At 42.1% G+C, this 230,686-nt stretch carries 184 protein-coding genes and 1 pseudogene (1 of these 185 running past the window's edge); 98 read left to right on the top strand and 87 right to left on the bottom strand.

Annotation, left to right across the window (positions count from 1 at the left end; genetic code table 11):
* Positions 1-1,730 carry the 3' portion of a tetratricopeptide repeat protein gene (locus ACSLUK_RS03580; RefSeq protein WP_448547141.1) on the top strand. Its footprint begins 160 nt before the window's first position, so the window shows 1,730 of its 1,890 coding nt (coding positions 161-1,890); the start codon falls outside the window, past its left edge; its stop codon occupies positions 1,728-1,730.
* A 7-nt stretch (positions 1,731-1,737) separates the two neighbouring features.
* On the top strand, positions 1,738-2,262 hold the full coding sequence (locus ACSLUK_RS03575; protein WP_448547140.1) for a hypothetical protein: 525 nt from the start codon (positions 1,738-1,740) through the stop codon (positions 2,260-2,262).
* Positions 2,263-2,309: 47 nt separating this feature from the next.
* Here the strand turns inward: ACSLUK_RS03575 and ACSLUK_RS03570 are convergent, their stop codons facing one another.
* Complete coding sequence (locus ACSLUK_RS03570) at positions 2,310-2,594, bottom strand: hypothetical protein (RefSeq protein WP_448547139.1); 285 nt, start codon at positions 2,592-2,594, stop codon at positions 2,310-2,312.
* A 309-nt stretch (positions 2,595-2,903) separates the two neighbouring features.
* Between ACSLUK_RS03570 and tesB the strand changes: the two genes are divergently transcribed.
* Positions 2,904-3,761, top strand: coding sequence for an acyl-CoA thioesterase II (gene tesB / locus ACSLUK_RS03565; RefSeq protein WP_448547138.1), 858 nt, complete (start codon positions 2,904-2,906; stop codon positions 3,759-3,761).
* A gap of 60 nt (positions 3,762-3,821) precedes the next feature.
* On the opposite strand, the gene ACSLUK_RS03560 is transcribed toward tesB, so the two are convergent.
* Positions 3,822-5,066 carry a mechanosensitive ion channel family protein gene (locus ACSLUK_RS03560; protein WP_448547137.1) on the bottom strand — a complete coding sequence of 415 codons (1,245 nt, stop codon included), beginning with the start codon at positions 5,064-5,066 and terminating at the stop codon, positions 3,822-3,824.
* A gap of 8 nt (positions 5,067-5,074) precedes the next feature.
* Positions 5,075-5,971 (bottom strand): 1-acylglycerol-3-phosphate O-acyltransferase, YihG family, encoded by an 897-nt coding sequence (gene yihG, locus ACSLUK_RS03555; protein WP_448547308.1) that lies wholly within the window; start codon positions 5,969-5,971, stop codon positions 5,075-5,077.
* Positions 5,972-6,386: 415 nt separating this feature from the next.
* Here yihG and proB point away from each other — a divergent pair, with 415 nt between their 5' ends.
* Both proB and ACSLUK_RS03545 read left to right on the top strand, forming a co-directional pair.
* Positions 6,387-7,484, top strand: a complete 1,098-nt coding sequence (gene proB / locus ACSLUK_RS03550; RefSeq protein WP_448547136.1) for a glutamate 5-kinase — start codon at positions 6,387-6,389, stop codon at positions 7,482-7,484.
* Positions 7,485-7,498: 14 nt separating this feature from the next.
* The gene (locus ACSLUK_RS03545; protein WP_448547135.1) at positions 7,499-8,749 is read left to right on the top strand and encodes a glutamate-5-semialdehyde dehydrogenase; all 1,251 of its coding nucleotides are present in this window, start codon (positions 7,499-7,501) and stop codon (positions 8,747-8,749) included.
* A 74-nt stretch (positions 8,750-8,823) separates the two neighbouring features.
* On the opposite strand, the gene ilvC is transcribed toward ACSLUK_RS03545, so the two are convergent.
* A complete protein-coding gene (gene ilvC, locus ACSLUK_RS03540) occupies positions 8,824-10,311 on the bottom strand; it encodes a ketol-acid reductoisomerase (RefSeq protein WP_448547134.1) in 1,488 nt (495 codons plus the stop codon).
* 181 nt (positions 10,312-10,492) lie between these two features.
* On the opposite strand from ilvC, the gene ilvY reads away from it, so the two are divergent.
* A complete protein-coding gene (gene ilvY / locus ACSLUK_RS03535; RefSeq protein ID WP_448547133.1) occupies positions 10,493-11,377 on the top strand; it encodes an HTH-type transcriptional activator IlvY in 885 nt (294 codons plus the stop codon).
* Here the strand turns inward: ilvY and ACSLUK_RS03530 are convergent.
* Positions 11,374-12,900 carry a YifB family Mg chelatase-like AAA ATPase gene (locus ACSLUK_RS03530; RefSeq protein ID WP_448547132.1) on the bottom strand — a complete coding sequence of 509 codons (1,527 nt, stop codon included), beginning with the start codon at positions 12,898-12,900 and terminating at the stop codon, positions 11,374-11,376. The two genes, ilvY and ACSLUK_RS03530, sit on opposite strands and share 4 nt — an antisense overlap.
* A gap of 436 nt (positions 12,901-13,336) precedes the next feature.
* Between ACSLUK_RS03530 and ilvG the strand changes: the two genes are divergently transcribed.
* From ilvG to ACSLUK_RS03495, 7 genes are all read left to right on the top strand, one after another.
* On the top strand, positions 13,337-15,001 hold the full coding sequence (gene ilvG, locus ACSLUK_RS03525; protein WP_448547131.1) for an acetolactate synthase 2 catalytic subunit: 1,665 nt from the start codon (positions 13,337-13,339) through the stop codon (positions 14,999-15,001).
* Positions 15,001-15,237 carry an acetolactate synthase 2 small subunit gene (ilvM, locus tag ACSLUK_RS03520; RefSeq protein ID WP_448547130.1) on the top strand — a complete coding sequence of 79 codons (237 nt, stop codon included), beginning with the start codon at positions 15,001-15,003 and terminating at the stop codon, positions 15,235-15,237. The genes ilvG and ilvM overlap by 1 nt, the downstream gene beginning before the upstream one ends.
* A gap of 89 nt (positions 15,238-15,326) precedes the next feature.
* Positions 15,327-16,253: a branched-chain amino acid transaminase gene (locus tag ACSLUK_RS03515; RefSeq protein ID WP_448547129.1), complete on the top strand. Its 927-nt coding sequence runs from the start codon at positions 15,327-15,329 to the stop codon at positions 16,251-16,253.
* A gap of 124 nt (positions 16,254-16,377) precedes the next feature.
* Complete coding sequence (gene ilvD / locus ACSLUK_RS03510; protein ID WP_448547128.1) at positions 16,378-18,240, top strand: dihydroxy-acid dehydratase; 1,863 nt, start codon at positions 16,378-16,380, stop codon at positions 18,238-18,240.
* The gene (ilvA, locus tag ACSLUK_RS03505) at positions 18,233-19,807 is read left to right on the top strand and encodes a threonine ammonia-lyase, biosynthetic (RefSeq protein WP_448547127.1); all 1,575 of its coding nucleotides are present in this window, start codon (positions 18,233-18,235) and stop codon (positions 19,805-19,807) included. The genes ilvD and ilvA overlap by 8 nt, the downstream gene beginning before the upstream one ends.
* A 431-nt stretch (positions 19,808-20,238) precedes the next feature.
* Positions 20,239-20,961 (top strand): helix-turn-helix transcriptional regulator, encoded by a 723-nt coding sequence (locus ACSLUK_RS03500; protein ID WP_448547126.1) that lies wholly within the window; start codon positions 20,239-20,241, stop codon positions 20,959-20,961.
* Between the two features lie 122 nt (positions 20,962-21,083).
* The gene (locus tag ACSLUK_RS03495) at positions 21,084-21,296 is read left to right on the top strand and encodes a hypothetical protein (RefSeq protein ID WP_448547125.1); all 213 of its coding nucleotides are present in this window, start codon (positions 21,084-21,086) and stop codon (positions 21,294-21,296) included.
* 49 nt (positions 21,297-21,345) lie between these two features.
* On the opposite strand, the gene ubiK is transcribed toward ACSLUK_RS03495, so the two are convergent.
* Positions 21,346-21,609 (bottom strand): ubiquinone biosynthesis accessory factor UbiK, encoded by a 264-nt coding sequence (ubiK, locus tag ACSLUK_RS03490; protein WP_448547124.1) that lies wholly within the window; start codon positions 21,607-21,609, stop codon positions 21,346-21,348.
* 311 nt (positions 21,610-21,920) lie between these two features.
* On the opposite strand from ubiK, the gene rep reads away from it, so the two are divergent.
* The gene (rep, locus tag ACSLUK_RS03485) at positions 21,921-23,942 is read left to right on the top strand and encodes a DNA helicase Rep (protein WP_448547123.1); all 2,022 of its coding nucleotides are present in this window, start codon (positions 21,921-21,923) and stop codon (positions 23,940-23,942) included.
* An 82-nt stretch (positions 23,943-24,024) separates the two neighbouring features.
* On the opposite strand, the gene ACSLUK_RS03480 is transcribed toward rep, so the two are convergent.
* From ACSLUK_RS03480 to ubiE, 4 genes are all read right to left on the bottom strand, one after another.
* Positions 24,025-24,171 (bottom strand): hypothetical protein, encoded by a 147-nt coding sequence (locus tag ACSLUK_RS03480; RefSeq protein WP_448547122.1) that lies wholly within the window; start codon positions 24,169-24,171, stop codon positions 24,025-24,027.
* 85 nt (positions 24,172-24,256) lie between these two features.
* Positions 24,257-25,822, bottom strand: coding sequence for a ubiquinone biosynthesis regulatory protein kinase UbiB (ubiB, locus tag ACSLUK_RS03475; protein ID WP_448547121.1), 1,566 nt, complete (start codon positions 25,820-25,822; stop codon positions 24,257-24,259).
* Entirely contained in the window at positions 25,819-26,451 is a 633-nt protein-coding gene (locus ACSLUK_RS03470) for a ubiquinone biosynthesis accessory factor UbiJ (RefSeq protein WP_448547120.1), read from the bottom strand. The genes ubiB and ACSLUK_RS03470 overlap by 4 nt, the downstream gene beginning before the upstream one ends.
* A gap of 6 nt (positions 26,452-26,457) precedes the next feature.
* Positions 26,458-27,234 (bottom strand): bifunctional demethylmenaquinone methyltransferase/2-methoxy-6-polyprenyl-1,4-benzoquinol methylase UbiE, encoded by a 777-nt coding sequence (ubiE, locus tag ACSLUK_RS03465; RefSeq protein ID WP_448547119.1) that lies wholly within the window; start codon positions 27,232-27,234, stop codon positions 26,458-26,460.
* Positions 27,235-27,489: 255 nt separating this feature from the next.
* On the opposite strand from ubiE, the gene ACSLUK_RS03460 reads away from it, so the two are divergent.
* A complete protein-coding gene (locus ACSLUK_RS03460; RefSeq protein ID WP_448547118.1) occupies positions 27,490-27,837 on the top strand; it encodes a hypothetical protein in 348 nt (115 codons plus the stop codon).
* 5 nt (positions 27,838-27,842) lie between these two features.
* Complete coding sequence (locus ACSLUK_RS03455; RefSeq protein ID WP_448547117.1) at positions 27,843-30,884, top strand: immune inhibitor A domain-containing protein; 3,042 nt, start codon at positions 27,843-27,845, stop codon at positions 30,882-30,884.
* 184 nt (positions 30,885-31,068) lie between these two features.
* Here ACSLUK_RS03455 and recG read toward each other — a convergent pair whose 3' ends face one another.
* From recG to ACSLUK_RS03415, 8 genes are all read right to left on the bottom strand, one after another.
* The gene (gene recG, locus ACSLUK_RS03450) at positions 31,069-33,147 is read right to left on the bottom strand and encodes an ATP-dependent DNA helicase RecG (protein ID WP_448547306.1); all 2,079 of its coding nucleotides are present in this window, start codon (positions 33,145-33,147) and stop codon (positions 31,069-31,071) included.
* An 89-nt stretch (positions 33,148-33,236) separates the two neighbouring features.
* Entirely contained in the window at positions 33,237-33,893 is a 657-nt protein-coding gene (trmH, locus tag ACSLUK_RS03445) for a tRNA (guanosine(18)-2'-O)-methyltransferase TrmH (RefSeq protein WP_448547116.1), read from the bottom strand.
* 70 nt (positions 33,894-33,963) lie between these two features.
* Positions 33,964-34,353, bottom strand: a complete 390-nt coding sequence (ridA, locus tag ACSLUK_RS03440; RefSeq protein ID WP_448547115.1) for a deaminase RidA — start codon at positions 34,351-34,353, stop codon at positions 33,964-33,966.
* A gap of 23 nt (positions 34,354-34,376) precedes the next feature.
* On the bottom strand, positions 34,377-36,485 hold the full coding sequence (gene spoT / locus ACSLUK_RS03435; RefSeq protein WP_448547114.1) for a bifunctional GTP diphosphokinase/guanosine-3',5'-bis pyrophosphate 3'-pyrophosphohydrolase: 2,109 nt from the start codon (positions 36,483-36,485) through the stop codon (positions 34,377-34,379).
* A gap of 583 nt (positions 36,486-37,068) precedes the next feature.
* Positions 37,069-37,347: a DNA-directed RNA polymerase subunit omega gene (gene rpoZ, locus ACSLUK_RS03430; RefSeq protein WP_448547113.1), complete on the bottom strand. Its 279-nt coding sequence runs from the start codon at positions 37,345-37,347 to the stop codon at positions 37,069-37,071.
* Positions 37,348-37,401: 54 nt separating this feature from the next.
* Positions 37,402-38,028, bottom strand: a complete 627-nt coding sequence (gene gmk / locus ACSLUK_RS03425; RefSeq protein ID WP_448547112.1) for a guanylate kinase — start codon at positions 38,026-38,028, stop codon at positions 37,402-37,404.
* Positions 38,029-38,099: 71 nt separating this feature from the next.
* The gene (locus ACSLUK_RS03420) at positions 38,100-39,068 is read right to left on the bottom strand and encodes a GGDEF domain-containing response regulator (protein ID WP_448547111.1); all 969 of its coding nucleotides are present in this window, start codon (positions 39,066-39,068) and stop codon (positions 38,100-38,102) included.
* On the bottom strand, positions 39,065-45,766 hold the full coding sequence (locus ACSLUK_RS03415; protein ID WP_448547110.1) for a response regulator: 6,702 nt from the start codon (positions 45,764-45,766) through the stop codon (positions 39,065-39,067). The genes ACSLUK_RS03420 and ACSLUK_RS03415 overlap by 4 nt, the downstream gene beginning before the upstream one ends.
* 316 nt (positions 45,767-46,082) lie before the next feature.
* Here ACSLUK_RS03415 and ACSLUK_RS03410 point away from each other — a divergent pair, with 316 nt between their 5' ends.
* The 4 genes from ACSLUK_RS03410 to ACSLUK_RS03395 all read left to right on the top strand — a co-directional run bounded on the left by ACSLUK_RS03410 (position 46,083) and on the right by ACSLUK_RS03395 (position 51,218).
* Positions 46,083-48,314, top strand: coding sequence for a TonB-dependent receptor (locus ACSLUK_RS03410; RefSeq protein ID WP_448547109.1), 2,232 nt, complete (start codon positions 46,083-46,085; stop codon positions 48,312-48,314).
* A 162-nt stretch (positions 48,315-48,476) separates the two neighbouring features.
* On the top strand, positions 48,477-49,670 hold the full coding sequence (locus tag ACSLUK_RS03405) for a hypothetical protein (protein WP_448547108.1): 1,194 nt from the start codon (positions 48,477-48,479) through the stop codon (positions 49,668-49,670).
* A 3-nt stretch (positions 49,671-49,673) separates the two neighbouring features.
* Positions 49,674-50,594: an HAD family hydrolase gene (locus tag ACSLUK_RS03400; protein WP_448547107.1), complete on the top strand. Its 921-nt coding sequence runs from the start codon at positions 49,674-49,676 to the stop codon at positions 50,592-50,594.
* A 3-nt stretch (positions 50,595-50,597) separates the two neighbouring features.
* Positions 50,598-51,218: a DUF1361 domain-containing protein gene (locus tag ACSLUK_RS03395; protein WP_448547106.1), complete on the top strand. Its 621-nt coding sequence runs from the start codon at positions 50,598-50,600 to the stop codon at positions 51,216-51,218.
* Between the two features lie 502 nt (positions 51,219-51,720).
* Here ACSLUK_RS03395 and ACSLUK_RS03390 read toward each other — a convergent pair.
* Both ACSLUK_RS03390 and ACSLUK_RS03385 read right to left on the bottom strand, forming a co-directional pair.
* The gene (locus tag ACSLUK_RS03390) at positions 51,721-52,908 is read right to left on the bottom strand and encodes an amino acid aminotransferase (protein ID WP_448547105.1); all 1,188 of its coding nucleotides are present in this window, start codon (positions 52,906-52,908) and stop codon (positions 51,721-51,723) included.
* A 256-nt stretch (positions 52,909-53,164) separates the two neighbouring features.
* Positions 53,165-53,875 carry a DUF445 domain-containing protein gene (locus ACSLUK_RS03385; RefSeq protein WP_448547104.1) on the bottom strand — a complete coding sequence of 237 codons (711 nt, stop codon included), beginning with the start codon at positions 53,873-53,875 and terminating at the stop codon, positions 53,165-53,167.
* A gap of 228 nt (positions 53,876-54,103) precedes the next feature.
* Between ACSLUK_RS03385 and ACSLUK_RS03380 the strand changes: the two genes are divergently transcribed.
* A complete protein-coding gene (locus tag ACSLUK_RS03380; protein ID WP_448547103.1) occupies positions 54,104-54,961 on the top strand; it encodes a peptidylprolyl isomerase in 858 nt (285 codons plus the stop codon).
* Between the two features lie 177 nt (positions 54,962-55,138).
* Here the strand turns inward: ACSLUK_RS03380 and ACSLUK_RS03375 are convergent, their stop codons facing one another.
* Positions 55,139-55,711, bottom strand: a complete 573-nt coding sequence (locus ACSLUK_RS03375; RefSeq protein ID WP_448547102.1) for a hypothetical protein — start codon at positions 55,709-55,711, stop codon at positions 55,139-55,141.
* Between the two features lie 353 nt (positions 55,712-56,064).
* Here ACSLUK_RS03375 and ACSLUK_RS03370 point away from each other — a divergent pair, with 353 nt between their 5' ends.
* The 6 genes from ACSLUK_RS03370 to ACSLUK_RS03345 all read left to right on the top strand — a co-directional run bounded on the left by ACSLUK_RS03370 (position 56,065) and on the right by ACSLUK_RS03345 (position 63,487).
* Positions 56,065-57,339, top strand: a complete 1,275-nt coding sequence (locus ACSLUK_RS03370; protein ID WP_448547101.1) for an efflux RND transporter periplasmic adaptor subunit — start codon at positions 56,065-56,067, stop codon at positions 57,337-57,339.
* A gap of 12 nt (positions 57,340-57,351) precedes the next feature.
* Entirely contained in the window at positions 57,352-58,053 is a 702-nt protein-coding gene (locus ACSLUK_RS03365) for an ABC transporter ATP-binding protein (RefSeq protein ID WP_448547100.1), read from the top strand.
* A gap of 9 nt (positions 58,054-58,062) precedes the next feature.
* Entirely contained in the window at positions 58,063-59,415 is a 1,353-nt protein-coding gene (locus ACSLUK_RS03360) for an ABC transporter permease (RefSeq protein ID WP_448547099.1), read from the top strand.
* Positions 59,416-59,470: 55 nt separating this feature from the next.
* Positions 59,471-60,643: an ABC transporter permease gene (locus tag ACSLUK_RS03355; protein ID WP_448547098.1), complete on the top strand. Its 1,173-nt coding sequence runs from the start codon at positions 59,471-59,473 to the stop codon at positions 60,641-60,643.
* A 160-nt stretch (positions 60,644-60,803) separates the two neighbouring features.
* Positions 60,804-62,141, top strand: a complete 1,338-nt coding sequence (locus ACSLUK_RS03350) for a sigma-54-dependent transcriptional regulator (protein WP_448547097.1) — start codon at positions 60,804-60,806, stop codon at positions 62,139-62,141.
* Complete coding sequence (locus ACSLUK_RS03345) at positions 62,141-63,487, top strand: sensor histidine kinase (protein ID WP_448547096.1); 1,347 nt, start codon at positions 62,141-62,143, stop codon at positions 63,485-63,487. The genes ACSLUK_RS03350 and ACSLUK_RS03345 overlap by 1 nt, the downstream gene beginning before the upstream one ends.
* 24 nt (positions 63,488-63,511) lie before the next feature.
* On the opposite strand, the gene ACSLUK_RS03340 is transcribed toward ACSLUK_RS03345, so the two are convergent.
* Complete coding sequence (locus tag ACSLUK_RS03340; RefSeq protein WP_448547095.1) at positions 63,512-63,871, bottom strand: hypothetical protein; 360 nt, start codon at positions 63,869-63,871, stop codon at positions 63,512-63,514.
* 43 nt (positions 63,872-63,914) lie between these two features.
* On the bottom strand, positions 63,915-64,388 hold the full coding sequence (gene greB / locus ACSLUK_RS03335; protein WP_448547094.1) for a transcription elongation factor GreB: 474 nt from the start codon (positions 64,386-64,388) through the stop codon (positions 63,915-63,917).
* Between the two features lie 198 nt (positions 64,389-64,586).
* On the opposite strand from greB, the gene ACSLUK_RS03330 reads away from it, so the two are divergent.
* Complete coding sequence (locus ACSLUK_RS03330; protein ID WP_448547093.1) at positions 64,587-66,923, top strand: Tex family protein; 2,337 nt, start codon at positions 64,587-64,589, stop codon at positions 66,921-66,923.
* A 96-nt stretch (positions 66,924-67,019) separates the two neighbouring features.
* Here ACSLUK_RS03330 and ACSLUK_RS03325 read toward each other — a convergent pair whose 3' ends face one another.
* Complete coding sequence (locus ACSLUK_RS03325; protein WP_448547092.1) at positions 67,020-68,540, bottom strand: methyl-accepting chemotaxis protein; 1,521 nt, start codon at positions 68,538-68,540, stop codon at positions 67,020-67,022.
* A gap of 334 nt (positions 68,541-68,874) precedes the next feature.
* Between ACSLUK_RS03325 and ACSLUK_RS03320 the strand changes: the two genes are divergently transcribed.
* From ACSLUK_RS03320 to ACSLUK_RS03310, 3 genes are all read left to right on the top strand, one after another.
* Positions 68,875-71,157, top strand: a complete 2,283-nt coding sequence (locus ACSLUK_RS03320) for a S9 family peptidase (RefSeq protein WP_448547091.1) — start codon at positions 68,875-68,877, stop codon at positions 71,155-71,157.
* A gap of 519 nt (positions 71,158-71,676) precedes the next feature.
* Positions 71,677-71,928: a DUF4212 domain-containing protein gene (locus ACSLUK_RS03315; RefSeq protein ID WP_448547090.1), complete on the top strand. Its 252-nt coding sequence runs from the start codon at positions 71,677-71,679 to the stop codon at positions 71,926-71,928.
* A complete protein-coding gene (locus tag ACSLUK_RS03310) occupies positions 71,929-73,668 on the top strand; it encodes a sodium:solute symporter family protein (protein ID WP_448547089.1) in 1,740 nt (579 codons plus the stop codon). It begins immediately after the preceding gene.
* Positions 73,669-73,736: 68 nt separating this feature from the next.
* Here ACSLUK_RS03310 and ACSLUK_RS03305 read toward each other — a convergent pair whose 3' ends face one another.
* From ACSLUK_RS03305 to coaBC, 3 genes are all read right to left on the bottom strand, one after another.
* Complete coding sequence (locus ACSLUK_RS03305) at positions 73,737-75,194, bottom strand: aminoacyl-histidine dipeptidase (protein WP_448547088.1); 1,458 nt, start codon at positions 75,192-75,194, stop codon at positions 73,737-73,739.
* 106 nt (positions 75,195-75,300) lie between these two features.
* The gene (slmA, locus tag ACSLUK_RS03300) at positions 75,301-75,885 is read right to left on the bottom strand and encodes a nucleoid occlusion factor SlmA (RefSeq protein ID WP_448547087.1); all 585 of its coding nucleotides are present in this window, start codon (positions 75,883-75,885) and stop codon (positions 75,301-75,303) included.
* A gap of 78 nt (positions 75,886-75,963) precedes the next feature.
* Positions 75,964-77,166 (bottom strand): bifunctional phosphopantothenoylcysteine decarboxylase/phosphopantothenate--cysteine ligase CoaBC, encoded by a 1,203-nt coding sequence (gene coaBC, locus ACSLUK_RS03295; RefSeq protein WP_448547086.1) that lies wholly within the window; start codon positions 77,164-77,166, stop codon positions 75,964-75,966.
* 108 nt (positions 77,167-77,274) lie between these two features.
* Between coaBC and radC the strand changes: the two genes are divergently transcribed.
* The 13 genes from radC to ACSLUK_RS03230 all read left to right on the top strand — a co-directional run bounded on the left by radC (position 77,275) and on the right by ACSLUK_RS03230 (position 94,614).
* Positions 77,275-77,952, top strand: coding sequence for a RadC family protein (radC, locus tag ACSLUK_RS03290; RefSeq protein WP_448547305.1), 678 nt, complete (start codon positions 77,275-77,277; stop codon positions 77,950-77,952).
* 85 nt (positions 77,953-78,037) lie between these two features.
* The gene (locus tag ACSLUK_RS03285) at positions 78,038-78,343 is read left to right on the top strand and encodes a PilZ domain-containing protein (protein ID WP_448547085.1); all 306 of its coding nucleotides are present in this window, start codon (positions 78,038-78,040) and stop codon (positions 78,341-78,343) included.
* A 78-nt stretch (positions 78,344-78,421) separates the two neighbouring features.
* On the top strand, positions 78,422-79,090 hold the full coding sequence (locus ACSLUK_RS03280; protein WP_448547084.1) for an AAA family ATPase: 669 nt from the start codon (positions 78,422-78,424) through the stop codon (positions 79,088-79,090).
* The gene (locus ACSLUK_RS03275) at positions 79,077-79,472 is read left to right on the top strand and encodes a hypothetical protein (RefSeq protein WP_448547083.1); all 396 of its coding nucleotides are present in this window, start codon (positions 79,077-79,079) and stop codon (positions 79,470-79,472) included. Before ACSLUK_RS03280 ends, ACSLUK_RS03275 begins: the two co-directional genes overlap by 14 nt.
* Before the next feature lie 239 nt (positions 79,473-79,711).
* Positions 79,712-79,948, top strand: coding sequence for a 50S ribosomal protein L28 (gene rpmB / locus ACSLUK_RS03270; protein WP_284244515.1), 237 nt, complete (start codon positions 79,712-79,714; stop codon positions 79,946-79,948).
* A 9-nt stretch (positions 79,949-79,957) separates the two neighbouring features.
* Positions 79,958-80,113, top strand: coding sequence for a 50S ribosomal protein L33 (gene rpmG, locus ACSLUK_RS03265; protein ID WP_033078277.1), 156 nt, complete (start codon positions 79,958-79,960; stop codon positions 80,111-80,113).
* 299 nt (positions 80,114-80,412) lie between these two features.
* Positions 80,413-82,566, top strand: a complete 2,154-nt coding sequence (locus tag ACSLUK_RS03260) for a DUF6351 family protein (protein WP_448547082.1) — start codon at positions 80,413-80,415, stop codon at positions 82,564-82,566.
* Between the two features lie 106 nt (positions 82,567-82,672).
* A complete protein-coding gene (locus ACSLUK_RS03255) occupies positions 82,673-83,800 on the top strand; it encodes an FAD-dependent oxidoreductase (protein ID WP_448547081.1) in 1,128 nt (375 codons plus the stop codon).
* 435 nt (positions 83,801-84,235) lie between these two features.
* Complete coding sequence (locus ACSLUK_RS03250; protein WP_448547080.1) at positions 84,236-87,394, top strand: glycosyl hydrolase family 18 protein; 3,159 nt, start codon at positions 84,236-84,238, stop codon at positions 87,392-87,394.
* 48 nt (positions 87,395-87,442) lie between these two features.
* Positions 87,443-89,041 carry a lytic polysaccharide monooxygenase gene (locus tag ACSLUK_RS03245; RefSeq protein WP_448547079.1) on the top strand — a complete coding sequence of 533 codons (1,599 nt, stop codon included), beginning with the start codon at positions 87,443-87,445 and terminating at the stop codon, positions 89,039-89,041.
* 36 nt (positions 89,042-89,077) lie between these two features.
* Complete coding sequence (locus ACSLUK_RS03240; RefSeq protein ID WP_448547078.1) at positions 89,078-91,690, top strand: glycosyl hydrolase family 18 protein; 2,613 nt, start codon at positions 89,078-89,080, stop codon at positions 91,688-91,690.
* A 200-nt stretch (positions 91,691-91,890) separates the two neighbouring features.
* Positions 91,891-92,646: a hypothetical protein gene (locus tag ACSLUK_RS03235; protein WP_448547077.1), complete on the top strand. Its 756-nt coding sequence runs from the start codon at positions 91,891-91,893 to the stop codon at positions 92,644-92,646.
* 102 nt (positions 92,647-92,748) lie between these two features.
* Positions 92,749-94,614 (top strand): metallophosphoesterase family protein, encoded by a 1,866-nt coding sequence (locus ACSLUK_RS03230; protein ID WP_448547076.1) that lies wholly within the window; start codon positions 92,749-92,751, stop codon positions 94,612-94,614.
* Between the two features lie 69 nt (positions 94,615-94,683).
* Here ACSLUK_RS03230 and ACSLUK_RS03225 read toward each other — a convergent pair whose 3' ends face one another.
* Positions 94,684-96,441 (bottom strand): DUF885 domain-containing protein, encoded by a 1,758-nt coding sequence (locus tag ACSLUK_RS03225; RefSeq protein ID WP_448547075.1) that lies wholly within the window; start codon positions 96,439-96,441, stop codon positions 94,684-94,686.
* Positions 96,442-96,671: 230 nt separating this feature from the next.
* Between ACSLUK_RS03225 and ACSLUK_RS03220 the strand changes: the two genes are divergently transcribed.
* From ACSLUK_RS03220 to ACSLUK_RS03175, 10 genes are all read left to right on the top strand, one after another.
* Complete coding sequence (locus tag ACSLUK_RS03220; RefSeq protein WP_448547074.1) at positions 96,672-98,039, top strand: alpha/beta hydrolase family protein; 1,368 nt, start codon at positions 96,672-96,674, stop codon at positions 98,037-98,039.
* 8 nt (positions 98,040-98,047) lie between these two features.
* A complete protein-coding gene (locus ACSLUK_RS03215; RefSeq protein ID WP_448547073.1) occupies positions 98,048-99,151 on the top strand; it encodes a sensor histidine kinase in 1,104 nt (367 codons plus the stop codon).
* Positions 99,144-99,869 (top strand): LytR/AlgR family response regulator transcription factor, encoded by a 726-nt coding sequence (locus tag ACSLUK_RS03210; RefSeq protein WP_448547072.1) that lies wholly within the window; start codon positions 99,144-99,146, stop codon positions 99,867-99,869. Before ACSLUK_RS03215 ends, ACSLUK_RS03210 begins: the two co-directional genes overlap by 8 nt.
* 88 nt (positions 99,870-99,957) lie before the next feature.
* Positions 99,958-100,440: a hypothetical protein gene (locus tag ACSLUK_RS03205; RefSeq protein WP_448547071.1), complete on the top strand. Its 483-nt coding sequence runs from the start codon at positions 99,958-99,960 to the stop codon at positions 100,438-100,440.
* 37 nt (positions 100,441-100,477) lie between these two features.
* Positions 100,478-101,362, top strand: coding sequence for an ATP-grasp domain-containing protein (locus ACSLUK_RS03200; RefSeq protein WP_448547070.1), 885 nt, complete (start codon positions 100,478-100,480; stop codon positions 101,360-101,362).
* Between the two features lie 106 nt (positions 101,363-101,468).
* Positions 101,469-102,284, top strand: a complete 816-nt coding sequence (gene mutM / locus ACSLUK_RS03195) for a bifunctional DNA-formamidopyrimidine glycosylase/DNA-(apurinic or apyrimidinic site) lyase (protein WP_448547069.1) — start codon at positions 101,469-101,471, stop codon at positions 102,282-102,284.
* Positions 102,285-102,624: 340 nt separating this feature from the next.
* Complete coding sequence (locus ACSLUK_RS03190) at positions 102,625-103,467, top strand: collagenase (RefSeq protein ID WP_448547068.1); 843 nt, start codon at positions 102,625-102,627, stop codon at positions 103,465-103,467.
* Between the two features lie 55 nt (positions 103,468-103,522).
* Positions 103,523-104,314, top strand: coding sequence for a hypothetical protein (locus tag ACSLUK_RS03185; protein ID WP_448547067.1), 792 nt, complete (start codon positions 103,523-103,525; stop codon positions 104,312-104,314).
* 123 nt (positions 104,315-104,437) lie between these two features.
* A complete protein-coding gene (locus ACSLUK_RS03180) occupies positions 104,438-104,914 on the top strand; it encodes a hypothetical protein (RefSeq protein ID WP_448547066.1) in 477 nt (158 codons plus the stop codon).
* 137 nt (positions 104,915-105,051) lie between these two features.
* A complete protein-coding gene (locus tag ACSLUK_RS03175) occupies positions 105,052-105,483 on the top strand; it encodes a GNAT family N-acetyltransferase (protein ID WP_448547065.1) in 432 nt (143 codons plus the stop codon).
* Positions 105,484-105,714: 231 nt separating this feature from the next.
* Here ACSLUK_RS03175 and ACSLUK_RS03170 read toward each other — a convergent pair whose 3' ends face one another.
* Together ACSLUK_RS03170 and ACSLUK_RS03165 are read right to left on the bottom strand one after the other, a co-directional pair.
* The gene (locus ACSLUK_RS03170) at positions 105,715-106,968 is read right to left on the bottom strand and encodes a type II toxin-antitoxin system HipA family toxin (RefSeq protein ID WP_448547064.1); all 1,254 of its coding nucleotides are present in this window, start codon (positions 106,966-106,968) and stop codon (positions 105,715-105,717) included.
* A complete protein-coding gene (locus tag ACSLUK_RS03165) occupies positions 106,965-107,270 on the bottom strand; it encodes a transcriptional regulator (protein WP_448547063.1) in 306 nt (101 codons plus the stop codon). Before ACSLUK_RS03165 ends, ACSLUK_RS03170 begins: the two co-directional genes overlap by 4 nt.
* 594 nt (positions 107,271-107,864) lie before the next feature.
* Between ACSLUK_RS03165 and ACSLUK_RS03160 the strand changes: the two genes are divergently transcribed.
* Complete coding sequence (locus ACSLUK_RS03160) at positions 107,865-109,226, top strand: serine hydrolase domain-containing protein (RefSeq protein ID WP_448547062.1); 1,362 nt, start codon at positions 107,865-107,867, stop codon at positions 109,224-109,226.
* Between the two features lie 86 nt (positions 109,227-109,312).
* Here ACSLUK_RS03160 and ACSLUK_RS03155 read toward each other — a convergent pair whose 3' ends face one another.
* The 3 genes from ACSLUK_RS03155 to coaD all read right to left on the bottom strand — a co-directional run bounded on the left by ACSLUK_RS03155 (position 109,313) and on the right by coaD (position 111,764).
* A complete protein-coding gene (locus ACSLUK_RS03155) occupies positions 109,313-109,816 on the bottom strand; it encodes a DUF2489 domain-containing protein (RefSeq protein WP_448547061.1) in 504 nt (167 codons plus the stop codon).
* Positions 109,817-109,820: 4 nt separating this feature from the next.
* Positions 109,821-110,390, bottom strand: coding sequence for a Der GTPase-activating protein YihI (yihI, locus tag ACSLUK_RS03150; protein ID WP_448547060.1), 570 nt, complete (start codon positions 110,388-110,390; stop codon positions 109,821-109,823).
* An 891-nt stretch (positions 110,391-111,281) separates the two neighbouring features.
* Positions 111,282-111,764 carry a pantetheine-phosphate adenylyltransferase gene (gene coaD, locus ACSLUK_RS03145; protein WP_448547059.1) on the bottom strand — a complete coding sequence of 161 codons (483 nt, stop codon included), beginning with the start codon at positions 111,762-111,764 and terminating at the stop codon, positions 111,282-111,284.
* A gap of 184 nt (positions 111,765-111,948) precedes the next feature.
* On the opposite strand from coaD, the gene ACSLUK_RS03140 reads away from it, so the two are divergent.
* Positions 111,949-112,608 carry a TetR/AcrR family transcriptional regulator gene (locus tag ACSLUK_RS03140; RefSeq protein WP_448547058.1) on the top strand — a complete coding sequence of 220 codons (660 nt, stop codon included), beginning with the start codon at positions 111,949-111,951 and terminating at the stop codon, positions 112,606-112,608.
* 59 nt (positions 112,609-112,667) lie between these two features.
* Here ACSLUK_RS03140 and ACSLUK_RS03135 read toward each other — a convergent pair whose 3' ends face one another.
* A complete protein-coding gene (locus ACSLUK_RS03135; protein ID WP_448547057.1) occupies positions 112,668-113,408 on the bottom strand; it encodes a 3-deoxy-D-manno-octulosonic acid kinase in 741 nt (246 codons plus the stop codon).
* 56 nt (positions 113,409-113,464) lie between these two features.
* Between ACSLUK_RS03135 and ACSLUK_RS03130 the strand changes: the two genes are divergently transcribed.
* Positions 113,465-114,526, top strand: coding sequence for a glycosyltransferase family 9 protein (locus ACSLUK_RS03130; RefSeq protein ID WP_448547056.1), 1,062 nt, complete (start codon positions 113,465-113,467; stop codon positions 114,524-114,526).
* Between the two features lie 10 nt (positions 114,527-114,536).
* Here ACSLUK_RS03130 and waaA read toward each other — a convergent pair whose 3' ends face one another.
* On the bottom strand, positions 114,537-115,826 hold the full coding sequence (gene waaA / locus ACSLUK_RS03125; RefSeq protein WP_448547055.1) for a lipid IV(A) 3-deoxy-D-manno-octulosonic acid transferase: 1,290 nt from the start codon (positions 115,824-115,826) through the stop codon (positions 114,537-114,539).
* Positions 115,827-116,001: 175 nt separating this feature from the next.
* Here waaA and ACSLUK_RS03120 point away from each other — a divergent pair, with 175 nt between their 5' ends.
* Positions 116,002-116,814: an alpha/beta hydrolase family protein gene (locus tag ACSLUK_RS03120; RefSeq protein ID WP_448547054.1), complete on the top strand. Its 813-nt coding sequence runs from the start codon at positions 116,002-116,004 to the stop codon at positions 116,812-116,814.
* An 8-nt stretch (positions 116,815-116,822) separates the two neighbouring features.
* Here the strand turns inward: ACSLUK_RS03120 and ACSLUK_RS03115 are convergent, their stop codons facing one another.
* Both ACSLUK_RS03115 and ACSLUK_RS03110 read right to left on the bottom strand, forming a co-directional pair.
* On the bottom strand, positions 116,823-117,524 hold the full coding sequence (locus tag ACSLUK_RS03115; protein ID WP_448547053.1) for a response regulator: 702 nt from the start codon (positions 117,522-117,524) through the stop codon (positions 116,823-116,825).
* Between the two features lie 41 nt (positions 117,525-117,565).
* Positions 117,566-117,892: a hypothetical protein gene (locus ACSLUK_RS03110; protein WP_448547052.1), complete on the bottom strand. Its 327-nt coding sequence runs from the start codon at positions 117,890-117,892 to the stop codon at positions 117,566-117,568.
* A gap of 361 nt (positions 117,893-118,253) precedes the next feature.
* Here ACSLUK_RS03110 and ACSLUK_RS03105 point away from each other — a divergent pair, with 361 nt between their 5' ends.
* The 5 genes from ACSLUK_RS03105 to glpG all read left to right on the top strand — a co-directional run bounded on the left by ACSLUK_RS03105 (position 118,254) and on the right by glpG (position 123,212).
* Positions 118,254-119,474: a serine protease gene (locus ACSLUK_RS03105; RefSeq protein WP_448547051.1), complete on the top strand. Its 1,221-nt coding sequence runs from the start codon at positions 118,254-118,256 to the stop codon at positions 119,472-119,474.
* A 281-nt stretch (positions 119,475-119,755) separates the two neighbouring features.
* Positions 119,756-120,961, top strand: a complete 1,206-nt coding sequence (kbl, locus tag ACSLUK_RS03100) for a glycine C-acetyltransferase (RefSeq protein WP_448547050.1) — start codon at positions 119,756-119,758, stop codon at positions 120,959-120,961.
* A gap of 9 nt (positions 120,962-120,970) precedes the next feature.
* Positions 120,971-121,996, top strand: a complete 1,026-nt coding sequence (gene tdh / locus ACSLUK_RS03095; protein ID WP_448547304.1) for an L-threonine 3-dehydrogenase, zinc-binding type — start codon at positions 120,971-120,973, stop codon at positions 121,994-121,996.
* Positions 121,997-122,004: 8 nt separating this feature from the next.
* Positions 122,005-122,331, top strand: a complete 327-nt coding sequence (glpE, locus tag ACSLUK_RS03090) for a thiosulfate sulfurtransferase GlpE (protein ID WP_448547049.1) — start codon at positions 122,005-122,007, stop codon at positions 122,329-122,331.
* Positions 122,331-123,212, top strand: a complete 882-nt coding sequence (gene glpG, locus ACSLUK_RS03085; protein ID WP_448547048.1) for a rhomboid family intramembrane serine protease GlpG — start codon at positions 122,331-122,333, stop codon at positions 123,210-123,212. Before glpE ends, glpG begins: the two co-directional genes overlap by 1 nt.
* A gap of 17 nt (positions 123,213-123,229) precedes the next feature.
* Here the strand turns inward: glpG and ACSLUK_RS03080 are convergent, their stop codons facing one another.
* Positions 123,230-123,619, bottom strand: coding sequence for a flagellar basal body-associated protein FliL (locus tag ACSLUK_RS03080; RefSeq protein WP_448547047.1), 390 nt, complete (start codon positions 123,617-123,619; stop codon positions 123,230-123,232).
* 117 nt (positions 123,620-123,736) lie between these two features.
* Positions 123,737-125,935, bottom strand: a complete 2,199-nt coding sequence (locus tag ACSLUK_RS03075; RefSeq protein ID WP_448547046.1) for a putative bifunctional diguanylate cyclase/phosphodiesterase — start codon at positions 125,933-125,935, stop codon at positions 123,737-123,739.
* Between the two features lie 132 nt (positions 125,936-126,067).
* Between ACSLUK_RS03075 and ACSLUK_RS03070 the strand changes: the two genes are divergently transcribed.
* On the top strand, positions 126,068-126,643 hold the full coding sequence (locus ACSLUK_RS03070; protein ID WP_448547045.1) for a chorismate--pyruvate lyase family protein: 576 nt from the start codon (positions 126,068-126,070) through the stop codon (positions 126,641-126,643).
* Complete coding sequence (gene ubiA / locus ACSLUK_RS03065; protein ID WP_448547044.1) at positions 126,643-127,503, top strand: 4-hydroxybenzoate octaprenyltransferase; 861 nt, start codon at positions 126,643-126,645, stop codon at positions 127,501-127,503. Before ACSLUK_RS03070 ends, ubiA begins: the two co-directional genes overlap by 1 nt.
* Positions 127,504-127,596: 93 nt before the next feature.
* Here ubiA and plsB read toward each other — a convergent pair whose 3' ends face one another.
* Positions 127,597-130,038 carry a glycerol-3-phosphate 1-O-acyltransferase PlsB gene (plsB, locus tag ACSLUK_RS03060; RefSeq protein ID WP_448547043.1) on the bottom strand — a complete coding sequence of 814 codons (2,442 nt, stop codon included), beginning with the start codon at positions 130,036-130,038 and terminating at the stop codon, positions 127,597-127,599.
* A gap of 197 nt (positions 130,039-130,235) precedes the next feature.
* On the opposite strand from plsB, the gene ACSLUK_RS03055 reads away from it, so the two are divergent.
* Together ACSLUK_RS03055 and ACSLUK_RS03050 are read left to right on the top strand one after the other, a co-directional pair.
* Positions 130,236-131,552 carry a M20/M25/M40 family metallo-hydrolase gene (locus ACSLUK_RS03055; RefSeq protein WP_448547042.1) on the top strand — a complete coding sequence of 439 codons (1,317 nt, stop codon included), beginning with the start codon at positions 130,236-130,238 and terminating at the stop codon, positions 131,550-131,552.
* 391 nt (positions 131,553-131,943) lie between these two features.
* Complete coding sequence (locus tag ACSLUK_RS03050; protein WP_448547041.1) at positions 131,944-134,142, top strand: M4 family metallopeptidase; 2,199 nt, start codon at positions 131,944-131,946, stop codon at positions 134,140-134,142.
* A 198-nt stretch (positions 134,143-134,340) separates the two neighbouring features.
* Here the strand turns inward: ACSLUK_RS03050 and ACSLUK_RS03045 are convergent, their stop codons facing one another.
* Positions 134,341-135,615 (bottom strand): acyltransferase family protein, encoded by a 1,275-nt coding sequence (locus ACSLUK_RS03045; RefSeq protein WP_448547040.1) that lies wholly within the window; start codon positions 135,613-135,615, stop codon positions 134,341-134,343.
* A gap of 143 nt (positions 135,616-135,758) precedes the next feature.
* On the opposite strand from ACSLUK_RS03045, the gene ACSLUK_RS03040 reads away from it, so the two are divergent.
* Complete coding sequence (locus tag ACSLUK_RS03040) at positions 135,759-136,634, top strand: LytR/AlgR family response regulator transcription factor (protein ID WP_448547039.1); 876 nt, start codon at positions 135,759-135,761, stop codon at positions 136,632-136,634.
* Positions 136,635-136,647: 13 nt separating this feature from the next.
* On the opposite strand, the gene ACSLUK_RS03035 is transcribed toward ACSLUK_RS03040, so the two are convergent.
* From ACSLUK_RS03035 to ACSLUK_RS03025, 3 genes are all read right to left on the bottom strand, one after another.
* On the bottom strand, positions 136,648-137,247 hold the full coding sequence (locus ACSLUK_RS03035; RefSeq protein WP_448547038.1) for a paraquat-inducible protein A: 600 nt from the start codon (positions 137,245-137,247) through the stop codon (positions 136,648-136,650).
* 253 nt (positions 137,248-137,500) lie between these two features.
* Positions 137,501-139,444: a methyl-accepting chemotaxis protein gene (locus ACSLUK_RS03030; RefSeq protein ID WP_448547037.1), complete on the bottom strand. Its 1,944-nt coding sequence runs from the start codon at positions 139,442-139,444 to the stop codon at positions 137,501-137,503.
* A 221-nt stretch (positions 139,445-139,665) separates the two neighbouring features.
* Positions 139,666-140,709: an alkene reductase gene (locus ACSLUK_RS03025; RefSeq protein WP_448547036.1), complete on the bottom strand. Its 1,044-nt coding sequence runs from the start codon at positions 140,707-140,709 to the stop codon at positions 139,666-139,668.
* A gap of 130 nt (positions 140,710-140,839) precedes the next feature.
* Here ACSLUK_RS03025 and ACSLUK_RS03020 point away from each other — a divergent pair, with 130 nt between their 5' ends.
* The gene (locus tag ACSLUK_RS03020) at positions 140,840-141,421 is read left to right on the top strand and encodes a TetR/AcrR family transcriptional regulator (protein ID WP_448547035.1); all 582 of its coding nucleotides are present in this window, start codon (positions 140,840-140,842) and stop codon (positions 141,419-141,421) included.
* Positions 141,422-141,450: 29 nt separating this feature from the next.
* Here the strand turns inward: ACSLUK_RS03020 and ACSLUK_RS03015 are convergent, their stop codons facing one another.
* The 5 genes from ACSLUK_RS03015 to ACSLUK_RS02995 form a co-directional block, all read right to left on the bottom strand.
* Positions 141,451-141,771 carry a hypothetical protein gene (locus ACSLUK_RS03015; protein ID WP_448547034.1) on the bottom strand — a complete coding sequence of 107 codons (321 nt, stop codon included), beginning with the start codon at positions 141,769-141,771 and terminating at the stop codon, positions 141,451-141,453.
* Positions 141,764-142,297: an RNA polymerase sigma factor gene (locus tag ACSLUK_RS03010; RefSeq protein ID WP_448547033.1), complete on the bottom strand. Its 534-nt coding sequence runs from the start codon at positions 142,295-142,297 to the stop codon at positions 141,764-141,766. Before ACSLUK_RS03010 ends, ACSLUK_RS03015 begins: the two co-directional genes overlap by 8 nt.
* A 2-nt stretch (positions 142,298-142,299) precedes the next feature.
* Positions 142,300-142,662, bottom strand: coding sequence for a DUF6249 domain-containing protein (locus ACSLUK_RS03005; protein WP_448547032.1), 363 nt, complete (start codon positions 142,660-142,662; stop codon positions 142,300-142,302).
* Between the two features lie 186 nt (positions 142,663-142,848).
* A complete protein-coding gene (locus ACSLUK_RS03000; RefSeq protein ID WP_448547031.1) occupies positions 142,849-143,268 on the bottom strand; it encodes a hypothetical protein in 420 nt (139 codons plus the stop codon).
* A 25-nt stretch (positions 143,269-143,293) separates the two neighbouring features.
* Positions 143,294-143,842 (bottom strand): zf-TFIIB domain-containing protein, encoded by a 549-nt coding sequence (locus ACSLUK_RS02995; RefSeq protein WP_448547030.1) that lies wholly within the window; start codon positions 143,840-143,842, stop codon positions 143,294-143,296.
* A 260-nt stretch (positions 143,843-144,102) separates the two neighbouring features.
* Between ACSLUK_RS02995 and ACSLUK_RS02990 the strand changes: the two genes are divergently transcribed.
* From ACSLUK_RS02990 to ACSLUK_RS02980, 3 genes are all read left to right on the top strand, one after another.
* Positions 144,103-144,732: a DUF1449 domain-containing protein gene (locus tag ACSLUK_RS02990; RefSeq protein WP_448547029.1), complete on the top strand. Its 630-nt coding sequence runs from the start codon at positions 144,103-144,105 to the stop codon at positions 144,730-144,732.
* 71 nt (positions 144,733-144,803) lie between these two features.
* On the top strand, positions 144,804-146,786 hold the full coding sequence (locus tag ACSLUK_RS02985) for a hypothetical protein (protein ID WP_448547028.1): 1,983 nt from the start codon (positions 144,804-144,806) through the stop codon (positions 146,784-146,786).
* Positions 146,787-146,889: 103 nt separating this feature from the next.
* A complete protein-coding gene (locus ACSLUK_RS02980; protein ID WP_448547027.1) occupies positions 146,890-152,121 on the top strand; it encodes a DNA repair ATPase in 5,232 nt (1,743 codons plus the stop codon).
* A gap of 149 nt (positions 152,122-152,270) precedes the next feature.
* Here ACSLUK_RS02980 and ACSLUK_RS02975 read toward each other — a convergent pair whose 3' ends face one another.
* The 7 genes from ACSLUK_RS02975 to ACSLUK_RS02945 form a co-directional block, all read right to left on the bottom strand.
* Entirely contained in the window at positions 152,271-153,878 is a 1,608-nt protein-coding gene (locus ACSLUK_RS02975) for a hypothetical protein (RefSeq protein ID WP_448547026.1), read from the bottom strand.
* Positions 153,879-154,077: 199 nt separating this feature from the next.
* Positions 154,078-155,412, bottom strand: coding sequence for a hypothetical protein (locus ACSLUK_RS02970; protein WP_448547025.1), 1,335 nt, complete (start codon positions 155,410-155,412; stop codon positions 154,078-154,080).
* Entirely contained in the window at positions 155,413-156,336 is a 924-nt protein-coding gene (locus ACSLUK_RS02965; RefSeq protein ID WP_448547024.1) for a glycosyltransferase family A protein, read from the bottom strand. It lies immediately after the preceding gene.
* A gap of 24 nt (positions 156,337-156,360) precedes the next feature.
* Entirely contained in the window at positions 156,361-157,497 is a 1,137-nt protein-coding gene (locus tag ACSLUK_RS02960; RefSeq protein ID WP_448547023.1) for a glycosyltransferase family 4 protein, read from the bottom strand.
* 37 nt (positions 157,498-157,534) lie between these two features.
* Positions 157,535-159,034 (bottom strand): asparagine synthetase B family protein, encoded by a 1,500-nt coding sequence (locus ACSLUK_RS02955; protein WP_448547022.1) that lies wholly within the window; start codon positions 159,032-159,034, stop codon positions 157,535-157,537.
* Complete coding sequence (locus tag ACSLUK_RS02950; RefSeq protein WP_448547021.1) at positions 159,035-160,279, bottom strand: hypothetical protein; 1,245 nt, start codon at positions 160,277-160,279, stop codon at positions 159,035-159,037.
* A 44-nt stretch (positions 160,280-160,323) separates the two neighbouring features.
* Positions 160,324-161,265 (bottom strand): GumC domain-containing protein, encoded by a 942-nt coding sequence (locus tag ACSLUK_RS02945; RefSeq protein ID WP_448547020.1) that lies wholly within the window; start codon positions 161,263-161,265, stop codon positions 160,324-160,326.
* A 285-nt stretch (positions 161,266-161,550) separates the two neighbouring features.
* On the opposite strand from ACSLUK_RS02945, the gene ACSLUK_RS02940 reads away from it, so the two are divergent.
* Complete coding sequence (locus ACSLUK_RS02940; protein ID WP_448547019.1) at positions 161,551-163,389, top strand: winged helix-turn-helix domain-containing protein; 1,839 nt, start codon at positions 161,551-161,553, stop codon at positions 163,387-163,389.
* A 154-nt stretch (positions 163,390-163,543) separates the two neighbouring features.
* Here ACSLUK_RS02940 and ACSLUK_RS02935 read toward each other — a convergent pair whose 3' ends face one another.
* Complete coding sequence (locus ACSLUK_RS02935) at positions 163,544-165,208, bottom strand: SUMF1/EgtB/PvdO family nonheme iron enzyme (protein WP_448547018.1); 1,665 nt, start codon at positions 165,206-165,208, stop codon at positions 163,544-163,546.
* 198 nt (positions 165,209-165,406) lie between these two features.
* Between ACSLUK_RS02935 and lexA the strand changes: the two genes are divergently transcribed.
* The 5 genes from lexA (at position 165,407) to ACSLUK_RS02910 (ending at position 171,191) form a co-directional block, all read left to right on the top strand.
* Positions 165,407-166,021, top strand: a complete 615-nt coding sequence (gene lexA / locus ACSLUK_RS02930) for a transcriptional repressor LexA (RefSeq protein WP_448547017.1) — start codon at positions 165,407-165,409, stop codon at positions 166,019-166,021.
* 597 nt (positions 166,022-166,618) lie between these two features.
* Positions 166,619-168,100, top strand: coding sequence for a cytochrome c oxidase subunit II (gene coxB, locus ACSLUK_RS02925; protein ID WP_448547303.1), 1,482 nt, complete (start codon positions 166,619-166,621; stop codon positions 168,098-168,100).
* Positions 168,101-168,111: 11 nt separating this feature from the next.
* Positions 168,112-169,701: a cytochrome c oxidase subunit I gene (gene ctaD, locus ACSLUK_RS02920; RefSeq protein WP_448547016.1), complete on the top strand. Its 1,590-nt coding sequence runs from the start codon at positions 168,112-168,114 to the stop codon at positions 169,699-169,701.
* A 16-nt stretch (positions 169,702-169,717) separates the two neighbouring features.
* Positions 169,718-170,275: a cytochrome c oxidase assembly protein gene (locus ACSLUK_RS02915; RefSeq protein WP_448547015.1), complete on the top strand. Its 558-nt coding sequence runs from the start codon at positions 169,718-169,720 to the stop codon at positions 170,273-170,275.
* A 31-nt stretch (positions 170,276-170,306) separates the two neighbouring features.
* Entirely contained in the window at positions 170,307-171,191 is an 885-nt protein-coding gene (locus ACSLUK_RS02910) for a cytochrome c oxidase subunit 3 (protein WP_448547014.1), read from the top strand.
* Between the two features lie 121 nt (positions 171,192-171,312).
* Here the strand turns inward: ACSLUK_RS02910 and ACSLUK_RS02905 are convergent, their stop codons facing one another.
* Complete coding sequence (locus ACSLUK_RS02905; protein WP_448547013.1) at positions 171,313-171,522, bottom strand: DUF2909 domain-containing protein; 210 nt, start codon at positions 171,520-171,522, stop codon at positions 171,313-171,315.
* A 32-nt stretch (positions 171,523-171,554) separates the two neighbouring features.
* Between ACSLUK_RS02905 and ACSLUK_RS02900 the strand changes: the two genes are divergently transcribed.
* Genes ACSLUK_RS02900 through ACSLUK_RS02880 form a run of 5 tightly spaced genes read left to right on the top strand, consistent with a single transcriptional unit; the run spans position 171,555 to position 175,443 of the window.
* On the top strand, positions 171,555-172,334 hold the full coding sequence (locus tag ACSLUK_RS02900) for an SURF1 family protein (RefSeq protein WP_448547012.1): 780 nt from the start codon (positions 171,555-171,557) through the stop codon (positions 172,332-172,334).
* A complete protein-coding gene (locus tag ACSLUK_RS02895) occupies positions 172,312-172,872 on the top strand; it encodes a redox-active disulfide-containing membrane protein (protein WP_448547011.1) in 561 nt (186 codons plus the stop codon). The genes ACSLUK_RS02900 and ACSLUK_RS02895 overlap by 23 nt, the downstream gene beginning before the upstream one ends.
* Entirely contained in the window at positions 172,872-173,879 is a 1,008-nt protein-coding gene (locus ACSLUK_RS02890) for a COX15/CtaA family protein (protein WP_448547010.1), read from the top strand. Before ACSLUK_RS02895 ends, ACSLUK_RS02890 begins: the two co-directional genes overlap by 1 nt.
* A gap of 9 nt (positions 173,880-173,888) precedes the next feature.
* A complete protein-coding gene (gene cyoE, locus ACSLUK_RS02885; RefSeq protein ID WP_448547009.1) occupies positions 173,889-174,800 on the top strand; it encodes a heme o synthase in 912 nt (303 codons plus the stop codon).
* 13 nt (positions 174,801-174,813) lie between these two features.
* Positions 174,814-175,443: an SCO family protein gene (locus tag ACSLUK_RS02880; protein WP_448547008.1), complete on the top strand. Its 630-nt coding sequence runs from the start codon at positions 174,814-174,816 to the stop codon at positions 175,441-175,443.
* 26 nt (positions 175,444-175,469) lie between these two features.
* On the opposite strand, the gene ACSLUK_RS02875 is transcribed toward ACSLUK_RS02880, so the two are convergent.
* Complete coding sequence (locus ACSLUK_RS02875) at positions 175,470-176,528, bottom strand: polysaccharide deacetylase family protein (protein WP_448547007.1); 1,059 nt, start codon at positions 176,526-176,528, stop codon at positions 175,470-175,472.
* A gap of 215 nt (positions 176,529-176,743) precedes the next feature.
* Here ACSLUK_RS02875 and ACSLUK_RS02870 point away from each other — a divergent pair, with 215 nt between their 5' ends.
* Positions 176,744-178,075, top strand: coding sequence for an MATE family efflux transporter (locus ACSLUK_RS02870; protein ID WP_448547006.1), 1,332 nt, complete (start codon positions 176,744-176,746; stop codon positions 178,073-178,075).
* Here the strand turns inward: ACSLUK_RS02870 and ACSLUK_RS02865 are convergent.
* Positions 178,044-178,292, bottom strand: a complete 249-nt coding sequence (locus tag ACSLUK_RS02865) for a hypothetical protein (RefSeq protein WP_448547005.1) — start codon at positions 178,290-178,292, stop codon at positions 178,044-178,046. The two genes, ACSLUK_RS02870 and ACSLUK_RS02865, sit on opposite strands and share 32 nt — an antisense overlap.
* Before the next feature lie 8 nt (positions 178,293-178,300).
* Complete coding sequence (gene nfuA / locus ACSLUK_RS02860; protein WP_448547302.1) at positions 178,301-178,879, bottom strand: Fe-S biogenesis protein NfuA; 579 nt, start codon at positions 178,877-178,879, stop codon at positions 178,301-178,303.
* Positions 178,880-179,120: 241 nt separating this feature from the next.
* Here nfuA and ACSLUK_RS02855 point away from each other — a divergent pair, with 241 nt between their 5' ends.
* Entirely contained in the window at positions 179,121-181,670 is a 2,550-nt protein-coding gene (locus tag ACSLUK_RS02855) for a M14 family zinc carboxypeptidase (protein WP_448547004.1), read from the top strand.
* A gap of 25 nt (positions 181,671-181,695) precedes the next feature.
* Here the strand turns inward: ACSLUK_RS02855 and ACSLUK_RS02850 are convergent, their stop codons facing one another.
* Complete coding sequence (locus ACSLUK_RS02850) at positions 181,696-182,445, bottom strand: ComF family protein (protein WP_448547003.1); 750 nt, start codon at positions 182,443-182,445, stop codon at positions 181,696-181,698.
* Positions 182,446-182,512: 67 nt separating this feature from the next.
* On the opposite strand from ACSLUK_RS02850, the gene bioH reads away from it, so the two are divergent.
* The 3 genes from bioH to ACSLUK_RS02835 all read left to right on the top strand — a co-directional run bounded on the left by bioH (position 182,513) and on the right by ACSLUK_RS02835 (position 184,738).
* On the top strand, positions 182,513-183,295 hold the full coding sequence (gene bioH, locus ACSLUK_RS02845) for a pimeloyl-ACP methyl ester esterase BioH (protein WP_448547002.1): 783 nt from the start codon (positions 182,513-182,515) through the stop codon (positions 183,293-183,295).
* 141 nt (positions 183,296-183,436) lie between these two features.
* Positions 183,437-183,733: a hypothetical protein gene (locus tag ACSLUK_RS02840; protein ID WP_448547001.1), complete on the top strand. Its 297-nt coding sequence runs from the start codon at positions 183,437-183,439 to the stop codon at positions 183,731-183,733.
* A 15-nt stretch (positions 183,734-183,748) separates the two neighbouring features.
* Positions 183,749-184,738, top strand: coding sequence for a putative metalloprotease CJM1_0395 family protein (locus tag ACSLUK_RS02835; protein ID WP_448547000.1), 990 nt, complete (start codon positions 183,749-183,751; stop codon positions 184,736-184,738).
* 65 nt (positions 184,739-184,803) lie between these two features.
* Here the strand turns inward: ACSLUK_RS02835 and pyrE are convergent, their stop codons facing one another.
* Together pyrE and rph are read right to left on the bottom strand one after the other, a co-directional pair.
* A complete protein-coding gene (pyrE, locus tag ACSLUK_RS02830) occupies positions 184,804-185,445 on the bottom strand; it encodes an orotate phosphoribosyltransferase (RefSeq protein ID WP_448546999.1) in 642 nt (213 codons plus the stop codon).
* Between the two features lie 9 nt (positions 185,446-185,454).
* Positions 185,455-186,171 carry a ribonuclease PH gene (rph, locus tag ACSLUK_RS02825; protein WP_448546998.1) on the bottom strand — a complete coding sequence of 239 codons (717 nt, stop codon included), beginning with the start codon at positions 186,169-186,171 and terminating at the stop codon, positions 185,455-185,457.
* 334 nt (positions 186,172-186,505) lie between these two features.
* Between rph and ACSLUK_RS02820 the strand changes: the two genes are divergently transcribed.
* Genes ACSLUK_RS02820 through ACSLUK_RS02810 form a run of 3 tightly spaced genes read left to right on the top strand, consistent with a single transcriptional unit; the run spans position 186,506 to position 189,442 of the window.
* Positions 186,506-187,033 (top strand): thioredoxin family protein, encoded by a 528-nt coding sequence (locus tag ACSLUK_RS02820; protein ID WP_448546997.1) that lies wholly within the window; start codon positions 186,506-186,508, stop codon positions 187,031-187,033.
* Between the two features lie 10 nt (positions 187,034-187,043).
* Positions 187,044-187,733: a gluconate 2-dehydrogenase subunit 3 family protein gene (locus tag ACSLUK_RS02815; protein ID WP_448546996.1), complete on the top strand. Its 690-nt coding sequence runs from the start codon at positions 187,044-187,046 to the stop codon at positions 187,731-187,733.
* Entirely contained in the window at positions 187,730-189,442 is a 1,713-nt protein-coding gene (locus ACSLUK_RS02810; protein WP_448546995.1) for a GMC family oxidoreductase, read from the top strand. Before ACSLUK_RS02815 ends, ACSLUK_RS02810 begins: the two co-directional genes overlap by 4 nt.
* On the opposite strand, the gene ACSLUK_RS02805 is transcribed toward ACSLUK_RS02810, so the two are convergent.
* Entirely contained in the window at positions 189,431-190,579 is a 1,149-nt protein-coding gene (locus tag ACSLUK_RS02805) for a 2OG-Fe(II) oxygenase (RefSeq protein WP_448546994.1), read from the bottom strand. The genes ACSLUK_RS02810 and ACSLUK_RS02805 overlap by 12 nt on opposite strands.
* A 145-nt stretch (positions 190,580-190,724) precedes the next feature.
* Here ACSLUK_RS02805 and ACSLUK_RS02800 point away from each other — a divergent pair, with 145 nt between their 5' ends.
* The 4 genes from ACSLUK_RS02800 (at position 190,725) to ACSLUK_RS02785 (ending at position 193,720) form a co-directional block, all read left to right on the top strand.
* Complete coding sequence (locus tag ACSLUK_RS02800) at positions 190,725-191,588, top strand: YicC/YloC family endoribonuclease (RefSeq protein WP_448546993.1); 864 nt, start codon at positions 190,725-190,727, stop codon at positions 191,586-191,588.
* 182 nt (positions 191,589-191,770) lie between these two features.
* Positions 191,771-192,967 (top strand): tyrosine-type recombinase/integrase, encoded by a 1,197-nt coding sequence (locus ACSLUK_RS02795; protein WP_448546992.1) that lies wholly within the window; start codon positions 191,771-191,773, stop codon positions 192,965-192,967.
* Between the two features lies 1 nt (position 192,968).
* Entirely contained in the window at positions 192,969-193,166 is a 198-nt protein-coding gene (locus ACSLUK_RS02790) for a hypothetical protein (protein ID WP_448546991.1), read from the top strand.
* Between the two features lie 299 nt (positions 193,167-193,465).
* Positions 193,466-193,720, top strand: coding sequence for a hypothetical protein (locus ACSLUK_RS02785; protein WP_448546990.1), 255 nt, complete (start codon positions 193,466-193,468; stop codon positions 193,718-193,720).
* 202 nt (positions 193,721-193,922) lie between these two features.
* Here the strand turns inward: ACSLUK_RS02785 and ACSLUK_RS02780 are convergent, their stop codons facing one another.
* The 7 genes and pseudogenes from ACSLUK_RS02780 to ACSLUK_RS02750 all read right to left on the bottom strand — a co-directional run bounded on the left by ACSLUK_RS02780 (position 193,923) and on the right by ACSLUK_RS02750 (position 200,478).
* Positions 193,923-194,336 (bottom strand): LIC_13387 family protein, encoded by a 414-nt coding sequence (locus ACSLUK_RS02780; RefSeq protein WP_448546989.1) that lies wholly within the window; start codon positions 194,334-194,336, stop codon positions 193,923-193,925.
* A 281-nt stretch (positions 194,337-194,617) separates the two neighbouring features.
* The gene (locus ACSLUK_RS02775; protein ID WP_448546988.1) at positions 194,618-194,842 is read right to left on the bottom strand and encodes a DUF2798 domain-containing protein; all 225 of its coding nucleotides are present in this window, start codon (positions 194,840-194,842) and stop codon (positions 194,618-194,620) included.
* Between the two features lie 57 nt (positions 194,843-194,899).
* Positions 194,900-195,655 carry a helix-turn-helix domain-containing protein gene (locus tag ACSLUK_RS02770; RefSeq protein WP_448546987.1) on the bottom strand — a complete coding sequence of 252 codons (756 nt, stop codon included), beginning with the start codon at positions 195,653-195,655 and terminating at the stop codon, positions 194,900-194,902.
* Position 195,656: 1 nt separating this feature from the next.
* Positions 195,657-196,118, bottom strand: coding sequence for a carboxymuconolactone decarboxylase family protein (locus ACSLUK_RS02765; RefSeq protein WP_448546986.1), 462 nt, complete (start codon positions 196,116-196,118; stop codon positions 195,657-195,659).
* 200 nt (positions 196,119-196,318) lie between these two features.
* Positions 196,319-197,446, bottom strand: coding sequence for a helix-turn-helix transcriptional regulator (locus ACSLUK_RS02760; RefSeq protein ID WP_448546985.1), 1,128 nt, complete (start codon positions 197,444-197,446; stop codon positions 196,319-196,321).
* Positions 197,447-198,610: 1,164 nt separating this feature from the next.
* Positions 198,611-199,396 (bottom strand): annotated as a pseudogene (locus tag ACSLUK_RS02755) (phospholipase D-like domain-containing protein); the annotation flags it as partial.
* Between the two features lie 164 nt (positions 199,397-199,560).
* The gene (locus tag ACSLUK_RS02750) at positions 199,561-200,478 is read right to left on the bottom strand and encodes a nuclease-related domain-containing protein (RefSeq protein WP_448546984.1); all 918 of its coding nucleotides are present in this window, start codon (positions 200,476-200,478) and stop codon (positions 199,561-199,563) included.
* Between the two features lie 186 nt (positions 200,479-200,664).
* On the opposite strand from ACSLUK_RS02750, the gene ACSLUK_RS02745 reads away from it, so the two are divergent.
* On the top strand, positions 200,665-204,786 hold the full coding sequence (locus tag ACSLUK_RS02745; protein WP_448546983.1) for a S8 family serine peptidase: 4,122 nt from the start codon (positions 200,665-200,667) through the stop codon (positions 204,784-204,786).
* Positions 204,787-204,933: 147 nt separating this feature from the next.
* On the opposite strand, the gene ACSLUK_RS02740 is transcribed toward ACSLUK_RS02745, so the two are convergent.
* The 4 genes from ACSLUK_RS02740 to ACSLUK_RS02725 form a co-directional block, all read right to left on the bottom strand.
* A complete protein-coding gene (locus tag ACSLUK_RS02740) occupies positions 204,934-207,723 on the bottom strand; it encodes a collagenase (RefSeq protein WP_448546982.1) in 2,790 nt (929 codons plus the stop codon).
* Positions 207,724-208,005: 282 nt separating this feature from the next.
* Entirely contained in the window at positions 208,006-211,089 is a 3,084-nt protein-coding gene (locus ACSLUK_RS02735) for an efflux RND transporter permease subunit (protein ID WP_448546981.1), read from the bottom strand.
* Positions 211,086-212,168, bottom strand: a complete 1,083-nt coding sequence (locus ACSLUK_RS02730) for an efflux RND transporter periplasmic adaptor subunit (RefSeq protein WP_448546980.1) — start codon at positions 212,166-212,168, stop codon at positions 211,086-211,088. The genes ACSLUK_RS02735 and ACSLUK_RS02730 overlap by 4 nt, the downstream gene beginning before the upstream one ends.
* A gap of 279 nt (positions 212,169-212,447) precedes the next feature.
* Positions 212,448-213,545, bottom strand: coding sequence for a M28 family metallopeptidase (locus ACSLUK_RS02725; RefSeq protein ID WP_448546979.1), 1,098 nt, complete (start codon positions 213,543-213,545; stop codon positions 212,448-212,450).
* A 223-nt stretch (positions 213,546-213,768) separates the two neighbouring features.
* On the opposite strand from ACSLUK_RS02725, the gene ACSLUK_RS02720 reads away from it, so the two are divergent.
* Both ACSLUK_RS02720 and ACSLUK_RS02715 read left to right on the top strand, forming a co-directional pair.
* Positions 213,769-214,863 (top strand): MltA domain-containing protein, encoded by a 1,095-nt coding sequence (locus tag ACSLUK_RS02720; protein WP_448546978.1) that lies wholly within the window; start codon positions 213,769-213,771, stop codon positions 214,861-214,863.
* A gap of 18 nt (positions 214,864-214,881) precedes the next feature.
* On the top strand, positions 214,882-215,349 hold the full coding sequence (locus ACSLUK_RS02715) for an RNA methyltransferase (RefSeq protein WP_448546977.1): 468 nt from the start codon (positions 214,882-214,884) through the stop codon (positions 215,347-215,349).
* Positions 215,350-215,388: 39 nt separating this feature from the next.
* Here the strand turns inward: ACSLUK_RS02715 and ACSLUK_RS02710 are convergent, their stop codons facing one another.
* The 11 genes from ACSLUK_RS02710 to ACSLUK_RS02660 all read right to left on the bottom strand — a co-directional run bounded on the left by ACSLUK_RS02710 (position 215,389) and on the right by ACSLUK_RS02660 (position 230,514).
* Entirely contained in the window at positions 215,389-217,305 is a 1,917-nt protein-coding gene (locus ACSLUK_RS02710) for a polysaccharide biosynthesis protein (protein ID WP_448546976.1), read from the bottom strand.
* 114 nt (positions 217,306-217,419) lie between these two features.
* Positions 217,420-218,604 carry a DegT/DnrJ/EryC1/StrS family aminotransferase gene (locus ACSLUK_RS02705; protein ID WP_448546975.1) on the bottom strand — a complete coding sequence of 395 codons (1,185 nt, stop codon included), beginning with the start codon at positions 218,602-218,604 and terminating at the stop codon, positions 217,420-217,422.
* A 13-nt stretch (positions 218,605-218,617) separates the two neighbouring features.
* The gene (locus ACSLUK_RS02700) at positions 218,618-219,253 is read right to left on the bottom strand and encodes an acetyltransferase (protein ID WP_448546974.1); all 636 of its coding nucleotides are present in this window, start codon (positions 219,251-219,253) and stop codon (positions 218,618-218,620) included.
* Entirely contained in the window at positions 219,246-219,842 is a 597-nt protein-coding gene (locus ACSLUK_RS02695) for a sugar transferase (RefSeq protein ID WP_448546973.1), read from the bottom strand. Before ACSLUK_RS02695 ends, ACSLUK_RS02700 begins: the two co-directional genes overlap by 8 nt.
* Positions 219,839-221,062: a glycosyltransferase family 4 protein gene (locus ACSLUK_RS02690; protein WP_448546972.1), complete on the bottom strand. Its 1,224-nt coding sequence runs from the start codon at positions 221,060-221,062 to the stop codon at positions 219,839-219,841. Before ACSLUK_RS02690 ends, ACSLUK_RS02695 begins: the two co-directional genes overlap by 4 nt.
* The gene (locus ACSLUK_RS02685) at positions 221,053-222,891 is read right to left on the bottom strand and encodes a heparinase II/III domain-containing protein (protein ID WP_448546971.1); all 1,839 of its coding nucleotides are present in this window, start codon (positions 222,889-222,891) and stop codon (positions 221,053-221,055) included. The genes ACSLUK_RS02690 and ACSLUK_RS02685 overlap by 10 nt, the downstream gene beginning before the upstream one ends.
* 5 nt (positions 222,892-222,896) lie before the next feature.
* A complete protein-coding gene (locus ACSLUK_RS02680; protein ID WP_448546970.1) occupies positions 222,897-225,032 on the bottom strand; it encodes a bi-domain-containing oxidoreductase in 2,136 nt (711 codons plus the stop codon).
* A gap of 3 nt (positions 225,033-225,035) precedes the next feature.
* Positions 225,036-226,361, bottom strand: a complete 1,326-nt coding sequence (locus tag ACSLUK_RS02675) for an oligosaccharide repeat unit polymerase (protein ID WP_448546969.1) — start codon at positions 226,359-226,361, stop codon at positions 225,036-225,038.
* Positions 226,362-226,376: 15 nt separating this feature from the next.
* Entirely contained in the window at positions 226,377-227,513 is a 1,137-nt protein-coding gene (locus tag ACSLUK_RS02670) for a glycosyltransferase family protein (RefSeq protein ID WP_448546968.1), read from the bottom strand.
* Positions 227,491-228,663 (bottom strand): hypothetical protein, encoded by a 1,173-nt coding sequence (locus ACSLUK_RS02665; RefSeq protein ID WP_448546967.1) that lies wholly within the window; start codon positions 228,661-228,663, stop codon positions 227,491-227,493. The genes ACSLUK_RS02670 and ACSLUK_RS02665 overlap by 23 nt, the downstream gene beginning before the upstream one ends.
* Before the next feature lie 510 nt (positions 228,664-229,173).
* Positions 229,174-230,514 carry a glycosyl hydrolase family 28-related protein gene (locus ACSLUK_RS02660; protein ID WP_448546966.1) on the bottom strand — a complete coding sequence of 447 codons (1,341 nt, stop codon included), beginning with the start codon at positions 230,512-230,514 and terminating at the stop codon, positions 229,174-229,176.
* Positions 230,515-230,686 lie beyond the last annotated feature (172 nt).

Raw genomic sequence — 230,686 nt, 5'->3', positions numbered from 1 at the left:
ACAAAGAAATGCTGCCCTACGATGGTGTAGTTGAACTAGCGACTGCTGTAATTGCTAACCGACAGTATTATGACAAGAACACGATCGCCAAAATGTTTATCTTGTTGGCCGATACCGCTATCAACAAAGGTGCGTTAGCCAAAGCCATGCAATTTGCGCAAGACGGCTTAACGATTGAAGATATTTCGCCTGAACTTGTACTAAATCTAAAGTTAAAAATAGTTCAAGGGCATTACGCTCAAGGTAAATTTCATCAAGCAAAGCAACTATCGATAGAAGCGGTGGCGCTTTCCAGAGAGCTAGATAGTGCACTTTATCGTCTACTTGCCCTTAGTTATCGAGCTATGACTAACGCATTGGTTGGCGAGCATGCGTTAGCTTTTGCCGACTTGCAAGAAGTGGACGACTTATTAAAGGCACATCAAGAATTTTCGGAACACATTGAAGTTATCGAAATTTTAGCATTGTCTCGATTTTATTTAGAGGACTTCGACTCAGCGATCACTTTGTACAATCGCGTGCTCAAGTTGCGCTATGACCTCAATATGAAGCAAAACGTCGAAAAAACTTATTATAGTCTGGCAACTACGTACCTTATGTCGGACCGACTTGAGGATGCATATAACGGCTATTGGGAAGCAAAAAAATACGCAGAACTTGCTGATGCACCCATTCGGCTTGCCTACGCACACTTAGGACTAGGACAGGTGCTGCACCGCATGAACAATTATCAAGAAGCACAACAGGAACTTGTGCAGGCGGAAGCTTTGTTCTCGGTTGAAAACTTATCAAAGCCGTATTTAGATACTCTGATTACACTGGCTAAGAATAGTCTCGCGTTGTCGTTAGAAGACGAATATCAAACTTATTTACTTAGAGCCATGGCGATCGCTGAAAACACAGAACTCACAGCAAAGCAGATCTCATTATTTTCAATGCTTTCATCACTATACGCTGGCAGAGGGGACTATCAAAAAGCATTCTTAGTACAATCGCAATACATCGATTTTTTACTAAAACAGCGTACAAATATAGTTTATACGTCGCCTTTGCGTAATAGTGACCAAAGCAATGACAAAAGCCGTCAGTTGGCATTAGATTTAGCCGAAGCGAGTGATTTGAGGCAATATTATGGGCAAAAATATCAAGGTCAAAAGCAACTTATTTTTGGCCTAGTTGCATTGGCCAGCGTATTAGGTAGTGCACTGATATATTTTTGGTTACGTAGTCGTTCGCTGGAAATGACTAAAAAGATGGATGAAGTAGATCAACGTACCGACGCAGTAGCGAGCCCGTCGCAAACCAAGTACTTGTATCAACACAATTTCAAAATGGCACGGAAGTATGAATTTCCGTTAGCCATAGGTTATTTGTCGATCGATAACTGGCAGGAAATGACCTTTCAGTTTAACAAAAAAACCATCGATGAAGTCGCCAAAACTATGGCATTGCTGATTAACGAACAAGCGGGGGAATTTGATTGTGTAGGCCTCATAAATGATGGAGAATACCTCATACTTTGCCCTCACCAACAATTGTCAGAGTTACAATCTAAGCTAATGTTACTATCGAAAGCATTACAAGCGAGATTTTTCGCGAATTTAGGCGATTTTTCTGTAAAAATTAGCTATGCTTTCGACTCGCCTGGCGTTCAAGATATAGACCCCTATATTTTCTTATCTAGATTAAGCGAATCTACCCGCGCGGAGTATACTCAATTTAAGACTTAGGAATGTTATGATTTTCTTTCTTGCAGTAATTGCTATTTTCGTTATTACCAGTGTGTATTTTTACTTTAGAGCAGAAAGCTTACAAAACCAGTTGGTAAACTTGCGTCGAGAATTATCGACCGTGAAAAAAGAATCCAAAGTTCTCGTAGACTCTATGGCGATGATAGCCAAGAAAAATGAAGACTTTGCGAAATTTCGTATTCAAAAAATTCGTGAAGCAAGCCCCGAAGAGTCTGAAGTCTATGTTTACCTATACCCTTTGATTAGCAATTATTCAGCTATTTTTATTGAATGTGCTAAGGCGAATGGGCTAGTACACAGCATGGCTAAAAAGTGTTTTGATAGTTTTGAACCGGGTAGCTATGGCAGGTTTAAGTCATTTATCGGAAAGCAAAATGTTGAAGTTAAACGCATGTGGAACAGTAACAACCTTAATGGCTTCATGACGTTTATCGAGGCGATGCTTCGAGAGCAAGAAAGACAGCAACAACAAATGAAAGAACCCCAGATACTAAAAGAGCGCTCTGCTTGAGCGCTCTTTTAGTTGGTATAATTTGTTCGCAAATTAATAGTGAATAATTACGGGCGAATCACTATCTCTGGAGAGGTATTAATTTCGCCGTCATCAGTAATGGTTGCAGCATTACTGTCACAAAGCAAAACAGCTAAGCTACCGGCATTACTATTTCGAATAAATGCCAAGTCATATCCAAACTGAGTGAGACTGCTTGCCGCAAATTTCTGCGCTAAAGACAGCTTATCCCATAAGTTTGATTTTTCTGGTGTGTATTGTCTTCTTTCTAACAATACTTCTCTATCAACTACCGCTTGCACAATGGCCTCTTTTGACTTTTGAATAAACATTAATACGACGTTATACAACAAACGGTATCTTAATTTGATTAATATTTCAACATTTGAATTGTGTAGATAACAACTTTTACAACTGATAGTACCAGTTTAATTAATGAGATATTCTATGAATTAAACGACTTAGTGTGAAATTTGTTATTATTCGAGAAACTTTTTAGCGTTAAAAAAATTGCGCTTGCTTGAACGCTAAAGACTAATACCTATTTAGATGACAATACATAACTAGTTAAAGAAATTGTGGGGGAAGTATAAACAGGCTTCTATAATTGTCATCAACAACTCTAATAAAGTGAGAAAACCATGAGTAAAGTGTTAGACCAACTATTGGCATTGCTGAAACTGGAAACTATTGAGCAAGGAATTTACCGAGGTCAGAGTCAAGATCTAGGATTTAGAGCATTATTTGGTGGTCAGGTAATGGGACAAGCACTGTCAGCAGCTCAAGAAACGATTGCTGCCGAACGTTATGTTCATAGTTTGCACTCATATTTCTTACGACCAGGTGATGCATCTAAGCCTGTGGTTTATGAAGTTGAAAATATTAGGGACGGTAAAAGCTTTGGTACTCGACGCGTGAAAGCGATACAAAACGGCAATGTGATCTTTTATCTAACGGCGTCGTTTCAGGAAATCGAGCAGGGGTTTGATCATCAAGACCCTATGCCAAACGTTGCTGGGCCTGATGAATTGCCGTCAATAAGTGACTTCATTTTTGATCATCAAGAATATATCCCTGAAAATGTTCGCGGCAAATTTCTATCTGAGAAGCCGATAGAATTGAGACCTGTTGAACAGTACAACTGGGTCAAACCCGTAAAAACACACCCTAAATGCCACATGTGGATAAAGGCGAATGGTAATATGCCAGATGACCTTCGCATTCATACGTATATGCTGGCATACACCTCAGATTTTCATTTCTTACCCACCGCACTGTTCGCACATGGCAAGAGTCATTGGCAGCCAAACTTTCAGATTGCGACTATAGATCATGCTATGTGGTTCCATCGTCCATTTCGCATGGATGAATGGCTATTGTATGTGATGGAAAGCCCAACGGCGATCAGTGGCAGAGGTTTAGTGCGAGGGCAAATTTTCAGTCAGTCGGGTGATTTAGTTGCAACGACTATGCAAGAAGGGGTTATTCGCCAACGGTAAATAAATACAACAATGGTTCAAGTGAGCAAAAGCGTGATTTGCTCACTTGCTTAGGACTGATTATTGGTGATTACGATATGCGCGCCAATCGCTACCAGTAGGATGTTGAAACAGTCGAATATCAAAAATTGGTGCCATGGCATACAAGTGGTCAAAGATATCGGCTTGTATCCCTTCATAGTTCACCCATTTCTGATCATTACTAAAAAAATATAGCTCTAGTGGTAAGCCACTGCCAGTTGATGGTAGTTGGCGCACCATGCACGTCATATCAGGATGTACTTTAGGGTGTTGTTGTAAATAGGCCGTAACATAGGCACGAAACGTCCCAACGTTTGTCAGTTGTCTTTGGTTTAGCTCACGCACAGTCTCGGAAAACTTTGCATTGTGTTCGTCGAGTTCTTGTTGTTTCATGCTTAGATAATCTTCCAATAACACAATTTTTCTGAGTTTCGCTATGTCGTCTGCTTGATAAAAGCGAATTGATGAAACATCAACGGTGATTGTGCGCTTGATCCTACGTCCGCCAGATTGGAACATATCGCGCCAGTTCTTGAATGAACCGCTAATCAAAGCATAGGTTGGTACTGTGGTTACAGTATTATCAAAATTTCTTACTTTTACTGTATTCAAACCAATTTCGAGTACATCACCATCGGCACCGTATTGTGGAATTTCAATCCAGTCACCGGGGGCTACCATTTTATTAGCGGAGATCTGAATACTAGCCACTAATCCTTTAATAGTATCCTGGAACACGAGTAATAAAACCGCAGTTAAGGCACCTAAACCACTCAACAAATAAATGGGTGACCGATCAATAATAAATGACACCGCAAGAATTGTCGCGACCAGATAGACTAACAGTTTGACAACTTGAATACTGGCGTTCAGTGGCAAGTATCTTTCTTTAGCGTGTTCTTCACCTGCACTCTTAATAACGTTGAGAATAGCATCGATGATCCGCGCTATTTGAAATGTCACCGCAATCTTCGCCAACGTGATGACTACGTCCTGTAGAACTGAAGGCGTCTTAGTAAATAGTGGCGCTAACAAAAATAGCAGCACCATAGGTGTGAGCATAGCAATACGAGAAAATACGTGATGCTGATGTAAAAAATCATCCCAGGTATTTTTAGAGCGCTTAATCAAGCGCTCAATTACGACAAGTATATAATGCTTGGCAATATAGAACCCTAAAATACAAACACATAAAATAGCCAGTAAGCCGAGTAGCATTACGGTCATTGCTAAGTGCTGCTGTGGTACGTAAGGTGAAATCCATGACGACAATGCTGATAACATCGCAATTCCTATCTATTTTGTTGTTCTAATTGTTCCAGCAATTGGTCTTTTTCTTGCCAAATCTCACTTACCCATTGCTGAAAGTTAATTTTATATGCGCGATCATTAACATAGTCACCAATCAACTGAGGTTCAATATCTTTTGTGTCGACGACTACATTAATATCGGTTACTTTGCCTAGCAAAAAGTCGGCAAAGCTCGGAGTGCCGTGAGGGTAATGAATTGTCACATTCAACACTTTATTCAGACTTTCGCCCATTGTTGAAATGACAAAGCCGATACCACCTGCTTTAGGCTTTAGTAAATGTTTGTAAGGTGAGTTTTGCTTACTATGCTTCACTGGTGTAAAGCGAGTTCCTTCAATAAAGTTCATGATACTCACAGGCTTATGGCGAAATTTCTCACATGCCTTTTTCGTGGTTTCGATGTCTTTGCCTTTAAGGTGAGGGTTCTTTTTAATAAAGCTTTGGCTATAACGTTTCATGAACGGAAAGTCGAGTGCCCACCATGCAATGCCCAAAAAAGGCACATATAAGAGTTCTTTTTTAAGGAAAAATTTTAAAAATGGCACCTTGCCATGTAATACACGCTGTAGGACAACAATATCTACCCACGTTTGGTGGTTGCAAATCACTAAATACCATTGGTTGGTTTCTAACTTTTGTATACCTTGCACATGCAATTTGACTCGCGTGAAAAGCTTTTGATTGAGCGTGTTCACCGCGACCCAGGCACTCGCCATATGATCTAATAGGTAGCTAAACAACTTTTGCATTAGGTTGAAAGGTAACAAAGCTTTCAATAGTGAACAAATAACTATTGGCAATAACCAAAAGAGCGTATTAACGGCATATAAAGAGAAAGACAACAAACCAATTAAAGGTGCAGGTAAAAAATTCAACATATCGCTTTTAATTGAAGTGATTATAAAGTCACCATAATAATGTGAATCAAGGTGACTTTCAGTAAAAAATTGCTGAATGAGCATTAATTATCACTCGTTTTGATATTTTTTGTGCACAAAGAGGTATTAATAGTGATCCAATATGTCTGAAGTATGCACTTGTATCAATTCACTGTATATAAACAGCGGGCTGATATCAATCTAACTAAAGTGTTGAATTTTAATCAATCGGCGCATCATGTGGCGGTAATTCGCTAAAATACCAATGGTAGACCAGATAAAAAACACGACTAGTAATACATATTCCATTAGATTGCAGAAAATACCGTTCTAATCTAGAAAATCGACAAAAGTTGTTTGCCAAAGCACCAGTATTCAGGGCATTCTAAGGAAGGGTATTAATGGGAGAGGATAAATGAATTTTAATCGTGTTGTAATTAAAGTAGGTAGTGCCTTAATCGCCCCTGAAAATAAAGGGTGCAGTGGTAAATATACCTTATCTATCGCACGCTTTATCACTGAGTGTCATTTAGCGGGTAAAGAAGTAATTTTAGTGTCGTCTGGCAGCGTTGCTGCGGGTCGACAGTTAATACAACACGGCTCTCCCACCCCCTCTATCCCCACCAAACAAGCTATGGCGGCAGTCGGTCAAATGCAGATGATGGCTAATTGGCAACGATTTTTTGATGTGCCCTGCAGCCAGTTACTCATCACTCACGGTGATTTAAAAGACAGACAACGCTATATCAACATCAAGAACACGTTGCGTATTTTGCTGGAAAATCGCGTCTTACCAATAGTGAACGAGAATGATACGGTTGCCACCGAAGAGTTAAAGGTTGGCGACAATGACAATCTGGCGGCATTAGTCGCCCTAGTCAGCGAAGCGGATTGCTTGATTATTCTTAGTGATGTTGCTGGAGTTTATGATGAAGATCCTCGCGTGAACCCTAACGCCAACTTAATTCCTGACATTGACCAGATTACGCCCGAGGTATATGCCTTGGCTGGGGCAACAAACAACCATATTGCCACTGGCGGTATGAAAACCAAAATTCAAGCTGCCGAGAAAGCCGTCGACAATGGCATTGTCACTTATATTGTCAACGGTAGTGACAGTCACGTATTCGATCAATTATTGAAAGGCAATAATCCGGGCACGTGTTTTAATGCAAAACAAGGTGTAAGCAAAGCACGCAAACATTGGCTAAAGCATACGCTGAAAAGTAATGGCCAGATTCATTTAGACAGTGGTGCTGTTCAGGCGGTCGTGAACAAGGGCGCTTCGTTGTTGTCGTCAGGGATTGTATCCGCGGTAGGGGATTTTGTTGCCGGCGAATCTGTCGATCTTCTCGATAGCGCTTCAGGCAATATCATTGCTAAAGGAATTTGCCAGTACAATAGCCAAGATTTAGCCAAAATTAAAGGTCTTAAGAGTGACCAAATACTCGCCGTGCTGGGCTATTGCCCGAGTAAAGTGATTGTTCATCGTGATGATTTAGTCGTTGTATAAATGAGAGAAAACTTATGACCTTTGATATCGTTTCAGCAGCACGTGCTGCGAAAGTGGCATCGCGCCAAATTGCCCAACTCACCACAACGCAAAAAAATACGTTATTAGCTGAAATTGCTGACCATATTGAGGCACGCTCGCAATTTATCTTGAGTGAAAACAGCAAAGACATTGATGCTGGTCGCGACAAGGGCTTATCAGAAGCTATGCTTGACCGTCTATTACTCACGGAAAGCCGTGTTGCAGACATTGCCAATGCCATTCGTGAAATTGTGCAATTACCAGACCCGGTGGGTAAAATTAGTGATCTCAATGTAAGACCAAACGGTATTCAAGTAGGGCAAATGACGATTCCGTTAGGCGTTATTGCCATGATTTACGAAGCAAGGCCAAATGTTACTGCAGAAGCTGCGGCTTTGTGCATTAAATCTGGCAATGCGGTGATCTTGCGAGGTGGTTCAGAAGCACTGCATAGCAATATTGCCCTAGCAACGTGTTTGCAAGAAGCTTTAGCGGGCGCCAATATTAACAGTCATGTTGCGACGGTGATTCCCGATACTAATCGAGACGTTATCAATTCGCTATTGCAACAACGAGACTCGATCGATTTGGTGATACCACGTGGTGGCGAAGGGCTCATTCGCTATGTCACCGAAAACAGTCAAATTCCGGTAATTCAACATTTTAAAGGTGTCTGCCACTTATATATTGATAAGTACGCTGATATAGATAAAGCGATCAACATTCTTATTAATGGAAAAACGCAAAAACCAAGTGCTTGTAATGCTTTTGAAACGCTATTAGTGCACGCGGATATTGCTGAACATTTCTTACCACTAGCAGCCAAAGCATTGGCTGAGCAGCAAGTGAAAGTGCACGCGTGTGCAGTGTCTCATTCCTATTTTAGCGAGGCAGAACTGGCGACAGATGAAGATTATCATGCAGAGTACTTAACGTATGAAATCGCTATTCGTGTAGTACCATCATTTGATGACGCCATTACACATATTAACGAGTTTACTTCAGACCATACTGAGGTCATCGTTAGTCAGGATATTTCCCGCGCGCAGGCTTTCGTACGCCAAATTAACTCATCGGTGGTGATGATAAATGCTTCATCGCGTTTTTCAGATGGTGGCCAGTTAGGACTAGGTTCTGAAATTGGTATTTCCACTAGTAAGCTCCATGCGTATGGCCCGATGGGATTAGACGCGCTGACGACGAAAAAATTTGTTGTCTATGGTGATGGGCAAGTACGCAATTAAGGCTATTGTTATTCTTGGCCCAAATAAAAACGGCGTTACTTATTTAGTAACGCCGTTTTTCATTTGCTGTAATTTTAGCCTAAATTAGCTTCGACGATACGTTTCATGTCGGTCATGTAGCCACGTAATTCTTTACCGACGGTTTCAACACCGTGGCTACGAATAGCGTCATTTATTTCGATTAAACGTACATTATCAACGCCGTTTGAGCTGTCCTTTAGCCCTTCACCTAAGTCTTCAGGTGTTAGTTTAGACACAAAATCTTTAAGCAATGGCACTGCGGCATGGCTGAATAAGTAGTTACCATATTCAGCGGTATCCGAAATAACCACGTTCATTTCGTATAGCTTGTTACGGGCGATACAGTTTGCGATTAGTGGTGTTTCGTGTAGTGATTCATAGTAGGCAGATTCTTCAATAATACCCGCTTCAACCATCGCTTCAAATGCCAGCTCAACACCTGCTTTGATCATGGCAACAATGAAAATACCCTTGTCGTAGTATTCCTGTTCGTTGATCTCCGCATCTGAATCTGGTGCTAGCTCGAATGAAGTCTCTGCAGTTTCTGCTCGCCATTTTAATAGGTTAGCATCGTCATTAGCCCAGTCTTCCATCATAGTGGCAGAGAAGCGGCCTTCGATGATGTCGTCCATGTGCTTTTCAAATAAGGGTCGTAAAATTACTTTTAACTGTTCTGACATATCAAACGCGCGGATTTTCGCTGGGTTTGATAAGCGATCCATCATGTTGGTGATACCGCCATGTTTAAGGCCTTCAGTGGTAACTTCCAAACCATATTGAATCAGTTTTCTGGCATACGCTGGATCAGCGCCATTTGCCACCATTTGCTCGTGACCTAAAATGGCCGCAGTTTGCAACATACCACAAAGAATGGTTTGCTCGCCCATTAAGTCTGATTTAACTTCGGCGATAAATGACGATTCTAATACGCCAGCACGGTCACCACCAGTTGCTGATGCATAGGCTTTCGCAATGGCTAATCCATTACCTTGTGGGTCATTCTCTGGGTGTACAGCAATTAGCGTTGGTACACCAAAACCACGCTTGTATTCTTCACGTACTTCGGTACCTGGACACTTAGGTGCAACCATGATCACTGTAATATCAGGGCGAATTTGCATGCCTTCTTCCACGATATTAAAACCGTGAGAATAAGACAAAGTTGCGCCTTGTTTCATCAATGGCATTACGGCTGATACTGCAGAAGTATGCTGTTTATCTGGCGTTAGGTTTAACACTAAATCTGCCTGAGGAATGAGTTCCTGATAAGTGCCAACTTTAAAGCCGTTATCTGTCGCCCATTGGTACGACTGACGTTTTTCGGCAATCGCCGCATCACGTAAAGCGTAAGAGATGTTCAAGCCAGAGTCGCGCATGTTTAACCCTTGATTGAGTCCTTGTGCACCACAACCGACAATGACGATATTCCAATCTTTGATGAATTGGCAACCGTCAGTAAACTCTTCGCGTTTCATAAAGCGACATTTACCTAATTGCGTTAATTTTTCACGTAAACTCAAGGTGTTAAAATAATTGCTCATTGGTGTACTCCTACTGGTTGGCCGTATTCTTTCAGCCTATCAGGATAATTTCTTTCATTAAAAATAGATGACTTTCGCATCTTAGCGAATATTTCGTATTGCTTAAAATGAATTATTTGCACAACTACGTTGCGTTTTGTGCAACAATAATGTTTGTCGAGGCAAATATAGGAGATTTACTTTGGATTTTAAGTCATTGCGCTTGTTTGCAGATCTTGCAAATTCACTGCATTTCACAAAAACTGCGGAATTAAATCATGTTAGCCCTTCCACCTTGAGTCGGGCAATACAGCGCATAGAGCAAGAATTGGGATGTGAGTTATTGCATCGCGATAATCGTACTGTTGTGCTGACCGAAGCGGGACAAAAGTTTAGACAGTTTGCGGAACAGCAGTTAGAGCATTGGCAACAAATTCAGCGCGTCTTGAAGCAAGAGCAAGTGCAACTAACGGGTAAGCTTCATGTGTTTTGTTCTGTGACTGCGGCCTATAGCCACTTGCCCGATATGTTAGACAAGTTTAGACGTATTCATCCATTGGTTGAAATTGTACTTACCACTGGCGATGCCGCAGATGCGTTAACCCAAGTCAAAAATCAGACGGTAGATATCGCGATAGCTGCGAAACCTGAAAAACTCTCATCCAGCATGCATTTTCATCATCTCGCAGATATTCCACTACAGCTCATTGCCCCATCGTTGAGTTGCCAAGTAACACAGCAATTACAACAATCGTCAATCAACTGGCTGCAAATTCCGTTTATTTTGCCTGAGCATGGGCCAATGCGGTTACGATTTGATCGTTGGTTTCGTCGTAATCACCATGGCAAGCCGAATATTTACGCCACAGTCTCAGGACATGAAGCATTGGTGAGTATGGTTGCATTGGGCTGTGGCATAGGGTTTGCGCCAGAAGTCGTAATTGAAAACAGTCCCGTCAAAGAACGGGTGCAAATTCTTAACAATCAGGGAGAAATTGCACCATTTGAACTTGGTGTATGTTGCTTAACGGCTAACCAAAGTCAGCCATTAATTCGTGCATTTTTTGCCGCTATTATTGGTGGCTAAACGGCAACGGCCTCTGTGAGATGGCGTAATATGCGATCCATGGCGCGATAGGACAATGCTTCAATTAAGTGTTCGTGCAAAATGGCCGGTTTTTCTTCCATATCGGCCAGTGTGCGAGAAATTTTCAAAATCTTGTGGTGAGCGCGAGTAGATAGGCCAAGTTTTTCAATGGCGAGCTCGAGAAACTCATTGTCGTCGTTGGTTAGTTTGCAATGTTCACGAATTTCCGCACTGCTCAGGTGTGCATTCGACTTGCCTTGACGAGCGAGCTGTAAATTTCGACAGGCACGTACACGAGCGCGAATCATGATTGACGATTCACTGGCTTCTAGGTTTTTAGCCCACATGCCACGCGGCAATCTTGCTACTTCGATTTGTAAATCAATGCGGTCGAGGAACGGGCTCGACAGGCGATTAAGGTAACGTAATACTTGTTCTGGTGTGCTGCGGTTGTCGTTGTAAAATCCCGTAGGACTTGGATTCATGGCAGCAACCAACTGAAAACATGCGGGATAACTTTGCTTGTGGAGCGCACGGGAAATTGTTACTTCTCCAGACTCCAGTGGTTCGCGTAGTACATCCAGCACCCGCCTTTCGTACTCGGGTAATTCATCGAGAAATAATACGCCATTGTGCGCCAGTGAAACTTCGCCCGGTCTTGGATTACTGCCACCCCCGATTAACGCAGCGGCAGACGCGGTATGGTGCGGTGCACGAAATGGCCGGGCTAGCCATGATTGCAAATTAATTTCTTGTTGTGAAATGGAATGAATCGCGGCTGTCTCCAAGGCTTCCTCTTGCGTCATTTGCGGTAAAATTCCGGGTAAACGACTAGCTAGCATGGTTTTTCCTGTGCCCGGAGGCCCAATAAACAACAAGTTATGACCACCACTGGCGGCAATTTCGAGCGCACGTTTTGCCAATGGTTGGCCTACAACATCGCTCATGTCAGGGCCAAAACTTTCTACGTCTTCCAGCGATGGCGGGCCCTGATTGATTAGCGGTAGCGCATTTTGTTTGAGCAGGTGGGGTAGTAGCTGTTTCAGATGCATCAGCGGGTGGATATTGACTTCTGACACCCAGCTGGCCTGCTCAGCATTTTGCTCGGGCAGTACCAGTGTGCGGTTAGCTTGCTTGCAAGCTAGCGCAATTGGAATTTCGCCCTTAATGGCGCGAAGCTCGCCAGACAAACCTAACTCACCAGTAAATTCATAGTGGCTAATTTGTTCCTTGGGGAGCTGCTCTGATGCGACTAAGATACCAACGGCCATGGGCAAGTCAAAGCGCCCACCTTCTTTGGGAAGGTCAGCAGGTGCGAGGTTGATGGTTATGCGCTTAGCTGGAAATTCGAAACCGCAATTTAAAATTGCGCTGCGAATGCGATCTTTGGCTTCCCTAACAGAAGTTTCAGGAAGCCCTACGATATTAAACGCAGGGAGACCGTTGGCGATATGAACTTCAACATTAACTAAAGGTGACTCTAAGCCTACACAGGCGCGGCTAAAAATATTTGCAAGTGACATATAAAATCCATTTTAAAGTGTCGTCCTAGTGAACTGATTCTAGTCGGTAATTTCAATTTGCGCGAATTCGTATATAACAAAATGTATCCACTCGGTTAAAAAAAGTACTAAAAAAAATCCTTGCGCTGAATCTTAGAGCTATGGTACTAATTTAAAAAGAAGGCGAAATACGCCATTACTTAATTTGAAATATTCAGAAAAATTTTATAAATATGCAAAACTTTAGCTCAGTGATTATTAACATTCTCGTCGTGGTGATTATTAAATCAGCGCGGGAATGTTTGCTGAGCTAAAGAAAAGGCTTATTGAATAAACCCCCGCTTCGAAAGAACCGGGGGTTTTTTATTTCTTAAAATTTAACGTTTAGCTCATTTACCGAATAGCACAGGAGAAAAAAACTTAATAATTATACTTTGTTAAGTTTTTGAAAATGAACATGGTTAGCAACAATAGATACACAGGCGGAACACTCTTATTTGACGTTATGCAACGTCATGGCGTGCAACATGTTTTTGGCTATCCGGGTGGCGCAATTATGCCGATTTACGATGCGCTATATGACAGTGAAGTAACGCATTTCTTGTGTCGTCATGAGCAAGGGGCGGCGTTTTCCGCTATTGGCTATGCACGTGCATCAGGCAAAGTAGGTGTGTGTCTTGCGACATCAGGCCCAGGGGCAACAAATCTTATAACCTCATTGGCCGATGCGATGGCTGACTCTATTCCTGTAGTTGCAATCACGGGGCAAGTGCCAACGACAGCAATGGGCTCTGATGCGTTTCAGGAAGTGGATATCTTTGGCTTGTCGCTGGCGTGTACCAAACATTCTTTTCAAGTACGTAGTGTGAACGAACTAGAAGCAACACTCGAGCAAGCCTTTGAAATAGCGATGTCTGGTAGACAGGGCCCAGTGTTAGTTGATATCCCGAAAGATATTCAGATCGCAGAAGCGCCTAAAATGCGAGAAGTTGCAGTTAACTTCGGTAAAAATTCAGAAAATGAGCCGGCAAATGTAGGGAAGGCGCTAGCATTGCTAAGTCAGGCTACTAAACCAGTATTGTATGTTGGTGGTGGAGTCGGCATGGCAAACGCCGTCAATGAATTACGTGAGTTCATGAAAGTTACTCGGCTACCAAGTGTGGCGACGTTGAAAGGGTTAGGGGCAATTGATCCTAATGATGAAGCTTACTTGGGTATGTTGGGCATGCATGGTACGAAAGCGGCCAATTTAGCGGTTCAACAGAGTGATTTATTAATTGCAGTAGGCGCGCGTTTTGATGACCGTGTAACAGGCAAACTCAAAGAATTTGCGCCAAACGCTAAAGTTATTCATTTTGATATCGATCCTGCGGAAATCAACAAACGCCGCTTTGCAGATGCCCCCGTTGTTGGCGATCTTAAATACAGCCTGCCGTCGCTGGCAATGCCAGTAGAGGTAGATGATTGGTATCAAACATGTGTAGCAATGAAGTCGCAGTACGACTGGGATTATAATCATCCTGGACAATCAATATACGCTCCTGCGGTATTAAAAGAAGTCAGTGAGAGAATGCCTGCTAATAGTGTGGTGACGACTGATGTCGGACAACATCAAATGTGGTCTGCACAACATATGCAGTTTGACCAGCCGAGTAACTTTTTAACCAGTGGCAGCATGGGTACGATGGGGTTTGGCTTACCAGCAGCGATTGGTGCGCAGATAAGCCGACCTACCGATACAGTGATAGCGGTATCTGGCGACGGTTCGTTCATGATGAATGTACAAGAAATGTCAACGATTAAGCGTTTTCAGCTGCCTGTAAAAATCGTTTTAATCGACAACGCTAAGCTCGGCATGGTGCGCCAGTGGCAGGATTTATTTTTCCAAGGCCGCCTTAGTGAAACCGATTTATCTGACAACCCTGATTTCGTGATGCTGGCTAATGCCTTCGACATTAAAGCGCGAGAGATCACCACTAAAGACCAAGTGACAGAAGCAATTACTGAAATGCTTAACCATGATGGTCCGTATTTATTACAAGTAAAAATTGATGCCGCCGACAATGTATGGCCGCTTGTTCCCCCAGAAACAGCTAACGATAAAATGATGGAGAGTACCTAATGACACAGCACACTTTACGGATCAGCGCTAATGATCAACCAACGGTACTTGAGCGTTTACTTCAAGTGACACGCTATCGTGGATTTACGGTTACTGGGATGACGATGTTTCCTAGTGAGAATAGTGAAAAGCTTGATATCGAACTTACTGTTAATAGTGAACAATCAATCGAACATTTGCATCATCAGATTCATAAGCTTTTTGATGTTGAACAGGTACATGTAGAAACAAAATAGTAGTTCGTCGATAGGACAATTATTGCAATGCAAACTAAGCTTTCATTGACTAAGGCTTAACTAATTTTAACACGCGAAAGGAGCGAAAAATGGCAAAAGTAAGTGCGGAACATATATGGTTTAATGGTGAAATTATGCCTTGGCAGAATGCCACCGTACATGTCATGAGCCATGCGTTGCACTATGGATCGTCTGTATTCGAAGGAATACGAGCATATGAAACACATAAAGGCACTTGTATTTTTAGGCTGCGCGAACATATCGAGCGCTTGTTTAATTCGGCCAAAATTTATCGTATGAACATACCTTTTACTCAGGAAGCAGTGATTGCGGCATGCAATACTATGGTGGAAGAAAATAATTTATCTTCCGCCTATCTTCGTCCGCTAGCGTTTCTGGGGGATGTGGGTATGGGGTTGCGCCCACCTGTAGACGCCAAGGCTGATTTAATGATTGCCGCTTTTGCTTGGGAGGCCTACCTTGGGAATGAAGCAATTAACGAAGGCGTTGATGTCGGCGTTTCTAGTTGGAATCGACTCGCGCCCAACACTATGCCAACTGCAGCCAAAGCCGGCGGTAATTATTTATCGTCGCAGTTGATCTCGATGGAGGCAGCGCGACATGGTTATACCGAAGGTATTGCACTGGATATTAATAACTATGTGAGCGAAGGTGCGGGACAGAATTTATTTCTAGTGCGCAATGGCGTGATTTATACACCACCGTCAACCGCTTCGATTCTGCAAGGGTTAACGCGAGATGCGGTCTTTACCTTAGCGGCGGAACTTGGCTACACGGTAAAAGAAGAGGCAATTTCACGCGAAGCGTTATATTTAGCCGATGAGTTTTTTATGACCGGCACAGCTACCGAAATCGTGCCGGTTAGAAGCGTTGATCGAATGCCCGTAGGTAGCGGAAAACGTGGACCAGTCACTGAAGCGTTGCAAAAAGCTTTCTTTGGCCTATTTGACGGTTCAACAGAAGACAAGTGGGGTTGGTTAACACCAACGGCATAAAAATACGCACCTTGGCTGATTTAACCGGCCAAGGTGCTATCTTGCTATCACTTCGCAGTATTGCTTTGTTAATGTGCTTACATAGCCGATTAACAAAACACTATTGATTACGGAAAAATGTACTATGCCCAAATTACGTTCAGCAACATCAACACAAGGTCGAAACATGGCAGGGGCACGCGCATTATGGCGTGCAACGGGTATGAAAGATGGCGACTTTGGTAAGCCAATTATTGCGGTGGTTAATTCGTTTACGCAATTTGTGCCTGGACACGTACATCTCAAAGATATGGGGCAATTAGTCGCAGGAGCAATAGAGGAAGCAGGTGGCGTTGCCAAAGAATTCAATACGATAGCAGTGGATGATGGTATTGCGATGGGTCACAGTGGCATGTTGTACAGTTTACCGTCACGCGATCTAATTGCTGATTCGGTCGAATACATGGTCAATGCGCATTGTGCCGATGCCATGGTATGTATCTCTAACTGTGACAAAATCACCCCTGGCATGATGATGGCAGCGATGCGCTTAAATATTCCAGTGATTTTTGTTTCTGGTGGTCCAATGGAAGCGGGTAAAACTAAGCTTTCTGATCAAATCATAAAGCTTGATTTAGTAGATGCCATGATCCAAGGGGCAGATCCTACGGTGTCTGATGAACAAAGTGAGCAAGTAGAACGTTCTGCATGCCCAACGTGCGGCTCATGTTCTGGCATGTTCACTGCTAACTCAATGAACTGTTTGGCGGAAGCGCTAGGATTGGCACTCCCTGGTAACGGCTCAATGTTAGCAACGCATGCCGATCGTAAGCAGCTGTTCTTGCGTGCAGGTAAAGAAATATTATCGCTAGCTAAGCGTTACTATGAGCAAGATGATGAATCAGTATTGCCTCGAAATATCGCTAACAAAGCCGCATTTGAAAACGCCATGTGTTTAGACATTGCCATGGGCGGATCGACCAACACCGTATTGCATTTGTTAGCGGCGGCGCAAGAAGCCGATATTGACTTTACGATGGACGATATCGATCGTTTATCTAGACTAGTTCCACATTTGTGCAAAGTTGCGCCATCAACGCAGCAATATCACATGGAAGATGTTCATCGCGCCGGCGGTGTGGTTTCCATTTTAGGTGAGTTAGCACGTGCTAACTTGCTAGATACCAGCGTGAAAAATGTATTGGGAATTAGTTTAGAAGAATTACTCGCGAAATATGACATAACGGTGACCCAAGATGAGGCGGTGAAGTCTTTTTATCGTGCAGGTCCTGCCGGCATTCGTACTACGCAGGCGTTTAGTCAAGACTGTCGCTACGACACTTTGGATGACGATCGTCAAAATGGCTGTATTAGAACCCGTGAACACGCATTTTCACAAGATGGCGGCTTAGCCGTGTTGTCTGGCAATGTCGCGCTGGACGGTTGTATTGTTAAAACCGCAGGCGTTGCCGAAGATAATCTGATATTTACCGGCCCTGCGCATGTATTTGAAAGCCAAGATGACGCCGTAGAAGGCATTTTGTCTGGCAAGGTGGTTGCTGGTGAGGTAGTGGTCATTCGTTATGAAGGGCCTAAAGGTGGTCCAGGCATGCAAGAAATGCTGTACCCAACGACCTACTTGAAATCTATGGGGCTAGGCAAGCAATGTGCACTAATTACTGATGGGCGATTTTCTGGCGGAACATCTGGCTTATCAATAGGTCACATTTCGCCTGAAGCGGCTAATGGAGGTGCTATCGCCTTAGTCGAAAATGGCGATATTATTCATATCGACATTCCTAGCCGAGAAATTTCCTTACAGGTGAGCGAAGTTGAGTTGAATAACAGACGTGAAGCAATGGAAGCTAAAGGTGCGAAAGCATTTAAGCCTGAGAATCGCGTGCGTCCAATTAGCTATGCATTGAAAAACTACGCCATGTTAGCGACCAGTGCAGACAAAGGCGCGGTGAGAAACCGACAGTTATTAGATGGTGAAGTCAATGACTAGTGCAAACCCTCAAACACAAACAATAGAACAATTGCAAGATGTCAGTTTGCACTACCTACGCAAAATATTATTGGCACCTATTTACGATTTAGTCGTAGAAACGGAACTGACGCCATTAACTAAACTGTCGACTAAACTGGGTCACAATATTCTGCTAAAACGCGAAGATCAGCAACCGGTGCATTCGTTTAAGTTACGAGGTGCCTACAACAAATTGGTGAGTCTTTCTGAACAGCAAAGTATGCACGGTGTGATTGCGGCTTCAGCGGGAAATCATGCGCAAGGTTTGGCGTTAGCGGCGCAAAAGCTGGGCATTAGGGCGACTATTGTGATGCCGATCACCACGCCTGATATCAAAGTGGAAAATGTCCGTCGTCTTGGCGCAGAAGTACGATTAGTCGGCAAAAGTTTCAATGAAGCACAAGCAGCATCGCTCGACTATGCAGCTAACGAAAACAAAACCTATATTCATCCATTTGATGATGAAGACGTTATTGTTGGTCAGGGCACAGTAGCTAAAGAGCTGTTGCAGCAACAACCACAATGTGACGTGGTATTTGTGCCTGTTGGTGGTGGTGGCTTGCTGGCCGGCATGGCGGTTTATCTTAAGCAATTGCGTCCTGACATTAAAATTGTCGGTGTTGAAGCAAACGATTCTGCTTGCTTGAAAGCTGCAATGGATAGCGGTAATCCTGTCGATCTACAACAAGTGGGCTTATTCGCTGATGGCGTCGCAGTAAAACGCATTGGAGAACATACATTTGAGTTAATCCGCCAGTACTGTGATGACGTGATCACGGTAAGTACAGACGAAATATGTGCTTCAATCAAAGACATTTTTGAACAAACGCGCGTAATTGCAGAACCTGCAGGGGCGTTGTCACTGGCTGGGCTGCAAAAATATTGCCAACAAAGTGATGTAATTAACGAGTCACAAACTTTAGTTGCGGTATTATCTGGCGCCAACATGAATTTTCACAGTTTGCGTTATGTGTCAGAACGCTGTGAATTGGGTGAAGAAAAAGAAGCGGTGCTTGCGGTTACTATTCCTGAAGAAGTTGGCAGCTTCAGGAAATTTAGCCAAGCAATTGGTGGCCGTGTGATTACCGAATTTAACTACCGCAGCGCGGCTAAAAATAGTAATGGCGATGCCGCACATATTTTTGTTGGTGTGAGGGTAGCTAATCGTGAAGAGCGTGAGCAAATTGTGAACGTGTTGCAAGATCACAACTACTATGTAGAAGACTTTACCGACAATGAGCTAGCAAAACTACATGTGCGCTATATGATTGGTGGGCAAAAGCAAACTGCAGTACAAGAACGATTGTTCCGATTTGAGTTTCCGGAATACCCAGGGGCATTAGAAACATTTTTAGCAACACTGGGTGAACGGTGGAACATCACATTGTTTCATTATCGAAATCATGGTGCAGCGTTTGGTCAGGTGTTGGCAGGTTTTGAAGTGGGCAATGATGAGCAACTCGAGTTCTTCCGGCATTTAAAAGCACTTGGCTACGAGTGGCAAGAGGAAACGAATAACAAGGCCTATCATAAGTTTTTAACTTAAAATGGCGGCTATTCGAATGTGTTGAGCTGTCAATTTAGCGGCTTTTACACATTCAGTTACATTCCTAATGATTTCACTTGTTGACATAATATGTCTCTGGGGACATATTATGTCTTACCTGTCCCGTTATTAACGATGCTATCTGAATAGAGAAGTTAATTAGGTTTCTGGTTAATAGGTTTCCAACACTGCACGGTCGATGACGACCGCTCTTATGGCCGCTATTATTTAGCGGCTTTTTTTTGTCTTCAGAAAGTCTTCGAAGCCCTATTCGTACGCACAACAGCATAAATTGTTAATAAAGCCATAGAAATTCTTGATTATTCTTCAATATTTTTCTTCATATTTCTGCTGGAATAACCAAGAATAACCTATCGCCGGCAACGTTTAGTTTTTAAATTCAACTTAATTCATCACAAGGATACATCGCTATGACGCTAGGTAATTATATTAAACAACGACGTGCGACATTAGGACAAAGTCAGCCTGAACTTGCTGAGGTAATTGGAATTGAACAATCTTATCTGTCTAAACTAGAAAATGATAAGTCGATCCCATCGAATGACATTTTTCGACGACTTTTATCAGCACTAAACAGTTCTGTAGAAGATGTTGTCGCCACATTAGATAAAAATTATGTGCAAACGCAATTACTTGCGATTGCAGACATTGAAACTCATATCAAGCAACATCAGGCGAGATCGCTTAAGAGCCAACGAAACTATCTATATAGTTGCGGTATTCTTATTGTTATCGCGATCACATTTATCTTTACAGGCTATAGCAAGCTACTGTTCAGCGAAAAGCACTATGTATATGAGTCTTCAGGTATTATTTTACCGGGGGAGCCAAAGCATATATTCCATCAATGGGAGCGCATGGTAGTAGGTACTGACGAACAGCCGCGACACAAATTACTTGATGTAAAGCGTGCAGAAATGACTAAACGAACCAATATCGAACATGTTGTCGAGTCACGCTATCAGGGAGAGGAATTCATGAAAGACGTTGAAGGTGGTCAACGATACTTCTATTTGGATACTCACACCGATATTTCCCGTAGTGAGAATGCTTGGTTACAAATCATCGGTGTATTGCTGTTGGCAGCAGGTGTGTATGGCTTAATCATCGAAAGGCGGCTATATCGCGCCTGAGTTTAAGTGATGAGAAAAAGCTTCATGTGCAAAATTGCGTGAAGCTTTTCCGATTTAGTTGCAACTATTTGCGATACGAGCGCTCTTAATGTTGAGTTAACGTAAGGAAAAGTCAAACAAACATGAAATCAACAATCATATCCTGTATAGCGACGGTAATTCTCTTATCCGCTTGCTCGAGCAAAGAAGTTTATCAGTTTGGCCGTAACGTCCAAAAGAGTGATTGCATCAAGCATGCTGCTACAGAAGAAGATCATCGTGCATGTGAGGCCATGGAAACGATGAGTTATGAAGAGTACGAAAAAGAGCGACAGAAATTAAAAACGAAAGGTTAGTCGCTGGCCTGACGGTATGTTACAACCCAGCGTATCTCGCATTGACTGACTACTTGTTCTCGGATTGAGCCGCTAATTGTGCTTCAATTTCTGCAAGCTTAGCTTCAAGCGTTGCCAGTTTTTCACGTGTCTTCAGTAATACTTGCGTTTGCACGTCAAACTCTTCACGTGTAACCACGTCTAATTGCGATAATTTACGTTGTACAATTGTTTTAGTTTTGTCTTCTAAATCACTCGCCATACTCTTTAAGCCGGGAGGGATAGCGTCAGTTACTTGCTTGGCAATTTCTTCAATTTTTTTGGCATTAATCATATTTATTCAACATTGATGAAGCGTGGCTATATTGTAATGTATTCGCTCCTAATAGCCGACAAAAATTTTTTCAGTGCATTGCGATCAACATTGTGGAGGCAAAGGGTGAAGTAGTGATGGTCAACAAATAACTAATTTTCAATGCGCTAACATGAACACATGTTGAAAACACTCATAAAGCGCATGAAATACCGCGCTTTGCTTATCCCCAGCCGGCAATATTTGAGGTAGAATGCGCACCTTGTTTCAATTTTAGTTAGAGCGTGGTTAGCACAGGCCGGCACGCTCTAGAATTTAAGAGCACAATATAAATGAGACTTAATGCGCGTCAGGCAGAAGCAGTTAAATATGTCAGCGGTCCCTGCTTAGTACTAGCCGGAGCAGGCAGTGGCAAAACGGGGGTTATCTGCCAAAAAATCGCATATCTCATTCAGCAGTGTGATTACAAAGCACGTAATATAGCCGCGGTAACGTTCACCAATAAAGCCGCACGTGAGATGAAAGAACGTGTGAGCAGCATGTTAGGTCGAGATTTAACCCGTGGCTTAACTGTATCCACCTTTCACTCTTTAGGTCTTGAAATTGTCCGTAAGGAAATTAAAACACTGGGCTTTAAGCCTGGTTTCACCTTATTTGATGATCAAGACACGTTGGCATTGCTTAAAGAATTAACCATTGAAGAATTTGACGGCGATAAAGATCTGCTCAATAAACTGCAGATGATGATTTCTAACTGGAAGAATGATTTGTTATTGCCGGAACAAGCAATAAAACGCGCGGGTGATCCTGACGAAGCCTTATATGCCGAATGTTATCAACGTTATCAACAGCATATGAAAGCATACAACGCGCTCGATTTTGATGATCTCATTCTCGTTCCTACGCTATTGTTGAAAAACTTTGAGGAAGTTCGCGATCGTTGGCGCCGTAAAATTCGCTATATGTTAGTGGATGAATATCAGGACACCAATGCGAGCCAATACGAATTGGTTAAGTTGATTACTGGTGAGCGTGGTCGATTAACGGTAGTAGGTGATGATGATCAGTCGATATACTCGTGGCGTGGTGCTAAACCACAAAACTTAGTGTTGTTGGGCAAAGATTATCCTAACCTAAAACTTATCAAGCTTGAGCAAAATTACCGCTCGAGTGGTCGTATTCTCAAATGTGCCAATATTCTTATCGCAAATAACCCGCATGATTACGACAAAGCACTGTTTAGTGAATTGCCATACGGTGTTGAATTGAGGGCGATTCAAACAAAAAATGAAGAACATGAAATTGAACGCGTAGTTGGTGAGCTTATCGGACATCGATTCCTCAATAAGAGCCAATACCGAAATTACGCAATTCTTTATCGAGGCAACCATCAGTCACGATTATTAGAAAAAGCGCTGATGACTAACCGTATTCCATACAAAATTAGTGGTGGCACATCATTCTTTTCACGTGCAGAAATTAAAGACATGATGGCGTTCCTACGGGTGTTGGTCAATCCTGATGACGACAACGCATTCTTACGTATCGTTAATGTACCTAGACGAGAAATAGGCCCTGCGACATTAGAAAAACTAGGAAATTACGCCAACAAACGACAAATTAGCATGTTCGCTGCGAGCTTTGAATTAGGTCTGGAGCAGTCGCTTACGGGTCGCGCATTGGTGAATGTGCAAAAATTTACTCGCTGGTTGGTTGAAACGGCCGACAATGCTGAACGAGGTGATACCGCCGCAGTATTACGTACCATGGTGCGTGAAATGAATTACGAGGATTGGTTATACGAAACGTCACCTAGCGCTAAGGCCGCTGAAATGCGGATGAAAAACGTAACCGAACTATTTAGTTGGGTAACGCAAATGCTAGAAGGGCGTGACGACGAAGAACCAATGACGCTGCCTCAAGTTGTCACTCGATTAACGCTACGTGACATGATGGAACGAGGTGAAGAGGAAGATGATGCAGATCAGGTGCAATTGATGACACTTCACGCGTCAAAAGGGCTAGAGTTTCCTTATGTATTCATGATCGGTATGGAAGAAGGGTTATTACCACACCAAACAAGCATTGATGAAGGCAATGTAGAAGAAGAACGACGCCTTGCCTACGTGGGAATAACTCGCGCACAACGTGAGCTGATTTTTACTTATGCTCGAGAGCGTCGTCAATTCGGCGAAGTTTCAAGAACGGAAGTAAGTCGTTTCTTGTATGAGTTGCCTCAGGATGATGTCATTTGGGAGCTTGGCCCTAACAAACAAAGTCAGGAGAAGAAACAAGAAACAGCCCGTCAAGGCGTGGCTAGTTTACGTGAAATGCTCAACAAAGCTAAAGGATAATCTGCTTAGCTTTGTTGAGAAATTAGTCTGCTATTGACCCAATAACGCGTTGATTTTCGCTTGATCAGTATATTTGGTGTAATTAGTTAACGCGCTCATGGTCGCAGGGTTTGCCATTTAACGTATCTATTAAGCAATTGGCAAATTGATTGGTCGGTGAGTTTGCTAGTGCCGGTTGCGTAACAAGCAAAGCCGTAGATACGGCGATTAAACTAAGTAATTTTTTCATGTTATTCCCTGTTGTTGTTTGGTTTCCTTAAGCGGTAATTTTTCATATTTTTATTAGCTAAAACATGGAATTACAGCGTTTGGAGTTAAGTGAAAATAATTGCTAGCACTATCGCTGCTGAGCACAAAGTCACCGTGAATCTTAGCTGACGTGCTTGCTTTTGCTGCTGATGCGTTAAGGCCTGCAACAGCTTTTGGTTTTCATAGTGCGTTTCTTTGCCTGCGCGTAAATAATCATAAATCAGGTCGGGGATTTCAGGCAGTTTTTCGTTCCAAAACGGTAAGTTTTCTTTTACTTTTGAGAACACCGCTTTGATACCCATCTGTTCTTTTACCCAAGTCTCAAGAAATGGCTTTGCGGTTTGCCATAAATCTAACTGCGGATACAGCTGTCTACCTAGCCCTTCAATGTACAATAAGGTTTTTTGCAGTAACACCAGTTGTGGTTGCACTTCCATATTGAAGCGCCTTGCCGTGTTAAACAGATTGATAAGCACCTGACCAAACGATATTTCAGCTAACGGTTTATTGAAGATTGGCTCACAAACCGTGCGTATGGCAAACTCAAATTCGTCGACACTCGTATTGGCAGGCACCCAGCCAGAATCAACATGGAGCTGTGCGACTTTTCGGTAATCTCTGTTAAAGAATGCGACAAAATTCTCGGCTAAATAGCGTTTATCTTCACGATTAAGTGTACCAACAATGCCACAATCAATCGCAATCCACGTAGGGTCTTTGGGGTTAGTTACGTCAACAAAGACATTGCCCGGATGCATGTCTGCGTGAAAAAAACTATCGCGAAATACTTGGGTAAAAAATACCTCAACACCACGCTCAGCTAACAAAGGCATGTTTACGTTATGTTCAATTAACGTATCGACTTCTCCTACCCCAATGCCGTAGATACGTTCCATTACGATAACGTTTTTATAGCAATATTCACTGTACATTTCAGGAACATACAGTACTTTGTCGCTTTCTCTACCTTGTGAAAAATTGCGCTTTAACTGCATGGCATTTGCGGCTTCTCGCATTAGGTCGAGTTCGTCTAAAATTGTTTTTTTGTATTCAGCTACAACTTCACGAGGCCTAAGGCGTTTGCCATCTGGTAGGAAGCGAGCCACGATATTGGCAAACCTAGCCATCATGTTCACGTCTGCATGTATTGTCTTGGCTATATTTGGACGTAAAACCTTGATGACAACCTCTTGCGGACCATGCTCTGTAAGGAGAGTGGCTGCATGTACTTGTGCGATTGAAGCCGACGCAATAGGCATTTCATCAAATGCTTGGAAATGACTATTGAAGATCTCTTCACCCATCGCTTCTATGATAATGCGTTTTGCTTGTTCGCCGTCAAATGCTGGTACACGGTCTTGTAACAGTGCTAATTCGTTTGCAAAATCATTCGGCAGTAAATCACGGCGTGTCGATAACATTTGTCCGAATTTAATAAACACGGGACCTAGTGATTCTATCGCCAGTCTAAAACGCTGCGCTTTAGACTTGTCTTTATGCTGATTTCGCAGCCAGAATAAACAGGCGCGCGCGCATTTCGCATACCAAGGCGTTGCCTGTTTAGGTAGCAATTCATCTAAGCCATAGGTGAGAAATGTCTTGATAATGCGATATAAACGAAAACTACTCACAATGATTCCTTTCCTACAATTTGGGCGTGCAATGCATTGATTCGGTTAGCAATGCTTTCTGTTTGCTTACTACATGCGGTTACAGCTTCATAGTGAACTTGTAATTCACTATCGGCGACGAGCAAGCGTTTTTCATGCAGTAGCCATTCTGAAGCATCTTGGCTGATTTGCTCACGAGCAAACGAAAACTTCTGGCTAAGAAAGGCGACACACTGTTCTAATTTAAACGTTGCTACATCACCAATGACATTGGCGACTTCTATACGCCAGTCGATATCTATACCTTCCAAATATCCGATAAATCGCTGTGCAACTTTTAGATCACCTTCTACATCAAGCTTTTCTTGCTTGATCAGTGACGTTAAGTTTTGCGTGTTTTTTAGTTGGCTCAACACGCTAAGTTGCAGGTAAATACTGCAATCTGCATCTTGTTCCAAATGACTCGACACCAGTATTTTATCACTGACAAAATTAAAGCAAATTGGTGCGCTTAGTTCTTTCACCTGAATACTGAGCGAGCTACCTTCGAGCGATGCAAGTGTGAGCTCTTGCGTTAGTGAACGCTTGCTTAACTCATTAAGCGCTTGTTCTATTAGTGCACACAATGCTTGGTGATGCATAGTTGTCATAGTCGGCTAAAACTTGAACCCTTTGTGCAGTGCGACAATGCCGCCTGTTAGATTCTTATAGCTGGTTTGCTCAAAGCCAGCATTGTCCATCATAGCTAGCAAGGTATCTTGATCGGGATGCATGCGGATTGATTCTGCTAAGTATTGGTAGCTATCACCATCTTTGGCCACCAACTCGCCCATTTTCGGTAGAATATTAAACGAATAAAAATCGTACGCTTTATTGAGCAGTTCATGCTCAGGCTTTGAAAATTCAAGTACCAACAGGCGACCACCAGGTTTTAGTACAGAGTAAATAGAACGCAGCGCCTTGTCTTTGTCAGTCACATTACGCAAACCAAATGCGATAGTAACCACATCAAAAGTATTCTCTTCAAACGGTAGCGCTTCGGCATTAGCTTGTACGTATTCAATATTTTGTACTAACCCCTTATCACGTAGTTTGTCACGACCAACGTTTAGCATAGAGCTATTGATATCGGCCAAAATGACTTTACCATCTTTGCCAACCAGCTGAGAAAATTTTGCCGTTAAATCTCCAGTGCCACCTGCAAGATCTAATACTTTATTTCCAGGACGTACTCCACTGGCATCTATGGTAAAGCGTTTCCATAAACGGTGAATCCCGAAAGACATGAAGTCATTCATAATGTCATACTGCTGAGCAACAGAATGAAATACGCCTGCAACCATAGATTCTTTATCGTACTTATTTACGGTTTGAAAGCCAAAATGCGTGGTTCTTTCATCCGCGTGGGCAGGCTTTTTATCGTGCGTAGACATTTAATTGTTCTCAAGAGTAATAATGACGTAAGTCTACCCGATTTTGATTGATTAATTAACTACTAAAGCTTGGATTTAGGCATGAATTAGCTGACAGCTGGGCACGTGGTGGATAAGCGTGACTTGTTAGGCGTTGATTTGTTTAAAAATTGTAAGAAAGATGTCGTAGTCTATTGCTACGGCCTTGATAAACAGTATAAATTGTTAGTAATATGTGTTGTGGTTTTTAACAAAATTGTAACAGTGAGTGCGAAGATGCAACGAGTTATATTATCTACAGGTACTATCGCGTCACTGTTAGTTGTCAGTGTCGTCATGCTATCTGGGTGTCGAACTAATGCTAATGAACAAGAGTCGACGGCACTTGAAAGCAAAACAGAAGTTACAGAAACAACTGAAAAAGCAAATAAGGGGAAGTACGAAAACTTACCTAAACCGTGTGCAGTTGCCAAGTCACCGCCAATAAAAGATAAATCGAAGATTAGAGAACTGCTGATTAAGCAGGGAAAAATTCAGGCGGACATGCCAGAAGAGAAAATTCAACAATTAGTGAGAGAGTACATCACTAAAAAGAATCAAGCCTACAAACTATGTAAGAAGTAATTGTTATGAAATTAAAACTAATCAGTACCCTGTTGATGACGCTTGCGGCAAGTAGTTCTGCTGCGACGTTACCAACGAAACATACAACGCCTAAAGATATTGGTGTAATTAACAAAGAGCGAATTGAATACTGGCTTGAAAAAAGAGGCGAGTTGCCAACTAATGCCACGCCGGAGCAACGCCAACGCGCAATTGCAAACTATGTGAATTTACAATCGCTCAAAGAGCACAAGCTTCCCGCAGCGATTAGTAAGCAATTGTATATTAATGAGCGCACACCAACCAAAGGGGCACTGACCGTAAAGGGCGTTAAAGTTCTAGAGAAGCAGCGTCAATCAGCGAATAGCGAGCAAACAACAACCGTGAAAGTATTAGCGTTGTTGGTCGATTTTCCCGATCTTAAACATGATAACAATCGCCTGACTGCGTCAGACACCTCGATGTATTACGATGAATATCCCGTTGCGCATTACAACGATCTTTTGTTTTCAACGTCGGGTTATGCAGGGCCGTCAGGACAAAGCATTGAATCGGCTTATCAGTTCTACCAACAAGAATCGGGTGGATCGTTGTTTTTTACTGGTCAGGCAAATGGCTGGATAACGGCTGATAATAATGCTGCTCATTATGGCGGTAATGACGAGAATGGTGATGACCAAGACGTTCAGGCGTTGGTTTTAGAAGCGGTAACAAAAGCTGTCAGTGAATTGAATATTGATCTTGCAGAGTATGACAACACTGATTTGTTTGATGTTGATGGCGACGGCAATGTTAATGAACCGGATGGCATTATCGATCATGTAATGCTGTTTCATTCCAGTGTTGGTGAAGAAGCGGGCGGTGGCGTGTTGGCGGAAGACGCTATTTGGTCTCACCGATTCTTTGTTTTTGACCCTGTTTCACAGGAGCCAGTGCCAGTGCCGGGTTCTGATATCAAACTTTATGGCTATACAATCAACCCGATAGACGCAGCAACAGGCGTAGTTGTACATGAGTTTGGGCATGACTTAGGCTTACCTGATGAATACGATACAGCCAATGGCTTGCTAGGATCCCCCGTAGGCGATTGGTCAGTGATGGCATCTGGTAGCTGGGTAGGTTCACCTGCTGGCACACGCCCTGTAGGGTTTAGTGCTTATGCTCGTGACGAGCTACAACGTGTTTACCAAGGAAATTGGATTGATCAGCTAACAATTGATCTTACTGATCTTGACACACAAACGATTAATCTAGTGGAAGCGATTAATCATGATGGCGATGTCAACCAAGTAAAAGTCTTATTACCAAATGAGCAAGTAGAATTTGCTGCGCCTTTCGCTGGTGATTATCAGTATTATTCTAATAGTGGCCACCAATTAAACCATCAGATGACGTTTTCTGTCAGTGTTCCTAGCGATACACCGCAGTTGGAATTTATGGCGCGTTGGGAAATAGAAGTCGATTATGACTATGCGCAAGTATTGATCAATGGTGAACAAATCGCGGGTAGCCATACAAAAGTGAGCAATCAATTTCATCCTGCCGTGACTAATTTTATTACAGGGCTTTCAAGTGATGTAGCAGAAGCGCAAGGAGATGACGCTTGGGTGCAGTTAACATTCGATTTAGTCGATTATGCTGGCTCTGACGTTAATGTAACCATAGCATATGTTACTGACGAGGCTGCGGGTGGTTTTGGTATTGCCGTTGATGATATTAAAGTAACGTCTGGCAGCACTGTTGCTTATAGCGATGATGCAGAAACAGCTGACGTTGCCACACTAACAGGCTTTACCAGGATGGGTGATAAGATAGATGCGTTACCACACAATTACTATATTCAACTACGTAGTCACACCGGCACTGATGCTAAATTGGGTGATAGTGATTACGATGCGGGTGTATTGGTATGGTATCGCAATCAAAACGTCCGTAATAACCGCGTAAATGCACACCCAGGTGAAGTATTTATCGGTGTTGTAGATGCCGATCAAAATCCTATTGTTCGCAGCGGTAGATTAAGTGGTACGGGCACCCAAATTAGAGATGCCGCGTTTAGCCAGTTCCAGCAATCTAGCCTAACAGGCGACAATCATTTAAGTGCAAATTCAGTGTTTAGTGACAAGAATAACTATTCTTTCGCTCATCAGCCAGAGTCAGGTATTGATTTACCTATTTATGGACTGCGAATGGAAGTGACTTCACAAAGTGCTGATAGCTCCTCTGCGACAATTGAATTATCGAATGATGGTGCTGCTAATATTCGTAATGTTCAAGATGGTTTAACCGTCGAGTTATCGTTGGCGGATGTACAAACCAAAGCTGGCAGTGTGGTTACTTGGACCATGGGCGACGGCACAGAATTGACTGGTGCTACAGTGCAACATACCTATGCCGCAGCGGGAGATTTCGACGTAAGTGTGGATTATGAAACTGATGCTGGTAGTTCAACCCTTGAAAAACCGTTGAAAGTAGGTGAAAAAGTTGCGGGAAGTATTAATGCAACGATTAATGGGCTAAATGTTTCATTCGACGCTGACTTAACGGGGGGTGAAGGAAGTCTTACTTACCGCTGGCAGTTTGGTGATGGCAGTGATTTGAGTAAATCTGTGAGCGCGGATCATGATTATGAAACGGCTGGTACTTATCAAGTTACGTTAACTGTGACAGATCAAACTGCACAATCTTATTCCTTCACGACAGAAGTGGTACTTGCAGAAGCATTAAATGTGGAAGTTACCAGAACTGTTAATAACCTTAATGCAACCTTTGGTATCACCGTAAGTGGTGGCGATGAAAACTACACGTATGCATGGGATTTTGGTGACGGTAACACTAGTACCTTAGCACAGCCAACACATACCTATGCGAATGCTGGTACATATAATGTATCGGTTACAGTGACTGACGGCAATGGCGTTGCTGGTTCGGCTTCAACTACTTTGATTGCAACGTCTCCAGTCGTAACTCCACCAAGTTCTAAAAGCGGTGGTTCTGGTGGCGGAAGTCTAGGTTATTTCCTATTCATAGTAGCTATGATCACAGGCTACAGAAGAATTAAGAACTAAACCAACCAAGTAGTTAAGAAATCAAAAGCCAGTCATCGACTGGCTTTTATGTACAGGAGGTACGGTATGACGCGATGCCATGGATGGCAAGGAGCGTCGATGTACAGTTTGACGCACCCAGCGCGAACGTTTAAATATTCCGCACTGAGTATTAAGCACGACGTATCGAAGGAGGATGTGGCGGTTACACGTTAGTGAAATGTTCTCTATTGCCTACCCAGCGCTGGATAATGGCATGGGCATTTTCAGGGTATTGGTGCCAGAGTGTATAGGCGAGCTGGGTGACTTCTGGGATCAGGTCGGCGTCTCGGCTCAGATCGGCAATTTTCAAATCTGCTAGTCCCGTTTGTTTAGTACCTAAAAACTCGCCGGGGCCCCTAATTTCCAAATCTTTTTGCGCAATATAAAAGCCGTCATTACTTTCGCGCAATACCGTTAACCTTTTGGTGGCTGTTTTAGACAGTGGACTCTTATACATAAGTACGCAATGTGAAGCGACAGAGCCGCGACCAACTCGGCCACGAAGCTGGTGTAATTGTGCCAATCCTAAACGCTCGGGGTTTTCAATAACCATGATACTGGCATTGGGTACATCAACGCCTACTTCGATAACGGTTGTTGCAACGAGTAAATCGAGATTACCTTGTTTGAATTCGTCCATGACAGCTTGTTTTTCATCAGCTTTCATTCGGCCATGGACAAGCCCGACACCTAATCCAGGTAGCTGTGCTTGTAAATAAGTTGCTGTATCCTCAGCTGCCTGACATTGTAATACTTCAGACTCTTCAATTAAGGTACACACCCAATAGGCCTGACGATTTTCAGATTCGCAGTTTTGCTGTATTCGCGCGATAACTTCGTCTCGACGGTCGTCTGGCAGCGCCACCGTTTTTATTGGTGTACGCCCTGGCGGCAGTTCATCAATTATTGAGGTGTCTAAGTCTGCATAGGCGGTCATTGCCAATGTTCTTGGAATCGGCGTTGCTGTCATGATCAACTGGTGAGGATACTTGTCGTCAAATGCGCCTTTTTCACGCAGCGATAGTCGTTGATGTACGCCAAAACGATGTTGTTCATCAATAATAATGAGCGCTAATTTATTGAACTCGACTTGCTCTTGAAACAAGGCATGAGTGCCGACGATCATTTGCATCTGGCCATTGCCAATTTGCTCTAACGCAAGTCTTCTGGCTTTAGCCTTTGTTTTTCCCGCTAACCAACCCACCGTAATCCCAAGTGGTTCAAACCATTTATTAAAATTGATTGCGTGTTGCTCTGCCAAAATCTCAGTTGGTGCCATCAACGCCACTTGAAAGCCTTTGCCTAAGGCTGTGATTGCTGCAAGTGCAGCCACGAGAGTTTTGCCGGAACCAACATCACCTTGCACTAAACGCATCATTGGTACATCTTTGGCCATATCAGCGCGAATTTCACTTTTCACGCGTGTTTGTGCCTTGGTTGGAGAAAAAGGTAACGTTTCTAGAAATTTATCTTCTAAGGAGTTATCAATCGTTAGCGGAACGGCAAGATGGCGTGTTGCTGATGCCTTGAGCTTTAACATGCTTAGGTTATGCGCCAACAGCTCTTCTTTAATTAATCGTAGCTGAGCTGGGTGCTTACCTTCTTCGAGTTGATAAATTGATGTGTCTGGTGGTGGTCTATGAATTAGTTGTAGCGCTTGAGCCAGAGAATAGCTTTCGTGCGTGATATTCGCAGGCAGTAGCTCGTCAACGGTTCCCCTTTTTAAACGATTTAGTGCTTGTTCGGTTAGGTTTCGCAGCGTTAACTGCTTTAATCCGTCAGTTGTTGGATAAACGGGCGTGAGATTCTCTTCAACGGGTGTTAGTGGCTGATCTTGGTCGAGTTGTTTATATTCCGGATGAACAATTTCCAAACTGCGAGCGCCGCGATTGATTTCGCCATAACAGCGAATCGAGGAACCAACGGATAAGCCGTTGCGCTGATTGGCTGAGAAATGAAAAAAGCGGAGATTGAGTATGCCAGTGCCATCATTAACCGTGACTAGCATCATACGACGCTTGCCATGAATGATTTGGTTGTTGGTTATCTCACCTACAATATTGGTAAATATACCCGGTAAACAGTCTCTTATCGTGGTGATACGGGTACGATCTTCATAGCGCAGTGGCAAATGAAACAGTAAATCCTGAACGGTATGCAGTTCTATTCTACTCAGCTTTTCAGCCATACTGGGACCAACACCTTTAAGAGTGTTAACAGGTATTTGCGCTAAATTACTGATCCCAGATAATGATTGAGGCATATTTCCTTTAGACTCTACTCGTCGTCAAGCTCTTGCCAAGCGTCTTTATTCATTTGCATTTTTTGCCATCAATCGTCAGAGGCGACGATTTGTCCTTCTTCATCGATCGCCGGATATGGGAGTCCTTTACGCTTACATGCTTGTGCAAAAATTGGATGGCCGCCTTCGAACAATATCCGCTGACGTTCTTCATGTGCGATGGTGGCTTTGTCATACATTCCTGCTAAATGCCTTTGACGTTGTGCTTCATACAAAACAACCGCACAAGCCACTGATACGTTTAGAGATTGTACCATGCCAACCATAGGAATAATGATGTCTTGATCCGCCATCGCTAGCGCTTGCTCTGAAGCACCGAATTTTTCTTGCCCGAGGATAATTGCCGTTGGTTTTGTGTAGTCAATCTCACGAAAATCTACTGCGGTATCAGACAAGTTTGTAACTAATACCTGCATGTTTTGCGCTTTGAGTGCTTCGATAGCCGTTTTCGTTTGATCGTAATTGTGAACTTTAATCCAGTTTTGGCTGCCTGCAGCGCTGCCCCCAGACACTCGCATACGCTCGTTTTTCCACACAGCATGCACATCACTCACACCTATGGCATCGGCGGTGCGAACTACAGCCGCTAAATTATGATTCTTATGAACACCTTCCATACAAACGGTAAGGTCTGGTTGGCGGTGATTGAGCATTTGATTAATGCGCTTTAATCTATCTGGGGTCATATATGTTTCTATCTTGCTAATGGATAAAAGGCGCCGTAATGCGCCTCATGTTAATTAAGATGTTATGAGTTTAATTAACGCTTGGTAATTCCATTATACCGTCAATTTCAATTTCAACATCTTTTGGTAGTCTAGATACCTGAATTGCAGCACGTGCTGGGTATGGTTCTCTAAAGTACTTACTCATGATCTCGTTAACAGTGGCAAAATTGCTTAGATCGGTCATGAAAATGTTTACTTTGACCATGTCATTGATTTCGCCACCTGCGGCTTCACAAACGGCTGCAAGGTTTTTAAACACTTGATTAGCTTGCGCTGCAAAGTCGCCTTCGATGACTTCCATGGTTTCTGGAATCAACGGAATTTGACCTGATAAGTATACGGTGGTTTTAACTTTTACCGCTTGGCTGTATGTGCCTATAGCACCAGGTGCACTGTCTGTTTGAATAGTAGATTTCATAATGTTCCTAACGAGTTTCGATGTTATTTATTTCTCACCACACGTTGAACATCAACCATCACTTTAATTTTACGGATGATGTCAGCTAAGTGGATACGATTTCGACAGGTGATTTCCATATCGATGGCATATAGACCTGAGTCTTTTTCACCTGAATTCAAAGTATGTACATTTGAGTCACAGCGGGCGACGACATTCGTTAGTTTGGCGAGTGCCCCTTGATGATTAATGATTTCAATACGTAATTTAGCGATGAAGTCGCGATCAATATCGGTGTCCCATTTTACCGGGAATAATTGTCCTTGCTCATGTCCTTTAATGTTACGGCACCCTTGCTGGTGTACCATCAAGCCTTTACCAGGACTGAGGTAAGCTAAAATAGCGTCACCCGGAATAGGTCGACAGCATTTACCGTAGTTGACTAACATGCCTTCGGTACCTTTAATTGGCATCTTAGTTTTTGAAGTCGTTGTCGGCAATTGATTGTCTTCAGTAAATTCATCGGTTAGACGGCGAGCTATACCGATGCTTAGCGCATTTCCTAAACCAATATTGACGAGCAGATCATCAAAGGTCTTATTTCCCGTCTCCGATACCACTTGATTGATTTTTTCCTGACTTATATCGTCAATCGCAATCTTACCTAAGGCATGGCTTAGCAAGCGCTTACCAAGTGCATGAGACTCGTTTTGCTCTTGTGAACGTAAGTACGAGCGAATTTGCAGGCGCGCTTTTGCTGTAACAACAAAGTTTAACCACGTTGCATTAGGTCTTGCTGCAGGGGAAGTTACGACTTCAATTGTTTGACCAGAATCAAGTGCCTGACTCAATGGATAAGGCTTACGGTCTACTTTTACGCCAACACACGAGTTACCAACGTCGGTATGCACAGCGTAAGCGAAGTCAACTGATGTCGCGCCCATAGGCAATTCAATGATGCGACCATCTGGCGTGAAAACATAGATTTCTTCGGGGAACAGGTCGGACTTAACGTTTTCGATAAACTCAAATGAACTACCGGCACTTTGCTGTAGCTCTAAAAGGCTCTGCATCCAACGGCGCGCTTTCATTTGAGCAGTTGTGCCACTGTCATCACTTTCTTGTTTGTATAGCCAGTGTGCGGCAACCCCTTTGTCGGCCATTTGATCCATGTCTTTGGTACGAATCTGAATCTCTACTGGAATACCATGTGGGCCAACGAGAGAAGTATGTAATGATTGGTAGCCATTGGTTTTTGGAATAGCAATGTAGTCTTTAAAGCGTGTTTCAATAGGCTTAAACAGGTTGTGCACAGCACCAAGCGCACGATAACAGTCGTCTATTTTGTTATCAACGATCACGCGAAACGCGTAGATATCCATTACTTCATTAAACATTAGCTCTTTGTTTTGCATCTTGCGATAGATAGAAAACAAGTGCTTTTCGCGACCTAATACTTGTGCCTGTATGCCACTTTCCTCTAGTCGAGCGGCAATTTCTTCACGAATATTATTGATTAACTCTTTTCGGTTCCCACGCGCCTGTTTAACGGCTGACTTTAGTGCTCTTGCCCGCATTGGATAAAGCGCTTCAAAACCTAACACTTCTAATTCATTTTTAATGTCATGAATACCGAGTCGATTAGCGATTGGCGCGTATATATCAAGTGTTTCTCGCGCGATTCGACGACGTTTATCAGGGCGCAAAGAATCTAAAGTGCGCATGTTATGAGTGCGGTCAGCAAGCTTGATAAGAATAACGCGAATATCTTGTGTCATTGCCAAGATCATTTTGCGGAAGTTCTCCGCTTGCATTTCTTCCTTGTTGTCAAACTTCAGCTTGTCGAGTTTGCTTACACCTTCAACGAGTTCTGCTACGGTGTGACCAAATAATTCCGCTAATTCGTCTTTTGTTACAGGCGTGTCTTCAATAACATCATGGAGCAGTGCCGCCATTAAGGTTTCATGATCAAGGTGCATTTTGGCCAAGTTGTGTGCCACTGCAACCGGGTGAGTAATATAAGGTTCGCCACTTGAACGCATTTGCCCGTCGTGCGCGTCGCGCGCAACTATATAGGCTTGCTTAAGTAAGTCTACTTGCACTTTTGATAAGTAGCTTGATACATATTCTTTTAATGGTTCAAAAAGGTACACCCAAAACTTCCTTTATGATGACTGGATTACTAAAAATGAAACGTTAACAATGCCTGAAAGATTAACATGCCCTAATACCAATTGAATTAGATATTTGATTATTCAGCGAGAATTAAAAGGCTTAGAGGCAAGGCATTGATTGTAAAGAATGGTTGCTCTCGGCAACTGCGTCCTGCGTTGCTCTAATGTCCTACATCCATGTAGGAGCCTTGTTAAAATCAATAACGCCGCATATAAGCCTTTTAAACTCGCCCTTGGGAGCTTGTCAGGAAAGTGATAACTTCACAAAGTTCTTTACTGGAGAATAACTACAACGGTATCAATTTGCTTTGTTCCCACGATCCTGACATAGCTCTGAATTGGTCAAATATTTATTTCACTTGGTATAATACTAAGAATACGTATATTTATCACGAATGCCAATAACAATAAGGGATAAATCATATTTTTTGATATAAGGGCAAATGGATTTAAATCACAACAAACTAGGGCAAATTAAACGAATTAAGCTTTATTCTATGTCATATAGCAAAAAACGCGTAAAAACCAAAGGTTTATACGCGTTTTTCTGAGCTTTTATTGCTTATTGGTTTTGACCACCAACAATCGCAGCTACAGCAGCTAATTCTGCTGATTCTTGTTGAACTTGCTCATGACGGTCATTGTCATCCATGATTTCGGTACTAATTAGCCCTTGTTCAATCTCGCGAAGTGCTAAGACCGTTGGCTTATCATTTTCTAATTCAACCAAAGGTTCTTTTCCGCCAGTAGCAATTTGACGAGCACGACGAGATGCAATTAACACCAAGTCAAAACGATTACCGATTTTATCTACGGCATCTTCTACAGTAACGCGAGCCATTTGGTCACTCCAAAAATTAATTTTTACGAAATAGTGTTGTAGTTTACTATGTGCTTAATCGTTAGCCAATAGATCTTTGAATAAAAGTTCATGTTTTTGTGCTTGTTGCTTACGTTTTAAACGCTGGTTTTCAACAATGATGGTCAATTCTGTTAGTGCGACATCAAAATCATCGTTAACAATGATGTAGTCAAATTCTTGATAATGAGAGCACTCTGCTTTAGCTTGTGCCATTCGGCTTTTGATTGTTTCCTCGCTATCTTGACCACGAGAACGTAAACGTTGCTCAAGCACTTCCGTTGAAGGAGGGCAAATAAAAACAGTTGTTACCTCAGGCTTACGCATTCGAACTTGTTGCGCACCCTGCCAATCAATATCGAGAAAGACGTCAATGCCCTTTTCAAGTTGTGCGTCGATGGCCGCTTCTGATGTTCCATAATAGTTACCAAATACCTCAGCCCATTCATAGAAGGCTTTTTGTTTTATTAGTTGTTCAAACTTTTCTTTGGAAACAAAATGATAGTGTTGTCCGTCAACTTCACCAGGACGAGGGGCGCGAGTGGTATGACTGACGGAGACTTCCATTGGACGACTGCTCTCTTGTTTGAGTAATGCAGAGATTAAACTTGATTTACCAGCGCCACTTGGCGCCGATAAAATGAATAGATTGCCGACGGTCACGTCTTTCTCCTCATATGCGCGATTCAATTATAGGGCGCGCACTATAACGAATTTATTAAAAATTTTCTTGGTTAATTTCCTAATTCTAGAAGTTCAGGATTGAAAATGTCAAAATGTGCGGCGTTTCGTGTACTGTTTTTCGCTAAGTACAGCTTTTTGTCGGCGATATGCATGATATCTTGCACGTTGAGGTCGTCTGAGGGCTTTACCTGAATAGCACCAATACTAATTGAGAGCAGGGGGGATGCCAGTGATGCTTCGTGTTGAATACCCAAAGCTACTACGCTATCTAAGCAGTCGACTAAGATAGTTTGAACATCACATTGTGCGGACACTGGTAAGTAGAAGTGGAATTCTTCCCCTCCACAGCGATAAATAGAGCCGTGGTGGTCAAAGAGCACACGGCGTACGGCATTGGCGACCTTTCGTAGCACGATGTCCCCTTGCTGGTGCCCATATGAATCGTTGTATTTCTTAAAAAAATCAACATCGACAACGCCTAATACTAACTCTTGATTGTGCTCTTGCGCGAACGTCCATTGATCTTGGCTGTCTGCTTCCCATTTTCGGCGATTTGGCAGTTCGGTCAAACTGTCGAAGTGGGCAAATCGTTCGAGTAGTTTTCGCTGGCGAATGATTTCTAGGTGAGTATTCACACGCGCCCTAACAATACCGTGGTTAAATGGTTTTTGTATATAGTCACAGGCACCGAGTGTTAGCCCTTTCTCTTCATCTTCAACGCTTTGTAAACCAGTAATGAAAATCACCGGAATGTGGGCAATAGATGGCTGTTGTTTGATTTTTTGAATAAGCTCAAAGCCATTCTCTTCGGGCATTAATACATCTAACAAAATTAGATCTGGCACTATTTCAAGTGCTTTACTCATTCCTTGCTTAGCATTTTTACACACAACGATTTTATAGTGCTCGCTGAAAATAGACGCTAAAATTTTTAAGTTAACGCTTTCGTCGTCGATGCATAAAATCGTAAACGTTTTGTCAACTGCACGGCGTTGTTTGCATGTAGTAGAGTCTGTCATTCGCTTGTTATCTGTTCTTGTTGTGTTTTTAAAGTTGCTTCCAGTGTCGACAACGCAGTTTGTGCCTCTTCAAAATCAAAATTTGATATGAGTCGATGGAGTTGTTTTACGTCATCGAAATAAGGCGTATGGTTTGCCAAATCATGCAATTGTTTTGAAGATTCTTCCGCCTGAATGTCAGCAGAAATAACGAGAGGCTTCAACTTAAGTAATATTGCTTGTGCTGCTTCAACGTCTAATTCTTCATTGACTACATTGTCTTTGTTTTCTTTATATATACGATTAAGCTGCGCAATTAGATAGTCAATTTGCGTAGTTAGCTCGTTTAATTTCAATTCAACTTGTAGACCTTTAAGCTTAATTTCGCTTTCAACTGCTGCAGCATTTGCTGAAAGTTCATATGCGCCAATATATTGGGCGGTAGACTTGAGAGAGTGTGCTGCGCGATATAGTTCATCGGTAGCGTCCGTTTTGTACATGTCGACTATGTTTTCTGACAAGTGCTGGTGCTTCTCCCAGAAGTCATGCACTAGCTGCAAATACAACTTTTGCTTGCCTTGTACTTTGGCAATAGCTTCTTCGACCGCGAGCGACGTTTGTGCGGCTAATTTATCCAAGAGGAGATGTGCTTGCTCTATTTCAACTTCACGCTCTGTGACAGGTGTCTCTGCTACTTTGCTGTTTGGCTCAGTTTCTAAATACTGTTGTAATGTGGAAAACAATAAGTCAGGTTCAATCGGTTTAGTCAAATGCTGGTTCATACCCGCAATAACGCTTTTTTCGATGTCGCCTTCCATTGCGTGTGCAGTCATTGCAATAATGGGGATTTCGTCAAAGCCTAACTCTTTGCGGATAATTGTCGTTGCTGTCAAACCATCCATTTCTGGCATCTGAATATCCATCAGCACGATATCAAATGTTGCTTGCTTTAGTTTCTCAATGGCGACTTTACCGTTTTCAGCACAGGTGATCTGTACTTTAGTATCGGATAAAAACTCCATAGCAACTTGCTGATTAATCAAATTATCTTCGACCAGAAGTACGCTGTATTTGCTTAGGTCTGGTACTTCGCACACAGGCTGCTCGTATTCAACAGCGATGTGATTTGAACTTTGACTAATAATCTCTACGATCGAATCTAGTAAGGTTGACTGGTTGATTGGCTTTTCGATAAATTGATGAATGCCTGCGTCCAGTGCTTCGTGTTTCGCCTCATCTTTGTCATAGGCGGAAACCATTAAAATATGTGGTACATGGCCCTGAGATTGAATTTGAATTTGCTTGGCAGCCTCTATGCCGTCCATTTTAGGCATTTTCCAGTCCATTAGCACTAAGTCGTATGGTTGACCGATTTGCTCCGCATGTAGCACGCGAGTAAGCGCTTGTTCACCATTTTCAACGCCATCGGCATAAATATCGGCGTGTGCAAGGGCGTCAATGAGAACCTTGCGCGCAATATCTATGTCATCTGCAACTAATACACGAAGATTCGCTAAAGACTTTCTCGTCATCTGCGAGAGTCTTTCGGCTTCTTTGGGAGCTTCGGATAGTACCACGGTGAAGCTAAATGTTGAGCCGATGCCTTCATCGCTTTCTACCCAAATTTTACCGCCCATCAGTTCCGTAAGCTGTTTACTAATTGCTAGTCCTAGCCCCGTGCCACCATATTTTCGTGTTACTGAATCATCTGCCTGTGAGAAAGATTGGAATAGTCTATCTTGCTGCTCCTGACTCATCCCGATGCCGGTGTCTCTTACTGAGAACAGCAATTCGCAATTGGTAGCTGAAGATGCGGATAAGCCGATTTTTATATGGATAGCGCCTTTCTCAGTAAACTTAACCGCATTATTGGCAAGATTTATAATGATTTGTTGCAGGCGCAGTGGATCACCCATTAATTGATTTGGGACATTTGGATGAATGTCGACAACCAACTCAATACCTTTTTCGTGCACTTTATAAGTACAGACATTGACCACACGTTGCATTAAATCGTGAATTGAGAAAGAGACTTTTTCGAGTGTCATTTTCTCGGCTTCGATTTTGGAAAAATCCAGAATATCGTTAATTAAACCAAGCAGTGAACGCGACGAATCCTGTATTTTTTCGAGGTAATCTTTTTGTGTCGGATTTGTTTCGTGGCGAAGTGCAAGTTGGCTTAACCCAATAACGGCATTCATTGGCGTGCGAATTTCATGACTCATATTGGCCAAGAAATTCGATTTAGCCTGACTTGCCTGCTCTGCTTTTATTTTTTCAGCGGCAAGTTCTTTTGTTCTTTCATGGATTTGTTGCTCTAAGTTCTTATTATAAGAAACTACCTGCTGGTAAAGCTTAGCATTGTCAAACGATATGGCCGTTTGGTCGGCGAGTAGTTGTAAAACATTAACCCGATCAATTGAAAATGCTTGTGCCAAATCATAGTGTTCTAAGTAGACAACGCCTTTTAACACGCCCTTGATGATACTTGGAAAACTCATGATTGATTTAGGGTGGCTTGATTTGAAATATTCATCACCGGAAAAACGCTTGTGCTCGTTAATGTCCGAAATCACCTGCGGCTTCAACGTGCGTGACACAAAGTTGATGATGCTATAGGGCAAGTCACGATCTTGCACTGCAAGGCCGTCGTTAGATACTGCTATTTCTACATTTAAAATGCCATCCGTTTGCATTAACAGCGCACCTTTTTGCGCGCCAGCATTTTCCATGATGATAACCATCATTCTGTGCAAAAACGCATGTAGGTTACCTTCACTGCTTAATGTGGCCGATGCTTTCAGAACAGATGCTAAATCAAGTACCTGAGAGGCATTTCTCGATTTGTCATTGCTCAAAGTTACGAGTTGCCCATTTTGAGCGAACTCAAGTAACTTAGGGTGTACATTAACGAGTTGATCTGCTTTGGCCGTCGCCCCCCACGTTAAATACTCCTCATACGCTTGTTGCAAATAATCACGCGCCATGGCTTGTTTATCCTGTGCCAACCAGTATTCCCCACAATGTTCTAGTGCGATGGCCAAATGGTGAGAAAAATGATTTTTCCTCGCCGCTGCAATTGCTTCATCGTACAACTGCCAAGCATCTGCTGTATCGGTCAATGAACAAAGTTCCGCTTCCAGTAACTTTTGCTTATGAAGATGATTTTCAGGCGCATGTTCTGCCCAAAGTTGTATCATATTCAAGTAACCCGTTAGCTTCTCTTTGGCTAATCGTTTCTCTTCATCAGGCGTGTTGAGATCACGACAGTGTTTGGCGAGTACAAGACCAGCATAAAAGTAAAACTCGGCAAAGTGATACAGTGAAACAGCACTCGAACTCAGTGGCTCAGCTAAAACTAACTGGTCATAAGCGAGTGCTCGATCACCAAAAAGGTGCGCAAGAATCATTTTTGCTTGATGATATGAAAATAACGTGGTGACGTTATTCGTTTCTTCTAAATAGCCTAATGATTGCGTTTCGTTAAAAGCGCTGCCTCTCATTGTATGAGTTGGCGGTTTATCTTTTTGTAAATCAAAGGCGAATTGTTGCCAAATCTGACTGACCATCAACTGGTAGCCCTGTCGCTTGTTCGCCATCAATTCGGTGTATTTCTTATAAACTTCAGAAACCTTACTTAATTCTTTCCCTGAAAAAATATAATGAAAACAATAGAATAAAGCTGAGTGAAATGCATATTCAATATTGCCATTTTCAATGCCACGATAAAAGTTGGCTTCAAGTGGCACTAGGGTGCTATCGATATGTTTGTTCCAATGCATTACCGACACGTTCTTCGTAAACTCAGTTTCTGTTTGCGTGTACGGTGAAGGGTATTTGTCGTTAATTGCTGAGGCTAAAAGGGCAAAGGTTTGGCCTTCTTGGAATTTACTAAAGGCGCCACATAACAACAAAGCGTGCGTGACAAGTACTTTGCTGGAACCTGCAGATGCGCCTTTGGTAAAAAATAGCTCTAGTGAGGCATAGGCGACACACATAAATGCATTTGGGCTGATTAAATAGGCAGGTGTTTGAATCGTATTCAATATTTCTAAGCTGATAACCGCATTATTGTCGCGAATCTTGGGTAGTTCAACTAGCAGCTCAACCGGCTTATCAGCATAGTAACGTTCTATACTGAGGTAGTACTCGCCAATATCGTCTTCGGAAGGTAACACAACGCCCAATTTTTGTAGTATATCAACACCAAGTGAATACGCTTCTGTCATATTGTTTTGCGCAATTAACGACATGATTTGAATTTTGGTTAATTCTGTCAGTGTTTCTATCGACTTGATATGTGGCAATGCTTGTTCATAATTTTCGTTACATTGCTCATACTCTTGCGTGAGATAACAGGCTTTTGCTTTGCCAATGGCAAGTCGACATCGCATCGCATAGTTTGAATCCCAGTAGGTATTATCCACATGACTGAGCGCTACATTGAAATAGTGTAGTGCATCGGTATTCGCATTAGCTTCAAGTGCCTTTTCACCCGCCTCGAGATTGGTTTGCGTTAACGTTAAAAGTTGTCCGTGTTGCATAAAATGTGAGGCGGCAATATTTAAATGCTCTATGTAATTGAATATGTTGCTGTCAATGACGTCTGCCGACTGGTTATCTAGATAGTATTTAGCGACTTGATAATGAATCACTGTTTTGTGTGTCGGACGGTTCAGCTGATAAGCCGCTTGTTGAATCTTATCGTGACTAAATCGAATTTGACTGACACTGTTTTTTTGCTCATCAACAATGACACTAATAAATCCCTCTGCAACTAGTGGCTGCAAAGTGGCGGGAATATCATCAATCGGCGTGATATGTTGCAGTAATTCGACATCGGCAACCGTGCCAATACAGGCGGCTGTATAGAGAATGTCTTGCAATGCATCTGGTAGTCGTTGAATGCGAGCGGCCATTAATGTTAATACGTTCTCAGTTGCATCAACATCGGCAATATCTTCAAGATGCCAGCACCAACTATTGGCCTTATCTTTGTATAAGATGCCAGCATTGTGTAGTGCTTTGACAAATTCAATAGTAAAAAATGGGTTGCCTTGCGTCTTATTGACAATCGTATTGGCAAGATCGTCAATGTCTGCAGGAGGGAGTTGTAAACTATCAGCGATAAAAGCATTCAATGCCTGCGCAGATAACTCGTTCACTTTAATATGGCTATAAAACGCGGGCCAATCGTCAATGTTATTAAGAAAGTGCGTTAGTGGATGCGTCGTTTCAACTTCGTTATCACGATACGCAATAATAAAATAAAGCCCCTCTAATTCAGGTTGCTCAAGTAATTCTTTCAATAATTCAATGGTTGCGAGATCAGCCCATTGCATATCATCAATAAAAATCGTAACAGAGCGATTATTCATTGCGATTGCACGGAAAAAATTAACAAAAGTGTTGATAAATCGTGTGTGTGCTTGTGCGGGAGATACTTCCACTAATGGCGGCGCTGACTCTATTATCATTGAAAATTCTGGTATTAAATCAATGAGCAGCTGGCTATTTTCACCTAGTGTTTGTTCGAATGTCTGTCGCCAATTCGCGAGTTGTTCTTCATTTTCGCATAGAATAAGTTCTACTAGTTCGGTTATGGCGGTCGATAATGCGAAATATGCGGTACTGTTTTTGTATTGTTCGTACTTTCCTGAGACAAAGAACCCTTTATCTTTCGATACTTTTTGTTCAATTTCATGAATAAGACGTGATTTGCCAACACCTGAGTAGCCACTGACAACACAAAGTTGAATTGTCTTCAAGCGACAAGCTGCATCGTAAGCATTTAACAACGTACGTAATTCTTCTTCTCGGCCAAATAATTTACGGGAAAAAACCAACCTATTTTGGATGTCTTCTAAGCCAAGCGTAAATTCCGGAATTGTGCCGCTTTTCTGCAAAGCTTCTAAACACAGTGTTAAATCAGCATGTAATCCTTGAGCGCTGTGATACCTTTGATAAGGCGCTTTCTCTAGTAACTTATCGATGATGCGAGATACGGCAAGTGGTAGGTTGACGTTGATTGTAGCGGCCGCTGGAGGCTTTTTGGCCAAATGGGCGTGTAATAACTCCATTTGATCATCAATCTGAAAAGGATACTGTCCGGTAAGTAGTCTGTAGTAGATAGCCCCTAACGCATAGAAGTCTGAATATTGTTCAACCGGACTATTCATTCGGCCGCTTGCTTCAGGGGAAATAGTCGCCAAATACTGAGGTTGTATTACATTGGATTTAACACGCTTATGAATGGAACTAATTTGCGACGCGTGGCTTAAGTCATATAAATAAACACTGCCTTTATCATCGATCAGAATATTGGAAGTACACAGGTGATTGATAACAAAATTATGCTGATGAATGTCGCCGATTAATGCATTGATTTTTATAGCGATATCTAGCTGTTGTAGGAGGCTTAGTTTGTCTTGCTCAATTTTCGTTGCAAGAAATCGCATATCTTTCGCTAGTGGAAAAATCGCATAACAGAATTGTTGATCTTCATTGATGGCACTTGGCTTTAAAATGCCATCAATTTTTAAATGGCTAAGCTGTTCATTCGCGCGCTTAAATTTACCTAGTGTATTTTTATATTCTTGTTTCTTAAATCGTTTAACGAGAACACGCTGATTGCGATTATCTTGCGCAATAAAAAGATCGGTGGAGATTGAAATGGCGGCCAGTTCTTCAATGATGGTATAGCCATGCAGCGAAAGCATATATTGTAAAGTCCTCTTTAAACAATAACTATTTTTGGGGCAAGCGCTTCCACACATTGGCAAATGACACAAGAAAGCAACACGCTCCCAAAGTTTACTTTATTTGTTGCTTTGTGGCTATTGTTCACATGCAACTAAGAAAGTCTGATATAGTGAACAGGAAATTTGGTTAAGTTACTTAAAGATAACAAAAAACCAATATTTCGCCTAAAAAACATCCAAATTATGCATTTTACGCTATGCTTTAGCCAATTAGTGGAAAGTAACATGCCAATTTAGAGTTTAACAATAAGTTACGTTTTTTAAAGGGTATTTAATGTTCAGGTTTAATCGAGTATTACTCGCCATGGGAATCGGCGTCGCAGTGATTAGCGGCCCAATAAGGGCAAATGGACTTGAATTAAATGACAACAAATCAACAGCGGCCATCGAAGTTATTGAAGTTTACGCACAAAAAAGAGCACAAAAAATTACCGATGTGGCTGTTGCGGTAACCGTTTTGGACGGTGAGACTGTTGATCGCATTCAGTTAAAAGATACAACGCAATTGTCTATCATGACACCTAATATGAAAATTACGAACAATGCAGGTGAAGGTACACCTCCAGCGTTTAATATTCGTGGTGTTGGGATGATTGACTACAACACCTCTACTGTTTCACCCATCGCCGTTTATTCGGATGGCGTAGTGAGCGGTAGTGCCAATAACCTCTCCGTAAATTTATTCGATATTGAACAGGTTGAAGTACTCCGAGGCCCTCAAGGAACATTATTTGGCCGTAATACCACAGGTGGTGCGGTATTGGTCATGTCGAAATTACCTGAACCGGAATTTGGTGGTTACGCCAATTTTAGCATTGCTGAACATGATCACACATCATTTGATGGCGCGCTTAATTTACCATTAACTGATAACACCGCGGTGCGGTTCAGTGTGAACCGTGAAGATTATCATTTTTCAAATAATAATTTGTTAGAAGGTCACCCTGATGGCGGGTTACAGCAAACCAATCTGCGTTTAATTGTTAAGTCTGATTGGGAAGACGTTACCTTAATCGCTAAATTACATGCCGAAGATTGGCAGGGCAAACCTAAGCCAATCGCAAGTCGCGGCATTATTAAAGCGGATGGTTCTGGCACATGTACTCTATCGCAAGCCGGTTCAGATAATTGCCTCGATGCTTTTGGCGGAACGGTTGGCGGTGATGAATTCTGGGATGTGCGAGCAGATACCGCTGATCGTGAACATGACACCGAAAGTTGGGGGACGAGCCTTAAGTTAGTTTGGCAGTTTGCTGACAACATGGCGCTTACGTCAATATCTGGTTATCGCGAACTTGACCGTTTTCATTCTTGGGATTCAGACGGTGCCATGAACTTAGTTGAAGGCACAATGGGAACAGATAATTCGCTGTTTTCACAAGAGCTGAGTATTTCCGTTACGGGTGATAATAGCTATTGGCAAAGTGGTCTTTTCTATCTAAAAGAAACCATAGATCAAGACAATAGCTTTGATCTATTTAGAGATTTTCGTGGAATTCTCGACGCAGGTCCCGGCGAATTTTTTTATGATAATAGCCTTGAAAATTCTTCAATTGCCGTATTCAGTCAACTTGATTATGACTTATCCATGAAAACGGTGGTTACAGCCGGATTGCGGTATACAGATGAAACGACTGATTACCATAGTTTTGCTGACTTAGACACACATCAAACACTGATTCCTGGGTTATGGGATCTCACTGGTAAAGTGGCAGAAGATGAATGGTCAGGTAAATTAGCTATCCGTCATCAAGTGTCGCCAAATACCAATGTTTATGCAAGCTACACACGTGGTTACAAGAGTGGTGGATACAATGCAGGTTACGCTGTTAGTCCATTGCAGGCGGCAGACTCTGAGTATCAGTCAGAACAGCTAAACGCCTATGAGATAGGCAGTAAAATGCAGTTGGTTGAACAATCGGTTAGCCTGAATATTGCAGCCTTTTATTACGATTACAAAGATCAACAGATATTTGTCAATTATAAAGACAGTGCTATCCCATTTCATGTGCTAAAAAATGGCGGTGATTCTACCATTTATGGTGCTGAACTTGAGTTAATGGTTGTACCGTCGCAAGACTGGCAATTTGTATTTAATGTGGGTTACTTGCCTGAAGCTAAAACAGGTCAGTTTGAAGATGTTGATTATGCGGTTAACGAAAATCGTTTGCCATTTTCTTCAAAATGGAATGTTGGCGGTTATGCACTTTATGAAACCTTTTTTGGGTCTAACGCCTTGACTGCACAATTGGGTTTTGATTATCAGTCGTCATTCTTTTTCGATCAGAATGAAAACCCCTACACGGAGCAAGAAGGTTACGTGACTTTCTATGGTCGATTAAGTTATCAATGGCAAGACGATATCTTAGTGTCGTTGTGGGGCAAAAACTTGACCAATACCGAATACGCGGAGTTGCGTTTTGACTCTGTTGGTGTGTTAGGAGCAGTAACAGAATTAAAAGGTGAGCAACGTCAACTTGGTGTAGAAGTGAAATACAGCTTCTGATGCAATAATACGTTGAACCTATTGGTCTGGTAGACCAGTATAAGAGAAAGGGACACAAATTGTTTGTGTCCCTTTTTTTATTCGGTGATAACTGCTAGAAAATTCAATGAAATTACAGTAAGGTGGAGCAATACTAATACCATAATAAGAGTGAAATTCACCATGAAATGGAAGTTACTTTGGCCCGTCATCTTGACCGTTTTAGTGCCGCTTGCAGTGGCGTGGTTTGTCTATCCTGAAACTCATCTCCCTCCGGGATTTGGTGAGTTCCCGCCACAATTTGTGCAGGATGCCCCAGGCTTTAGCCTACCTTATTTTATTGTTATGTTGTTGAGTGTGATATTTATTACCACGCTGATTATTATGCCGAAATGGTTTGGTTTTAAAGGCGGCGAAATCAAACCTATGCCAACTTCAACCAAATCACTGCCTTGGTGGTTTTGGGTAGGTGGCTTATTTTGTGGCTTTTTTTGGTGGCTAATGTGGGCGCGTGAAACACCGTTTGGTGATTTGGTGTTTTGGTCGTTTACACCACTTTGGTGGGGCTTCATCTTTTTACTCGATGGCATTGTGTATAAACGAAACAATGGTGCCTCTTTGTTTGCAACTAAACCTGTGACGTTGTTCATTTCAGGTGTTGTTTCCGTTGTCGGCTGGGTATATTTCGAATTTTACGATTACTTCGTGATGAGCAATTGGTACTACCCAAATGCTTATCAAATACCTTGGTCTCGTTGGGTATTAACCATTGAATTCCTGCTAACCTATTCAATGATCACTCCTGTGTTCTTCCAGTGGTATAACTTATTTAACACCTTCCCGCGTTTTGTCGCACGTTACCAGAATGGTCCTAAAATGCCGCTAAATGGTGACATCATGATTATTGTGGGCTTGCTCACTATTGCCGCACTGGTTGTATTCCCTTATGGCTTGTTTTGGGCGGTATGGATTGGTCCATTTGCGGTAATGACAGGTATTTTAATGAAGTACGACATTTGGAACCCATTCACTGATATTGCCAAGGGTAATTGGGCTGCAGGTGTGCTTATCGCGTTAGCTTCAATGCTTAACGGCGTATTTTGGGAGTTCTGGAATTACGGTAGTGCTAATCCAACGGATCCGGTGACCAACCCGAATTACTGGATTTATAACGTACCTTACGTTGATGTTATTCATATTTTCTCTGAAATGCCGTTGTTAGGTTATTGGGGATATTTACCGTTCGGTGTACTTGTATGGCAAGTGTTCATTTGGAGCGGTAAATTCTTTGGCTTTAATCCTGACATTAATATAGAGCCTGTTCCTAATACCGTAGAATCAAACAATTCGAATAAAGTCGCTAGCGCCCAAGACTAACCTATGACTGATGTCAAAGATCCCTTACCTTCGTGGAACGAAGGTAAGGTGAAACAACGCATTTTAGCGTTTATAGAACAGGTTACGGATCCACAGTCCCCCGACTACGTTGAACCGCAGGACCGCATTGCAACGTTTGATAACGATGGGACGCTGTGGGTAGAAAAGCCTATTTTGACGCAACTGGCGTTTTATAAGAAGCAGTTGCTAAATGCAGATGTCATTAATAGTGATAGTACGTTGGCGAGAGCCTTAAATTGGCTCAAGTATGGCTTTCTTCACTTTTTTGACTTACTCAGATTGGCCAAAGCCTATATCAGTTCAGGCTTAACAACCGATGAATATCGTGAAAAGGTGACGCAGTGGATATCAGTGGCTAAACACCCAAGGTATCAACGCAAGTATACCGAACTCGTCTATCAACCGATGATGGAGCTCATGGAGCTGCTTAATCATCACGGTTTTAGCAATTACATCGTTTCTGGTGGCACCGCAAATTTCATCCGGCCATGGGTTGAACAAGTTTATCAGGTTTCCGTTAATCGGATTATTGGCAGCTCTGTACGCACCAGATTATGTCAGCGAAATGGCGAATTAGCGGTGAAACTGGAACCCATTCCAATGTTTTTTGACTATCGTTCAGGCAAGGTGTTGGGCATTGAACGTGCTCTGGCCAAGCGCCCTATCGCTGCATTTGGTAACAGTCTTGGTGACGTTGAGATGTTGCGTTGGGCGCGTACGACCAAGCAGTCATTGTGCATGCTAATTCACCATACCGACGATATTCGTGAGTATAAATACAAACCAGATCCCTTTTACTATTTTGGCAAGCCGACGCTAAAATGGGCACAGGAAAGTAATTGGCAAGTCGTGGATATGAAGCGAGACTGGAAGCGTATTTTCAAATTTGAAGAGTCGGAATAGAATATGTTATCAAATGCGCCTGTTCACTTTACAGTCTTTATCAATATTGGCTTAGCGTTTATCCCGTTTGTTTTGGCTTATTTGCTATTTAAAAGACCATTACAACAGCAAAAAAGGCACCATCACTTAATTTGGTGGCTGGGTGTCTGTATATATGTATTGTTTCTGCCAAATAGCGCTTATACGTTGACGGATATTATTCACTATTTTGCTGCTGCTAAATCTCCAGACGTTTCGACTGCACAATTTTGGCTAATTCTCACTCCCCTTTATTTACTCTATTTTATCGTTTGTTTTGAGTTCTATGTGATTTCAATTACGTGGGGAAAACAATACTTTAGTACTAGCGCGTCGCCAGTTACGCTAAATGTGCTCACCGTTGCATTGCAGGCACTTATTGCGCTTGGCGTATATCTCGGTCGATTCCAACGATTGGAAAGTTACGACATTATCAATAAGCCACAAATAATATTCCAAGATATTTATCAAGACCTCACGTCGCTCAATAGCCTGATGATTATTGCGGGCTTATTTGTGTTTTATACGGTTTTTTATTATTTATTCTGCTATATCAATAACGCTTTTCAGCGTCGCCTCAGTCATCGCCTCGCCACGAATGTCTAAATTTTTGTTATAACTCATAGCAAATATCTTACACCAGAAAAGAGAAAATCTTACCGTACGGTTAAGAAAACTATGTTAGAATGCTACTCGAAATTACAAAGCTCAGCGGTGCTGGTGTTGATATTAAACTATTGCACTGCTGTTCGAATAACTTCATAAAAAAGATAAAACACTGGGGTAGGCGGTAAAGAGGCCTAGGTTTGTTGACTTATTCGCTGGTCGTCAATAAATGAAAAGATTTCTGAGCAGAAGATGATCATCTTTTCTTAACAATAAGATGGCATGATGTAAGCCTTATACCCAGATTAACAGCCAACATTAGCAATTGATAATGGAATAAAAATGGAAGTATTACTAGTTAGCTTAGCTGTCTTAATGGTTTTAATATTGCGTACAGCGTGGAAGCATAATTAGGACAGTGATTGTCTGAATTAAAAAAGCCGAACTGATTAAGTTCGGCTTTTTTGTTTGCAGTTGACCCAAATATTTAATTCAATTGGTACTACAATATTTTAGCAATAGACTGAGCTAAATAGTCAACATTTGAATTGGCAATACCTGCGATACTCATACGGCTTGAACCAACCATGTAGATGCTGTATTCATCTTGTAGTTGTTGAACTTGCTCAGGCGTAATACCTAAGAATGAGAACATACCTTTTTGGCGTGGGATAAATGAGAAATCGCGGGTAACACCATTTTCAATTAACTTATCAACCAAAAGTTGTCGATTGCCGTTGATACGGTCACGCATTTCTTTTAATTCTGCGAACCATAATTGGCGTAACTCTTCTGAGCTCAAAATGGTTTCTACGATCGCTGCACCATGTGCTGGTGGCATTGAGTAAATACAACGTACAACTGAAAGCAATACCGAATTAGCAATGTCAACACTAGCGGCAGATTCACCGACAATTGTACAAGCGCCGATGCGTTCACGATAAAGGCCAAAATTCTTAGAACATGAGCTACATACAATCATTTCTTTAACAGAATCAGCCATTAAGCGTAAGCCGTATGCGTCATCATCTAAACCATCACCAAAGCCTTGATACGCCATATCGATAAGCGGTAAGAAGCCGACTGATTTAGCGACTTCTGCAACTTGTTGCCATTGCTCTTTCGATAAATCCATACCGCTCGGATTGTGGCAACATGCGTGTAATAGCACTACATCGTCAGCACTCACTTGTTTCAAACACTCAAGCATTGCATCAAAGTCGAGAGTCTTTGTTTCGTAGTTGTAGTATGGGTATTCTTTTACTTGTAAACCCGACGCCTGAAACAAACCAGTGTGGTTTGCCCAAGTTGGGTTACTCACCCAAATCGTGGCATTTGATTTACATGAACGGATAAACTCGGCTGCTACACGTAAAGAGCCGGTACCGCCAGGTGTAGAAACAGTACGAGCGCGATTCGCCGTTAATACTTGGTGGTCACCAAATATCAATTTAGCCATTTCTTCGTTAAATAATGCGGAGCCCGTTGGACCAATATAAACTTTGGTATCTTCGTTATCGTGACGATATTTCTCGGCCTGTTTAACACAATCTAAAATTGCGGTGTGTCCAGCTTCGTTCTTATATACCCCTACACCAAGATCGATTTTCTGCGGATTCGAATCTTCACGATATTTAGCCAATAAACCTAAAATTGGATCGGCTGGCAAAGCCTTTAAGCTACCAAACATGTCTCCGTTTACCTTTTTCGAAGTGGGGCATTTTCTGAAATTGCGCCATCGTAATTTCAGCTCATTCACTTAAATAAGTTGCCCGATGATTAAACGCCAAGCATAGCCCCTATGGCTGTAAAGTTAAAGCGCTTGGCGTAAAAAATCTCGCAGCCATTTAGTGCAACATTCTCTAATAAATTCCAGTCAGTTATTTACACAACACTCACAGAACTCATGCCACGAAAACTTTACAGAGTTTTGATGGTGCTTGGTGCTATAAAGTTCGACTAATTGCAGCGATCAAGCCGATAACTGCGCCAAAAACTCCACCCCAAACTACAAGCCAACCAAGGTGCTTCTTGATCATCGCCTGGATAATATCTTTTACAAGCCGTGGTGTTAATTCGTTGAGACGTTTTTCAATAATATCACTTACTTTGTCACGCACGTTGTTGAGCACATTAGGTTGCTCAATTTCCTGTTTCAATAATGCTGAAAAATCATCACTCTGCGAAATATTGGTGATTGATAGTCTCATTTTCTCAATGAAGGGTTCGCGTAGTGGCTGCAATACTTCACTACCGCCCACCATCGCCAGCATGCCACCAAATGATGAACTTTCGATTACTTCAATTAAGTCGTCAAAGGCGGGCGATAAATCCACTTTCTCGATTATAGGCGCCAAGTCAATATTGAGCGCCTGTTGTTCATTGTCTGACAGGAATCTGTCGATGTTTTCGTCGGTAAAAAACTGCTCCATCATAAGACTACGGATGCCTAATTTGAAATCTTCGAACCGAGCTGGAATGACACCTGAACCGTACAACAAAGGCACGCGCTCAAATAGCATGTGTACGGCAAGCCAATTGGTTATGGCGCCCGATAAGGCAAATATCCCCATGGTAAATAGAATTGGTTCAGCAATGAAGTGTCCTGTGGCAGTTGCCAATAATGCAATAACATTGGTTACTAAACTCTTATTCACGTTGTACCTCGTTAAATTATCTGTGAATCTGACCCACGATCATACTATGAGTCCGCGCTACTATGGCGCGTATGTTATCAATGACATCAAGCTAACAGCAAGAGAAGAGTAACGCTAAGTTAGCCATCGCCAGATGAAATGCGTTAAGCTTAGTAGCCACTAATACGGTGGTATTGACGTAGTCAATGCAAAGCGGATGACCCAAAAGATAAAAATAAGAAAGGAGCAATGATGATCAAACGATTCACCTTAGCACTAGGTGTTATAGCGGCAACAATGAATGTGAGTTGTGCTGAAGACAAACAATGGCGGCAGATACCACTTGAAAACACCGTAATGATGACTTTACCTCAAGGAAAAGTGGTTATTGAGCTTGCGCCGCAATTTTCGCCTAAGCATGTTGAGCAGTTCAAAGCTCTGGTTAACCAAGGCTTTTATGACGGCGAAAAATTCTATCGCGTGATTGACGGTTTTGTTGCACAGGCTGGCCCCGAAGATGAAAGTGAAAAAGATAAATCAGTGGCGACGCTGAAAATCGAAGATGAGTGGACAACTGTTAAAGATTGGCAATATACACAGGTGCAGAAAAACGACTTATTTGCGCCAGAGACAGGGTTCAAAGATGGCTTTGCAATAGGTCATGATCCCGAGGCCAAAAAGGCATGGCTTACCCATTGTCCGGGCGTGATTGCAATGGCTAGAGGTAACGAACCTGACAGTGGTTCAAGTCATTTTTATATCGTTAATGGTCAGGCACCACGTTACCTTGATCGCATTATGACAATTTTCGGTCGAGTGGTTTATGGCATGAAACATGTGCAATCTATTACCCGTACACAAGAAATAGCGGGTGATACTGCAGCGAGTAGCGCTGAACATACACCGATCGTAAAAATGCAACTGATGAGCGAAGTTGCGCCAGCAGAGCGTGTGCTTGTTGAAGTTGAGTCTACAGACAGCGCTAAATTTGTTGAAGGTTTGGCAAATCGCAAAAAGCGTGAGCATGAATTTTTCTACAAGAAGCCACCACCAGTACTTGATGTGTGCCAAACACCAGTTAAAAGTCGTTTAGTCGTGAAAAGCTAGATTAATATGGGTTTTAACATGTGACATGAGCTGCTCTCATGTCACTTCCATTCTCATAAACTTTGCCTTGCGATCACTAAAATAGCCGTATTTGAGTAAGGGCTTAATAATACCTAATCTGATCGCTAGTTTTGTACCTGAAGCGGAGAACTTAACATCATTTTTGTAATTGCATCTTTAGTTAACGAGGCTACTAAAAGAAAGGTTTGAGGGTACCCCCTTTGTAACAAGTGTTGTTGATGATGCAGTTGTCAAAACATCATAACCAACTTCTTCAAAGCTAAACTCATCAAAATACACTTCACCTGTGCCATACAACCGAACACCAAACAATACTTCCTGTTCAACGTTGTAGTCAAAATCCAAGACAATAGAATATTCCTTCCAGTCAGTCGTGCCTATTATTTTTCTATCAGTCATGAAATCAGTCGTTTCCTCAAAATTACTATGCTTGATTGTCATAAACATAACGGCTTCAGAAGCTTCAACTGTTTTTAACTTCGCTGACAGCTTTATTCGTTTACCTAGCCACTCTTTCTTTGGGGATGAATGCTGCAATACACTGCCAAAAGTTGTTTTTTCGTATTTGCTTTTTAAAAGTCCAACATGCTCATTATCTTTTTCATTAAACATAACTCCTGCCTCATAATCTTGAACATTTACTTGATACCATGGTTCAGGAAGTACATTTTGGTTTGCTAGAGTAATTGGAGAAATTAAAAGTAAAAAACAAATAGCTAGTGGTTTCATAATAGTTCCTTTATCGACACATTTGAATGTCTTTGTAATTCCATAAATTTTGCTAACTCGGGTCTGCCTTGGATGAATCAAGTGTTCAGACTTCTCTAAAAAGTAACAGAAATTACAAAAATGACAATAAACTAGATTGGTTATATACCTCAATTGGGCAGCTACATCTTCACACGCAATGTTCGTGTTCGGTTACGCTTTTAGGCGAACACATCACTGTTCGCACATCTCCTTAAAATGTAAAACTTTAACAATATCAGGGTGTTGCTGTTTGGCATGCGAATTGCTAATTGTCAGTAAACGTTGATACGCATTTGTTACAGTTTTAATGCTGCAACTAAAGGAGATGGTAAATGCTAAGAGATACATCGGGTCAAGATCGGGTGATTGATCCGCAACATACAAGAAAAAAATTATGGTTAAAAGTGGGGGGAGCTGTCGCCTTGTTGGTGGCAGTAGTTGCGTATGCCGCCCCAAAATACAACAGCCTGTTTTCGTCTGATTTAACCATTTCAAAAGAACGTTTACGTTTTGCCACTGTAACGCGCGGAGACTTACAGCGTGACATTGGAGTGCAAGGCCGTGTCGTTGCAGCTAATAGTCCTACTTTGTATTCAACAGCACCAGGCATAGTGTCGCTATTCATTAAAGCGGGCGATACCGTAACAACAGGGCAAGTGCTTGCAAAAGTGGACAGCCCAGAACTAAAAAGTCGCTACGATCAAGAGTTGGCGACGCTCGAACAACTGGGGCTCGAAGTTGGGCGACAAAAGATAGTGATGAAAACAACGCAACTCAATAATCAACAGCAAATTGAGATGTCAGCAGTTAATTTGGAAGCGGCAGAAGTTAACAAGAAGCGTGCAGAAATAAGCATTAAAGATGCACTAATCAGTAAAAAAGAATATGAAGAGAAAGTCGCCGAATACAAACGCGCAGCACTTTCACATAATCACGCGAAACAAAATTTTGAGCTACAGGAAGAAAGTCTCCAGTTTGAGCTAAAAAGTAAACAATCTCAGTTCGACCGTCAGCAGTTTGTGGTAAATGACCTGAAACGTCAGGTGCAAGAACTCACGTTAACGGCTCCTACTGAAGGCATTATTGGCAGTGTAAATGTCCGTGAAAAAGACAGCGTAGCCGCCAATTCTTCGTTAGTCACGGTTATCGATTTAAGTGTGTTCGAAGTAGAAGTGAATATCCCTGAAAATTTTGCTGACGATTTAGGAGTAGGTTTAGCAGCTGAGATTAATTTTAATGGCGCATTGTATACCGGTCATATTGTGGCGATTTCACCGGAAGTGAACAATGGTCAGGTGGTTGGGCGGTTGCGCTTTGACGAAAGTGATATTGCCAATCTCCGTCAGAACCAGCGTGTTAATGCACGCATCCTCATAGAGTCCAAAGAAAATGTATTGAAAGTGAGACGTGGTGCCTTCGTTGAATCGGGTGGCGGGCGCATTGTGTATCGTTTGGATGAAAATAACGCTAATCGCCATGCCGTGACTTTAGGCGCACGGAGTATCGGCGAAATTGAAATAGTTTCAGGATTAAAAGAAGGCGATCAAATCGTCGTCTCAAGCATCGATGTCTTTAATAATCGAGACAAAATATATTTAAGTAATTAGGAGAGTACCAACATGTTGAAAATGGAAAATGTCAGTAAAATCTACCGCACAGACCTCGTAGAAACGCATGCATTACGCAATGTGAATTTAGAAATCAATGCTGGCGAGTTTGTGTCGGTTACAGGCCCTTCAGGTTCAGGAAAAACCACCTTTTTGAATTTGGCCGGCCTATTAGAAACATTTGAAGAAGGAAATTACTTCCTAAATGGAGAAAATGTACGAGGACTTAACGATGATCAGCTCTCTGAAATCCGCAATCAAAAGATCGGATTTATTTTTCAAAGCTTTAATCTTTTGCCTGATTTACCCCTCTTTGACAATGTTGATGTACCTCTACGTTATCGTGGAATGAACAAAGCTGAACGTAAAGAACGTATTGAAAATGCATTGGAATTGGTCGGTTTGGCGTCACGTATGCAACATTTGCCCACACAGCTATCTGGGGGTCAACAGCAGCGTGTTGCTATAGCGAGAGCCATCGCAGGTGATCCTTTGTTCTTGCTTGCCGATGAACCAACAGGGAACTTAGATTCACTTATGGCACAACAGGTGATGGAACTGCTAGAAGACATTAACAGCAAAGGGACAACGATAATCATGGTAACCCATGACGATCAACTTGCTCAACGTGCAGATCGAAATATTCAAATTTTCGATGGACAAGTCAATGATATGCAAAAATCGGTTGTTGATGACATCATCAAAAGCGCATAGGAGTAGCTCATGTTGATTTATAACTTTCAGCTTGCGCTAAAAAGTTTGCGCGAGCGACCAGCATTAACCGCATTGATGGTCTTGGCCATCGCAATCGGTTTGGGCTTGTATACCACAGTGTCTACGATGGCGCACCAGTCAGGCCAAATCCCATTGCCACACAAAAGTGAACGTCTGTTCTTAGTGCAAATGGATAACCGCGAAACAACCGCAGAAGAAGTGACTCATCAATCACGCATGGTAGACACTACCTACCGTGATGCCATCGCGTTACACAAAATGGCGATTCCTGGTGTTAACCAAACCTACTCTTGGTCTACTTGGGGGATTTTGAGTGTTGAAGACCCAAATATTACGCCAGTAAAAACGACTGCAGCGGCTACAACAAGTGAATTTTTCAGTATGCTAGAAACGCCGTTCTTGTATGGACAGGGCTGGAGTGCGACACAAGAATCAAATGCCGTGATCGTCATTAGCAAACAAGTCAATGATCGCTTATTTGGTGGAGAAAATAGTGTCGGGAAAACGCTAAAACTCGGCAACCATGTGATGACAGTAGTCGGTGTTGTTAACAAATGGAATATCGTGCGCAAGTTTTATGATCGTAGCTTTTATTCTGGAGAACCAGACGACTTTTTTGTCCCTGCCACATTCGCGATGGAAAATGAACTAGGAAGAGATGCTTATTTTGAATGTTGGTCTACTGAAGCCGAAAATTGGCGACGTTTTAGAAATGGTGCAACATCAGAATTGTACACCTCAGAATGTGCTTGGGTGACGTATTGGGCGGAAGTGTCAGACGGAAACTTTGAGCAATACCAGAATCAAGTCACGCAATATATTGCTCAGCAAAGAGAGCTAGGTCGATTTCCTCGAGGTGGTGAGCTGTTTTTAACCAACCTAAATGATCAGTTGAACTACGTGAATGGTCGCAATGGTTTCATCAACCTATTTTCTTTGATTGCTATCTTGTTCTTCTCTGTGTGTTTACTGAACTCAATCGGAATCTTACTGGCGAAATTCATGCGCCGTAGTAAAGAGGTGAGCATTCGTCGCGCACTAGGAGCGAAAAAGAAAACGATTGTGATGCAACACGTATTTGAAGTGGTCATCATTGGGGCATTAGGCGGCTTAGTTGGGTTAGTTGTCGCGTATTATGGCTTACAGGGTATGTTGAATATCCGCATTTACGCATCTGACTACACGTTACGTGTTGAAGATGTTGCGCCTATGTTTCAGCTCGACCTAACCATGATTGGACAAGCATTTGTTACGGGAATTGTTTGCACTTTAATCGTTAGCATCTATCCAATTTGGCGATTATGTAATGTACCGCCAGCAAGCCAATTGAAATCACAATAAGGAGATGATGATGAATTTTCGTCCAATATTTCTTAGTTTAAAACGTAACAAATTCATGACCTTAATTTTAGTGATTCAAATTGCTTTTACCATGGGGGTGTTGAGTAGTTCAGTGTTGGTGTCTACCGCTACATTGAGTGAATGGAATTTACCGTCTGGTATACCGCATAACGACATTATTCGGGTATCTCCCGAGTTTTTCGAGCAAGATCGCGATGTTGGTCAGGCTATTATCGATGATGTTGAGCGTGTGAAGCAATTTCCGTCAGTGGTCAGTGTTACGCCAAGCACAGCGGTACCTTTTACGGCAGAGAATGTCGTGAATGTTTATTTGGAAACCGGTGAAGATGCACAAGGACATCAAACGGTTATCTTTGACGCCGATGAGTCGATTATTTCGGTGCTAGATTTATCACTGATTGAGGGACGCTGGATAACAGAAAATGACGTGATTCGTGGGCATGCAGAAGAAGTTACTGAAAACGCTAGTATCATGATGATCAGTCAAGACATGGCGAAAACACTATTTCCAGCTTCATCTGCGGTTGGTCAAACAGTTTGGTTATCTAATCAAGGCGAACCGGCTAAGATTATTGGTGTATACAGCAACTTCATGACAGGTGAGCGTTTGAATGGTCGAGGAAAATCATATCACTCGTTTATTCGTCCACAGGTCAAATGGGCAGAAGGTAGCGAACCGCATTATTTAATACGCATGGAGCCGGGCGTTGCAGAGAGCAAATTGGAAGATGTCGTCACCCTGTTTTATCAGGAGCGTGGCCGTTACATTAACTTTCCCGAATTGCTAAAGCGTACTCAAAAGCGCATGTATGATGGTCGTGGTAGCCGTGCACTTACTTTCCTTGTGATAAGTGGCGTGCTGTTACTCATTACAGCGATTGGCATTACTGGCCTAACAGCGTTTCAGGTCAATCAACGGAAAAAGCAAATTGGTACACGCAGAGCGCTTGGCGCAAAGAAGAGTGATATCATTAAATATTTCCTAACGGAAAACAGTATTATCACGCTATTTGGTCTGCTTATCGGCTTGTTATTAACCTTTAGTCTGACTTTCGAAATTTCGGAGCAATATGGTCAAAATATGTTAAATCTGTCGGTCGTGCTTGGTACCGCAGCATTAATATGGTCCATTAATATGGTTGCGGTCTGGTTTCCCGCCAAACGGGCAGCCAATGTCGCACCAGCGATAGTGACACGAACGGCTTAGATGAGTAAATCACTTTACCTGCCATAGCGAAACACCTACACTGCGAACAAATACCCTCTGTTACTGTTTGTTGTGTAGGTGTAATACGTTAATAAAGCCGTAGTCACTATGAGCAGTAATCGGGTACTGGAATAATCATAATATAAAGGAAAGGACACTTATGAAGGCCAAGATCCTCGTAATTGATGACAACCACGATGTTGCTCATGCACTAAGTGTACTATTTAAACTTAACGATATCGCGTGTGACCATCAAGACACCCCTGATGGTGGGCTAGCTGCATTAGCGTCTCAGCAGTATGACTTAGTCATTCAAGACATGAATTTCACTAAGGACACTACCTCTGGAGAGGAAGGTGTCACTCTATTTAATCAAATTCGCACCCAACATCCAGATTTGCCTATTGTACTTATCACTGCGTGGACGCACCTAGAGACGGCTGTTGAATTAGTTAAATCAGGCGCGAGCGATTACATGAGTAAGCCTTGGGATGACGATAAATTACTTACCACAGTGAACAACTTGATTGAACTGAGTGAATTGCAACAGGCACAAAGCAGTGTTGCCAACGCACATCACGCCAAAATAACAGAGTTGTCGAACTCCTTTAACTTATGTGGCACACGATTTCAGAGTGATGCCATGCTCAACTTAATTCAAATTACAACGCAAGTTGCACAGGCTGATATTGCAGTGCTAATAACCGGGCCAAATGGCGCGGGAAAAGAAAAAATCGCGGAAATTTTACAGGCTAACTCTCAAAGTGCTGAAGGGCCATTTGTTAAAGTTAATGTAGGTGCTGTGCCTCAAGATTTGATGGCCGCCGAATTGTTCGGTGCGGAAGCCGGAGCGTATACCGGGATAAACCAGCGTAGAATTGGACGATTCGAATTGGCCAATAACGGCACTTTGTTTTTAGATGAAATCGGTAACTTGTCGTTAGATGGGCAAGCAAAACTACTACGTGTTTTAGAAACCGGCGAATTCGAACGGCTTGGTGGTACAGAAACAATTAAAGTAAAAGTACGTATCATTAGTGCCACTAATGCCGATCTAAAAGCGGCTATTGCCAACGGCACGTTTAGAGAAGATCTGTATTATCGATTGAATGTGATCGAGCTGAAGCTACCATCTTTGTATGACCGTAAGGCCGATATTCTGCCGTTGGCCAAATTCTTTCTGGGTGATGGATATCAACTAACAGAGCGGGCAAATCGCACCCTAAAGCAGCATAAATGGCCAGGCAACATACGTGAGCTAAAAAATGTGATGCAACGGGCGGCCCTGTTGTCATTAGACAAGGTAATAGACGCTCCTGCTTTAGGTCTTGATATCGTACTACCAGAAGAAACAGCGGCGTCGGAAGAAGTGACTGCGGAGCGTATAATCAGTGCGATTCAACAATCAAGTGGTGTGATATCTGAAGCGGCAAAGACACTGGGATTGAGTCGTTCTGCATTGTATCGACGAATGCGCAAATTTGAGATAGAAACATAATGCCAAATAAATCATTGGTTGGTCGATTTTTTATTACGATTATTGCCTCAGTGTTGATTTACGCAGGCACCATCGTCTATTTGAGCACACAACACTCGCTTGGCATTTCACAAGTTTTACTACTATCAATTACCTTGGTGGTGGTCATCATGATTGCCTTTTATTTTCATGTCTTTCCATTAACACAAACGCTGCAAGCACTGGACAATGGTGTTAGTGCCTTTAAAGACAACGATTTTAGCATTACGCTCCAAAAGCAACCTTTCCGCGAGCTGCATGGCTTGGTTAATATTTACAATGAACTTGCTACGGTATTGCGTGCAGAACGCATGGATATTTTTCAGCGTGAATTGTTGCTTGATTCTGTTATTCAATCGACACCCGTTTCATTGGTGTTAACCAACAGCAAAGGGGTCATTGTATACAGTAACTTGTCGGCAAAATCGCTCTTTCAGAGTAAAAAAACCATAGAGGGTTTACTCCTTTCCGATGTCGTTGCACAGCTTTCTGCTCCCTTGCGCAGCGCAACGTTACAAAAATTCAATGGGTTGGTTACTGATCACAATAACGATGATGCTGTTACTTATAATATAAACTGCCGGCAGTTTATGCTAAACGGGCGGGCCCATCACTTATATTTATACAAAAATATGACTAATGAGATGTCGCGCAAAGAGTCCGAGATGTGGAAGCAAGTGATCCGCTTGATAAGTCATGAACTCAATAATTCGTTAGCACCAATCGCGTCATTGACCAAGTCGGCCAAAAAAATTATTAAGTCCCCTGAGCATTTTGAGATGCTGGAAGAAGTGCTTGATACCATTGGTAGACGAAGTAGCCACTTGCACGACTTTATTAGTCAATATGCCAATTTTGCGCGCTTGCCTTTGCCTGAATGTAAGCCGTGGCCGTTAGTTTCTTTTTTTAACAATATTAGTAAGTTATTAGAAATACCTTGCGAGATTAAAGCGCAAGCCAGTCATATTAGCTTTGATGCTGCGCAAATCGAACAGGTGTTAATTAACTTAGTGAAGAACGCCAAAGAGTCTGGCTCTGCGATTGAAGACATTGGGATAAATGTAACCCAAGAAGCCAATGTGCTCGTTGTCAGCGTTTTTGATCGCGGGTCAGGACTGAGTGAAGCGCAATTACAGCAGGCAATGTTACCGTTTTTCTCGACAAAACCGAATGGTATGGGGATTGGGCTGGCCCTGTGTAATGAGATTGTTGCCAATCATGACGGCAGGTTACATTTGTACAACCGAGACAACGGAGGACTTTGCGTGAGCTTCAGTTTAGCACTGGACGAAAGTGATGAATGTGAAGCGAGTCTTGAAAACCCTTAGGCATAAAGTGAAACTTAGGTACAACTATTTGATATGTAGGTGGTTGATTTTAGGTGGAAAAGAATCATTGCAAAATTCCACCTCAACCGTGACTTTTGCTTTAGCCAATTGATAATCCACCTCAAACTCAATGACCGGGTTGTTTTCATGTGCAAAGGCCTTAACAAAACAAAGAGCTAAAGGTTCGCCCAGCGTTGAATCTTGTAGTTCATGGGCGTGAAAAAACTTCACCGGACTGACTGTCTGTTTAAATGAATTTGTGGCTAAACTGATAAAGGCAATATAGTCTGCTTGGTGGTGAGCCTGCAGCATGCGCTTAACAAATGGAGTTAGTACAAATAGTGCATGCTCGCGGTCAGTACCAAATTGTCCAAAGTAGTCCATGCTAGATGTAAAAGCCCGAGTGTGCCATTAGCAAATGTATAACCTATTTATAGGTAATATTGATGACATCGAAATATTTTTCACCTTCTGGCGTTTTTACAACGACTTCGTCGTCTACTCGTTTACCGATTAACGCTCGTGCCATAGGTGAATCTATACTAATCTCACCTTTTTTAACGTCCCACTCGTCCGGGCCAACTAGTCGATAACTTAGCTCTTCATCTTGTTCATTTAGCAAAGTAACCTTAGCGCCGAAAAACACTTTACCTTCTTGTTGTTTTTCCGGATACACAATGGTTAGGTCTTCAAGGCGTTTCATTAAGAATCGCACCCTGCGATCGATTTCTCTGAGACGCTTTTTACCATAAATATACTCCGCGTTTTCACTGCGATCACCCAACGCAGCAGCTTCCGATACGGCTTTAGTCACGCGGGGGCGTTCTTCTTTCCAGAGATATTTTAATTCTTGATCTAACCGTTGCCAGCCTTCTCGGGTAATGTAGTTTGAGCGTTTCATTCATCAAATAATTGGTAACAGAACTGGCGATAGTTTACCCGAAGTTTGTGTTGGGCAAAATCAATATATTTTCGCATACCGTCGAATTGTAGGATTATTATACCTCTATCAACGAAACCACTGGAAATGCCGCTTAAAGGAAGGTATATAGTGGGGCATAATTAAGATTTACACATTATTTTATAGGCTTATTTTTTCATGTTGAATATTGCTGACCAAATTGCGCAGGAACTAAAGGTAACCCCTCAGCAAGTTTCCGCTGCCATTGCACTACTTGATGATGGCGCAACAGTACCTTTTATTGCGCGTTATCGTAAGGAAGCGACTAATGGTTTGGACGATGGGCATTTACGTCCTCTAGCACAGCGTTTAGGCTACCTACGAGAGTTAAACGAGCGACGCAATGTCATACTTACTAACATTGAGCAGCAAGGCAAGCTAACCCCCGGGTTAAAGTCACAAATCGAGCAGGCAGATAATAAGACTCGATTGGAAGATTTGTACTTACCATTCAAACCGAAACGCCGCACCAAGGGACAAATTGCGACCGAGGCAGGGCTTTCGCCGCTAGCTGAAAAGATATTCAAGGACTGGCAGGTTCATCCAGAAAAGGCAGCAGCCGATTTTATAAATATTGAGGCTGGCTTTGGTGACGTAGAAGCCGTCTTAGAAGGCGTGATGGCGATACTAATCGAGCAATTTGGTGAAGATGCTGCGCTCTTAGACAAATTACGTCGTCATTTATTAAAGCATGCACACATCACTAGCACTGTGGTCAAAAGCAAACAAAGTGAAGCGCGAAAATACAGTGACTATTTTGATCACAATGAGCGTTACAATAATGTGCCGTCTCATCGAGCGTTGGCTATGTTTCGCGGGCGGAACGAAGGCTTCTTAAGAGTGTCACTTGATCCTGATTTATCTAAGAGTGATGTGACTTGTGAAGACATCATCATGCGCCATTACGCATTGTCTTTATCTTCGCAGCCAGCAGCACCATTTCTTACACGTACCGTTTCCGCTGCATGGAAGCAAAAGTTAAGCAAGCACTTGTATACCGAACTGCTTGGCCAGTTGAAAGACAGAGCAGAGCAAGAAGCCATCACTGTATTTGCTAGCAACCTCAAAGACTTGCTGTTAACGGCGCCAGCGGGTAGTAAAGTGACATTAGGCATTGATCCGGGCTATCGCACGGGCTGTAAGCTAGCGATTGTTGATCAAACCGGTAAATTGTTACATACCGCCACCATATTTCCACACGAGCCACAAAATAACTGGGACAAGTCGGTACGCACAATCGTCAACCTTTGTCGCCAGCACAAAGTTGAACTGATTGCCGTAGGTAATGGTACGGCTTCAAGAGAATCAGATAAGCTTGCAGGTGAAGCGATTAAGATGCTGGGAGACCGCAAGCCGGTAAAAGTCATCGTGAGCGAAGCTGGTGCTTCGGTGTATTCTGCTTCTGAAGCTGGCGCACAGGAATTTCCTGAAATAGATGTTTCGTTGCGTGGTGCAGTGTCGATAGCTCGACGATTGCAAGATCCGCTAGCGGAACTGGTCAAAATCGATCCCAAAGCAATTGGTGTTGGCCAATATCAGCATGATGTGAGCCAAAGTCAATTAAGTCAAAGTTTAGAGGCGGTTATTGAAGACTGTGTAAATGCTGTTGGTGTTGACGCAAATAGCGCCTCAGCCGCACTATTGACTCACGTTGCTGGCTTCAACAAGACGTTGGCTGTTAATGTGGTTAAACACCGTGACGAACATGGCCGTTTCAACAATCGTCAGGAGTTACTTAACGTGGCACGATTGGGGCCGAAAGCCTATGAACAGGCGGCTGGTTTCTTACGCGTCAACCAAGGGACAGATCCTCTTGACCAAACGGGCGTGCATCCAGAAACCTATCCTGTGGTAGAAAGACTGCTCGCTACACTCAATAAATCAGTTGAAGATATCTTGATTGAGCCACAGTTATTAACATCGGTTGCTGTTGAGTCACTTGTTGATACGCAATTTGGTGAAATCACGGTCAAAGACGTTATAGAAGAGCTTGCTAAGCCCAATCGTGATCCACGTCCTGATTTTAAAACGGCGACGTTTAAAGAGGGGATTGAATCTATTACTGATCTAAACGTGGGGATGATTTTAGAAGGCGTGGTTTCAAACGTTGCAAAATTTGGTGCCTTTGTTGATATTGGTGTGCATCAGGACGGTTTAGTACACATATCATCGCTCACCGATAAGTTTGTTAGCGATCCGCGCGATATTGTTAAGGCTGGTGATATTGTTAAGGTTAAAGTGCTGGAAGTTGAACCTGAACGCAAGCGCATCAGCCTTACAATGCGTCTTGATGAACAACCAGCAGTCAAACGTAAACCAGCGAACGAGCGTAGTGCTAACAATAAAGCGCAGCAGCCAAAAAAATCTTCTGCATCGAATAAAGGAAGCGATGGCAAACGTCGAGCACCGAAGCAACCTGCCAATGCTGCCATGGGTAACGCGTTCGCTGACGCATTAGCAAAAATGAAGAAATAGTTGTGCTGAGCCGCTTGCTGAAACGTTAAATTTGGCCAGCTGTTATTCACGCAGGTATTTGCGAGCACCTCGGTGCTCGCGATACATTGGTATTAACTACCTGAACGTTGAACTTAGTGCCTCTAACGAATTGGCGCTGTGATTAACTTGTTCGCCATTGTGATTTACTTGCTCTGCTATTTGCGTATTGTTACGTGAAATTTCGTCAATTTTATGCACATTCTCACTGATTTCTTTTGCAACACAGCTTTGCTCTTCAGTAGCACTCGCAATTTGCGCGGTCAAGTCGGTCAAGTCATCAACCATTTTAGTGATGTTAATAACATTGGTGTTTGCGAGCTGTGTTTCGGTCACGCAAGATTCTGCATCTTGTTTGTTGCGTAGCATTATGTCACTCCAATCACGCAACGTTTGTTGCAACTCAGCGACTGAATCCTGAATTTGCTCTGCAGCACTTTGTGTACGACTCGCCAATGTGCGAACCTCATCAGCAACCACCGCAAACCCTCTGCCTTGCTCGTCAGCTCTAGCTGCTTCAATGGCTGCATTGAGCGCTAGCAGGTTTGTTTGATCAGCGATTCCCTGAATTTCGCTCATCACCGTTGCAATGCTGGCGGCTTTATCAACCAATTGATTTGCCGTGCCTGCCGCACTTTCTACGTCATTAGATAAATCAGAAATCTTGTTCTGACTACGCTCGATAACGCCAACCACTTGATGACATTCCTGATAGATGCCATTGACGTTTTCATGTGCTTCAACTGTACTCTTGCTCACTTGTTCTATGGTCACGCTCATTTCAGTAATCGCGGTTGCCAGTTGTTCGAGTTGTGCGTTTTCTTCAAACAAGCCATTCAGTGATTGCTTTGAGGAATGCTGTAAATGTGTCGCCAGCGAGGAAAGATGAAACCCCGAATCTCGACTTCGACCGAGTACTGTTCTAATTTTTGCCTGCATCATTAAAAAAGGATATTGGCACAATGCCTGTATGCCTTTTCCTGCAAATACAAAACGAGATGGGCTGTCGAACTTACTACTTACGTCATTTAGATATCGCGGTAGTCGGATGAATTCATCAGAAAAAATAATGAGTAATACGACAAGCGTAGCCAATTGAATAGCCGCTGCAATTAGCGAAATACTCGATGCGGTAATCGCTATCGAAATGAAAATTAGAATAAAAGCGATAACGCGCTTAAGCTGAGTATTGAGATGAAAGTCAGAGAGTTTTCTTCCTTGATTAACGGCTTGATACACTCGTTCAGCTTCGTTTTTTTGTGTATCGCTGGGACAACATCGCACTGATTGATAACCAATAATGGTGTCATTTTCATAGAGCGGGGTAACAAAGGCGTCTACCCAATAGAAGTCCCCATTCTTACATTTGTTCTTAACCATACCTCGCCATGAATCGCCTCGTTTTAATTTTTTCCATAGATCGGCAAATGCTGCTTTGGGCATGTCTGTGTGACGTACAATATTATGATGCTGGCCGAGTAATTCTTCTTGGGAATATCCCGCAATTCGACAAAATGCGTCATTTGCATAGGTAATAATACCTTGGGTATCAGTGGTGGAGACGAGTTGTTCATCTGGTGAAAACGTAACTTCTTGCATGAGTAATTAGCCGATAATTTAAGTGGAGATAATGCATCAAAACGCTAAATATAGTTCATTCATTGATACAGATCTCCAATAACAACAATAGGTTGTTATGTTATTGATCTAGATCAAACTTTTTAGGTGTTTGGTGGGAGTATAGAGAAGAATGACTGATTTATTTTGTCACCAGTCAGAGACTTCAGCACCGTGACATGGTCTTTGTCGCAATTGATTTACGATTTAGCGTGTTACGGCTTTGTAAAAGTAACAATTGTGGTAGGGTGAGACTAGATCCTTGTCTTGGTAGTGATTACCATAACGTCACAATAACACAACAGGTTGAGTATTTATGAGTAACAAACTCGCATTCACTGCATTGATAATGCTCTCATCATCAATTGCAGCCGCTGACATCTCTGTGGAAGATTATCAGCGCGCGGAAAAACAATTAGCTGACCATACTGATAAGCTGGTTTTTGGTACAGTAGAGTACCCACACTGGTCTAAGCAAAATCAATTGCTGTATCGTAGCCATACAGTTAATGGTGTGCAGTTTTTTCAAGTTGATGCGACAAATGGCAAAAAAGAAATTGCGTTTGATCATCAAAAACTAGCAGCGTCATTAGCACGTATTACTGAATCTGAAGTTAATCATGATAAATTGCCGTTTCGTCGCGCAAAAATAGATGAACAAGGTCAACTCAATATTAAAGTAAAACAAGTTCATTATCGTTGTGATTTATCGACCTATTTGTGTCAAGAGAACAAATTTGTTGCTAAAGCACATGAGCTGGTTGCTCCCGATGGTTTAAAGGCCGTATTTATTCGCGATCACAATTTGTGGATGCGTGATTTTGCGACAGGTATGGAGTATGAACTAACAACCGATGGTGTGAAGGATTTTGGTTACGCGACAAATAATGCGGGTTGGGTTCGAAGCAAGAAGCCAGTAGTTAAGTGGTCACCAGATTCGAAAAAGCTTACGACATTCAAACATGATGGGCGTAAAGTCGGTGAAATGGGCATAGTTTCAACAGCAGTAGGACACCCAAAAATAGACGTATGGAAGTACCCGCTGCCAGGTGACGAACATGCGTTCAAAATCCATCGTGTGGTGATAGATGTTGAATCAAAAGCCGTGACACCGCTGAAGATGGAAGCTGATGAGCACAGATCAACAATCACAGACCATGTTGCAGCTAGAGATGGTTCGTTACTTGATATTGATTGGGCACACGATAGTAGTCATTTCGCCTTTGTTTCATCATCACGAGATCATAAGTTAGCGACACTTCGCATCGCTAATGCGACGACAGGGGAAGTGAAAACTATCTTTACTGAATCAGAAGAGACATTTTTTGAATCGGGTGTTTCAGGCATTAGCTGGCGTTATCTAGATAAGAGCAATGAAGTAATTTGGTTTTCACAACGCTCAAATTGGGGGCATCTATACTTATTGGATGCAACTTCAGGCAAGGTGAAAAAACAAATTACCAAAGGCGACTGGACCGTGATTTCTCTGCTTCATGTTGATCAGGATTCAGGTCGATTACTCTTTACTGGCGCAGGTATGGAAGGGGGCGATCCTTATTTTCACTACTTATATAGTATTAACAAAGATGGTAATGCGCTGAAATTGTTAACACCTGAAAATACCCATCATCGCATTACATTGAGTGACGATGGGCGTTATTTCCTTGATCAAGCTTCAACATACAATAAGCCTGAAATCAGCCAAGTTCGTGATACTCAATCAGGCAATGGCTTTATAGTGGAGAACATGGACATTACTAAGTTGACTGCAACAGGTTGGAAAGCGCCACAGCCATTTGTAGTAAAAGACCGAAATGGTGAGCATGACTTGCATGGTTTAATGTATACGCCAAGCAACTTTGATCCAACTCAGTCATATCCGGTAGTGAATTATCTATATCCAGGTCCACAAGTTGGCAGTATTCGTGGTCGTCACTTTCGATCTGCGCGTGGCGATAATCAGGCGATAGCTGAATTAGGTTTTATTGTTATAGAGCTTGATGCGTTAGGGACGCCGGGTCGTTCGAAACGTTTTCATGAGTTCTATTATGGCAATATGGGCGATAGTGGTATACCTGATCAGGTAGCTGCGATAGAACAACTTGCCAAAAAACATCAATGGATTGACGTTAATAGCGTAGGTATTTGGGGACATTCAGGAGGCGGTTTCGCTTCAACTCGTGCATTGCTGTTGTATCCTGACTTCTACAAAGTCGCTGTTTCACAAGCGGGTAATCATGATAATCGCAATTACGCCGATGAGTGGGGCGAGAAATGGCACGGCATGTTAGTTAAAAACGAAGATGGTACGACAAATTATGACAGTCAAGCTAACCAACTTATTGTCGATAAACTTAAAGGCAAATTGTTGATTGCACACGGTACAACAGATACCAATGTGCCGCCATATAGTACGTTAGTTGTGGTAGAAGCACTGATTAATGCTAATAAGGATTTTGACATGCTCATGTTACCGAATCGTGGGCACGGCTTTGCCAGAGAGCCATATATGATGCGTAAACGTTGGGATTATTTTGTTGAGCATCTTAAAGGGCAAACGCCACCGAAAGAGTACCAATTTGGTAAACAAGCGCATTAACTCGCGGTTTAGCAATTGAGTCCAATCTAAAAGGAGAGCTTCGGCTCTCCTTTTATGTTCAGGCCGAACGGAGGGTTTTTCCTCGTACATCCTGAGTAGGAGGTACGACGTATCGAAGGGCGATTGCTTCGCACTCAGGATGCGCGGGACTAAATGGATGGCAAGGAGCGTCGATGTTCAGGCCGTGCGGAGGGGTTTTTCCGTACATCCTGAGTAGGAGGTACGACGTATCGAAGGGCGATTGCTTCGCACTCAAGAGCAGCGGAAATTCAAAGGAGCATTATTGTTTTGAATAAATTCAGTTTATCGCATAGCACAGATACCAATAACCGAGCAGAATTCATGCAATTTAGGTTGCATTGTACAGAAGATAACCGATAACCTAGTTCCCTGTCTTATTGATCAAATACTTGCTCTGATATGCGACTTAGGTCTGAAGACGAGTGTATAACAATAAAAATTTTCTGATGAATGTGTGTAGTTGTTTAGAAGCATTTCGTCACAAATAAGGGGATTGCAATGGAAAGTCACGCGTCATATTGGCGAGCGAATATTCGCTTGATTCTAATCTGTCTAACCATTTGGTTCACTGTGTCATTTGGATTTGGCATTCTACTCGTGGAACCACTAAACCACATTAAACTTGGCGGTTATAAGCTAGGCTTTTGGTTTGCACAGCAGGGCTCAATTTACATCTTTGTCGGTTTGATTTTTTGGTACACCCATAAAATGAATCAGTTAGACAAAGAACATAAGGTCGAGGAAGAATAAATGGATGAATTGAAGCTCTATACCTACATTGCAGTCTTTGGTTCATTCGCCCTTTATTTTGCCATCGCATGGTGGGCGCGTGCGGGCTCAACCAGTGAATTTTATGCTGCAGGTGGGGGTATTACACCGGTGCAAAACGGTATGGCGATTGGTGCAGATTGGATGAGCGCGGCATCGTTTATTTCGATGGCGGGCATGATCGCTTTCCTTGGCTATGGTGGCTCTGTCTTTCTAATGGGGTGGACAGGTGGTTATGTGCTACTTGCGATGTTACTCGCTCCCTACATGCGCAAGCACGGGAAATTCACCGTACCTGAATTTATCTCAGATCGTTACTATTCAAAAACGGCTCGCATTGTGGCTGTGTTGTGTTTAATTATTGCGTCACTCACTTATATCATCGGGCAAATGAAAGGCGTTGGTGTGGCCTTTTCGCAGTTCTTAGAACTTGAATACAGCCAAGGATTGTTTATTGGCATGGGCGTGGTTTGGGTTTACGCCGTACTTGGTGGCATGAAAGGCATTACCTACACACAAATCGCGCAATATTGCGTCCTGATTTTTGCCTATACTATTCCGGCGATTTTTATTTCATTGCAACTCACAGGTAACCCTATTCCTCAGCTAGGTTTGGGTAGTACATTAGCCGACGGTAGTGGCGAATACTTACTCGATAAATTAGATCGTGTGGTAACCGAGCTAGGATTTAACGAATTCACCACGGACAATATGGGCGGCTCACTCAACATGTTTGCTTATACGTTGTCACTCATGATTGGCACGGCAGGCTTGCCACATGTCATCATGCGTTTTTTCACCGTGCCTAGTGTCAAAGCTGCTCGCGCTTCTGCTGGTTATGCGCTGGTATTTATTGCCTTGCTATACACTGTTGCGCCTGCCGTTGGCGCAATGGCACGTTTAAATTTTATGAGTACCATTGAACCTGAAGCAGGAGAACATTTGGTCTATGATGAGCGACCTCAATGGTTCAAAGACTGGGAAAAAACGGGTCTGTTGGAATTTGAGGACAAAAATGGTGATGGAAAAATTCAATATTCAGCAGATGTGGCATCGAATGAAATGGTTAAAGTTGATCGCGATATTATGGTGTTAGCAAATCCCGCAATCGCTAATTTACCTAGCTGGGTTATAGCGTTAGTTGCTGCGGGAGGGTTGGCTGCAGCGTTATCGACAGCCGCTGGACTGTTATTAGCTATATCATCGTCGGTATCCCATGACTTAATGAAGGGCGTATTAACACCTAACTTATCTGAGAAGAATGAGTTACTTGCTGGCCGTATTGTGATGACATTAGCTATCTTATTATCAGGCTGGTTAGGGCTTAATCCCCCAGGTTTCGCCGCCGGTACAGTGGCACTCGCTTTTGGTTTAGCGGCATCTTCAATTTTTCCTGCGCTAATGATGGGAATATTTTCCCGACGAATGAGTGGTACAGCTGCCATTTGGGGGATGTGTTCAGGTATTGGCGTCACGCTACTTTATGTATTCCAACACAAAGGCATCATGTTTATTCAGGGGACGTCATTCCTTGGTCACATGGAACCTAATTGGTTCTTTGGCATATCACCCAATGCGTTTGGTGCAGTAGGGGCTTTAGTGAACTTTACCGTAGCATTTGTTGTGTTAAAGATAACAGGTCCGTCACCATCGCATATTCAATCGCTAGTGGATAACTTCCGCACACCACATGGAAAGACGACCACAGCACATGAACACTAATTGAAAAAAAGCGGTATCAACTTGTCGCTGATACCGCTTGTTTTATCACTGACAATATAAGCAAGGAATTATTTTTCAGGAATGTTCGCTATTACTGCCTGTAGTAACTGCCAGTACTGATTTACTGTAGCGATTTCAACTTTCTCATCTGGTGAATGTGGAAACTTAATCGTTGGGCCAAATGACACCATATCCCAATGTGGGTATGCCGTTTTAAACAAACCACATTCTAGCCCTGCATGGATCACCATTATCTCAGGAATACGACCAAATAGTTGTTCGTATGTATCGCGAACGGTTGCCATTATGGGGGATGAAGTGTCAGGCTGCCAGCCCGGGTAGGCACCACTAAATTCAATATTTGCGTTTGCTAAAGCAAAAACTGATTCAACCATCGTTTGTGCTTCTAAACGGCCATCGTCATGTAAGCTACGGATCAGCGTCAGCGCAACAAACTTAGGTCCTTTACAGCGCATAACGCCCAAATTAAGTGATGTTTCGACAATGCCTTCAATGTCGTCACTCATACGCAATACACCATTGGGGCAGCCATTGAGCGCATTCAAAATGCGCTGTTGTACTTCACTCGTCCAACATTCGTCGAAATCCTCAGGTGAAATCAATAGCATATTGATGTCAGTTTCGATGCTCTTTAGGTTATGCTTAATCGTAGCCAAATAATCATCTAAGTGTGCTTTTAGCGCATCAACATTTGCAGCGGGCACCACAAAACTAGCGTTTGCTTCACGTGGTATAGCGTTACGTAGGCTACCACCGTTTAATTCGGTGAGCTTGATGCCGTGTTGTTTACTGGCATCGAGCAAAAAACGAACGAGCAGTTTACAGGCATTTGCGCGACCCGTATGAATATCAACACCCGAATGGCCGCCCTTAAGTCCAGAAATTGACAAGTTAAATGCTTGGTATTCAGCTGGCACCGCTTCAAACGCCAAATTAAATGTCGCAGTGCCATCTATGCCACCTGCGCATCCCATATAAACTTCGCCTTCTTGTTCCGAGTCGGTGTTAATCAATATGTCGCCTTCAATCCAATTCGGTTGAAGACCAAATGCGCCGCTCATCCCCGCTTCTTCATCAATAGTAATTAATACTTCTAGCGGGCCATGTGGAATGTCGTTGCTGGCTAGTACTGCCAGTGCCGAAGACAGGCCAATACCATTATCTGCCCCCAGTGTTGTACCTTCTGCAGTAACCCACTCGCCATCAATATAAGGTTTGATTGGGTCGGTAAGAAAGTCATGCACAGTATCGGCATTTTTTTGTGGCACCATGTCCATGTGCGCTTGCAAAATAACGCCACGGCGATTTTCCATACCTTGGGTTGCTGGCTTGGAAATGAGTAAATTGCCAACTTCGTCTTCTTTCACCGCTAATCCCAGGTCCTGTGCCCATGATTGGATCCACGCAGAGATTTTTTGTTCGTGTTTTGAAGGGTGTGGAATACTACAAATTTGTTCGAAGATCTGCCACAACGATTGCGGCTCTAAATGAGATAACTTAGCCAAAATTTGTCCTTTCTACGTTGAATTATTTATTACTGGTTATTGTTTCTGGTTAGAAATGAAAACGCCAGCGACGCTGGCGTTTTATATCAATAATGAGTGTATGGATTTATTTACTGGCCATTAAAAATTGCCATTGTTCATTAAAACTGTCACTGGGCTTTTTCGTGAACTCGGTGCGTACGTATTGGCTTATTTTACCTTCTGCGTACGATACCAATATATTGGCTAGTGCCAGTTCATTAATTTCAAACCCTTTGCCTTCACGCAATTTTCGCTCACGAAGTACTTGTTTAAACTGAGATTCAATTTTTTCAAAAAACTGATTAACACGTGTTCTTAGACGCTCATTTTCGCCCATTAAGGCATCGCCAGATAATATTCTACACATGCCTGGATTACGCTCAGCGAATACTAATAAAACGTGTAAGATATGGTGGCAACGCACAAGAGCTTCTTTGTGGTCTGCGAGAATAAGATTAACCCGTGAAAACATTGATTCTTCAATAAACTCAATCAATCCTTCAAACATGCGTGCTTTCGACGGAAAATGACGATAGAGAGCGGCTTCTGAAACCCCTACTTCCGCTGCTAGCTTCGCTGTGGTAATTCTTTGTCCCGGGCTACTTTGTAGCATCGCGGCAAGGCATTCTAAAATTTGTTGCTTTCGGTTGGGTTTTTGATTGACCGTCATAAAACCTTATCTCTACTTATTGTTATGTAATCTTGTTATATAATCGCGAGATTATTTTGCGTGATTGTAGCGAGTTATTTACTGATTTGCACCAAGCTGCTGCCTAATTATTTCTACAAGCTCTGTCGCCAGCTGCGTTTTGCTACTTAGTGCGAGTTGTGTTTCAAAATCGGTACCAATAACCGTTAATGCATTGTTTTCGCTGCCAAATCCTTGGCCTTCAATTGCAACATCATTGGCGGCGATTAAATCTAAATTCTTGTTTACTAGCTTACCTTTGGCGTATTTCACTACGTCTTGTGTTTCTGCGGCGAAGCCTACTGTAAATGGCTTATCAGGCAATGCGGCAACATCGGCAACAATATCAGGATTCTTTACTAGATTAATTTGCATACTGTCGGCTGATTTCTTGATCTTTTGCGTGGCCACTTGTTCAACGCGGTAGTCAGCTACGGCAGCGCAGGCAATAAATACGGTTGCTGATGGTGCGATGGCAAGCGCAGCTTGGTGCATATCCAGTGCACTCAACACCGATTGTCGTTCTATGCCAGCACTTGGCTCAATTGCAACTGGACCTGAGATAATCGTGACTTTGGCGCCGGCATTGTAGGCTGCTTGAGCGATAGCATAGCCCATTTTGCCTGAGCTATGATTCGAAATATAGCGTACTGGATCTATGGCTTCTTGTGTCGGACCAGCAGTAATCACCCAATGTTGACCCGCTAATTCACGGGGCTGAAAGAAACTAAGGGTTAACTCAACCAGCTCGGCGACTTCTAACATGCGCCCAGCGCCAACATCACCGCATGCCTGCTCTCCTATTCCAGGTCCCCAAATGTGAACGCCTCGTCCTTTTAGGGTTGTAATATTTTGCTGTGTTGCGGCTGCTTGCCACATTTGTTGGTTCATGGCTGGCGAAACCACTATTGGAGCTGACGTTGCTAGGCAAATGGTGGAAAGCAAATCATCGGCCATGCCTGCAGTAATTCGTGCAATCGTGTCGGCACTTGCGGGTGCGATAAGGATTAAATCTGCCCATTTAGCGAGTTCAATGTGTCCCATTGCTAATTCTGCTTGTGGATCTAATAGACTGTCAGAAACAGGATTTGCCGACACCGCTTGTAAGGTAAGAGGCGTTATGAAAGCTTTGGCGCCATTTGTCATTACGCAGCGAACATTAGCACCTTGCTCTTTGAGTCGCCTTACCAGATCAGGAATCTTGTAGGCGGCAATGCCACCGGTAATTCCTAATACAATATTTTTACCCTGTAAATTTTGCATTAGCTGCTAATCTTAAATTCTTTGTAGTAACTAGCTACATAAGATACCACTATTAATCATTGAATTAAATCAAGGTTCATTTTGGATGAACGACTAATGAAAGAAGGAATGACATTGAGAGATTGGCCACAAGGAGAGCGCCCAAGGGAAAAACTACTTACCAACGGTGCGGCGCAGTTAAGCGATGCCGAGTTACTGGCGATATTTTTACGAACAGGGATTTCTGGCTGTAATGTTATCGAACTTGCAAGAAAACTATTAACAGCGTTTGGTGACATTTCAGGCGTGTATCGCGCGTCACAGAAAGATTTCTGTCAAATACCGGGCTTAGGCAAAGCCAAATATGTTCAACTACAAGCAAGCATTGAGATGACAAAACGCTATTTAGCGCAAGAATTAACCAAAGGTTCAGCACTGACATCATCAGCAATGACAAAAGAATACCTTATGGCGGAGCTTAAACCTGAAACCCGTGAAGTATTTGCCGTACTCATTCTTGATAACCAACATCAAATCATACGATTTGAAAAATTGTTCTTCGGCACCATCAATGCTGCAGCTGTTTATCCGAGAATTGTGGTTGAATTCGTGCTTAAACATCAGGGCAACGCGGTGATTTTGACGCATAATCACCCTTCAGGTGTAAGTGAACCGAGTCAGTCTGACAAGCTAATTACTCAAAAACTGGTAGATGCCCTAGCTTTGATTGACGTTGTGGTGCTCGATCATTTAATTGTTGCTGGACATCAATGTTTCTCATTTGCTGAACATGGTTTGATGCAATAAATCATGAAAATCACTAAAAAAGTTGCAAGCTTAATAATTCGTGGTTAGTTTTAGTTAGTAGATAGAGTGTATTAAGGATGTTGAAATGAGTAATGACGATCAAGAATTTGAAGAGCGCAGGCAACATTTTCGTCTCGACATGGAAAAAGAGCTAATAGACATCAATTGGGTTGACGATAATGGTGCAGCCCAGCAGAAAAAAATTGTCTGTGTAGATTTTTCTCGCGGTGGCCTTAAGCTCGATTGTGACACCAGTATTCCATTAGACACTGTGGTTACAATAGTTTTTCGCAGTGCACATCCCAACAGTCAGCAAATTTCAGGTAAAGTAATTCGCTGCATAAAACAGGAAAATGGTTGGTTTGATATTGCACTACAGATAGATGAATAACTGCTCAATATGAAACTCTGTATTTGAACTATACTTTAAAAGCATTGAACTTATAGCGTTGTAGAAGGAATAGGTCGTATGATGATATTAGTTGGTGGGGAAAAAGGAGGCAGCGGTAAAAGTTGTTTAGCGCAAAACCTTGCTGTCTATTTTGCCCGGGATAAGAAAGCCATTGTGTTGATGGTAGATTGTGATCCACAGAGAACGTCGTCTGATTGGATTCAGGCGCGAAACGCCGATCCTTCACTGCCCGCTATAAACTGTATTCAGTTATATGGAAAAATCCGTAATGATTTGCTGAGCTTAGGCCAACACTATGACTATGTCATTGTTGACTGTGGTGGCCAAGATAACTTGGCTCTTCGGGCAGCGATGTCAGTTGCAGATCACGTTATTATACCGCTTCGCCCCAAGCGTCGAGATTTGAAAACCGTGCCTCACATGGAAGACATGTTGAGTACTTGTAAGATGGTCAACCCAAAAATGTTAGCCTCGTTCGTGATCACGCAGTGTCCTGCGTTACCTACGCAAGCCGGTCGTATTTTAGAAGCGAAAGAAGTTTGTTCTTCATATGGTATTAATGTGTTGGATTCAGTGACATATAACCGGAATGTGTTCGATGATAGCGAAGAGCAAGGTTCATCTGTATTAGAGATAGAGCCAGATGGTAAAGCCGCGAATGAAATAATAGCGATTGCTGAGGAGTTGTTAGCAATGAAACCGGATAACTCTCATGAGTTTAACTGATCTTAAGAAAAACAAGGATGCTAAGCAGAAAAAGCGCAAGTTTACGGTAGAAGAATTTATCGCTGATGCCGAAAATTATGCTAAAGGCGCGCCTGAAATAGTCAGTAATGACCGAAATCAAACATTAGATTTAAAACAAGCGATCGCAGCTGCTAAGCAGTTTGAGGTAAAACAACGTCAAGAACGCCGCAAGGGTGGTGAAAGCAAGCCATTTAAACATGCAACTTTCACGTTATCACAGCAAGCTATTGAACAATTACAACTGCTGGCAGAAGACAGCAATTTGGCAAAATCTCGTATTATTCGTATTCTCATTGATGAATTATGTAATGAAGAGCAACATGAGCAATTGGCCAAGTTACTCGACTCGAAAGTAGACTAGAACTGAATTGTTTTTATGCGTAATGGCGTTTAAATAGCCACAAATTTGCGCTTTTTATTTGAAAAGCGCCTTAACTATTGTCCGTAACTTAATGTTTTTATTGGTTTATTCTTAATGTTAACATTAAGGCTAGCAATCGCCATTCAGTTTCACTATAATATGCCACCTTTTTCAGGATCCCAAGGCGACGGCCATGGGGCAAGATAGCTCGAGCTGAAATTAATTTTGGAGTGACTCAAATGTCTAAAGTTTGCCAAGTAACTGGCAAAAAACCAGTTGTAGGGAACAACCGTTCTCACGCGAGAAACGCGACACGTCGACGTTTCTTACCTAACCTTCAATCTCACCGTTTTTGGGTTGAGAGCGAAAATCGTTTCGTTAAATTACGTTTAACTCCGAAAGGAATGCGTATTATCGATAAGAAAGGTATTGATGCTGTATTAGCAGATATCCGTGCCCGCGGCGAAAAAATTTAAGGAACCATTATGCGCGATAAAATCCGTTTAGTTTCTAGTGCAGGTACTGGTCATTTTTATACTACTGACAAGAATAAAAAGACAATGCCTGAAAAAATGGAAATCAAAAAATTCGATCCTAAAGCACGTAAGCACGTGATTTACAAAGAAGCAAAAATCAAGTAATTTTGCTTTGAGAATTTTTAAAAACCCAGCAATATGCTGGGTTTTTTTATAGCCAAAAATTATTGGCAAAATTGTCATTCTCACCTTAGTTTCCCTCGCCCGTTGTCAACTATATTTTTTTCGTCAACAAAAACAATTGCTTCAAATTTACTGGCCACTCATCAACTAATAACGCACACCATTTAAACTAGACTTAGCTTAAGGGCGTACTTCTAGATGTAGCAAATCAATTGGCATATCGAGAGCAAACATCGCTGCGCCCAATGAACAATGTGCATATCGAAATGTGAGGTGTGGTCATGCTGAGAATGAAGTGGTTGATACTGGCTATATTGTGTTTCGTTGGGGCTGCTATATATTTTTGGTGGCCTTCGTCATCGTCATTTGCATACCGACAAGTTAAAGCTGTCGCGCCTGTTGAGCGCAACCATTTGCTCGAAATCGGCAATCACATTCGATATGCTGAACGGCCGGCCGAAAGTTACTCATTTCCTATCCCGCTTGGTGAGCATGGACCTACCAAAAGCTTATATTCTGGCGATTTACAATACCCATTCTATTGCATGACGTTAAACTCCAATTTAGGTCAGCCGCTTATTGATAATCAAGAAGGGCTTGGAGTGCCAGTGTATCGTGATATCGACATTCACCAAGACATCATCGGCTACAGCAAAGACTGCAATATTCCTTCACAGCTCTATTACTACAGTGTTGACGAAAATAATGAAATTAAGCGACTTACTGAGTGGCCTAACACCGCAGAGTTAAAGACCAATGTGCGGTTATTACGTGTTGAGCAGGGCACAATCAATCGCTTCATTTACACAGTGATCATGCCCATTACAACGTCGGAAGTTGGTGACCGTGTAGCACAATCACAATGGAATAAACGGCTTATATATCAGTTTAATGGTGGCTCAGGTATAGGTTATCGGCAAGGGAGACAAAAAGCGACGCGAGTTATTCAGCGCCAGTTAGCGCAATTGTTAGATGGCTATGCGGTAATTGCATCGAGTGGAAACCGTACGAGTTACACTTACAACATGTTATTAGCTGAAGATACCGCACGACGCGTAAAACGGCACTTTGTCAGTCTTTATGGCGAACCATTATATACGGTTGGTATTGGTGGCTCAGGCGGTGGTTTGGCGCAATATCTCATTGGCCAAAATTCACAAGGTGTGCTTGATGGATTGATTCCTCTGTATTCCTATCCGGATATGATCACGCAAACGACCTATGCACTTGATTGTGATCTATTAAATAACTACTTCACCTTTAGAGCGGAAAATAGAAGTGCTTGGTTAGATTGGCAGCGGCGTCAGCGTGTTGAAGGATTAAACGCCCTTAATGATTTTCCTCAGCGAACTGCTTATCTACAGCCGGTAAATCAGATCATGGCTGGTTTTGTGCCTCAGTTGCCAACGGGGAATAGCGAATGCATCAATGGCTACTTTGGTCTTTCAAGTTTTATCAATAACCCTAAACAAGGGTTTATTCGTGACTTTTACCATGAAGAGGTCGTGGAGCAAACGATTTGGAGTTATTGGCAGGATATGGCGCAGCTGTTCGGCAAAGACGAACACGGTTACGGCCGCTCAACTTGGGATAACGTGGGTGTCCAATATGGACTATTGGCACTTATTGAAGGAGATATCTCTAAGGAAGAGTTCTTGGATATTAATCGAAAAATTGGCAGCTGGAAACCGCAACATCTTATGCAACAAGAAGATATACTCACACCCTTAGGGCGTAAGCTACCAATTTGGCTCTCACTCTGGGGTAATAAGAATATTACTGAAATAACAGAGGGCGTCGCAACACGTCACCAAGGTAGCATTGACGCGATGCATGCTGCATACCGTTGGGGGCAAGTATTTATTGGCAAAGTTGATCTACCGATCATTGATGTTCGTCACTACTTGGAAGACGAACTTGATATGCACCATATGTCGGCATCATTTTATAGCCGTCTACGCATATTGCAGGCTAATGGACATGCGGATAATCACGTTATCTGGCTGGCGCATAAAGATCATAATCCCGTGAGTTTAGCATTCGAGCAAATGGATAAGTGGCTGTTAACACACCTCAAGAAACCATCTGTATCGGTTGTTGAAGCAAAACCCGAGACACTTAAAGATCAGTGCTTTGATCGAGATGGAATCACGATTGCGTCTGGCGATGGAGTATTCGATGGTCAATGGAATCAACGGCCTTTAGGACAATGCTTAACCGTCTTTCCCATGTTTAGCACTAGTCGTATTCAGGCGGGAGGAACGTGGGCAGGTGATATTTTCAAGTGCCAATTAATTTCTGTTAAAACGGCGATTAAACGTGGGATTTATCGGCATGTCGATGTGACCGATATTATGGAACAACTCAACGAAATCTTTCCAGACGGAGTTTGCGATTATCAACAGATTGATTTGGGGCGTCCACACGATATATAGCTTGTTCTGACGAAAGTACTGGGCTTTATCTTAAAAGTTACGGTTGCGTGAACCCGTAATCAACGTTACTCTTTTGCCAGTTTTGGAGTAAACAGAAAAATTAACCGTGCATAACATCCTTATCGTTGGCGCAGGTATCGTCGGCAGCGCCTTGTATCGTGAATTGATGAAGCAAGGACACAGCGTAGATATTATCGAAAAACAGCCTTACTTAACTTGTGACGGGGCAGCTATTTGCTTGCCCGCCAATGCGATGCTTGAGTTGCAAAAACTTGGCCTAGATAAAACGGTTAAATCACATGCACATCAAGTGGATACAATTGAATATGCACTGTCTGATGGGCAAACACTTGCCAAAGCAACATTAACCGAACCTCCGCTAGATTGTGCGCCTTTTGTCGCTCTACCGCGTTTTCAGTTGGTGAATATTCTCCGCCAAGGCATAGAGAGTGATATTAAATTAAGCACTAGCTTACAGTCGCTTACCACAAATAAGCATCAAACCATCGTTCGTTTTAATCAGGGACAGGAACGTACTTATGATTTGGTCATTGGTGCTGACGGCATTAACTCGCAGGTGCGAGAATTAGCCTTTCCACATTCTCAGTTAAAAAAATCTCATGTGAGTAATTGGCGATTCATCGCTAGCATGGATACCCGTAAAATACATCCAACGTACTATGTTGATAACGATTCCGCCTTCATGATTTATCCTATCTCTGATAAGCAAGTATATTGTTACGGGCAAATCATTGATGAGAAAGAAGAATACTATCAATTGCCTTCTAGGCAAGCATTGCAGCAAATATTCTCAGAATACGTACCTCAGGTGCAAATTTGTGTAAATTCGCTGTCGAGCGATGATGTTATTGTTAAGGGTGAATTAAAATCTGTTACACAAACTAAAGCGGTTCATCAAAGAGTTATGTTAATCGGTGATGCATTACATGGCTGTCCACCAAGCTTACAGCAAGGCGTTGGTTTAGGGTTGGAAGACGTAAACTGCCTCTCGTCGTTGCTAGCGCAGCATGACATCGAAGAAGCATTGAAGAGATTCGAAGAAAAGCGTAGTAAACGAATTGCCTGGGTTGTTAAAGAGTCTAATAAAATCATAAAGCTAGCAGCAATGGGTCGTAGTCCGTTTGGCCGATGGATACGTAATTATATGATTCGCAAAAAAGGCCCCGCCAATGTCCAAGGTTGGAAAAAATTACTTAACCAAGCACCATACTAGTAGCCACATCACCCACCATAGTTTTTAACGTTAGGCGCGATTACTAAACGCGCCTTAAGTGTTTATCTTTAAAGAATTATTACTGATTATTTGTTGACAAGAGCAACGTCGTTTTTTTCGTCTCAGCATCGCACTGGGATGAATTGTTGGTTATATCTTATAGCTAAAAATTATATAGAATGCTTGGTTATACAGAATCTTCTTCGCATAACTAATTGTTTTGTAAGAAAATATCATCACGTTTATTTTTTGTACGAAAAGGTTCGTGATAGGTAATTCACAAATCTGTCACATTGCTGTAATCCCTATTTACACTCATTTTTGGACGAAACCCTAATGTTCCAAGACAAAAATCAACTGTCTTGTTGTTTGTTAAGTTTGTGTTAAGTTGATATTGAGGGTTAAAAATTGAACAACACGCAAAGGAACAAGAAGATGTGGTATAGAAAAATAAAAACAGCACTGCATGATATCAATCACTTGAAAAGTGTAACAGCGATGGCCGCGCTTGTTTCAAGTACAGCATTTGCTGAAACGGTTGATTGCAGCAATATCGAACCATGGCAAGCGGGTTCTGAGTATCATGGCGGTAGCCGGGTGCAAAATAATGGCAATGCCTATGAAGCAAAGTGGTGGGCGAATACAAATCCAGAAACCCATTCCGGAGAATGGCAAGAGTGGAAGCAGTTAGGGAGTTGCCAAACTGATCCCGATGATAATATCTCACCACAGGTAGCTATTACCTCGCCCGTAAACGGTTTTGTTTTACAACAAAATGACAGCGTTGTCATATCTGCCGAAGCATCGGATGAAGATGGCATAGTGTCAAAGGTGATATTTTATGTGGATGGTGTGGTAATTGGCGAAGATACTAACATTCCATATGAGATTAACTGGACAGCCAACACCATAGGTGAGCAGCAAATTAGTGCCGTTGCCACCGATGATGAAGACGCACAAAGTGAAGCAGCTGCGATTACGATAAACGTTGAAGCAGGACAAACGGATAATCAGGCTCCAACAGTGTCACTATCGGTTGAAAACCTGCCTAACAAGGTCGAAGTCGGTACCCAACTGACGTTTGCCATATTGTCATCAGATAGCGATGGTACGGTAGAGCGTATAGCCTTACATGCGAATGACAGCGAAATTTACACTCAGCATGGTGCACAAGGAGTCTTCAACTGGCAAGCCACTGCAGTTGGACAGGTCACGTTTCAAGCCTATGCGACAGATGATGAATCAGCACAAAGTGCCAGTACACCAATAGTTATTAGCGTGCAAGACAGCGATAACTCAGGCGATGACCGCACGGCTTGTCAACCGGCTGGTTTGTATCAAACACCAGGCGTGAATACGCCATATTGCACAATTTACGATGAAGCGGGCCGTGAAAACATGGGGTCTGATCATCCTCGTCGTGTCATCGGCTATTTTACCAGTTGGCGTACAGGGAAAAACGGCCAACCAGCGTATCTGGTAAGCGATATTCCTTGGGATAAAATAACGCATATCAACTATGCGTTTGCCCATGTCGATGCCAACAACCGTATCTCGATTGGTAATCCAAATGCTGAAAACAATCCTGCAACAAACATGGAATGGCCAGACGTTGCGGGAGCTGAGTTAGATATAAATTTGCCTTACAAAGGGCATTTCAATTTACTCACTAAATACAAGCGTCAGCATCCAAATGTTAAAACGTTAATCTCTGTTGGTGGTTGGGCTGAAACGGGTGGCTACTTCGGTGAAAATGGCCGCGTAAACAGCGGTGGCTTTTACACTATGACCACCAATGCCGATGGTAGTATTAATCATGCTGGCATTGCGGCGTTCACCGAAAGTGCGGTGGCATTCATCAAACAATACGGTTTTGACGGTGTTGATATCGATTATGAATATCCATCGTCCATGGCGGATTCTGGTCACCCTGATGACTTTGAGATCTCTAATCCTCGCCGTGCTGCACTAAACAAATCTTATCAGGTATTGATGAAGTCCTTACGCGAAGCACTTGATCGTGCAGGACAAGCTGATGGCGTTCACTACATGTTGACCATTGCTTCGCCGTCTTCTGGCTACCTGTTGCGGGGAATGGAAACCTTCCAAGTCACGCAATATCTGGATTACGTCAATATCATGTCTTATGACTTGCACGGTGCTTGGAATTCACATGTGGGGCCAAATGCTGCGCTGTACGACACAGGGGAAGATTCAGAACTGGCTGCGTGGGATGTGTATACCACCAAGGAATACGAAGGCATAGGTTACCTCAATACCGATTGGGCAGTGCGCTATTTCCGCGGTGCATTATCAGCGGGGCGAATCAATATTGGTATTCCGTACTATACGCGTGGTTTTAGAGATGTTGAGGGCGGCAGTAACGGCCTTTGGGGACAAGCAAAGCTACCGAATCAAGCGGATTGTCCGAAAGGCACAGGAGAAGGCGATAAAAATTTCTGCGGTAACGGTGCTGTCGGTATCGACAATCTTTGGCACGATGTTGAAAACGACCGTGAAGTGCCAGCAGGTAGCAATCCATTGTGGCACGTTAAGAATCTCGCGGAAGGTAAATTAGGTAGTTACGCCACCGCGTATGGTTTAGACCCTGTCAACGACCCCGAAGATCAGCTAGTAGGCAGCTATCAACGCTTTTACGAACAAACGGCGGTTGCTCCGTGGTTGTGGAATGCGCAAAAGAAAGTGTATCTGTCAATCGAAGATGAAGAATCCATGGCGACCAAAGTTGACTATGTGATTAATAACGGCTTGGGCGGTGTAATGTTTTGGGAGTTAGCAGGTGATTTTGATTACGACGCTAACAAACAAGAATATTTCATGGGGTCAACGATGACAACGTTAGCATACGACAAGTTTAAACAGAGCGGCGTGGCTTACGATACCCATAACGGAAATCCTGATTTCATTGTACCTGACACGGCTGTTGATGTGACGTTTGAAGCAAAACAATTCCCTAACGGCGATGATAATTATCCTATAAGCCCAACTTTTTCATTTACTAACAATTCAAGCCTAGATCTTTCCGGTGCTAAGATTTCTTTCGATGTGCCTGTATCCACGTCGGCCATCTTTAAGTCGCATTGGAATGCACAGAAAAAGCTAAAAATGGCGATTGAACAAAATGGCTCTAATGCCGCAGGCAATAACATTGGTGGTTTTGAAAACGAATTTCACCGTTTCTCGATTGAACTGATCAATGAGTGGGGTGGTGTTACTGAATCATTCAAACCAGGTGAAACCGTTGACATACAAGTGATGTATTACATGCCCATTACAGGTCCAGTTAACTTTACCGTTGAGCTTGGGAATAAACGATACGCGGTAAAAGCCGAATATCCTCAATTGCCCGATGCACAGCCGGGTGATGGTAACGGTAATGGCACTACTTGTGATGGCGTTGATGTATCGCAGCTTCCTGTTTATCCGAACTTTCCACGCACCGGTTGGCAGGGCAATCCAAGCCACGCACTAGCTGGTGACAAAATGGTGCACAACAACGCGGTTTGGGAAGCTAAATGGTGGACCAGTACTGAACCCGGCGGTAGCGACTGGACGCAAGTTTGTAGCTTGTAATGCCAAGCGCTGATTAACAGGGTTAGTCAGCGCATCGACAAGGAGCGAATGATGAAAATGATCAACTATAAAGCGATCCCAAATTTAAAAAGCGTGGTCTTAACTCTTATCGCGGGTGCAGGGGTTGCCACTACAACGTTACCGGCGAATAGTCACGGATTTGTGGAATTTCCTAAAGCGCGTCAGGCGATTTGTCAGGCGCAAGGGGGCTATTGGTGGCCAGATGATGGTTCGGCAATACCGAATTTGGCGTGCAAAGCAGCATTTTTAACGTCGGGTTACGTGCCATTTGTGCAAGAGCATGAAATATCAGTCAATGTGGCTGACTATCTCAATCAGGCGGCAGTAGAAGCAGCGGTGCCTGACGGTACATTGTGTGCAGCTGGCTCTGCGGAAAAAGATGGGCTTAATTTAGCTTCACCGCACTGGCAGAAAACGATAATCACCCCTGATGGCAATAACGAAATTACCCTCAAGTTCAATGCTCAAACACCGCATAATCCCAGCTATTGGCAGATCTATTTGAGCAAGCCAACATTTAATGCTGATACCGACAAGTTGAGCTGGCAAGATCTCGAACTTGTGCAGTCTCATGGCAATATCGCGGTGACGCGCGAACCCGACGGTAATCGCTATTACTACATGCAAGTTAGCATTCCGGCAGAACGGTCGGGGCAAGCGTTACTTTACACTCGTTGGCAGCGAAATGACGTAGCAGGTGAAGGTTTTTACAACTGTAGCGACATTATCATTGAACGGGACGATACCTTACCAGATGAATGGTTTGCGATAGCCTATTACTTGCGACAGGGACAGCAAGCCAATATTGGTGATCAAGTATGGGCGCGAGTATTCAATGGTGATGGCGACGAGCTCATTAGTGAGCTATTTGATGTCACTGAAGCCAATCTCGACAGCTGGGCTAGTTTACTTGCACAAGAATTAACAACGAAGTACGACAACCTCGTAGATATAGGTATCAAAGATAATGATGGCAACATTCAGTTCGACACTAACAATCTGTTTGGTAATCAAGTTTGGGTGACAAACGCTGATTATAGTTACCAACTCTCTATTACTAGTAAACCAGATAACCATGCCCCAATTGTTCGACCAATTGATGATGTAATACTTCACTCGAGCGAACAACATGCCATTCATGTTCATGCCTTTGATGATGATAATGATCCGCTCACCTATCAATGGCAAATACCAACGCCATTAACCTATACCGGCGGTGGTAGCGATATCGTGATAACCGCGCCGGAGGTTGCCAGTACTCAAATCTTTGCGTTGCAGGTGACGGTGTCCGATGGTCAATTAACCGCAAGTCAATCGTTTACCGTCACAGTTGAACCAGTAACAGATCCCAATGTGCCTATTTGGGATGCCAATACGGCCTATCAAGCAGGCGACAAGGTCAAATATCAAGAACAAGTTTATGTTGCCAAGTGGTGGAGTCGTAATCAACCCCCAGCATCCAGTGATGCGTGGCAACTTGAATCCAATACTGATGTATCACTATGGCAAGCAGGGAAGACCTATGTCCAAGGCGACATTGTTGAATACAACGGTAAGCGATATCGAGCCCAATGGTGGACACAAGGCGAAGAACCCGGCACGGCAGATGTTTGGCAACTCCAATAAACAAAACAATGATAATCACAACAAGAGAATACAATTATGAATAATAAATTATTAACCGCATGCGCTGTCGCTTCTGCGCTTCATAGTGGTGCCGTGCTTGCACAGACTTCTAAGCCATCAATAGACTGGAAGCCGCAAGAATACTCCTTTGTGGAAGTGAATTTAGACGGTAACGGTTCGTACAAGGATTTAGTGACAGCCAAATCGGAAGTAAACATCAGTATTAAGTGGAACGCATGGAGTGGCACAGGCGGAAACAGCTATAAAGTCTATTTTGATGATGTGGTGGTTAACGAGGGAAGTTTAGCCAACGGCACTAAAAGCGGAACTATCACTTTTCCTTACGATAAAGCGGGTAGGCATACACTAAAAGTTGCACTATGCGACGATGAGGGGTGTACACAAAGTGATGGAAAAGCGATTGTCATAGCTGATACCGACGGTGGCCACCTCGCACCATTGGCAATGGATGTGAATCCCAATAACAATACATATGCGCCACAACAAGATACGGTTGTTGGCGCCTATTTTGTCGAATGGGGCATATACGGGCGCGACTTTGATGTGACCAATATTCCTGCGCACAACCTGACGCACTTACTTTATGGCTTCATCCCAATATGTGGACCTAATGAATCATTGAAAGAAATTGAAAACGGCAATAGTTGGCGTGCGTTACAAACGGCCTGTGGCGGTTCTCAAGACTATGAAGTAGTAATTCATGACCCGTGGGCTGCGATTCAAAAGGCACTTCCTGGCATAGACAGCAAAGATCCGATTCGCGGCACTTACGCACAATTGATGGCGCTAAAGCAACGTTATCCTGATCTGAAAATCCTGCCCTCTGTTGGCGGCTGGACACTTTCAGACCCTTTCTATGGTTTTACTGAAAAAGCCAACCGTGACACATTTGTCGCATCGGTGAAACAATTTCTCAAAACGTGGAAATTTTACGATGGTGTGGATATAGATTGGGAGTTTCCTGGTGGTGATGGTGCAAATCCAGATTTGGGCGACCCCGCGAACGATGGCCAAGCATATATTGATTTGATGCGTGAACTTCGAGCAATGCTCAATGAATTGGAAGCAGAAACTGGGCGAGAATATGAACTGACCTCCGCCATAGGCATGGGTTTCGATAAAATTCAGGACGTTGATTATGGTGAAGCCATTCAGCATATGGATTACATTTTTGCGATGACCTATGACTTTTACGGTGGCTGGAACAATGTTACTGGTCACCAAACGGGTATCTATTGTGGGCAACATTTAAGTACTGGCGAGTGTGACGGGACAGGCGTTGATGACGATGGTGAGCCTAGAAAAGGCCCGGCGTATACCGCTGACAATGGCATTCAAAAACTACTGGGACAAGGTGTGCCCGCCAATAAATTAGTGTTGGGCACCGCTATGTATGGTCGCGGCTGGGTTGGTGTTATGCCGGAAAATACCGTCGGTGATAATCCAATGACCGCAGAGGGTACCGGAAAGCTCACGGGCACGACGGCAGAAGGTGTTTGGGAGCCGGGTATTCAAGACTACAAGGGTATAAAAGCCCATAAAGTTGGTGCATCAGGTACAGGTATTAATGGTTATGAAATAGGGTATGACGAACAGGCGGAAGCGGCTTATGTTTGGAATCGCTCAAATGGTACGCTGGTCACTTACGACAGCCCGAGATCAGTCAAAGCGAAAGGGAGTTATGTCAGAGATTTAGGGTTGGCGGGGCTGTTTGCATGGGAAATTGATGCAGACGATGGCGATATTCTCAATGCCATGCACGAAGGATTGGCAGTAGGGTCGCCTGATAACTATAAGCCAGTAGTGTCAATGCCAGCAGGGCTGTTGGTAGATGAGAGCCAGTCAATCGATGTGACTGCTACAGCCACTGACCGTGACAACGATCCATTAACGTATAGCTGGACCATTCCTACTGAATTTACAGCAACTGGAACTGATAGTGCAACGGTATCGCTTACGGCACCTGCGGTTGAGCAGGATAAAGACTATACCTTAACTGTTGCGGTTTCAGATGGTAAAGCAACAGTCACAAAGTCAACGCTAATCAAGGTAAAAGCAGAGGTCACTGGCAATCAACCACCGGTAATCGAGCCTATCGTAGATGTGATAATGGACGAAGCAACATCCGTTGCGGTATCTGTTACGGCATCTGATCCTGAGGGAGATACACTGTCGTACGCATGGACAGTGCCGAGCGGATTAACACTTTCTGGCAGCGGCGCATCCGTATCATTAACAGCAAACGAAGTTAGTGCCGATACGAGCTATGAAGTTTCTGTTGCAGTGAGTGATGGATCAAATGTTGTCAGCGAATCTTTTGCCGTAACGGTTAAAAACGTCGATACAGGCAATACCACGTGGGATGCCAATGCCATTTACAACACGGGCGATACTGTCTTGTATGATGGCGTTGAATACCGCGCTAAATGGTGGACGCAAGGCGATATTCCAACGGCTGATGGACCATGGGAGGAAATAGTGCCCGATGATGGTCAAGTTCGTCCATGGTCTGCGAGTAAGGTTTACAACGGTGGAGATGAAGTGACACACAACGGAAGCACCTATCAAGCCAAATGGTGGACACAAGGACAAGAGCCTGGCAAAGCAGATGTTTGGCGTAAACTATAACAAAATCAAGCCAACTAGCGCGTAGTTAAAAATGCTGCGCGAGTTAGTTTCCTGATGCACTTGGGAGCTTCGGCTCCCTTTTTTTGCAATTTCATTCGTCCATAACGCAACCTACTTGCGCTACAATTCGATACAAACTGAATAACAATGTTAGTTTTTAATCCTAGTTCATAGCGCTATGCTGAACATTGGCTTGCACTATGGATGACAACAAAAAAATGAAAATAACTGACCATGCCTCCCCTTTATTTACCTCTCAGCTACAGCCGGTTCAGAAGGAGGAACAAACGCAAACAGTGTCTACACCTCTTATGGATAATACAAATCAGACTAACGGACACGATACTACGCGCATTTCGCTCTCCAGCACCGCAACACTGTATCAGTCAATCGATGCATTAAGCCAACAAGTAGATGATGTTTACTTAGCGCATATGTCAGCAGATGAACGGGAACAAATCAAAAGCGCATATCAGCAGCTTGACGAAATATTCGAAAATGGTGATTTTTCTGAACAGCAGCTAGATTCAGCAGACAAAATTTTCGATAAGATTGATCAAATTTATACGCGAACCGAACAAAAATTCTCGGATTCAGATTGGCATACGCTGGAGTCAACCGAAGCGGCGTTAGACAAGGCATTTGAACAACTAGAGCAACAAGAAAATGTAGTTTATGCACAAATTGATACGCTAGATGAAGAACAAATGAGCATTATCGCGACACAATTAGATGCTTTACAAAAAGACCGTCTGACATCATTGAACGAACAGCTGGGTAACCTTATTGATAAAGAGGTGTTGGACGAAGATCAGGAAACGCGTGTTTCAGCATTGTTCGAGCAAATAGAGCAGCTAAATAACAAAGCATTCGAACGGTTAACACCAGAACAACAAGAAAGAGTGTCATCTATCAATGATAAAATCGATAAACTGTTTGAACAGTTATACAGCTAACAAAGTTTAATTTTTGTTACTTGCTCGTATTTGAAAAGCTAAACAAATAACGATATTCTGGCCCATTATTGTCACGGAGTTGTAGTTATTGCTAATCAAGTCTTGCCCGAGATCATTGCGGGCCCGGTATTAAGGCATGTCGCCGATTCAGAAATTACAATATGGCTGGTAACCTCTTCACCCTACCCATGTGAATTGCTGATCCAAAGCGATACATCGCATATTTTTAATGAGAAGTTATCGCCTGAGCAGGTGAGCGTAGTACCCGTGGGTAAACATGCCTTTATCCAGTTGATCAACGTGACATTACCATCACCCTTACCACAAGCCAGCTTACTGAGTTACGATGTAAGATTACATACCGAGCAAGGCGTTAAAGGGTTAGCAGATCTAATTGATGATATCGGCTATCAATCGTCACTACCTAATTTTTCTTACCAACCTAATATCAATAAAGTCTTACATGGTTCATGCCGTAAGCCGCATTTTCCAAGTGAAGACAGCATCAAACAAATTGACAAAGTATTTGCTCAACAATCAAATGATGTTAATTCTCGGCCATCGATGTTGCTGATGACAGGTGATCAAGTCTATGTTGATGATGTGGCTGGCCCGATGTTGGTTGCTATACATCAAGTGATCACCCTGCTTGGTTTATATGATGAACATTGGCAAGGTGCGGTGGTAAATAACAGTCAGGCATTGTTTGAAAGCCACTCTTGTTACTATCATCGCGAACTGATGCTACCGCGTGATGAAGTGAACAAAGCGGTATACGATAAGTTATTTGCCTACTCCAAAAAGCCAATTTTTACCTCAGTCAATGCCAAAAACCACTTAGTGACGCTATCTGAGGTCATCGCAATGTATCTGTTGGCTTGGTCACCTGAATTATGGCATTTGGTTGATTTGGACTACCACGCAATTCCTGATGAGTTCTTGAAAATCTATACACAAGAGCAGCAAATCATCAGTGAGTTTGCCGCTGGGTTGAGCGAAGTACGTCGTGCGATGGCTCACGTACCTGTGTACATGATCTTTGATGACCATGATATTACCGATGACTGGAACCTTACCCGTGGATGGGAAGACGCTGCTTATAATCATGATTTTTCTCGACGTATTATTGGTAATGCGTTAATCGGCTATTGGTTATGTCAGGGTTGGGGCAATGCGCCAGCAAAATTTTCAACATTGATTCAGGATCAGTCGAACTATTTTACTGCAACTAAAGTTGAGAACCACGATGAGTTGGTTAGTCGCCTGTTAGACTGGGATGAATGGCACTATAATCTTGACACCTTTCCTAAGGTTGTTGTGCTAGACACACGCACCCACCGTTGGCGATCTGAGTCAAACGCCGGCAAACCCTCAGGGCTGATGGATTGGGAAGCAATGACCGAGATGCAGCAAGCACTCATTGGTGAGCCAAATATTATTATGGTGTCGCCTGCTCCTATCTACGGTGTGAAAGTTATCGAAGCGATTCAGCGGATATTCACATTTTTTGGCTACCCACTGATAGTGGATGCAGAGAATTGGATGGCGCATAAAGGCACTGCGAATGTGATGCTTAATATCTTTCAGCATCCTAAAACGCCCCCTAATTTTGTGATTTTATCGGGCGACGTGCATTATTCGTTTGTCTATGAAGTGACCCATCGATCACGTAGAAATACCTCTAAGATACTGCAAGTGACTGCAAGTGGCATCAAGAATGAATTTCCGCCGAAGCTAATTAGTAAACTAGATTCACTTAATCGTTATTTATATGGCGAATCATCAGTTCTTAACTGGTTCACTAAACGTCGGCACATGAAAGTGGCAGTAAGAAAGCCTCATCCTGACTCATCTAATACATTGTATAACGGCAGTGGAATTGGCCAGTTGTTATTGAGTGAAGACAAGCAGGAAATTTCCGCTGAGTTGATCACGAGTAAAGGGGATGTAATTCGGTTTGAACACTAGGTGCTACGCCTAGTTCAGGAAAGTAAGACGTGTTGTGTCATAAAACACAACACGTCGATAGTTAGCCATTTACTGAGCGAGTTGTTGATTCACCCAGTCAATGGTGAGTTCTTCAAGCAAGGCTAACGGCAGGCTACCATTGGCCAGCATTTGATCGTGAAACTTGCGAATATCGAATTTATCACCAAGCTTTTCTTCGGCCATAGCACGTAATTGGCGGATTTTAATTTCACCAATCTTGTATGACAACGCTTGCGCAGGCCAGCTAATATAGCGATCAATTTGGCTAGCTACGTCAGCCATGCTGAGCGCTGTATTCTCTGCTAAGTAATCAATAGCTTGTTGACGGGTCCAACCTTTGGCGTGAATACCTGTATCAACAACCAATCGGCAGGCACGCCATGCCTCATAAGTGAGGCGACCAAAATCGCTGTATGGATCTTGATAAAAGCCCATTTCTTTTCCTAGGCGTTCAGAATATAAGCCCCAGCCTTCGCCATACGCTGCGTGGTATAGCGTTTTACGAAATTCTGCCATATCCACTTCTTGCGCGATAGCACTTTGGAAATGATGGCCTGGCTCAGCTTCATGAAAAGTTAGCGCTTCAAGCGTGTATAACGGCTGACTCTTCAAATCTTTGGTGTCGATAAAATATGTGCCCGGAGTTGTACCGCTGCCATCAGAAGCAACATAATAAGCGCCACCATTTGGGCTCGATTTAATATCGAAAGTTGAACGAGGTAGTACAGAGAACCATTTGGGTAACTGGGCTGCTGCTTTACGGGTGATGTAACTCGCTTTTTCGATTAAATCGAGCGCACTGTCTGTGTAAAATTTTGGGTCGGTGCGTAGATATTCAATAAACGCTTTAAAGTCCCCCTGAAAGCCTACTTGCCTCATAATGGCTTCCATTTCTTGACGAATACGCTTAACTTCATCTAAGCCTAGTTGGTGAATTTCATCGGCCGACATGTTTGTAGTGGTATAAAACTCAATCAGATATTGATAATACGCGTCACCACCAGACAATTCACTGATGCCCGCAATCTTACGACACTTGGTCATGTAATCGTTAACGAAAAAGTCGTAAAAGCGTTGATATTCAGGGATAACTTTTTGCTTGATTAGACGTGCTGCCTGCGTTTGATATGTTTGTTGCTCTGCTTGTGAAAAGCTCACCGGCATATTCTGTAATGGCGCGTAAAACACACTGTCGCTTACGTCTTCGACAAGGTGTTTGCTAATACTCTTGCTGTAGTGTTTGAAAGATTCGCAAAAGTGAGTATGCCCTGCGTTTATCGCCTGTTTTAATGTTGTGATATGTTCGTTGTTATAACGTGGAAAGTCTGACAGGCTAATTAAGTAGTTGTCGTAATCACGTTTTGTTAAGAACGACATATTCGCAGGCGCACCCGCAAAGTAGCTGTGGTAGCCAGAGTAATAATTTAACGGATAATAATGATCAAGTTGTTGATAACTCTTTGCTTCTGTATCTCTTTCATATTTAAACAATCGGTAGGTAACTTGATCTTCTGCTGATAATTCCGACAATTCAATCTTTGCTAATCGCTGTAACATTTTTTGATTAAATTCAGCGCGGCGCTCGTGACCAGCGTCTGACATGTCGGGTAATTTACCATTCATGCGAAATGCATCAGGATCTTTGCGGAAAAATATTTGCTCTTGATTGGCGTTTTGCCAGTGGTCGGCAAGTAGTTGCTTAAAGGCTTGTGTCGCCTGTTGTTCACTTGCATGACAGTCATTAGCAGCAAGTAAAAAATTCGCAGATAGCGTTAGTAACGCAATAGCGGTGATTTTTTTTAGCACGTTTATTACCTTTGTTGTTTTAGCGAAATTGGAAGTGGCCTCATTCTATAGTGTAAGACCAGCAGCGTAAATCGTTTACCAGATTCTCGTGCTATAACAAATATCGAAAAGGATTAATGATAAGAGATTTTGAGCATACCGTTTACATCAATATTCGACCGTTGATATAAAAATCAGCCACGTTATCCCTTTGTCAGTTAACCTGCCAATCAAACATAAGGAGAAACACCATGAAAGTCTTATTCAAAATACTATTTACAATTTGGTTGTTTGCGATGTTACTGAACAGCTTAGTGGCAAACGCGAGTGATTTTAATGGCCGGTGGCAAGGGGAGTTACGCATCAATGACGCGATGAGTGTTGAACTCGTGTTTAATGTTGTCAGAAATGGTGATTCTTATACGGCAACCATGGATGTTCCTGCGCAGCAACAATTCAACTTACCATTTGACACGGTGAAAGTAGAGAAACACGCAATTGAATTGGCACTATCGGCTGCTGGAATCGCATATACAGGAAAATTAACCGGCGACGTTATCAACGGTACTTATGCCCAAAGCGGCGCAGAATTCACACTTGATATGCGTCGAGTAACGGATGTCGCGATAAAGCAACCTAAAAAAACTAAGCCGCGCCCGCAAGAGCCGTCATCTGCCGTAGATTATGTGATAGAAGAAGTGACGTTCAGTAATCCAGAAGGCGGTCATAAGCTTGCTGGTACATTAACAATACCAAAGCAAAAAGTAAGTCATACCGCGGTGCTTTTATCGGGTTCTGGTCCGAGTAACCGCGATTCATTTGCCTTTGGTCACAAAGTGTTCTTAGTGTTGTCTGATTTGCTGACAAAACAAGGGATCGCCGTTTTGCGTTTTGATGACCGAGGCGTTGGCAAATCGGAAGGAGATCACAAGTCTGCTACTAGCATTGATTTTGCCTCAGATGCGCAGGCGGCTATTGCGTTTGTTCGTCAACACAAAACGTTGGCACAGTCCAAAGTTGGTTTTATTGGTCATAGTGAAGGTGGTCTCATTGCTACCATTGCTGCTGCTAGTCATGCACCTATTGATTTTATGGTTTCCTTGGCGGGACCTGGCACGAGTGGCGAACAAATTTTGATTGACCAAAGTCGTGAAATTCACCGCTTAATGGGGGCGTCAGAAGCTGTTCTAAAGGAAAGTGACAAAGCACAAAGACAAATTTTAAGAGCGATTGTACAAGACAAGTCACGTGAAGAACTGAAACAACTTATGGCTACCGCGGGTATGAATGATCAGCAAATTGGTCAGCAACTGGCACAAATTGATACGCCGTGGTTTCGCACATTTGTCAAAACTGATCCTGCAAAATACTTACCCAAAATAAATGTGCCGGTTTTGGCACTAAACGGCGGTAAAGATGTGCAGGTGTTAGCTGAGCCAAATATTAGTGGTTTTAAACATCATGTAAAATCAAACTTGTTGATGGCTAAAATCTATGACAACCTAAATCATCTATTTCAACCGGCATCAACTGGATTGCCAAACGAATATGCGGAAATTGACATTACATTCTCTCCGCAAGTCGCTAAAGATATCGCGCAATGGGTCATCACGCAGTAATTGATACTATGAAAAACAAAAACAACCTCCAATTAAACATGCTCAATGAGAATACATCACCTCAATCTAACGCTTTTTGGTGGTGCCAAATCATTGGCTGGGGGTTGTTTAGCCTCTTTAATTTTGCTGTGCGTAGCCCTCACAGCCAGTCTCAAATGGGCGAATTGGCGAACTCATTGGCCTTATTTGTGGGTTTTGTGGTAAGTACCTCATTGCTTAGACGCTATTACAAGCGCTTTTTACATTCAGACAACACACTGTGGAATTTGGTACAGATCTTCTTAGCGTCAACGGTATCGGCTGTTGTTACCGAACTGATTGTTGCGGCGTTAGTTTTACCCAACCATCAGTGGCTATTTGGCGAGCCACTCACTAATGTCTGGCAGCAAATGTTGTGGAGCATGCCTAACCTTATTTTCTTCACGTTGTTGTGGTCGGCGGTATATGTGGTGGTACGTAGGCAACGCCAATTGCGCCAGTCCAAAGAGCAAGCAGAGCAACTGGTGACTTCGTTAAAAGCGGCTCAATTAGATGTTTTGATGAATCAGCTCAACCCGCATTTTGTCTTTAATGCCATTAATAATATTCGCGCGCTTATTCTTGAAGACAAACATAAAGCCCGTGATTGCTTGGCTGATTTGTCAGAGGTCATGCGCGTTACGATGCAAGTAAAGCAAGACAAGGTTTGGACCTTTGAGCAAGAGCTTCAGTTGGTCGATAGTTACCTGTCTTTGAACAAACTACAGTTTGAAGAAAGATTACAGGTAGTTAAGCAAATTGATGAGGCAACACTCACTCAGGTGTTTCCATGCATGATGTTACAGCTTTTGGTAGAAAACGCGATTAAACATGGTATTAACCAGCAAACTGATGGCGGTGAAATAACACTAGTCGCCTCAATTGAAGCTGGCTGTTTTACCTTGCGAGTAAGTAATCCTGGCGCTATCGATAAGTTGAAAGTAAGTACTGGCGTTGGTTTAACGAATATTAAGGAGCGACTACTATTGTTGGATCAACAAAATCGACTGCAAGGATTAACGCCGCACTTTAATCTTGCACAAGAAGACGATACGGTTGTTGCTCAGTTAACCTTAGGAAGCAAAAATGATTAGGGCCATTATTGTTGAAGACTCGCGCCTAGCTCGACTAGAGCTAACCTCACAGCTTGCTGATATTAAATTGGTCAGTTTGGTCGGTGAAGCGCGTAATCTGGCCGAGGCGAAAACCTTAGTCTCGCAGGAAAAACCTGACCTTATCTTCTTAGATATCAATTTACCTGATGGCAACGGCTTTGACTTGTTAGCCGCCCTTGAATATGCCCCTAAAGTGATATTTACCACAGCCTTTGATGAATTTGCATTAAAGGCGTTTGAGCAAAACGCGGTTGATTATTTGCTCAAACCTTATACACAGCAGCGTTTAGTGCAGGCTATAGAACGATTATCCATCAACGAACAGCATGATGAACCGGCAATGCGTAAGGGGTCACAACCTATGACGTTAGATAGCCGTTTTTTCGTGAAAGACGGTGGACAATGTTGGTTAATTACGTTGGCGCAAGTGGAAAGATTTGAAGCGTTAGGAAACTACACGCAAGTTTATTTTGAACAAAATAAAACAGTGGTTTATCGCACCTTAGCGCAGATAGAAGATCGTTTACCTAAAGAGAGTTTTTTCAGAGCCAATCGTAGCCATATTGTCCAACTGAGCCAAGTGAACTCGGTGGAGCTTTGTAGTAGCGGCGGGCTTGAATTAACAATGCGCTCCGGTAGCAAAGTAGAAGTATCTAGACGTCAATCAACATTATTCAAAAACCTACTGGCCTTGTAATCTTTTTCGCACGATAAAATTGTCACCCTCATCGCAAAATTCGTCAATTTTCGTTATAGTGAAACAAACTCTTTGGCAATGTAATTTCATGATTCGATTATCAAAAACAGGCTGGAATAATGTCATCATCTTTTCGGTGATGGCTTACATCTTGTTGATCAACATGACAAACAATTCATTATTTACTGGTGATGCAGCGGATGAGCAAATCATTCCCTTACTGGGTGAAAATGCGGTTATTCTCACGTTAACGATAAACCAATCTTTTGTCGTTGAGCGCATTGGGAGAACATGGCGGGCTAATCCTGCGACTGTTACTGGGCAGGCGCTTGATCAAATGATGATGGCATGGCACGATTTAACGGCAAACATCGTCAGTAAGCCGCCAGAAATAGATACGCAGCTTGGCTTAATTGTGAGCGTGGCGTTAGCCGGTGAACAAAAGGCTATGGTATTACAATTGTTTGCGACAGACGAACAATTGTTGGTATACAATAGACAAAGTGAAACATGGTATGCCTTACCAATTCAGCGATATGCCCAGCTAATTCCTGAGGGCGCGCTTCAATAAGAAACAATTTAAACTAACAATAGCTCAGAGACGTGTTATGAATAAATGTGCAATATTATCAATGGACTGCCTAGATGATTTCGAAGCATATGATGACCTTATTATTGAACCAATGCGAGAACGAGGCTGGGAATGCGAATGGGTTTCGTGGCGTAAAAAGCAAGTAAATTGGGACGCCTTTGACGCAGTTGTAGTTCGCACGCCATGGGACTATCAAGAAGATGCTCAAGGTTTTATTGAGGTGCTAAGGGCAATTGATGAGTCATCGGCGCATCTTGAAAACAACTTGGCGACTATGCTGTGGAACATTGATAAAGTTTATCTGAAAGAGCTGGAACAGCATCAGGTACAAATTGTGCCAACACTGTGGCGTGAGACATTTAATGCACAAGAGCTACCGAGCTATTTTGCCCACTTCAATACCGATCAAATTGTGTTGAAACCACGAGTGAGTGCGAATGCCGATAATACCTTTTGGATTACAACGGATAACGTTGAACAGCACATTGAACAAATGGCGTCAGCTTTTGCTACCAGAGAATTCATGATCCAGCCGTTTGTTGAACATGTTATTTCTGAAGGTGAGTTTTCGTTGTTCTATTTTAATGGCCATTACAGTCATGCAATCCTAAAAACGCCTAAACAAGATGATTTTCGTGTGCAAGAAGAGCATGGTGGTCGGCTGCAAGCGATAGAGCCAGAAGATGAATTAGTCGCATGTGCTAATAATACGTTAACTGCATTGAATGCCCTGAATGGGACGCCACTATATGCGCGGGTTGACTTTGTTAGATTAGGCGACAGTTTCGCCTTAATGGAAGCCGAATTGATTGAGCCATCGCTATACTTCAACATGGACGCGCACTCACCTGAACGTTTTGCACAGGCGTTTGTCGAGCGCATGTCATCAATTACGCTTTAACTAAAAGCCTTACAGACAGTTGCAAATATTTGGATAAATCGGGACAATTTGTCTGATTTATCCAGAATTCATATGTGTCGGACAAGCCGACTGGAGCCAATGTTAGATGCCTGAATTACCCGAAGTTGAAGTATGCCGTTTAGGTATTAGTCCACATGTTTTGTCACAAAGGGTTGAGCGAGTCATTGTGCGTCAGCGCCAATTGCGTTGGCCAGTGCCAGAGGAATTGGAGGATATTGTTGGCTTGTCTGTTCTCAGTGTTGATCGTCGATCTAAATATTTAATGTTGCGCTTTGATACGGGAACAGTGTTACTTCATTTGGGCATGTCGGGCACGATCCGCGTTATTGATTCAAATACCGCGGTAGCTAAACATGACCATGTAGATATAGTTTTTGCACATGGTAAAGCACTGCGCTTAAACGACCCTCGTCGCTTTGGTGCAGTATTGTGGTTGGCTGATCATCAGGACAACGATGGCATTTTGGCTAAACTTGGCCCAGAGCCTTTATCTGAAGAGTTTGATGGCGATTATCTTGTTAACAAAGCCCAGAAACGTAGCGTACCGATTAAGACTTTTCTGATGAATAACCAAGTTGTCGTTGGTGTTGGCAATATTTATGCAAACGAAGCCTTGTTTCGGGCAGGAATTTTACCAACGACTAAAGCCAGTCAAATTGCCCCAGTAAGAATGTTTGCTCTGGTGGATATCATCAAAGAAGTGTTAGCTCAGGCAATTGAACAAGGCGGCACAACATTAAAAGACTTCACCCAAGCTGATGGACGACCGGGTTACTTTGCACAAAAGCTTAATGTATACGGCCGCGCAGGTCAGCCATGTGTTACATGTGGCACTACACTCAAAGAAATAAGACAATCAAATCGTAGCTCAGTGTATTGTGAGCAGTGTCAAACAGATTGAACAATAAAGTTTCAATAAAACGTCAGCGTCATCAAGACATTAAATATTCAATAACATAAACGGGCTAAAGTTATATTTGTACTGATTGACAGGTAAGAACTTTAGTCGATTATTCTGTCTTACGAACATCTTTGCTAGATCGCTCACTTCCTCACTCTGTCCCTCCTTACTTATGTATAGACTACGAGCCATTAGTTTTAACTAATACCAAAAGAGACTAAAATCAAGAATATTTTGCATACAATATATTGGATCCTTTTGTCGGTATGTGCTATTTGTTAAGTGTCAGTACAAAATTTGGCTGACTATTAACAATTACAAAACAATTCTAGGAACAACTATGTCAATGAGAAAAAACACCATTATGGCGTGCAGCGTATCGTTACTACTTGCATCCGGTGCCACACTGGCCAAAGGCAAACCTACGGTGGAAAACATACTGCCCCATACACATACCTGTAGCGCCACGCTTAAATTTAGAGCGCAGGATATGACTACGCAGCAATTTGAGGATTCTTGTAATTTGCTTGCCATTCAAGAAGATTATTTTCATCAAAAGCTATCAACGCAATGGTTACCTGTTGATAACGATTTGAATGAAGATTTACGAATGGTCGTATTTGATGATTATCGCAACTACAACCGATATGGTTCGCGCTTGTTTGGCATCAATACGAATAATGGCGGCATGTATATCGAAGGTAATGCAACTGATCCAAATAATCAGGCGAGCTTTTATGCGCATGAAGCAGACTGGCTGCGTCCAGAGTTTGCAATTTGGAACCTCGAGCATGAGTACGTGCACTATCTGGATGGCCGCTTTGATTTGAAAGGTAACTTTTCAGACTATCCAACCAATACTGTTTGGTGGAGCGAAGGATTAGCCGAGTATATCGCTCTAAAAGATGATAATACTGATGCTGTTGCGTTAATAGCTAACGGTAACAATCGCACCCTATCTCAAGTATTCAATACCAATTACAGTAATTCGAGCGACGAGATTTACCGCTGGGGTTACTTGGGCGTGCGTTTTATGTTTGAAAACAATATCAATGATATTGATCTATTGCGCAGTTTAACACGAAGCGCTGATTGGCAAGGCTACCAAAATGAACTCAATACTTGGGCTGGCCTGTATGAAAGTCAGTGGCAAAACTGGTTAGTTACATTAAAAAATAGCTAATCTATGAATTGAGGTTTTAATAAACAGGGATGTTTACTTTCTACGCGAGGTAATCATGCGTTTTTATTTATTCCTACTATGTTGCTGCAGTTCACTGTCACTGTGGGCCAACGAAAATCTTTACAACAGGCATCAACAATTTCAACAACTGTCCAACAAGCTGCACGATCAGTTTCAGCAGCAGAATAATCATAGTTCACTTATCAGTGCATCAAGTTATCACTACATTCAAGGTGTTGGAGGTATTTTTATCTTTGCTTTTAATCAGCCATTCAATAGCTGGTTTGTAGAAGAAAATGCCGCGCATGCAACACATGCAATATCGGCAGAAGAACAAATACAAGCGAAAGCAGAGTTTCATCAATTACGGGCACAGGCAAAGCACTTATCACATCAAATTTACGGACTTGAACGTAAACTAAAATCGCTTAAACAGTCAAAAAATACCAGTGACGATCCACAAATGATAAGTCGGCTCATTGAAGAAAGCGAGGCACAACTTGAACAACTCACACTGGATAAGCAGCAGTTAAAGCCAAAATATGATCATGCCGAAAGCCGAGTTGGCCAAGTGTCCAATAATGTACAAAACGCAACCACGAACTACTTAATCAATGTTGAGCAACAATTATTCAACCATATATGTCACAATCAACGCCTGCTGGATGATGTTGTAGCATCTTCAAATGAAAGTTTGTCTTTTATTTTGAAACAGGCTGATTATGACAAAGATTTTGGCACGAGAGATCTAGTATATCGTGCCTCATCAGCACTTATGAAAAAATGCACTGAGCGCTCAATTGACGAGAACGAATTTAGTAATCAATTAACAATACATAACTTCTAAGTATAAGAACCTTAGTGAAAAAGTAGAATTGTGTTCCGTGAGGCTTAATGTTGACTTTTGGTTAATACGTGAATAGGTTAATACGTGAAAGGGTTAAATTGAGTGAATAATAAAGGGAAAATTATGAAAATATTAACAGTGATTATGACAGGGTTAATAGCTGGGGCTATTTCAGGTTGTAGTGTATTGCCAATTAAATCTGAAATACGTGAAAATTACTTTCGTTTTGAGAACTTTAAACGTGATGACCGCACTAATTTAGAATACATTAATCTAATGTGTTATAGGAAAAAACCTATTGGCTGGGCAGAACCCAAACAATACGTGAATGGTGAGCACAATCTTTGGGTTAAAGCCAGTGTAGCTAAGCGAGGCGTTGTAAACAGTAAAAAAGAAACAGTGGTTAACTTTAATCTTACATTGGATGCTGGAAAGAGTTACAAGCTAAATAGAAAAATTAAAGATAATCAAATTGCTCTTTGGATCGAAGAATCTGATACGGGCGCAATTGTTTCAGAAGTGATTAATTCAGAGCTTAAATTACCACCACTAATTGATGATGCTTTGAGAAAAAAACAATGCTTGGCTGGCACTATTTAAAATGTAAGCATAAGACTTGCTAATGAAATATTTATCTAGCACCTTATGCATTGTACTCAATAGATTTGTTCTATTTCTCTTGATAGAGTATACGCTCGCGGCTGCACATAACTTTCAGTCAACTAAGAGAAAATATTATGATTGTTGAAGATGCGCTTCCCAAAGACTATGCAGAAATGCTAGTTGTTTGGGAAAACTCAGTCCGAGCTACTCATAACTTCATTACAGAAGAAGATATTGAGTTTTTTAAACCGATTATTATCGAGCAAGCGTTTCCAGCGGTTGTGTTGAAATGCGTAAAAGATGTTAATGGTGCAATTCTTGGTTTTGTGGGGGTTCACGAAACCAAAATTGAAATGTTATTTATCTTAAACTCCGCACGAGGAAAAGGGATTGGTCGGGGGCTTTTGCAACATGCAATCGAATATTTACACGCCAAAAAGGTAGATGTGAATGAACAGAACCCATTAGCGGTAGGATTCTACCAGCATATGGGCTTTAACGTTTTCGCACGTTCGCCAGTCGATGATATGGGGAAACCATTTCCAATTCTGCACATGGGTTTATAAGCTCGGAGTTTTTAAATTACAGAATTGTCAGAAGATTCGCTTAAGGCTAATAACTTTAAGTGGACTTCCCAGACTTTACTAAACACCAACTGAGTTACATTGTAACTTCAACTAGAGGTGTTCATGCGCAACTATCTACCTTTTTTACATAGATAGTTGCGCACGAAGGAAATATTTGAGTATTTTCTGGTCATTCAGTGTTTGAGCTTGAAGTCCACTATTGTGACTATCCTAGACCCTAAATGCTTCTTGCATGCCAAGCTGTTCTTGCCTGCTAACTCCTATACCAGATGCAACAGCTTCCCAGTTTTTCACTGAGAGCATCACTTCGTCATAGATTTTCTTTGCCTCAAGTTCCTTCAAGTTAAAGTAATCAGCGACATTAAATGCCAAGCCATAATCCAGCTCATTTGACATGTCATCGATATTCAGGTGTAAGCCAGTCTTATCAATAGACGGGTTTAAGTCATAGGCAGGTGACAGTGCCCACCCTTTTTTTGTCAGTAAGAAGCCGTGATTACGTAAATGGTCATCGGTATTAGATACAGCAATATTGAACACAATACGGCGCCATAACTGCGCTAAATCTTTTTGAGTTTGCGAGCCATTTACTGTTAAAAATTCTGCTAGCTCTAAGTAACTTGCATCTTCTGTTTCGCCTCTGCCGTCGTAGTACTGAAGTTGAGTCATGGCTGATGAAAAATGTATTCGCTGACCTTTATCTCGGTCAAATCGTTTAGTGATAAACGTATGGTGAGTAGAGTTAAACTTTTGAATATCACATGGATACATGTCAATGCCAGCATCAAGAGCTAACTTGTGACAGACCATTTCCCAAGCGCCGACATCTGTAGTGTCGTTACTATTGGGAAACTTGGCTATCCACAAATCATTGTTGTCATCGTGCACACATGCTTTAGGGCGAGCGCCACCTAATGAAGATCCTGGCGCAATAAGCATGCTTAACCAACGGTAATACTCGTCACTATCAATGTTTTCATCGTTTTCGATCATCATTGAAGCATATTCTAGTTGTTTAAGTGACGCCATTGGTGGTGCAGCATACTCAGCATTATCATCTAAGAAATTGCCTTTGGGCTCTGTTTTGAATCGTAAACCTCCCATCCGGTAGGAGTCATGAACGCCAAGTAAATAATCCATGGCTGTCATTCTGGCGGTCTCTCTGTGGCCATTTTTAAAATCGAGAGCCGCACGCCGCTTCATTAATAGCTCGCCCCAACGGTCTGGGCAAGAATCTAGAAACACGCGGAAGTTCTTATCACTTCTATCGTTGTAATGCTCTCCAGAAGTTAATGCTAGTGACGGGTCGAGCTGCATGCGAAACGGAGACTTTAAGAAATCTCTATCGTATTCAAAGCTAAATACGCCACCTCGTGATGTTTCCTGAAATAAAAGATGGCCAGCTAAAATAGGCGCTTTTATTGGAAACCAAGAAGCATAAACTTCCGCAGTCACTCGACTCATCGTTTTTTCTCCAGTAGCTTCATGTCTTGAAGCTTGCTTCCCAGCTCATCGTGCCCGGCCATATCAGCAAAGTTACTTTCCATGCCGAACACCGCCATCACTTTTAAGTAAGCGCCAATAGCAACGCCTGGGTCGCCGTTGAATACTTTGGTGATGGTCTTCGGATCTAACCCTGTACGTTCTGCTACCAATGCCTTGGAAAATTCTCGGCGCTTCATGGCGAGAAATAAGTCTTCACCAAACGTGGTAAGAATCTTCTTTTGTTTTGGAAACAGTTTTTTGTGACCAGCTACACTTGCCATACTCAACTCGCTAGGGATTATTATCCCATTAATTGCGTCTTAATATGGATAATTATCCCTCAAAAATAAAATTATTCAAGTTTGAGTTTTAAGGTTGTTGTATTGTTTAAGGATAATTATCCCATTAACTGTGTTGTAAAATGGATAATTATCCCTTTTTATAGTGGTTCTGAGTGTGATTAATCACAGGTGTTTCTTGCACCATTAGCGTTTTCAAAAGTATCGAACTGAACAGTATAATACTCACCAGTGCGATACTTGCATCCGCGAATAATTAGCACCCATTCTTTCTTCTGCGTCATTCAATAATAATCGTGTTTCAGCCTAAAAATCTCAGGTGATTGATATGGGAGTTATTGCTGTTTCAGACATGTAATAATCTACAGGTATATATTCCGTTAGAATTAAACATGAGATCGCTAATACTTTCTGGCAAGCACACTATCAGCGTAGAAAGGAAGGTGTTAGCGCCTGTAATGCAATTTATCACTGCTGTTGCATTACCTATCAAATTGCGTTCAATAATTAAACATTGATTAATGTGGCGTCATATAGTTTAGTATGACATGACGTAATAATAAGAACGTGATTAATATGATAAAATATTCCTTCATGGTATTGGCGTGCTTAACGCTGATAATGTCGTGCAGTGACGCGACAAATTCTACCTCTGAGCCGTATTCAGCCGTTTCTAAACAAGAGAAAAAGTCACCACAGGAAGCAATTGACGTGGTAGTTGACTCTTTTGCTCAACAAAACGATTTTATGGGTAGTATCGCTTTGACCAAAGCTGGTGAGCTTATTTATAGTCGAGCAATCGGATATGCTAATGTCTCAACAACGAAACCCTCGAACCAAGATACGCGATACCGTATAGGATCACTCTCTAAAACTTACACGGCGACTCTAATCTTAAAGGCGGTTGAAGATGGTGCGCTAGCATTGGAACAGACGATTGAACGCTTTTTTCCTAAACTAGAAAATGCAGAACGCATTCGCATAATTGACTTGCTACAGCATCATTCGGGCATTCCGAATTTCACTCAAGATAAACAATTCTTAACTTACCATACCGAGTTTAAATCTAAGCAAGAAATGCTCACGATGATACAGGGCTACGCTAGCAACTTTCCGCCAGATACCCGAGCAGAATACAGCAATTCCAATTATTTCTTATTGGCACTAATACTAGAGTCTATTTACAACAAGTCATACGAGCAATTATTGAACGAGCATATAGTGCAGCCGCTAGGATTAACAGCTACCTATGTTGGTAAAAAAGTGAACATCTCGCAAAATGAAGCCGTTTCATATCGCTATATAGACAATTGGCAGGTAACGCCTGAAACCGATATGTCGCTTGCGTTCGGTGCGGGCTCGATTGTTTCCACACCGAATGAAGTTTCAGTATTCATGAACGCGTTGTTCAACGGGCGAATTGTATCTAATGAATATGTTAAGCAAATGAAAACGCTCAAAAATCAATTTGGTATGGCCTTAAAACACTATACCTTGAGTGGTCGAGATGCATATGGACATCGCGGTAGCATAGACGGATTTAAATCGTCTGCAGTCTACTTTCCTGATGAGCAGGTTACTCTGGTGGTTACGTCTAATGGCTCTAATGACAACATAGAAGGGTTATTTCGCGACGTAGTCAAAGCATATTTTGATGATGCAGCCATTGAAATCTCTAGCGCTGAACTGCAAAAATATGTTGGTATTTATACATCAACATCAGATCCTTCAGACAAGGTCGTATTTACGCGACAGGCCGATGTGCTCATTCATATCATCGGAGGCGAATTCCAAGAGCAGCTGATCTACCAAGGTCAACGACAATTCTTATTTGAGCAAATGTATGCTCCCGCCATGTTATTTACTTTTTCGGAAGATGGTAAAGCGTTAGAGCTGGTGCAAGACAAGTTCACAGGAAAATTCATTAAGGAAAGCTGATTGGGGTATGTGTAGTTGAAGAACGGCTGCCATAGACGGTTACCGTTCTTTACTTTTAAAGAGTATGACGTTGAATTGCTTTAACGTTATCCAACCAATTGGCTATTAATGGTGCTTAGTTTCTCAATGGCATATTGATGGATCAGCTCGATATTTTGATGCACATCAGTGAAGAGTCTTGCTTCAACCTTGGTACGTTCTAGATCAAGTTTCATACGCTCTTTTTTAGCGAGTTGCTTACGCGCTTCTAATATTGGCATGTGCTTAATTGCCTCATAAAGCTCAAAAACCGCCGGAAACTCTTTGCTCAAGCCGTTGACTGTTTTCATTGAATCTAGCAATACGCTCAAGCGCCAACAACCTTCTGAGATATCACATTGTTCTTCTTTCATTGCGCGAACAATAATGACGACACTATCAAGCACCTTCTTATCGTGTTCGTTTAGCGCTTTTTCATGAGCAATTTGTGCCTCGGCCTGTGCTTTATTTTGCTGACTTAGCTTGCGTAGTAAACTACCTGCGTAAAAGGCCAAACCTGCAATGATAAGAGCACCAATACCAATTAACGTTAAACCTAAAGGACTGGTCATATGGTTAATACTCTAAGTCATCAAAATCAGCACTGTCGAATTTATCCCAAAGGGCATCATCATCTATATCAACAGCCTGCTTTTTCGGCATTTCGTCCGCTGTTTCTGTGGCTAATTGATCTGACAGTTGTTCGTGTTGCTCCATCAGGTCATTGTAGTAATACACTTCTTCTTCTGTAAGAGCGATATCTTGATCGATCTTTTCAACGATACCTTGTAACTTCTCATCTGTTTCAATGGCGGCAATTTTATCCGCGGTTGAAAGTGACGATTGCATCACCTTGATCGCGGCAATAGGTGATTGACTCGCCGATTTCTTCGCTGGCTGCTTTGTTTTTTCAGCGACAGGCGTGCCAAGCGCGATTGGTTTTTTACTACCAATGCGTGGATCTGTTACCGCTTTGGTGCGGTTATCTGTGCCTTTTTTATTGAGGGCTTCTTGTTGGCGGTTGCCAGCCGTTTTACCGGTTTTCTTTTTCGGTTTCTTATCTGACGGCGTAAAAGCCAGTTTAGATTCTTTTACAGCCCCGATGGAACCGACGCCAGGCTTTCTGGATTTTTTCTTGCGTGTCATAGTGAATAAATTGAATTGCGCATTAATAACGCTATTTTACGACATTCTCACGAAGAAAACCCACAATTGATAGAAAATTTATTAGCAGAAAGAAAAAAACGATGGCATAGCCATCGTTTAGGAGAATTATAATTGCGGCTTTAAGCGGCAAATATGTGTGTTTCCAATTCTTAAATGGTTGTCCTAACCTAGTTTAACAGTCCCTGTAATCAATGACATGTTCCACTGTTCTTATTAACGCTTCCCTATCAGCATTTTTTTTCTCGGTCTTCCTAACGCTTTCTTGGGCTATCCTGTTATATCCTCCTGGACATAAACGTAACATTCTTCCTGAATATAAGTTAACCATCCCTATTCGAATTTGTTGATATCGAAACATTCGATATATAAGTCACATTCCAAGCGACGTTTCTTATTATTGGGCCGTCCTTGCGACTAACGCTACTCAGTAGCTGATAGACACTTTACGCGACTTAGCGAGAACGGCAAGACTAAAGTTCAATTTTTTTTAACTTTTTTTAACATAAAATTACTATGTTGTTGTTTTTATGCCGTTTGAAGATGTTACTAAATATTTTTTAGGACATTGCTTTAAACCGCATATGGCAAATGTCTTACAATAAAAATGGCAAAAGTATCACTTTTTTTGAGTGCTTTTTTATACGAAAAATTTCGTTATAAACGGTTTGTCGTCGCAATTCTGGCGATAATCAGTCTCTATTTTTGTACTGTTCTGGTTGACCAGTTGGGCAGTGCGAAGGTTTATACAATTTACGAAAAGGGGGTAAGTTTGAAAATTGCTAAGGAACAAGGGCATGAAAACGACACTTCAACAATAATCATTGCTAGAAAATTGCGTTTGGGCATGCCCAATTTAGTGCAATATTGCGGCTAACGTCCTAGCGTCTGCTCTAGTGCTTGTTGTACTACGGGGTGGACGAATTGGCTTACATCGCCTTTGTGTAATGCTACTTCTTTAACCAAGGTAGAAGAGATGAATGAATTTTCTTCCGCAGGAGTTAGAAATACACTTTCCAGATCGGGCGACAATCGGCGGTTCATATTGGCTAGTTGAAACTCATATTCAAAATCTGAAACTGCACGTAGCCCCCGCACTAACACATTGGCCTGATGTGCTTTAGCAAAATCAACCAATAACCCTGAAAAACCGACAACTTGCACATTGTCTAAGTGCTTAGTGGTTTCTTCTAATAACGCCACGCGCTTTGCTAAATCAAAACAAGGTTGTTTGCTCGGGCTTGCCGCCACGCCAACAATTACATGATTAAATAGCTGGCTTGCGCGCTCGATAAGATCGGTGTGCCCATTGGTGACGGGATCGAATGTCCCTGGATAAATAGCTCTAACTGTCATGATGTTGATTCTTAATAAGTGGATATTGTTTATTGTACGCAAGCACGTTTGATAATGGCAACTGGATCAAAATAATTTGCGTGACCAACAACCTCTAAAGTATTTACTCAAAAAGTCGTTTACCTTGGTCAATTATTGATAGTATGATAAAACGATTACCCATTTAACAGGCCAACGTGAATATATGAAGACCCGTGATAAGATAATTCAGGCAAGTATCGAGTTATTTAATAAGCAAGGTGAGCGTAATGTAACGACAAACCATATTGCTGCTCATTTAGGTATCAGTCCTGGCAATCTTTATTACCATTTCCGTAATAAAGAAGACATTATCTTGTCGATATATGAAGAGTATGCGCGTAATCTGTTACTAGAAACATTCCCAAAAGTTTCACCTGATATTAAGCCACTCGACGCGATTATTCTTTATATGGATGCCGTTTTTCAGGCGTTAATGAAGTTCCGTTTTTTCTACGCTAACTTGCCTGTTTTGCTGGCCAAAAACCCGTTATTGCATGAGAAGTATGTTGAAGTGCAAGATCTCATCGCATCACGTGTCAGCGAAATGCTTATCTCGTTACGCGATGCTAACATGATGCAATTTGATGACGAAGAATTGCCTGATATTGTCAGTATTCTTCGACTAATCAATACGTTTTGGCTAAGTTTTTATCAAACGCAAAACAAAGATGCCGAAATTAATGATTCGGTATTTTATGATGGTGTATTGAAAATCTTAGTGATGATTCGTCCTTATATCACTGAATCGGCGATGGGCGAATTTATCGAAGCGCGTGCGATGTATCGTCAGCGTCATCAAGATGCGCTTAATGATGTTGCGTAGCGCCGTATAACACAAAGCGCCACTTAGGCGCTTTGGTTAGCATCAATTAATCACCAAATTTAAGATAAATAACCTTCCATTAAGTATTGCCAATCGCACTCCTGCCAGTGAAATGTGTTAAGTCGTGCTTTTTCTTTACGAAATGATCTGTGCAGGCGTGACATATTAGCTTGTTGCCACGATTGCTTAATTGGTCGCTTACTGCCGCGATCGAAATCAATCAACCAGATCTTCTCGTTACTATCGAGTAAGATGTTGTGGCTATTGAGATCATGATGGTAAATGCCATGGCGGTGGAACTGCGCAATGCACTGACCAATCTTTCGCCATTGTTTTTCGTCAAGTGGTGCATGCGACAACACAGCAACTAAATCCTGACTATTGATAATTCTTGCGGTGATGAGGTCGCATTGGTAATACATGCCATGTCGTATAACTCGATAGGCAACGGGTTCAGGTACTGGTAAACCTAAGCTATGCATCGTATTAAGCAACTGGTACTCGAGTACCGCACGTGAATTCTCCATGCCTAGATAGATAAACCCATCATTAAATATCTTGCCGATTAACCCACCGCGATAATAGTGGCGTAATACCCATTGTTTTTGTTCATGCTGGACAAAGTAAGTGGTACCGCGGCCTGTAGCGGTATCAAGGATTAACCCTTGAGATTGCCAGTACTCACTATCGAAAAAATCAGGCGTAAAGGATTTAACTTGGTCAGTATTGTATCCGCAATAAATACCATCCTGCTGATAAACTTTTTCGTGACAGGGTTTTACAATTGTGTTGCGGTTCAAGATAATACACCTAATGTTGAACGAAAATATAGAAGCTCTATTGTGGTGAATCCTTTATGTTGGGTCAAATAACTCCACCAAAAAATTTGTGTTTGTTGCGCTTATCGGCGATTGGCGATGTTTGTCATGCTGTTGCAATGGTACAACAAATACAAGCGTACTGGCCTGACACTAAAATTACTTGGGTGATAGGTAAAGTTGAAGCGAGCCTATTGGCAGGATTGCCAAATGTGGAATTTGTGATATTTGACAAACGCGCGGGTTTAGAAGGTTATAAGCAGCTACGTAAAACACTCGCGGGGAGAACGTTTGATGTGCTTCTTCATATGCAAGTCGCGTTTAGAGCAAGTATTGCGAGTTTGTGTATTTCCGCTAAGGTGAAAATTGGTTTTGATCGTCGCCGAGCTAAAGAAGGACAGTGGTTGTTTACCAATCGTCAGATTGAACCGCAAGAGCGTCCGCATGTGCTAGACGGTTTTATGGCATTTGCCAGAGCTTTGGGTGTTCCAACCACAGAGCCAAAGTGGCAAATGCCTTTGACTGATGATGACCAATTATGGGCAAGCGAAACGCTCACTAGTGATAAGCCTTTGGCTGTTATCTCACCTGCGGCCAGTAAAATAGAAAGAAATTGGCATGCAGAAGGATACGCGAAAATTGCCGATCACCTCACCGAAAGAGGCTTTCAGGTCGTGATTTGCGGTGGCCCTACAACCCAGGAAAAACTACTTGCCGAACAAATTGAAAGTCTGGCCACTGCTACCCTTGTTAACTTAGTCGCTAAAACAACCTTAAAGCAACTGTTGGCGGTTCTCAAACTAGCACACTTAGTGATCGCTCCTGACACAGGTCCTGCGCATATGGCGGTTACTGTAGGTACGCCAGTTATCGGTCTATACGCACACAGCAACCCACATCGAACAGGGCCTTACTATTATCACCATTATGTGGTGAGCTGTTATCAATCTGCTATTCAGCAGCAATATCACAAACCGCTAGCGAAACTGCCTTGGGGTATACGAGCCAAAGGCAGTGATTTGATGAAGGGCATTAGCGTTAGCCAAGTTGAAGATAAGATCAGGCAACTGATTGAAGATCATTATCCTGAATTGGTGTAGCGCACAGTTGCTACTTGATTAATGAGACTATGGCGCGACAGGTTTTATCGGTAGCGCCTTGGTTACTTAACACCACATCATGGGCTTGTTGCCCGAGAATTGAACGTTCTGATTCGTCGAGTAAAATATCATTCACCTGTTGGAACAACTGTTTTGCTATAGGTGTTTGCTCATTGAGTTGAATAATGCCGTTGTGAACAAGCATGCGTTGGGTGATTTCGGCAAAATTAGACATGTTCGGTCCAACAATGATGGCCTTCTTGAATAAGGCTGGTTCCAATGGGTTGTGACCACCAATATGGTTAAAACTGCCGCCCATGGTGACCACATCTGCCAATGCACATGCTGGCAATAACTCGCCCAATGTATCTATCACCCAAATATCAATATCGTTAGTAACCGGTAATTTATCTGAACGATTTACAACCTGCCATTGTTGTGCTTCACAAAGCGCTGACACTTCGGCAAAGCGTTCTGGGTGACGTGGAACCAGTATTAACAACAAAGCTGGATGTTGTTGCTTTAATTGAGAGAAACTCTCCAGTATGAGGGCTTCATCACCAGGGTGAGTGCTCGCAACAAGCCATGTTGGTCGTTCATCCTGAATAAATTTTGCTAACAATTGGTGTTTATCTTTGACTTGCTCACTGAGAGATAAATCAAATTTAATGTTGCCCGACACTGAACAATGCTTTTTAGAAACATCTAATGCTTGAAAATGATGCAAATTATCGATGCTTTGCACCAGCAACCTGTTGAAACAGTTTAGTGTTGGGGTCACTAGCCAACTAAATTTTTTGTACTGCTTCACTGATTTCTCGGTCAAGCGGCCGTTGATCAGCAGTAAAGGAATATGTTTACTGTGTGCTTGTGCGATCAGGTTAGGCCAAATTTCAGTTTCCATAATAATCAATGCTTTGGGTTTCAATCGTTGCAAGAACATCCATGTGCATGGCCAGCAGTCGATTGGCAGGTAGCAATGTTGTACTTTGTCGCCATAAAAACTGGTGATTTGTTGTGAACCGGTTGGTGTGAAAGAAGTAAATGTTATGTCAACTTGAGGATGTTCGGATAACAGCTTATCGATTAGCGGTTTTAGTGCGATAACCTCACCGACACTGGCGGCGTGAATAACGATAGAATTCGGCTTTATTTTGCTTGGCACGATGCCCAAGCGCTCACGAATCCGTTGACGATACGCTGGGTTTTTTCGAGACCGCAGCAACAATGCCAGCAAAAGTACTGGCAGCAAAGCAATGACAATAATTCGATATAGTGTTAGTGAAAAAAAGTAACGCACGGCATAAGGCGACTATGTTTTAACGAGCACCTAGTATACTGTATCGTACGTGCGACGAAAACAATTACCCATATTTGATGCAAAATGCCAATAGAACATTTTGAGGAAATATCGCGAGTTAATTGGTATTGTTAAAGTGTTGACGCTAAACAACAACGTTAAGGAATAGTTGGTCATGAGAAAGCAGACTGGATTAAATGCAGTTGGATGGACACTGATTACATTGTTATTTGCGATGTTCACTGAGCATTGTGTCGCGCAAACTGCCAATTCAGATGCAAATAATGAGAAAAGCAAGCAAGAGTTTATGAATCGTGTATCTTTTCATGCGCAAGACACCTTCATGTTGTCAGCCCGTTATTATCCTGCTCAAGACAACACCGCAGCGGCTTTGCTATTGCATGATTGTGATCACGACAGTGAGCAATATGAACCCTTATTACAACTGCTAGCTAATAATGGTGTGCATGCGTTAGCGCTTGATTTGCGAGGATTTGGCGAAAGTATTTCTGACGAATTTTCACATGACAAAGTAAAGCGAATGTCTAAAGATGTTGTTACTTATCAGGGGGAAATGGCCAAGTTAAGTGTTTTTTGGCCGGCTGATCTGCTGACGAGTTTTAATTTTCTACGTGATAAAGTGGGCGATCAGGCGAAAATTGCTGTCGTAATGGCGGGATGCACCGCTAGTTATGGCATCACACTGGCGGAGTCTATCCGAGTTTCCAGTTTTGTGATGATAACACCTGAATTAAGTTACTCAGACAAAGAACGTTATAAGAACCTATTTGACATTCCGGTATTGTTTGTCAGCTCGGTACATCATGCCAATACCTATCAAACCGCGAAAGAATTGTACGAGTGGAATGGCGACAAGCGTTCTAGCTTCCAATTGTTCAAAGGCGATCGTTTTGGTCATCGGCTGATAGCGCATCAGCCTTTTCTCAATCACAACATTGCCGGGTGGTTATCGCATATTTTGCGCTAATGCTGAAGTTATGAAGCAAGCAGGTAACCGACGTTACGTACAGTCTTAATAATTTGTGGTTCTTTGGGGTTATCGTCAAGTTTTTTGCGGATTCGGGAGATTCGTAAATCGATAGAGCGATCAATGCCATCGTATTCAAGTTTAAAGATCTTTTCGTGTAATTGTTCCCGTTTGACTATTTGACCAACATCTTGTGCCAGTAACCATAGTAAATCAAATTCCGCGCTTGATAATGTTACCAATTGGCCTTGATTATGAACGGTGCGCTTGCTGGCATCAATGATAAGTTGTTGATCGTTGCAGGCTATCACTGTGGTTGTTTGCAATTGCTGAATATGATTGTGGCGTCTAAGTTGCGCTCGAATATGTGCTAATAAAACACGTGGCTTCACAGGTTTAGCTAGGTAATCATCTGCACCCACTTCTAAACCAGTGACTTCATCTATTTCATCACCAAGCGCAGTAAGCATAATTATCGCACCGTGAAAATTCGGGCGAATTGTCTGACAAATTGTGAGGCCACTCGTGCCCGGTAACATGAGATCGAGTACTACGATGTTAGGAGCAAATTGCTCTATGACCTTTTCTACATCGTCGCCATTGTTCAAACATTCAACCAGAAAATCATTGGCACGTAGGTATTGTGCCACTAGCGTGGTGAGTTCGATGTCATCGTCAACAAGCAAGACTTTATTTGTTGATGCGCTCATAAAAGGTAACCGTCGTTAAGTGTTACCTAAAGGATAACAAATCAAGCTCGCCCCGCAAATGGGTTCAATAACACAAAGGCATCAAGACGTTCAGGTAAAGGCAATACGACATCTATGATATGTGGCATTCTGCGACAGTTGTCTGGTTTGATTCGCAATATAGCAAGCCCTTGTTTTTTTTGTTCAATCACAAAAGATTCTGCTTGGGTACACCCAAAGGAACGGACTTTTATATGCAAGTTATCGTCAGAACGACTGACACCGTATAGGGTCTCGAGGTGATCTGTTTGTGCCATGGCATACATACTCACTAAACTCGCTATCAATAAGGTAAATAGTGTTGCTAATACTAAGACCAATTTTTTCATCTTATACCCCTTAGACGAATGACGGACTCCTATAGTAAAGGTGATAGCTGTGTGGTGAGTAGTAATATTATTTCACCAATTGTATCGGAATGTACCATTTTGACTGTTTACAATTTAGTAACAAAAGTGCGTGTGTTGATTCGCAACAAATCCGTTAATACCGTAGCGTGCGTTAAATCTATTCACCTCCCTGTATAAAAAATAATCAAGCTGATGTTCGTGTTGCGCTTGATACAAGTGGATACAAACCGCTAAAAAAAGTGACTAAAGTCTTGTGCGATTCTCCGCAATGATTAATGGCAGCAGTACGGAAAACAAAAACAATTAGTTTACTGCCTATTAACTCAACGAGGAGAAAAACATGTTAAAAACATCATTAATTACGCTGAGCATAATTGCCAGTACTAACGTGATGGCGGCTACAACATTGAAGTCGGTAATATCTTCACAAGAACTTCGCATTGTTGGTGGTGAGGAATCGAACCCTCACTCAAGACCTTACCAAGTTTCATTGCAATCTATGTCAGGTGAGCATTTTTGTGGTGGTTCAATCATCGGTGATGATTTAGTACTAACTGCAGCGCACTGTTTAGATGGTGTTGATGGTAACAACCCTAATTTGCAAGTAAGAGTGGGTGCTCATAGCCTTACAGATAATTCAGGTCAAGCAATTCCCGTTGCCACAACTTATACCAACCAAGATTACCCTAACCTTTCAAAGGACGTAGCTGTATTAAAGTTAAGCACAGCGATTACTGATGAAAATGCCAAAGCCATTAGACTAGCTGACCAAGCTTTTTTTGACGCTAATGTACAATCTGGTACGCCACTGGTTGTGTCGGGCTGGGGTACGCTAACATCAGGTGGTGCAATGCCAGATAAGCTGATGGAAGTGAGTGTTCCGTACGTAACTAACGATGTTTGTAACAGTGCTGATGCATATAATGGTCAAGTTCAAGATACTGAAATGTGTGCTGGCTACCAAGAAGGTGGTAAAGACTCGTGTCAAGGTGATAGCGGTGGCCCACTAGTGATGCGCCAAGGTGATGATTTTGTTCAAGTCGGTGTTGTAAGCTGGGGTGATGGTTGTGCTGCAGCAAACAAATACGGTGTATATGCGAATGTTGCTGCACTTAGAGATTGGATTGACAGTGCAGTTGCGGGTAATGAACCTGCGTCAGGTGCTGGTGGTTCTGACGGTGGCGACAATGGTGATGGTTCAGGTGATTCAGAAGGTAACTACTTAGCTTTCCAAGAAGCTGTAAGCTATAGCTTTGACCAAGAAGCACTATCATTTATTTTAGATGTGCCAGAAGGGGTAAATGTTATCTACATCGCAACGAAAGGTGGTGAAGGTGAAGTTGACCTAATTGCTGAGCGTCTAACGCAAGATGAAGGTGAAGAAGAGTACTATGACGACTTCTGGGATGACATGGGTGACACGGGTGATTTCTATATGTCAGCAGAGCAAGGTAATGATGAGATGATTGTTATCGAGCGTCCTGCAGAAGGTGAATGGCAAATCAGTTTGAGTGATTTTGCTGAATATTCAAATGTTGAATTAACAGTGTTTGCTCACTAATTTAGCATCCCCTGCATTTCCCTTAACGAGGCTCTAGCGTTTTGCTAGAGCCTTTTTTATGTTTGCAATACCCACCATAAGTGCATTTTCTGCGAGTTATTCATTTAAAAAAGAGAATGTAACGTTTCGTTAATTGTGTACGATAATGAAAATTTACTCATTAGGTAACAGATCGGAGTGTACCGATTGTTATTATGGCGTACAATAGCGCCAAATTTAATCTGTAGCTCTTATACTCTAGTATTATTGCTAATCCATAACAAACAAGCACAGAGGCGGCTATGACTTCTAATCGTGTATCAAATTTTTATTCGCACTTATCTTCTGAATTAGCGCAAGTGAAACAAGACGGGCTTTTCAAAGCTGAACGAGTTATTACTAGCGCACAACAGGCGCAAATAGACGTATCTTCGGGAGACCAAGTCGTTAATTTTTGTGCTAACAACTATTTGGGATTAGCAAATCATCCTAGCTTAATTGCTGCCGCCAAAGCGGGTTTAGATGAACATGGTTTTGGTATGGCCTCTGTACGTTTTATTTGTGGTACGCAAGACATCCACAAAACACTTGAGCAAAAACTAAGTGCTTTCCTTGGGATGGAAGATACGATTCTTTATTCTTCATGTTTTGATGCAAATGCAGGCTTATTTGAAACGTTGCTAGGTCCTGAAGATGCGATCATCAGTGATGCATTAAACCATGCGTCTATTATTGATGGCGTGCGTTTATGTAAAGCAAAAAGGTTTCGTTATGCCAACAATGATATGGCTGAACTAGAGAAATGCTTAAAAGAGGCTAATGAAGCGGGCGCTCGTTTTAAGTTAATCGCCACCGATGGCGTGTTCTCGATGGATGGTGTAATAGCCAATCTTAAAGGTGTTTGTGATTTGGCTGATAAATACGGTGCGATGGTGATGGTTGATGACTCGCACGCGGTTGGATTTGTCGGTGAGCAAGGTCGTGGTAGCCACGAATACTGTGAGGTTATGGGGCGAGTAGACATCATTACGGGCACTTTAGGTAAGGCGATGGGGGGCGCGTCAGGAGGTTACACTTCAGGTAAGAAAGAAGTAATTGATTGGTTACGTCAACGCTCTCGTCCGTATTTGTTTTCTAACTCATTAGCGCCAGCAATCGTCAATGCATCAATCCATGTGCTCGACTTATTGGCTGATGGGGATGCACTACGTAGACAGCTTAAAGACAATGCGCATTACTTCCGTACGCAAATGGAATCAGCAGGCTTTACCTGTGCAGGTGCTGATCACGCTATCGTACCAGTAATGTTGGGCGATGCTAAACTTGCCAGTGATATGGCTGATAAATTACTGGCTGAGGGGATTTATGTGATTGGCTTCTCATTCCCAGTGGTACCGAAAGGCCAGGCACGCATTAGAACGCAAATATCTGCAGCACATACTCGTGCCCAATTAGACAAAGCGATTGACGCCTTTACGCGTATCGGTAAAGAAATGGGCGTTATTTAGGAGTCGATGATGAAATCTTTAGCGAAATTACATGCAGAACCTGGCATTTGGATGACCGACTCACCAATGCCTGAGTTAGGTCATAATGATTTGCTGATCAAAATTAAAAAAACGGCAATCTGTGGTACCGATATTCATATTTACAACTGGGATGAATGGTCGCAAAAAACCATTCCTGTACCTATGGTGGTTGGCCATGAGTACGCTGGTGAAGTTGTTGGGATTGGACAGGAAGTTAAAGGGTTCAACATTGGCGACCGCGTGTCAGGCGAAGGTCACATTACCTGTGGGCATTGCCGCAACTGTCGTGGCGGTCGTACTCACTTATGTCGTAATACTGTTGGTGTTGGTGTTGATCGTGAAGGAGCATTCGCGGAATATCTGGTGATCCCTGCATTTAATGCGTTCAAGTTACCGGATGAAATTAGCGATGATTTAGCTGCAATATTTGACCCATTTGGTAATGCTGTACACACGGCACTTTCATTTGATTTGGTTGGTGAGGACGTACTTATCACCGGTGCTGGCCCTATAGGCATTATGGCTGCGGCTGTCGCTAAGCATGTTGGTGCGCGTCATGTAGTCATCACAGACGTAAATGATTATCGTCTGTCGTTGGCTGAAAAAATGGGAGCCACCAGAGCCGTCAATGTAAGCCGTGAAAGCCTGAAAGATGTGATGTCTGAATTGGGCATGACAGAAGGCTTTGATGTCGGCTTGGAAATGTCAGGGGTACCTGTTGCTTTTACTGATATGTTAGAGAATATGAATAATGGCGGCAAAATAGCTATGTTAGGCATTCCTGGCAACGACATGGCAATTGATTGGAGCAAAGTTATTTTTAAAGGGCTAACAATCAAGGGTATTTACGGCCGTGAAATGTTCGAAACTTGGTATAAAATGGCAAGTCTTATACAATCAGGGTTAGACTTGACGCCAATAATTACTCACCACTATAGTGTTGATGACTTCCAAGAAGGATTTGAAGTGATGCGTTCGGGTCAGTCAGGCAAAGTCATTTTGAATTGGGAGTAAACGCATTAATGAGTGACGTAGGTTTTAAACACATGCATATCAGTCAATTACATGAAGTATTGGCTGAACAATCACATGTGGTATTAGATATTCGTGATCCGGCTTCATATCAGGCGAGTCATATCCCGGGGGCAATTCATTTAACCAATGATTCGCTGCCAGATTTCTTGCGGGAAGCTGATATGGACAAACCAACCGTGGTTTGCTGTTATCACGGTATATCAAGTCAGCAAGCAGCGCAATTTTTAGTGAGTCAGGATTTTACCGATGTCTATTCACTTGATGGTGGATTTACCGACTGGCAGTTACATTATCCGGAAGACGTTGCCAAATAATGTCGACTGATTTACATCCTATCGCGGCATTGAATCAACACAATGTCGCGCTTTTGTTCTGCCAATATCTTAACAGCATCAATATTTATGCACAGGTTGAAAAGCTTGATGGCCAGTATGCAATATATTGCCGAGACGAAGACCTCACCCAAGCCAGATCAGAATTCAAACAATTCATCGAACAGCCTACCCACCCTAAGTACCAACACGCCGCTTGGACAGCAAGCGAAACGGTAAGTGTCGAACACCATGCGCCGTCTATCACAGCCGAGTTTAAACGGCATTTTTTGGCACACGCTGGCTTAGTAACGTTGACAGTGTTTATTGTTTGTTGGGGGCTTTGGTTACTAGGTCTGTTTGGTTGGCAACGAGAAATATTTGCAGCAGTGCGCTTTTTTCCTCAGCTTACTTATGAATGGATGGCTGCTGAACCATGGCGGCTAGTTGGGCCAGCATTTTTCCATTTTAGCTGGCTTCACATTGTCTTTAACACCATGTGGTGGTGGCAATTGGGAGGCGCTATTGAAAATGTTAGAGGAAAGCGAACCCTGCTGTCGTTATTCTTCGCATCAGCCATATTGTCTAATTTGGCACAGTTTCTCGTGACAGGCGCCAATTTTGGTGGGCTATCAGGTGTTGTTTATGCGGTCGTTGGTTATGTTTGGTGGGCCGGGTGGCTCGCTCCACATATAGGCTTATCGCTTTCGAAACCCATCGTTGGTTTTCTGCTGTTTTGGTTATTATTGGGTTTTGCCAACATTTTACCGGTTAACGTAGCAAATGCCGCTCACTTACTTGGTTTAGTGACGGGCTGTTTGTTGGCATGGCTTGATTTTGGCGGCACTAAGCGCTCGCCAAAATCTCATTCAAGTAGCGACTAGATGTCTGAGTGCAATGGTTAGTTGTCTAACCATTGCGTAAAGAGTAATTTCTTAATCAATGGTTCGCCCGTTTCTTTTTGTAACAGACTCTTTACTTTGTCTTCGCAAAGTTTTTGAATTTCGCTCCGACCGTTAATTGACTTTATTTTGGCTTCCGGTTGCTGCCCGATAATATTAATGATGGCGTCGCGAAGTAACGGCGCGTGATGTTCAACTATTTCGTAATTCGATGAGTCATCTATCATCAATTCCACCGTCAATCGAACGTAACCCATTTTTTTCTTTACCGCGACGTAGTTGGTTACTATGTCGGGTTCAAAGCCGTAATAGGCATAGTCTGCTGCCTGTGCGCTTGATAAGAGACTGGTGAAATTAAATGTGATGATGAAAGCAAAAATGTACTTCATTAACCAAAATCCAAATTTTATATATTAACGATATAATAACGCGAAATTTCCCGATTGTGTGGTGGTTTTTCGTAAATTCTTTATTTCACGCAAAAAAAATTATTTATGTTATACGCGCTAGTGATCTTCAGCATCATGCCATTTCGAAGGTTTATCTATGAAATACCCTTGCCCATAATGGATGCCTATTTCAGTGAGAATACGTTCAATATTGGCATTTTCTACGTATTCTGCCACGGTAAGTTTATTCATGGCGCTGGCCGTACGTAAGATGTTTTCAAGGAAGATACGATTTATCGCATTGGTATCTATGTCATGAACAAAAGCGCCATCTATCTTAATTGTAGATACTGGCAGCTTTTGAAGATAACTAAATGACGACACCCCGCTACCAAAATCATCTAATGAAAAATGACAGCCTACCGAAGTCAGTTGATTAATGAGTTTGATCGCAGACTCGTAATGACTAATGGCCGATGTTTCAGTTATCTCAAATGAAATACGGTTGGCTGTAATGTGAAAGGTATCTAACAACGTCTGGATGTTATCGACGGTATCTTTGTCACTTAATGATGCCCCCGAAAGATTAATACTATAGTGATCTTTATCATTAGGGTGTCGGCATAGTGTACTTAGGGTTTTTTCAATGACGGCACGGTCGAGTTGTTTGATGAGTCCGTATTTTTCTGCAGCCGGTATAAAGACATTAGGCGGTATGATTTTGCCCTCTGGTGACATCATGCGTACTAAAATTTCATACTTCTTATACGGCAACTCTTCATGCAGGGGCTTAATTTCTTGTCGGTACAATATGAGTTGCTTGTTGCGAATGGCCGTTGAAAGATCATGCAATATTGCCATTTCATGTGCATGTTGCTGTAACTGTATATCGTCGCTTTGGTACATTTGCACCCGGTTACGCCCTTTTTGTTTAGCGAGTTTGACGCACAGGTTTAGCGACGACAACACTTGCTCGGCTTCGAGCTGTTCATCGTCCAAGTTGATGACACCTATACTGGCGGTGATTTGAGTATTGCGATGAATATTATTTAAATCGAGTTTTTGGATGAACTGACGTAACTGCTCTGCCACACGTTGACTTTGCGCATGTGGCAATGACGGCAATAAAATGGCAAATTCATCGTTGCCTAGACGACACATGGTCGCTGAGCTATCGAGTTGTTCTTTGATCGCCAATGACAATTGGAACAACACACGGTCACCAGTCGCATAGCCAAAGGTATTGTTCAGTACTTGAAATTGGTCTATATCAATATGGAAAACGGCGCCACGGCTACTGGATTCATTAACGTGTTGATTTAACACCTGACTAAGTGATTGATCGAAATAGGCGCGATTAGCAAGCCCAGTTAATTTATCATGATTGTCTCGATAACTGAGCTGTTCTTCCATTTGTATGCTTTTTAAAATGCCAATTTTTTGCATGCGATAAAACGCATAAATGATCAGCGTCAGCAACATCCAGATAATGATCGCTTTTACTAAGCCGTTGATATATAAACGGCTGCTGTATTCTGGCGCAAGTCGAATGGCAATTTGCCAACGTGTTCCCGGAATCGCCTTGATGAATGAAAAACGATTGAGTTCCTCTGCTGACATCACCATCTTATGTGGCGCCGTAGGCAAATGTTCACTTGATAACTCAATTTTACCAATGTTGTCTGAACGCATTAAGAACAATTGCTGATGAGGAAGTTGGTAACGTTTCAGTATGCTTTCTAGTACTACCGGATTAAAGGCCGTGAAGAAATAAGCCTTGTGATTTGGGGAAGCTATTAATGGTTGCAACAAATCGAAATGTACACTCGATTCACTACGGTGTAAAAACAGTTTTTCTTGCGTTCCGTTAACGATAGTACTCGCCACTTCTTCTTTACATGCTGGGAGAAAATCGCCGGTGATATGTTTTAGCAAACCATCGCCATTCTCATCAATGACAGCAAACAATCGTGTATGTGCTAATTCGTCTTTTAACGCATGTAACGTTGGAAAATACTCATCCTTTGTCGCTAAGCTACCTTTTCTATATAAATTGCTGATAGCTTCATGATGACGGCGTTGAAATAAATCGATTTCTCGGCGCATTCTCTGAAAATATGACTGTACTTCACTCAACACATCGTCTGCTACATCATCCATTAACGCTTCTTGATATTGTTGATGGACGTGACTGGCTGAATAACTCTGCCATAACAATAAACAGAGAAACAATATGCTCGTCAGCAACACTAATCGTCGTGTTGAGGCGAATTCATTATGATGGGGTTCGTCACCAGTTTTGCTAAATATGTTCAAATACTTATGCGTAGCCAAAAATCTATTGATAGCTTAATCGTAGCAGTAGGGTTCTCATTCGGTCAATTTATTCACGAGCGCCTTATTATAAAACCTGCTATTATACGCGCGATGTAACGATTTGAAGTAACAATGATAACGCAACACGCTATATATCCCGTAGGCCTGAACGCCAATTGGCGTGATCCTGCAGCAGAGAAACTCGATAATAATTTAAGAGATTGGCTCCTTGATCGTCAGTCGTTGACTAAACGACTTATTGCATCAAGCGAGCGTTTTCGCGTGCAAGTTTTGGGTCAGCAAGTTACCACTTGTGCACCACATGAAGCGAACGAAGATATCCTTGTTGGTGAAGCGGTTATTGCACGTGAAGTATTATTATTTTGCGATGAAGTCCCCCATGTTTTTGCCAGAAGTTTGCTACCGCTACGAAGCTTAACGGGCAATCAGTCAGAATTGTCACGCTTAGGTAACGAATCGCTGGGGCAGGTATTATTCAATCATCCGGATCTTAAGCGGAAATGCATTGAAGTGGCTGATTTTGACGTCAACACGCATTTATCTTCGATATTAAAACACTTTGATTTAAAAGCGGCGCAAGCGTTATGGGGTCGCCGCTCAGTATTTATGATCGAACAAAAGCCTCTCATGGTAGCGGAAGTGTTCTTACCCAACGCATTAGCGTATGAACAAGTGAAGGTGTGCTAATGACAACTATCGCGCGTAAATGGCAAGCGATAAAGCTTATTACTCGAATGGATAAACCAATTGGCACTTACTTACTGCTGTGGCCAACATTGTGGGCGTTGTGGGTTGCCTGTGATGGTTTACCGCCAATACACTTACTGGCTGTGTTTTCGCTTGGCGTTTTTGTTATGCGAAGCGCAGGATGTGTGATCAATGATATTGCGGATAGGAAAGTCGATGGCAAGGTAAAAAGAACGCAGCAACGTCCTTTGGTTTCGGGCATGATGACGACACAGGAAGCCTTTAATCTGTTTGGTTTTCTCATTGGATGTGCGTTCGTTCTTGTTGCCTCACTTTCGCTGTACACCATTATGCTATCTGTTGTGGCGCTGGCACTGGCCGCAAGCTATCCATTCATGAAACGCTATACTCACTTTCCGCAAGTTGTTTTAGGGGCGGCTTTTAGTTGGGGAATGGTGATGGCATTCGCAGAAGCGCAAGGTGAAATTCCGACGATTGCCTGGATGCTTTTTGCTGCTAATGTGCTTTGGACTGTTGCGTATGACACCATGTATGCCATGGTTGATCGCGATGATGACATAAAAATTGGGGTTAAATCTACGGCGGTCATCTTTGGCCAATATGACAAAAAAATCATTGGCTTATTGCAATTACTAGTACTAGGTCTTTTGTGGAGTGTGGGCGATATTCTCGCTTTTGGCTGGCCATATCAACTGAGTTTAGTCATTGCGGCTGCATTGTTTACCTATCAACAACTATTAATAGTCAACCGTGAACGTATGCCTTGCTTTCAAGCGTTCTTGAATAACCATTGGGTGGGATTAGTGATATTCATCGGCATAGCCATTGAATATTTATAACCTTACATTAGATGGCCTAGCGATAAGTACAGAGCATCACATTGTGATGCCCTAACCAATCACATCCATTCCAGATCGCGTTGCGCGATGTCCTTATCGAGCGATACTTTGAAGTACCGATATTTCGATTAAATTGTTCACTATGGTGCGAAACTCTTTTAATGATTCATCGGCCACTAATTTTCCTTGCTCGTCGTCAACGAGATGACCTTGCTGCTTCAAGGCATTAATTAACACGGATTGCGCTTTTTTATCGATAAACTCAGGTGCATTAATGTTGTTGATCACTGAAAGGCGCTTGGCAATGGCGACCACTTTGCTTTCTAAATCAGCGCGACTGACAGGTGTTAAGCGTCCTGATAATGAGGTAACAATAGCGAGCCGTTGAATGGTCTCATCAACACATTCGCCAATTACTCGAATACAAGCATGTTGCTCCGTTGTCGCATCTAATGACCAAAAGTCTGCTTTGCTATGCTTGGCAATCGATAGACTAGCAAGATGCGCTAACACACTCTCTACTTGTGCTGCGATGGTTGTATTGTCTTGCCATAGGTAAAAATCATTGCGGATGACATTGATGATTGCCTGAGTTTGTTCGACGATAACAGCCGTTGTTGTTTTTGGTGTCTTGTCCAAAATACGGCAAACCAAAGAAGGCAGAATATATAAATGTAAGATGTTATTGCGATAGTAACGCATCTCTAACAATGCCGAGCCTGTTAGGGAAATAATGTCGCCTAAACTATCGTGCTCAACGGTGACTTTGTTCAGTGAGATCACGTGATCAAGAATTTCCTTTCCTGATTGCTCAGGGATCACCGTTTCATTACTATACGGCGTGAATTTTTGCACATCAATGAAGAAGTCGATTTGTGCTTCTAAATCGCTTCTGGTCATGGCTTTGTTTTCGGTGGCGTGCAAAATCAAGGCAACTAATGTAACACCGTTAATCGCGGCGCTTTGGTTGATTGATGTCATCACGTTAGCCGCTAGTTTATTCACAGTAGGTGTTAACCAACTCGGCTTTTGCGGATCGATTGGGTCAACTGCAGCCTTCCAGTCGGGCTCATGCTGATTAAGAAACTGATTAATATTAATCGGTTGTCCAAAATTAACGTAACCATTGCCGTAATTTCTTAATTTTTTGATCGCTTTAACGACACCTAGCGCTGACTCTCCTTCTTTCTTTGAACCGCTCAATTCTTTGTGATAAGTACCGACTTCCATAACATGTTCGTAACCTAAATATACAGGTACCAGCGTCAAGGGGCGATCAATGCCTTTTAACAGGCTTTGAATCGTCATTGCCAGCATCCCTGTTTTAGGAGGAAGCAATTTACCGGTACGACTACGTCCACCTTCAGAGTAGTATTTAACCGCGTAGCCGCGCTCAAACAGTAGTCCTAAATATTCACGGAAAATCGTTGAATACAGTCTATTACCACCAAAAGTGCGGCGGATAAAGAATGCGCCAGCCTTTCTGAAAATTGGCCCTGCTGGCCAAAAGTTTAAGTTTATTCCTGCAGCGATACGTGGGGTTACTAATCCCTGTTGATAGATAACATGAGTGAGGAGTAGGTAGTCCATATGGCTACGATGACAGGGCACATAAATGATTTCATGACCTTCTTGTGCTAGTTCTCGCAGTCGCGTGGCATGATGCACTTCTATCTTACTGTACAACCGCTTCCATAACCAAGTAAGTATGCGCTCACCTACGCGTATCACTGAGTCGCGATAGTCGCCAGCAATTTCATCCATGATATGCAATGCTTCTTTCTCAGACGCCTGTATGCTAATGCCTTTGTTCTTGGCTTCATCTTGAATTATCCGTTGTATTGAAGGCATCGCCAATAACGTCTTAAACATTTGATTGCGGTGCATTAAGCGCGGGCCAGTCGCAGCAATCGTTTGTCGATAGAAATGAAAACGAGCTACGCGCAGCAACTTTTTCGCGGTTTGTTCACATGTACCATGCTTACCACACATTTCTTTTAGCGAAAGAGGCTGACTGTAACGAACAAGCGAGTTTCTTCCCAGAAATAGTACGATAAATAGCTTACGAAACCAGCTTGGTGATTCTTGATCGGCTAAGATAGTGCCAACATTCGCCTTATTACGTTCAACGTTAGGTTTTCGTCCCCAAACTAGATGGGCTGGAATGAGTTGTAAGTCGAGGTCTTTAGACTGCTCTTGTAACGCGAGAAGGTTTGAGCCTTGAACAAGTGCCGAACTTTCATGGCCGAAAAGTTTAGTTAGCCAAGAATTAGGGCGCTCTATACAAATGGTTCGTGGGTACGTCTTGTTGTTAATGACGATTGACGACAATGGGTCAGGCAACCCTTGTCGCTTACATGCGGCCTGTAAGGTTATTAAATCACTCGCAGAGCGGTGGTGGATAATATAGAACAGGTTTTCTGTTTGGCTATTAGCAAATGCTGCAATTGAGGTGTCTGCCACAATCTTACTTCTCACAAGAAGTTTAATAGGAAGCTTTAATAGCGAATAAAAAAGTGTTCTTAACGTTAACATGTATCAAAATCCGAACCAAAGGAGCGGCAAGTTTACCACTTTTCACTGCACTTTGTATCTTTTAGCGACCAGTTGCTTCATTTTTCAATGCAATCATAACAGTTTGTTCACATTCGAAAGTGAGTTGAACGTTGGTTTCGTTGAACAAGTTCAGTATGCTATAGCAACTCACCCCATTGTTTTGGAAAGGAATACTCGTGGTTCAAATTATCTCTCGCGTTTTGTTTGTGCTAGTGGCATTAAACGCTGCAGTTGTGGAAGCGAAAAATCAACTTACTCCCACTGAGCTCGACATTCGCACAGCGGTAGAAAAGGTTCTGCCAAATGCTGTGAAGGAATTACAACAAGCCATTAATATCAATAGTGGAAGCATGAACTTTGCTGGAGTAAGAAAAGTTGGTGATTTGTATAATAAACAATTGTCAGAAATAGGATTTCACACAGAGTGGTTAGATGGGCGTGATTTCAATCGAGCGGGACATTTGGTCGCAGTTCACAAAAGCAAGGATGAAAACGCCCCAAAAATTTTACTCATTGGCCATTTAGATACTGTTTTCGCAGAACATGACGAATTTCAACAGTGGCAACTATTAGATGAACACACCCTGCAAGGGCCCGGTGCAAACGATATGAAAGGGGGCAATACCATTATTGTCACAGCAATGCGAGCGCTAAAAGAAGTTGGTCTGTTATCACAAATGAATATTGCGATTGTAATGACGGGTGATGAAGAAAGTAGCGGCCGTCCGCTAAGCAAATCTAAAGCTGCTATTGTGGAATACGCCAAATGGGCGGATATCGCGCTAGGCTTTGAGAGCGGTGATAGTGATATTAGAACTGCAATGGCTGGAAGAAGAGGCTATGTGGGATGGACACTGGAGATCAAAGCTAAGAGTGCGCATTCTTCACGTTTATTTACCGATCAGGTTGGCTACGGTGCTATTTATGAATCCGCGAGAATCTTATCGCAATTTCGAGAGCAATTGAGTGAATATCAGGATCTTACCTATAACCCCGGCATGATAATCGGTGGAACACGCATTTCGCATGATACCAGCACATATACTGGTGAAGCATTTGGTAAAAGCAATGTAATAGCTGCATCTGCCAAAGTAACAGGTGATATTAGAGCGACATCAAGCGCACAATTTGTCGAAGCAAAACACCAAATGGAGCGTATTGTGGCGGCAGCACCCAATCATATAGAAAGCAATATTACCTTTTCCGTTGGTTACCCTCCGATGGCGGTAACCAGTGGAAATACGCAATTGTTGGCTCTTTATAGCCAAGTAAGTGAAGACTTGGGGTATAACAAAGTGAGCTCTGCTAACCCACGCAATGCAGGAGCTGCCGATATTTCTTTTGCCGCGGAACACGTTGACATGGCGATTGATGGTATCGGTATGATGGGCAGTGGTGCTCACACCAAAGACGAAGTAGGTGACCTCCAAAGCTTCCACAAAAATATCGAAAAAGCTGCCGTTTTATTGCACCGTTTAACGTTATCTAAGTGATCAATTGTTGCCCAGAAGTTGGCTGAATAGCATGCAAAAATAGACGTTGTTACTACGAATAAAGGTGTATGTAAAGTGAATGTTTTGTTAATGATGGGTTCTTGGGGTTTATCTGAGAATGTATTGTTGTTTCGGTGTTTTTCTTTCATTGACTTTATTATTTATAAATTATTTTGATTATAATACAGAGGCTTATAGTCAAACCTCTTCTGTAGTTATATTCTTTTAAAGCTGGCGAAAATTACTGGTATGTAACTAATTTGTTACATATTGATAATATTAGAAATGGTTAATATTATGTTTAATTTTTGTTAAGTCAGTTGTTGGGTTTTATGGTTAGCTTTCCTTAAACAGGAAACATAATTATAAAACTAAGAAGAATAGGAAAACTATGAAAACTAATTATATCAGCTTAGCAGTAGCGATCGCACTCTCAACTGCTTCATCAAGCGCATTGGCTGCTGATACGGTCAAAGCAACAACATACAAGGGCACCGCCAGTTTTTCTGCTGGTAAACTTGGCGAAATTTCAAAGGGTAAACTCACTTCTGACGCTATTCGTGACGTTTTGTCTATGCATAGCACGCAACGAATGGTAGGCAATGAGAGCTTTAGTGTGAGACGTCAATGGTCTGACAAACTGGGCAAGAGCCACGTACAAGTGCGTCAGCATATCAACGGTTTGCCAGTATATGGTACTACGTTAACAATTCACTCTGAAAGTTCAAAACGCGGCTTACAAAAAGCTGATGTGGCTCAACAAGTGTACGCAGTTAGTGGTGTATTAGCTAAAAACCCTGTGGTACATACTAATTTAAAATCTTTGACGTCAGACGCAAGTACTATTGCTGCAGTAAGTTCAGCGGCAAGCGCGCATGGTGAAATTACGTCGGAACCACAAAAAGTATACGTTTATTTACCACTTACTGAAGAAACAAAACTTGCTTGGAAAGTGGAAGTCACATGGAACAATGGTGGTGAAGACTTTGGTCGCGATGATTTTTTCTATGACGCTGGTTCAGTAGAGCAATTAACACGTCATGCCAAGGTACATTCGGCAAAGAATTGGAAAACATATGATCTACAAAATCAAGATCAAAATGCTGCACCTGGTGTACTAAAATGTACCAACAGCCAAGTATGTAACGATGCATCGGCACAGCGAGCGCATGATGGCGCGTCAAAAGTATACGACTATTACTTAGCACGTTTTGGCCGCGATAGTATCAATGGTAGTGGCATGACAATGGTGTCGAGTGTGCACTTGGGCAATAACGTTGGTAACGCTTATTGGACAGGTTCGCAAATGATGTACGGTGATGGCGATGGTTCAACACTTGCTGATTTAACCTTGAGTTTCGATGTTATCGGCCATGAATTAACTCATGGGGTTACTCAATACACTGCTAATTTGGTATACAACAACGCATCCGGTGCACTGAATGAAGCTTGGTCAGACATTATGGGTGTGGCGGCACTAGCTTACAAGAACAATACAACAACGGCTGATTGGAAGTTAGCTGAAGAAAGCTACACACCAAATACGCCGGGTGATGCAATGCGTTATATGGATAATCCGACGGCAGATAACTATTCAAAAGATTGGTGGCCAGAACGTATTCCATACGAAAGTAATCCTACACGATTTAACGATTATGGTGGCGTACATGGTAACTCTGGTATTGCTAACCTAGCATTTGCGTTATTAGTAGATGGCGGCACACACCCACGCAATAAATCAACCGCTGTGGTTCCTTCGGTGGGGTTATTAAAAGCTGAGCAAATTTTCTATCGTGCTTTAACGACTTACATGAATTCAAGTACTGACTTTGCTGGCGCACGTACAGCAACTAAACAAGCTGCTACGGACTTGTATGGCGCAACGGAAGCAACAGCGGTAGAGACTGCTTGGTGTGCAGTTGGTGTTGGTACTTGTCCAACAGGGCCGGTGACAGGTCCAGAAACGTTAGAAAATGGTGTTGCCAAAACTAATATTTCAGGTGCAGCAAAACAAGAGTTTTTCTATACGCTTGACGTACCGGCAGGGGCAACAGATCTGAAATTCACTACCACAGGTGGTACAGGCGATGCAGACTTGTATGTTAAATTTGGTAGTGCACCTACGCTAAGCAGTTCAGATTGTAAGAGCACGACTTCAACCAGCAATGAAACGTGTTCAATATCAAACGTTCAAGCGGGTAAATACCATGTCATGGTGCAAGCGTGGAATCAGATTAATGGGGCAAGTTTAACGGGAAGCTTTAAAGCGCCTACAGGTGGACTTGAGCCAATTGATGTTTCCGCTACAGCAAGCGTTGTCAATTACGGTAGCTGGGCACGATACACTTACCAAATGCCAGCGAATTATAGCAATATGACGATTACGACGTCTGGTGGCACAGGTGATGCTGATCTGTACGTTACATTTGGACAGCAATCAACGCAAAGCCAATATAACTGCCGCTCGTGGAATAATGGCAACAGCGAATCTTGTACGTTTGACAATCCGTCAGCAGGTACTTGGTACATCGATTTGTATGGCTATAGCCAAGCCAGTAATGTGGCGATTAGTCTAACAGCTAATCCGTAAATGCTCGCGCGATGGTAACTATAAAGGGTAGCAAAGCTACCCTTTTTTATGTCCAGGGACGGACGGTATGACGCAGTGCCATGGATGGCAAGGAGCGTCCATGTCCAGGGACGGACGGTATGACGTGTCCTTCGGTTGCTTCACACTCAGGATGCACGGGACTATATGGATGTCACGTATAGCCAAAGAACACCCAACTCAAAGCAGAATTTCCAATCCAATAACAATACATCCAATTATTGCAACCGGATAAAATATCCAAGTCATTATTTTGGGTATTGGTTTTGTTGTGGGCATACCAAAACACAAACGTAGCACATTAAATCGTTGGATAATCCAGATACTTAGTGCGCAAGCAGTCATGGTACATAGAACGATTAAGAAAAACATGCTCATGCCATCCATTGTGTAAACACTTAATAACCAGCCGAATACTACGATGTAGGTTTGATGCAATATATAGCAAGGATAAACGGCTGGATTGAGTTTAGTCACTAGTTGAGATCGTTTGCCAAAAAAACGTGTCGCGATCGACAGCATCAATATGAGGCCGAGCAATTTAGCCAACGAATAGCAAATGCGTAGCGCCCACAGCCAATCTGTGTCGGGTGTTTGGTTTGATGTGGCGAAGGTGAACTTATAAAACAGCATCATCAAGACAAGATTGGTGATTGTCATTAAAGAGATGATTTTTAAGTGTTTACAGAGTTGTAGCCACAGTGTGGGTTGCTTTGCCGCAATGAAACCATAGAGTAGAAACAAAAAGCCTGAAACATATCGCTTATCTTCGCCATCCAAATAGAATTGCAGCCAGAGCAAAGGTAAGTAGCACAGTAAGATAGCTATTGCTGGTTTAGATGACAGGATTGAATTAAAACGACTAATTAACCATTTGTTGTTAATGAGCGGCGCGACAATAATGAGTATCAACGAATACTTCCATAAAGACCGCAGATACCATAAATGATTAACGTCGATATGAGGCCAAATGCCTGCCTGATATTTATCGAATATTGTACTGTCACTGCTATAAAAGTGACGCAAGAATTCGATAAATGAAACATCTAAATCGCCATTGGCGGACATTTCTACATAGAGTTGCGGGGGAACCACAATGAGCACGCCAACCAATAAAGGCAATAATAATTGGAAGGAACGTTTAAGTAATAAATTGATGGTCGAATATCGACTAAACGACATTTGTAGCGCGACACCCGAAACAAACCACAGGCAAGCCATTCGCCACGGCTCAACGACAAGCATAAGATATTGCAAATCGACTGATTGATGTTGGCTCTTATAATGAAAGCCCCAATTAGCAACGAATACCATGGCAGTGTGGTAAAGCACTAATAACCCAAAAGCAAACACTCGCAACCAATCGAGTTGGTGTAAGCGTGAATCATCAGCTACGGAAGCAACGGATTGGGCTCTATTTAAGATTTCTTGATTGATACTGGTTGTTATATTCATCTAATGTTATCGTTCAAAAAGGTGTCATACATTCAACAGCTTGAACAGCCAGAAGCAATGTGTAAATCCTTCAATAGCCCAACAGACAATGAATAGGGACAAGCGGTGGATAACGGGGACAAAAAATTTAGCGTGGTTTCTCAATGGTAGGAATAAACCGTCAAACATTTCAAAAATATCAATTCGCCTTTGGCGCACTGGCTGTGTTTTCTTTCTTGTTAGTGAACAATACGATTAATGCCATAACTCAATATTTAGAGTTGTATCGAGTAGGTGATAACACCACTGCGTTGTGGGAGCCGTTTGCTTGGGAATACACAAGCGCATTGAGTAGCTTGATTATATTTCCATTTATTGTTTGGGTAATTAAACTCGCGCCGATTACGCGGCTTTCATTGAGTAAAGGTATGGTCATTTATCTTGGCGCGGCGGTAATTTACTCCTTAAGCCATGTTGTGATTATGGTTGGATTACGTGAACTTGTGTATTGGGTGAGCGGTGGTGACTATGAATTTGGGCACTGGTCATTTGAATTGCTTTATGAAATGCAAAAGGATGTGTGGAGCTTTGTATTTTGGATAATTATCTACCATGGATATCAATTTATAATAAGCCGTTGGCTAGGCGAAGCAACGCCTATTCAGCAAGCTGACTGTGGCGAAGAACCAGAGCCATCACCCACGAGCAGCATCGATCGACTGATCGTGAAAAAACTCGGCAAAGAATTCATTATCGACGTAAAAGATATCCAATGGATGGAATCAGCTGGAAATTATGTCAATTTGTATGTGGCTGGCCGTATATATCCCATGCGAGCCACCTTGGCATCATTAACAACGCAATTAGCAAATCATGGACTTAGTCGAATTCATCGTTCCTATGCGATAAATGTTAATCATATCGTCTCAATTACGCCTTTGGCGAGCGGTGATAGCGAAGTATTGCTGGCTGACAATAAAGTACTCAAGCTATCACGTCGCTATAAAGACGCATTTAGAATGCAGTTGGCGTTAACATAGCTAATTCATATGCTTAGCTATGTAGCGCGGGCTCAGTTTTTAATTGCTGCTTTGTTTGTCGGTTAACGTGGTAACCAAACAATTGCGTCCCTAACATGGAAATCAGACAATAGGCGGTGAAGTAATAAAAGCCTGCACCAACATTGGATAAGGTTTCACTACTCATGAGTAATTCTATTTTAAACCCTAATAAATTAAGCGTATGGGCCGTTTGTGTTTCCGCTTGATTGGTCGACAACACCGCTAAAAATATAGCTACCACAAAAACGTCTGCCATAGACCATTTACCAATAGCACTTATAAAACGCGTAATTTGTTTTTCTAGGGCATGACGTGGCTTAGCATAAGCCGCTACAATTCCTATGAATTTAACAATTGGAATGATAATGGTAAATAATACAATTAATCCGGCTACCAATTGACGGTTGTCTTGCCATAGCTCATCTACTGTGCCAATAACAGACAGCGATTTATCGACGACATTGGTAGTCATTTGAGAATTGGATAGACTGGCAAAAACATCCATCGACATTGTAAACATCGGAAGCAAAATGCCAGGTACGAATAATGCGATTGCTACTAAATTTAGTAACATGCCTAGATGCCTAAACATACTAATACCTTTGTGTGCAAAAAGTGCAGTATATCGAATTTAACTTAGTCTGGAAATTACCGCATACGCTATGCAGAGCGATTCACGATTACAAATGTATTCGTGTTAAAGGCGTGATGTTTATGAAAAACCAGAGTCTCAGGTTTTTTGAGATACGCAATTAACTAATCTCTTAATGGGCTAGTGACTTTCAATCGTGGCGAGCATAAAACAAAGCTCGCCACATAAAATTGCTGCGATCGAATGATGGCAGTTAACTGGTCTTAAACTGCGAAACCAAATTCCCTAATTGCACTTTCTGCTCATCAAGTTCTTCAATGATATTATTGGTTTGCTGTGATAACTCAGACACTTGTGATGCCATGTCGGCAATTTTGGTGACATTGACACTAAGCTCACTGATCACGTTTGATTGTTCATTGGTGGCGGTAGCAACTTGGGTATTCATATCTGTGATTTGACTGATCTCTTGTACAACTTCATTAAGAGCAGATTTAGCGATATTGGTTTTTTCGAGTCCTTCGCCGGCCAGTTCTGTATTTTGGCTCATTGATTCAACCGTTTCTTTCGCTTGATGTTGTAACCGCTCTATCACATCATTGATTTCTTTTGTAGAAGCTTGCGTGCGTGCCGCCAAAGATCGAACCTCGTCAGCCACAACCGCGAAACCACGCCCTTGTTCTCCTGCTCTGGCTGCTTCGATAGCAGCATTGAGTGCAAGTAAATTAGTTTGTTCTGAAATACTGGATATCGTATCAACAACAGAACTTATGGTCTGTGTTTGTGCGGCAAGCTCCGCTATTTTTTCTTGTGTCGATTGATTACTTTGGTGTAGTTGCGCCATAACTTTGCTAGTGTCGTCCACTTGGCCATTGGTGCTTTCAATTTGCTTTTCTGCAGTCTCGGTCTTGTTCGCGGTATTTAATGCAAGGTCACTTACTTCTTGAATACTTTGATTCATTTCTGTGGTGGCAGCAGCGACCGAGTCGGACTCTATCCGTTGTTCTTGCACGCATTGTTCTACGTGCTGCGTCATGTCTCTTAAGTTGTCAAATGATGTGGCCATGACATTTTCGGTCTTCTTGATGTCGACCATAATCTCTTTAACTTTCAAAAGAATAGCATTAAACCCTTTGGCAAGAAGACCTAACTCATCGCCCCGTTGGTCATCGAGCTGCTGCGTTAAATCGCCGCCGTGATTGGCCATCTCGAGTAAACGGTCACCAATATCGACTATAGGCTTAGTAATCCTGTTTGCTATTAACACCATCAATAATATAAAGCCGAAAGCCATGATTAAGTTGATGATGCCGGTGTTGGCTAACGCACTGTTAATTTGCGCCATTGGTTCTGCAACAGGCAGCATGGCAATGATTTTCCATTCCAGTTCAGGAATCCCAACACTCGCAACATAATAGTCAATGCCATCTTTGGTTACGTAGTCGAATACATAGTTTGGGTTCTTGGTAAGTAACTTACTGGACACATTGGCAAAGCCGTCAAATTGTTGGAGTTGTCGTTGTTTGAGCTCAGACAATTCGGGGTGGATCATTACCTTTCCTTGCTGGTCAGTTACAAATACATAACCTGTTTCACCAATTTTATTACTTAAGATATCTTCACTGATTTGGCTGACACTGTAACCCAAACCTGCGATGGCTAAATCTTTGCCTTGAGCTCGCACACGGTAATTGACAAAAGCAGTCAGCTCAGATGATCCTTCTTCAAAGTCGAATGCCACTTCAAATGGTTTATTGCTATTAATAAAATTAAAAAACCACCCGTCATCTGCTTGGCTTACCGTTTTCAAAAGACCAGACTGGTTAAAATATTTCTTAGTGACATTAGATACCCAGAAAACAACAAATGCATCGTTCGCTTTTTTCATATGGGAGAGAAAGTCAATCAACTGTGCTTCTTGAGTGGCAGGTTCGCCGGCCAGCGACCAGTCAATTAGCATTTTATTTTGGGTGATGGCTTTGGATAGCTCAAGCGGTGTACTTAATTGATAGCGTATTTTCGCTTCAACTTTAGCCAACTGATTAGGGAGAAGATCTGCTTCAATGTTATCTTCGAATACATTGGTGAACATGATATTGTTTAAAACGATTGTCGTTACCGTCAGTGTGAGCAATGAAACAGTAATAATGGTTATCAATGCATGCCTGATTTTAAGGTTTTTAAGCAATTCCCGCATGGTTGTATTCTCAATGTGTGTTATTCGTTTTACGTTTCAGTGAACGCTGGTTAACACTTGTTGATAAGTGTTCATGCACTTAAGCGTAGTCAAGGATTTGATTATTGGCGAAAATATTCGATGGATTTTCATGCCAGGTTGGCATAAAAAAGGGTACTTAGCTCATTGAACTAAGTACCCAGAAAGTGACCACAGCAAGCAGTCGTGAAGCAGATCTTCGATTAAATGAGCGTTGCCAGCATTTCCTCACTATATTCCACTAATTCGTCGCCGTTTTTTACTTTGTTGACGTAATCAGGGTTAGCAATAAATGGGCGACCAATTGCTATTAGGTCGAAGTGATCAGACGCGATAGATTCACTGGCTGTTTCAGCAGTGTAGCCACCAACGCTGACGAGTGTTTTATTATAGTGACGGCGAATATAGCTGGAGACGCGCCCTCCCAAATAGTCAAATTCCATCGCATCATCAAATATACCGACATGCAAAAATGCTAAGTCACGCGTCGAAAGTTCTGTAAGCAACTTATCGAATACTTCGCGATCTCTAGCGTCTTGCGACATATTGAAGTATGCGCCCGGGCTAATTCGCAATGCCGTACGCTCCTTCCCGATACGAGCAATGATAGCGTCGACTACCTGTAACGGAAACCGCACCATGTTTTGTGCATTGCCACCAAAATCGTCGGTACGCTGATTACTGGCAAAATGCAAAAATTGGTCAATCAAATAGCCATTGGCGCCGTGAATTTCAACACCATCAAAACCAGCTTCAATGGCATTTGAGGCTGCCTGCGCATAATCTTCAATGAGTTGGGTAATGTCTTGAGTTGTCACTGCTTTTGGCGTTTGATAGACCAACTCTCTCATGCGAGGAACCGTTCCTTCTACTTTAATCGCTGAAGGAGCCAGTACATCACCACCACCAAAGAAGTACGGATGGGCAACACGGCCAGTGTGCCATAACTGTGCGAAAATTTTACCACCGTTATCGTGTACTGCTTTGGTCGCTTTTCGCCATCCGGCGATTTGTTCGGCTGAGAATAGGCCAGGTGTGTTGGGATAACCTTGACCATCGGGGCGAATAATTACCGCTTCCGAAATAATAAGTCCTGCGCCTGCGCGTTTAGCGTAATAAGCAGCCATGTCATCTGTAGGTACCAAATCATCGTCAGCCATACAGCGAGTTAGCGGTGCCATTAATATTCTGTTTGCCAACGTAATGTGGTCATTCAACTTGAAGGGTTGAAATAAGTTATCTGTCATGTTGAAGGTCTCTTTCTTGAACGTTTATTCAAGATATAGATATTTGAACGATCATTCAACTACTTTTTTGAATAATCGTTCAAGATTGGTTACAATCACCACAATTCAATCGATTGCGATGAGGTAGAAATTGCGAAACGCAGAATTTAATCGTGAAACTGTCTTGCGTAGTGCCATGACGGCTTTTTTAGCAAAAGGCTACACCAAGACCAGCATGCAAGATCTTAAGCAGGCAACTGGCTTGCATCCTGGTTCAATCTATTGTGCGTTTGAAAATAAGCGCGGGCTATTACTGGCTGCATTAGGCCAATATAAGGCTGATAGAAATGCCGAATTTTCTCGTGTTTTTACAGGAGATGGCAGCAAGTTGCAGCAGGTTGAACAATATATTAATCATGTTGTTGAAGAGTGTCTCACTTGCGATTCAGCACGAGATTGCTTACTTGCCAAAGCATTAAATGAAGTTGCTGAGCAAGATGACGAGATCCAAACGTTTATCAGCGACAACTTGATTGATTGGGAAAATGCGATCGCAGGACAGTTGCAACTCGCCATTGATGCTGGCGAATTAAACGGTGAAAAAAACGCCCAACACTTAGCGCAATATCTGGTTATGGGGATCTATGGTTTGCGCACATTTGCACATACACACCCCAAGCCTGAAGTACTTCATCGTTTAGGGAATAAGTTGTTCGTAGATATCTGCCGCTAGCCAAACATAACGATGTCACGACAAATTTACTAATCAAGTAGCTCCATCAAATGCGTGAATAGCCAAATCACGCAAGATAACGCAAAGACCGTCACGCTGGTCGTAGAAAAGCTATTCAAAAATAGCGGATGTGCCCCAGTGTACGGATATAAAATCTGAACGATTGCCACTATGCCGAGCGTCACCAAGACTAAAGCTATTGCCAAATAACACCAGCGATTAATGCTGGCTGTTAACTGCGTTTTTTGCGATATTTGTTCAAGTACTGATGATGAAAAGTGGTTGTCAGGCAACACTTGTTCGGCAATTTCATGTTTTAGCCATTGCTCAAAGTCGTTACTGTTATTCATTCACAACTCCTTGATTTTTAGTTTGGTAATAATGAAACAATCGCTGCTGCCCTCTTCTTATGAGTGATTTCACGGTTCCTAACGGCGTTTCTAGAATTTTGGCAATTTCTTGATGACTCAAATCGTGTGAAAAGTGCAGCAAGATCATTGCTCGCTCTTCAGGCCGCAATGATTGTAAAAGATGCTCTGCGGTTTTCGCTGCCACTATTTGTGGTTCCATTTCAGTTACTGCTTCAATTATTTCGTTAGTAGCAAATTCAACGGTGCTATTTTTGCGGTAAAGCTTGGCAAATTCCTGATAGGCGATTCTAAATAACCATGATAGAAACTTGCCGTCGCCACGAAAACTGTTGATATGGGTGTAGGCACGAATGAACGTTTCTTGTGCCAGTTCATCGGCGATAGCATCGTTATGTACTAACCTACGCAGAAAATTTCGTACCGCCGATTGATGCATCTTAACTAGATGTGCGTACGCGTGGTGATCGCCATGTTGTTTTACATTGCGAATAAGCGCATCTTCCATGACTAGCTCTTATTTGCACGTGTGCGTGATAAGCCTAAATAGACTAAGCCGAGCGTTATCGGCAGAAATCCAAATATCCAACCGAATCCACCAACTGGCATAAATGTCAGCGTTAGTACAATGCCACAAATGGTCAGCATTACACCTTTTCGCAAGTCTCTATATGCTTGATTTTCTTGTTTGAAGCCGATAGTGGTTAATACTTCTGAAGTGAGCGCCTTATCTGAATCGATAAGCTTCTGTAGCGTTTGTTGTTTCATGGTTCTTTGCTTGTTAGCGACAAGCAACACAACTATTATCAGCGCTGTTACACATACAGCCGCAGTTACTTGCAATACTAAATCATATAACATGTGTTCATTCATCACGCTCACCTTACCTTAGTTATTCATATACAGTTGCAGCGATTCTTAAATAAGTTTAAAAAATCTGCTAACAAATAGTTGCGACCAGTTATATTAATGAATGCATGAACCATGAGATTGGATGCACAATTGATACAATAAATTGTCAATTGTGCGTCTTAGTAGACAATACGCAGAAGAAAAAGATTAGTCGGGTAGGCTTTTATCCAGAGACTTAAGTGAGCGTAAGAACAAGCCCAAACCACCAATCGCAAGTACTAAAATGACCAATAAATCAAAAGAAGTCATTGTTTTGAAAGAAAAGCGAATGGATGAAATAACACCGAATATCAGTGCAGTAAGTGAGCCAAGCGTAAGTATCCAGCCGACAATATTCTTACCATTATAAAAAATCAAACCAATACCAAAAATAAACGGTAACATGATGGTACCGCTGGTAATATTGTAACTTCCACCTAGCGCATTAAATCCGTATAAGCGTGAACTCATACCAAAAGTTGATGAAACAGTAATAGCATTGAATAACAAATAAAATCCGCCGCACATCATCGCAAGGCCAATAAAAAAGTGGCCAAGCCCGCCGGACGTTCCTCCTGCACCTCTCATGGTGACTCCTTATCTTAAATCTAGGTTATTTTTCCGCTGTGTACGGGTCTTCTGCTAGCAAATAGGCTTTTAAGTCGTGTTTATTCGGTTGTGAAGATAACCAATCACGCATTTCTTTAACCGTTTGGTAGTCTTCCTCGCCAAACTTGTCTTTGTATATTTCAACGAAGTTATCTTTAGTTGAATTCATGCGAACATTGCGTTGCCAATAGGCAGTAAGTACAGCATTCAACGAGCCGGCTAACTTTTCTTGCTTAAGTAGCTCCCATTCGCCGTTGTCGAGCCACACGCCACCTACACTCGCGCTATAGTCAATGCGATGTTCAGTAGTATTTGATAACCGAAATTTTCGCATGATTGTACCGGTAACTGGGCACAATAGTGCATGTTTGCTTTCTTCAATTTCACAGCTGACACGTTCGTCGAAAACGTGTTCTGGGTGTCTTTCTTTCCATGCAACGTAATCTTCTATCAATATCCAGTTGCCTTCACAACTAGCACATGTGTGTGCTCTGAATAAACCTTCAATGAAGCTTGGAATTAAATCACCCTGCTGACAACTCGTACATTTCATTACTTTACATCCTTTTTACATGTTATTATCGAGATTGGTGAATGCATAATATAGCGTTCTGATAAAAACTTTCACATATATCATTGCATTATGTGAATGTAGCTAGCATATAAATTACCCTTAATGCTCGCACATATATAGATCAAATTTATTTTTCACAATACATTTTTGACATATTATGTCCAGCGTGTATAGTGAAAAATAAATTATAAGAAGTAATCAGTGTTAAAAATTGCTGATTTTAATTTTAAGGATGAAATATGACCCAATTATTCGAAGTTGCCGCTCAGTTTCCTACCGTTATTTATTCTGTGTTATTAGGCATCGTCGTCGTTTATTGGATCATCGGAATGTTTGGTATCGTTGATTTAGACTTAACTGGCGATACGGATGTTGAAGTTGATACTGAAATTGATGGTTCTGTAGGCGGATTAGCAGGTCTAATGTTGACCTTTGGCTTAACCGGCATTCCTTTCACGCTAGTGATCAGCATTATTATTCTCATTTGCTGGTTACTCAGTTTCTATTTGCAACTTTATCTATTGAGTTGGTTGCCTGATGGTTGGCTATATTATCTCTTTGGTACGGTTGCCGACTTCATCGTTTTTCTTATTGCTTTGCCTATTACCGCTATCGTGATTCGGCCGCTAAAAGGCATGTTCAAAAGTGTAGAAACAACGACGAGTCAACATTTAGTTGGCAGAGATGCCACTATTGCCACAGGCCATGTTACTGAAACCTTTGGTCAGGCTAAATTATTCAATGATGGTGCAGAAATTCTACTAGATGTTCGTTGCGCACCAGAACACAGCCTTAAAATGGGCGATAAAGTTTTGCTCATTGATTACTCAAAAGAAAATCATGCCTACATCGTAGCGCCTTATTCATAAACTTACTGAAAATAACCCATACATTAATCGTTCACGGATGTGATAATTATATTTATAAAGAGGACATAAATATGGTAACGGAACCACTTTTCCTAGCAATTGGCATTGGCGTTTTATTCGTCTTTTCGATGCTTATCATGGTTGCTAAGTTTTATAACAAAGTTGAGCAAGGGCAAGCGTTAATTATTAACAAGCTAAGAGCCGAACCCGAAATCAGTACCACTGGTGGTTTGGTCATTCCTGTCATTCACAAAAAAGAGATCATGGACATCTCTACTAAACGAATGATGTTAGAGCGTAAAGGTCGTTCAGGCCTGATATGTCAGGATAATATCCGTGCTGACATCATCATAACATTCTATATTCGAGTGAACGAAACGAAAGAAGACATCCTACGTGTGGCCAAACAAGTGGGTTGTGATCGTTCTTCATATCCTGAAACGCTGCAGGAACTATTTGAAGCCAAGTTCTCTGAAGCGTTAAAAACAGTCGGTAAACAGTTAAACTTTACGGAACTGTTCACACAACGGGATATATTCCGCGACAAAATCAAAGAAGTGATCGGGCAAGACTTATCAGGTTATGTTTTAGAAGATGTCGCAATTGATTTCTTAGAACAAACTTCGATTCATGATCTTGACCCTAACAATATTATGGATGCTGAAGGTATCAGACGGATCACTGAATTGACTGCACAACAATCGGTGGAAACTAATGATCTTAAGCGTCAGGAAGAAATTCGAATTAAGCGTCAAGACATCGATGCCGAAGAAAAACGACTTGAGCTTGAGCGCCAGCTGGCGGATGCAGAAGCGAAACAAGCACGTGAAATTGCTACAGTAAAAGCACGAGAAGAAGCAGAAACAGCGAAAATCGTTGAAGAAGAACGTGCAAAAGCTGAGCAAGCTCGTATTGCAACAGAGCAAACTGTTGCTGTGGCAGAAGAGAACAAACAACGTGAAGCAGATATTGCAGAGCAAAATCGTTTACGTGCGGTAGCGATTGAAGAAGAAAAAGTGACTCGTGCACGTCAAATCGAATCAATTGATCGCGAAAAAGAAGTGGAAACACTGCGTATTGACAAAGAAAAAGCGTTGGAAGTTGAGCGCAAGAATATTGCAGAAGTTCAGCGTGAACGCATAGTCGTTGAAAAGAACGTGGCGGAAGAAGAAGAGCGTATCAAAGACTTACGTGTGGTTTCAGAAGCAAATCGTTTGAAAGAAGAACAAGTGATTAGAGCGAAAGCCGAAGCAGAAGAAGCGTTAGTAAAAGACATTGAATCTGCAAAAGCGCAAGAGCAAGCCGCAGAACACCTAGCTCGTAAGATGCAAACTATTGCAGAAGCAGAACTGAAAGCAGCGAGTAAGCAGGCAGAGTCGAAAAAAATCTTAGCGGAAGGTGAGCAGGCAGAAGCAGCTTCGCAAGGATTAGCTGATGCACAGGTCACATTGGCACAAGCAGATGCACAAGAGCGTCATGGTGAAGCAGAAGCGAAAGCACTAGAGCTGAAACTTACTGCAGAAGCTAAAGGTATTGAAGAAAAAGCACTGGCAGAAGCGAAAGGTTTACGTGAGAAACAAGAAGTACTCAATGCCATGTCAGAGCAAGCGCGTGAATTTGAAACGTTTGGCCTACGCCTGAACCAGGAGCGTGAATTAACACTCGCGAAATTGGGTAACAGCGTAGAGTTGGCCGAGAAGCAGGCGGATGTCTTAGGTACAGCACTGAGTGATGCGAATATCAATATCATGGGCGGCGATGGTGAATTCTTACGTCAGTTCATGAAGTCAATTACGGTGGGTAAATCACTTGATGGCATTGTCAGTGAAAGTGATACGGTACAAAGTTTGTTTAAAGACCACCTAAACGGAAATCGCAACATTGTTGAAGATTTAAAAGGCGTAATGTCTGGTGCCGCTGACTCTAGTGAAGCCTTGAAAAACTTCAACATGGCGAAGTTATTGTCAACGTTGAATAATGCAGATGACGCGCAAAAAGGCGCATTAGCGAGCTTACTGAATGGCGTACAACAAAATACGTCTGACGTAAAATAGCACGTTTTGCTGTAGTGACATGTGCCTGCACCCACACCGTAGGCGCATGTATTATTCTTTGCCTTGATAGTAAAAGGCCGTAATTAGGTATCACGGAGTCTACATGACAGATAAGGATAGCGTCACCAACCAAGCAGTCGCTGAAGGTGGATCTTACGAACTTATTCAACGCCGACTAACGGCCTTGGGTAACGATTTACAATCTCAAATTAAGCAGTTAAATGACGAGCGGATGCAAACGTTTGGTGCTACTGACATGGCCGTTGAAGCGCGCGTACGTGTTCGTACCGAGCATAACTGTATCGCTCGAGATATCGCTGCAATTGGCGATACTTTGTTGTTTGGCTATAACGTGTTTCTCGGACTAAAGCGCAATATCTCAGTAGCCGATGTATTCAGCTTGCATCAACTAAAAGAAGTGGATGGCGAATTTGAAATAGTAGACCTTGAGCACAAAGGCAGCTTCTTGGACGACGCAACCTTTGTCAGAGACTTCGAAGAACTTTATACCTACTACAAGAAAACTTATCTAACGCACGTTTATCGTCAGGGAAGTAAGCTGTTCGCGGTATTTCGCATTGGCGAGCGCATAGATGATATTCGCGTATTCCAATGGGGCATCGACGTTAATCATCAAGTCACTTATATCGATAACCGTGGTGAGCGCGAAGTCAAACAACCGGACAACTTTGATTTTGAATGGCAAAAAGTTTCTCGAGAACAACAAGAACAAGGGAAGCATCCGCACTACAATTTATTCGATACACTGTTTGTTGAAGCGATTGGCGGCTCTATTACGCTCAAAGTAGAGAACAATACCGAAGACGGTGAAGGTATCTACACAGAGCCAGTAGATGACGAACATCAATCATTAGATGATGCCGATATTCAATACGCCAAAGTTGGCGATTTAATTCTATTAAAAATCAGACCCTACCGTGAAGAAGAAACCCGTCACCTTATTTATAACTGCAAAACTCATCAGGTACTGCGGCAAGATGCCATAGGGCATGCTTGTATTCAGCTGCCGGAAGATCATGGGATTATATTTCCCGGTGGTTACTATTTGCAAAATGGTGAGCATAAGAGCTTTGATGACGATGCGGAAGATTTACAACTACATCGCATTGTCAAATCCCCAAACGGTGAAGACTTTCTCTATATTTTCTATGAACCCAATGAAGGACAATATGCGCTATTTGGTTACAACCTGATCACCAGAACACTGCAAAACCCGATTTATGGACACGGACAAAGCCTCTACAACAATGGTCGCGCAATTGTCTTTACCGCTGAAAATGAGCCATCACGTGTCCATGCGATGCAGATTTGGCAAACACCGTTTTGTAGCGACGAGCATGCCAGCAATCAACCGGCAGACAATAGTTTCTTTGGAAAAATAGGCAACCCTGAGTTGGTAAAAGGGGTATCTGATTTATATGGTGTAGCAAAATTAATTTCAGTAGAAACACCAAGTACGCAGCACTTCAATGATTTAGTTAAAGCGTCACACCAACTATATGACAAATATCACTGGCTTGCTGACGATAAGTTGGCCGCTCTTAATGATCTACTCAAGCAGGTTGCGTTAACGGCCGAACTGGTACTGGATGAGTTTGAAAAAGTTGCTAGCATTCAGGAAAACTCTAATGCGGTAATGGCGCAGGCGCAAGAAAAATTGGCGTCACTCATCCAAGCAGTTCAGCCACAGCGTTTTGATCACGCAACGCAGTTTGTTGAAAGTTTGACCGAACTGGCGCAGTTTAAGGGCGAAATTATTTCGCATAAAGACCTGAAGTACATCGATGTCGAATCGCTCGACATGATGGAAGTTCAAATTGATGAACTCACACAAAACTTGAGCCAAACGACTGCAGATTTCTTGCAACAAGATAAAGCGTTGGCGCCCTATCAACGTAAAATTGACGAACTAGCGGCATCTATCGAAGCAAGTGGATCAATTACTGCACTAAAGCCTATTCGTAGCGAAATTGAGTTGTTGGTTGAAGGCTTAGAATTGCTCAACCACACCATGTTGTCACTCGATATTGAGGACAGCCGACAGAGAACTCGAATCCTAGAAGACATTTCCAGCGTATTTAGCCAAGTGAATCGTGTCAAAGCGAGCGCCGATCTAGCTGCTAAAAATGTAGGAAGTGAGGAAGCTCGCGCGGAATTTGGTGCGCGCTTTAAGTTATTAGGCCAGAGCGTTACCAGCGGCTTAAATGCCAGTGACTCCCCACAAGCCTGCGATCAGCAACTATCACAAATTTTAATTCAACTGGAAGATTTAGAAAGTCAGTTTAGTGATTACGATGAGTTCTATCAGGAAATTTTAGCGAAAAGAAACGAAATATACGATAACTTCGAACAGCATAAACAGCAGTTGATGGACGCGCAGCAACGCCGTTGTTTAAATCTTATGACAGCGGCGGAACGCATTATTGAAGGTATTGTGCGTCGAAGTCAGAGCTTCAATGATCAAGATACATTGAATAGCTACTTTGCGGGTGATCCAATGGTGGCCAAGTTGAGGCAGCTTATCGCCCAGCTACGTGAGCTTGACGATCACGTACGAGCAGATGACGTTGAAGCGCAACTAAAGAACACTAAAGAGCAAGGTATACGTGCATTACGCGACAAGTCAGATATTTATTCTACAGACGGGAGTTTGGTAAAAATAGGCGACCATCAGTTTTCCGTAAATCGCCAATCGTTAGAACTCACTTTGTTGCCGCGCGACGATTCGATGATGCTGCACATTAGTGGCAGTGAGTATTTTGAAGCTATAGATAGCGCCCTATTTGCTGGTACAGAGCATTTATGGCAACAAGAGCTTATTTCAGAAAGTGATACGGTTTATCGAGGTGAGTATCTGGCGGCGAGCTTGCTGTTCGAAGCTGAACAACAAGGGACAATGGCGCTAGCTGAATTAGCAAAAGCCGCTAAAGAAAATCGACTCGCTAACTTCGTTAAGAAAGCGGCCGAACCTCGTTATCAAGAAGGCTATGACAAAGGCGTACATGACGCAGATGCAACTATTATTCTTGAAAAACTATTGAGCTTGCGTGAACAAATTGGCCTGTTAGCATATCCTGCAGATGCAAGACGGTTAGCGGTGTGTTACTTCGTAAACTTACCTGAAGAGCATCAGCATGACTTGATAAACCGTTGTCATAATTTACATTTGATGGAAAGCACCTTCGGGCCTAATCACTTACGACAACAATTGGTCGAAGAACTCTCGCACAATCTATCTACATTCATTATTGAACATAAATGGCTTGATACAGACACCCCATTGGCCGCCATGTATTTAGTCGAAGAGTTATCTTCAGGTAAGCCTAATTTTGTGGTTAAAGAAACATGCGTTGAGCTAGGCAATCAAATGCTTACGCAGCTAAAGCATAAGAGTTTAGAAGAGCAAATAAATAACGCACTTGCTGCGTGTTCAACACTTGCGCAGCGATACCAGTTATATCACGCCTGGTTAACATCGTTTGGCAATCATCAAGAACTAGAACTTAGACCTGATGCACTAGAAGAAGCGGCGACTTATTTATTGTTCGAACAACGGGTAGCATATTATCGTTCAAATGCTGATAGTGAAGGGCAAGTTGATGGATTGCTTGGGCAACACCAGAATATCGTCGACCGAAAGTTAACGATTATTTATCAAGAGTATATTGCTCGTCTACGTGAATTTAGTTTAGTGCAAGTACCTGCGTTTAAGCAGTTTCATCAGCAAAAGCAAGCGGTATTATCCGGGCAAAGAAAACGCTTACGCTTATCTGAATTTAAGCCAAGTGCTTTGTCGTCTTTTGTTCGTAATAAATTGATCAATGATGTGTATTTTCCAATTATTGGCGCGAATTTAGCCAAACAAATTGGTGCTGCTGGTGATAATAAACGCACCGATCTCATGGGCTTGTTATTACTCATATCACCGCCCGGTTACGGTAAAACTACCTTGATTGAATATGTGGCGAGTAAGCTTGGCATGACGTTCGTGAAGATTAATTGCCCTTCGATAGGCCACGAGCAAGTCTCACTAGATCCGGCACAAGCCACTAACTCAACGGCCAAAAATGAAGTAGAGAAGATTAATCTGGCATTTGAAATGGGTAATAATGTGATGTTGTATCTGGACGATATTCAGCATACGAATCCCGAATTTTTACAGAAGTTTATCTCGCTTTGTGATGGCTCACGAAAGGTTGATGGTGTTTGGAACGGTGAAAGCAAAACCTACGATATGCGTGGTAAAAAATTCGCGGTCGTTATGGCAGGTAACCCTTATACTGAGTCGGGCGAAGCGTTTACTATTCCAGATATGCTCGCAAACCGTGCAGACATCTATAATCTGGGTGATACCCTGAGTGGTCGAGAACATGAATTCTCGCTCAGTTTTATCGAAAATAGCTTAACCAGTAATTCTTATATTGCGCCTATGGCAACACGTGATATGGCTGACTTATATAAGTTAGTCGCGATGGCTGACGGACAACCTATAGCCAGCACGGAATTGGCACATAATTACTCGCAAGCAGAAATTAATGAAATTGTTGCAGTGATTCAACGTATTCGCAAGATCCAACAAACTGTGCTCAAGGCCAATGAACAATACATTGCGTCTGCTGCACAAGATGACAAATACCGCACCGAACCACCATTTAAGTTGCAAGGCAGCTATCGTAATATGAACAAGATGGCGGAAAAAGTGGTACCAGTGATGACTGACGAAGAGGTCGAGCAACTCATTGCTGATCATTATCGTGGCGAAGCACAAACGTTAACCATTGGCGCAGAAGAGAATCTACTCAAGCTAGCTGAATTACGTGGTACATTGACAGATCAGCAGGCCAAACGTTGGCAGCAGATTAAAGAAGACTATGTACGCCATCAAAATTTAGGTAGCGGCGACAATCCTATGGTGACGATTGCTAATCAAATCTCCTTGCTGCAAAAAGGACTAAACCAAATTGGCGAGGGATTACAAAACACTCAGTCAGGTGGATTAGATTCGCTCAATGAAACACTGGCTAACTTGAAATTACAAGTGAATGTGGAACAGTCAGATAATGAACACCTAACGAGTTTGTTAACAGAATTTTCCTCGAATTTGGAAGCGTTTTTAGTGCCGTTGGTCGACACGTTGCGAAGTAACAAACAATTGGATGAAACGCTCATTAGTCAGTTGTCTACACTATCAATCGGTGAAAAATCAATAGGTGAAACGAGTGCCAAGTCTAATGGTGAAACGCATGTGCAGAAAATTAGTCGTGAGCTTTCGCAAGACAAAGAAAGTAGTAGTGATGCGGTTATCGTAAAATAAAGTTGTGTAGCGTATTTTATTAAAAAGGGTGGCTTAGTTAGTAAGCCACCCTTACGGTCTCTAATGACATCAAACCTTGTTAGTAAGGCCCGATTAAGTCCAATATTCTGTTTCTAAAAATTAGTGAAATTCAGAATCTTAGTTTATTCCTATTCAAACAATGTAATGTTAGATACTTGATTGTTTGAACCAGAGTCATGTATTCCAGGGTTTAGATTGGTAAACTCAATGCGATCAATTGTATTGTTTCTTGATTCACCATCTAATCGAATACCACCGTAGCTTTTATCTTTACTGTCAATTGCCGGAGAAATGATTGCGTTGCGAACAATATTAGAGTATCTCAACCCATCAAATCGGGCAGTTGTCCAACCTGCTGAATGCGCTTCTGCGTTGATCCAGTTGTTATAGAACCAAAGTCCTTCCTGTTTTTGGAAGTATAAAAGCGGACTTTCTGCTATGACTCTTTCGCCTGTGTAAGGGAGTAAAGATGAAATAGTGTTACCAGAAATTACATTGCCTTGAGAATACTCGCTCGCTCTAAATACAATGGCAAATGCTCTCGCGTGATATATTTCATTGCGTAACACTTTAACGTCTTGGTAACGACCACCAAACTTGTATTCAGCTACTATGCCTGAGTGAGGGCTGTATACTTTGTTATCTGAAATGGTGACATTTTTTATCATATTCCAAGATTCTAACACCGTCAGTGCACCTGAATTATGAACGCAATTGTTCTTAATCCACGCACCATCCATGTAATGAGACTTAACTGCTGGCCCGCCAATTGGTTCTTCAAAGCTAGTTTGTTCTGTGCCACAACCTTCGACAGAATTAAATAGGTTGTTTTCTACATAGAAGTTTTTGCCATTGATTCTAAAGCCATTTAAATGATAATTTTTCACTGTGTTTGAAATTAACTTCACATCTGAAAAATTACCATCTTGGTCAAAGTAAATACCTACACCACCTTTTAAACCGTAGCGTTGTGTTGGTTTTTCAAAGTTTTGCAAATCAAACAAGTTGTTGGCAACTATGATATTTTTGCTATTAACTTGGCTTGCGCCAAGAAAAATTCCAACTTTTTTGATTTCAAAGAAATTATTCTTGATGATGTTTGCGTCAGCCACATTATTCAATAGAAGTCCTGAACCTCTTGGTCTAGGGTCAGTATCAGAATTTAGCGGCTCTAAATGCATGCCTAATCCAGCACGCTTAAAAGTATTATTGATGAGCTGGACTTTATCTACATATGCAATTGCAAGCAAATCTTGTGCGCTTTCATTAAATAAGGTGTTGCTAATACTTATATTTTCAACACGCTTAGAAAGAGATTTAGCACCAAGCAAAACAACGGCATGTTTTTGGATGTTTTCACCTTCTTCGTTGTTCTTTCCATTGATGATGATATTATTAATATTAAGGTTAGAGATATTCACTAACTCTAAGCGATTAGTAACAATCTTAGGTCGGTCTTGATCGTTACCTTCACCGATAATAGTCACGCCATCTAAGCGCAGGTCATCTGTCGAAACCCAATCAAGCCAAAATACCTCATTTTTTCTAAACAATAGTGGTTCGCCACTTAGCGCGACTTGTTCTAAAGCTTGAATAAATTCAGCAGAGCAATCTCTTTCTGCTTGTGTTGCATCACAAAAACTATTGAATTCTAGTGCATTTGCACTATGCGTAAACGATAAAGCTAATGCAGCTTTAATCGCTATTAAGAATGTGAGCGAAATGTTAATTTTCATAATTATCCTTTAGAGAGTATTGTCCATTAAATCAAATGTAATTTAGGGCGGTATGTTAATTCCATTTACATTAATTAACAACCGTGAACGCTTGTTTATGTGCAGCAAGGTCTAAGGCGTACCTAGCAATGTTTACTGATAAATTTCATAAAAGCTTGATGAAAAAATAAATGCTAAATTTAACAGATATCTACATTAGTTAAGCGAGGCTTTTTTGTGAGAGTAAATTTATTTCAATGAATTCTTGCCTAGTCCAATACCAATTATTAAATACACTTTGGGCGACTAATTGCACTACAATTGGAACAATGATTAACGTGTAATTCAATTCGAATAAAACAATGGTTAGTCCTACGCAAAAAGCACCAGTGATGAGAGATGCCTTTAGAAACGGCACTTTGTTTGACGACATAATAAAATTCATTGATATATTTCGATTGAGCTCGAGTAAGTAGAGTAACGAGAAAAGCACTAAAGCGAGCAATGAAGGAAGTTGAGTTTTTGAATCTATCATATTGAGCAATAAATCACCCAATACAATAAAGGCAAGAAACGAAACGCTACCCATTATCAAGCAGACTTTACGAATGTTACGCTGCAATTTGAGTAATTGGGTATGCTTTGATTTCTGCCTAAAGGTATTTAATAGTGGTGTTTTTATTGTCATATACAGCAGACTAATGGAGATAATTACCGAGAAAATGTTTAGTGCGAGAGAATATGCCCCTGACTCAGAAAGTGGTAAATAGGCTGCCACGATTAAAACTGATGCTTTACCGACCAGAAAATTACCTAACGTAACTCCACCTAGCTTAGCCGCATTCGGAATAAGGTTTCTAAGTACGCTGTGACTACCATTCTTAAATTTGGGGTCATAGTGAGCAAGCATGTTGAACGTACTAACCTCAAGTCTAGCGTGGACGTAGTATATTAGTGCAGAACAAATACGTGCGATGGCGACGGCGAGTAGCCCATAGTCAAATAAAATGAGCGTAATCGCGAGTGCAAAAAAGACAATATTACTGATGCTACATACGCGATAAATCGACGCAACATTATTTGTGCCAAAAAATATAGCGTTATAAGTTAAACAGAATAAATTGATAATAATTGCGATGGAGTACAGTACCCATTCCAGTGTGATATTGGTGGTGTACTCTGCTGTTAATGGCCTAAAATAGTAAAAATATACGAGGGCTAAAAGTAGCCCGACGATGATTGCAATCATCGAAAAGATTTTGCGTGAACCTATATATAGCTGAGTAAATAGCGCATCACTCACTTTCTCATGCGAGGTATGGCTAATGCCCGATTTTTCAATAGAGTCAGCACCAGCAAGCAAATAGTTATATTGACGTGCAAATGTTGTCGTCAATCCAAAATCAAACACAACGATGAGGCCGTAGAATACGACAAACACCATCCAGAGAGAGAAAGTTTCAGCAGAAAATTGAGCCAAGGCAAATGGCATAATTATTAGGCTGCTGGCGATGCTCGATATTCGTGAGAAGTAACCCCAAAATAGTACAGACATTTAACTGTCCTTAATTGTGGCAATATCTTTAACAAATAATAAACTACCTAATATACAACCTATGATAAATGCCGCAGGATAAAATATTTTCAAGGAAGTGAGTTTTTTTAAAATAGGCTGCTTATCATGCAATAAGTACCTTGTATAATTGCCGTACATTTTTATTTTCGACTTAAAATTGATTTGTTTTAGCAAGCCATCCTCTCTAAGCATGCGTTCAAAACGTAGGATAAGGCCCTTAGGGTTGTTCATACAAAGCTTAGCAAAGTTATTGCTTATTCCTTCTTGCTGATATTCAACAATCTTAAATGTATCATTCACACACAAATACTTATAATCAATATCAAAATCCAAAGTAATGAGCGCTTCCGGCATGAATTTCTCACCTGCGATTATCGGAAATCGCTTATTCTTTAGAAGATCAGAACGAACAAAGTCACACCTATCTCCGCGCATATTCAATTGATACGCATTAGCAACGATTGTTGAATACATAGGAGAACTCGGGAACTTATCACCCAATACATCTCCTTTATTCAACTGCGTACACAACCCAATGATACCCGCTATATTCTGTTTGTTTTCAATATCTTGCCATATTTTTTGTGCTCTAGATAATGCTGATTCCGCTAATAGGTCATCTGAATCTAAAACAATAATTAGCTCCCCGCGAGCTTCTTTAAATATAAAATTTAAACAGCTGTGTTTTCCTTCATTCGATTTCTTGATGTAGGAAAAGGGAATAATATTGTCTGCTTTAACTTGTTCAACAAATGCTTGAATATCATCAGTGCTTCCGTCATCTATCAATAACCATTCAAAGTTGGCCGCCACGGCGTGATTTTGCAACAAGCTGCTGTATAAACGAGGGAGCAAATGCGCACGGTTGTATACTGGTGTACCAATGGTAAATTGAAACTGCATCTCTATACTCGAATAAATTAGATATTAGATATTGGCATTAAGTTCTTGCTCTGTGGTTTTGCGAACATCGATGGCCTCCATTGCATTTCGTGCATTGTTAGCAATAGTTTGAAATAGCGATTGATCTTCCACTAATTCACTTACCAAATTGGCATACTGTTCTACATCATATGACTGTGCTAATAAACCGGTATTGCCGTGAACAATGAATTCAGGTATCGCACAAGTATCAAAAGAAACGGTTGGCATTCCAGATGCCATTGCTTCACACATAGAGACGCCTTGAGCATCCATCCTAGTCACAGCAAGATAAATACCATGCTCAGCGTGAATTTTTGGGATATCCTTTTGATTGATGAATTCTGGTTTTAATGAAAATTCCGATTGCGAAATGAGCTTGCTAGCTGTATCGGCTATTATGCTCTCATCCTGGCCTTGGCCATAAAGTGTCGTTTTGAATTCGTCATTGAGCTTGCTGGCTGTTTCAAGCAATAAATCAACGGCGTATTTGCCTCGATATATTAGTGGTCTAATACTGAGTAATTTATGGCGATTCTCCCAATGATCGGTAAATCTAAAATGCTCAGTATCTATGCCATTAGGGATAACTAAAGACTTATCAGTCAAATCTATTCCTGTATGCCTAATCGATTCATGCAACATCCATTTGGATGGCGTGACGAATTTGCAGGGTACATTTGGATGGTTAAACTCTTTTAACGTCTTAATCATCCGCTTAATTAAATAGCAGTCACGATATAGCCATCGAGCAACCGTCTTTGGGCTATGCCATTTAATATCTTCACGACGACTATGCCAAATTGTTTGAGATTCAACCCCGTGGATGAAAAAAAGAGTTGGTAACCGTTCTTTAAGTACAGTTTGATATAAATACTCAGCATCAACAGACTTATCAAAGCGATGCATTAGCAGGTGAATCATTACCCGATCTGCATTTTCAAGTGATTTCGCAAGAGTTTCAACATCGGCCAAAATGACTTTGACACCGTCGATTTCGTATTCAAAATTATTTTTTGCTGGAACCAATACTATCACTTCATGACCTTTAGCAACATATTCTACATTTCTTGTATGAACAAACATGTGGCTATATGGGCTATCTTGAGATGGGTAGCGACCAGTTAATACGACTATTTTCAATTTGTCAGACCTAATTTTATCTATTATTGATTCGGTACTAAGAGTTACCGTAATTACCAAAACCTGGTACGTATCTGGCGAGTAATCGCCAAACAAGTGCAATTTTGGGTTTGATTATGTTTGGAGTAGAGATCTTATATCCATTTTCAAACTTAACTTGTTTAAACTTTTGAGCCACGCCTTGCCAAATGTCGCATAATGTCTTGAATCTTACAGTTCTTAAAAAATCTTGTTTAATCAATGAAGAGAAAGTAATTGGGTCTGCAAAAATTGGTACAATTTGCCCGTATTGCCCATTGATTAATAACGCTCCATTGTTGATAAACCTAGCGCCTCTACCCCAAATAAATTCATAATAGGTAACTTTCGCATAATCATCTATGTCTAGATCGCTTGTTCTTTGGGTGAAATCTTCAAACAGCATATCAAATTCGCTTGAAGACAAATTATTATACCTTCTTTTGAAGATTTCATGAGCACTAAAACCACGAACAGAGTATAGAATTGGAAAAAATCTGTATAATTCTCCGAGTAGTCCACCCACATGCATCCTGACCCCTCTTTGCAAGGTGTCGCCTAAAAAGCCATCAAAAATTATGTTTGCACCATTTGACTGGGTAGCGACTTGTCGATAACTCGCCAAAAATTCTGACTTAATCATTTCAGGAGGCGTTTCGCATATTTCGGCGTAAATCGCCTTTTCATTGCCTTGCTTAATCGCTTGACTGAATTCAAACTCGATGAAGTTATTAAATTCCCGAGCATATTGTCTAGCTATTGGCCTATCGCCACTGTTTGCAGGCCCATAGCAGTATCCAAATGAGAATTTTGCCGCACTCAAAATCAATCGCGAGTCCATGCCACCAGAAAGTGGTAATTGTCGTTTGGACTCAGGAAACTGCTCGATGATTGAGCTGAATCTATTGACAATTTTTTCGAGTGAAATAGGTGCTGACGACAATACATCAGCATACTTTTTTACGGCGGCGTCGTTGTATAATATGCTACCAGGCTCCATTCGATATACATCTACATATTTGGTGTGATTACCAAATAGGTGCCCTAACTTGTCTAAAATTTGTACGAATTTGGGGTCGGGGTCCAGCGTTAAATCACTTCTCTCAAATGCTGTAAGGGTCGGCGTCAAATATAGCTTGTCGTTTCTCAATGTATAGTAATGATTGGATAATCCCATGGGATCATTAAACAGGAATGTTTTGTCCTCCGAAACAAAGAGTGCAACAAATACTCCACCAGTTATGTTTAGCAGTGCGTCTTCGGCGTGATGGTTTAAATCGTTAAAGAGTCCAGAAATATCATTTAATTTGTCTTTATACAAAATCCACCCAGAAACATACACCCTAGCTTTGTTCTCTTCATCTTGCTGATAGTGATATCCCTCAGTGTCCCCGTGAAATATAACTTCTCCTCTAATCCCATGAATATCCGTGAACTGATAGGATTCATGAAGTTCTTGAAATTCTAGTTGAGACTGATTTAAGGTTTTAGCGTTACAACCCAGATAGAGGCCTATCATCTATTTGCTAGTGCTCCTGTTCGTATGCATTTTTTTTAAATTTAGTGCTGTCATAGCCCCGAGTAATATGCCTATCGTACCAGAGGTCCAAATATGACCACTTAATTGCGATAGACACAGTAAAAGGAAACTGATGATGAATACATATGGGGCTATATCCGATTCATTTCGAATGGTATTTCTATGGGAACGGTATACACCCCAAAAATAAAATGAGGTCAATGCGACAAGTGTAAAGACGCCATAGAGATTAAATATGTCAATACTATCTATTTCTACACCAACAAAACCCTTAAGGTCTTTTTGACCGAGCGCCTGTCCTTGTCCAAATAATTGTTCGAATAAATTGCTCTTATTTAGAACAACCTCTGCTCTACTTTCTGCCATATCATCACGACCAGAAAGTAGTATTCCCATCAAGCCTTTCTGATTGTAAAACCACATAATACGATCGTAGAGACCTATTTGCTCTAATATATCGACAATAAGATATGCGATTGCGGCACCGATACTAATTAAAGGTACAAATATGATGACCTTTAAACGAGTAAAAAAATACAAGCGGTTCCGTTCATTTGCTATTGGAATCAAGAATACAATTAGAACAGAGGCGATCATTGTCGTTTTAGTCGCAACCGAAATTCCACAGATCACGGTGAACAATCCGAGCAATATATAGGAAGGTAGTTTTCCGTTATTCCAAACATAGTGTAAAGCGAAACCGAAGGTAACCAAGAAAGCACCACCAAGCTCATTTCCTGCTAATATCAAACCAGTGGAACCAGCCCCTTCGTCACCAGTCAATTGATAAGTACTTTTACCTAGACCTAATGCCCCTAATATGAAATTGAAAGATAAAATAAAAAAACTTATCCACAAAATTCTTTCAATGCTATTACTAGCAAATTGTTGGTTAATCTTAAAAATACTGCGGAAATATAGAAAAACTATGATTGGTGTCATGATTTTTAATATTAACGCGAAATCATAAACAAAATAAGCTGTTTTACCGTGTAACGCTAGTTGGTAAAATGGCCCGATGAAGAAAAAAAGGATGCCACTAACAATCCACAACATTGCCTTGAGATTTTGTTGTCCTAATAATATTAACAACAAAAAAACTAAGGGGGTCTTGTAAATAAGTGAAATCTTAAGGTCAACTCCCAAATAGATAACAGCAAATCCTGCAAGCATGTCCGCAAGTAAATACACAGACATCATTAAGATAGTTAGTTGATGCCACAAGATATTTTCGTTAAATATTCGAAGTTGATTCATGCCGGGCGGTATTAAGCAGTAACCTGCGATTTAGCTTGGCGATCAAGCCCATAAAACACAGCAATAATAACGGAAATAAAGCCACTAAAAATAAATGCAATAATACAAAGTAACGCTCTACTTGGTGCTGACTTTTCTTCAGGGACAATAATGGGACCAACTGTTTCAAACATCACTTCATCAGTAATATTGTTAAGGAGTAATATCTTAGTCTGTTCTCCAATTAGCCCGTATAGAATAGACTGAAGCTCTGAATTACCCGTTTGAACCGCTTTTTCTTTCAAGAGAGTAATATACTTTTCTGTTTCCCGCTGAGTCTTCTCTTGCCAAAATAAGTTCATTTCCTTGATCAATAAATCGAGCCATTCAGCCGCTATTTTTGGGGAATAATAGGAGAGTTCTATGCTTAATGTACCTTTTTTACTCGCGTAGTCTACCGAAATATTTTCTGAAAGCTTAGAGTAAGCTTCCCATGGAGTTGGTATAACACTTTTTCCTTCAGGTACTTCTCTCACCCACACCTTTTTTTCTGCATCATATAGTTTAGGGTCAATTATTAGTTGATCAGTACTCTTGTCCCACTTTTCTACTGCTAATAAAGCAACGGTTAGGTTATGTTTTTCTATGAAGCTCTGTAGAAATGCTCTTGATTTTAATAGTTCTAAGGCTACATCGGTCTTATCTGTCGAACCTTTGCCAATATTAATCCCTGCCATACTGGCAAGCCCGCCAAACTGTCCAGCTAGCTTTGCTAATGAGCCTCCACTTTCTGCGCCTTTCGGCATATACAGCCCTTTTGCAGTATATATGTTTGGCTTGCTGATCGCGTATCCAACCATGAGCGCTGACCAAAAACTGGTAAAGCAAAAAATGAAAACCTTATACTTCCATATAAAACGGGGTATTAACGACAAAGTTAATTGTGGTACTTCTTCTTTTGATAAATTGCTCATGAGATTTTTATTAATTAGTTTGAGTTAAATTACGTGCAGAAATCGGGTGCATCCATACGCGTTTGCTAGCGGGGAGCATAATAATACATTTTACCCGCGAGTGGTATAGCCAAAAAACTTGGAACAGTATGCGTTCCTCGTAGTAAAGGACTAGCAATTGAAATTGATAGACGAAGTTCACTTTAACAAATCTACTACAAATCAACTTACAAATTAATTGCCATTCCTGAGTGCGATTCAGTTAAGATACTCTTGAATGTTTAAATTGCGCCAATAATAAAAACAATGCTTTATCAGTTTCAAAATTTCGAGTTTAACAGTGAGAGTTTAGTGCTCACGCAAAATGGTGAACCAGTTGCCATCCGCCATAACGAAGCTAAAGTCCTACTCGCACTCATTGAAAATTTAGACAAGGTGCTGAGTAAAGACGATATTTTGTCGATGGTTTGGCAAGAAAAGATTGTTTCTGATCAGGCTGTATTTCAAAACATAAGTCATTTAAGAAATATTATCGGCACGAGTGCCATCAAAACATTTCCCAAGCGTGGCTATCAATGGCAATTACATATAACTTCAGTAGCGCAGCAGACGCCACCTTCAGCTCCTTCACTCACTCTTGATAAGGAAGACACGAAAGTAAGCCCTGAAAGCATTGCTACAAGCCCTAAGCTTTTATTATCTATTGCCGTCTTTCTTGTCGTATTCATTGTGCTCGTATTCATGAGTAAAAATGCATTTGAATCAGACAGCACAGAAAGCGAAATCGTACGAATCGGCTATATTCCATTCTCACTGACAGTGGCTGACACGCGCTCTACCATTCGCTTAGATGATAGTGAATCTATTGATATTGCAACACTCGAGAATCTGACAACTTCGGCATTCGCGGCTGCACAAGAATTGGAATATCGAGCCATATCGGCTGAATATCCCCTAGTGTTGACCGGAACTGCGTATTTTTTCGAACAAAACTACCACCTTGATTTCGTTTTAAAGGGACCGGTGCGTCAATGGCAAGGGCAATTGACCGATGATTCACTACCGAGTTTGCTGGAACAATTGCATCACCATTTGGCTCAACCCTTTATTCGTAAAATTGTGAGTGAGCCACGCTCACCTGAGTTGCTGCAAGCGTCTTTATCGATCGCTCACCAGCAATCCCCTGATGACTTAATTGTGCTGGGACAGTTAATTGATAGCTATATTAAGCTGGGTGAATACGAAAAGGCGATGACACTCGCTGATAAACTCTTAGGCAATGCTCAAGCGCAACAAAATATTCAGCAACAAGGTGTCGCATTTTTGTATCAAAGCAGAGTGCTAACACAAAAGCAGTTATTTGAACTAAGTGAAGTTAAATTGATTACTGCTAAAGAAAAATTCACTCAGGTTAATGATTTGGCAAGGCTTATAGATTCTTTTCATGCTCATTCATGGATTAACCATCAATTTAACGACTATGAGGCGATTAAAGATAATCTGACAAGAGCAGCAATGTTAGCACTTGAAATTCAAGATATAGAGCGTGAGCTCCACGCGCTAACCTATTTGTCGGTAATGGCACATAAACATAGAAAAACGGAAGATAAATACACTTTCTTAACCAAAGCGGAACAAAAAATGACAGCGTATCAATTGCCGATTTATCGTTTCGCGAAAATTCCATTCCATCATGCAATATATACTGACAGTAAAGACGGCAAAGAGCCTCATCTTAGAAGGGTACTTGAGTATACAGAATTGACCCCAGACCACTGGGTTGCCCAGTCGAGTAGAGAACAACTCATGCAGTATTATATCGACAAAGGTCGATTGCGCGATGCACAACAATTACTGAGCCAAGCGGTAACAGTCAATGCGGATAACGCTTATTTAAAAGCACTTTATGCAAGGGCTAGCAAGCAGCAGACTGAGTTTATTCGTTATGCAAAGGAAGCCTTCGAATTGGCGCAGTTAGCGGGTATTAATAGCATCAGCTTAGATGCAGCACTAATGTTATGTAGCAATCCAGATACGCAAACAGATTTTGACTTCTACTCGCAATTTATTAGTGAAAACGCGACAGCAAATTGGCGTAAGAACAATCAGAATGTACTCGCATCATTAAGCTTAATTGAACAGTAAGCGAGTTTGATTAGTAGAAATTACGCATTGACTGCCTAAATCACCTTGGTGTTTAGTCAATTGATTGCAAACAACGCCAGAAAAGAAAGAAATAAAGAAAAGAACCAGCAATAGCTTGATACAAATGGCTATTGTTGGTTCAAATAATCAGTGACTAAGATTGTTCAATCGAAAACCAATTGAGTTTCCAGTCATTGTCGAGCGATCTCAATGTAATTGTATGTTTGCCTTTTTCCAAATGAATGGTTCCACCGTTTTGCGTTTTCCAGTCATGGTAGCCGCCTGTTGCGTCAATTTTTTGAACTGTGAGTTTTTTGGACTCGTTGTAAATTTCAAATCCTAGGGTGTTCCTCGGAGATGCAACACGATAAGACAGCTGATACGCACCTGATTTAGGAACTTCAATTTGATAGCTCATCTCAGCACCTTCACCGATGCCTACAGCACCTGTAAGGTTATAGCCTATGCGACGAGATTTATCTGAGGTAAATGAAATACCAGTGTTGTTTTTTGTATCGGTTATTTTAGTCGCCCATTCGGCTTCAACTTGCGCGGGTAGCTTAACCCAACTAGCCGCTTTAGTTACTGGGGGAGCATAGGTGCTTTGTGTGTGTCGCCTAACTGCAACCACTGTATAATCATAAGCATGCGCTGGCACGTTGCCATCTATAAACTGCATTTCATCAATATTATTGGCTATCATCTTAAACATTTTTCCCGGTAGTGCATTGCGATAAACGCGATAACTAACAGTATGGTCATGCTGATCGTTGTCCCAGGTTAGCCTAACACTATTACTGTTTTGACTAATCTGAAGATTTTTTACCGGCGCGGGGATTTCGGGTAGCAAATCACGGCGTTTCTGTGCTTGTTGTTGAGCAAATTCAAGTGATAGGATGAATTGCCTAGTTTCGTTCGAAATCGGTGGGATTTGGTTATCTATTACCAACCTAAATCCGTTGACACCACCAGAAAATATCTCGTCTGTTGAACGGCGGTTAGCTAATGGAAAGTGACTCCAGTGCCAGCTACTACCACGGACTACACGACGATCACACTTACCGTCAATACGTGCAGAACCATCTGTTGGTGCACCTTCATAAGTTCCTACGTAGCAATCGGAGAGAAACTCGACTACATTGCTGACCATATCGTGTAATCCAAATGGGTTTGGCTTGTACATGCCAACGATACTGGCGTAGCCAGAATTATCTTCGCAATTTGCAACTTCACCGGTCCAATTGTAGTAGCTTGTATTGTTATTGAGCTGCAATATGCTTTCACCGCGTCGATCTCCGGTATTTTCATAATCACAAACGAGCGTATTGTCTTTATCATCTCCAAAGTAATAATCGGTTTTAGTTCCAGCACGCGCAGCATATTCCCATTCGGCTTCAGAAGGTAGTCGATAGGGTCTGCCAGTTTCTTTTGCTAACCATTGTGCGTACGCATTAGCGGCTTGCCAGTTGATACACACAACAGGCTGATGTTCACTGGTGTTTAGCCTGTTGGTTTCCCAATTTCCTTTGCTGGGCAATAAAAACCACACATCTAACTCGTGTCGGCACGTTTGAGGTACAGGATAATTGGTCATTTCAACGAAACGACGGAATTCAGCAACAGTTACCTCGTACTTACTCATGCCAAAAGACTGGATGTTTACGGTGTGAATAGGCTGTGCATTAGCACGGCTAGTTGACCCCATTTTGAAACTGCCAGCAGGGATTTGTACCATGACAGGTTCGATTGGTTTATTGATAGCGTAGGACACACTGCTAGTGGCAATACTCATAGCAATTAAAAGCTTAGTTATTTTCATAGTTATTCCTCGTAAAAGACTGGCGCAATATGAGCAATAGCGCGGTGAAAAGTCCTATGAAAAACCTAGCTTTAGCTAAAAATAGAAAAATTTTAGAAATATGAATAGATAATTTCTGATTAAATTCAGTACATACCTTGCGTTTATTTACAGGCTGTATACAATGACAGTGATACTGTTCAAAAATACAGGGCTGTTATGCGACCACTTACCCCAAGACAACAACAGATCTTTGATCTGATTAAAGAGAAAATATCAGCGACCGGCATGCCACCAACACGTGCGGAAATTGCTGATTTTTTTGGTTTTAAATCGGCAAATGCGGCGGAAGAGCATTTAAAAGCTCTGGCCAAAAAAGGTTACATTGAAATGTTGCCAGGAACCTCGCGTGGCATTCGACTAGCTGAAGAGTATGCCGAAGAACAAGGACTACCACTTATTGGCCGTGTCGCTGCAGGAGAGCCAATTTTGGCGCAAGAGCACGTTGAAGAGCGTTATCAAATTGATGGTAATCTTTTCCACCCTGCAGCGGATTATTTGTTGCGGGTAAATGGCGAAAGTATGAAAGATATTGGCATATTAGATGGTGATTTACTGGCTGTGCATCAAACGACTGATGTGCAAAACGGTCAAGTAATCGTGGCGCGTGTAGAAGATGATGTTACTGTTAAGCGCTTTAAAAAAGAAGGTAATGTGGTGTATTTACATGCTGAAAATGAAGACTTTGCACCGATCAAAGTAGATCTCGCTAACCAACATTTTAATGTTGAAGGAATTGCCGTTGGTGTAATTCGTTCTGCTGACTGGATGTAATTGTTTTATATATCATCGCTAACTATTAGGTTTATTGGCGGAATGTTCAATAAGCCTAACTTTTACCGTTTTTTGAATCTTTTCTTACTCTCCTAATTAAATCCAATACCAAACTTCCTATCTAACGCGTTTTCAAACGAGTTTTAGATTAAAAAGTAATCAGTAAAAATTTTTCACGAATTTGTCAAATCAGCTTTTTTTCGAGTGCCTGCTTAAAAATACGACAATTACTGTAGTTCGTGTCACCACTGCGTTATAGCGCTTTTAGAGTGGTAACTCTATTGTTTTTATTGCCATTTCTAAGCATAGCACGCTAAATTAAAAATTGACCTAGTTTAATAATTAAGTAATTCTAGATTAGAAAGTAAGCAATAATAAGAATATGGTGGTGTTACGGTTTCTTGCGGAAGTCAGTAGCAAACGCCAAATCAAAAATAACAACAGAAAAATAAAAATGACGTGCCTAGCATGAGCTGTGTATTACTGCCTAAGCATGACTTTACATTTAAAGGGCGGAGGAGATGTCGAGTGAAAAGACGTAACCTAGGTTGGCTGTTATTGGGGTTTTTAGTTTTACCCGGTATAGCTTGGGCTGAAATGGAACTTAATCTTACCCAGGGGGTAACAGAGATAAGTCGAGAAGTGTATGGCTTACACATGTTCGTGCTTTACATCTGTACGGTAATTGGGATAGTCGTTTTTGGTGCTATGATTTGGTCGATGATTTTTCATCGAAAATCGAAAGGCGTAACACCAGCAACATTTCATGAGAGTACAAAGGTTGAGATTATTTGGACGGTAGTGCCAATTCTCATTTTGATTGGTATGGCGATTCCTGCAACCAATACGCTCGTTGAAATGGAAAACAACGACAACTCTGATATCACTATTCAAGTCACTGGTTCTCAGTGGAAATGGCACTACAAATATTTCGATCAAGACATAGAGTTTTACTCTGTATTGGCCACTCCACGTGAAGAATATGACAATCTAAATGGCCAGTCAGCGGAAAAAGGTGAACACTACTTACTGGAAGTTGATCGTCACTTAGTTATTCCGGTCAATAAAAAAGTTCGATTCTTAATTACGTCTGATGATGTTATTCACTCTTGGTGGGTACCAGCGTTTGCTGTTAAACAAGACGCTAACCCAGGTTTTATTAATGAAGCTTGGACCATCGTTGATGAACCAGGGATCTACCGCGGCCAATGTGCTGAGCTTTGTGGTAAAGATCATGGCTATATGCCTGTTGTCGTTGAGGTAAAATCTGAAGCAGACTATGCCGCTTGGATTGATGAGCAAAATAGACTTATTGCAGAAGCTGCTGCAGCTGAGCAAGCGTCGTTAACTGCATCGCTGTCTAAAGAAGAGCTTATGTCGTTAGGTGAACAAACTTACACTGCGTATTGTGCAGCGTGTCACCAACCTTCAGGGATGGGATTACCGCCAGCATTTCCAGCCCTTAAAGGAAGCCCAGTTGCGACCACAGGGCCCATAAACACTCATATTGATATTGTATTGAACGGTAAGGCAGCAATGCCAGCCTTTGGTAAGCAATTAAGTTCAAAAGAAATCGCAGCAGTTGTGACTTATGAACGAAATGCATGGGGTAATGACACCGGCGATCTAGTGCAAGCCGCAGATGTTAAAGCTGCCAGTGGTGGCGCCAGTACCGCTGTACCTGCAGTGAGTGAAGAAGTTGTGGAGACGGTACAAGAAGCCGCTGCAGAAAAAGCACCTGCTGAAGACCTTTCAAAAACATATTCTATGGATGAGCTCATGGCGATGGGCGAGCAAGTATACAACGGTAAGTGCTTAGCATGTCATCAAGCTAACGGTGCAGGGCTACCTCCAGCGTTCCCAGCATTAAAAGGCAGCCCGATGGTGTTGGGTGATGTCAGTGCGCATATCGACATGGTATTAAATGGCAGCCAAAAGAACCCAGCAATGACGCCATTTAAAGATCAATTAACAAAAACGGAAATCGCGGCAGTGGTGACTTTTGAGCGTAACGCTTGGGGTAACGACACCGGCGATCTAGTTCAACCAGCAGATGTAGATGCTGCGAGTGCGAAGTAAGGGGAAGCATTATGACGACTGAAGCTATTCATGACTCGCATGACCACGAGCATCATGATCATAAAATGACGGGATTAAAGCGTTGGTTGCTAACAACTAACCATAAAGACATTGGATCTTTATACCTTTGGTTCTCGTTTATCATGTTTTTAACTGGCGGTGCCATGGCAATGGTGATCCGCGCAGAATTATTCCAGCCTGGTTTGCAAATTGTCGACCCAGATTTCTTTAACCAAATGACGACAGTGCATGGTTTGATTATGGTGTTTGGTGCCATCATGCCGGCATTTACGGGGTTGGCCAACTGGATGTTGCCGATGATGGTTGGTGCGCCTGATATGGCATTACCACGACTCAACAACTGGAGCTTCTGGATTCTACCTTTTGCTTTCAGCATCTTGTTGATGTCTTTCTTTATGGAAGGTGGAGCACCTAACTTTGGTTGGACGTTCTATGCGCCACTGTCTACAACGTACAGTAATGGCAGTACAGCGTTCTTCGTGTTTGCGGTTCATATTATGGGTATTTCGTCAATTATGGGAGCAATTAACATTGTTGTAACCATAATGAATATGCGAGCGCCAGGTATGACGTATATGAAAATGCCATTGTTTGTCTGGACGTTTTTCATCACAGCATACCTACTGATTGCCGTTATGCCAGTATTGGCTGGAACGGTAACTATGGTACTTACCGACACCTATTTCGGCACAAGCTTTTTTGACGCTGCTGGCGGCGGAGATCCGGTGTTGTTTCAACATATCTTCTGGTTCTTTGGTCATCCTGAAGTTTACATCATGATACTGCCTGCATTTGGTATTGTTTCAACGACTATCCCGGCATATTCTCGTAAAAAGTTATTCGGATATAGCTCAATGGTATATGCAACTGCCTCAATTGCATTCTTATCATTTATCGTGTGGGCACATCACATGTTTACGACAGGGATGCCGTTATTTGGTGAGTTGTTTTTCATGTACTGTACGATGCTCATTGCCGTCCCAACTGGTGTTAAGGTATTTAACTGGGTGGCGACTATGTGGCGCGGTGCTATTTCCTTTGAAACATCAATGTTGTTCTCAATTGCGTTCGTTATCTTGTTCACTATCGGCGGTTTCTCCGGTTTGATGCTGGCGATGACACCGATCGATTTTCAATATCACGATACTTACTTTGTTGTTGCCCACTTCCATTATGTATTAGTAACTGGTGCGTTGTTTTCTATCTATGCAGGTGTGTATTACTGGCTGCCAAAATGGACGGGTTACATGTATGACGACACTTTAAGTAAATGGCACTTCTGGTGTTCATTGATTTCGGTGAACTTGTTGTTCTTCCCAATGCACTTTTTAGGTTTAGCGGGTATGCCTCGACGTATTCCTGATTATGCATTGCAATTTGCTGATTTTAACAAGTGGGTCAGTATTGGTGGCTTCGCTTTTGGCCTATCACAACTTATTTTCTTAGTGTTAGTGATTAAGTGTATTAAAGGCGGTAAGAAAGCTGAGGCTAAGCCGTGGGATGGGGCAGAAGGGTTGGAATGGACGGTACCAAGTCCTGCGCCTTACCACACCTTTGAAAAACCACCTAAAATTGACTAATAACAGGGGATAACTCGTGAGTACAACGCAAGATCAAAGTCAACGAGAAGCTAATACACAGAGAACGGTGAAGAAGCTCGTACTAGTGGTGTTCGCTATGTTTGGGTTTGGTTTTGCACTTGTACCTTTGTATGACGTGTTTTGTGATATTACTGGGTTAAACGGTAAAACAGCGAATACGGCGGCGGCAGTGAACGAAGACGGAATAGATACTTCCCGTACTATAACCGTGCAATTTCTTAGCAGAACAGCGAAGGGAATTCCGTGGCAATTTGAACCTATGATGAATGAAATTAAAGTGCATCCAGGTGAAATGAAGTTAGTGAAGTTCTATGCAAAAAATGAATCTACTCGCGACATAATCGGACAAGCAGTTCCGTCGGTGTCGCCTGGAAGAGCCGCGCTGTATTTTCAGAAAACCGAATGTTTTTGTTTTAATCAACAGCCGTTAAAGGCAAGCGAAGATATTGAGATGGCATTACAGTTCTATGTTGATCCTGAATTGCCCGACGATGTGTCTACGCTAACTTTGTCATACACTTTGTATGACATAACGGGCAAAGTCGAATCATAAGCGTCATACGCGAATACATAGGGGAATAGCTATGACTACAAAAGAATATGAAACTTATTACGTACCGGCGCAAAGTCACTGGCCGATCGTAGGTGCAGTCGCATTATTTTTAATAGCGATTGGCGCGGGCAGTTACGTGTCTAATCTAAACAATCCTGAAGGCGGTATTGGCGGTTACGTACTAATTGCGGGTATTGCACTTATCATTTACATGATGTTTGGTTGGTTTAATAACGTCATTGAAGAGTCAATGTCGGGCAAATATAGCCATCAAATGGATAACTCATTTCGTCAGGGGATGAGCTGGTTTATTTTTTCAGAAGTCATGTTTTTCGCGGCTTTTTTTGGCGCGCTACTTTACGCTCGAACACTTTCAGTGCCTTGGCTTGGCGGCGAAGGCAATAATGCGATGACCCATGCCGTATTATGGCCTGAGTTTGTTGCAGAATGGCCGCTTATCAAAACACCAGACGGCACCGAAACAACGGCTATGGGGTGGTATGGGTTACCATTAATCAACACCATCTTATTATTGACCTCTTCATTTACTGCTCACTTTGCACACGTTGCGTTGGAGAAAGGCAAACGTGCACAGCTTAAAGTTTGGCTTAGCATAACGGTTGTATTAGGCCTCGTGTTCTTATACTGCCAAGGGCTCGAATATTCTCATGGGTATGCTGATGAAATGAAGCTGTACTTAGATAGTGGTATTTATGGCAATACATTTTATCTGTTGACTGGCTTCCATGGTATGCACGTAACATTGGGCACAGTGATGCTAATTGTGATGCTAATTCGTGTGTTCAAAGGTCATTTTACACCTGAAAATCATTTTGCCTTTCAGGCAGCAAGTTGGTATTGGCATTTTGTTGATGTTGTTTGGGTGGCACTATTTATCTTTGTCTATATTATTTAATTAATACATATGATTAAGAAAGAGAAAGCACTGGCTTTCTCTTTTTGTTTGTAAGATTGAGTTGTGTAAAAATTGAACGCACATGCCTGCTCAGCATTTGCCAGAATAAACAAATTTGTTTTTAGTAGGGCCTTGGATTTGGCGTAATAACGCCAGTTAATATGCCGATCAGTAATAATAAGACGATGAACGCTGATGTCATTACACGACGACCAATAAATTTTGACATGTTGGGCTTGTTTGGGTCGTTACTGTTCATAATAACAAGTGCTCTGAACAAGTTATAAATCATAAAGATGAGCAAGCCGACAACGGCAATCTTAATAAACATAAACCCTCATTATCAGGTGGTAGTAGTTGATTGTGTCAGCCGTAAACAGCAAACAAATAGTAAAACAAGTCAACTGGTTAATTGTTGTACTTACTTTGCTGGTATTTATTGGATTAATCAAGCTGGGATTGTGGCAATCGGCAAGAGCGGTTGAAAAAGAGCAACGTTTGGCGCGTATTGAGGCGCTAACAAGTCATCAGGCACTTAACTTGGCACAAATATTAGCCATGAAAGATGGCAGTGAAGAGATTAATGATCTGCCTGTGACAGTAACGGGCGATTTTGATGAGCAACATATTTTGCTTTTAGATAACCAGGTAAACAAGAACAGCTTAGGCTATAGAGTGTTACAGTTGGTATCGACCGAACATGGACTATTGCTGGTTAACTTGGGTTGGGTAGCAGGTAGTGTAAATCGCGACATACTGCCCGATATTCCACCTGTTATGGGGCAGCATCAATTTAATGGGCATGTCAGAATTATTGAAAAAGGCATACAACTGGCAGAGCAAAATTATCAAGATTCACAATGGCCAATGAGGGTTCAGCAAATAGAGCTGGCGAAAATTTCACAACTTTTCGGTCAAAAATTGTTGCCCTTTGTGGTTTACTTAGATAAAAAAGAAAGCATAGGGTTTGAAAAAAACTGGCAGCCTATCGTAATGCCCCCTGAAAAACATCGCGGTTATGCATTTCAGTGGTTTAGTTTGGCGATTACGTGGATGGTGTTGATGATTTCAGCAAGCTGGTATTTCATCCGTAATAAAAATAATAACAAGAAGGAAGGATATGAGTCAGGGGCAGTTGAGTAAATCTCGTCGTAGTCTGTTACTTGTAGTGGCGGCATTTGTGATTCCTATCGTGTTGGCGAAAATCGCGCTAACACAGCATTGGTTTAATTACGGGGTAACCAATCAAGGCGATTTGCTCTCTGGTGAGCGCAACCTTTCAGACCTTGGGGTAGCAAACATTAATCAACAGCGAAAATGGCTGATGTTAGTGTACAAGCCAAGTGACTGTGATGAACTATGCTTAACAACGATAGAAACCATTCACAGCACTTATGTTGCTTTAGGCAAAGAAATGCCGAGGGTAACACCCGTACTACTGACAGATAGTGAACTCACTACCGATTTTTCCTCTCAAATACCTATCAACAAATGGCAAGTTGAAAACTACCCTGATCAAGCCAAAAGCTTACTGACGCGCCAAAATATCTTGGTTGTTGATCCGCTTAGTAACGTTGTTTTAAGCCATAAAATGCCTACTTCCGCAGACGATTTAACGGCTTTTGGCAAGGCAATTCTTGCTGACATGAAAAAACTATTAAAATATTCGAGGATTGGCTAATGACAGATCCTCACAAAAAAACGCTAAGAAAGCTCGTAATTCTCAGCATCTTGTTGGCACTTGTTGTTGTTGCTTTAGGGGCATATACCCGACTGACGCACGCCGGACTGGGCTGTCCGGATTGGCCTGGTTGCTATGGCCAGATAGACGTGCCACAAACGAGTGAGCAAATAGCCAAAGCGGAACAAGCATTTCCTGATCGTCCGGTTGAACCAGAAAAAGCGTGGAATGAAATGATCCACCGTTACTTTGCCGGTAGTTTAGGGCTATTGATTTTAGCCATAGCCATAATGGCAATAAAGCACCGCCATACAGGTGTGCCAGTGAAGCTGCCGCTGTTAATACTTGCTATCGTTATTTTTCAGGCGGCTCTTGGCATGTGGACTGTGACCATGAAGCTAATGCCTATAGTCGTCATGGGGCATCTATTAGGCGGATTCACGACGCTTTGTCTCTTGTTCTTGCTCTACTTACGCTTAAAACCGTATCGAGTACCAGGGGGTGACTCTCGGCTTCGTAGCACTGCGAAATTAGGCATAGTGGGCATTGTCGTACTAACTCTACAAATCGCTTTGGGTGGCTGGACTTCATCAAACTATGCCGCCTTGGTATGTGTTGAATTACCTATTTGTCAAAGTGGTTGGACAGAAGCACTCACGTTTGACAACTCCTTCGATGCTATTCCACCCAAAAGAGAGACATATGAGTTCGGTCACTTAGATCACAACGAACGAGTGACTATTCATGTAATGCACCGAATCGGCGCAATTATTACCACGCTGTATTTATTCTGGCTGGTTATACGTGTATTTAGCAGAGCGGAGAGTCATTATTTTAAGCAAATATCCTTTTTGTTGGGGTTAGTATTAGCGACGCAAGTTGTCCTTGGTGTCAGCAACATTTGGTTTTCTCTGCCACTTGCTGTGGCGGTCAGTCATAACGTTGTTGCCGTCTGTTTAATGCTAGTGCTTATTAAATTGACCTATAGTTTAAGTCGGAAGATATAGGAAGTTGTTATGTCAGAAATCTCCACGGATGTCACACACGCTATGATTAGAACAACGCCTGTATGGCGAGATTATTATGAAATTACCAAACCTCGTGTAGTAGCACTACTTGTACTAACTGCACTAGTAGGCATGTGTTTAAGCGTTCCGGGCGTGATTCCATGGCAAATTTTAATACCGTCAATGTTAGGCATAGGCTTATTGTCATCGGCTGCTGCTGCGATTAATCATATTGTTGATGAACGCATTGATAGTGTAATGAAACGCACTCACAATCGTCCGTTGCCGAATGGGCGTGTATCTACGCGTAGTGCTATCATTTTTGCAAGCTTACTCGCGGTTACTGGCTTCATCATGCTGTATGTATGGGTTAATCCACTTACTGCTTGGTTAACGCTGTCGGGTTTAGTCGGTTACAGTTTTATCTATACGATGTACCTTAAACGTGCCACACCACAAAATATCACGATAGGTGGCTTAGCTGGAGCAATTCCACCTCTGCTGGGCTGGACATCGATGACTAATGAAATTCATCCTAATGCGCTATTATTGGTGCTGCTGATATTTACTTGGACACCGCCTCATTTCTGGGCACTTGCCATCCATCGAAAGGATGATTATGCCAAGGTAAATATTCCTATGTTGCCGGTCACGCATGGCGTTAACTTCACCAAAACTCAAATTCTACTTTATACCATCTTACTGTTTGTTGTAGGTTTGCTGCCTTACCTCGTCGGTATGAGTAATTGGCTATATTTGATTGGCGCGGTTGCACTTAATCTAGTTTTCTTCGTATATGCGTGGAAACTCAAATTTAATGCTGATGAGAATACTGCTATGGACACCTTTAAGTTCTCAATTGTGCATTTGATGTTATTATTCATAGTCTTATTATTAGACCATTATTTATTACCCTTGTAGTTGAGTGCCAAAGATGAATAAAGTTTTAGCTGCAATTATTGCTGTAGTGGCAATTGCTAGTGGTGCGTTTGTTTTTCAGTCTTATTTTCGACTTGCTCAGCCGGAGTTTGCGCTGTACTACCAAACACCGCGAATGGTGAAGCCATTCCAGCTTATCGATCATAATAATCAGGCATTTGACAACAGTACGTTGGCTGGAAAGTGGTCTTGGGTATTTTTCGGTTATACATCGTGTCCAGACATTTGCCCGACAACATTACAAGAGCTTAATTTTAATTATGACCAGCTAAAGTCTGTCGCGCCGAACACGCAAGTATTACTGGTGTCAGTTGATCCAAGCCGAGATACAACCGACAAACTGTCGCAATATATTGGCTATTTTAATGCAGAATTTAAGGCATTAACGGCTGATCATAGCCAATTGTTTCCATTTGCGCGTAATTTGGGACTAATGTACGCGATTAATAACGGCGAACAGTCAGAGAATTATCTGGTCGATCATAGTGCTTCGTTGGTTCTGATTAATCCTGATGGCGAAATTGCTGCTATTTTTAAACCCACGCATGAATTGGGCGAGCTGCCCATCATAGATGGACAGCAAGTGGTCAGCGACTTCGAAAAAATTGTTCGCCTATTTGGCTAACTAACTCATGTTAACGAGTGGCCTAGTTATAACGGATACCACTCGTTATCGGGACGCAAAATAAACCAGGGTTTTGAATACCAATAATAGCGTCCGGGTTCGCTTATACTTGGTGCTGTGCAATTTCCGCGTACACGTCCAGGGGATAAATCGTTGCTAAAGTTTATGGTAAAGGTCTCTTCATCAAGCCATTTAACCTTCTGCTTCCCTAATCCAGAGACATAACAGTTTAACTGTGATTTTCTAAAATCATCTACCACTACATTCATAGTGACCGACTTAACCTCGCCATGTTTGTAAATGGTTTCCGCATTGTGCTTATCGAGTGTGATGACAAATGGTAGCGAATTTAATTTATCGCGAAGGCTAGATAATTTGTCATAAGGCTTCGACGCTGGGAAGCGCGGGATTGCTGACAAACTCGTGGTTAAACCAACGGCTCCGCTTTGTTGTGAGAAACCAACAAAGTCATTGTTTTCTAACCATGATTGTATGGTTGGTGAGTACTCACCATAAGGGTATGCAAAGTAGCGATAACTCTTACCCGTTTTCTGTTCAATCTCTTTCTCTGCTTGAAGCAGAAGCAATCGTTGTTGCTCTAACCAAGCGAGCTCATCCATATCCCTAGGCACACGTGCTAACGAATCATGATAAAAGCCATGATTAGCAATAATGACATTTTGCTCAGCCAAATCCCTTAACTGCTGCCAACTCATGTATAGCAGTGAGCCGCGATTAACAATATCAGGATTGATAAAGATAGTGTACGGATAGCCAAATCTGTCTAGTATTGGTTTTGCGTTCGTTAAAATATCTAAATATGCATCATCGAAGGTAATCGCAACGGCTTTATCTGGTAGTTCTTTTTGGTGTCTTATTGCGTCAACAATTTGTGAAACGGGAATCACTTTAAAGCCGTTATCGGCCAAATACTGCATATGTGCTTCGAATTGCGCTGGATCAATGCTCGTGCTGGCAGGTGTTGAAGAATCAACATGGTGATATTGTAAAATAACTGCTGCTACCGTCGAACACGACCAAACGCTCAAAAGTAACGATACAATTATCCAGATGCGAGCTAACATTATTACCTTCCAGTATTACTAACGTAACGTTTTAGTGAATTTAAAATTTCTATCACATTATTTTTCGGTATTTCGTTGTAATTAACAAGTACTAGTTATCCTGGAACAGAATATATTTAATGTGTGATGGTAATAATGTCTTTCCATATCTGACATGTTCATTTAATCTGCCACCTCTAATCATTGTTACCATTAATTGCCTCAGGAGCGTTATTTTGCAACCTGCCTCCTACCATCGCCAATTGTTTACACTCGCTATTCCGATGATATTGTCGAATATCACTGTGCCGTTATTGGGGCTTGTTGATACCGCAGTAATTGGCCATCTTGATCAGGCGTATTACCTTGGTGGTAGTAGTGTTGGTGCCATGATTATCACTTTTGTCACGTGGTTATGCGGATTTTTACGCATGTCGACGACAGGGTTGGCGGCGCAAGCTTATGGGCGTGGCGACTTTGCAGAAAGTTCAATGGTATTGAGTCGCGGCTTAATCGTCTCAATTTCGCTTGGCGCATTGATGATTATTTTTCAAACGCTATATCTAGACGCAGCCTTGGCACTAGCTGGCGGATCAGAGCAAGTGCAACTATATGCACGTCAATACGGTGAAATTCGTGTGTGGGGTATTCCTGCGGCTTTAAGTAATTTAGTGATATTAGGCTGGCTACTCGGTCATCATAAAGCCAAATCAGTTATGTGGATTTTGATTGTCACTAATTGTGTGAATCTTGGGCTTGATCTACTTTTCGTTGTTGTGTTCGATTGGAAGGTACAAGGCGTAGCACTTGCAACACTTATCGCCGAGTATGTGGGGCTAGCGATGGGTTTATTAGTGGTCTTTAGTCACTTTAGCTCCTCAGTTCGGGAAATATGGCAATCCAAATCACAAGCACTTGCGCAGCTAATCCAGCGAAGCGAGTTGATTCGCTATTTCAGCCTAAACCGCGATATTCTCATTCGCACGCTGTGTTTGGAAATTTGCTTTGTGTTTATGACCTTCCAAGGGGCGCGCCTAGGTGATGAAGTCGTGGCTGCCAATGCCATACTAATGAACTTCTTGTTGTTGGTTTCTTTTGGCTTAGACGGCATAGCCAATGCTGCAGAAGCAATGGTGGGCAAAGCTCATGGCAGCGAGAATAAGCGCGACTTTCGCGAAACTGTTAAGGTTGCGTTGCAGTGGAACCTAATCTTTGCCATAGCTTATACGTTAATTTTCACTATGTTTGATCAAGCACTGATTCGGTTGATTTCAGATATCCCAAGTGTAATTGCCTTTGCAGAAACATATGTGGTGTGGTTAATACTAATGCCAATATTTGCTTGTTGGTGTTATTTATTTGATGGTATTTACGTGGGAATGATGAATGCCAAAGTCATGCGTAACAGCATGGTTATCTCCACATTTTTCGGATTTTTTCCGGTATGGTTCATATTGCAGTCGTATGGTAATCATGGATTATGGGCTGCGTTTACGGTGTTCATGTTGTTGCGGGGAGTGAGCCTTGGCTGGCACTTTAATCGTTATGTTTGGCGGGCGGTCGATTGAGTATATGGTAGAGTCGATTGGCGAATATACCTAGGTATCCCCAAGCAGCCAAAACAATGCTTATGCCGATAAAACCAAGCCCCAGAACTTGCCATTCATGCGAGCCCACAAAACCGACATAAACAAAAATTAAACCACAAATGAAAAAGCCAAGCCCAATCATAAAACGCTTCATACTGCGTTGTGGGTCTTGGCCTAAGTATTCAAGAATACGCACAAGTGGTATTAGAAGTAAGAGTGCTCGCCACGTTGATGTTCAGTCATATCACGCACACCTTTTATTTCACCATCCATGATTTCAAGTAACTGACGCTCAATACCATCTTTAACCGTTACATCAATTTGACTACAGCCGTTACATCCACCACCAAACTGAAGCACGGCAAAACCGTCGTCGGTGATTTCCATCAATGTGCACTCGCCGCCATGGCCAGCTAACTGTGGATTAACTTCTGCTTTAATAAAATAGTCAACGCGATCGAATAATGGTGCGTCGCTAGCCACTTTGCGTAATTTGGCGTTTGGCGCCTTAAGTGTCAGTTGCGAACCCATTTGGTCAGTAACAAAGTCGATTTCAGCTTCATCTAAAAATGGTTTGCTATCGGCATCGATAAATGCTGAAAACTGATCAAATTTGATTTCGAGATCTTCTGGTTCTACAGCGTCGGCTGGACAATAAGACACACCACATTCAGCGCTGGCAGTACCAGGATTAACAACAAATACGCGAATATTTGTACCTTCGCCTTGTTGTGAAAGCAATTTGGCAAAGTGCGCCTGTGCCGTTTCTGAAATAGTGATCATAGTCATGAATATTCAACCTACATTAATTTTGCTTTGATATACCTGAGTAAATCACTCAGGTATATTATTTTACTCTGCTTCGTAAGAATGTGCTACCTGATTGTGCGTTCAATTCTAAAATTAGCAAAGATAGTAAAAAAGAGACAAAAAAGAGATAAAAAAGTACTATCGCACGACGACTGTGCTAGATGCTGTTTATAGAGTTTGCTATGTTGTGTGTATGTACAAGTAGGACAATAACATGTTGAATCGATTTTTAATTTTTCTCGTATTTTTGATGGGGACAAACGTCTCAGCGAACGCTGCAGATGTTACAGAGTATTTACCTGCAAACCATGTTTATGATGAGTCTATCGCTAAACCAGAAGACCTCTTTAGCTTCGGTTTGGGAGAGCGCCATATTCGTCATGATCAGCTGTTGCGTTATTTTGAGGTGTTATCACAAAGCTCCGATCGCGTTTTGCTAACCGAAATGGGCATGACGAATGAAATGCGTCGACAACTATTGGTGACCATTTCCCATCCAAATAATTTGACCAATATCGATGATATCTTAGCGAATAACAATAAACCGCAATCAGCAACGAGTAGGCAGCCACTTGTAATATGGCTAGGTTACAGTGTGCACGGTGACGAAATCAGTGGTAGTAATGCTTCGCTGGCAGTAGCGTATCACCTTGTCGCGAGCCAAGATGAACAAGTATTAAAAATGCTTGAAGACACCATAATCGTGCTAGAGCCCAGTATTAACCCTGACGGCATGGATCGATTTACTACTTGGGTGAATACACACCGAGGCGTAGCACCGAACAGCGATCCTAATCATATTGAACATCATCAAGATTGGCGTACAGGGCGTACTAACCATTTTGGCTTTGATCTAAACCGCGATTGGTTATTACTTTCTCAGCGCGAAACACAAAACCGTATGGCGTTTTTCCATCAATACCAACCCCATGTACTAGGGGACTTTCATGAGATGGGCGCTAACAGTACGTATTTTTTCCAGCCTGGCATTCCGTCACGCACCCACCCGTTTACGCCTGAAGATAACCAGATGCTAACGCGTAAGCTTGCTACGTATCACGCCAAGGCATTAGATTCAGACAACCGACTGTATTACAGCCAAGAAAGTTTTGATGATTTCTATTATGGTAAGGGTTCCACATACCCTGATATTAACGGCGGTGTTGGTGTGTTGTTTGAACAAGCTAGTAGTAGAGGCTTCCAGCAAGATACGATAAATGGCTTGTTATCTTTTGAATACGGCATTAAGAATCAGGTATTAACGTCGTTTTCGACTATTGAAGGGGCGTGGAAAAACAAAGCAGAGTTTTTTGCTTACAGAGAGAAGTTTGATAAAGAGTCGTTAGCGCAAGCGAGTAAGGAAAAGTTTGAAGGCTACTTACTTGCGAGCGATCAAGATCAGTATCGCATGCAAATGTTTCTGAAAAAGCTTAAACAACACCAAATAAACGTATATCCATTATCGGAAGATTTTCGTTTAAATGGTCGTGTTTACCCTGCGAACACTAGCTACTACGTACCATTGGAGCAAAAGAAATATCGGGTTATTAAGGCGTTGTTTGATCAGGGAACCAACTTCAGAGATAACACTTTTTATGATGTTTCAGGCTGGACGTTACCTTTAGCAATGAACATTGAATTTCATGAGGTAAGTCGCACCTGGGGACTCAAACTGGCAGAGAGTGTGTGGCAGCAACCACGTGACATTTCCCAGTCAATTGACACTGCAGCTTATGCTTACGTGTTTGAATGGTTCGATTACCGCGCTCCACGTTTGCTCAACGCTTTATTGTCTGAGGGTGTAAAAGCAAAAGTAGCGACTAAATCATTCACTTCTCAAGTACAAGGGAAACAACGACTATTTCCTGCTGGCAGTATCATGATACCAGCTGCCTCTCAACAAAATGAAGGCTGGCGTGCATTAATTGAAAACTATGCCAATATTCATCAGATCACCGTGCACAGTGTGAGTACAGGGTTAACTATCGCTGGCATTGACTTAGGAAGCAGTGCATTTGCGCCGATAGATCCCGTCAAAGTGTTGTTGATAGGCGGAAAAGGAAGCTCCCAGTATGAGGCTGCAGATATTCTATTTTACTTAGATGCACAGCTTCACATTCCGGTGACTGTCGTTGAACAAAATAGACTAAGGCGAGTGAAATTGGCAGACTACTCACATATCATCATGGTGGATGGAAACTACAAACAACTGGGCAAAAAGGTTGTTGAAGACATCAAAACTTGGGTACAACAAGGTGGTGTTATTTTTGGTCAAAAGCGCGCGGCAAAATGGTTAGCAGATGCTGAGTTTTTGAAAGCCGAATTCGTATCTAAAGAACATCTTGATGAACTGTTTGATGTGAGTAATTTAAGTTATCAAGACAAGGAAGCATTATCTGCGCGTAAACGCATTGCCGGTGCCATTTTTCAAGGGCAATTGGATACCTCGCACCCTTTAAGTTTCGGTTATAGCAATACGAATCTACCACTATTTCGAAATAGCACGTTAATCATGAAAGCGCCTGAACAGCCGTTTATTTCAGTTGCGCGTTATGCAAAAGAGCCGCTGCTTAGCGGCTATACTGACAAGAATCTCGTTAACAAGATAGCTAGTAATGCGGCAATTGTTGCGCATAACTTCGGTCGGGGCAGAGTCATTGCCACTACCGATGTTTTAGCGTTTCGTGGTTACTGGGCTGGTAGTTCAAAACTATTAGCCAACAGCTTATTTTTTGCTAAAGCGTTTAGCGCATCAGGTGGCTAACGTCACTTATTCTTCAACTTATCTGTTATTGCGGTAGCGCCAGCGCTATCGCAATAACACCTACGTGTTGCACCCCATTCTTTTTTAACAATTTTGCGATTTCATTGACTGTTGAGCCTGTAGTGACGACGTCGTCGACAATGACGACAGCGTCTGGAACAGGTGAATCGAACGCATTCAACGCAAAAGCACCATGCAGCTGACGTCGGCGCGCCGCACCGTCTTGCCCAACTTGCGAAGCCTGATGATGAATACGCATAAGAAGGCGATTGCTATATCGTAGACCTCCGAGACGACAAAAATGCTTAGCTATTAGGTGGCTTTGATTATAGCCGCGCTTGCCCCACCTTTTGGGGTGAATTGCGACAGGTATGTGTAAAGTGCCTTGTGTAAGTTGAGTGTTCGCTTGCTGGCACACGTCAGTGTGCCATTGCTGGTAAAGTAATTGGCCAAGCAACTTTGCATATTCAAAGCGCTGAGAGTATTTAAGCTGTTTCAACCAGTAGTCAAATGGCCACAAATAGGGAGATAGAACGTATAATTGATCAAGGTGTTGGTGCGAAATCGCTTTTCTTATCTTGGGCCAACTTAACAGGTTGTTCGACAAATTCGGGTAATTAAACGTTGGCAGATCTTGATAACAATGGTCGCATAGCAGATGAAACTGCGAGACATCTTGACGACATAAGTCACAACGTGAAAGTGTTAATAGATGGCGATTGATTACATGTGGGACTTTATCAGCATAATTTCTTAATGTGCTAATCAATTTCATGGCTATTCGTTCCTTTTAATAGGCCAATTGGGTAAAATGTGTGCTTTTGAATTCGCAATAGCAAAGCATGGCACATCATTTACATTTTTCGAGCCAAGGCAGTGGTACGCCTTTGGTTTTTATTCATGGATGGGGATTAAACGCTGGCGTTTGGCAACCCACTGTGGAAGCACTTTCTGACCAATTTCATGTAACGACCGTTGATTTGCCAGGTTTTGGTACTAACGTGGCTCATACAATTTCGCCATATTCTTTAGATAGTGTAACTGAGCTGATCAGCCAAGTGATAGACCAGCCAGCCGTTATTGTAGGCTGGTCTTTGGGCGGGCTGGTAGCAACAAAACTCGCACTGGCTTACCCAGAAAAAGTGAAAGGCGTGGTCGCGGTGGCGAGTAGTCCGCATTTTGTTGAGTCTGAGCAGTGGCCGGGCATTAAGCCAGATGTGCTGGCTTTATTTCATCGCCAACTTTCTCAAAATACACAAAAAACTATCGACAATTTTCTCAAAATACAGGCTATGGGCAGCCCTCATATACGCCAAGATATTAAAGTGATTCGAGAGCTCATCATGCAGTTCGGTATGCCCAGCAAAGCCACACTTGATGAATCGCTGCGCCTGCTTGACATGGTAGACCTTCGTGATGAACTTCAAAACATTTCAGTGCCCTATTTTCGTATGTATGGCAAATTGGACAGTTTGGTACCGCAACGCGCTATAACCCACATTGACAAGTTGATCCCACAGAGCGAAAAAATAGTGTTCGATGCCGCGTCTCATGCGCCATTCATTTCACACTTTGAACCGTTTGTGAAAGCGCTTCGTATCTGGTTAACACGGCATTTTAGTTAGCTCGTTGGGTTTACATTTAGTGCTAATTGGTTAATAATTAGTCAATAGGTATTTGTTAATATCTAAAGTTGTGTGGGCGGTTATAGATAACTCAATTGAGCATTGCTAACTCGCCTTACGTTGATATTAAAGGAGCTGAAAATGGAAATAAACTCTGCTTTTAATGCGGGCGTTAAAGGGTTTCAAAACGCGACTGAGCGCGCCACCCAAGCAGCAGCGAGTATTGTTGAGAAAACCTCGATCACTGCTGAAGACTTTGCTATTGGCCAAGGAATTAACGACAACACCATTGATCAAAATACTAAATCGGGCGATTTATCTGATTTGAATCAGGAGATTGTTGATCTCAAAGTAGCTGAGTTTCAGGCGAAAGCCTCTGCTGAAGTCATTAAAACTGCAGACGACATGGTTGGATCATTACTGGACGTTACAGTTTAACTGTAGGATATTGCCATGAACATCACGCCACTTCCGACAACGCTACCAACGGCTACGGTATTTAATCCGCAGACCGAGTCGTTGCGTCGGGAAAATCAACAGCGTGAAGTTATCACTCAAACGGCGCCGCTTAATCAGTCGGCAGCCGAGAAAGGCGTTGCCTCTGAACGCGAACGTGCGAAAACACCTGCTCAATTTAATGAACAAATCGATTTTGCGAATTTAAGAGAGCAAGCCAAATTAGACAACAGTACGATTACTGAGCAACATGAGCACCAAGACTCGCCGCAACAACAAGCCCAAGACCATGAGGAGAATATAAGTGATTCTTCAGAAAATGGTGGGCAATCTGTTAGTGCAGATGACGAGAGCGAGACTAATGATGACACAGCACAAGATCGCGTAAAGGAATTTGCGGAACAGCAAACTATTAAAGAATTGCAAGTGCGTGACCGCGAGGTTCGCTCTCATGAATTAGCGCATGCTACTGCGGGCGGCCCATATACGGGTTCACCGAGCTATTCTTTTGAAGTAGGCCCTGATGGCAAAAAATACGCAGTAGAAGGCGAAGTTTCAGTAGATCTTGAACCTATTGACGGTAATCCAAGAGCGACAATCGCTAAGATGCAGAAAGTTTACAACGCAGCATTGGCTCCGGCAAATCCGTCGATTCAAGATATGCGTATTGCAAATGCCGCAGCACAGCAAATAGCACGTGCTCAATCGCAATTATTAAATGAAGCTAGCAGTGTTGATTCAGAAGACAATAATGAAGCGGATGCTAATGCGAGGACTCGTGGAACATTCTCAACTGAAAGCGCCAATGATCGTGATGAAAGAGATTTTGACCAGCTAATTAACGAAACGTTGGCGTCACAAGAAGCAATTGCGCCTAGCCGTTCAATAGATGTTGATTTACGGGCTGTTCGTATTGAACATTTCTATGCTGATATTAATCACGCTTATGAAAAGCCGCCGCGTAATCAGTTTGAATTAACGGCATAAAAAACGTCTGCAAGCAGACGTTTTTTATTGGCTAGTGAAAGCTATAGATGTATCCGACAATGCGTTTAAATGCCGTAATCTTCACGATATTGACGAACTTTAACTAGATTGTCGGCCATTTCAGGCTTATCTTCCAAATAGCTAATTAAGTCGCCAAGGGTCACAATCGAGATAACTTTTGTACCAAAGTCACGTTCCACTTCTTGGATGGCAGATAATTCGCCTTTACCTTTTTCCTGACGGTCTAACGCAATGAGTACACCAGACAATTCGGCATTATGAGCTTGAATTAACTCCATTGACTCACGGATCGCTGTACCTGCAGTAATCACATCATCAACTAACATCACTTTACCGGCAAGTGGTGAACCTACTAAGTTCCCGCCTTCACCGTGCGTTTTTGCTTCTTTTCGGTTAAAGCAATAAGGCGTGTCAATATCATGATGATCAAACAAGGCAACCGCAGTCGTCGTTGCAATAGGGATCCCTTTGTATGCAGGGCCAAACAACAAATCAAACTCAATACCAGAATCAGCAAGTGCAGCGGCGTAAAATCGGCCTAAACGCGCTAAATCACCACCAGTGTTGAATAATCCTGCGTTAAAAAAGTATGGGCTAGTGCGCCCTGATTTCAATGTGAATTCGCCAAATTTCAGTACTTCTTTTGCCAATGCAAATTCAATAAATTCTTTTTGGTAAGCTTTCATTGTTCTTCCTTACGCGTTTAATGCAGACTTTTGCTCATCGAACAGTTCGTTAATGCTGTTCTTGGCCAAAACCATCATGTCGTTCATTTCTTCGAAACTAAATGGTTCTTCTTCAGCAGTACCTTGTACTTCGATTAGTTTGCCTGTTTCTGTCATAACAACGTTCATGTCAGTTTCAGCGGCAGAGTCTTCAATATATTCTAGATCAGAAATTGCAGTGCCTTGATAAATACCAACAGACACGGCGGCTATCATGTGCTTTAACGGATTCGTTTTGATGATTTCTTTTGCACGCATGTAGTTCAGTGCGTCAACCAGTGCAACGCAAGCACCTGTAATTGACGCAGTGCGGGTACCGCCATCAGCTTGAATAACATCACAATCAACGGTAATAGTGTTTTCGCCTAGTGCTGCTAAATCTACCGCCGCACGTAACGAGCGCGCGATTAGACGTGAAATTTCAAGTGTGCGGCCACTTTGCTTACCACTTGCTGCTTCACGGCGCATTCTGGTGTGGGTAGAACGTGGCAGCATGCCATATTCAGCTGTGATCCAACCTTTGCCTTCACCTTTTAAGAAACGTGGTACACCTTCTTCAACTGTTGCTGTACAAATGACCTTTGTGTCGCCGAATTCAATCAATACAGAGCCTTCTGCATGAGCGGTAAATTGACGAGTAATGGTGACGGGACGAATTTGACCTGGGGTTCTGCCACTTGGACGCATGGAACTAGTTTCCTATTAGTTGAAATCAAACCCGCATTATAGTGTGTTGTTGACAATTTTGACACCTAGAATGCACAAAATTATAGGGTATGCGCTATCTACCATCTATTGCTTAATCAATGGTAAGTGAGACTAGTTTTGTTCCGATATAACCGTAATTTGTGACATTGAATTTGTTAGTAACAAATTAATATCAAAGGATAAATGGGAATAATCGCCTACATTGCGCTAAGATAAATAACCACAGGCAATGAAAGATGTTTCGCCTTGGTTAGGTCACATTAGCTATGAAGTGTATAACAATAAAGTACCTTGCAGCTATTTTGGGGAAAGTATGAAAGTCTTAGCGACGATATTTATCTTGTTTAGTCAAATGACATGGGCAGCCGTTAATTTGGACACGCTTAATGCGTCACTACCTTTATACAGCAAAGTGTATGACGACAAGCGAGACCCTTTTGCAGATGCTAAAGATGCCATTAGTTTAGCCAATCGAACCGGGCGCAATGTGATCATAGAAATTGGCGGCAATTGGTGTACTTGGTGTCATAAGATGGACGCATTTTTAGCTGAAAATCCAGATATTTATCAGTTATTGCATCAAAAATACGTATTGTTAAAAATCAACGTAAGTGACTCTAATGAAAATGAAGCCTTCATGAAAGGCTTGCCTCCTGTTTTGGGCTATCCGCATATGTATGTGTCGACTGGACAAGGCAAAATGTTGTTATCAAAGGACACGGCAGACTTTTTAACAAATGGCCAGTATTCACGCGAGGCTTGGTTGTCATTCTTGAATAAATGGCAGGCGTCATCTGAGCTTGTATTACCTGTAACACCTAACGTTAACAAAGCCAACTAGAGAGGCACTGATGGAAAGCTTTTTTTCTGAAAACTATACCCCACCTACTTGGCTAAAAAAGAAGTTGTCGCGACGTGGCATGCTAAAATCTGCCGCAGGCATTAGCGCGGTAGGCGCATTACATCATACCCCCATTTCTGCGAAAACCAGCAGTGCTTTTGAACGCGATATTACGCAAGAAACTTGGGCGACGCTCGATGCGGTTTTATTGCATTTGCTGCCAGTGTCGAAAACTGGGCCAAGCGCTCAAGATATTCAAGCAACTTTGTACCTATATAACCTAGTGCACCAACAGCCTACTGCTCAGGACGAAATTGATTTTATTTATAAAGGCGTAGGTTGGCTAAACGGCTACACGAAAAAGCATCTTTCAAGGGCATTTACCGCACTAAATCAAGAAGAGAAAGAAACCACGCTTCGGTCCATTGGTCGCTCACGTGCCGGTGAAAACTGGCTTAGTATGCTGATCAGTAACCTTTTTGAGGCAATGCTCGCGCCACCTAGCTATGGTGGAAATCCAAATGGTGTAGGTTGGCAGTGGCTGGCGCATCAACCGGGTTTTCCATTACCCCCCGAAGGAAAGCGTTACTATGAGTTGCCTAAGCGTAGCAAAGTGAAAGCGCAGAATATTGCCGTAACATTTATTGACGCCGCTCCAGCGCGCACAACAAAAATCAAGAAGAAGGTACGCAAAGCATGACATATGACATTTGCATTGTCGGCAGTGGTGCCGGTGCATCACCAGTAGCTTATACGCTCGCAAATGCTGGTGCCAAAGTATTGGTATTGGAGAAAGGCCCATGGTTAACCGAAAAAGAGTTTTATAAAGACGAATTAGCGATTAGTTTGCGTGATTCATATAACCCAGATTTAGCTGACGAACAGCACGTGATTGAAGAGTTGTATGAACGTGAAAATGGCTCTACATACTGGCATGGCGAACCAACGAGTGAATCTGGTTGGAGTTTTTGGAATGGCAGTGTTGTAGGTGGCTCTTCAAACTTTATGAGTGGCTATTTTCATCGCTTGAAACCAGTTGATTTTAAACTTAAGTCTGAGTTTGGCGCCATTGAAGGCGCTAATATTGCGGATTGGCCAATTAGTTACGATGAATTAGAACCATATTATGCGATGGTTGAGAAAGTGGTTGGCGTGTCGGGCAAGGTGGTAAAGCATCCTCATCAAGAACCACGTTCTACAGATTTTCCTTACCCGCCACTGGCAGAGCATGCTGTTTCAGGTTGGATTGACCAAGCAGCCAAAGAGATTGGCTTTCATAGCATCCCCGTGCCAAGAGCAGTATTGTCTCAGCCTGCTATGGGACGAAATAGCTGTGAATATTCAGGCTATTGCAGCAGCTACGGTTGCTCTTCTGGTGCAAAAGGCAGTGGCCGAGCAGCATTGCTCAATCATGCAATGGCGACAGGGAATTTAACCATAGTCGATAATGCCAAAGTGTATTACCTAGGCACCAATACCAAAGGTGAGGTTAACGCCGTTCACTACTATGACAAGCAAGGCAACAAACAACAGGTTAGCGCGCGTCTTTATGTTGTAGCTTGTCAGGCGATTGAAACTTCTAGACTCTTGCTAGCTTCTAAGAGCGAGAAGTTTCCACATGGTCTAGCAAACAACAATGGGCAGGTGGGTAAAAACCTTGTGTTTAGTGCGGGTGGCACGGGGCGTGGTGACTTCATTATGGATAATTTACCCAAACAACAGCAAGCAGCGCTGAAACAAGTTGGGCCATTTATTAACCGCGCTCTACAAGATTGGTATGAGATTGACGATGAGACCTTTGAGGGAGCCAACAAAAAGGGTAAGGCCAAAGGTGGCACCATTGATTTCCTGTTCTATCAAAACCCTATCGCTCGCGCACAAGGGACACAGTGGGATGACGACGGAGAATTGCTTTGGGGGGAAGCGCTGAAGCAAAGCATGTTAGATGAGTTCACCAGCTATAAAACCCTACGATTTGAAGTGTTTAATGACTGGTTGCCAACCGACGACTGTTTTGTTGCGCTTGATGAAGAGGTTACCGATAAATGGGGTGATCCAGTAGCAAAAGTGCGCATTGGGAGCCATGATCACGACTTGGTAGTAGGCGAATACCTTGCTGAAAAAGGCGCTAAGCTGTTAGAGCAAATGGGCGCCGTAAATATTTCCACATCGGTTAGCAGTGCACCACCAACCAACTTGATGGCGGGCGGCTGTCGATTTGGTGATGATCCCAACACCACAGTACTCAACAAGTATTGTCAGGCACACGAAGTGAGCAATCTATATGTTACCGACGGTTCATTTATGCCCACTGGCGGAAGCGTGCCCTATACCTTTACCATTTACGCAAACGCATTTCGCGTGGCTGAACACATCAAAGCGCGTTGGCAGGCTTCGTTAAAGGTTTAGATCAACCAAGAGTGGTTTGTACGAGGTATCGTTTTGTCGTAACCATTTAGACAACAGCCACTTCTCGCCTGACGTTACGGTAACTCCCTGATGTAAAGAGTGTGGTAGTGGATTAAATTGATTGTCGGTATTTCTAAACACCACTAGTCGCCCTAGCTGTGGAGAGACTTGCTTATCTAATCGTGGAAAAGCGGTTTCACCACCCGCAGCTATTTCATTAAGGTAAATCAGCGCGGTTTTAAAGCGTTGGCTACCGTCTTGTTTGGCGAGGGCCGCCCCCGGATCTTTCGGATGAAAGAAATCATAATGTGCTTTGTATTCTTCGCCAACTTGATAATGGAGTACATTACTCAATTCTCCACATGTCATGGGGACATGCGTAATACCCGCAATTTTCGCCTCAGTATTGAGGAGAATCCAGTCATTCATGTTGGGGGTTAGTTGCGCCGCACTTTTAGTGCGAACACCGCTGGTTTGGCTAGTGCCAGATTCACCATCTACCACTTGCGACCTATTCAAATGATCGGCAGCTCGGTGTATTAACCACTGACAATCAAACGGCGAGATGAAATTATCAACGGTAAGTAATTCAATTTCCTTGGCGACAGTGTTTACAGTCAAAGAGTCAAACGCTGGGCGCGCGAGCAACGAAAAATTGGGTGTTAGTTGCTTGAGTGTACCAACCGATTGCGTAATAGGTAGCTTCTTAAGTAGTTCATTCGACTGGTGTTTTGCCAATAACGCTGCTGCCATTTCAGGTTGTCCACACTGAAAGAATAAACTGACAGCGGCTACAACAGCTGGTTGCTCATTTAATTGACAAGCTTGCTTCAAGTAATCTTGAAATGACAGTGTTAGTTCGGGATGAAAATATAACAACATCGCCATTTTATGATTTGCTAGCGGAACGTTTTTAGCGGCCAAATCATAAAGTAAACCAATACCCTGATTGGGATCTTTACGCATCAAAAAATCTACCTGCGCAAACAAGGCTGGTGGATATTGTTCTGCCAATAATGGCTTGATTGTACGACTGAGTTTCTCAAACTCACCGGCTTTAAAATACAACCGACTCAAGTGTACGGCGGCATTTTTATCACCATTTTCCGCCTGTGCTCGTAAGTTTTCTTCTAGCATGATGTTATTTTAATTGAATACCTCGCTACATATACTAACGCAGTACTACTGATAGCAAAATAAGTCTTTTACGCGAAAGCTGGCGAGATGAGCTATGCTCAGGCATAATCCTTGATTATTGGAAATTTACACCTAAGGTTTACACATGATTCATAGTATGACGGCATTCGCTCGACACGAAGTTAAGGGCGATTGGGGCAACGCAGTTTGGGAAATTCGCAGCGTTAATCAACGGTTTTTAGAAACCTACTTCCGTCTGCCTGAACAATTTCGTTGCATTGAACCGATATTACGCGAACGCTTTCGCAAACAACTGAACCGCGGTAAGGTTGAGTGCAATTTACGTTTCAATCCAAACCCTTCGGCAAAGGGCAAGCTCTCGCTCAATCAAGATTTAGTCAACCAACTGCTCGAACATGCCAACTGGATTAACGAACAAACACTTAATAGCCAAATTAACCCCGTTGAAATTATGCGCTGGCCAGGCGTAATGGAAGCAGAAGAAGCCGATATGGATACGATTCAGGCGGAAATCTTAACGGGATTTGATAAAGCACTCAGTGACTTTGTTGCAGCACGTGCAAGCGAAGGACAAAACATGAAAGCGTTAATAGAGCAACGCTTAGACGCTATTGTAACCGAAGCTGAAAAAGTGAAAACACACATGCCAGCAGTAATTAACTGGCAACGCGAACGCATTCTTGAAAAATTCAAAGACGCTGAAATCGAACTTGATTCAACACGTGTTGAACAAGAGCTCGTACTCTTAGCACAGAAAATGGACGTTGATGAAGAAATCGACCGCTTATTCAGCCATGTAAAAGAAACACGCAGCATCCTGAAAAAAGGTGGTGCCCAAGGCCGAAGACTCGATTTCATGATGCAAGAATTCAACCGCGAAGCCAACACCCTTGGCTCAAAATCAATCAATGCTGATATCACTAATTCAGCTGTTGAACTCAAAGTGTTAATTGAGCAGATGAGGGAGCAGATCCAAAATATTGAATAATGTCCATTTCTGTCCAGGATTCTCCGCTACAGCCCAGTAATACTGGGCTTTTGTTTTTTTAGCGTCCAAATTGTTCTGAATAATTTAGGCCGAAAACTGCAAAAAGTGGTAGTGCGAGTGGTAGTTCGCTCGGCCGAGTCACCAATGTCGTCCAAATACCCATATAAATTTGGAGGATATAAATGTTAACCGAAAGCAAACTAAAATCTATCATCAAAAAGGGCGCCCCCACTAGGGGAATTGCAGATAAAGATGGTCTATTTTTCTCATTAACCCAAGCAGGCTACGCAAGCTTCAAATTCCGCTATCAAATAAATGGCCGACGAGCCATCACCACTATTGGACCATACCCAGCACTTTCGTTGAAAGAGGCAAGACAAAAAGCAATGGCACTTCGCCACCAGCTCGCCAATGATATTGATCCTGCAATGGAAAAACGCAGGGCGGAACATCAAGCAAGGCAAACTTTAGATGCTGTTTTTAAGCACTACTTTGAGACCATCATCGAATCTCGCTATTCACATGCTGAACGTTTGAAGCGGTTATATGAAATGAATTTGCAGCAACCATTAGGTAATCGCTCAATTACTGAGATAAACGGCTTAGAAATTTCCGATGTACTGCAGAAGATTAAAAAAGGCACAAGAACAAAAGCCCCTAGGCCATCGATAGCCAACAAATCCCTCTACTTGCTTAAGGCCTTATTTAAACATGCAGTAAAGCTCGACCTAATACGCCATAACTTAGCTTTGTCATTCACTGCAATGGATGCAGGCGGAGAGGAAAGACCGAAGGACACCTATTTAAACGAAAAACAAATCAAACAGTTTTTCGAAATAGCCGAAGCTGCAGGAACTGCTTTTAGTAGAGATAACTACCTAGCAACCTGTTTGCTGTTTTGTACAGCAACTAGAAAGATGGAACTGCTAGGCGCTAAGTGGGAAGAATTCGACTTTGACGAGCTGCTATGGACAATTCCTGCAGAACGCACAAAACCTCGCCGAGAGTTTTTAGTTCCGCTAACACCACGAGTAATAGGTTGGCTTGATGAACTAAAAGTAAGGGCCTGTAGCAGCGAGTATGTGTTTCCGGCTAGAAAGCAAAGCCGTGTCCCCCATGTTTATCATGATACGTTAAACCACGCATTCAAAGCTCTGAGTTTGCCATTTGCGCTGGCACCACATGATATCCGTAGAACAACAAGGACATTATTGGCAAAACTAGGCGTATCGGATCAGGTAGCAGAAATTTGTTTGAACCATAAACTGCCCAAGATGCAGCATATCTATAACAAATACTCTTTCTTGCCAGAAAAGCGCGAGGCTCTTTTGATGCTAGCTGAAGCATTTTGTGAATGTTTACCGAGTATTGAGAAATAATATGAAACGATTAACGGATAAAAAGTTAGTTGAAACGATCAAGGATTTAAAGCACTGGGATGGCTACCCGCCCACCACTGAATATATCATTCAATCCTTTCCAATGCTTGATGAGCAAATAGTTAAGCGGGCCTTAGTAAGAGCTACAGATAGAAGAAAGATAAGAAAGCAAGGTAATCATTGGTACTCACGTAACTAAGTGGGAATTGAACTTTAATTCAGTTAGCTAGTAGACATTTTTAGCAAAGTGTCTACTAGCGCGATTAGGGAAAGGAGCGTGTTAGATTATTTCATTGGGAACACTCAGAGAGTGAGTAAATTGGTTTAACTGTATTTACGTGCATAAGTCTTAACTTGAACTTACAGATTAGAACAATAGGACTCGATCAAATCTGACAGTCGCTACTTGCGACTTCAAGATAGTTATACTAGCAATTTTAATTATGGCGAATCGGCCATAATTAAAGAATCAGTTTTGAACAAAAGATGCAGAACTCTATGACCATAAAATCAATTAAGTCTAAACAAGAACTTGAAAATGCACTCAAGCGAGTTGATGAACTGATGGGTGTAGCTGAAAAAAACACTCCCGAAGGAGAAGAACTGGAATCACTTACTGACATAATCGAAGCTTATGAAAGTCAATTGTTAAACGATGATAAATCATGGGACAGTTATTTTAATGCAAAGCCAGCTAAAGATTTCCCATCCAGAGGTAATCAAGACCAGCAGGAAAGAGAAGATTTTGACTAGTTCCATTTTGGAACTACCCAGTATCACGAGCCAATTTAGCAATTTGCATTTTTTGCAATTTGGTTAACGTTTCTAGTTCGTTCTAAGCCGTACTTCGCCAAAGTGCCAATAACGGACATTCCTAACGCTTACATGCTTGGTTAAATTCATATAGAGAAGCGGAACAGAGCCAAGTGTTTTCAATCCCGCATTTAATCAGTTGTTATGTTTTGATTAACAGTAAAGCGCCTACAAAACATAACGTAGACAAGAGAATGCCCCAAAAAGGAACTTTAAACCAATAACTTTTTGCTAAAAATAAATATGAAAAACCAACAATAGGGGGTAATACAACAAACCAATTATTATTGGCAAAAAATTGAAAATGTGAGAAAGCTAAGGGGATGTAAATTGCTGCAAAAAATATTGCACCTAGACTATGACTAGCGTTAAACCCTACCCATGCACGCCAAATGGTCGTTTCTTTAGTAAGGACTGGAGAAGTGCTGCTCATTTCTGCAATAACATCAGATTTAAACGGATTAAACTTATTAGTGAAGAAAGTATAAAAAAGGTGAACAAAACCAAGCATACCGAAAATTGATGCTCCAATAATTAGTAGTACCTGTGAAATCATATCTAACCCCTTTAAAACTTTTAATCCCCAACAAGGAGATGATAATTGGTATGTATGGATAATAATCTCACCAAACTTAAAGTGTTTTATTCTCCTTCCATTTTTTAAGCCTTCCTTTTAATGCTAAAATGCAAACTACATATCTCGTATAGTTAACTACCTCTCAAGTCCGTTATCCAATAAACAAAGACTCGAAGCCTAGTTAGCAGTCAACAAATAAATAGCGATGATGAGTGGCTAACAAGCAAAGCCAATCATATGTTGAACTCCTAGCTGTAATGTTACTTTGTCATTTTCTCAGCTAATTTAGAAGCAATTGGAGTAAACAAAAGCGTTAATGGAAGAGCTATAAGAAATACAAACACAAAAGCTTTCCCCCAACGAAATAAGAAGTCATCAACAAAACCAATGTTGATTAGGGTCACAATTCCCGACATACAACCGCCCATGAAAAAAGCCATAAACGTAGCCATAACTACATGAAAATACTTCTTAGAAACTTTCATTTAATCACCTAAACATATAATACTTACACCAATGAAAACCCAAAAGTCCATAAGCCCTCAAACTTGTCCTGGTGTTGTGGAGGCAATACTACGACACTCTCGTGTCATATGAGCCTGATCACTGTAGCCAAATCGTTGCGCAACATCAGCTAGATCCACATTTTGCTGCTGTCGTATAAAACTAATAGTTTTTTGCATTCGTAAAATGCGTTGGAAACGTTTTGGTGTCATCTTCAACCATAACTTAAAAAGGCGCTCTATCTGTCGTTGGCTTAAGTCATTGTTATTACTAAGTTGCCCTGGAGTTTTATTTTGTTTGATACATTCCATTGCTTTTGCCAGTGAATCCGGAATCATGTTGTTAAAATCTAAATTCTTATCTACCCAAGAATATATAGCTTCAACCAGGCTTCCGTTATCTTTTAAGCTCCGGAGATTAAAATAAACTTGGTAGAGGTTATAACGCTGATCTTGTTCCGGTGACAATAGTGTCGGCTTGTCGAAATGTTGCCCTATGACACCATAACCACTTGCCGGATGAAAGCGAATACCTGCGAGCCGAGTTCCTGACGGTATAACGATATGCTCCGCCTTTTTGTGTATTGGCAGCATGATAACCCCTTCCGGTAAAATTTTATCACCAATTTTCACCTCGCCGGAGAGATTAAAAATAATTCCACTACCTGCGTCAGAGAACAAGCGTTTTACTACATCCCCCGGTTGAGCTACGGACGCAGACCATATTCCCTGTATAAAAGTAGAAAGCCGTCCCGAGGGCTGGAATAGTTCAAAATCTAGTGTTGGCTTACTCAATTTATTGTGGTTTATAACTGCCTACCTCTGGTTTAAAAGTTTTGGCTATCCGGTTCCAACTGTTAATGGCATTAAGAGCAATAGTCAAATCCACCACAGCTTTTTCACCTAAGAATTCTACCACTTGCTCATAGCGTTGTTCATCCACTGATTTACCCGAAGTTAAATGTTCAGCCCAGTCTAATACTATGCGCTCTGTCAGTGAGTATAATGGGATATCTCGCCAAGCGCACAAACCCAAAATACGCTCCTGTGTTTCACCTTGGCTCAACATTTCTTTACTGTGCATATCTATACAAAATGCACACTGGTTAATCTGTGAGACCCTTAGCTTAATCAATTCCCAAATAGAGGTCGTGATAGTTGGGGAAGTATTGAACTGCTCACGCAGATAGCTTTCCTGTTTCATCAATATCTGTATTGCAGTGGGTGCTAAATCGAAGTAGTTTGCCCGTAAAGCCATGTATTATCTCCTCAATAGTTAGTTACTGAAGATAAGGTAGCTTTTAACTCAAAGGAAGTATTGAATATTTTCGACACAAATTCTATTAACGCTAGATACTTATCATAGTCGTTATCCATTTTATATCTAGATTCAGCAGAGAAGGCCTCATATAGAACATAAAGGGGTTATTTAAAACCATTAAAAGAGCTAAAAAGGTTTCACTCCTTAATCGCCTTTCGAAACTGGCTCGGCGTTTTGTTTGTATATTTCTTAAACACCTTATTAAAGCTAGATTTAGAATTAAAACCGCAATCAAAAGCAATATTTATTAAGTTCTCATGTAAAGGTCGTGTTTTTATTTCTTTAATAACCGCTTCAACCCTTAACTGGTTTATTAATTCATAAAAGCTCCCTGCCGAATGAAAAGTTAACAACTCAGACAATTGATGCCTTGTAATTTCAAGCTTCTCTGCAAGATACAACTGATTAAACTCTGGTTGTAGATAGAACTTATTTGTATTGAGTTCGTGATCGAGCTTTCTTAATAGTTTTCTTTGTTCAATCGTTGGGTCTGATAACTTTGAAGCAATTTCACTGACCTTGGTAGTGTCTTTAGGTGTCGAAATAGCAACAGGTCTTCCTGTTCGCATCAACAAAACCGTAATAGCAAAGACGCCAACCACGGTAGACAAATTACTATAGGCAAGTAGAACCGGTGATTTCTCCAAATTTAATATTACGGCAACAATTGATACGACAAATACGCTAAACATCATCAAATAAGAAATTATCAAAACCAATAACAGCCAATAGATATGATTCGTAATATTTTGTTCTTTGTGTTGTAACCAAAATTTAAAAGCAACCCAGCTACAAAAGCCTAAATACAGGCAAAAATGTAACGCGGTGGTGAGTGGTACAATTGAAAATCGCTCATCGAACGGTAAATTTGGTGCTTGTTGTAATTGAGTCGTTTGCACTTCTACGAACGACGTTAACTCGTGTGGGGAAATAACAATGTGTATAAGAGCATAAGAGAAAAACGGTAGAAAATGTAAAAAATACCCTTTAGTAACTCTATACTCTGAATTTGTCATTTTTAATGTAAAAATCATTAAAAGTGGGCCAAGCAATAAATAACTATTAAGACTCTCCCATATTGTCAGAAATAACATGGAGGCATCAAACAAACCACTATCAACATAAAAATTGACACACATATTTATTGAAAGTAGTAAGAGAAAAATCGCTAGACTCCGACCTGGGCCAGGTACACTAAAAAGGTATAATGCGAGTATCATTCCTTGAATAAACCCTAACGCTACTAAATTACTAAAACTAAACAAAACATCTCCTAACTTGTAGCCGTGCTCACGCCCTAACTGGCCAATTTACACCTAAACAGACAAACTATAAACCCATAACAATCAGACGGTTATGAAAAAGCATCTAATTTTAGGAATACATCGGCCCATTTCAACGCAACTCCATAAACTCGAACCTAGCATATTGTTCATCACTTTCAATAGGAGAAACATATGAAAACAAAAGTTGAATTAGTATTAAGTTATATAGTTTTTGCAATTGCGTTAATTTATGGCATCACGATATTTATCCAATTAGGCTTTAAATTTACACCGGCTCAGATGAGCTATCCAGGGATGGTCATAGCATTTTTAATTTCCTGCACACTCAATATAGTCAAACTGAAAGAAGATTCTGTGAGCAAGAACCTCCATTTTGCGTCTGTATTTTCTAACACCTTAACTTTCTGCTACGCGGCTTTTTTTGTAATACAAGATCCCTGGATTGGGAAAGTAATAACGACCGTGTTGATGGGCCTTATTTTAATACTATCAATTCTAAAAATACCGTACATTGTAAGACAAGTTAACAACTTGCCGTCATCGGTGAGCTGATAATTAAAACATATACAGCGTAAAGTGGTTGTGGAAGAGCCACATAATTTACGGCAACGGCAAAAGAGCAAACCATTGGGGCCACCTCTTTACAGGGTATTGCCAATACCTCTAAAGCCTACTTTTTCCTTATAGAAGTCTCAACTTAATCAGCCAGATTTAAAATATTCATCATAATTAAATCTGGCGTTAAAAGCCCCTTGAGTGCCAGAAGCGGACGGTTGTAACGCCCGCTTTAAGTGGCGAGTGTTTGTTGGCAAATATTGCAGCGAAGCGGAACCGAGCCAACTGCTAGAAATCAGATTTTAATGCTTTGTTGTATGCTATCAAATAGTCAAAAATCTTATTTGTAATGGCTTCTAACTTTTGGTGAGTATTTCCACCAGCGATGTTTGTGACGATGAAAATACCTATATTTTTCTTCGGATAAATGGCAAGCCAACTAGAGGTGCCCATTGAACCGCCACTTTTATATAGAGTTTGTTCATTTGAATCATATTTATATGTATTCCAGGAAAATGCCATACCATGACCCGTCCAATTTTCATCCAGAAGTTGATGAGAAAAAGCCACCTCAGGTTCTGTGGATAGTTGATGTTTGATCTTTAAATTCCACTCAAGGCCACTAGTTAAAGCGGAGTGAGATAAAATAGATGACCCAATATAACCAGTATTAAAACCGGTATTGCGCAAAAACAAATAACTTTTAGCGTGCAGTCGCTCGCGTTGTGTATTGTAGCTAAGCTTAACTTCAGTATTTGGTAATGATGCTAAAAACTCAACCGCTTTAGCATCGGTAGCACCCATGTATGATGTAGTGATGATTTTTAACTGTTTGCCACTGCGAGTGAACTCTTCCAATTCATTACGGAAGATACGAATGCCAGCCCACTTAATAAACGATACGAGCCAATAAATGGTATCTGATGATCTAATTTCCCTTTTTAGCTCGCTTTCCAAAGATAAGCCCGCATTACTACCACAGAACAACTCACTTTGAGTTAACCCTGTTAACGGGAAAATATCTTCGACATACTTCTTTAAATCTGCAGCAACTGGATTTTCAATCTCATATAGAGCGGTAAGTATTTTAGCTTGCCCTTCAAGCAAGTTTTCATCAAAAAACTCATCATCTTGTAGTTTATCTTTAAGCCATAAAATTAGCTGATTTGATAACTCTATTTGACGTTGAAGCTGTTCATCTCCAGAGGGCAAAGCATTTACCGCATATTCAATTACGCGACTTAGGAAACGAGATAACCATACTGCCGCTTCCGGCTGTTCCAGAATTCGTTCACCGATAAAAAACTGATCGTGATTTAAACGTCCTGAAATTAGGTTGGTGATAAGTTGTTCGTATATACCTGTTTGATTCATTGAATGAAGTTACCGCTGCCTTGCTCAATACAGACAATACACTGAATAACACATCATTTGAATGCAAAACAGTGATGATTATTACTTGTTTTTCTTAGTTAAGCTTCAAATTTACAAAGAGTTTTTAAACTGTTCGAGAACCATGGACGAGGCAATCGAAATTATCAATCTGTCTGTATTATGAGTGTAGAATTACTACAATCGAAACAATTTAAAGAGTAATTAGATTTTCGTTTTGCGACCTTCGTGTTGGCGCTTTGACAGTGTGGGCAGGTTGTTTTCATTGACGTATTGGTGTCGCATTCCGAGCAATTCACATAGTAACCATATCGGCCATATTGAGCTGATAATTTTATAGATTCACCACATTTTTTGCATTTGATATTTGATTCTAACGGACCGGTTTTAGGGGAATCCTTTGTTTTGACATTCGGTGCTGGTTGTATCGAACCAAGTAAGAAAGATGATATTGAATCTAGTTCACTCCTACTAAAGTCAGGTCGAGTATCAAACGTCAATGTGCTTACCACTTTATTCTTTAAATTCATTAGGCTATTTACTTTGTCAGCTAAAAATTCTGATTTAACGATTTGATTTGAAATTGCTTTCGGCATGGATTCTCGCTCAATAATCGAGTTACTTGAAACAGCACATAGATTATGCCAACAGCGCATGCCAAAAGATTGCTGCCTTATACCAAATAATTTAGGCAAGATGCTTGCACGGTGCTCGTAAAGATACTCTCTAAAGAGTTTTTGTTGTAACTCAACTTGTTTGATGGGAGATGGCATGCCAGTCCATTTTTTCCCTATACTTCTTGTCCATTCCCCGAACTTGTTAACTTTCACTTCACCGCTAATGCTTTTTGATTCAATAAGAATGAAACCAAACGGATAGATAATTAGATGGTCGATTTGTGCATTTTCGTCATTATGAGAAAAGCTAAAGTCATTAATTACTAAAACTTGTTCATGATCTTTGAAGGCTCGTCGTAGATAAAACGCAACGTCTTGCTCTTGCTGTTGACCAGCTATAGACGTTGGTGTTTTAGCATTGATTAATTGCTTGTCCTTTAGAATCATCGTTACTTCCATTTAGTCAAAATACAATCACTAGCCATCTTAAAACAGTACGCTGCATTTCTTAAGTAATTTTTGAATCACCCTCAGTTGATAGCGAGTGACACCAACTTGAATTAATTGTTAATACATTTTCAATTTGCTAACATTCCTGCCTTTATTTTCCCCAGTTTTTTGAAAAGGATTTTTATGCGAATCTCGCGTAGTTATTTCTCCTTAGTGATTGCTTCGTTAATCGGTGTCAGTACTTCGGTTAGTGCGTCATCAGTTACAGCTAATGCCGACAAGTTTGGTGTGAACAAACATCAGAAAAAGATGCCTGAGCATGGTTTAACGAGAGTTAATCAGCAGGCCAGCGAGAGTAAACATTTTCTTACCTATCAAGACAGCATTGCTAAGGCCAAAGAGTCTTCGCCATCATCGATTCGCGTTATGTTGGAAATGGAAGCGGCCAGCATGCATAAGCAACATCGTGTTGCTAAAAAGTCTCGTGGTACACAAGCTTTTAGCGCCAAAAGTGTTCAGCAGAATATTCAAGTGGCGCAGCAAGAAGTAATTGCGCGTATTGAACACCAAAAAATTAGTGCGAAAGTTGTTCGTCGATTTTCAAAACTTTACAACGGTATTGTGGTTAACACGACTGAGCAGGAGCTAACAAAGTTACGTGCAATCAGCGGTGTGAAAAAGCTCCATGTGTTACGCGATAAAGTGCCGCATCTGGCGGAATCTGTTGGGCGCATTGGTGCTGATAACGTTTGGGCGATGAAAGATGCCAATGAAAAATCAATTACGGGTCAAGGGGTAACCGTTGCCGTTATTGATACAGGTATTGACTACAATCATAGCGATCTTGGCGGTTGTTTTGGTGAGGGATGTAAAGTCGCTGGTGGCTACGATTACCTTAATGGTGACGATGATCCGATGGACGTTCATGGCCATGGTACACACGTAGCGGGAATTATAGCGGCTAACGGTAGCATGACGGGGGTTGCTCCGGCAGCAACCTTATATGCTTACAAAGTGTGTGATTACACTTGTCCACATGAGGCAATACTTGCCGCGATTGAGGCCTCAGTCGATCCAGACGGCGATCCTGCAACTGACGATGGTGTGGACATTGTGAATATGAGCCTTGGCGGTCCTGGCGCTATTGACGATCCGTTGAATATTGCGGTCAATGAAGCGTCTGCATCAGGCACGTTATTCGTAATTTCTGCGGGTAATGAAGGAGAGTCAGGGTTTCAAACGGTTGGTTCGCCAGGCAATGCTGAAATGGCATTAACGGTGGGTTCAACAGAGAAGAATGATACTCTGTCTTCTTTCAGTTCATTAGGACCGGTACTTACTGAAAACTTCCAGAAGCCAGAAGTTGTTGCACCTGGCGGACAAATAAATTCACTAGCTCCGGGGCAGAGCGTCGCTAACCTAAGCGGTACATCAATGGCGGCACCACATGTTGCTGGTGTTGCGGCTTTAGTTAAGCAGGCAAAGCCTACACTGAATGGTCAAGAGATCAAATCCATTATCGCGGCTACGACAGATCCGCTAACCATGCCTTACAGCAAAGTAGGTGCTGGTCGTGTAAATGCGTTGAAGGCCGTAGAGTCTGTCGTGATAACCTCCAAGCATCAACTAATGATGGGGCGTATTGATCGTAATCTTGACCAGTGGAGCGCTAGTCAAACTGTCACTATAACCAACCAGTCGAATGAGGCAGTTTCCATCCAGACATCGTTCACTAATAATTTAGGCAGCGCCGCACAGTATAGTCATAACTTAGCAAACCCTCTCACTTTAGCTGCTAATAGCAGTATTGAAGTTGAAGTAAGTGTTACTATCAACGTTGGCGATTTAGCGAATGCTGAAGCTTATACCCATAACGATGTGTTCTCGGTAATGGTAGGTAAGCAAGAATATAACCTACCGATTGTATATCTTGATGCGTTCAAGTTTGGTTGGTCAGCATCTGAGTACCCAAGAAGCGTTTGGTTACATAATCTTGAAGGTAAAGGCTCGTTCTTATCAGAATACTATAACAATGCTGAGCACTATGTTTTGCCTGGCAGATATGTGCTGTCTTCGGTCTTTGATAAGGAAGACAAGGTTGCATGGGTTGCGCAAACGTTTGAAGATGTAAGCCAAGATACGCAAGTTGAAGTAAACTCTACTGACGCTAGTCATAAATTACAAATAACATCGTTTATTGACCATACCGGTGCAGAAAAACCAGTGGAAGCGCTACAAGGCTCTGGTATGTTTGTAGAGTTGGCGCATCCTGCATCTAGAGAGCGACATGCGCAGTTTTTTAGGACTAGTTCTGACTTTCAAGACAACGGCTTGTTTACGCGTAAGCCTATTTATGTATCAACGTTAAGTGATGAGTTTAAACTCAATTATTCTCTGATTTATGGGGATACCACGACATACAGCTATGATTATCACCTTTATGTACACTCGATGAGTCAGAATGTTATTAATGGTGATATTGACATCGCGCTCGATGGTAGTTCGGCCTCACAAGTGACAATCAATACATCGGCTAATAATATTTTAGGTGACAAAACAAATTGGACATTATTAGCATCACTGGACCTTGGTGAATACAAAGCACCGAGTGGATGGTATACCTCAGGTGCAGGGCTAAGTGGCCCTGAAGATTTAGGCTCAGTTGATGGCGCTTCTTATTTGGCAGATGATTCTAAATTAACCGTTCATGGAAATGTCTTTGATAGTGATCGATTCGGAAAATACGATGTTTCGCTTTATCAAAATATATCTAATGGCGCAATCAGCACGCTCGATTTTTCTTTTGCAGAGCAGGGGATTGTCTACAATGGTAAAACCATTGAACAGCTCAATTTGAATGGTGAAGCGCTATGGCCATCAACATCTTTTCATGTGTGGAATGCAGAGATTAATGGCTGGACAACCATGAAAGGACAATTGCAGACTACTTACCCTCAGGAATTGGTTACATCATGGTCAGGTATTTGTGAAGACACGATTTTTTATCGTTCTTCAAATGTCGATCTCAAAATTCCGAGTCTTTATCATGAAGCGTGTAACAAGGTTCAAGTATTTGCCGAATACAATAATTTCTTTATGGGCAATGCTTATCTTTCGCGTGCTACACATCAGGCTGTCGTTGACGCTTATTCGCCTTATGTGCAATTTTTAGAAATCGCACTCAATGATGTGGTCAGCCAAGGTGTGACTGGTAGCACGACATTTGATATGCGTTTTAACATTCATCAAGATTATTATCGAGAAGGCATGTTGTCGGCCTATATCAATTATCAAGGAGAGTGGCAGGCGATTGAGGTCGCAGAAGTCTCACATGGCACTGACTGGAAAACCGAAGTGACATCACAAATTGCCCTACCTGCACTAGATGAAGCACATGTAACGTCATTAAAACTCGTAGTGGGAGATGTAAGCGATCCTTATCACACGTTAGTCATGACTAATGCGTTTGTATTGGGTGGAAGCAAGGATGACATTATGCTCATCGACCGTGACAACGACGGCATCGCTGATGGTATAGATACCGACAAAGACAATGACGGTATTCCAGATGATATCGAAATTATCAACGGATTAAACCATGTTGATGCAGTAGACGCTGCGCTTGATCTAGATAACGATGGCGTTACCAATATTGCAGAATTTAACAATGGTACTCCAATAGCCTTTGTGGAAAGCTCTGAAGATAGTGATGGCGATGGTATTGTCGACCTTGTTGATGATTTTCCCTATGACCCTAGCGAATACAAAGATACTGACGGTGATGGCATTGGCAATAATGCTGATACCGATGACGATAATGACGGCGTGGACGACGGATGGGATCAGTTTCCTGAAGACCCAAGTGAGTCAGTGGATACCGATTGGGATGGCATAGGCAACAATGCGGATGTTGATGATGACAACGACGGCGTACTTGATGAAAACGACGCGTTCCCATTAGATGCCACTGAATGGCTAGATACCGACAGTGATGGCATAGGCAACAACACAGATACCGACGATGACAATGACGGTGTTGAAGACAGTGCTGATGCTTTTCCGTTAGATGCCAGTGAATCGGTTGATACTGACAACGACGGCATAGGCAATAACGCGGATACTGACGATGACAACGACGGTGTGCCAGATAGTACAGACGCCTTCCCTTTAGATGCTTCTAGGTCTACCAATACAAGCAACGGTAATAACAATCAAAATAACGACGCTGGCGGCTCAGGTGGCGGTAGCTTTAATATGCTTATTATGGCTTTGCTTTTAATTGGCATAAGACGTAAATATTGTTAGCAACTGATTGCTGAAATTAGCTAAGCTCAAACATTAAAAAAGCCTGTGATGACAATAATCACAGGCTTTTGTTTGAATTGAGGTTTCAATAGTAATACGTCAAGTACTTGCGGTGGAAACCTTTGCTAAGTATAACATGAGGCTAATTTATCTACATCCGGCAGTGTCAAAATCCACTACCATCGAAGCGCCTGCTCCCGCTCCCGATATTTTGATGTAGCCCCAATATTCATTCAAATTAGCAACGTAGATACATTCACTGTTATCGCTATTGTAGGATGAATCGTGATGATTAGAGCCATTTGGCCAGCCAGCGTTGCTGAACTCAATATCGAAATTTCCTGTCCCATTGCCCATCGTAATAGCAATACTCGAGTGGCCACTTATATCCGCTACGCTAAACCACATAGGTCCTGAATCCCCTAAACAGATTGGCGTATCAGCTTCTACTCTACCATTAGTGCGAGAACCTTGTGTTGCACAGGCATCAGGTACCTGACCCGTACGGTAACTTGCCAGTAAATTGGTTTCGTAGCTGTTGTAACCTCTTACCATAACGTAGTAAGTACCCGCTTGAACCGTAGTTATAGTACAGGTTTCTTCATTGCCTGTTTTGTACGGGCGACAGTCAAATTCTGTACGCGTTGGTGCTTGTCCGTACATCACATAAAGGTCCGCATCGCCTGTACCACCCGCAATTTGGAACGACAATTCTGAAGCGCCTTCAGGCACCGTCAGTGTATAAATAGTTTCAGAATTTTGATCACCAGCAATGGCTAAGCTAACACCATTTTGCAATGAATTGCCGCTATTATCTGTAATGGTGACTGCCGCATTTGACGTAGCTGTTAATCCGCCATCATCTGTTACCGTTAAGGTTGCTGTGTATGAACCAGCATTGTTGTATTGATATGTAGGGTTAGCTTCAGTGCTTGAACCGCCATCACCAAAATTCCAATCATAGCTGACGATACTGCCGTCGCTATCAGACGATCCTGCACTGGAGAAGTTAATATCTGTATTTAGTGCTGCATTGTATGGCCCATTGGCTAATGCTGTTGGCGCTACATTGTCGGGCGTGCCGTTGGCTAATTCTTGCGTCCAGGTAGTAAACTCATTGCCGTAGTTACTTGCCCACGTGTTCATTCGAGCTTTATAAGCGCTCCAATTGCCTGCACGGGTTTCTGCCAGCATCGCTTTTACTTCAGAAAAGTGGCGCTCAAACATAAAGCGTACCGCTAAATAGCCCCAGCGATAGATGCGGTCTTGATCGAAGCCGTCATAGGTAGTGTCGAATACCGCGCTCAGTGTAAAAGTAGAGCCGTCACTGATGGTGTCGATGGCTGCTTGATTATCATTTTGCTTAGAAACATATTCAGCAACACCTTCTGTCCACCAAACGATAGCCTCAGTTGGGGCATTGAAATCCCCGTATAAGTCGAAACGACCGTCAAGGTAATGGACATATTCGTGTTCTAGATTCCAAACATAATGATCAGGCTCAGCGTAGTTGGCCTCGTAGGCAACAAAATTTGGGACATTGCTAGGGTTTGACGGATCACCTTCTAAATACATGCCGCCATTATTGGTGTTTATGCCAAAAATATGACCTGCGTACTTGCCGTAGTCAGTTGAACTATTGAAGATATTGACCTGAAGCTGGCTGTTGTTATCGTCAGCTACGGCTTGGTTGTTAGTTTCCAAGCGATCATGGAAGTAAGTTTCTTCGGCTGCCATTTTGGCACATGCTGAGTTTTGTTGAGTAGCAGTTAACTCCTGAGAACGAATCTTAATGGTGGGGCTACACACATGCACTTGAGAAAGTACCTGTGACTCTAGTTCTTCTTTATAACCACAAATTCCAAAATCGTTGCAATCACCGTGGTAACTCGCGGTGTCCGCTGCACCTAACCATACGGCATCGCCAAAGCCATACGACTGATAAGATGAATTAAAAATAGCGGAAAGGGCTGTGTTTACTGCTGGTTGAATACTGCCATTGGTGTATTGTTTGAGTCGGCCTAATTCTCTTGCAGCGTTAGCTATCAAATATTCTGAGTCACTGTCGATCATCCAGCTTTTCAGAGAAAAGTCTTTCAGAAGATTAACGAGTTCTGTGTCATTTTGTACAAGCGTAATGAAGTTGTCGTTCCACTGGCCACGAAACAGAATAGTGAAAATACCATTTACCGCGCTGCGCATGTTCCATTTGCTGGCATAACTTTGATTCCAACGGCTTAGCCATTCTTTTACCACTGGTAGATAAGCATCTTGCTGCTCAGAGCTGTCCATCGCGATAATTACTTCACCCAACGTTTTGCCGTGAGCATCGTTGTCTTGATAGAAGTTAGCGTTGGCAACAAATTCGTCAATGGCTTCTTTCACCGCAGGTGCAACCCACGAAGCATGCGATAGATCGTCATTGTAAAATGCTGAAAAGAAACCTGCACGCAGGTACAAGAACATACCTTCAATGTCTTGATCACCACCACCGGCGTAATTTTTTGACAAATCCTTTACGTGTTTGGCAACGGCGTACATATTGTTTGAATCAAAAGCGCTAACTTGAACACTTGAAGAGGCATTGAACAGTTCGTTGATACAAGACGGGCCTTGCGCTTTAAGTTCGCTAATCAATGCATTTGAATCAGACGTGGCAAAAGTAGTTACATCACAGGTAATTGCTGCTGATGTTGTCGACTGGCTCTTACTCAGTTTCTTAAGGTGTCTTATATCTGGATTATGCTTGGCGAGATCCTGATGACCGTTATCGGCGCGTTGCGGTGTTGGTGCTCTATTATCTTTTTCTGTCGGTATGCCATGGTCATGTTTTTCAATGGCTATCGCCTGTTGGGGCGGGGTTGATAGGTGTTGCGCATTGACCGACGTACTAGCCAATAAAACGCAGCTCGCTGCTACTACTTTATTAAATTTCATAACTTACCCTTGAGTTTCCAAAAATTGAATGAGTTTTTATTGTTTTAGTTGGATTATTAATCCCACCTTAATCAGTGAGTGATTAAAAAGTAGCACATGAATTATATTGTATACAATATATGTGTTGCGTTTTTGTTACAATTGGCTGTTATTTAAGCGAATTTAATTTAAAAACTTATTAACATTTCGGGTGGTTAACGCAGAGAGTGGGAGTTTAATTGACTAAAAGCAGAAGTGATTTGGCCAGCAACAAAATGCGACTGGCCAAGATTAAAGGTTATATTATGAATGGTTTACAGGGTTACCTGTAATTAGTTCTGACACTTCCATCGGTGCCTTTTTACCAAGTTGCAGCAAGCTAGGCAGGAAGATCAACGTAAACACCGTGCTTACACTCATGCCACCAACAATCACCGCAGCAATGCCTCGGTATAATTCAGCACCGGCACCTGGGATTAGTAGCAGTGGTAACATGCCGCAAATACTGGTTAGTGTACTCATTAGAATAGGGCGTAGCCTTAAACGTACCGCTTGTTCAACAGCATCGTGTCGGCTAAGTCCTTCACGTTCACCCATGCGCGTTTGATAAACCAAAAGAATCGCATTGTTAACCACTAGCCCCAACAAGATGATAAATCCAATCATGGTAAGCAAATCCAGCGGTTGGAAAATCACTAGATTAGTGATCTGCAATAAAGCAATACCGCCAACGGTGGCCAATGGAATTGTTAATACCACCAGTAAGCTATCTTTAAATGACCTAAACAATGCAGACATCAATAGATAGAGAATCGCTAGAGCCAAGATAAAACTCTGGCTCATATTGGTTAATGCTTCTGTCAGTGCTTCAGCAGAGCCGCGATATCTTATCGAACCATTTTCCGGAAGCTGCGCCATAATTGTTGGTTCCGCTTTTTCCTTAATGGCAGCAATAGCTTCTTCTAAGCTGATATCATTTGGTGGCGTCACCTGTAAAGTAATTGTACGCTTGCGATCGATGCGACGAATTGAGCTCGGCCCAGCGGTTCTCACAATTTCAACTAACTCGCCAACTGGTTGTACACCTGCGTTGGGCGTATACAAAGGTATAGCCGCTAGCTCTTCGGGTGAGTCCCAATCAGTTGACCGTAAGAAAACATCAAGACGTTTTTGACCATTGAAAAAGTCACCTACATATAGTCCTGTGCCTAATGTACGAGAGATAGAAGAAACCTGCTGACGTGTCCAACCAGCTTCGGCTACTCGTCTTTCATCGGGTATCATGCGTAATTCTGGCTCAGCTAATGTGAGCCCCGGCGTTGGTTGAATTTGCGCGCCCGGTAACGCTTGACTTACCGCACCAAAACCAATTTGTGCTGCCACTAACAGCTGATCAACTTCGTTACCTTGGATGTCGATGTCGATGCGTCGACCACCACCTAAATTGCCAAAGAGCTCTTCTTGTGAGGCAAATGCCAAGGTATCAGGGAAACCGCGCAGTATTTCGCTATTGATTAATCCCACGATTTGTTGGATATCGTCAGCGTCATATGCTCTGCCACCCATAAAGCCGAAGTTACCAAAAAAGCCCATCCACGTATGTTCAATGTGTGGACTCTTTTCGCCACTAAGATATGGCATGATGCGACGGTTGATTTCATCGCTCATTTCAAATCGCGCAGCGGGATAGCTCAAGCCCGGAGGAGGCAAAATAAACGCCTGAAAAGAGTTCTGGTTACCCTTGGGCAGATAGTCAATTTTAGGGAACATCAAATAGCTACCAACAAATGAGAACAGCATCAAGCCAATCACCCAGCCCATGCGCCTTGCAGGGGTAGACGTAATACGCATAATGCCTTTAGTAATATTGCTCCACCAATGATCATGTGGGTCGTCAGCCGATACTTGTTTAAGTAATCTACGAGCAGCTGTAGGCAGTACCGTTACGGCGATGAGTAGCGATGCGACTATAGCAACAGCGATGGTAATCGCTAAATCGGCAAACAATTGTCCCGACACTTCTTCCAAAAACGCAATGGGTAAAAAGATAGCCACTGTGGTTGCCGTAGAAGATAAAAGCGCGCCCCATACTTGGGTTGTGCCTTTTAACGATGCTTGCTCAGACTCTGTGCCTTTTTCGCGTAGCCTAACAATGTTTTCTAGTACAACAATTGCTGCATCTAACACCATACCAACCGCAAAAGCTAAACCCGCCATTGAAATAATATTGAGGGTTCTGCCAGACGCGTACATAACCACGAGTGTAACAACTAAAGAGATAGGAATAGATAACGCCACGATGAGCGTAGCTCTGAACTTACGTAAGAACCACCAAAGTACGATGATCGCCAGCATAATGCCGAGCATGAGGTTATTTTGTACCAAGCTCATCGATCGTCCGATGTAGATAGTTTCATCGTACATTTGGATAAGCTGTAATCCTTCTCGTGCCAAAGGACCTTCATTGAGCTCCTTCATCGCTGTCTGCAATCCTTCCATAACGTCAATCACATTAACGCCTTGTTCGGCTTGTGCGTTCATGGCTATTGCAGGTTCACCGTCGAGTGTTAATATGCCAGTACGGTCAGCAAACGTTAATTCAACATCAGCAACGTCTTTTAATAGAACGGGTTGGCCATTACGCCAATCAAGCACCATTTCTTTTAACTGTTCAGCGCCGTATTTGCCGGAAAAACGTAACGTGTACTTACGTCTGCCAATCTCGTTAAAGCCGCCAGAGGTATCATTATTATTGCCTAAGGTTGCAGCCAAATCCGGAATGTTAAGCCCCAACTGTGCTGCTTTGTATGGATCAAAGGTAATGTGCAGTTCCGTAGGTAAGCCACCAAATGCATTAGTTTGTGAAATACCCGCTACCCGCTCAAGACGGGTTTGGATTACTTCTTCAACATAGTCTTGGTAGCTGACGATGTCGCGCGTGTTGCCCGCCGTAGGCTTCAAAGCAAACCATGCAATGGCATCAAACGTACTGGCACCACCTACAGCCAACACGGGTTCTGTTGCATCAGGCGGGTAATTTGGTACTTGATTTAACGCATTCATCACATCGATTAATGCGCGCTCTAGGTTTATGCCTGTTTTGTAACGTAGGGTAATACTACCGCTGCCTTGGCTAGAGTTGGATTCAAGTAATTCCAACCCTTGTAATCCTTTAAGCACGTCTTCCTGACGTTCAATGATCTCCGCCTCTATTTCTTCAGGTGCAGCGGCACGCCAATTAGTTGAAATAACGATTTGCGGTTGGCTGATATCAGGCGTTAACTGAATAGGGAGTTTGAACAAACTGATGGCACCAAAAAGCGCAATCAGTAAGATCGCGACAACAACCGCTGTAGGGTTTCTTAATGAAGCTGATGTTAGAGTCATGAGTTACCTGAGATTAACGAATTGTTATTGTCTTTAATGCTTACTGCTTGCCCGGAATTTAAGCGTTCAGCACCACGAATCACAACTTTGTCACCCGGTTTTACTTCACCGATAACTTCCACTAGGTCGCCAACACCGATGCCGACCGTGACCACTACTTGTTGAGCGCGATTATCGTTGTCGATGATAAATATTGTCGTGGAATTACGGCGAAGAACTAAAGCGTCTCGTGGCACCGCGACGACCTGCTTGCTTTCACCGTTTGGCACTGCGCCTTTTAAATTCAAACCGATTGGCCAATCGATAGCAGACATATCTAAACGCACTTCCATTAAGTGTGACTGTTCGTCAGCTACCGGAATAATGGCTTTTATCGGCGCTTGCTCAACTCCCAAAGGAGATTTAACATCGAGCAATGTCGCATCTTTTAAATAGCGATAAGCGGTTAATGGGGCAAATAATGATGCTTCAACGTTCGCTGTTTCCACCATACGAACTATTGCTGTGCCCGTATTGATGTATTCGCCCTGGCTACTCAACCGTTCTACTACAATACCTTCAAAAGGGGCTTTGAGTTGAGTGAAGGCAAGTTGTTGTTTGATTCTTGCCTGTCTGGCTTTCGCTGCTGCAAGATTGGCTTGCGCGATATTACGATTTGAAATTGTTTCATCAAGCTCAGTGGCTGAAATCAAATTTTTAGCGACCAGTGATTGTTGGCGCTTCACTTCCGCTTGTTCAAAAGCAAGCTTTGCTAGCGCATTGTCAACATTGGCTTGTTCTTCGGCTAACTCATGACGCAAAGTACGATCATCGAGTTGTGCAATCACTTGCCCTTTAGTGACTTGTGCACCAACCTCAACCAAAGTGACTAATCTGCCAGAAACCTCTGCCGCTAGTTTTGCATTATTTTTACTAACAACATTACCTGAAACCCAGGCGATAGGCGACATCAGCTTGCTTTCAACAATGGCAACATTAACTGATGCAGGCGGCATTTGCTGTGCATGTGAGAATAAACTGAGAGAGGTAAAAACCAGCGTGGTAAAAGCGACAACTTGTTGTCGAAAAGTTAATTTCATAAAGCATCCATAACTGCAGGTATTGTGAAGAACAAAGTGCAATGGCAGAAAGCATTGCGTTCATAAGGCTGTATTTTAAACAAATTTGCTGTAGCCATCTGTTAATTGTTCAAAGACAAATTGTTACAAAACATGACAAAAGCATAGCAAAATCATCATAATATGCGAATTTTCATTCAAATGAATTGGTGTGGTTGTGCCAAGGCGGCGTAGTTTAACGCGAAGATTTTTTAAGCAGGGTGCAGGTAATTCGAGGAGTCAGCTACCTGCACAAAATGACTATTGTTGTTTTGGCAGTGAAAAGTGCGTAAGCATTTCTACCAAGACTTGTACACTTTGTTCGAGTTGCTGGTTAATTCTGCCAGGAAATAATACATCTAGTTTGGTTAAATTGTCATATTCTGTATGCCAGATGTTTCCCCATTTTGACTCTGTGTTTCTATCACAAGCACTGTTGGTTTTATTGTCAAAGCAATCCCACAGTTTAGGGTGGGTAGATTGTGAGTAGCCATCATAACCATCGCGGCCATTGATGTGAAAGTTAGTCGACTCTACGTACGCGACAGGTATTCCTTTGCAGGCAAAAGGCGCATGATCTGACCATGGCCCCGTAACGCCTTGTGCAAGGTCATCGCTGGCTGGATGAATGCGATATTGGTGAGCTTCACCCAGCACGGTTTTCGAGGTCAATAATAACTGATCACGAAGCCAACTAACGCTTGAATACCTACTGTTGTCACCATCACAGTCGTATGGTTTAGTGTCGGCGCTATGTACGTATATGTAGTCGCCACCGGCAATGGTATCGAAATTGATCATTGCGACGACATTACTCAACGCTTGCGGCTCTGTCGCTGCTAGTTGATTTACATAGTGCTTTGAGCCATGTAAGCCAATTTCTTCCGCACCAAAAGCGATATATCGAATGTTAAAGTTTGGCGCCTTATGCGTTGATAACTTGGCCGCGATAGCCAACATGGCGGCAACCCCCGCACCATTGTCGGTAGCGCCTAATGAACCAGCGTTAGCTGCAGTAGAATCATAATGGGCGGCAAGAATAATAGTTGGTTTTGTCGATGAATGTGTGTCGGCGATAATGTTGCTCGACGACTGTTTCTTTTCGCCAAAAGTAAACGTTTGCTTTTGTGTGTGATAACCCAGTTGGTTAAATGCGTCATAAATAATTTCCGCGGCATGTTGTTCTTCTTTACTTCCTGCTTCCCGTGCGCCAATGCCTTTTGTCGGCTGAACAAGCGATTGATGGTAATCAGTTACGGTAGGCGCAACGTCGGCAGGAGGTGTTTGCTGGTTGGCCGAAGCTACCATCGTTACAAATAAAGGTGTTACTAAGGCAGTTAATAATAGTAATTTTTTCATGTCTGCATTATTAGCATTCGCGGAGAAATAAGGCGGATAGTGTAATGACATTGATGCGCATTGTGTAGTTTAATTGCGAGCACGCTTTATTGTGTCACTAATGACCGAAAGGCTGTTTACCGCACTTAGTAAAATTAACTCAGGTAGTAAATCATTTATGATATAGTGCGTTCATATTGTTTATTAATACTGTTGATTAGCATTGTTATCTACTAACGCTTCTATGTTTGCCCGTATTGTATTTGTAGCCATTTTACTCACAGCTGAGGTTTCTGCGCAGTTCTATCTCGATAAATCGCCCAACATCGATGCGCTTGGTCAAACGGATAGCCAGGTACTGTGTGATGTAGCCAGAAATACGGCTGAATATCTTAACAACAATAGTGATGACCGATTCGCGGTACATGCAGGCCGTGTATTCAATGACAAGATATCGTTAACCAGCGTACAAGAGACACTCGCTTTTTTATGTCAAATTGCCAAAGAAGATCTGACATCAGAGCAAAATCGGTTGAATGACATCGCATTTTTACGTGAGAACTTTGAGTTTTATCGCTGGCTACCAGACCGCAAAACTGCGCGCGAATGGGCAGATAAAAGTGACAACGCGGTTAAGCAGCGACTATTGAATAACATTCCTGAAGACCAGCTTTTCATCACTAAGTACTATACGAAGTTACTAACGGCTTCTTCAAAACCTACGGCGACATATTCACAAGCGCTTTATGGCCTGCCGTTCGATGAAGTTGGCTTGTCGCAGCAGCAAGCGGACAGTAATCCAGAACTAACTCGACACCAATTTACTCGCCAACAGGCAATCAATGGCGCTTTGAAAGGGCTTGCTCCTCCTTTGCTTTGGCTCACTGAAGATGCTTTACATGACGTGTTGCTGCAAGGTACTGGCGTTGTTGATGTTGATGGCCAGCGTCGTTATTTTAACGTGCATCGCAATAATGGCATCGCTTATAACTACTCGCTGGGTAAATCAGAACAGGCACGCTATTGGTATTTTGCAGAAGTACCGAGCATATTAGGTTATGGACAAACTTTAGCGACGAAAATCCCGATAAAGCCATATGCCACCTTTGCAGGTAACGTAAAATCTCTAGGCTTAGGCAAACTGTTCTACACCAAAATGAAAACGACTACTGGAATGAATGGGTACTTAGGCGTATTGGCCGATCAGGGCGGGGCATTTGATGGGAATTTATTTCAATTAGATTTTCTTGTTGGTAGTTATTTCGGTTGGCAGGACTACTATGCCGCAAACAAACATTTTCCAGATTACGCCGAGACCTGGCTATTAATAAAGAAGTAACTGAAATCGACAAACTCTATGGCAAGACTCAAGCAAACCTATAGCCAATCTGGTTTTTTTGGCATTGGCATCGTCAATAATATTGATGAGCAAAACATCGGTACGCTATGGCGTTCAGCGTATATAATGGGCGCATCGTTTATTTTTACTATTGATAAACGATACAAAAAACAAACCTCTGATGTGACAAATAGTTGGCAAAAAATCCCATTGTATCACTATGAATCAATAGACGATCTTAAGCAGCATTTGCCTTACGATGCGCCACTGATTGCTGTGGAGTTAACCGACGATGCGACTATGTTGCCTGCGTTTGAACATCCTACTAGAGCGGTTTATTTATTAGGTAATGAGCAATCTGGCTTAACCCGCGAAGCACTTGCTGCTTGTCACAAGGTTATTCAGTTGCCAGGTGATTACAGCTTAAATGTGGCAGTTGCGGGTAGCATTGTCATGTATGACAGAATTGCCAAAGCGGGTAATTAGCTAAGGCTTTTAACTTTTAATTAGCGGTTTAAAATACGTTTATGCGGTAGACGCTAAAACGCTATTTTCTTGCTCTTCGCACTCATCGGATACCATATTGTCACCGACCTTAGGACGATACTCCAAAGGTGCATCAACCAATATGCGCTTCATACGGCTAACGTCTTCGGCTTTCATTGCATCATTGAGTTCATTCAAAATGACACTAACTTCAGGCCAGCTCAGAGAACGTTCGTTGGCTGTCAGTATACGCTCATGTTCACTCGATTTTGCGTTGTCGTCGATGAGTAACTCTTCATATAACTTTTCACCTGGACGTAAGCCTGTATACTCAATGGCAATATCGCCGTCCGGATTAGTTTCATCTTTCACCGAATAGCCCATTAAATGCGTCATTTTATAAGCTAAATCAACAATCTTGACTGGTTTACCCATATCCAAAACAAATACGTCGCCACCTTTGCCAAGCGCACCTGCCTGAATGACCAATTGTGCAGCTTCTGGAATTGTCATGAAGTAACGAATAATGTCTGGGTGGGTTACCGTGATTGGGCCACCAGCACGAATTTGCCTTCTGAACAATGGCACTACCGAGCCTGAAGAACCGAGCACATTGCCAAATCTCACCATAACAAAGCGAGTATTATGATCTCGCGGTGCTAAACTTTGTAATACTAATTCAGCCATGCGCTTAGTGGCGCCCATTACATTGGTTGGTCGAACAGCTTTGTCAGTTGAAATTAAAACAAAAGTTTCAACATCGCAGTAAATAGCAGCTTGCGCGATTTCATAGGTGCCCATTACATTATTTGCAATGCCTGCCATCACATTTTCTTCAACCAATGGCACATGCTTGTATGCAGCGGCATGATAGATAGTGTTGACATTGTGCGCATGGAAAATAGAGGTCATCAACATGCCATTTTGCACGTTGCCAATGCGAGGCACTAATTCGATTGGGCTGTCTAATTCTATAAGTAGTTGTGATAATTCTTGGTGAATCTCATACAGGAACGCTTCACTCACGTCTAACAAAATCAATTTAGTGGGTTGTTGCTGGATGATTTGTCGGCATAGTTCTTTACCGATAGAGCCACCAGCTCCCGATACCATAACGACTTTGTCTTTGATGTTGCTCGACATTAGCTCAGGTATAGGTTGAACGGGTTCTCGACCTAATAACTCGTCTACAGATACTTCGCGCAATTGGTCAATTTGACGTTTACCCGATACGATGTCTGACATGCTTGGAATCGTGAGCAATTCTAATGCGTAGGGTTCAACTTTGGCGACAATTTCTTTCATTCGGACAGGGCCAACATTGGATAATGCGATGAGCACTTTGAATTGGCCATATCGTTTGATTAATTTAGGAAGCTGTTGTGGTGAATGAACGCTTAGTCCAAACACATCTCGTCCTTGATAGCGTTGTTTTTCGTCAAGAAACGCGATGGGTTGATACTTGCCACCGAGTGCTAATGCGTTTGCGAGTTGTCGTCCAGTGTTACTTGCACCATAAATTACCACACCTTCCTTGGGGTTAAACCACTGTGTACTCAATAAAAAGCTTAGGCTCGCGCGTGCTCCCGCAATCAGACAGGCAGCGATAACCAAAAATAGAAAGGGAACAGAACGTGGTATAAATGCTTCAAAAACAGCACCGGTCAGGTAAAAAACAACGCTCGATAAACAAAGTATGCTAAGCACACGTAGTGTCGCTGTGGCATTGAAATAGCGAATAACGCTGCGATAAATACCAAAAAAATAAAACATTAATGAGGTGGCAACGCAAATCGTTACCAAAGCAGCCCATTCCGCAAATTCAAATGTGACATGCGTAGCGCCTAGTCGAATAACATAGGCTAGAACAAAGGCGATACAGATCGATAGGTTGTCAAAAACTAATGCCGCACATAATTTGACATAGCTAGGGATCAGATCAATTTTTCTTATCATAGAGCGCCCCAAATTAAACCTTAGACTGCAATGGCATTATCAATTATCGTTCTTACTATCTGGCCTGATAATGCCGAAACAAAATGTTACGTTCTTAATCGCCATACTAACACTTTATTCACGAAAGTCGCTAATTTGCGCAAAAATTTTGGTGATAGTTTCGCATGTTTGTTCAATTTCCTTGCCAGTTAGTGTTGGATGAACGAGGAACATTAGCGAAGTTTCGCCCAGTTGTTTAGCGTTTTCCAATGGGCTACTTGGACGTAAGTCTGTGTTGTCAAATGCCTTTTCGTTGTAGACTTCTGAGCAACTACCTGAATAGCAAGGTACGCCAAGCGCATTTATTTTTTCGATAATGCGATCTCTACTCCAATCACTTGGAAGCTTTTCCGGTTTAACTTGTACGTAACACTTGTAGTAAGCATGTTGAATGTCTGTCGCTGGCTCAAATACGGAGATAAAATCAAATGGACGGCAAGTATTCAATATCTGCTGAGCATACAATGTTCTCGTGGCGTGCCAATCTGCCATGCGTGCGAGTTGGATGCGACCAATCGCAGATTGCATTTCAGTTAATCGCCAATTGGTTCCAAACGATTCGTGTAGCCAGCGATAGCCCGGTGGATGCTCTTTTTCGTATACTGCCGCATACGACTTACCATGATCTTTAAACGCCCAAGCTTTACGCCACAATTGTTCGTCGTTCGTCGTTAACATACCCCCTTCACCACCAGTAGACATAATTTTGTCTTGGCAAAAAGACCAAGCGCCAATATGACCTATGCTACCAACAGAGCGTCCTTTATATTTAGCACCGTGTGCTTGCGCGCAATCTTCAATGACAAATAAACTATTTGCTTCTGCAAGTGCCATTATTTCATCCATGTCACACGGCCAGCCACCTAAGTGCACACAAATAATCGCTTTAGTCTTAGAGGTTAGCACTTTGGCGATAGTTTCTGCTGTGATGTTTTGGCTGTCTAACGCGACATCAGCGAATACCGGTGTCGCACCAGCGTTTATCACTGTACTTATCGATGCAATAAACGTACGGGGCGTAACTACGACTTCATCACCTTCACCAATGTCTAATGCTTGCAATGCCAAATCAAGCGCTAAAGTTCCATTGGCAACGGCTACCGCGTACTCGCAGTCACTAAATTGAGCGAATTCCTGTTCGAACTTACGACCTTCTTGGCCAGTCCAATAATTAACTTTATTTGATGCCAATACCTGACTAACAGCATTCATTTCTTCTTCGGTAAATGATGGCCAAGGTGAAAATTGAGTATTTAACACGTTATTTCCTTTTCTATGCAGATGGAATTGTTTTATGGGCAGCGGCTGGCACCCCCAGATAAAGGGTATTTGGTTGGGTATCGTTTACGATTACAGCACCGGCACCTGTTTGTGTGCCAGAAGCAAGTGTAAGACACTCTATAACTGTTGAATTTATGCCAAGCCATGACATGGTTTCGATGGTTACACCACCCGCAATAGCCACTTGCGGTGAAATATGCACATAGTCGTGTACATGGCAATCATGATCAATAGAACATGCAGTATTGAGGATACATCCATCACCAATAGTTACGCCAAAATTAACTGTCACGTTGGCAAATATCACACTCCCTTTGCCTATATTGACCTGATTAGAAATGACCGCGGAGGGGTGAATGATTGTCGCAAGCTGGCCATCTTCATTGGCAATTTCTTGTGTGTACTTTTTTCTTAAAGCATTTTGTCCAAACGCTACTACAAATTCACTTTGCGCGCGATATTTTTGCCAGTTGTCGGGGGTATCAACGATAGACCAATGAGCGTTTTGACTTCTTTGTGGCAAACAATCGTCGAGAAACACAATGTCTTGATACTTGCCTGTGGCGCTCGCACAATCTGCAACCACACGGCCGTGACCACCAGCGCCAAGTATGACGAGTCTAGTCATTAGCATTCCCCGTAAATTTTGTCATAGTTGCTTCACCTGCTTCACTAATGTCAGCGCGTACGAGTACTTTTTTAACGGTTAACAACAATATTTTAAAATCTAACCATAAAGATTGATTGTCGACATACCAAACATCAAGTGCGAATTTCTCTTGCCAGCTGATAGCGTTGCGGCCATTTACTTGAGCCCAGCCAGTAATACCAGGTTTTACCTGATGGCGCCGTGCTTGTTCAGGCGAATAAAGTGGTAAGTATTCAACCAACAACGGGCGAGGGCCAACAAGGCTCATTTTGCCAGTGAGTACACACCATAACCCAGGCAATTCATCTAAGCTGGTGGAACGGAGAAACTGGCCAAATTGAGTGAGACGCAGATGGTCGGGAAGTAACTCGCCATTTTCGTCACAGTCATTGGTCATTGAACGAAACTTTATCATGTCAAACAATTCGCCATTAAGGCCTGGGCGCGTTTGCTTGAATATGACGGGGCGACCAAGTTTTATGGCGATTAACACGCTGAGTATTAAAATAACTGGTGACAATAGTAATAACACGCTTAAGGCGACTAAAAAATCAATCAATCGTTTCATGTTGTGCTTCCTTCTAAAGACTCGAATACGTCAATAAACTGCAAGGATAATTGTTCTCTGGAAAACTGTGTTCTTGCAAGGTTTTGCGCATTCACGGCCATTTTTTCGCATAGTTCCGGTTCGGACTGCATTTTGACTAATGCATCGGCAAAGGCAATTGGATCTTCTGGCGTTACGGCTATACCACATTGGTGCGTTTCTATCATTTCTGCTAACCAGCCGGGGTAATTATTGATTACGGGTAAACCTGCAGCAATATAATCGAAGAACTTATTGGGTGACGTCCCATAATAAAATGCTGGAATGTTTGCAAGTACTTGCAAACCTACATTGGCTCGCTGCATTAATTGAGCAAGTTGTGGTTTAGCTACTGGCTCTAAAAAAAGAATGTTACTCAATTGGTGCTGACTAGCGAGTGTCATCAGTTTTGCTTTTTCACGTCCTTGACCAATTAGCACTAACTTAATATGCTTTTGCTGTCGTTGTTTGAGCTCTTTTGCGACTTCAATTAACTGGTCCAAGCCATTTGCTAAGCCGTGTGTGCCGCTAAAAAGCGCAACAAAATCGTTGTCATTTATACCTTCTGGTTGCCAATTTGAGTCAGGATTGGCAAATATCGTCAGGTCACAACCATTTGGAATTGCAGTTATGTGATCACTTTCAACATGTCGGGCAATACCACTAGCTATACCCGGTGACAAGGCAATGTGTCGATCGGCACACTTGTATGTTAACCATTCGAGTGCTGCCAATAAAGATAACACGACGGGGTTCGTGATGACCCCCATGGCTTTCGGTAGCTCAGGCCACAAATCTCTTACTTCAAAGATAAAAGATTTACGTCGAAATACTTTGGCAAATATTCCAGGAATACCTGCTGTTAGTGGGGTTGTAGTGCAGAAAATAACGTCATACTCTCTGAATAATGCCAGTTTAACGCTTCGAAGCGCAAACTTAAAAAATACGATAGAGCGAGTGAGAAAACTTTGTTCGTTGGCATAATCGAGTTCGAGCTCAATGACATGAATACCATCAACTGTGCCTTCACGCTTGCCATTAACAAAAGGCTGTTCTAGTCCTGTCACCCCTCCCGTGTATGAGCCGCACACCATTGTTACTTGATGTCCTTTGGCGGTTAGCGCTTTTGCCATTTCGTAGGAGCGAATGCCAGTGGAACCATTAGGCGTAGAAAAGTGTTGGTGGAAATATATTATTCGCATGTACGTAGTCTTATTTTTGTTGTAATTGTACAGGGATGAGCAACCTCTAGTAGCATAACGGTTGCTGGACTCTTTTGCCCATAATAAAGGGAACACCAGCCTTCAACAAGCGAGATATTGCAGCTATCGTCATTTGTTAATAGTTCAATTTCATAGCGGTCGTTGACTAACTTACTCTCTGATAGTGTCCATTGGCTGTCGCTTAAATGCCAACGCAACTGAGCTTTTGTCTTAAACCCTGAAACATCATCGGAAATTTCAATGCTGTTTTCTGATACGTATTTGACCGTTCGAATGTGCTTATGGCCATAAACATTACTATAAGAGGATGTTAATTGTGATGATTGACTCTGAGACGAACAAACAATCCAATTGTTGTATAAAAAGCGGGAGAGTTTGGGCATTTGTTGCATGCCGTCAAATTGCACCGTGTTATGTGCCTCAACACTATTGAAATAGTCTTGTAGCTCTCCTTGACTGTTGTAACTAAAGCTACCAGTGCCAATAAATATATTGTTATTGCCATGAGACAGATCTAAGTGCAGTGCATCACAGGCGCTAGGACGAAACTTTCCGTCGTGATTTCTCAAATAGGCGTTGAATTGGTTCTCTGAAAATTTTAATAATCCGGTACTGTAACTGTGCTGTTTGATATCACTAATTACTGATGCGCCTAATTTGTCTGTGGTTTTAAAGAGCGCACTCATTTGTTTCGATGATGCAAGGTCAGAGTAGCACGCACGATTGAAAAACATGATATGCGCTAAACAAATACTTGGGCGAAAATCACGGTAATCACTTGCTGTTACAGGCAGTAAATTGGCACCGTCGTTGAGACCGAAATTCGGCGGATAACCATTGTTGCTATTCACTAACCCTGTAATCCAAGCCGTAGCTTGTTTAGCACTTGAGTAAAATTCTTTAGAGAAAGGAGGCTGATTGCTTAACGAGCGGAAAAACTCAGCAAGCGACAAACTATCTAACATCAGTCGATGATAGTAAACAGAATTTTGGCTAAAGTTGCCGTCAGCAGAAATCAGCTTTCTAGCGCGATCTTCAAGCAGCGTTTTGCCAGCGTTGTACCAGTCTTGATATGTTCTATTTTCGTCGCGGCTATGCTTATTCGCGCTTAAAAATAATCCTCCAACAAGTAGTGCTGCCGCTTCGCTGGTACCGTGGTTATTGTCCTGTGCCTTTGCATAGCTCAGCGTTGGTGCAATGCGTTCCAGATGTTGGGTGAGCAGACGCACTAAAAGCGTGTTAGCTTTGTCAAATTGTCCCAAAATAAATGCCGCGACTACCAAATGAAGTACACGAATCGATGCTTCTTGCCCACACTTCCAATTGACGCCTTGATGACAAGGGTTGTGAACTACCCAATCTTGCAACCATTCATTGATTTTCTCTATGTATTTAATATCACCTGTTGCGCGATAATTAACAGCAAAGTGTAACAACCAATCCATTCGTGATAATTCCCAAACGCCCTTAATATCGCCAATATTGAGGGAGAAATCGTCCATCTGACTCCAGTGACGACTGTTATTTTCAACGATTTGCTGATTGAAGATCGACTGATGCCAGTTTGGAGGCTCAACAGTGTTAAGCTTGATATGGCCAAAGGCCAGCAAATCTTTTATCGGCTGGATATTACCGTCTAGTTGCAGCTTAGGAAGAGCGTAATAATTACCTTCGGGCAAAGGCGTCGCTATGGGCATAGTTTTTAGAAAGTGCCCACCGCGCAACTTTACACGATAACGCAATACCATCATGGCATTGCGTATACCCAGTCGGTAATAAGTATGAATTTTGCTGATAACGGACAACAAAGCGATTAATCTTCTTGTTGAGAGAGTAATTGAGCTGCCTGCAGCGTTACTCGTGAAACCTCAAGAATCTCATTAAGTGGTATTGGCGCTGTCTTCCCTTGATTAATTGCGTCAACAAATGCCTGTGCACAAGCCGCTTGTCCTTTGTCTTGTTGCCATAAGTTCATTTTTTTGAAATTACTAAAGCCGTAACCACGTAATTTTCTGAAATTGTCTAGCGAAAGGACTTTGTTGGCGGCGAATACGTCAATCTTCTCTTTAGGGTATGATTGGGCGCCGTTGGCGAGGTAGTTTATGGTGCCAAAAGAACCATCGGCAAATCCAAGCACAATCACCGCCTTATCTTCGACAATTTCAGTGGAGCCTTTGCTCATCTGACGTGCCTGAACAGAGATAATTTCGCTTCCCACCAAGTAGCGCATTAAATCAATAAAGTGACATGCCTCGCCAATGATTCTACCACCACCTTTTTCGCTATCATGTACCCAGTGGTCTGCCGGAATAGCGCCAGCATTCATAGTCATAATCAGTGATTTTGGTTCACTTATAGGAGCGAGTAATGCTTTCATTTTTTGAACGTGGGGAGAAAAACGTCGGTTATATCCGACCATCAAGGCACTATTGTGCCCATGCTTCTCTATTTCATCGACAATTCGTTGATGCTGCTCTTCAGTAATTGCCAGTGGTTTTTCCACAAAAACATGTTTTTTAGCGGCCAAGGCCTGACAAACGAAGCTGGCATGAGAATTGTGCTGTGTAGCAATAACAACCGTATTGATATCTTTGTTGGCTAACATGTCTGTTACATCGGTGGTGGCAAATTGAAAGCCATTGTTTTTACCGTGAATAACACTGTTAATACCACCTGAAGAGGCAATTGTATGTAGCTGTGCCCCCGAAGATTTGAGCGCAGGAATAAGTACGCGAGAGGCATAATTACCTGCCCCTATAACGCCAATTGTAGCTTGCTGAGGGCTTATTGTCGCTGTATCTGATATTGGTAATACTTTACGCAGTATTTGAGAGTGTTCTTTTTGAGGATACTCAAGCACGATGCCTAATGCCGATTTATCTTCTGTGAGCAATTGGTATGCATCTACTGCATTGTCGAATTGAAATCGATGACTAATGAGTGAAGATACAGATAAACGGTTGCTTGCCATCATATCAAGAATGGCTTGAAAGTTTCTCTGCTCTGTCCAACGAACAAAGCCTATCGGGTAGTCTTGTCCTTGATCTTCATAGAGTGGATCATAGCGGCCTGGGCCGTATGAACAAGACACCTGGAAACTAAGCTCTTTTTCGTAAAACTCGCTACGATTGAGTGATAGTCCAGTAACACCCACAAGGATGATGCGACCTCGCTTACGACACATATTCGCTGCTTGTGAAACAGGTTCATTGGAAGCGGTAGATGCAGTTATTATGACGCCATCAACGCCTTGATGATGGCTAAATTGCATGCCGACATTAACGACATCTTCATGCTCCGTCGGGTTACACGTTTGTGCGCCGTATGAACGAGCCAGTGCTAATTTTTCGTTGTCGAGATCTATCGCCAATACTTTACAACCATTGGCAATCAACAGTTGAATGGTAAGTAATCCAATGAGTCCAGCACCAATAACGACGAACTGCTCACCAAGTGTTGGCTGGGCCAAACGAATACCTTGTAAACCAATCGAAGCAAGTACGGTAAAAGCGGCTGATTCATCATCAACATTATCAGGGATTTTGGCGCATAGATGTTTAGGTACGCGAACTAAATCTGCGTGAGGGCCATTTGAAATAACTCGATCACCTATTGAAAACTCGGTCACATCATCGGCGACATCTATTACTTCACCAACGTGACAGTAACCCAACGGCAGTGGTTGCGCGAGTTTAGAACGAACCGCATCGACAGTGCTAACCAAGCCATCAGTCTTGATTTTGTCTAATACCATTTTGACTTTATCTGGCTGTTTTCGCGCTTTGTCAATGAGGGAGGATTTCCCAAAGTCGACAAGCATTCGTTCGGTGCCTACAGAAATTAAACTGCAACGTGCCGCTATCAGTATATGGCCACTCTTAACGGATGGTGCCGGCGCTTCTACGATACTGGTTTCGCCTGTACTCATGTTTTGCAGGATTTGTTTCATAAATCAATCGCTCTTGATATGTCTTGTCGCCAAGTAAACTAAAATGAATGGTACGATAGATAATATATATCTGGCAAAAAAACCGAGAAATTCTGCATACATAAATTGTGCAGAGAACATTACAATCGAAAAAAGATACACCAATTTCAATATAGGTGATGAAAATGAACCTAACTTCGTGAAAAGTACCCCTAAACACAGCGCGATTAAAAAGCTACCAAGCAGGGATCCGAATACACCAAAATTCATTAATAGTTCAGTATAAAGCCCAGTGGTTAAAGACGAGTTGCCTTTTCGTCCTACAACATAAGAACCGGGATAGATCATGTTTTTTAGTATTGGACCTGCACCAACAGGTTTTGAAGGCCATATTGTGCGGGGTACAAAATTTGCGAAGCCAGCAACATATGTTTTCCCAAGTGTTAATTGTTGCTCATGTTCAAGTAACCATGCAATATTTTCATGGTTCCCGAATGCTCCGTTTAACGAGTTCACTAAACCGTAGTCGGTGTCTGATTTAATGCTTGAACTGCCACTTTGATGACGTATTTTCCCAATGGTATGCATGATGACAACAATTAAGCATACAACAAATAACAATGACAATGTTTTTTTTAGTTGCCTTACTGTAAGGTGCCCTGTGTATTTATTCGAAAAAGACAACCCAAAACACAATAAACTTATTATGAGTAAAAATAACGAGTTACGGTTGCTGTTGATGGCATAATATGTGCCTGCAATTGCTAGAGATGATAGAAAAAGTACAAGGCTGATACGTCTAATCCATTTATAATTATTTTTCGCCTGTACATATATAAAGAAAAATAACAAACATGCAATGTAAGTCCAATGTGCTAGTAACAGGCTAAGACCTTTTCCTACACCTAGCGCTATTCTATCAGTGATATACTTATCATAGCCCATGGAAATAATAGCGATGATGTTCTTACCCGAATTATAGGCTCCAATAAAAAATACAAAAGTAGTCACGATCAACGCGATTCTAAGAAACTTCCTGTTCAAGTTAAATTGGCTTAGACTCACGCCTTTTTCAACAGGAAAATACGATAAGCCTGTGATAAAAATAATGTGCAACAGCATGACATATAACATCGAATACAAATATATATCTTCTGCATAACTAGCTTGATAGCGAAAGTAAGTAACATCCCATTGTAAAGCTGGCATCAACAGATGAATTAAGAAAAAAAACAATGATGACAATACGATAGGGCTGTTGAATATTCGAGATATTCCTTGATTATATATTTTGAATAACGAAAGCAATATTAGAATAGTGCTTAGTGTAATAGTAAGTAAGATAACCATTTGAACTTAGGTAAATTATGTGTCCTGTTGAACTTGACTAAACTCATCGAGTCGACTAAATAATTGTTCAAGTTGCATTTCAAATGACCTGATGCTCGCGTTCGGCTTACGTAAAGTCTCGAATCCTTTTTCAAGAATTATCTCTAGTTCATTTATGAGTTGAAAATGATCGTGATAGGAGCATGTGATGCAGCCATCAATTTCACGAAGAAAGTTTGCTGTTTTTACCTCACTATTTACAATTACTTTTGTGCCTAGTAGGAGAGCATCGCCCCACTTATTTGACTGAGCTAGTGTGTTAATTTCATATTTTGGATCGTAGTAAGTTAATACAAAGTCAGAACATAAATAGGTTGCAAGTGCTTCTGCATTAGTTAGCTTACCTAAATAGGTAACAGATCCACAATCAATAAGTTGCCTTGCTTCATCGCAATCAACTTTTCCTGCAACTAATAAGGCAACATCTTGTTGGTCAAAGTGATTTGCGATCGCTAGTGCCGCACTCATACCACGATCTTTGCCTAACCAGCCATTAACATTTATAACTATTCTTGCCTTAGGCCATTCTTTACTACGAAAATATGCTCTTGCTTTAGTTATTTCTGCAATACTCGGCGTATTTCGTAAAATAAAAAACTTGTTGGAAGAAAACGAATATCGCTCCGTGCCAGGGATAACATGCAATGAGCAATGATGAGATGTAAAATTTTCTAGTACTTGGATGAACTTCTTAATAGGGCTTGGAAAGGGAAAAACCATAGAAAATCTGTCAGCATCATCGAATATTACCTCAAACTTTCTAATTTTTGCAGCCAAAATGGCGGGAAAAGCACTTTCAAATCCCAGTGCCCATACTGGAGTGTTGGATTGACGAATGAGACAGTAGAAAAATACTCTAATCATCCAATAGCAATATAACAACTTCGTTAGCCTACCGCCATAGCCACCACCATTAATCAAAGTAACTTTATTTATTCTTTGAGTTGGCAGCTCAACTTCTTCTGCCTCATGGCTTTCTCGTACCCATGCTACGTGCTTTAAATTGGGTATCTGCTTATTCTCCAATAAATAAGACGCGAGCTTATACAATCTTGTCCTATTAGATAGAGAAGATACAGGTGCAATTATTTCAATAGGAGCATGGTGTTTCACTACGTCTTTCCTCGTTCAATAGATAAGTATTAACTGCACCTTTGGCGAAGTAATTTGAAATGTATGTTCTAGATAGCCAATGTAACCCTGTAGCAACGGCGATTAGTTGAGCTTGAATAATGGTGCCTTGAACGCCTTTTAAGATAATTACTAGCAACAACAAATATGCTCCCATAGTTATCCAATTGAAAAGTGCTGTTTTCAAGAGTACCTGCTTAGTTGCAAAGACATTTAAGCACACGGATGCGAATGTATATTGACCTCTGGCAAGACACATAATGAACAAAGAAGAAATAATTATCGCCTCCAACTTGAGGTGTTTAGCTTCATAAAATAATACGTAGATAAGTGCACCGATGGCGAGAGAAATAAGAGATAAGCTAAAAGACAATGTAGAAATACGCTTTTTATATGTTCTATATATGGAGAAGTCAAAACGTTCGTGTCTTCTGATTTTAGGTGCAAGATAAAAACCTAGAAAGCCATTCACTGAGATAGCTATCGGTGTAAAGATTACAAAATGGCTAAATACAATAAACGATACCTCTTTGTACCCAAACAGGGTGATAATAAATTGTTCTCCGTGGACTGCGACTACTAATGTCAAACTATGCAGTAGGAAATAAAAGCCGAGGTGATTAATATCTTCTTTAGGACGCTGTAGTCGCTTCTTGATTGATATATCTTTTTTAGCGAAAAGCATGGGTAAGGTTAATACGAATATACTGATTAACGCACCAGTGAACCATTGGTCTACGCCGCCTATTGCAAAGATCATTAAAATTAATAAAATAGGCTTCCAGCCATTGGTGGCGAGCTGTGCTTCAATAAGCCTGTTCTGCGCTCGAAAACAAGCGGCAACAAATGTCACTAAGCTAATAAGTAATGTACAAAAAATAAGGTACTTCGTAGAGACAGGTGTGAAATCGAAAGTTGTTGCGATGATCGTTACCAAACCTAAAACTGCAAGAAGGTTGATAACAAAACGGCAGCTTATCGGTTTTATGAGATTGGGGTGTCTTACAATTACTTGATCAAGTCCCAAGAGACAGAAAGCGCTTAAGATAAATAATGCTGATTTGTAAAAAGCCCAATTGGACACATCAGTAGGGGGAAAATTAGCCACAATATAAAGATCAGCCAGAAACATACTTAGGATCCCGACACCGTAGAGAACAAAACTTATCAAAATGCGATAATTGGGCATACTTAAGCGGTTTAGTTTCATTTTAGAGATCATTTATGGTGGGGCTTTTATCTGTCAACGTATTCTCGTTTGATTTATTCTTGGCTTAGCTAAACTAATGAATACAAGGTTACGATCAAATGTCGCTAACATATTTTTGAACAACCATGCATAAATACAACGTGCATGAGTGATACAATAACCACCTAATCCAATATATGCAACATTGATTAACATCAGTCTAACAATCAAGGCGATGTAGTTAATTTGACGAAATCGTTTTGTTAGCCTAATTTATCATGTCTTAGTATTCCTAGCCGTAATTTATTTTCTAAATTTATTGGATCGCGTTGATCTTAATAGTCAAAAAAATTGTTCGATAATTTCTCCATTGTAAATGCACATATTTTCACCGACAGTCCGTTGGCCGGTAAAAATATATGCAGCTTTAACTTTTGGCGAATATAAGAAAACCTAAGATACATTACCAAACGTTACTTTTGATGTGGCTAAGTTACCGTTTTCATCAACAGTGATTTTGTAGTGAGTGCCTTTTACGTCTGAATCTGCTCTCATGATGATTCCCATTGGAGTAGGAACTGCAGGCCAGTCTGGAGCAGCGTGCTTGTCACCAGCGAGTACCATAACGCCGGTTCTTGTTCTGGCATTGTTTGCATATTTGATTTCATTCGCAATATCTCTACCTGCGTTCACCGTGACGCCTGTTGCTTCACCAATACTCAGCGTGTTATCGGTTTGTCGTGCATAGCCAGTACCAACACTGACGTTTCGACACTGCTCCAAAAAGATGCCATGTTTTCCGCGCAGAGCTCGCCAATTTGTGATGTTAATATCGTTAACAAATGCAGCACCGTGGCTATTGTCACCAAGTTGAATATGAGTCGCATTGTCTTCACCAAAAAAGCTATTAATTGAAACTCCTCCACCATGACGTAGCCAAATACCACGCGAGTAGCCTTGGCAAGTTATGCCACTAAATTGAAAGCCTTCGCCGACAGAGCTTCCTGTTGCACTCGATTCTACAAGGATGCCAGTAGGTGTACCGTTGGCTAATAAGCTACAACCATAAAAATTTAATGCATTCGATGAACCAACTTGATTGCTAGTTCGATTGATATAAATGTCAGCCATTTCACTATGGCCGATAAAATGCAGGTCGTAAAAATTATTTATCCATGATTGTTCAATGGCTAAGCTACTGCCACTCACATTAGCCGCAAATGTAATATCCTTAAGCGAGCATCGAGATGTGCCTTTCATGTCGATGCAACTAGTTGCAGCTTTTGGGACGGATGTTCCCACAAACTTCAAGCCTTGCACTGAGCAATCAGTGATTTGCTGGCTAGATGTATCACTTTGAAGATGAATAATTGCACCGTCTACGCCATGCCCGTACAAAGCGGTCGTGGCTTTACCGTCTCCAATAATTTGTATGTTACTGGCGTTAACAATTAAAGGTGCTGTGATGCGATATGTGCCTCTAGGCACATAAATTACACCACCGCCAGTTTCTCCGTTGAGCCCTTGAGTGGTATCTGTAGCGTTGATAGCAGCATCAATTGCAGCTTGAAATGCTGCCGTAGAATCAACCCCTGTATATGGAGTGCTAACATCTATAACTGGTTGTGCACCGAAGTCGATGACATTAAATACGCGTGAATTATTGGCATGATTAGATGCGTAAGCTGTGCTGCTACTCAAAGCAGCAGTTCCAACTGTCGTCGCAGCTAACCCTCCTAGGATAGCCTGCCTTCTTGTTAGTATGTTGCCTTGATTATTATTTTTATTAGCCATAATAGTTTCCCTGATGGTTATTAACATTGTGATTAGGTTTTACGTAGTACGCTAAGTTGATATTATGGTTATAAATTTACGTTGTAAATCAATATGTTTACTTTTTGTTTACATGTTTAACTGTTTTAAAAGTTACTTCGCTTTCACGTGTATTCTTTTCTGAGTTAATTGG

This window comes from Thalassotalea fusca, assembly GCF_053485835.1.
The sequence above is the reverse complement of the archived record's forward strand: the minus strand, read 5'-3'. Positions and strand labels throughout refer to the sequence as shown.

Coding starts and splice junctions, on each gene's coding strand:
- ubiE (WP_448547119.1), bottom strand. CDS start 27,234: ATGTCTACGCACGATAAAAAGCCTGCCCACGCGGATGAAAGAACCACG.
- ACSLUK_RS03500 (WP_448547126.1), top strand. CDS start 20,239: ATGACGCTAGGTAATTATATTAAACAACGACGTGCGACATTAGGACAA.
- ACSLUK_RS03370 (WP_448547101.1), top strand. CDS start 56,065: ATGCTAAGAGATACATCGGGTCAAGATCGGGTGATTGATCCGCAACAT.
- tdh (WP_448547304.1), top strand. CDS start 120,971: ATGAAATCTTTAGCGAAATTACATGCAGAACCTGGCATTTGGATGACC.
- coaD (WP_448547059.1), bottom strand. CDS start 111,764: ATGACAGTTAGAGCTATTTATCCAGGGACATTCGATCCCGTCACCAAT.
- ACSLUK_RS02990 (WP_448547029.1), top strand. CDS start 144,103: ATGACCCAATTATTCGAAGTTGCCGCTCAGTTTCCTACCGTTATTTAT.
- ACSLUK_RS03105 (WP_448547051.1), top strand. CDS start 118,254: ATGTTAAAAACATCATTAATTACGCTGAGCATAATTGCCAGTACTAAC.
- ACSLUK_RS02980 (WP_448547027.1), top strand. CDS start 146,890: ATGACAGATAAGGATAGCGTCACCAACCAAGCAGTCGCTGAAGGTGGA.
- ACSLUK_RS03035 (WP_448547038.1), bottom strand. CDS start 137,247: ATGTTTAGGCATCTAGGCATGTTACTAAATTTAGTAGCAATCGCATTA.
- ACSLUK_RS03375 (WP_448547102.1), bottom strand. CDS start 55,711: ATGAAACCACTAGCTATTTGTTTTTTACTTTTAATTTCTCCAATTACT.
- ACSLUK_RS03235 (WP_448547077.1), top strand. CDS start 91,891: ATGGATGACAACAAAAAAATGAAAATAACTGACCATGCCTCCCCTTTA.
- ubiK (WP_448547124.1), bottom strand. CDS start 21,609: ATGATTAATGCCAAAAAAATTGAAGAAATTGCCAAGCAAGTAACTGAC.
- ACSLUK_RS02785 (WP_448546990.1), top strand. CDS start 193,466: ATGACCATAAAATCAATTAAGTCTAAACAAGAACTTGAAAATGCACTC.
- ACSLUK_RS02965 (WP_448547024.1), bottom strand. CDS start 156,336: ATGCAGTTTCAATTTACCATTGGTACACCAGTATACAACCGTGCGCAT.
- ACSLUK_RS02945 (WP_448547020.1), bottom strand. CDS start 161,265: ATGAGCAATTTATCAAAAGAAGAAGTACCACAATTAACTTTGTCGTTA.
- ACSLUK_RS02970 (WP_448547025.1), bottom strand. CDS start 155,412: ATGTCTGTACTATTTTGGGGTTACTTCTCACGAATATCGAGCATCGCC.
- ACSLUK_RS03070 (WP_448547045.1), top strand. CDS start 126,068: ATGATAACGCAACACGCTATATATCCCGTAGGCCTGAACGCCAATTGG.
- ACSLUK_RS02895 (WP_448547011.1), top strand. CDS start 172,312: ATGAGTCAGGGGCAGTTGAGTAAATCTCGTCGTAGTCTGTTACTTGTA.
- ACSLUK_RS02700 (WP_448546974.1), bottom strand. CDS start 219,253: ATGACTAGACTCGTCATACTTGGCGCTGGTGGTCACGGCCGTGTGGTT.
- ACSLUK_RS03215 (WP_448547073.1), top strand. CDS start 98,048: ATGAAAAACAAAAACAACCTCCAATTAAACATGCTCAATGAGAATACA.
- ACSLUK_RS03315 (WP_448547090.1), top strand. CDS start 71,677: ATGGAAAGTCACGCGTCATATTGGCGAGCGAATATTCGCTTGATTCTA.
- yihG (WP_448547308.1), bottom strand. CDS start 5,971: ATGTTGAATTTTTTACCTGCACCTTTAATTGGTTTGTTGTCTTTCTCT.
- ilvM (WP_448547130.1), top strand. CDS start 15,001: ATGACACAGCACACTTTACGGATCAGCGCTAATGATCAACCAACGGTA.
- ACSLUK_RS03185 (WP_448547067.1), top strand. CDS start 103,523: ATGCGTTTTTATTTATTCCTACTATGTTGCTGCAGTTCACTGTCACTG.
- ACSLUK_RS02710 (WP_448546976.1), bottom strand. CDS start 217,305: ATGATAAGAAAAATTGATCTGATCCCTAGCTATGTCAAATTATGTGCG.
- ubiA (WP_448547044.1), top strand. CDS start 126,643: ATGACAACTATCGCGCGTAAATGGCAAGCGATAAAGCTTATTACTCGA.
- greB (WP_448547094.1), bottom strand. CDS start 64,388: ATGAAACGCTCAAACTACATTACCCGAGAAGGCTGGCAACGGTTAGAT.
- ACSLUK_RS03280 (WP_448547084.1), top strand. CDS start 78,422: ATGATGATATTAGTTGGTGGGGAAAAAGGAGGCAGCGGTAAAAGTTGT.
- ACSLUK_RS03570 (WP_448547139.1), bottom strand. CDS start 2,594: ATGTTTATTCAAAAGTCAAAAGAGGCCATTGTGCAAGCGGTAGTTGAT.
- ACSLUK_RS02720 (WP_448546978.1), top strand. CDS start 213,769: ATGTTTGCCCGTATTGTATTTGTAGCCATTTTACTCACAGCTGAGGTT.
- ACSLUK_RS03495 (WP_448547125.1), top strand. CDS start 21,084: ATGAAATCAACAATCATATCCTGTATAGCGACGGTAATTCTCTTATCC.
- bioH (WP_448547002.1), top strand. CDS start 182,513: ATGGCACATCATTTACATTTTTCGAGCCAAGGCAGTGGTACGCCTTTG.
- ACSLUK_RS03345 (WP_448547096.1), top strand. CDS start 62,141: ATGCCAAATAAATCATTGGTTGGTCGATTTTTTATTACGATTATTGCC.
- ACSLUK_RS02875 (WP_448547007.1), bottom strand. CDS start 176,528: ATGTTAGCTCGCATCTGGATAATTGTATCGTTACTTTTGAGCGTTTGG.
- ACSLUK_RS02690 (WP_448546972.1), bottom strand. CDS start 221,062: ATGCGAATAATATATTTCCACCAACACTTTTCTACGCCTAATGGTTCC.
- ACSLUK_RS03390 (WP_448547105.1), bottom strand. CDS start 52,908: ATGTTTGGTAGCTTAAAGGCTTTGCCAGCCGATCCAATTTTAGGTTTA.
- ACSLUK_RS02765 (WP_448546986.1), bottom strand. CDS start 196,118: ATGGCTTTACGGGCAAACTACTTCGATTTAGCACCCACTGCAATACAG.
- rpmG (WP_033078277.1), top strand. CDS start 79,958: ATGCGCGATAAAATCCGTTTAGTTTCTAGTGCAGGTACTGGTCATTTT.
- ACSLUK_RS02855 (WP_448547004.1), top strand. CDS start 179,121: ATGTTGAATCGATTTTTAATTTTTCTCGTATTTTTGATGGGGACAAAC.
- ACSLUK_RS03575 (WP_448547140.1), top strand. CDS start 1,738: ATGATTTTCTTTCTTGCAGTAATTGCTATTTTCGTTATTACCAGTGTG.
- ACSLUK_RS02995 (WP_448547030.1), bottom strand. CDS start 143,842: ATGAAATGTACGAGTTGTCAGCAGGGTGATTTAATTCCAAGCTTCATT.
- ACSLUK_RS03010 (WP_448547033.1), bottom strand. CDS start 142,297: ATGGAAGATGCGCTTATTCGCAATGTAAAACAACATGGCGATCACCAC.
- ACSLUK_RS03325 (WP_448547092.1), bottom strand. CDS start 68,540: ATGCAAGAAGTTACGTTTTCACCAGATGAACAACTCGTCTCCACCACT.
- ACSLUK_RS02665 (WP_448546967.1), bottom strand. CDS start 228,663: ATGTTTCTGGCTGATCTTTATATTGTGGCTAATTTTCCCCCTACTGAT.
- ACSLUK_RS02725 (WP_448546979.1), bottom strand. CDS start 213,545: ATGAAAAAATTACTATTATTAACTGCCTTAGTAACACCTTTATTTGTA.
- ACSLUK_RS03050 (WP_448547041.1), top strand. CDS start 131,944: ATGAAAACTAATTATATCAGCTTAGCAGTAGCGATCGCACTCTCAACT.
- ACSLUK_RS02715 (WP_448546977.1), top strand. CDS start 214,882: ATGGCAAGACTCAAGCAAACCTATAGCCAATCTGGTTTTTTTGGCATT.
- ACSLUK_RS02910 (WP_448547014.1), top strand. CDS start 170,307: ATGACTACAAAAGAATATGAAACTTATTACGTACCGGCGCAAAGTCAC.
- ACSLUK_RS02955 (WP_448547022.1), bottom strand. CDS start 159,034: ATGATAGGCCTCTATCTGGGTTGTAACGCTAAAACCTTAAATCAGTCT.
- coxB (WP_448547303.1), top strand. CDS start 166,619: ATGGAACTTAATCTTACCCAGGGGGTAACAGAGATAAGTCGAGAAGTG.
- ACSLUK_RS02935 (WP_448547018.1), bottom strand. CDS start 165,208: ATGAAAATAACTAAGCTTTTAATTGCTATGAGTATTGCCACTAGCAGT.
- ACSLUK_RS03205 (WP_448547071.1), top strand. CDS start 99,958: ATGATTCGATTATCAAAAACAGGCTGGAATAATGTCATCATCTTTTCG.
- ACSLUK_RS03340 (WP_448547095.1), bottom strand. CDS start 63,871: ATGGACTACTTTGGACAATTTGGTACTGACCGCGAGCATGCACTATTT.
- ACSLUK_RS03275 (WP_448547083.1), top strand. CDS start 79,077: ATGAGTTTAACTGATCTTAAGAAAAACAAGGATGCTAAGCAGAAAAAG.
- ACSLUK_RS03360 (WP_448547099.1), top strand. CDS start 58,063: ATGTTGATTTATAACTTTCAGCTTGCGCTAAAAAGTTTGCGCGAGCGA.
- ACSLUK_RS02745 (WP_448546983.1), top strand. CDS start 200,665: ATGCGAATCTCGCGTAGTTATTTCTCCTTAGTGATTGCTTCGTTAATC.
- ACSLUK_RS03015 (WP_448547034.1), bottom strand. CDS start 141,771: ATGAATAACAGTAACGACTTTGAGCAATGGCTAAAACATGAAATTGCC.
- ACSLUK_RS03515 (WP_448547129.1), top strand. CDS start 15,327: ATGGCAAAAGTAAGTGCGGAACATATATGGTTTAATGGTGAAATTATG.
- ACSLUK_RS02675 (WP_448546969.1), bottom strand. CDS start 226,361: ATGGTTATCTTACTTACTATTACACTAAGCACTATTCTAATATTGCTT.
- ACSLUK_RS03285 (WP_448547085.1), top strand. CDS start 78,038: ATGAGTAATGACGATCAAGAATTTGAAGAGCGCAGGCAACATTTTCGT.
- ACSLUK_RS02835 (WP_448547000.1), top strand. CDS start 183,749: ATGAACATCACGCCACTTCCGACAACGCTACCAACGGCTACGGTATTT.
- nfuA (WP_448547302.1), bottom strand. CDS start 178,879: ATGATCACTATTTCAGAAACGGCACAGGCGCACTTTGCCAAATTGCTT.
- ACSLUK_RS03260 (WP_448547082.1), top strand. CDS start 80,413: ATGCTGAGAATGAAGTGGTTGATACTGGCTATATTGTGTTTCGTTGGG.
- ACSLUK_RS02790 (WP_448546991.1), top strand. CDS start 192,969: ATGAAACGATTAACGGATAAAAAGTTAGTTGAAACGATCAAGGATTTA.
- plsB (WP_448547043.1), bottom strand. CDS start 130,038: ATGTTAACGTTAAGAACACTTTTTTATTCGCTATTAAAGCTTCCTATT.
- ACSLUK_RS03000 (WP_448547031.1), bottom strand. CDS start 143,268: ATGAGAGGTGCAGGAGGAACGTCCGGCGGGCTTGGCCACTTTTTTATT.
- ACSLUK_RS03400 (WP_448547107.1), top strand. CDS start 49,674: ATGACTGATGTCAAAGATCCCTTACCTTCGTGGAACGAAGGTAAGGTG.
- ACSLUK_RS02680 (WP_448546970.1), bottom strand. CDS start 225,032: ATGAAACAAATCCTGCAAAACATGAGTACAGGCGAAACCAGTATCGTA.
- ACSLUK_RS02880 (WP_448547008.1), top strand. CDS start 174,814: ATGAATAAAGTTTTAGCTGCAATTATTGCTGTAGTGGCAATTGCTAGT.
- ACSLUK_RS02890 (WP_448547010.1), top strand. CDS start 172,872: ATGACAGATCCTCACAAAAAAACGCTAAGAAAGCTCGTAATTCTCAGC.
- lexA (WP_448547017.1), top strand. CDS start 165,407: ATGCGACCACTTACCCCAAGACAACAACAGATCTTTGATCTGATTAAA.
- proB (WP_448547136.1), top strand. CDS start 6,387: ATGAATTTTAATCGTGTTGTAATTAAAGTAGGTAGTGCCTTAATCGCC.
- ACSLUK_RS03025 (WP_448547036.1), bottom strand. CDS start 140,709: ATGACAGATAACTTATTTCAACCCTTCAAGTTGAATGACCACATTACG.
- ilvA (WP_448547127.1), top strand. CDS start 18,233: ATGACTAGTGCAAACCCTCAAACACAAACAATAGAACAATTGCAAGAT.
- pyrE (WP_448546999.1), bottom strand. CDS start 185,445: ATGAAAGCTTACCAAAAAGAATTTATTGAATTTGCATTGGCAAAAGAA.
- ACSLUK_RS02805 (WP_448546994.1), bottom strand. CDS start 190,579: ATGCTAGAAGAAAACTTACGAGCACAGGCGGAAAATGGTGATAAAAAT.
- ACSLUK_RS02985 (WP_448547028.1), top strand. CDS start 144,804: ATGGTAACGGAACCACTTTTCCTAGCAATTGGCATTGGCGTTTTATTC.
- ACSLUK_RS03395 (WP_448547106.1), top strand. CDS start 50,598: ATGTTATCAAATGCGCCTGTTCACTTTACAGTCTTTATCAATATTGGC.
- ACSLUK_RS03155 (WP_448547061.1), bottom strand. CDS start 109,816: ATGACCAGTCCTTTAGGTTTAACGTTAATTGGTATTGGTGCTCTTATC.
- ridA (WP_448547115.1), bottom strand. CDS start 34,353: ATGAAATCTACTATTCAAACAGACAGTGCACCTGGTGCTATAGGCACA.
- ACSLUK_RS03220 (WP_448547074.1), top strand. CDS start 96,672: ATGAAAGTCTTATTCAAAATACTATTTACAATTTGGTTGTTTGCGATG.
- glpG (WP_448547048.1), top strand. CDS start 122,331: ATGTCGACTGATTTACATCCTATCGCGGCATTGAATCAACACAATGTC.
- glpE (WP_448547049.1), top strand. CDS start 122,005: ATGAGTGACGTAGGTTTTAAACACATGCATATCAGTCAATTACATGAA.
- ACSLUK_RS02905 (WP_448547013.1), bottom strand. CDS start 171,522: ATGTTTATTAAGATTGCCGTTGTCGGCTTGCTCATCTTTATGATTTAT.
- kbl (WP_448547050.1), top strand. CDS start 119,756: ATGACTTCTAATCGTGTATCAAATTTTTATTCGCACTTATCTTCTGAA.
- ACSLUK_RS02940 (WP_448547019.1), top strand. CDS start 161,551: ATGCTTTATCAGTTTCAAAATTTCGAGTTTAACAGTGAGAGTTTAGTG.
- coaBC (WP_448547086.1), bottom strand. CDS start 77,166: ATGCAAAATTTACAGGGTAAAAATATTGTATTAGGAATTACCGGTGGC.
- ACSLUK_RS03480 (WP_448547122.1), bottom strand. CDS start 24,171: ATGAAAAAATTACTTAGTTTAATCGCCGTATCTACGGCTTTGCTTGTT.
- ACSLUK_RS03350 (WP_448547097.1), top strand. CDS start 60,804: ATGAAGGCCAAGATCCTCGTAATTGATGACAACCACGATGTTGCTCAT.
- ACSLUK_RS03470 (WP_448547120.1), bottom strand. CDS start 26,451: ATGACAACTATGCATCACCAAGCATTGTGTGCACTAATAGAACAAGCG.
- ACSLUK_RS03045 (WP_448547040.1), bottom strand. CDS start 135,615: ATGAATATAACAACCAGTATCAATCAAGAAATCTTAAATAGAGCCCAA.
- ACSLUK_RS02780 (WP_448546989.1), bottom strand. CDS start 194,336: ATGATTTCACAGGTACTACTAATTATTGGAGCATCAATTTTCGGTATG.
- ACSLUK_RS02975 (WP_448547026.1), bottom strand. CDS start 153,878: ATGAAAATTAACATTTCGCTCACATTCTTAATAGCGATTAAAGCTGCA.
- rpmB (WP_284244515.1), top strand. CDS start 79,712: ATGTCTAAAGTTTGCCAAGTAACTGGCAAAAAACCAGTTGTAGGGAAC.
- radC (WP_448547305.1), top strand. CDS start 77,275: ATGACATTGAGAGATTGGCCACAAGGAGAGCGCCCAAGGGAAAAACTA.
- ctaD (WP_448547016.1), top strand. CDS start 168,112: ATGACGACTGAAGCTATTCATGACTCGCATGACCACGAGCATCATGAT.
- ACSLUK_RS03415 (WP_448547110.1), bottom strand. CDS start 45,766: ATGCTTTCGCTGCATGGCTATACCATCATTGAAGAACTGGCCGCCATT.
- ACSLUK_RS03175 (WP_448547065.1), top strand. CDS start 105,052: ATGATTGTTGAAGATGCGCTTCCCAAAGACTATGCAGAAATGCTAGTT.
- ACSLUK_RS02820 (WP_448546997.1), top strand. CDS start 186,506: ATGAAAGTCTTAGCGACGATATTTATCTTGTTTAGTCAAATGACATGG.
- tesB (WP_448547138.1), top strand. CDS start 2,904: ATGAGTAAAGTGTTAGACCAACTATTGGCATTGCTGAAACTGGAAACT.
- ACSLUK_RS02740 (WP_448546982.1), bottom strand. CDS start 207,723: ATGAAATTTAATAAAGTAGTAGCAGCGAGCTGCGTTTTATTGGCTAGT.
- ACSLUK_RS03130 (WP_448547056.1), top strand. CDS start 113,465: ATGTTGGGTCAAATAACTCCACCAAAAAATTTGTGTTTGTTGCGCTTA.
- ACSLUK_RS03250 (WP_448547080.1), top strand. CDS start 84,236: ATGTGGTATAGAAAAATAAAAACAGCACTGCATGATATCAATCACTTG.
- ACSLUK_RS03160 (WP_448547062.1), top strand. CDS start 107,865: ATGATAAAATATTCCTTCATGGTATTGGCGTGCTTAACGCTGATAATG.
- ACSLUK_RS02735 (WP_448546981.1), bottom strand. CDS start 211,089: ATGACTCTAACATCAGCTTCATTAAGAAACCCTACAGCGGTTGTTGTC.
- ACSLUK_RS03165 (WP_448547063.1), bottom strand. CDS start 107,270: ATGGCAAGTGTAGCTGGTCACAAAAAACTGTTTCCAAAACAAAAGAAG.
- ilvC (WP_448547134.1), bottom strand. CDS start 10,311: ATGAGCAATTATTTTAACACCTTGAGTTTACGTGAAAAATTAACGCAA.
- ACSLUK_RS03180 (WP_448547066.1), top strand. CDS start 104,438: ATGAAAATATTAACAGTGATTATGACAGGGTTAATAGCTGGGGCTATT.
- slmA (WP_448547087.1), bottom strand. CDS start 75,885: ATGACGGTCAATCAAAAACCCAACCGAAAGCAACAAATTTTAGAATGC.
- ACSLUK_RS02730 (WP_448546980.1), bottom strand. CDS start 212,168: ATGAAATTAACTTTTCGACAACAAGTTGTCGCTTTTACCACGCTGGTT.
- ACSLUK_RS02750 (WP_448546984.1), bottom strand. CDS start 200,478: ATGATTCTAAAGGACAAGCAATTAATCAATGCTAAAACACCAACGTCT.
- ACSLUK_RS03080 (WP_448547047.1), bottom strand. CDS start 123,619: ATGAAGTACATTTTTGCTTTCATCATCACATTTAATTTCACCAGTCTC.
- ACSLUK_RS03545 (WP_448547135.1), top strand. CDS start 7,499: ATGACCTTTGATATCGTTTCAGCAGCACGTGCTGCGAAAGTGGCATCG.
- ACSLUK_RS02810 (WP_448546995.1), top strand. CDS start 187,730: ATGACATATGACATTTGCATTGTCGGCAGTGGTGCCGGTGCATCACCA.
- ACSLUK_RS03420 (WP_448547111.1), bottom strand. CDS start 39,068: ATGACAGACTCTACTACATGCAAACAACGCCGTGCAGTTGACAAAACG.
- ACSLUK_RS03200 (WP_448547070.1), top strand. CDS start 100,478: ATGAATAAATGTGCAATATTATCAATGGACTGCCTAGATGATTTCGAA.
- rpoZ (WP_448547113.1), bottom strand. CDS start 37,347: ATGGCTCGCGTTACTGTAGAAGATGCCGTAGATAAAATCGGTAATCGT.
- yihI (WP_448547060.1), bottom strand. CDS start 110,390: ATGACACGCAAGAAAAAATCCAGAAAGCCTGGCGTCGGTTCCATCGGG.
- ACSLUK_RS03240 (WP_448547078.1), top strand. CDS start 89,078: ATGAATAATAAATTATTAACCGCATGCGCTGTCGCTTCTGCGCTTCAT.
- ACSLUK_RS03190 (WP_448547068.1), top strand. CDS start 102,625: ATGTCAATGAGAAAAAACACCATTATGGCGTGCAGCGTATCGTTACTA.
- ACSLUK_RS03310 (WP_448547089.1), top strand. CDS start 71,929: ATGGATGAATTGAAGCTCTATACCTACATTGCAGTCTTTGGTTCATTC.
- ACSLUK_RS03320 (WP_448547091.1), top strand. CDS start 68,875: ATGAGTAACAAACTCGCATTCACTGCATTGATAATGCTCTCATCATCA.
- ACSLUK_RS03120 (WP_448547054.1), top strand. CDS start 116,002: ATGAGAAAGCAGACTGGATTAAATGCAGTTGGATGGACACTGATTACA.
- ACSLUK_RS03455 (WP_448547117.1), top strand. CDS start 27,843: ATGAAATTAAAACTAATCAGTACCCTGTTGATGACGCTTGCGGCAAGT.
- ACSLUK_RS02775 (WP_448546988.1), bottom strand. CDS start 194,842: ATGAAAGTTTCTAAGAAGTATTTTCATGTAGTTATGGCTACGTTTATG.
- ACSLUK_RS03530 (WP_448547132.1), bottom strand. CDS start 12,900: ATGTCACTTGCAAATATTTTTAGCCGCGCCTGTGTAGGCTTAGAGTCA.
- ACSLUK_RS03560 (WP_448547137.1), bottom strand. CDS start 5,066: ATGTTATCAGCATTGTCGTCATGGATTTCACCTTACGTACCACAGCAG.
- ACSLUK_RS03030 (WP_448547037.1), bottom strand. CDS start 139,444: ATGCGGGAATTGCTTAAAAACCTTAAAATCAGGCATGCATTGATAACC.
- ACSLUK_RS02660 (WP_448546966.1), bottom strand. CDS start 230,514: ATGGCTAATAAAAATAATAATCAAGGCAACATACTAACAAGAAGGCAG.
- trmH (WP_448547116.1), bottom strand. CDS start 33,893: ATGACCCCAGATAGATTAAAGCGCATTAATCAAATGCTCAATCACCGC.
- ACSLUK_RS03405 (WP_448547108.1), top strand. CDS start 48,477: ATGAAATGGAAGTTACTTTGGCCCGTCATCTTGACCGTTTTAGTGCCG.
- ACSLUK_RS03210 (WP_448547072.1), top strand. CDS start 99,144: ATGATTAGGGCCATTATTGTTGAAGACTCGCGCCTAGCTCGACTAGAG.
- ACSLUK_RS03355 (WP_448547098.1), top strand. CDS start 59,471: ATGACCTTAATTTTAGTGATTCAAATTGCTTTTACCATGGGGGTGTTG.
- ilvG (WP_448547131.1), top strand. CDS start 13,337: ATGGTTAGCAACAATAGATACACAGGCGGAACACTCTTATTTGACGTT.
- ACSLUK_RS02800 (WP_448546993.1), top strand. CDS start 190,725: ATGATTCATAGTATGACGGCATTCGCTCGACACGAAGTTAAGGGCGAT.
- ACSLUK_RS02840 (WP_448547001.1), top strand. CDS start 183,437: ATGGAAATAAACTCTGCTTTTAATGCGGGCGTTAAAGGGTTTCAAAAC.
- ACSLUK_RS03330 (WP_448547093.1), top strand. CDS start 64,587: ATGTTGAATATTGCTGACCAAATTGCGCAGGAACTAAAGGTAACCCCT.
- rep (WP_448547123.1), top strand. CDS start 21,921: ATGAGACTTAATGCGCGTCAGGCAGAAGCAGTTAAATATGTCAGCGGT.
- ACSLUK_RS02695 (WP_448546973.1), bottom strand. CDS start 219,842: ATGAAACGATTGATTGATTTTTTAGTCGCCTTAAGCGTGTTATTACTA.
- ACSLUK_RS02795 (WP_448546992.1), top strand. CDS start 191,771: ATGTTAACCGAAAGCAAACTAAAATCTATCATCAAAAAGGGCGCCCCC.
- ACSLUK_RS03380 (WP_448547103.1), top strand. CDS start 54,104: ATGATGATCAAACGATTCACCTTAGCACTAGGTGTTATAGCGGCAACA.
- mutM (WP_448547069.1), top strand. CDS start 101,469: ATGCCTGAATTACCCGAAGTTGAAGTATGCCGTTTAGGTATTAGTCCA.
- ACSLUK_RS03170 (WP_448547064.1), bottom strand. CDS start 106,968: ATGAGTCGAGTGACTGCGGAAGTTTATGCTTCTTGGTTTCCAATAAAA.
- ACSLUK_RS03040 (WP_448547039.1), top strand. CDS start 135,759: ATGGTAGGAATAAACCGTCAAACATTTCAAAAATATCAATTCGCCTTT.
- ACSLUK_RS03245 (WP_448547079.1), top strand. CDS start 87,443: ATGATGAAAATGATCAACTATAAAGCGATCCCAAATTTAAAAAGCGTG.
- ACSLUK_RS03140 (WP_448547058.1), top strand. CDS start 111,949: ATGAAGACCCGTGATAAGATAATTCAGGCAAGTATCGAGTTATTTAAT.
- ACSLUK_RS03005 (WP_448547032.1), bottom strand. CDS start 142,662: ATGAATGAACACATGTTATATGATTTAGTATTGCAAGTAACTGCGGCT.
- ACSLUK_RS03115 (WP_448547053.1), bottom strand. CDS start 117,524: ATGAGCGCATCAACAAATAAAGTCTTGCTTGTTGACGATGACATCGAA.
- ACSLUK_RS03460 (WP_448547118.1), top strand. CDS start 27,490: ATGCAACGAGTTATATTATCTACAGGTACTATCGCGTCACTGTTAGTT.
- ACSLUK_RS03365 (WP_448547100.1), top strand. CDS start 57,352: ATGTTGAAAATGGAAAATGTCAGTAAAATCTACCGCACAGACCTCGTA.
- ACSLUK_RS02815 (WP_448546996.1), top strand. CDS start 187,044: ATGGAAAGCTTTTTTTCTGAAAACTATACCCCACCTACTTGGCTAAAA.
- ACSLUK_RS03110 (WP_448547052.1), bottom strand. CDS start 117,892: ATGAAAAAATTGGTCTTAGTATTAGCAACACTATTTACCTTATTGATA.
- cyoE (WP_448547009.1), top strand. CDS start 173,889: ATGTCAGAAATCTCCACGGATGTCACACACGCTATGATTAGAACAACG.
- ACSLUK_RS03410 (WP_448547109.1), top strand. CDS start 46,083: ATGTTCAGGTTTAATCGAGTATTACTCGCCATGGGAATCGGCGTCGCA.
- ilvD (WP_448547128.1), top strand. CDS start 16,378: ATGCCCAAATTACGTTCAGCAACATCAACACAAGGTCGAAACATGGCA.
- ACSLUK_RS02850 (WP_448547003.1), bottom strand. CDS start 182,445: ATGAAATTGATTAGCACATTAAGAAATTATGCTGATAAAGTCCCACAT.
- rph (WP_448546998.1), bottom strand. CDS start 186,171: ATGCGTCCAAGTGGCAGAACCCCAGGTCAAATTCGTCCCGTCACCATT.